We start from the raw sequence: 230,686 nt of genomic DNA, 5'->3' as shown, positions 1-230,686 counted from the left end.
AACGAAGATATAGACAAAGGCAGCAACCGCTAGCCCCTGTCGATAGATACCGATAATCAATGTCCAGACGGGCTTCTTAAAGGCTTGCAGTAAGGAGTTTATTGCGAACAGAACGAGATAAACGGGCAGAATAAAACCATCAACCCGTAGATATTGGGCACCTATTCTCTGCACTTCAGAATTATCTGAGAAAATTCCCATCAATAGCTCCGCAGCGAGCCAGAGAATTCCGGAGGCTGCAAGCATCATGACGATGCCAACTTTACAGCAGAACATAAATGCTTCACGCACGCGGTCGTAGTTTTTCGCCCCAAAGTTTTGTGCGGCAATAGGTAATAATGCGCCTGTGAGGCCAAAGGCCGGCAGCAGCAAGAGCTGCTCGACACGAAGTGCTACACCATAGGCAGCGACTGCGTCTCCACCAAATCCTTTCAGGTAAAATTGAATAACAAAACCAGAGAACATCATGACAACCATGGTGAAGCTGGATGGCAGCGCTTGTGCTGTGATGTCTTTATAAGTTGGAAAGTGAGGTGTAAAACTTGCAGGAGCATCTGCTTTCATAAGGTCAGATTTCCATACTCGATAGAGTATGAATGTCATTACACCTGTTTGGCTGACCACGGTTGAGAGTGCAAGTCCGGTGAAGCCGATGCCATCAACAAAACCTGGAATGCCGAAGATAAACAATGGATTTAATATAAGATTTGCAAAGAAGGCGGCAATTTGTGCACGTTCCATAGAGACCGTATCACCTTGCGCCTGTAAAATACCATTAGCGCCAAATGTGAGTAAGAACGCCGGAGCTGCAAGCAACATAACGAGGAAATAATTGTTCGCTGCGTCACGATAAGCGCCTGCTTCTGTAATAATTGCAATAAGGTCTGCACCAAAGAAAAAGCCAAGAATACCGAAGAAGACAGACGCAATAGTGCCATATCCAATGCCTTGTGTCGCTATTTCTTTGGCCAAACGGTTATCTTTGGCTCCCAATGCGTTGCCAACAAGCGCGCCCATAGCTGAGCTGAGGCCAATTCCAAGAGCAACCAGAACAAAAAAGACCTGAAAGGCTATAGCTAAGCCTGCTTGTGCATCGGTGGACAAAAGCCCCGCGTAAAATACATCAACAACATTGTAGAGTGTCGTAAAAATCATGCCTATGGCAGCGGGAATGGCGATTTTTTTGAAATGGTTCGGTATAGAACCTTCCGTGAGATCAAAAGTAGCTGACATGGTTTGCTTTCAGTATTTGGTGCGAAATCAGGTATTTAAGTGAGACAAATCTTTGTGCGCCAGATTTTATGATGCGTCAACTCGTCTATATAATGCGGAAACGTCAGGATTTACTTCGTTTCTTTTGGTTTTTTAGGTGGAAGTTGACCGACAAAACTCATGGAAAGAGAAATCAATCCATCAAGATCATCGTTGTTGCACTCCGTGCAAGCCTTCTCAACAAGACCACCCATTCGCCGGCCTGTAAATGAGAGTGCTTTGGCTCCATACTGTGCAATCGCTTCGTCTTCGTTATCCTTGCCAACACGAAACATAAATTTGTCGATACCAGTTTTCTTCTCAATTGATACGCCGCCGATCATGTTGCCATGATGAAGAAAGCATATGCCGCCCATCATTTTTTTCTCGCCGACACCATCCATAAGACCCAATTTCTTACGAAATCTATCCGCAGTTTCTTCATTATATGCCAATGGAGGTCCTTAATTTAGTTTAGTTATCTGCTCATTCACGAGCGAAATGAGCTTCTTGGATTCTAAAATAGTGGCGTCAGCGTCATTTCGATAAGATGTTATAAAATCCCTTGGCACTTCTGTATTCTCATCATGACGCTCCGCCCACTCAATGATTGATAGGAAAATAGGAATAAGTTCCAATGCCTTTTCTGTTGGTAGGTAATAGACCTTCGATTTTTTAATTTGGTCTCTGTGACGCGTAAAAATTCCCGAAGCTTCCAGTTTGCCTAGTCTATCAGCAAGAATATTTGTTGATATGCCTTCACCTGCATCCAAAAACTCGCCGTAGTAGCGCCTGCCTTTGAACAGTACATCTCGGAGCAGCATAAAACTCCAGCGGTCAGCAAAGATGGATGCTGCGTACCGCACGGGGCATCCATCCCAGCTTATTTTAGAATCTTTCACCATGGGATGAGTTTAGCATATTATATAATACTTGCAATTAACAAGTGAATCACATTAAAAATAATTTACTTGCAAAAAACAAGTTAAATTTGGAGGAATATATATGAGTATTAAACGACAGATTGTGGCTTTCGCTTCTTACATTGCTGTTACATTTGCCTGGGCGATCATATGGAATTTAGTGTTTTTTAAAGAGGCATATTCAGCGCTTGCGGTGTCGGCATATAGGTCAGAGCCAATTATACCGCTTGGTTTTGTAGCAATCGTTATTCAAGCGATTACCATCACCTATCTATTTGGTAAATTTTTTCCACTCGCGCCAACTCTAAAAACGGCGCTGATGTTAACTGTAGGATTTGGTGTTTTCCTAATAACTTATGCCGCATTGGTCGTTCCGGCAAAATTTGCCGTATCTCCTACGTTTGAATATGTTGCTCTGGAGCTTGTTTTCGAAATAATCCATTTTGTCCTGATTGGATTGATGTTTTTTTTCATTTTTAGAAATGTTAAGTCTGTATGAGGAGAAGGTCGTCGATGACTCGCTTGCATTTTGTGGCAAATCATACTAAATAGATCACAAATCTTGATCTGATGAACAAGAGTGGGCCCTACCGGACCCGCTCTTTTTTGTTACTTGAAGACAATTTAACATTGACGGATTATGTGACACTTGGAACAAATATCTGAAATTGAGCCACGGCTTTTTGTAGAAACTGGATTAGAAGCTAAAGTTGCCGAGATCGTTGAGCCTGTGATAGAATCTATGGGTTTTCAGCTCGTGCGCATCCGCACCACAGGCGAAAACGGTTTAACGCTACAAATTATGGCTGAGCGTCCCGATGGCACTATGTCGGTACAAGATTGTGAAGCTGTTTCGCGTGCGATTTCGCCAGTGCTTGAGGTGGAAGATCCTATCGAGCGAGCTTATCATTTGGAAATGTCGTCCCCCGGGATTGATCGTCCAATGGTTCGTAAAGGTGACTTTGTGCGCTGGGCTGGGCATATTTTAAAGTGCGAAACATCCGTGATGGTTGAAGGTCGCAAACGGTTTCGTGGTTGGATAGGTGAGGTTGATGAAACTGGTTTTGTCATTGAGCGCGATGATCCGTCGCCCGATGAAGAGGCGATTTTGACAATACCGTTTTCTGCCTATGCAGAAGGAAAGTTGATCTTGACGGATGAGCTTATTGATCAGGCATTAAAGGCTGACAAGCAGGCAAAAAAGGCCCAACGGAAAGCTGACAATGAGAATGGTTCACCGAACAACGGTACAACTGAGTAATAGAGTTAAGTGAATTTGGGATAGCCCAATTTGGGGCTGCTTAATTAGGGAATAAATGGGTTTATACCCTCATATGGAGACAAAAATGGCAGTTAGTGCAAATAGACTTGAACTGTTGCAGATCGCTGACGCAGTTGCGCGGGAAAAAGCTATTGATCGTGAGATCGTTATCGATGCTATGGCCGAAGCAATTCAAAAAGCGGCACGTTCGAGATACGGCACAGAATCCAATATTCAAGTTGATATTGACCCTAAGACTGGTGAAATTAAACTCACACGCATGCTGACGGTTGTTGATGTTGTTGAAGATTATTCTACTGAGATGGCTTTGATGATTGCACAAGATCGCGATCCAGATGCTAAAGTTGGTGATGAAGTGCACGATCCGCTTCCCCCAATGGACTTTGGTCGCATTGCTGCACAATCTGCAAAGCAGGTTATTGTGCAAAAAGTTCGTGAAGCAGAACGCGATCGCCAATTTGAAGAATATAAAGATCGTGTTGGTGAAATCGTCAATGGCACAGTTAAACGTGTTGAATATGGTAATGTGATTATCGATATGGGTCGTGGTGAAGGTATTATTCGTCGTGATGAAATGATCCCTCGTGAAAATGTTCGTTATGGTGATCGCGTTCGTGCTTATGTGCACGATGTGCGCCGCGAGCAACGTGGCCCGCAGATTTTTCTATCTCGTACACACCCCCAATTCATGGTTAAATTGTTTACGATGGAAGTGCCGGAAATTTACGATGGTATTATCGAAATTCGCTCTGTTGCTCGAGACCCAGGTTCACGCGCCAAAATCGCGGTGATTTCAAATGATTCGTCAATTGATCCAGTGGGTGCCTGTGTTGGTATGCGTGGTTCACGTGTGCAGGCTGTTGTTGGCGAGCTGCAAGGCGAGAAAATTGACATTATTCCTTGGTCTCAATCTCCTGCAAGCTTTATCGTGAACGCGCTTCAGCCTGCGGAAGTTGCGAAAGTTGTTTTGGATGAAGATGCAGAGCGTATTGAGGTTGTTGTGCCGGATGATCAGCTTTCACTGGCGATCGGTCGTCGCGGTCAAAATGTACGCCTGGCTTCTCAGCTTACCGGCTGGGATATTGACATCATGACAGAAGAAGAAGAATCTTCTCGTCGTCAGAAAGAGTTCACAGAACGTTCAGAACTCTTCATGAAAGCGCTTGATGTAGACGAAATGGTTGGTCAGGTTCTGGCCTCTGAAGGCTTTAGCCAGGTTGAAGAAGTTGGCTATGTTGAGCTTGATGAACTATCATCTATTGAAGGTTTTGACGCTGATACTGCACAAGAGCTGCAAACCCGTGCGCGTGAATATCTCGATCGTATCGAGGGTGAACTTGACGCAAAACGCAAAGAGCTTGGTGTTTCGGATGAAATTCTGGCAATCGACGGTATTACAACGGCGATGCTCGTTGCCCTTGGCGAGGATGGCATCAAAACAATGGAAGATTTTGCTGGCTGTGCCGCAGATGATCTTGTTGGTTGGACTGAACGTAAAGATGGCGAAACAAAACGTTTTGAGGGCCTTTTCTCCAGTAAAGAAGTTTCCCGCGATGAAGCAGAAGCCATGGTTATGTCTGCTCGTTTAGCGGCAGGCTGGATTACGCAAGAAGAGCTTGATGCAATGAATGCAGCTGCGACTGAATTGGAAGAAGGTGAAGAAGCGCTCTTAGAAGAAGATCAACCGGTTGTAGAAGTAGAGCCTACAGCTGAATCAGTCTTTAAAGACTGATGTGAGCAAGGTGTTGACCCAGGATGGACAATATGAACGATCGCATGTGTATCGTTACCCGAGAAAAGCTGCAGGCCGAAGAGCTTGTGCGCTTTGTTGTGGGTCCATCAGGGGAACTTGTTCCTGATTTAAAGCAAAAGTTACCTGGCCGAGGTTGCTGGGTTACTGCAAAAAAGTCTATTATTGATCAGGCAGCAAATAGAAATGTTTTTGCAAACGCATTGAAATCTAAAGTGGATGTGCCGGACAATTTATCGACATCGGTCGATATGTTGCTGACAAAGTCAACTTTAGGTATGATTGGGATGGCCCGTAAAGCAGGCCAGTTTATTACCGGATCAGCAAAAGTTGATACGGCTCTACGTAATGGCGAAGCAGTAGCAAGTTTTCATGCAACTGATGCCGCCGAAGATGGTATACGTAAGTTAAACCAAGCAAGAACATTTTACTCAAAGATGACGGAAGAAGCGATAATGCCTTCTTTTTCGTTGTTCTCGAGCGATGAAATGTCAAATGTGCTTGGCGAAGGAAATTTTATTCATGCGGCAGCCCTTGCAGGACGTGCGGGTGAAAGTGTATTGAAGCGAGCAAAGGCGCTGGCTGATTACAGAGAAATACCTATATCGGAAAAAGAAAACCAAAAATGACGAGTTTTTGATGCATTTCTTCGCGATGTGGTGTAACGGAGTGTAAAAGCTGGCAGCAGCTTGGGGTGAGACCCCAAAAGGAACGGAAGTTATATGAACGATAGTACAGACGATAAGAAAAATGAAACAGGCGCCAAAAAGACCTTAACGCTAAAGGGCGCAGGGCTTGGCCAGGGAACTGTGCGCCAGGATATAGGGCGTGGACGCTCTAAGTCTGTGGTCGTGGAAACACGTAAGCGTCGTATTTCTCGTCCTGACGAAGAAAAGCCTACAATTTCGTTGAAGCCACGTGAAAAAACACCACCGCCAGCTGCTGCTCCTGTTAAAAAAGAGCCGGCTCCATCGCCAATGCGCCCTAAACCAACTGTGCAGCAAGGTTCGCGCCTTTCTGCGAGCGAGATGGAAGCTAGACGTAAAGCGCTTGAAGGTTCACGTGTTCGAGAAGTTGAAGACCGTAAACGTGCGGAAGAAGACGCTCTTCGTCGTGCTGAGCAAGAAAAAATTCGTGCGAAAGAGGTCGAAGAGCTTGCTCGCAAACAAGCTGAAGAAGATCTAAGGCTACAAAAAGAAGCTGATGAGAAAAAACACGCAGAAGAAATAGCACGCAAAAAAGCACCTGTTGATATCGTTAGTGAAACACCTGAGGCAGGGCGTCGTAATACCGGCAAAAAAGCGGATGCTGCACCTGCAAATAAAGCTGCGCCGCGTGGTGGTAAGCCGGCACGCCCAGAGGCACCAAAACCGACACGTAACCCACGTGGTCAAGATGATCGTCGTCGCGGCAAGCTGACACTTACTTCAGCCCTTAATGATGATGGCGGGCGTTCTCGTTCACTTGCAGCGACACGTCGTCGTCAGGAAAAAATGCGCCGGGCGCAAATGGAACCGGTCGAGCGTGAAAAAATTGCACGTGAAGTGACGCTTCCTGAAACCATTACAATCCAAGAATTATCTCAGCGCATGGCTGAACGTTCTGTTGACGTTATCAAGTACCTTATGAAAGAGGGGCAGATGATGACAGCAGGCGATGTGATTGATGCGGATATGGCTGAGTTGATCGCCGGTGAATTTGGCCATACAGTTAAACGTGTGTCAGAGTCAGATATCGAAGATAAAATCTTTGATATAAAAGATGGCGATGATGACGGCAAACTCACACCACGTTCACCTGTTGTTACAATTATGGGTCACGTTGATCATGGTAAGACGTCATTGCTTGATGCATTGCGCAATGCCAATGTTGTTTCTGGTGAGGCTGGTGGTATTACCCAGCACATTGGTGCGTATCAGGTTGAGCAGGATGGTCAGAAAATTACGTTCATTGATACACCGGGTCATGCTGCCTTTACGGCAATGCGTGCACGTGGTGCTGAAGTAACTGATATTGCAATTCTTGTTGTCGCTGCCGATGATAGTGTCATGCCGCAAACGATTGAATCGATCAACCACGCGAAAGCCGCTGGTGTTCCAATCATCGTTGCAATTAACAAGATGGATAAACCGTCCGCTGATCCGCAAAAAGTTAGAACTGAGCTTTTGCAGCACGAAGTATTTGTAGAATCTATGGGTGGTGAGGTGCTTGAAGTCGAAGTATCAGCACTCAAAGGCACAAATCTTGATAAGCTACTCGAAGCAATTATCCTTCAGTCCGAGGTACTTGATCTAAAAGCCAATGCAGATCGCACGGCAGAGGGTACAGTCGTTGAAGCTAAACTAGATCGCGGTCGTGGTTCGGTTGCGACTGTTCTAGTTAGCAAGGGTACATTACATCCAGGCGAAATCATTGTTGCAGGTGATCAATGGGGTAAAGTACGTGCTCTGGTGGATGACAAAGGTGCTCATGTTAAAGAAGCTGGCCCCGCAGTTCCAGTTGAAGTGTTGGGTCTGAATGGTCCGCCACAAGCCGGTGATCGCTTTGCTGTCGTTGAAAATGAAGCAAAGGCACGTGAATATGCAGAATACCGTCAACGTCTGGCGCGTGATAAAGCGGCTGCACGTCAATCAGGTTCTCGTGGTTCACTTGAACAAATGATGACGAAACTTCAAGTTACTGGAACAAGTGAATTCCCGCTTGTTGTCAAAGGCGACGTGCAAGGTTCTATTGAAGCCATCATTGGCTCTCTTGATAAAATTAGCACAGATGAAGTCGCAGCTCGTGTCGTTCATTCTGCCGCAGGCGGTATTACAGAATCTGATGTGGCATTGGCCGAAGCATCTGAGGCGCCGATTATCGCATTTAACGTTCGTGCAAGCAGACAAGCGCGAGACGCTGCTGAAGCTGCTGGTGTTGAAATCAGATATTACAGCATCATCTATGATCTCATTGATGATGTGAAATCTGCAATGTCTGGTCTCTTGTCACCAGAACGCCGCGAAACATTCCTTGGTTACGCAGAGATATTGGAAGTCTTCAACATCACCAAATTGGGTAAAGTTGCTGGTTGCCGTATCACGGAAGGCAAGGTTGAACGTGGCTCAGGTGTACGTCTCCTTCGTGATAATGTGGTTATCCATGAAGGCAGCTTGAAAACGCTTAAGCGCTTCAAAGATGAAGTATCTGAGGTTAATTCAGGTCAAGAATGTGGTATGGCATTTGAAAACTATGAAGACATCCGTGCAAAAGATGTCATCGAGTGTTTCCGTGTCGAGCACATCGAACGCTCACTTTAATTGAGCAAGTCGATTGCGCTTTCATGGCGCAATCGCTGCACTTAAATTTTGAGAATCTAAAATGGTAAAAGCAACAACGTCAGCGCCATCGCAACGCATGTTACGCGTTGGTGAGATGGTAAGGGCTGCGGTCACTAAAATCCTGCAGCGCGATGAAATTCGCGATCCGGATGTAGAGGGTGTGGTGATTACCGTGTCCGAAGTTCGCATGTCACCGGATCTAAAGATTGCAAATGCCTATGTAAAAGCACTTGGCCAAGATGATCAGAAAAACGTACTTAAAGGGCTAAATCGCAGTGCTAAATTCGTTCGCAAACGTTTAGGACCGGAGCTCAGTCATATGAAATATATGCCTGAGGTTAGATTTCGCGATGACACGAGTTTTGATAATTATAACCGTATTGATCAACTGTTAAGTCGGCCGGAAGTTTTGCGCGATCTGGAGCAGCCTGATATTGATGAGCCGTCTAATGATGGTCAGCCCGATGATAATGAGGCATAAAACGTGGCACGACAGCGAAAGAAAAAAGGTCGTCCGGTTTCAGGTTGGATTATCTTAGACAAACCCTACGACTTTGGTTCAACAGAAGCCGTTTCAAAAATAAAATGGCTCTTCAAAGCCCAAAAAGCTGGCCATGCCGGAACGCTTGATCCGCTTGCATCAGGTATGCTGCCGCTCGCACTTGGTGAGGCAACAAAAACTGTTCCTTATGTGATGGATGGGCGTAAAATTTACCAATTTACTGTGACTTGGGGTGAGCAACGTTCGACTGATGATTTGGAAGGTGAGGTTTTAGACACTTCTGACCAGAGGCCAACAATCGAAGAGATCGAAGAGATTTTGCCGAACTATATTGGTGAAATCATGCAGGTGCCGCCACAATTTTCTGCCATTAAGATTGCTGGTGAACGCGCTTATGACAAAGCGCGTAGCGGTGAGGATGTCGATATTCCTGAGCGCGAAGTCATTATACACCGACTTACTCTGATCGATGGTTCAGATCAAAACAAAGCCACATTTGAAGTCGAATGCGGCAAAGGAACATATGTTCGGGCACTTGCACGTGATTTTGGTCAAGACTTGGATTGTTTTGGTTATGTATCAAACTTGCGCCGTACATGTGTAATGCCGTTTGGTGAAGATCAGATGATCCCGTTATCTGAGCTAACGGCACTTGAAGAGATTAAAGATGATGCCGAGCGCTTGGCACATCTTGATAGCTACCTTATTGATACAGGCGAAGCGCTTTCATCTTTACCGCATATTGCTGTTACTGATCAACAAGCCTTGCGCATAAGAAGCGGCAATCCAGTTCTCCTACGTGGTCATAATGCTCCTGTTGAAGAAGATGAAGCTTATGCCACTGAAAAGGGTCAACTGGTCGCAATTGGACAGATCACTTGTGGCGAATTTAGGCCTAAACGCGTATTCAATAATATATAGTTTCGACTTAATTAGATCAGTACAGATATAGTGCTGGCTAACTTGATGGTTTTTGCAAGGACGATCGCCATATAACTGGCCACTTTAAATAAGTTCAGTGGTGAAAAACGCTGGCTTTTTGCTATTTTTTCGACTATACGCTGCGATAGCGGGTCTAAAGATTAGTTCCGCTATTTGCATATGGCCCTCGCTGGACGATATCTCGGCGGTGGGCGACCCTGAAATCCTAAAATATAGAAAAGGATAATTCGATGTCGATTACGCCTGAACGTAAGGCTGAACTTATTGCTAAATTTGCTACTAAAGCGGGCGATACAGGTTCACCAGAAGTGCAAGTTGCGGTTCTTACAGAACGTATCTTGAACCTTACAGAACACTTCAAAGAGCACAAAAAAGACAACCATTCACGTCGTGGTCTTTTGGCTTTGGTTTCAACACGCCGTTCGCTTCTTGATTACCTCAAGAAAAAAGACGAAGCGCGTTACCAAAATCTTATTAAAGAACTTGGCCTACGTCGCTAAGATCTTGCTATTTGGCGCCCCGCTTATCGCAGGGCGTCATTTTTTTAAAAGCCCTGCATTTAGCCTTAATTCCGGTTATGCATTTGGCGATTGAAAATTTGCAGCCCAGATAAGCTGGGATGTAAAATTAACCGGTGGTCGGCTCGCGGGGCAGGATTATCAGATGCTTCACCTAATAAGAAGTTTCTTGTTGTCTTGCCCGCTGGCGCACCAAACTTAAAGATTTTGATCACACGAAAATCAAAATGCCCACGGGGCAGATCAAAATTATGTACGAAGGATAGATATAAATGTTCGATTCCCACAAAGTGGAAATAGAGTGGGGCGGTCGCCCTCTCATCTTAGAAACAGGTAAAGTTGCACGTCAGGCTGATGGTGCAGTTATGGCTACTTACGGCGAAACAGTTGTTCTTGCGACAGTCGTGTCTGCAAAGAGCGCGAAGCCAGGTCAGGATTTTTTCCCTCTGACTGTAAACTATCAGGAAAAAACATTTGCTGCTGGTAAAATCCCAGGTGGTTTTTTCAAGCGCGAAGGTCGTCCGAGTGAAAACGAAACACTGACATGTCGTTTGATCGACCGTCCGATCCGCCCGCTTTTCCCAGATGGCTACAAGAATGAAACACAAATCATTCTAACTGTTGTTCAACACGACATGGAAAATAACCCAGACGTATTGGCAATGGTTGCAGCTTCTGCAGCTCTTACAATTTCTGGCGTTCCTTTCATGGGCCCAATTGGTGGCGCGCGCGTTGGTTATATCAACGGCGAATACGTTCTAAACCCGCACATTGACGAGATGGAAGAAACTGATCTTGATCTTATGGTTGCAGGTACTCAAGATGCTGTATTGATGGTTGAATCAGAAGCTAAAGAACTAGCTGAAGATGTCATGCTTGGCGCTGTGATATTCGGTCAAAAAGGCTTCCAGCCTGTAATTGATGCAATCATCAAACTAGCTGAAGCTGCTGCAAAAGAGCCTCGTGAATTTATTCCTGAAGATCATTCTGAGCTTGAAGCAAAAATCATCAAGATTGCTGATGAGGGTCTTCGTGCTGCTTATAAAATCTCTGATAAAGCTGCACGTTATGATGCAATTGATGCGGTTAAAGCAACTGTCAAAGAAGAACTTGCACCTGCAGAGGGTGAAGAGCCAGAATACACACCAGAACAAATTGGTGCTGTGTTTAAATCGGCTCAAGCTACTGTTGTTCGTGGTGACATTCTTGAAACGAAAACGCGTATTGATGGTCGTGACCTTTCAACAGTTCGTGCGATTAATTCAGAAGTTGGTGTCTTGCCACGTACTCACGGCTCTTCCGTGTTCACGCGTGGTGAAACGCAAGCCCTTGTCGTTGCAACGTTGGGTACTGCAGAAGATGAGCAGTTTGTTGATGGCCTAACAGGTACAACAAAATCTAAATTCATGTTGCATTATAACTTCCCTCCATATTCTGTTGGTGAAGCTGGTCGTATTGGCTCCCCTGGTCGTCGTGAAATTGGTCATGGTAAATTGGCCTGGCGTGCGATTAACCCAATGATGCCATCTGCTGAACAGTTCCCTTACACAATTCGTGTTGTGTCTGAAATCACTGAATCAAATGGTTCGTCTTCAATGGCTACCGTTTGTGGTACATCATTGGCGCTGATGGATGCTGGTGTTCCATTGCAAAAACCTGTTGCTGGTATCGCAATGGGCTTGATCAAAGAAGGCGCCGACTTTGCTGTTCTTTCAGACATCTTGGGTGATGAAGATCACCTGGGTGATATGGACTTTAAAGTTGCTGGTACAGAAGCTGGTATCACATCGCTTCAAATGGATATCAAAATTGATGGCATCACAGAAGAGATCATGCAGATTGCGCTTGGTCAGGCTAAAGACGGTCGTTTGCACATCCTTGGCGAAATGGCCAATGCATTGACTGAGAGCCGTGAGCAGCTTGGTGAATTTGCACCGCGCATTGAAATGATGAACATTGCAGTTGATAAAATTCGCGATGTTATCGGCGCCGGCGGCAAAATCATTCGTGAGATTTGCGAAAAAACGGGTGCGAAAATCAACATCGAAGATGATGGTACAATCCGCATTGCATCCTCATCAGGTAAAGAGATCGAAGCTGCGAAAAAGTGGATCCACTCAATCGTTGATGAGCCAGAAGTTGGCGTAATCTACGAAGGCACTGTTGTTAAAGTTGCTGACTTTGGTGCGTTCGTAAACTTCTTTGGGCCACGTGATGGTTTGGTACACATCTCTCAGCTTGCTGCAGAGCGTGTTGCTAAAACATCTGACGTTGTTAAAGAAGGTCAAAAAGTTTTCGTTAAGTTGATGGGCTTTGATGAGCGTAAAAAAGTTCGCTTATCTATGAAAGTTGTTAATCAGGAAACGGGTGAAGAAATCAAACCTGAAGAATAGAAATATTCTGACTTAATTTTTAAAACCCCGTCTAACTGGCGGGGTTTTTTTAATTCTCTAGCCTCTTTTAAACTTGAGTGTAAATGACTAGTTTAATTTGGCATTGGATCAGATAACAACAAAGAGCTTACTATGAACGATCATTTGAAATTGAAAGATGTCCTAAACAGCCGGGTAACAAGCAAGGTTTTGGCTGATCCCATAAAGCCATTGCCTCCGTATGGCTTAGAGCGATCAGAAGTTGATGAGTGGCTTTCTTCTGCGGGGCAGGCACCATTTCACCATCAGGCGGAACGTTCTCACAAAGCTAGTTTATCGTCACCTGTCCCGTGGCGAATGTACAAGTTTGATGCTCTTAATTGTCGTGAGTTGCTTACTTACTTGAATGAGAATACCGATGCCGGGAAAATCTGCAATATGCTCGCTGCCAGCGAAGCAATGGTTCTTGCCACATGGACGCCTGATGCAGCAAACGATGATTTAAGCGAGAATATCCTATTTGAAGGCACAGAGCGCAATATGGAGCATGTGGCGGCGGCATCCGCTGCTGTTCAAAACCTTTTGTTACTCGCAACGGAAGCAGGCTGGCGCACCTATTGGTCGACAGGTGGTGTTCTTAGAACGCCTCAAATCTTTAACCGATATAATATTTCTAATTCGGAGATATTGCTCGGTGCGATTTTTATTTACCCTCAAGATGTCGGCGATGCAGAAATCCGCAAGGGTAAATTGTGCGATGCTCGTGGTAATGTTAGCGATTGGTCGCGCTGGGTTACCAACTAAAATATACGTCCTCTCAGGATGCCCAGAGCATGGTGGAAATCATATCTTTGAGTGTCATGCGTTCCTTACGCAATTGGGTTTCTCGTAATTCAGAAGCTGGCTCTATACCTGTTTCAAGACGATGTATTTCCCGATTAATCTCATGATATTGATCAGCCAGTTTCGCGAAATGGGCGTTCCCAATTTTTAGTTCATGAATTTTATCCGTTTGGGTAGGGAATTCTTCTGCGAGTTCATGTGGTACGTGAGACATATAAGCTCCTTTGATAGAGTCGATTGTTAAATTTATGATCTTTGAGCGGATGCGCTACGCTATCTCTCTCGTTTCCGTTCCGGATGCATAGTTTTGCCAAGAATATGTTCACTTCTGCCTATAACGTCCCCGCTCGATCCCACAATTAATGGGTCGGGATGGCTGATTATTCTTGTATCTTTGCCGGGATATGGCAGCGAGGCTAGAAAGTGCCGCATACAGTTGAGGCGCGCACGTTTTTTGTCGTTGGATTTAACAATTGTCCACGGTGCATCTGCGGTGTCCGTATAAAAGAACATAGCCTCTTTAGCTTCTGTGTAATCATCCCATTTGTTCAAAGACATGCGGTCGATAGGGGATAGTTTCCATTGTTTCAATGGTTCGAGTTCGCGCGATTTAAAGCGTTTTATCTGTTCGTCTTGGGTCACTGAAAACCAGTATTTGAAAAGTAATATTCCAGACCTGACCATCATACGTTCAAGTTCAGGTGCTTGGCGCATAAATTCAAGATACTCATTCGGAGTACAAAAGTTCATAACCCGTTCAACGCCACCACGATTATACCAAGACCGATCGAACAACACCATTTCACCACCTGCGGGCAAGTGATTAATGTAACGCTGAAAGTACCATTGGGACTTCTCGCGTTCAGAAGGTTTGTCGAGCGCAATAACACGTGCACCGCGAGGATTGAGGTGCTCCATAAAGCGTTTAATCGTTCCGCCTTTTCCAGCAGCATCTCTGCCCTCAAAAAGTAGAACAACCTTCTGTCCCGTCGCCTTAATCCAATCTTGAGCTTTCAATAATTCAAGTTGAAGTTCTGCTTTTTGCTTCTCATAGGTGGCAGCTTTCATTTTCCGTGTATAGGGATATTCGCCATTTTCAAACATCCGACGGATTTCGGCTTGAGTTCGCGGACGCTGCAGTTTTTTTGATTTTAGATCCTGAGAGGAAATAATTCCCTCCTTTTTAGGTTGCACCTCGACATCAACATGACCTGTTGCTCCAAAACTTTCATCTACCTGTTTGTCCATGATTACTCTCCTCTCAAATACTCTTCAATTAGTCTACGATGGGGGGCTGCATATGCCTTGATCCAGATCAATTTTTCGAATTCGACGCGGTTGACGCAAGGACCGGTAATAGTAAGCTAACCAATGAGCGTGGAGAGTTACGTCTCAATACTGAGTGGTATAGCGAAGAGGAATATTCAAAATGAACAAAATCAGTAACATCATTTTGTTGTTGGTTCTAAGCTGGTTCGCAATTTCTAGCGTCAGAGCTGATGAGAATTTAGTCTCATCAAGAGAGATATCATTTAAAATAGGAGCTCAAAGTTTGGTTGGTACATTAGTCCTGCCGACTAATATTAAAAAACCACCAATTGTTCTCATTCTGAGTGGCATGAGCGGCCTTCGCAATGGTCCACCTATTCGCGGCATGAATAGCGCTGTGTTTGAAGTACTTTCACACACTTGGGCAATGAAGGGTATTGCAAGCTTGCGAGTTAGCACGCGAGGTCGTGGCGGTTCGGAAGGTGATTTTCGAAATATGACGCTTGAAAGGCGAACAGATGAAGCGCTTGAAGCAGTGGATTGGATTGTTGCTCAAGACACTTTTGATGCTTCGTCAATAAGCGTATTGGGTCATAGTCAGGGCGCCTTGATTGCCGCTTCTGTTGCTAAAAGAAATGATATATGCCCATTGAAATCCGTTATACTGTGGGCACCCCAAATCGATGCACTTCGTACCTATCGACGCGCTATGGGCGATACGATCTTTCAGCAAGGTTTGAGCGCAAAACCAAGGGAAGTTGTCAAATGGCGAAGTGCAAGCGGTAAAGTAAGAGCTTTTCGATCTGACTTTTATAAAACACTCTCAAATTTTCATGCTGGCGAGGATCTAAAAAATTTTCCTGGCCGCGTTTTGATCGTTACAGGTCAGAGGGATCATACATCTCCAACTGGCAGTGCAAAGGTGTTCAACAGCTTTGTCAGAAACCTCACATTTATGGAGTTTGATGTTGGCCATAGAATGGGAGCATCACTAGGTCTGCAAGAATTTAACGAAGTGTCAGAAGCAACGCTGAATTGGCTCGATACAAATCACTAAGTATAAAAAGGGTCGCTTTCGCGACCTCAAATTATAATTCACTATTTCGAATCCAGCTCGTTTAATGTATCAAGCGTTGGCATTGATGTGACGTGATAGCCGGAATCGACCATATGTACTTCACCTGTGACACCATAGGACATATCTGACAGCAGATAGAGCGCCGATTGCCCCACATGATTGATGTCAATTGAACGTCGAAGCGGTGCGTTTTTTTGCTGCCATGTGTACATTGCACGAGCATCGCCAATTCCGGCGCCGGCGAGTGTGCGAACAGGACCGGCAGAGATTGCATTTACACGAATGCCACGCGGACCATAATCTGACGCAAGGTAGCGAACGCTCGCCTCAAGGGCAGCTTTTGCGACACCCATAACGTTATAGTTCGGCATAACGCGGGTTGAGCCGGCATACGTCAGGGTGATCATCGATCCGCCATCATTCATCATGTCTGCCGCACGTTTGGCAACTTCAGTAAATGAGAAGCAAGAAATAACCATTGTTTTGGAAAAATTCTCGCGACTTGTATCTGCATAAAGCCCTTTAAGTTCATTGCGGTCGGAAAATCCAATTGCATGAACAATGAAATCTATGCTGCCCCATTTATCTTTGAGTGTGTCAAAAACAGCATTAACAGTTTCTAAATCTTCGACATCACACGGAAGAAGAATGTCAGAGTCGACGGATTCAGCAAGTGGTTTAACACGTTTTCCAAACGCTTCGCCTTGGTAGGTAAAAGCAAGTTCAGCACCTGCATCACGCAGTGCTTTTGCTATTCCCCAAGCGATCGAATGATCGTTTGCAACGCCCATAATAAGGCCGCGTTTACCTTTCATATCAATCATATCGTTCCCCTGAGCGAATTAACCGTTATAGCGCTGGAATGCTAACGTTGCGTTTGTACCACCAAAGCCAAATGAATTGGAAATAGCGGTATCAAATTTAGCACCATCAATACGTTTACGAACGATTGGCATGCCCTCAAACTCTGGATCAAGCTCTTCGATATGCGCGCTTTCGCCAATGAAGCCTGCATTCATCATGAGCAATGAATAAATAGCTTCTTGTACGCCTGTTGCACCCAGTGAGTGACCAGTCAAAGATTTTGTCGACTGAATATGTGGGACATTATCGCCGAATACTTCTTTGATAGCACCGATTTCCTTGACGTCACCAACACCTGTTGATGTGCCATGTGTGTTGATATAATCGACCGGATTATCAACGGTCGATAGCGCCATCTTCATAGAACGTACAGCACCTTCTCCAGATGGGGCAACCATGTCGAAACCATCAGACGTTGCGCCATAACCAACGATCTCACCATAGATTTTAGCGCCACGAGCTTTAGCATGCTCCAATTCTTCAAGAACCACCATGCCTGCACCGCCGGCAATAACAAACCCATCACGATTAGCATCATAAGCGCGCGATGCTTTTGAAGCATTGTCATTATGTTTCGATGACATCGCACCCATAGCGTCAAACAGATTGGACATTGTCCAATGTAGGTCTTCGTGTCCACCCGCAAATACAACATCCTGCTTGCCCCATTGAATAAGTTCGGCTGCATTGCCAATACAGTGCGCGGATGTCGAACAGGCTGATGAAATGGAATAGTTCACGCCGTGGATCTTAAACCACGTGGCAAGTGTGGCTGATGTCGTTGAACTCATGGCTTTTGGAACTGCAAATGGTCCAATGCGTTTTGGGCTGCCTTTTTCGACGGTTGTAAGTGCTGACTGGTAAACCGTATCGGTATCTGCACCACCGGAACCTGCAACAATGCCTGTACGCACATTTGTAATGTCGGATTGTTCGAGGCCGGAATCGTCGATAGCTTCTTGCATTGCAAGATGGCTCCAAGCGCCAGCACGAGATAAAAATCTCATGGCGCGACGGTCAACTAGCGGTGCCGGATCAGCCAGATTAGGTTCACCCCAAGCGCGGCTGCGGAAGCCTTTTTCAGAAAAGCTCTCGGAAAATGTAATGCCGGATTTTGCATCGCGGAGCGATTCGCGAACCTCGTCTTTACCTGTACCAATGGAGGATATAATCCCCATACCTGTTACAACAACTCGTCTCATCTATATCCCTTCCTTCGGGTGGCTCTAGAATTAATATCGAGCCAGATTAATTCATAATTCCAGGTCAGTGCTTATTTGTTGTCCTGAAAGAGGCCAACGCGTAAATCTTTCGCAAGGAAAGCAACTTCACCATCTGCCTTTACCCAACCATCAGCAATACCAAGTACAAGGCGGCCACGCATAACGCGTTTAAAGTCGATTCCATATTCGACGACTTTTGTTTCCGGTGTGACCATGCCTTTAAATTTAACTTCGCCAGTTGATATCGCGCGACCTTTGCCAGGCTCGCCTAGCCAGCCTAAATAAAAACCCGTCAATTGCCATAGCGCATCAAGTCCCAAGCAGCCTGGCATCACCGGATCACCTTCAAAGTGACAAGGAAAAAACCAAAGGTCCGGATTGATATCAAACTCAGCGCGGATGACACCTTTGCCATGCTCACCACCAGTTTCAGAAATCTCTGTGATGCGATTGACCATCAACATTGGTGGCAAAGGTAATTGTGCATTTCCCTCGCCAAACATTTTGCCGTGGCTACAGGTTAGAATTTCTTCATACGTAAAACTCGATTGCCGATCTTCAGTCAAAAACTTATCTCCCCTTATGCCACGTCTGTTGGCATCTTTTCGTCAATTCACCTAATTTACTTCAATATGAATCTATATAAACCTCAAATAGCGGATCATGAGAAAGGAAACTAGTACTCTTTCAAGGAATTTGGTGTTTATTGGAGACTATTGCAAGCTAATCCCATAAAAGTTATATGATATGAAGATGTGACTTTGAACTTGGACAGTAAGAATGATGCTTGAAGATGCAAAATTAGATATTTCTGAAGTAGATTGTGAGCAAAATCGTGCTTCAGCAGATCGATTGCGTGCAGTTGGTTTAAGACCAACCCGCCAGCGTGTTGCACTTGCCCAACTTGTTTTTGAACGTGGTGATCGTCACTTGACCGCCGAAGCCTTGCAAGATGATGCGCTAAAAAGCGGTGTGTCTTGTTCGTTAGCAACGATTTATAACACGCTGCATCAGTTTACGGATGCTGGTATGTTGCGTGTTTTATCTCTTGATTCCAATAAAACATATTTTGATACAAATGTTTCTGATCATCATCATTTTATTGTTGAAGGTTCGGAAGAGGTTTTTGATATTGAAACGGACGAGTTGAGTGTAACTGGTTTACCGGACATTCCTGAGGGAATGGAAATTGCCAATGTAGATGTAATTGTCCGGCTTCGCCCGAAAAAATAAGCCGATAAAAACTTATCAAAACTATTATTTAAACGCTTCGCCAGGATAAGCGCCCCAAAGTTCGCTTTGCGAAACCCATCCCTGTATATTTTCAACACGTATTTCGCACCAATCTCCGGTACATTGTTCGATTTTTGTAACAACACCAGGCTCAAGCTTTGCAGATATAGTACTGTTTTGGGTGGCTTTTTTGTATACGTTGATATGTGATGCTTCTACCTTGGTTCTCATCCAAGGCGCAGCGACAGCACTTCTTTCACCGCTCAACAGTGAGTGAAAAACCCACCCCTCAGTTCCGTCGAGATCTCGTACACGGCGCCAATTATCATATTCTTGCACAATTTCCATCGGGATACCCGCTCTTGTGTAAAGCCACGATACCTTGTAATTTTGCCCTGGGCCAACGCGCATATTCACGCGCTTTGCTTTTAAGCTAACAAAACGCGGTATTGGTAAGCCGCTTGCACCTTTAGTTGTGCTTTGCGCTATGCTATCAAAAGGCAATAATAATGTTACCAACCCGAGGGTTAAAGAAAAAACGAAGCTGAATAAACGAGTTTTTGTTGTCATTATGTGCAGGTCTGTTACAGATTAGATGTTGCAGGAGACGTAATACATCATAGTCTACTATTTTTGTTAAAGATTTGTTTACAAAAGGACGAGATCTGAAGTGATTGATAAGCCTAAGCCGAAGGTTTACATAACCCGAAAACTCCCACAAGCGGTGGAAGACCGGATGCAGGAGCTTTTTAATGTGGAGTTTAACGTAACTGATCAGCCGCGAAGTCGGCCAGAATTAATCGCAGCAATGAAAAATAATGATGTCTTGGTGCCAACGGTGTCCGACATAATTGATGCCGAGCTAATCGAACAAGCAGGACCTTCCCTAAAGCTTATTACAAATTTTGGTAACGGGTTTGATAATATCGATGTCAAGGCCGCCACAGATCATGGAATTACAGTTACCAACACAGCAAATGTTTTAAATGACGACACTGCGGATATGACAATGGCACTCATTCTTGCAGTGCCACGTCGTCTGGTTGAAGGTGCGCAGGTTCTGACATCTGATGAGCCGTGGCAGGGTTGGTCACCGACATGGATGTTGGGTAGCCGTATCCATGGCAAAAAACTGGGTATTTTGGGGATGGGGCGCATTGGCAGCGCCGTTGCCAAGCGTGCCAAAGCATTTGGCTTGGATATCCACTATCATAACCGGGAACAAGTTGATCAAAAGACACATGACGAGCTTGAAGCAACTTATTGGGAAGATCTCGATAAAATGCTGGCAGAGGTCGACATATTGTCCATCAATTGTCCGTCGACAACAGCCACTCACCATTTGATATCGGCCGCCCGAATTGCTTTGATGAAGCCTGGTAGCTTTATTGTCAATACGGCGCGTGGTGAAATCATTGATGAAGAAGCTATGGTTAGAGCGCTGCAAGATGAGAAACTTGGTGGCGCAGGTTTGGATGTTTTTGAACATGAACCATCTGTGAATGATAAGTTGGTGCAGCTCGCAAAGTCTGGCAAAGTAACCATTCTACCACATTTAGGGTCCGCAACAATTGAAAGTCGCATTGACATGGGCAATGCGGTAATCGTCAATATTCGTACTTATTTTGATGGCCACAGACCTCCAAATGTCGTTATTCCGATCATGGTCGGTCAATAGAGCAGAGAAGCACTTCTTTATTCACACTTTGCACACATTGTCTTCAATATTCATCATTATCTACTGTTTCATATCTAGACTACATGGAGGTGCATTTTATGATTAATAAGACAGTTTTAATTGCAGGGCTAGCAGGGTTGTTAGCAACATCTGCAGTGCAAGCTGAAAAACTCAACGTAGATGTTTGGGCTGATAATTGGTTTGCTTTCTATTCAGGTGAGAAAGAAATTAAGGAAGATTCTGTTTCCATCAATACCGAGCGTTCCTTTAATAAGGAAAGCTTTACATTTAACGCCGAGCGACCATTTGTTTTAAATTTTGTTGTTAAGGATTTTAAGGAAAATGATTCTGGCCTTGAATATATAGGTTCGCGCAAACAGCAGATGGGTGATGGTGGTTTTATAGCGCAGTTCAAAGATAGCTCAGGTAAAACCGTTGCCGTGACAAATTCATCATGGCGGTGCATGGTGACGCACAATGCGCCGTCAAATAAGTCTTGCGAGAAAGATAAAAATCCGGTCGCTGGCAAAGGGAACTGCGGTTTTACAAAAACTGCTGAACCTTCTGGTTGGAAGTCACCATCTTTTGATGACAGTTCGTGGCCTAAAGCAAGTGAGTATTCGGAACGCTCTGTTGGACCTAAAGATGGTTATGATCAAGTCAGATGGGATAGTGGTGCTAAGTTGATTTGGGGCCCAGATCTGGAAACAAATAATACGCTTCTATGTCGTACCGTCATTAAGTAATGAAAATTAGCTGGCTGCAATGATTTTGCGGCCAGCATATCTCTATTGGGTTCGATGCCGATCAGTCGCCTGCAACGCGACCTTCAGGCCGATATTTATCCATTACATCATCAAGCCTATTATTCGTTATGCTGGTATTTGCTTTTTGCAAACATGGCAAAAGAATATCCTTGTTAGCATGTTCGCGTGCTCTGGATGCTTTTGTACCCTTAGAAGCGGGATTCACGTTGTGAAAACATGTAACAAATTGGTTCGTTGAAATGCCCAGATCAGCGGCTATTGAGCCAACCGGACGATTAGGGTCATTGCGTTTTATCGATGCAGCTTGTGTTGAAGTTGTCGCTATCGTGCCGATAGTTAAGACCGAAAGAAGTATTAAAATTTTTGACATCTACCTATCCTTTTATCTATTCATGCTTGGATGGTGCGGGACAATGTCTGTTATCTCAAGTTACAACATCTTCATGTAGAATTACAAATCAGCAATGTTGAATTGGGGTGCTTATTTCTCAACTCTATTCCATACGTTGATAACCAATTTCATCAAATCGAGTGCGAAGAGCGTCATATAAAAGCAATCTACCCACAAGTGGTTCACCAATTCCTGTGACCAGTTTGATTACTTCCATCGCTTGTAATGTTCCAATAACGCCAGTTAAAGCTCCAATGATTCCCGCTTCTGCGCAAGATGGTAATAGTCCCTCTGGAGGTTCCTCGGGGTAAAGGTCGCGGATGCGCGGGTTTGTATTGATGTAGGGTTTAAAAACAGTGAGGGAGCCATCAAACCGTCCTACGGCTGCCATCACCATCGGTATTTTAAGTTGCTCTGCGTGATCTGCCAATATGTAGCGTGTGCTAAAACTGTCAGACCCATCAACAATAATGTCATAAGAACTAAGTAGATCGTCAGCGTTTTCATCACTTAATCGTATGTTATGTGCTGTTATCTCAATCTCTGGGTTGATACGTTCAAGCGATGTCTTTGCGCTTTCCGTCTTAGGTATACCTATTTTAGTTGTATCATGAATGATCTGACGTTGTAGATTGGAGAGTGAAACAACATCATCGTCGATGATCCCAATTTGGCCGATACCAGCTGCGGCTAGGTATGCGGCCACAGGTGAGCCTAATCCACCTGCTCCCAGAATGACAACTTTAGCGGACTTCAATTTTTGCTGACCAATCCCACCGATTTCGGGCAAGATAATATGGCGTGCATATCTTTCGATTTCCGAACTATCCAACTGGCTCATTTAATTATTCACTTTGCAGTTTACCATCTGACACCTGGAAATATTGTGCTCGATTTCCCAGCGCACCAAACATTGATCTATCGGTTCCGGTCATAAATGATTGGCAATCAAGGCTATCAATTAAATCAAATAGTGCTGCGCGTCGTTTCTCATCCAAGTGTGCAGCAATTTCATCAAGAAGCAAAATAGGTGCATAACCGGTAAGGTTTTTTACAAGGCGACTATGGGCTAAAATTAATCCGATGAGCAGAGCCTTTTGTTCGCCTGTGGAGCAGTTTCCCGCTGGCATTTCTTTTTCTTGATGCTGTACAATAAGATCCATCTTGTGGGGCCCAGTCAGTGAACGGCCAGCTGCAGCATCCCGGTGACGGGCTTGTTTCAGATGATCGATATAATTCTGTTCGACATCTGCAGCGGGTTGATCATTGCCGCCAAATTCAAATCCATCGAGCGCTAAGACAGATTTTGGAAAGATACTATCGGCCAGATTAGTTTCTATGAGCGAAGATAAAAGATTGATAAATTCGTAGCGTGCATGTGATATAGCGATGCCAAGTTCAGCCATCTGTTCTTCAATTCCATCCAGCCAGACAGGGTCAAAGTTTCCATCAGACAGCAATTTATTGCGACTGCGCATTGTGCGCTCATAATTAGATGAGCGCTTACCATGGGCAGGGTTGATGGCGAGCACCAGGCGGTCAAGGAACCTGCGCCGATCACCCGCGCCTCCTGTAAACAATCCATCCATGGCAGGCGTCAGCCATAATATTCGAGTATGATCCAGTAATTCATCATTTGTTTTGGCATTTTGGCCATCAATCCGAATTCGGCGTGAGCCTGGTTCATCCGGTGTTAGCCCTGTTCCAATGCTAACTTCACCTGCAATACCGCAGAGTTTAGCAAAAACGGAGAATGACCCCTGTCCCTTGATATTAGGAATTTCAGTATAGGGACTGCGCCGAATGCCGCGACCCGGTGTCAGGAGAGAGATCGCTTCAATCAGATTGGTTTTACCTGATCCATTTTCACCTGTGAGTACGACATGACGACTATCCAGATTCTGATGCAACGACTGATAATTGCGGTAATGTTCAAGACGTAATTGCTCAATATAGATCTTATCGCTCATAAGGCGTCCATGTGTTGGCAGTCAAAACAATCGCCCGAACAGTCGCTTTATGCGTTTTTGGAGAGCAACTGGTAATGTTCAATCTAGACACGCATTGGCATAAGAACGTACAACGCATCATCTCCGGCAGTATCTTGTACAAGCGTTGGTGAACCTGGATCAGCGAGCATAAATATCGCTTCATCACCAGAAAGTTGATTTGTGATATCAAGCAAATACTTAGCATTAAATCCAATATCAATTGGGTCGTCATCATATGCGACTGCAACTTCCTCAGTCGCGGTGCCTGAATCAGGATTATTGACGGTGAGCGTTAACTGTCCCTCAGACAGAGATAGTTTTACAGCCCGACCACGTTCATTGGAAATTGTCGAAACACGATCAACTGCTTGCGAGAAGCTTTGTGTATCGATCGAAAGTTTTTTGTCATTTCCAGATGGAATAACGCGCTGATAATCCGGGAACGTACCATCGATCAATTTTGACGTCATGACAATACTACCAATAGTCATACGAATTTTTGCTTCTGATATTTCTAAAGTAATAGATAAATCAGGATCATCGACGAGTTTTGTCAATTCGCCAACTGTTTTACGCGGGATGATAATACCGGGCATACCCTCTGAACCACTAGGTGCATCAATGTCAGCACGAGCGAGGCGGTGCCCATCTGTTGCAACGGCGCGAAGTTTTAATCCGCCATCGGTCTCAATTGTATGCATGAAAATGCCATTGAGATAATAACGTGTTTCCTCTGTCGAGATTGCAAACTGTGTGCGGCTGATCAGCATCTTAAGATCAGTCGATGCAATTCTGAATGTATTGCTAAATGCGCCAGCTGGAAGATCAGGAAAATCTGCTTCAGATAGGCATTGTAACGAGAAGTTTGATCTGCCTGATGCAACAGTCATTGTTTTGCCATCTGCATCTGTTGACAGAAGTACTTCAGAGCCGTCCGGCAACTTGCGCACAATATCATAAAGCAAATGAGCGGGCACTGTTGTCGCGCCAGCTTGTTCGACCATTGCAGCGGTTGCCTCTGTTATCTCAAGATCAAGATCTGTTGCCTTCATTTCAAGGCTTGCATCTTGTGCTCGTAAAAGGACGTTGGACAAAATGGGAATTGTATTTCTGCGTTCAACAACACGATGTACATGGTTGAGGGATTTTAAGAGGTTCGAACGCTCAAGAGTAACACGCATAATCAATGACCATTTTTAAATTTGTTGGAAATCTTGCTGATCCTATTCACAATTTTTGTTTGGGCAAATAGAAACAACAGCCCAAATGCAGATAGCAATTGGGATTATAATGTGCCGATTCGTGACACAAAAAGCAAGGAAAACAAGGTTTACGACCCTGCTTTCCCCGACTTTAAGTTTCAATTTGGGAAATGGATGACTTCTATTCGTTGATCAAGCGTTTGAGTAATTCAACTTCATGAGAAAGTTTAGTATCTTCGTTCATCAAGCCTTCAATCTTACGAACCGCATGAAGTACGGTCGTGTGGTCACGGCCACCAAAACGACGACCAATCTCAGGAAAAGAACGTGGTGTCATAGTCTTAGCTAAATACATGGCGATTTGACGAGGCTTTACAATAACGCGTGTGCGTCTGTTTGAAACAAGCTCCTGACGCGACACATTGAAGTGACGCGACACGACGCGTTGAATATCTTCAATACGAATGCGCTTTGGTTCACCCGAGTTGACTAAGTGACCCAAGAGCGCATCAACGCGGTCAATATCAAGATCAGGTTCAAAACTGCGACGGAAGAGAAGCTGGTTAAACGCACCCTCCAGTTCGCGCCCACTTGATGTAATTGTCATTGCTACATGGTTTAGGATTGCATCCGAAATTTCGAGACTAGGGTCACTTTGTTTGGCGATCTCAAGGCGGTTTTTAAGAATTCTAAGGCGCATCTCATAATCGGGTGCTTCTATTTCAATAGCAACACCACCTTGAAGACGAGAGCGGACACGTGGATCAAGTGATTCCAATTCCCATGGCGCGCGATCGGCAGCAACAACAACTTGTTTTGCTGAATCAAGAAGCATGTTTAGAAGGTGGCAAAACTCATTTTGTATAGACTTGCCTTGTAAGAATTGCATGTCGTCAATGACGAGAAGGTCTATATCTCGTAAAGATTCTTTAAATGACAGGGCATCTTTGTCGCGAATAGCAGATGCAAAACGCCACATGAAATATTCAGCGGTCAAATACACAACACGCAATGACGGATTATTCTGGCTTGCAGCGCCAGCAATAGATTGTAGAAGATGTGTTTTGCCTAAGCCCACATTGGAATGGATGAACAGCGGATTAAAGCGGATGGCACCCATACCAGATTCAGAGATCGTTTTTGCGGCAGCTAAGGCAACACGATTAGATGAGCCTTCAATATAATTTGTGAAATCAAAACGTCCGTCCAATGGAGACCCGATGACCTTTTGATTACTAAAGTCAGTACTTGGATGGTTCGCAGCTTGATTGGGATTGAGAACCCGAGCGGCCTTATCAATGTCTTCAACTCGTGTTGCAGGGCCTTTGAGTTGTTTTTGGCTGGTATCTGCAACAATCGCGCTCTCCACAGGAGCGCGTGTTGCAGAACGGACAACGATCTCTACTTTCATAATGGCTTCTTCTTCTTCCTGAAAAAGCTCTGTGATAATGTCGAGATACTTATTATTGATCCATGATTTCAAAAAAGTCGTTGGGACTGAAAGGCGGATGACATTTTTTGATGTGCAATGCAATTTTAGACGACCAAACCAGCTTGTGTATACTTCTTGGCCGACTTTTGCTTTCAATCGCTTTTGAACTCGTGTGAACGATTTCTCAGCATCTGCGATTGTTGTGTTGGGCATTTGGATCATATCCGGTTTGGTTTCCTCAGGATTTAGTATAAGACCTTCGCTAAGATGTAGATCATTATCCATTTTATTCCACGCGCTATCGTCGCCCCTAGTAACCATATCCAAAGTCATCCCCTCTGCCCATTTAAGGCGCTAAAATGATCTCTAAAACAAATATCTACACCTCACCGCCGTGTAATGGCAGGCGTCATTCGACGCGGCTATAAACACCGTTTCTAGGCTGCAAGCAGCTTAGATCAAAATACTCACAAAAACAAAATAAACGTATTAGAAAAATACGTTCCTACTAACCCCCAGAGTAGCAAATGAGAGAAGATTTAATCCGCCGCACCTGTTATCTACCCTTGAACTTCTATCTCCTATTTACGCAGGATGAAGCGGCAAGATCAAGGGACTATTTTTACGAAATTTTAACCTCTGACACTTGACAGCGCTTTCTCTAAACAGTGTGTATTGGTTAAATTTTTTTAGTCTATTGGATTCATTGAAGTTTCAATCCGGCAACCTTGAAAATGGATGCAGAAGGTATGATGAACATTTTTTTAATTTAATTTTATTTAGTTATCTGAGTCATAATGCGTAATGCATTGCAACATGTAAATAATGACCTAACCACCTGAATATTAGGGGTAATATCTTGCAATGTAAGAAGTTGCTAACGTATTGAATTCACGCTATTTGTGCCAAAACAGAAAAAGCCCGGCAAACTGCCGAGCATTTTTAGTCTCAAAAAGTATTTAGTTGGCTAAGCAGAAACTGCTTTAACGCGACTAGACAATCTTGAAATTTTACGAGACACAGTGTTTGCGTGCATAACACCCTTAGATGCAGCGCGCATCATTTCAGGTTGAGCAGCTTTAAGTGCCTCAGAAGCAGCTTTTTGATCGCCACTAGCAATCGCTTCTTCAACTTTTCTGATGTAATTGCGTACGCGTGTTCTGCGTGATTTATTCACGTCTGTGCGTGCAGCCATCTTGCGAGTTGCTTTTTTTGCCGAAGTAGTATTAGCCATAAATTTTCTCACTCATAAACGACCCAACGCAATAGTATATTGTGCCGTAGCACATTCAATCCCTGCGATGGTCGGAATTAGTTTAATGGATAAGCCCATCAATCTTGAGCTGGCATATAGCGTCAAACTTGGAAAAGGTCAATCTTCTAGTTACAATTATTTCTGACATTTTGGACAATAGAAGCTTGAACGTCCACTTTGTGTGATGCGGATGATATCGCCGCCGCAGTCTTCGTGTTTGCAAGGTTTGTTCTCCTGACCGTAAACAGCAAAGCTATGTTGGAAGTAACCCAAGCTGCCATCTGCCTGAATGTGGTCTTGAAGCGACGAACCGCCAGCCTTTATGGCATCAGTTATCACATCGCGTATGTTTTCTGCCAGAAAGCCTAATTTGGACTTAGGTTGGCCGTTTTTCTTAACAAGGCTGCCAATTTGTGTAAGTGGCGACAGTCTGGACCGCCATAATGCTTCGCAGACATAAATATTACCAAGCCCTGCGATGATTTTTTGATCAAGTAATGCTGACTTCAATGGTGTTTTTCGATTTTGGAATTTTGTCGCCAAATATTCCGCACCCACTCCGTTACCGGTAGGTTCTGGCCCCATATCTTTTAAGAATTTATGGTCATGAAGGTCATTCCGGTTAATGAGGGTCATAAACCCAAAGCGTCGAGGGTCATTATATGCAATGCGAGATTTGATGCCATTCTTCTCTATATAAATGATGACATGGTCGTGTTTCTTGTTTTTGCTTTTCTCATGATGAAAATCGCCAGGGTATAAGTCCTCCGCCTCGCTCATTATGCGAAAGGAGCCTGACATGCCCAAATGTGAAATCAGGACATAATCATTATCGAGATGAAACAGAAGATACTTGGCTCGCCTTCCAATTTCTCTAATAATCGCACCTTCAAGCGTTTCTTTGAAATGCGGGTCAAAGGGAAAGCGCAAATCCGCTCTGTTTTGGTCAACCTTATATATTTGTGCGCCTTCCATTGAGGGGGTAAGTCCCCGCCTGACGGTTTCAACTTCGGGCAATTCAGGCATTTACCAGACTCCAGCTTTTTCTTGGTAATTGGCGCATTTATATCATATAAGGCAAACAGATGGCTTGAGAAATGCATAACTGAGAATCTGCCAAGAGGCAAAATATCCGCCTGTCTTAAAATGTCACATGGGTTCTTTTAAGTTTATGCGTTATCGTTGAGATAGTGAGATGAAAAATTGACTTCTGAAGGAGTACACATGTCAACAGAGCGCACATCCACAGATGGTGGAATGCAGACATCCTATGGTTTTCAGTCGGTCGATGAGGGTGAAAAACAAACACTGGTCAATGATGTGTTTCACAAAGTTGCTAAACGCTATGACATTATGAATGACGTGATGTCGGCAGGCATGCATCGTATTTGGAAAGATGCGATGATCGCATCACTAAATCCCAAGAAAACGTCTGATTATCGTTTTCTCGATGTTGCGGGTGGAACCGGCGATATCGCATTCCGAATTGCTGAGGCCTCCGATAAAAATGCGAACGGTGTCGTGTTGGATATTAACGCCTCGATGTTAGCTGTTGGCCAGGAGCGGGCACAAAGTCGGGGGCTTGCGTCGCAGCTCGAATTTGTGGAGGCAAACGCGGAGGCTTTACCGTTTGAAGATAGTAGCTTTGATGCCTACACGATTGCGTTTGGCATACGTAATGTTCCTGATATCGATAAAGCTCTTCGTGAAGCCTTTCGGGTTTTAAAGCGGGGCGGGCGCATTATAGTATTAGAATTTTCTGAAGTTGACATGCCGATTTTGGATAAAGTCTACGATGCATGGTCGTTTAATGCTATTCCTAAAATGGGCGCTTTGGTGACCGGCGAGAGCGAGCCTTATCAATACCTGGTTGAATCAATCCGAAAATTTCCTAACCAAGATGATTTTGCGAAGATGATTTCAGATGCTGGCTTCTCGCGCGTGACATATAAAAATTACACAGGCGGAATTGCGGCCCTTCATTCGGGTTGGAAAATCTAAATGGCGTCAATCGGTACGTATTTACGACTTGTTCGTGATGGTTGGGTTTTGGTTCGCGAAGGTGTCGTATCTGAGCTAATTAGTAAGGATATGGGCCGGCAGGCTATGTTCATCAGTCGGCTTGCTGGCTTGTTTGCGCGGTCGCGAAAAAAAAATAATGCTAGCGATGAGCGAAGCGATCGGTTGGCACGCGGTATAGCAAAACTTGGTCCGTCTTATGTAAAGCTCGGGCAGTTTTTGGCAACGAGAGCTGATGTAGTCGGCACAGATATAGCCGCCGATCTCGGGCTGCTACAAGATCAGATGGCGCCGTTTGCAAAAGATCTTGCCATCAAGAAGATTGAGGAATCGCTCGGGCGATCGATTGATAAGCTGTATGATGTTGTAGAAGAGCCAATTGCAGCAGCTTCGGTTGCGCAGGTTCATCCGGCGATAGTTACCGACAATGAGGTAAAGAAAAAACTTGCCGTCAAGGTCATACGTCCTGGGGTGCGAATACGGTTTCGGCATGATTTAGAAGTTTTTTATCTTGTCTCGCATTTGCAGGAGAAATTTATTCCTGCAGCAAGACGCTTGCGTCCTGTTGAGGTCACGCAAACGCTTGAGCAGACAACGAAGATTGAGATGGATCTTCGTTTAGAAGCTGCAGCGCTTTCTGAAATCGCTGAAAATACGAAAGACGATCCTGATTTCCGTGTGCCAATAGTTGATTGGGAGCGAACGGGCCGTGATGTGCTGACCATGGAGTGGATTGATGGCACAAAGATGAGTGATATTGATGGCTTGAAAGCTGCGGGTCACGATCTAAATCATATTGCGGAAGTTCTTATTCAGTCTTTTTTGCGTCATACCCTGCGAGATGGGTTTTTCCATGCTGACATGCATCAAGGTAATTTATTCGTTGATAAGGACGGATGTCTCGTTGCGGTGGATATGGGTATCGTTGGTCGTTTGGGTTTTAAAGAACGTCGTTTTCTGGCGGAAATTATATTTGGTTTCATTACACGTGATTATATGCGGGTGGCGCAGGTGCACTTTGATGCGGGCTACGTAGCAGCCAAACATAATGTTGCTAGTTTCGCCCAGGCCATTCGTGCCATTGGCGAGCCTATACATGGGCAATCTGCAGAAACCATTTCAATGGCAAAGCTGCTGACGCTTCTATTTGAAGTCACTGAACTGTTCGATATGGAAGCGCGGTCTGAACTGGTTATGCTTCAAAAGACAATGGTCGTTGTAGAAGGTGTTGCGCGAACGCTTAACCCAAACTTCAATATGTGGAAAGCATCTGAAAGTGTTGTAAGCGAATGGATAAGATCTAATCTTGGCCCCGCAAGGTTTGCAGCTGATGCAAAAGATGGGCTTATTGCGCTGCATCGTTTGGGAAAAATGGCACCCGAGATTGCGATGCAGGCTGAGAAGATGTCGTCTGAAATTTCATATATGACTGAGCATGGATTGCGCTTTGATGAACAGACAGCGAAAAATATTGGCAAAGCAGAAGCTCATTATGCGCGTGGAGGCCGTTGGGCGCTGTGGGTCATTGCAATTAGTTTAGCAATGATGGCTTATTCTTCTATTTGATTGCAATGATGGCGTAAAATTCTTATAATTGATTGCATTGCAATCATATGGGAAGCGTTATGGCTAGTTTAACAATTCGGAATCTTGATCCTGAGATAAAGCAAAAACTGCGCGAGCAGGCTGCTGCAAATGGTAGATCAATGGAAGAGGAGATGCGTCTTTTGCTGGCAGGATTAGATGGGTCAGCAGGGGAACCTACTATATCCGTTTCCTCGCCGATGCCCACGCCTTCTAATGTCCACGATATGCCTGCGTTAGATGGAAAGCGAGTACTTCTTATTATTACTGGTGGTATTGCTGCCTATAAATCGCTTAATCTCATTCGTCGCTTGCGCGAGCGGGGTGTATCTGTCAGGCCTGTTATGACAAATGGTGCGCAAGAATTTATCACACCACTATCGGTCGGCGCGCTTGCTGCCGATCATGTTTATACGGAGCTTTTTTCGCGTGAAGATGAACAAGATGTAGGCCATATCCGCTTGGCACGAGACTGTGATCTTGTGTTGGTTGCTCCAGCAACAGCTAACATTATGGCAAAAATGGCCAATGGTATAGCCGATGATCTTGCTTCGACAATTTTGCTTGCCACGAATAAGCCTATTCTCATTGCGCCTGCAATGAACCCTCAGATGTGGATGAATAAAGCAACTCAGCGAAACTTGATGGCACTTAAGCAAGGTGGTGTTCATGTGATTGAACCTGAGGCCGGCGAGATGGCAGAAAGTGGCGAGACAGGCAAAGGGCGTCTCGCTGATGAGTTGTCTATTGCGATGGCGGCAAATGAACTTCTTGATGACCGCCCTCAGCCATTGCTCGGCAAAACGGCAATTGTGACGTCCGGCCCTACCCACGAGCCGATTGATCCCGTACGCTATATTGCCAATCGTTCTTCTGGTAAGCAAGGGCATGCTATTGCCGCAGCGCTTGCCAGAGCAGGTGCCAAGGTAAAGCTAATTTCCGGTCCAGTAGATATTCCTGACCCTTATGGCGTGGATGTTGTGCGCGTAGAGCGTGCTGAAGAAATGTTGGATGTTGTTGAACAGCTTCTTCCGGTTGATATCGCTATTATGGTCGCAGCAGTTGCCGACTGGCGCGTAAAAGGTGAGGCGGGTGAAAAAATTAAAAAACAGAAGGGGAAATCTGTCCCAAATTTTGAATTGGTTGAAAATCCGGATATCTTAAAAACTGTCGGACATCATAAGCAAAGACCTGAAATTGTCGTTGGTTTTGCTGCTGAAACTCAAAATCTCGTCGATAATGCGACATCAAAACTTAAGCGCAAGGGTGCGGATTTAATTGTTGCAAATGATGTGTCACCGGAAACCGGCATTATGGGTGGTGACCGAAATCGAGTAAAAATTATTTCGAAAGACAATGTTCAGGATTGGCCTGATTTGAGCAAGAAACAGGTTGCCAATCGTTTAGTAGAACACATTGCGTTAGAACTTGCAGAAATAGCGGTCTAGATCGACTAACCTAATGCATTTAAGAACGATTATGCGTTTTATTGACGAGTTCTCGAAGAATTGTGCTTGCTGTTTTCTCAAATAGAAATGGGAAAATAGCGTGGACCATCGCAGCCATTGCGGCCAGCGTTAACTTATATGAGAAACTGCCGGCAAATAACATGTGCTGCCAATAGGTCTCGTCAACTGATTGTGGATGTTCGATGAATGCTTTTATAAGTTTTTGCATATTTTGCTCCCCTTGATGCATCCATTATAACAATATTTCTTGGGAGTGATGTCTCAATATATCTAGATTTGCACGAAAAAATGAGATATATATCCCATTACCATGAAAATAAGCGAACAAGATTCCCGAATTTTGAATGAATTACAGAAAGATGGCACTCTGTCTGTAGAGGCTCTGTCTGAGAAGACAGGTGTTCCACGCAATACATGCTGGCGTCGACTAAAACAGCTTGAGGAGAGTGGAATTATCAAGGGTCGAGTTGCGGTGCTTGATGCTGAAATGGCTGGTTGTGGTTTATCTGTCATGATATTTATTCGCACATCCAATCATGACGATCATTGGTTCGAACGCTTGAAGCAAACCGTATCGACAATACCTGAAATTGTTGGGTTTTATAGAACCTCGGGTGAGATTGACTATGTTCTTCGCGCACGTGTAAGCGATGTAAAAGCATATGATATACTGTACAAAAAATTAATTGGAAATGTACCACTTGCAGATGTTTCAGCTTCTTTCATTATGGAAGAAGTCAAAGAAGAGACTGCTATCCCTCTTACAAACCTTGTTTGAGTAAATCCCGTTATTGTTGCGTTTTTGCGAATAATTTGTCGTTTAGTCTATGACTTGTTTTGAAGAGTGCAATCTATACGTTGTCGATAGAACGCAATGAAACGGTGTTAAACCGAAGGATAAGATATGTCTATCAGGCCAATTAAATCGATCTCTCAAGCGGTGCCTACAATGGAAGGTGCAGGTGTTCATTTGCATCGCGCATTTGGATTTACTGATCCGACTCTTGCGGACCCCTTTTTGTTGTTCGATGATTTTCGAAATGATGACCCGGCAAAATATGAGAATGGTTTCCCATGGCACCCCCATCGCGGCATTGAGACAATTACCTATGTGCTTGCTGGCTCTGTCGAACATGGCGATAGTCTTGGCAATCGAGGTAGTATGGGGGCAGGCGATGTGCAATGGATGACCGCAGGTCGTGGGATTATGCACCAGGAAATGCCTCATGGTGATGCAACTGGAAAGATGCATGGTTTTCAACTATGGGCAAACTTGCCATCTGCGTTAAAAATGACAGACCCGCGATATCAGGATATTTCATCTAAAGAAATTCCGACGGTGATAGAAGATGATGGAACGGCTGCGCGTGTAATTATTGGTGATTTTTGGGGCAAAACTGGCCCAGTGGAAGGCGTCGCTGCGGAGCCAACTTTTTTGGATATTTCCGTACCACCGCTCACAAGAAAACGTTTTAAAGTGGATACCTATAAATCAGCTTTTGCATATATATTCGCAGGGTCCGGTACATTTCGAGATGCATCTAGACCGCAGGGCATACTGGTTGAAAAAGAAATCGCAGGGGAGGAAGTGCACCTGCGTGACCTGAGCGGTGACCGTACCTTGGTTGTTTTCGATACGGGCGATGAGATTACTGTGCAATCCGGTGAAGAGGGTATTAGATTCTTGCTAGTTTCAGGAAAACCAATTGAGGAGCCGGTGGCTTGGCATGGGCCTATCGTGATGAACACGCAAGAAGAGATCAATCAGGCGATGCGAGATCTTAGATCAGGGTCGTTTGTAGATTAAGCAAAAAACATTACAAAAAAACCGGCGAATTTCGCCGGTTTTCATTAGATATGATAGTTTTATTTTGGCTGTTTTGTTTTGCGCAGGTAAGGCAAAACAGTGTCAAAGCTACCAAATTTTTCAGTTGCTTCTTCGTTCGAAACGGCTGGCGTGATAATAACATCATCACCATTTTCCCAGTTTGCAGGTGTCGCTACTTTGTGTGTTGCAGTGAGTTGCATGGAATCAATCGCTCGAAGAATTTCATTAAAATTCCTGCCAGTTGTCATTGGATATGTGAGAACTAACTTAACCTTTTTATCAGGTCCGATGACGAACACTGAACGAACTGTTGCGTTATCTGCCGGAGTACGGCCTTCTGATGTATCGCCATCCGAAGCTGGCAACATACTAAATGCTTTCGCAACAGCTAGATCTTTGTCGCCAATCAGTGGGTAATCAACATTATGGCCAGTAGCTGTTGCAATGTCAGCTTTCCATTTTTCATGACTTTCAACGGGATCAACGGAGATGCCAATGATCTTTACATTGCGTTTTTCAAACTCAGGTGCAATGCCAGCCATTGTGCCAAGTTCTGTGGTGCAAACGGGGGTAAAGTCTTTTGGGTGAGAAAATAACACCGCCCAACTATCGCCCATCCATTCGTGGAAATTAATTGTGCCTTGTGTAGTTTCGGCAGTAAAATCTGGTGCCGTATCGTTGATGCGAAGTGACATTATTTTCTCCTTCTGACCAATTGGTCATTGCAATAAAACAGAACATTTTATGAGAGTACGACCCTCATGTATTGTAGGTAACAGATGTAGAAATTGTGGCCCTTTGTTTCAAGAAAAATAAATCTACAAGATGCAAACTTATTGAGTTTGATATTCTTTAATATCAACCATCTTAATTGATGGTGACCTGTCGGCTTCATAATTCAATGAAAAGCCGTCCGCAGCTAAAAATACCGGGTCGCCATCAAGATCGCGTGCAATATCACCGCGGTGGGTCTTGATAAATTGGTCAACATCACTTTCATCATCTGCAGAAATCCAGCGGCAAATAGAGAATCTAGCTAATTCAAAGCTAACCGGAAGGCTGTATTCAACTTTTAAACGTTCTTTCAATACATCAAGTTGGAGCGCGCCAACTACACCCACGATTGCGGGTGATCCATCCTCTGGAATAAAGAGCTGCACGACGCCTTCCTCGGCCATTTGCTGCAGCGCTTCCTTCAACTTCTTGGCTTTCATGGCATCTTCCAGCCTTACACGACGCAATATTTCAGGTGCAAAATTTGGTACGCCTTGGAAAACAAGTGCCTCACCGTCGGTCAACGTATCGCCAATGCGTAATGTCCCGTGATTGGGAATGCCCACTACATCGCCAGCATAAGCGGTGTCTGCAAGCTGTCGTTGAGATGCAAAAAAGAACTGTGGCGCTGATAGCCCCATAAGTTTACCGGTTCTGGCAAGGCGAGCTTTCATGCCACGTTTCAGCTGGCCTGAACAAACACGCACAAATGCGATACGGTCTCGGTGGTTGGGGTCCATATTCGCCTGAATTTTAAATACGAAAGCAGACATTTTCGGATCTATCGCCTCAACAGTTCTAATATCAGCAACTTGAGAACGAGGTGGTGGTGCGAACTTCCCAAGTGCATTGATTAGGTCTCGAACACCAAAGTTACGCAAGGCGGACCCAAAGAACACGGGAGATAAATGCCCTGCAAGAAAGGCTTCTAAATCAAATGGATTACATGCCTCTTGTGCGAGAGCGCAAGATTCAATAAATGCCTCCCGCTCATTTTCAGGAAGCAAACCTGCCGCATTGTCAGCCTCTGGCCCAATTACGGGTGTCGTTTCAGTTTCACTATCATTTTTGCGAACGCTGTTATCAGCTAAGTGGTAGGTGCCAGAAAATGTTTTGCCCTGACCAATCGGCCATGTGATGGGAGCCGTATCAAGCGCAAGTTTTTCTTCAATCTCGTCAAGAATTTCAAAAATGTCGCGGGCCTCACGGTCCATCTTATTTACAAATGTGATAATTGGAATATCGCGCAAACGACAAACTTCAAAAAGTTTGAGTGTTCGAGGTTCGATACCTTTGGCAGCATCTACAACCATGACAGCCGCATCGACTGCCGTTAATGTACGGTATGTATCATCGGCGAAGTCTTCGTGGCCTGGTGTATCTAGAAGATTATAGACTTTATCATCATACTCGAATGTCATCACGGATGTGACGACGGAAATGCCGCGCTCACGCTCGATCTTCATCCAATCGGATCGCGTTTGAATACGGTCCTTTTTGGCTTTCACCTCGCCTGCAAGCTGAATAGCGCCACCAAAAAGCAAAAGTTTTTCAGTGAGAGTCGTTTTACCAGCATCTGGGTGCGAAATGATCGCAAAAGTTCTACGGCGCGATACCGCCTCAGAGAGCGTCTCAGTCATTTAGAATGATTTCCTGTTGATTGAGCAAGCTTCTAACCTCTAAACAGGAAAGATGCAATTGACGCTTGTTTGGAAATTTGGATGTTGATGTCAAAGAAATTAATAAGGGTATAAAATGTCCCATCCAACTATCGGGTTTTATCGTCTGCCACATGGCGTAGGCATCGCCTTGCCGGAGTATGAAACGACAGGTTCTGCCGGTATGGATTTGCGTGCTGCAATTGGAGAGGATGATACGTTTGTCATTCCCCCGACCGGACGAACGCTAGTGCCAACCGGGTTTATCTTTGAAATACCTCAAGGATTTGAGGTTCAAATCAGACCTCGTTCGGGCTTGGCCTTAAAGCATGGTGTCACGTGTCTTAATACGCCTGGCACTATCGATAGCGATTATCGAGGTGAAGTAAAAATCATTCTGGCAAATTTGGGCCAAGAGGCATATGAAATTACACGGGGTATGCGCGTGGCGCAAATGGTTGTCGCGCCGGTGGTGCAGGCAAAAGTTAGGGAAATTGATGCACTAAGTGAGACAGTTCGCGGTACTGGCGGATTTGGTTCAACGGGAACAAGTTAAGCAATAAATAAGCTATGCGGCTTGTGTCAGTTGTTCACCTGCAATTCGATAAGAGATCGCTTCTGCTAAATGAATTCGACCCACAATGTCTGAATTATCTAAATCGGCAAGCGTTCGGGCAACTTTTAACACACGATGATAAGCGCGAGCAGAAAACACCATTTTTTCTGCTGCTTCTTGCAACAGGGATGTTCCAGCCTTATCCAGCTGGGCAACCTTTTCAATCAATGCAGTGGGGCAACGCGCATTGACTAAAACATCGCTATGGCTAAGGTCTTGATATCTTTGTTCTTGCAGCTGCCGGGCTCGCAAAACTCTTTTCGCGACGTTCTCACTTGGTTCAGCAGGCTTTGGTTGTATGAGGTCCATTGCCGTAACGGCAGGCACTTCGATGCGCAGGTCGATACGGTCTAATAAGGGGCCTGAAATACGAGCTTGGTAGTCAGTTTGGCAACGTGGACCACGTGCACAGGTCTGCCCGGGCTCTCCTGCCATGCCGCAGCGGCACGGGTTCATGGCTGCGATCAGTTGAATATCTGCTGGATAACTCACGCGGTGATTGGCCCGTGCGATGACAGATTGTGAACTTTCCAGAGGTTGGCGCAGGGAATCCAGAACTTGCGGTGAAAATTCTGGAAATTCATCTAAAAACAAGACCCCTTTATGTGCCATAGAAACTTCACCTGGACGTGCTTTTGCACCACCGCCAACCATTGCTGCCATGGTAGCAGAGTGATGCGGTGACCGAAATGGACGTTGATCAGTTAAATGCCCACCAGATAATTGTCCAGCAATGGAATGAACCATCGACACACTGAGCATTTCAGCCGGCGTAAGAGGTGGTAAAATGGATGGAAGACGGGATGCAAGCATGGATTTTCCAGAACCAGGCGGACCAACCATCAGTAAATTATGCCCGCCAGCCGCTGCGACTTCCAATGCGCGTTTTGCTGTTTCTTGCCCTTTTATGTCGGCTAGATCAGGTAAGTTGGTTGTAAGTGCTCGTTGCGCTGGTTTTGGCCGCGATAAGACTTGGGTGCCTCGAAAATGGTTGGCAATTGAGATCAGGCTTATGGGTGCTAAAATATCCATATCCTCATCTGCCCATGCGGCCTCTGCGCCACAGGCTTCGGGGCAGATTAAACCACGATCCATCGCATTGGCACCGATGGCTGCAGGAAGTGAACCTGTAACGTAAGAAATTGCTCCATCAAGCGATAATTCGCCTAGAACAACATAGTTCTGCAAAACATCATTTGGGATTGCATCCATCGCTGCCATTAGACCAAGCGCAATAGGAAGATCGAAATGGGATCCTTCTTTGGGTAGATCAGCGGGCGCTAAATTAATCGTAACTTTTTTCGCAGGTAACGATAAGCCAGATGCGTGAAGTGCAGCTTGTACCCGCTCGCGACTTTCAGCAACGGCCTTGTCTGGCAAGCCAACAATATGCATGCCAATCTTCCCGGGTGAAATCATAACCTGAACATCAACAGGCAGAGCTTCAATTCCCTGAAATGCGACAGTCTTTACATGCGCAACCATTTACGTCCCCATATTGTGCTCTAATACACTATTTGCGAGTATCAGGTTTTACAATACACATGTTTGCGTCGTAAAAACAAGAACATTATGAGAACAAAATACTGAATTTTTGCATTTCAGGTTGTGATGAGTTGTATTTGGTTGCGAAAATGGAACAATTAAAGAACGAATTGTCCGCCATTTTTCTTGCGATTTTCAATCGCATCCCAGAATAAGCTTGCAATATCAGCGCCGCCAAATTTCTTCACCTCACGCACACCTGTGGGCGATGTGACGTTGATTTCAGTCATATAGTCGCCGATGACATCGATGCCGACGAGAGTAAACCCCCGCTCGCGCAATGCTGGTCCAATGCGGTCACAAATTTCTTTATCGCGCGGTGTTAATTCAATGGCTTCTGCCTTGCCACCAACATGCATGTTGGAACGTGCATCACCTTCAGCGGGTACGCGGTTAATTGCGCCAACCGGTTCACCTTCGATGAGAATAATACGCTTATCTCCTGCGCGAACTGCTGGCAAATATTGCTGAGCGATATAAGGCTCAACGAATAGGTCACCGAACATTTCCAAGAGGGAAGTGAGGTTCTGATCATCTTTATTCAGCAAAAATACGCCTGCCCCGCCATTACCATAAAGAGGCTTTAAGATCATATCGCCTACTTCTTGGCGGAAATCCATGATTTCTCTTGGATCTTTTGTGATCAAAGTTTTGGGCATTAGATCGGTGAATTCTGTCACAAAAATTTTCTCAGGAGAATTACGAACCCATGCAGGATCATTGACGACAAGTGTCTTCGGGTGGATAAGTTCAAGCAAATGCGTGCTTGTGATATAATTCATGTCAAAGGGCGGGTCTTGGCGTAAAAGCACAACATCCATGTCAGATAAAGACACCTTTTTAGCTTCATCCAAAGTGAAATGATCACCAACTTCATCCTTCAATGTCATGACTTCCATAGACGCATACACTTCTCCGTCGCGCTGGCTTAAGCGATCAGGTGTATAATGGAAAAGTTGATATCCGCGAGCTTGAGCCTCAAGCGACAATGCAAATGTCGTATCACCGGTAATATCAATGCCAGAGACATGGTCCATTTGAACCGCTACTTTTTTAATATCAGTCATGATTTTATCCTTGTTGATGCTTGAAATAGGACTGTTAGCTGATGAACTCAATATCTGTTCTCAAAAAGCATCCAAAAAATGTGCGGGAAAACTTGTTGGGGTGATAACAATGATGTCATATCGTTGAGATAATTTTTGCGCATCTCTTTGTTTTGCCAACCACAGATCGCTTGCGTTTTTGATTCGAGATTGGGAAGCGTGAGAAACTGCGTCTATTCCTGTTTGAGCCTTTTTCCGCGCTTTCACCTCAACGAAAATTGCAAGATCACCTTTCTTTGCGATGATATCAATTTCTCCAAGTTTAGTTTTGTGGCGTAGCGCACAAATGCGATAGCCTTTAAACAACAAAAACATTGCCGCGATATATTCAGCGATAAAACCTTTTCGATAGGCCTTTTTTCTGTTTGCTGGTTCTGACATTTACGGATTTTTGTTTTTTAAATCGAGTAGGATTTTATAAAGTTCTTTGCGTGGACGGTTTGTAAGACGCGCGGCCTCGCTGGCAGCTTTTCCCGTTGGTAGGTCATGCGCAAGTTCTTTGAGCCAACCCATAACTTCATCATCTGACATAACCTCAGATTGTGTGGGTGGCCCGATAATCAACACAATTTCTCCTTTAATTGCACGTTCAGAAAATGTTTCAACAAGTTCAGATAGTGTCCCTCGTACGAATTCTTCGTAAGATTTGGTAAGCTCACGGCCAACACAAGCAAGACGGTCTCCACCCAATACATCCTCTGCTGTTTTTAACGATGCTAGCAAGCGATTTGGAGATTCGTATAAAATAAGTGTTGCTTCTATGCGGGAAACTTCCGTGAGACGATCACGTTTAGCTTTTTCTTTATGTGGCAAGAAACCACCATAGAAAAAACTGTCTGTTGGCAACCCCGCGCCCATGAGCGCAGAAAGTAATGCGCTTGCACCCGGAATTGGAATGACGGGATGACCTGCTGCAGATGCTGCATTGACAATGCGGTAGCCGGGATCAGAGATAAGTGGTGTTCCCGCATCGGATATAAGGGCAATTGTTTTGCCTTCATCAAGTGCTGCTACCATCTTCTCAGATGCAAAAGCCGCATTGTGCTCATGATAGGCAATTGTACGTGTTTTGATATTAAAGCGATTTAGCAATTTGCTGCTGGTTCTCGTATCTTCGCAGGCTATAACATCACAAGCAGCGAGCGTTTCTAGCGCACGCAATGTAATATCACCTAAGTTCCCAATGGGAGTTGCAACAATGTAAAGGCCAGGTTCAATCGGCTTTGCGTCAATTTTAAACGTCGCAATTGTGTAATTTTGGTTTGTCACGAAGGCTCCATTGGTATTTTACGCTACTTGTACCCGCATAAATCTATCAAATAAAACACTAATCTCCTATTGGCCGCTGGAAAATTTGGTAAGTCTGCGGTAAAAACATGAAATTGCAATTTTTGGGGTGGGGCACTCTATTCATGTATGGGCAGCAAATGCGTAAATTGAAAACAGCCGCGATGTGCGTAGCTGCGACTGTTATTCTGTCTGGTTGCCAATCAGGTGTAACTGATTTTGGTTTAGGCTCTCAAACAAAAGCCCCAACCGTAAATGCTTCAACATTACCCGCTAAAACAGGTCCAGCTGTGGGTGATGTTTTAGGATTTGGTCCAGCCCGAGTTGCTCTTTTGATCCCTCGCACGGCACCGGGAAATGGCTCTGCGGTTGCAAAGCAAATCCAGAATGCGGCTGAGCTGGCTATCTCCGATCTTGGTGGAGATGTGATGGAGCTTGTAATTAAGGATACAGCTGGCACACCCGCAGGTGCAATTACGGCCACGCAGGCGGCTATTCGCGAAGGATCAGCTGTGGTGCTAGGACCTTTATTTTCAAGTTCAGTCACATCTGCAAGGTCAATTATTACCCAGTCAGGGCGTCCGCTTGTAGCTTTTTCTTCCGACCCAACCGCAGCTGGTGCAGGGGGTTACTTGATTTCATTCTTGCCAGACCAACTTGTTTCAAGGTCGGTTAACTACGCTATTTCGCAAGGAAAAAGATCATTTACCGCCATATTGCCAAGCGGCGCATATGGAAATTTGGTTGAGCGCCAACTGCGGTCAACGATTCAAGCTAGCGGCGGTCAGTTACTAGCCATTTCGAAGTATCAGTATAACAGTAAGTCAGTTCAGGCGGCGATTACAGAAGCTCTTGGTGCAGCACAGCAGTCGGATGCAATTTTTATACCTGATGGGGGCAATACACCTGCGGCCATCATTCGACAGTTGAAGCGCCTTGGCGTTGATCTCAATAATAAGATGGTCATCGGCACAGGCCAGTGGCGAACTGCAAACCTGAGCGCTCCAGAACTGCAAGGTGCTGTGTTTGCTGATATGGATCAGGCAAGGTTTCAAGCGTTTAAACAAAGATATGCGCAAAAATTTGGCAGCGAACCAACTGTAAATGCGGCTTTAGGTTATGATGCAGTTCTGCTTGTGGGTGGATTGCTTAAAGAAAGACCAGGTCAGCAGATTACGGCAACCGAAATTCAAAGGCGCCAGGGTTTTATCGGTGCATCAGGTATCTTTAGGTTCTTGCCATCGGGTCTTAACGAGCGAGGCCTTGCAATATTCCAAGTTCAGGATGGAGTTGCAAAAGCAATCCAAGCTGCACCATCATCTTTTAGTCCGACGCAGTAAGCGGCGAAGATTGCTTTCTTAAGATCGCTTATAATAGATTACTTTTTGATAAAGTCTAAATAGGCAGGTGTGCGGCCTTCGCGGAAGGCCTTCGCTTCATAGCGGGTTGATGGCCAGTCTTGCCATGGTTTTGTCCAATCATCCGGTCCATTTGCAATCCAGCTAAATTCATCATGGGCTTTGATATGCTGTAATGTCCAGTTCACATATGTATCGATATCCGAGGCAAAACAAAACTTGCCACCGGGCTTCAATACGCGTGCGAAACGATCAAGATTTACCTTAGAAACAAATCGACGCTTCCAATGACGCTTCTTTGTCCATGGATCTGGGTAAAGCAAGTCAATATGATCAAGGCAATGGTCAGGTAGCCAATCGAGCACAAACGTTGCGTCATCATCAAACAGTCGAAGGTTATCAATTGGGTCATTGCTAACGGATTGAACCAGTTTAGCCATGGAATTGACGAAAGGCTCAATGCCGATAAAGGCAACATCCTGCATAGAAGAAGAACGGGCGCGGTGAAGGAGATGTTCACCGCCGCCGAAGCCAATTTCTAAACGTATAGATGTAAATGGACGATCCCAAAGCTCAAATAGGTTTTCAGGAGCTTGTCTCGACAAATCCAACTTTAGTCTTGGTAGTACTTCGCTGAGTGCTTTAAGATGATTTTCTTTGAGATGCTTACCTTTGCGCCGACCGAAAAATGCTTCGGTCGACCGTGTCGGATGATCTTTGTCTGACATTGAGGAACTCTCAGAAAATTTCTAAGCTGCTTTCTTTACTGCCTGTTTTAAAGCAGCCGTAAGGTCTGTTTTTTCCCAAGAGAACGAGCCGTTTCTACCAGGTTTACGACCAAAGTGACCATAAGCTGCAGACTGGGCATAAATTGGCTTGTTAAGATCAAGATGTTTGCGAATGCCTGTTGGAGAGAGATCCATGTTTTCACGAATGGCAGCCTCGATAACGTCTTCTGAAACCTTACCAGTGCCATGCAAATCAACATAGACTGATAAAGGTTGCGCAACGCCAATTGCGTAGGAAAGTTGGATAGTACATTTATCAGCAAGTTTTGCCGCCACGACATTTTTGGCTAAATAACGTGCGGCATATGCCGCAGAGCGGTCAACTTTTGTCGTGTCTTTACCTGAGAAAGCGCCACCACCGTGAGGCGCTGCACCGCCATAGGTGTCCACGATAATTTTACGCCCAGTAAGGCCTGCATCCCCGTCAGGGCCACCAATGACGAATTTTCCTGTCGGGTTAATGTACCATGTGCAATCTTCAGCAATTGGTAAATCACCCATAGCTTCTCGGATATATGGTTCACATACTTGGCGAACTTTCTTTTGATCCCAACTTTCATCAAGATGCTGAGTTGAAAGCACAATTGAATCTACTTCATGCGGTATGCCATCAACATAACGGACCGTGACCTGACTTTTTGCGTCTGGTCCTAGTTTGGCCGCATCGCCTTCACCGGATTTTCTGGCAGCAGCGAGTAGTTCCAGAATTTTGTGCGAATAATAGATTGGTGCGGGCATAAGTGCCTCTGTTTCGCGACATGCGTACCCAAACATTATGCCCTGATCGCCAGCACCTTCTTCACCTTGTTTATCTGCAGCACTATCAACACCCTGACCGATGTCCGGTGATTGACCGTGAAGAAGCACATCCACACGTGCTGTTTTCCAGTGGAAACCGTCTTGCTCATAGCCAATATCGCGGATTGCGCGTCGCGCAGCTGATCTAAAGCGTCCAGCAGCTACAACGGGAAGGCCAGCAGCGTCTTTGACGATGTTTCCAGCTTTGTCTTTCTTAAGGAGTGTATCTGGCACGCGGACTTCACCGGCAATCACGACACGATTTGTTGTTGTTAGAGTTTCGCATGCAACGCGAACCTTGAATGGGTCCATCCCTGTTTTGCGAGCTTCTTTATACACTAGATCTACAATTTCATCCGAAATTCGGTCACATACCTTATCTGGATGACCTTCTGAAACAGATTCGCTTGTGAAAAGATAATTACCGCGTGCCATGAGATTCCTCGCTTAGTCGATTGTCTAGCTAATTATTTGTATAACCTTTTACGTAAATCGAAAATATAATACAAGGATATAAATATATCTTGATATGTGCAAATGATTGTTTTGATATTATGAAGGAATTTTCTTTATAAAACGTAATATAAATACTGTTAAAACAGAAATTGCCTGCGACTGGGTTGAAATCAGTCGCAGGCAATTTGGATTCTAGAGATGTATTGGTTTATTAGCTGTCAGATGAATCGCTGCTTGCTGCTAGAGCTTTTGCAAGATCAACAAGTTTTCGCCGCACTTTCGGGTCTTCAATTTTGATAAATGCGCGATTGAGCTGCAAGCCCTCTGATGAAGACAAGAAATCAACAACGTAGTTTGAGCTGTTTGCTTCGGCCATACCGCCTTGACCAGTTTGTGGGTCACCAGGAGCGTCTTCAAAGAAAAAAGCAACGGGAACATTCAAAACAGATGAGATATTTTGTAGGCGACTGGCACCAACGCGATTGGTCCCTTTTTCATATTTTTGAATTTGTTGAAAAGTAATTCCAAGCGCTTCACCAAGTTTTTCTTGGCTCATGCTCAACATGGTACGTCTTAAGCGGATTCGGCTTCCGACATGTATGTCTATTGGATTCGGAGTTTTCTTAATGGCTGTCATAAATATATCCTTACGGAGCACTTATATGTTGTTTATTATTAGTATTATACTCATGAAATTCAGGAGTACTTAACTGTGCTAAGTAAGCAGTTATAGCGTTGCTTACAGATCTATATAAACTAAATAATACTAACTAAGCAAATTTCCCCAAGAAATACTGCGACCACTCTGCTTAGCGCCTTTGTAAATGCATCCGTAATACTACTACGCCAATTAAGGCTAGAATTAGGAGAAAGGCATAAATTCGTGACTGCTCACTCCAAATAGTGCCTCTTTTGGGTGGAACTGAGTGGTCAATAAACCCGACAAAATTCAATCCCATTCCAGACAAAATTGAGCCGCGGTTATCGATCACCGCTGATATTCCATTATTGCCAGCGCGTAACATTGGTAGGCCAGATTCAATGGATCTTGCTTGCGCTTGCTGTAGGTGCTGATAAGGGCCAGGCGATATGCCATACCACGCATCATTTGTAACATTGACAATGAATTGTGCCGTGGTTTGGTTGTCACCTGTATATGTAGGAAAAATTGCCTCGTAGCAGATGAGGGGTAATAATTCTGTCCCATCGCGAAGTTTTAAGGTCTTCTGTCCTGTTGCTGCCGTGTATCCACCGAATGTTTCAGCAAGTGGCGTGAGGCCGATGTTTCGAGCAAATTTTTCAAAGGGTAGATATTCTCCGAATGGAACAAGGTGAGCCTTGTCGGCAGAATCCAAAATCTGACCTTCATCATCGATAACATGGATAGAATTATAATATTTATCCGTTGGGTTAAGTCCGTCACCTTCGAGCCTAACTGCGCCAACAATCAATGTTTGTCCCAATTCCAATGTATCCGCAATTTGCGCCAATGCGTCTGGGGTCTTGGTTAAAATATAGGGCACCGATGTTTCTGGCCAGATAATGATGGATGGGCGCTCACTGCCTTCTGCCTCATCGTCTGCCGTCAATTTTAAATAAGTCTCAAATATTTCTTCTCTTTTGGTTGTATCCCATTTTTCCGACTGATTAATTGAAGGCTGCACAATTCGAACGATGTGGGAACTCGTTGTTTCTGGACCATTAAAATGGGATGCGATTAATCCGTAACCTACATGTAGAGTAATGAGTATCGAGCTGATAAAAAGGCCTGTTTTAAGGCCTGTTTTTGTGGCGAAAAGCGCAGGTGTTGATGCCACGACAACAGTCAATATGGTCATGCCGTATATGCCAACAATCTCCACCGATTGCATTGCAATTGGAGATGGCATTGAGAGATATCCAAGTGTGTTCCAGGGAAACCCAGTGAAAATATGTCCGCGTAGGAATTCAAAAATGCCTAAACTCGCAGAAAGTAACAGAATTCTAGATATATTATCTTTCCAGAACATTCTCGCAAATGCTGTCGCGCAACCGAAAAAGATCGCCAAAAACGCTGGCAATCCGAAGATTGCAAAGGGAACTGCCCAATAGGCTCCATCCCCTCCTGTGATAACGGCGTTGGCTAGCCACCACAACCCACCAACAAAGTATCCAAAACCGAAGCTCCATCCGGAAAAAAAAGCAGGTATTTGCCGATTTATAAGCCCTTTGTCGGGTTGCCCACTAGCGCCATCCAATAGCCAGATTAATATTGGAAATGAGATGAATATAATTGCAAAAAAATGAATGGGAGCGAGCGCCAAATTCAAAACCGCTCCGGCCCCAAAAGCAATTACAAATCGAGGAACTCCCCAGGACAGCATGATATAGCCGGAAATTTTATCCAACATGTCAGGCATTAACTCCTAGGGTTGTCGGCAACGAGATTGGATTTACAGCTATTTAATATTTGTAAAGCCAATTGTAACACAGCCGAATCGTTTACGTGCACGACAGTAAGATTATCTGACTGTATGCATTAAGAACAAGCGCATCCAAAAAGGTTGAGGTCAATTTTCAACAAATTGTAGGGGATATGTATAATTATATATCCAATTATTCAGCCGCGGTCGTGTTTGTGTCATTACCTGCCTCATCATTGGTGTCGGCGATCGTTTTGTGCGCGCGACGTGTTTTGAGGCGTACAATTTCAACACGCTTAATGCGACGTGCATCAGCTTCCATAATATGGAACTCAAACTTAGGCACCATTCGAACCACTTCACCGCGAACAGGAACGCGGCCCAAGCTAGCAAATATCAACCCGCCTAACGTATCAGCATATTCAGCATTTTCGCTGCGTGTAAGGTCAGTTTCGATAATTGGTGTTAATTCTTCAATACTTGCTTTAGCATCAGCCTGCCAGACACCATCATTCATTGATGTGATGAGAGGACCATCAACGTCATCGTGTTCATCTTCAATGTCGCCGACGACTATCTCAACAATATCTTCTAGCGAAATAAGACCATCGGTGCCGCCATATTCGTCAATAACCAAAGCCATTTGAGTACGCGTAGCCTGCATTCGTTTTAGAAGGTCAGCCGCGAGCATGGATTCTGGGATAAACAATACACTGCGGATAATGCCTGCCTCTTGAAGTGTTTTGTCAAGCTTTATGCGCGTTAAATCAAGAGGTTTGGCCTGTGTTCTCGATGTTGGTGATTTTGATGAGCGACGACCATTTCGAGCTTGTTTGGTAAGATAAGCCAATAGGTCTCGAATATGAACCATACCCTTTGGATCATCCAAATTTTCATTGAAAACTGGCATGCGGGAATGGCCGGAGCTTTCGAATACCGTCAATAACTCACCCAATGTAATGGAGCGGTCAACAGCTTCAATATCTGCGCGCGGAACCATGACTTTATGAACTCGAACTTCACGCATGAGCAGTATATTATCCAGCATCGCTCGTTCATCAGCAGAAAAAGCAGAATCGAGGCCATCGCTGTTTTTAAGTGCTTCACTAATATCTTCACGTAAAGATTCGGCACCATTACGTCCGAAAATTGCACGCTTAAGTCTTTGCCAAAATCCTGACCCGGATCTTGTTTTAGTGGAAATGTCGTTTGAAGATTCCGATCGACTGTCGCCTTCTTCGGGCTGTTCGCCCATTAAGTCTTGCTCTGTTGTTTGAGCTTGCGTCGCCGCGTTATATTGGTTCATTTTCTCTTTTACTATTTGCCAGGTTAAGCATCATTATACGGATTAGATAGGCCAATTGAAGCTAAAATTCCAGTCTCGGTTAATTCCATATGCTCGGCTTCTTTGTCTTCGATGTGATCAAAACCGAAAAGATGCAAGTAACCATGTATCATTAAGTGGCTTAAATGTGCATCAAAACTCTTATTTTGATCGATTGCTTCGCGCTCAATTGTTTCATACGCAAACACAATATCGCCCAATAAGGGCAGCGGCGTGTCATCAGATCCTAAATCTTTTGTTGGGAAAGAAAGCACGTTGGTCGGTTTATCCATCGCGCGCCATTTCACGTTGATTTGTTGAATAGAAGCATCATCGGTGAAGAGCAATGACAATTCCATATCTTCTTCAGGAAATATTTGGTTTTCATGTTTGCTAAGCCATGTATTGCAGGCATCAATACACTTTGTTGCTAAAGAAAATAATTCACTTTCATCAATCCAGTGTGAAGCTTCGATTGCGATATTATGGATAACATTTGGAAATGTATTACTCACTGCTATCTTGGCTCTTTGTTTCGCTAAACTTGTTATCATACGCAGTTACAATTTTTTGAACCAAGCGGTGGCGCACAACATCGGTATCGCGGAACCTGCAGGCTACAATACCTTCGATGCCGCGTAGTACATCCAACGCTTCGATAAGGCCTGATTTAACACCGCGCGGAAGGTCAACCTGACTTGGATCACCAGTTACAATCATACGCCCATTTTCACCTAAGCGCGTGAGGAACATCTTCATTTGCATAGGTGTTGTGTTTTGTGCTTCATCTAAAATAATCACAGAATTTGCCAGTGTACGGCCACGCATAAAGGCAAGGGGGGCAATCTCAATAACACCGGCGGCTAATGCGCGCTCAACCTTATCGCCTGGGATCATGTCATATAGTGCATCGTATAATGGCCTTAGATAAGGATCAACTTTGTCTTTCATATCTCCGGGCAAGAAACCTAAACGTTCTCCAGCCTCAACAGCAGGGCGAGATAGGATAATGCGCTCTACTTGTCCACGCTCCAGCAATTGCGCAGCATAAGCAACGGCAAGGTAAGTTTTACCTGTTCCAGCGGGGCCAATGCCAAATACAAGTTCTGCGCGTTCCATTGCACGAATATAAGCGTCTTGTGCTGGGCCTCGTGCTTGCAGTGTTTTTTTGCGTGTTGAAACTTGTGCCATTGTCAACTTCGCGGCGCTTTCCATCGTGGGTAAACTTAATTGATCATCGGCTGCAATGGCCATACGGATTGCGCCATCAACATCGGATGCGACGACTTCTTCACCTTTCAGGAGGCGATCATAAAGATAATCAAGTGCTCGTTTTGCCTGATTTGTCTCGCGTTCTGAACCATTGAGAAGCACGTTATTACCGCGCGCGCGCGCGTCGATGCCAAGTTTTTGTTCAATGAGCGCTAGATTTTGGTCATATTGGCCGAAAAGTATGGTCGCGAGGCGATTATTATCAAAAGTAAGTTCGATTTGAGTGGTGTCAGATGCACCATTTTGGGTAGAGGAATTTGAATTTGAAGGCATGTGCCGTGTTGTCAAAAGTGTAGACTCCTGAATATTTTTAACCAGTTTATTCTGGCTAGATAATATCGGCTTCCAAGCTGTTTGGAGCCGCTCTGGTGATTCGAACCTTTATAATGTCGCCTATTTGTGACTCTTTTGCATCAACAATTACACTTTGGAGCCATGGAGAGCGACCAATCAACTGTCCCTCTCTCTTACCTTTTTTCTCTAAAAGAAGATCAATGTCCTTGCCAACACACTGTTGTGAGAAAGCTAATTGCTGCTCTGCGAGCAAGGTTTGAAGGCGTTTTAGCCGATCCGCTTTGATATCTTCCGGCACATGATTATCAAAATCCGCACCGGGAGTGCCCGGACGAGGTGAATACTTAAATGAATAGGCTTGCGCATATTCAACCTGTCTAATGAGGTCAAGCGTATCTTCAAAGTCTTCTTCAGTTTCACCGGGAAAGCCGACAATAAAATCTCCGGACAGCGCTAGGTCAGGGCGAGCATCGCGGATGCGTTTCATGAGTTTGATGTATTCATCGCGTGTATGGCGGCGATTCATCGATTTCAAGATTTTGTCTGAACCCGACTGCACAGGTAGATGCAAGTACGGCATCAGTTTTTCAATATCACGATGAGCATTGATTAAAGACTGGTCCATATCGCGCGGATGACTTGTCGTATAACGCAGCCGATCCAGCCCTTCAATCTTCGCAAGTTCATGCAAAAGTTCACCAAGGCCCCATTCGCGCCCATCACCGCCTTCGCCATGCCAAGCATTCACATTTTGTCCAAGTAGAGTAATTTCACGCACACCAGCGGCAACAAGGCTTTCAGCTTCTGATATCAGCTGATTTGCAGGGCGAGAAACTTCTGAGCCGCGCGTATAAGGCACAACACAGAAGGTGCAAAACTTATCACATCCTTCTTGAACGGTTAGAAATGCTGTTACGCCGCGAGAGCGAATTTGTTTCTTCTCCGCCTTTGGCAGATGTTCAAATTTGTCGTCTTCTGTAAATTCGGTTTCAACAACACGTTTGCCTTGATGTACACGTTCCAGGGCATTTGGCAGTTGGTGATATGTTTGAGGGCCAATGACCAAATCCACAACTGGTGAGCGGCGCAATATTTCTTTGCCCTCAGCTTGTGCTACGCAGCCTGCAACAGCGACTTTCATATCTTTGCCGCCAGCGGCTAGGCGTTTTTCTTTTGTCTTATTAATCCGGCCAAGATCTGAATAAACTTTCTCCGCTGCTTTTTCGCGAATATGACAGGTATTGAGCAAAACAAGATCTGCATCGTCAACATTTGTCGTTTCGGAATAGCCATCTTTTGCCAGCGCATCACTCATGCGCTCACTATCATACACATTCATTTGGCAGCCAAAAGTTTTGATAAAAACCTTCTTCTCTTTGCCGCTTGTTTGCTGGGGTGTTTGTTTATCCAAAGTGCTCATGGAGCGCTATTTACAGGCAAATATTGTCCTTGCATAGATGGCGTAGCGCCATAGGCAATAAATTATTGCCGTAGGGATGCATTCAAGCAACTACGAACAGCGGTTTCACATTGTTTTGCAATCTCGGAACGGCTCATATCCTCGGTATATTTAATGGGATCAGCATATGTAATTTCAATCCCCATAGATCCTTCAAGGATGATGTTTTTAAGATGTGGTAGGAGCTCAACATCCCCGGGCCATGATGCCAAACTTCGGTTTGAGCGATTGAGGGGAATCCCATGTGAGGTAAGATAGGCAATTGAAACGGGTTGAATAAATAATTCATGATCAACAAGATCAGTCTGAGCTTGTTGAACCGCACCAAAAAGAGCCGATTTAAAAGGCAATACATAATTTCCGTCAGATGTTGTGCCTTCGGGGAAAAGCACAACGATATCGCCATGTTTCATGCGTGTAGAAATTTCTCCAACCTGTTCTTTGGTTTTGCTGCGTCTAGTGCGTTCAATGAATATTGTACGCTGAAGCTTTGCGAGAAACCCGAAAATTGGCCAGGTTTTTACATCTGATTTTGCGATGAACACCAGCGGAAAGCAGGACCCCAATGCAATAATATCAATCCATGAAGAATGATTTGCTGCAATCATTAAAGGTTGCTTTTTGGAAACAGACCCTCGTTGATTTATCTTTATGCCAAGAGACCAACAGGCAACTTTATGCCAGATGGTTGGAAAATATCGTGATATATCATCCCGAAACAACAGCGCGAGAAGGTAAAAAGGAAGAAGGGTAAAGGTTAATAAGCTAAGTATTAAGATAATTTTAGCAGCACGTAAAAACGTGTACATACATCAGTCCTTCTTCAAGGGAATTCCATAGAGTTCAAGTCGATGATCAACGAGCTTAAATCCATATTTTTTAGCAATTTTTTCTTGTAATTCTTCTATCTCGGGTGAGTTAAATTCAATGATATTACCTGATTTGAGATCAATTAAGTGATCATGATGTTCATCAGGGACGCTTTCATAGCGAGATTTTCCATCGCGGAAATCGTGCCGTTCAATAATTCCAAGTTCTTCAAACAGATTAACCGTACGATAAACAGTCGAGATGGATATCTTTGGATCAACTTCAATAGAACGGCGATGTAGTTCGTCTGCATCGGGGTGATCAGCCGATTGTTCCAACACACGTGCAATAACGCGCCGCTGTTCAGTCATCCGTAAACCAGCTTTGGCGCATCTGGCTTCAAGAGATAATTCGCTGTCCATTTAAAACAATCCCTCTCATTTTCTTAAAGATTGCTTTAATTCAGCTTGAACTCTAATACAAGCGCATTACTTTTGGCATCCTCGCCGTTGTCATAATAAGCTTGTCGTTTTCCAACTGTCTTAAAGCCAATTTTTTTATAAAGTATGACAGCAGGTTCGTTATTTTCATCAACTTCAAGAAATAATTTTTTCGCACCACGTTTGGAAGCCTCCCCGATAACAGCTTGCATCATACGCCATCCGAGGCCCTGGTTTTGGGCACGTTGATCTGTGCCGATAGAAAGGATCTCCGCCTCATCAGCTATGACACGAGATAACACAAAGCCTAATGGTTTTGATTGATTGATCGGGCGTGCGACAAATCCAAAAACTGTGTTTTGGCTTATTAAGGATGCGCATTCGTCTGCACTCCAGCCACGACGAAAAAGTTTTGTATGAAGATCAGCGATAAGGGGTGACTGGTCAGATACTGCTGGCTGCAGTTCTACATCTGGTTTATTTGAGAACAATTTTCCGATCTTGACCATGTTCTAGAGCCTATCTAATACAAAACCGGCCTGTTTCTTGGCATCTGCTGCTCGCAAATATTGTGCCTTTGGAGGTTTGATCTGGTTACCAGATGCCTCCAGTTTTTGTACAGCAAGTTTAGCAATCATCTCAATAGGGGCTGATGCATTTTGATGGGCAATTTGGCAATTGTCTGTCTCAAGAACACCAACTCCATTTCCGCAGAGTACATATTTACAATTTGACACAAGCATATTTGCATCTTCAACCGAATATTTTGCCGGTTCGATTACGACGGATCCGTTGCTATCAACAACAGCGAGATAGATTTCTCCGCGACGTGCGTCAATAGCGGCGAGGGCATTCTGACTTGCAGTTTCGCAGGTTGCATGCGCCATGGCAATCAGGCTGCTTATGCCAATAGATGGAATATTAAGTGCTAGCGCAAGCGCGCGGATGAACGAAATTCCAACGCGAATACCTGCAAATGATCCAGGGCCCTCGCTGACTGCAAGCAAGCTTAAATCTGAAAAATCTAGGTTAGCATGGTTGAGTGCGCGCTCGACAATACTGGGTAAAACTTCCGCATGCCCACGGCCAATCTCTTCTGAGATAGAACTCAAGAAAGTTTCATTAGCCGTATCATAAATGCATGCCGCACACATGGGACCAGCTGTATCGACGGCAAGTATCAGCATTGAAAAACGTTAAATTGCCTCAACTTCTTGAACTTCTGGAATAAAGTGGCGCAACAGATTTTGGATACCATGTTTAAGTGTTGCAGTGGATGATGGGCATCCAGCGCATGCGCCCTTCATGTGTAAGAAGACTGTGCCATCTTTATAACCATGGAAGGTTATATCTCCGCCGTCTTGTGCCACTGCCGGACGAACGCGGGTTTCAAGTAATTCTTTAATCGTTGTGACGATATTGGTATCAGCCTCATCGAAAAATTCACCTTCCTGATCCGTGGGAATGCCAGCATTTTCGCCTGCCATAACCGGAGCGCCAGACATGAAGTATTCCATGATATTACCCAAGATCGCGGGTTTTAAATGCTGCCAATCAGATGCTTCATCTTTCGTCACAGTGATAAAATCATACCCGTAGAATACACCTGTCACACCCGAAACTTCGAACAGCTTTTCAGCCAGTGGTGATGCTCCGTTTATGCTCTCCAAATTTGGAAAGTCAGCCGTTCCTGCTTCAAGGACAACTTTACCAGGCAAAAATTTCAAAGTTGCTGGGTTTGGTGTTGTTTCTGTTTGAATGAACATATCGTTCTCCATGTCCTCTTCGCTTTGTATAAAATTGGCGTGAGGCTAGTTTAGAATCTTTCTAGAAAGATAATCCCTATTACTGTTTGTTTCAAGTCAAACTGAAATTAAAATCAGCTGCGCAAGAAACCGACTATATCTTTCACATCATTCATTGTCTTTTGTGCAATTGCCTCAGCCCGTTCGGCACCATCTTTTAAAATGGCATCCAAATGGTCAGAATTATCATTCAATCGACGCATTTCAGAAGTAATTGGCGACATAGATTCAATCATAAGCTCAGACAAGATGGGTTTGAATTCAGAAAATTGTTTACCACCATACTCCCTCAAAACATCTTCCTTGGAGATATCAGAAAGTGCTGCAAAAATACCAATGAGATTGTCCGCTTCTGGGCGAGCGTGTAATCCATCTAGTTCTGATGGCAGTGGTTCTGGATCAGTTTTGGCTTTTTTGATTTTTTTTGCGATCATGTCGGTGTCATCAGTCATATTGATGCGGGATAGATCAGAAGGGTCTGATTTTGACATTTTCTTTGTCCCGTCACGAAGGCTCATGACGCGTGGAGCAGGGCCGCCAATGAGCGGTTCTGTAACGGGAAAATAACCAGAAACAGCTTTATCTCCATAGGACATATCAACGCCAATACCCAGCTCAGCAATACGATCTGAAAAGTCGATGTTAAATTTTTGCGCAATGTCACGCGTAAGTTCAAGGTGTTGCTTTTGGTCATCACCTACAGGAACATGCGTTGCTCGGTAGACCAAAATATCGGCTGCCATCAGGCTTGGATATGCCATTAGGCCAAGCGAGGCGTTATCGCGGTTTTTACCTGCTTTATCTTTAAATTGGGTCATACGGTTCATCCAGCCGATCCGAGCCACGCAGTTAAATACCCATGCAAGTTCGGCATGTTGAGGAACCGCAGACTGATTGAACACAATATGTTTTACGGGATCAACGCCAGCTGCAATGTATGCAGCGGCTACCGAACGTGTCTGCGCAACCAGATTATCGTGCACAAGTGAAGCAGTAAGGGCGTGTGAATCGACCACACAATAAATGCAATTATGATTGTCTTGAAGCGCAACAAACTTTTTAAGCGCTCCCAGGTAATTTCCAAGTGTAAGGGCTCCGGTGGGTTGCATACCGGAAAAAACCAATTCATTAAATGCAGACATTTGTTCTCCTGACAGACTTGTGGAAGGCCTGACCCTTCGTCTTAAAATTTGGGTGGGTTATGCGTTTACGGCCTTCTAAGGTCAAGTAAATTCGTTCATGTAGAGGTTGCTTAACTTGCTCTATTTGCGAAATGCCTGCGTCAGGTCTGATTTCTTCATTCCTGCGATGATCATGGCAAGACCAAAGTAAACAATTGCACTAATGCCAATAATAGCAATCACGGAAGCAAGACTTTCGACAAAGCTCATTTCACGATATATTGGCAAAATTCTGTCGTTTGCAAAAAATAGGATTATACCCATAATTACAGATGCCGCGATTATTGCACCTGTTCGACGTTTCGTTTCAGTTGAAGGTATAAATTTCTGTGTGATCATTAAAGGTATCATCAACATAAGTGCGTTCACCCATCCTGATGCAGCTGTTGAGATGCCTATACCCACAACGCCATATGTTGGAAAGAGAATAAGGCTGCCAGTAATATTGACGATAACACTGGCCAAAGAACACCACATAGGCCATCGCATATTCTCATCGACATAATAGGCAGGTGTGAAAACTTTGCTCAAAACAAAGGCCGGTAAACCCAATGCGAACACGGTCAGAACTGCAGAAGTGCGCAGGGTTGCAGCCTCATCAAAAGCGCCCCTTTCAAACAATACCGATACAATCGGTTCCGTTAGAACAGCAAGACCGACCGCGGCAGGCAATGTAAGGAATAATGCAAATTCAAATCCGCGACTTTGCAAGATAAGTGCTTCTTCATGCTTTCCTGCCTTATATGAACGCGCAAGCTCAGGGAGCAACACAACACCGATGGCAATGCCAATTACACCTAACGGCAGTTGAATAAGTCTATCTGCAATATTTATGACTGCGATGGCACCATCTTCTGCCGATGCAATAATTTGGCCTACGAGTAAATTGATCTGTGTAATACCGCCCGTAAGTGCCGCAGGAAGTGCAAGCCATAGGAGGCGCCTCACGGGAGCAGTGAATTTAGGTGTGCGAGGGAGTGGCAAATACCCTTCATGCTTGGCACCCCATGCTACGAGTGCAAGCTGTAGGAAGCCGGAAATCGTAACTGCAATCGCAAGTGCTAGGCCAATTTGTGGAGGTTCAAGCTTTAAAAATCCAGCTAAAGCGAGAGCTCCGATAAGAACGATATTAAGAAGAACAGGCAAAAATGCAGCAAGGAAATATTTGCGTAAAGAGTTTAAAATTCCCGACAGCATGGCAACAAGGCTCATTGCCGCCAGGTAAGGAAACATGACGCGTGTAAGGAGAATTGTAATGTCAAACTTTGCGGGATTCGCGGCAAATTTCGGTGCGATAATTGTTCCGACCAACCATGGCATAAAAATGATCGCCAGCGCAGAGACAATGAGAAGAATAAAAATAAGAACCGAAATAACATCTCGTGCAAATTCTTTTGCGGATGCTTCACCTTCTTCCAGCCTTTTCGCAAAGAGGGGAATAAAAGCTGCATTGAACGCGCCCTCAGCAAAAAGTCGACGGAATAGATTGGGAAAGCGAAATGCCGCATAGAAAGCATCGGCAATTGGTCCGGTGCCTAAGAAAGCAGCGATCATCATTTCACGGACAAAGCCGAGCACGCGGCTTGCCATTGTTGCACCGCCTACGCTCGCAAATTTGGTTATGAGGCTCATTGTGCAGAGCCTCCATCTCCAACTGGTGCAGAATAGTTGTGAAGCTCTGTCACGTTGCCAGTAAGTTTTGAATCTTTCAAAACTTGTGTAAGGTATTGTGCAATTCGCATTTGTCGAGTTTTACTTGTAATTTTATGTCCGAAAAGATCGCAAACATAAAATGTGTCGACAACTTTTTCACCAAAAGTGGTGACGTGCGCGGAAGCAATATTTAATGATAATTCAGCAAGCGACTGTGTGATAATTGACAAGACACCCGGCCTATCCAAGCATTCAACCTCAATGAGTGAAAACTTTTCAGATAGCTCATTGTTGATCCGTACTTCTGTCGGTACCGAGAATGTTTTTTTGCTCTTTTTGTAACTATTTTTCCGGGCAATTACTTCCGGCAAACCAGTCTTGCCTGCAAGTACATCTTCAATTAACCGTGCGATTGCACCTGCTCTACGCAGTTCATCTTCATCATCTTCGAAAGCTCGATTGATCATAATGGTATCAAGAGCACGTCCGTCAGATGTTGTGAAAACCTGTGCATCGGCAATATTCGCTCCCGTTGCAGCACAGGCACCAGCAACTATACTGAATAATCTTGGATGGTCTGGTGCCAAAACAGTGATTTCTGTAATTTCATGAAACGCATGAGTTCGGACCGAATGGTGTATTGCTTTATCGGTTTTATCAGCTTCTTGGAACATTGCAGCATGTCTGATCTGGTCTTCAAGAGAAACAGTCATCAGATAGGGATCATAATGAAGTGCAAGATATGTCTTACGCTCGTCGTCACCCCACTCCGTGAGCGCATTTTCTAAGTCTCGTCTGGCATTTTCAACGCGTGAACAGCGTGATGATCGAGAAAATCCGCTCGATAGAAAAATCTCAGCCTCATAATATAATGTTCTAAGAAGTTGACCTTTCCAACCATTCCAAACACCTGGTCCAACAGCTGATATGTCACAAACTGTCAAAACTAATAGCATTCTAAGGCGTGTCAAAGTTTGGGTACATTTTGCGAAGTCGCGAATAGTTCTCGGATCGTTTAAATCACGCGATTGAGCAACTGTAGACATCGTTAGATGATCTTCAATTAACCAGGCAACCATATTTGTTTGCGAGTTTGATAACCCAAGACGAGGACATAGTTTTTTTGCGACTTTCGCACCTGCAATCGAGTGATCCTCAGGCCTGCCTTTAGCAATATCATGGATGAATACGGCAACATAAAGCGCGACACGATCATCTATGTTTGGAAGTAACTTATGGGCGAGCGGATGCTCTTCCTCAAGCTCTCCTTTTTCGAGTTTGCTTAAAATACCGATAGAACGAAGAAGATGTTCGTCTACAGTGAAATGATGATACATATTAAATTGCATCATTGAGACGATCTTGCCAAATTCGGGAATGAACTTACCCAATACCCCTGAATTATTCATTCGACTTAGGTTAAGACGTGGTGATCTTCGCGATGTTAAGATCGAAATAAACAGGCGATTAGCCTCAGAATTTGCGCGCAATGATGCGTTGACCAGCTTAAGAGAGCGTTTTATTTGTTTGAGAGTATTAGGATGAAAATCAATCTCGTGTTTATCAGCAAAATAAAATACACGAATGAGATTTACCGGATCATTTTTAAACACATCCGGGTTTGCCATAACGATGCGGCCATGCTCATCAATAAAATCTATTGTTCCTGCAATTTTCCGTATACTACGATTAAATCGACGAAACATATCGGTAAAGCGTGGTGATTGTTTCGCATTCTCCGCTTCCAATGCAGCACAGAACGTGCGCGTTAAATCGCTCACTTCTTTGGCAATCAGAAAATAGTGTTTCATAAAGCGTTCAACAGCGCTTAATCCGGGGCGATCTTGATAATCCAATGCAGCGGCGATTTCGCGCTGTATATCGAAAGATAACCGATCTTCTGGCTTGTTTGTTACGTAATGCATGTGACAACGGGCAGCCCAGAGAAAATCTTCCGCCTTCTTTAATTCATTATATTCGTTCTTTGAAAAAACACCGAGCTTGATAAGTTCCTTATCCGTATCGACGCGATAATAATATTTTGAGATCCAAAACAGTGTGTGTAGATCGCGTAACCCGCCTTTGCCTTCTTTAATATTTGGCTCGACTAGGTAGGCCGTATCGCCAGATTTCTGATGTCGGTCATTACGTTCTTCTAGTTTAGCCGCAATAAATTCAGTGCCGGTGTCTTTCACCACCTCTTCACCAAAACGTGTCGCTAAATCCTCCGCAAGTTCCTTAGAGCCACAAATATACCTTGCTTCCAAAATTGATGTGCGGATTGTCATATCAGTCTTGGAAAGCCTGATACATTCATCGATGTTGCGGGTGGCGTGGCCTACCTTTTGGCGCAAATCCCAAAGAATGTATAAAATCCATTCGACAATTTGTTCAGTCCAGGGTGTGGATTTATATGGAAGTATAAATAGTAGATCGATATCAGAACCCGGCGCAAGCGTACTGCGACCATATCCACCCACTGCCATGACGGACAGGTTTTCACTTTTTGATGGATTTTCTGCTCTATAGACGTGTGCCGTTGCGTAGGTGTATAGGTTCTGAATTATTTTATCTTCAAGATAAGAAATTCGCTCGGCGCACGCCACTCCGCCACCATCTTCTAAAAGTAATTCGCGTGCCCTTTCACGACCTTTAGCATTAAACGCTTTTACTGTTTCCAAAACAGCGCTTCGGGCTTTATCGCTTTCGCCGCCAAACTCATCGGCAATCTCTTCAAAGCGAGACTGAAGTGCATTCTCATCAATGATTTCGTGAAGGCGCTTTTTTGACTTGGTATTTCTGGACATATCCGACCCTATTTCGACAAGCTTGTTGGCTATAGCCTTTTTTATTGCGCATAGACAAGCAGCGAGTGACTATGAGTACTTGAACATTTACCTCATTTACCCCACATAGACCGAGAATATGACACTTTGGGGATCTTTATGATTATTGAAGCTGCAAAAGCTGCCTTTGAAAATGTATTCGCGCCAAGATCGCGTGCGCTTTTATTCAAAATACTAGGCGCTACGTTATTAATTCTTGTGGGTATATGGTTTGGCTTTCAAAATGTAATTACGGGTTATTTTATACCCTATGCGGATGGCTTTATTCCCGATCTACCAGGCTGGCTTGCTTGGTTATCCACTGTCTTTGTAATCTTTGCCGCTGTTGGCTCAGCGCTCGCACTTGCGCTGCTGATCTCGCCAATTACAGCCTTATTGTCTGGTTTTTTTGTTGATGATATAGCCGATGATATTGAGCAAAAATTCTATCCAAATGACCCAGCCGGCAAAGCAATGCCACTTGGTCAATCGATCTCTCAATCATTGAGGTTTTTGGTAGTCGTTCTGCTGGGGAACCTTCTAGCCTTATTTTTACTCCTTATTCCAGGAATTAATTTGGTCGCTTTTTTTGTGGTCAACGGCTATTTGTTGGGGCGCGAATATTTTGAATTTGCAGCTTTGCGTCATCATGATCCTAAAGAAACGCGCCGTTTAAGATCGCGCTACAGTACGCAAATATTTATGGCTGGATTGGTAATTGCAGGGTTCTTGGCCGTGCCAATTCTTAACTTTGTAACACCATTTTTTGCGGCCGGTATGATGGTGCATATGCATAAAATGTTGATGCAAAAAGAAGCACGAAATATGCGCTAACTTAAGATGCCGCTAGATGATCTGCGGAGGAAGTTCCACAGCAGGTGCGGGGATATCGCAAGTCTTTTCCTTTGACTTGCAAATATCTGCAATGACACATTTTTCGCATTCTGGTTTACGCGCTTTGCAACAATAACGGCCATGCAAAATAAGCCAATGATGAGCGTGGTAGAGATATTCTTCCGGAATACGTTTCATCAATATATCTTCGACATCATCAGGTGTTTTACCCGGTGCCAAACGCAAGCGATTTCCAATTCGGAACACATGCGTATCAACTGCCATAGTTGGTATGCCGAATGCCATTGATTGCACGACATTCGCGGTTTTCCGCCCGACGCCCGGTAACTTGATCAAATCATCTCGGCTCTCGGGCACAATACTATCAAATTCTTCAATTAACATTTTGCTGAGCGCGATAACGTTTTTCGCCTTGTTGCGGTAAAGCCCGATTGTTTTAATGTATTCGCGAACTTTTTCTTCGCCAAGCGCGACCATCTTTTCAGGTGTATCAGCAACTTTGAATAGCGCCCGAGTGGCTTTGTTCACGCCTGCATCTGTTGCTTGCGCAGATAGGGCTACGGCTACTACAAGTGTAAAAGGATTAACATGTTCCAACTCACCTTTTGGCTCAGGACGCTGGATTGAGAACCTACGAAACATCTCCTTAATCTCGCCCTTTGTATAAGGAGATCGGGGCATACGTTTGGTAGCTGATTTGGTATTCTTTGCCGCAGTGATATTTTTATTCTTTGGATTTTTCATGAACTATCTATAATTATGTTTAAGAAGCAAAGGCAATGCGCAATGAATGATAAACTGATTTTTGAAGCGTTTTTGACACCGCACCGATCATTGGGGCGTCTGGGTTTTATCATTTTTGCTGTTATTATATCGGCAATGGCGATCGGGCATATGATTGTGTTTTTCGTTGCAGGCGCTTGGCCGGTCGCATTTTTCTTCGGTTTTGATCTACTACTGATTTTTGGCGCGTTTTGGCTAAACTATCGTTCTGGCCGCGCGCGAGAAGAAATTTCCCTTTCAAGAATTGAACTTAAAATTAAAAAGATATCCGCATCGGGCCGGCAAAGAGAACATCTATTTAACCCACTTTGGTCAAGGTTTGATGTTTCGCGGCATGATGAAATAGGCATTACAGACATGAAAATATCTGCAAGAGAGGCAAAAACATGTGTGGGTTCGTTTCTAAACCCAGATGATCGTGAGAGTTTTGCGAATGCTTTCTCCAGTGCTCTCGCGACGGTTAAGCGCAAATAAACTTTAAATGTGTGGGTGGTTTTCACTTGGTCAAGAATCGGGTGGTCATCTAAGTTTGAATGTAGTCTTCTAATGGTCACTGATAAGAATTTCTCGGAGTACTGTCATGAATATTGCAATTAAACCGCAAATTAACATTACCCCAGATGGCGAGGACTATGAAGTCATCCGTCAAGTCATTGAACTCATTTCAATAGATTACCGTTCTCAACCAAGTCTGGAAGATATTTCTGTTAAAGTTGGTATGGAGCAAACCAAGCTGCAAAAACTTTTCACAAGATGGGCCGGATTGTCGCCAAAAGCGTTTTTGCAAGCTGTCACTATTGATCATGCAAAGCGTTTGCTTGCTGATGAACAGCTGCCGCTTCTAGATGCGAGTTTTGAAGTAGGCCTATCTGGTCCGAGCCGATTGCATGATTTATTTGTTACCCACGAGGCGATGTCACCAGGGGATTTTAAATCAGGAGGTGAGGCGCTTATAATCAGATATGGTTTTCACCAATGCCCATTTGGTATCGCATTGATTATGGTTACTGATAGAGGTATGGCCGGACTTGCTTTCTGTGATGAAGGTGAGGAAATTCCAGCACTTGAAGATATGATGAATCGCTGGAAAAAGGCAGTTTATGTGCAAGACCCAAATGCAACGCAAAGTTATGCGCAACAGATTTTTAAGCCGGATGCGTGGCAAGAAAATAATCCAATTCGGCTTGTCTTGATAGGAACAGATTTTCAGGTAGAAGTGTGGCAGGCGTTGTTAGATATTCCAATGGGAAAAGCGACAACATATTCGTCCATCGCCAATCAGATTGGCCGGCCAAAGGCATCTCGTGCCGTGGGAGCTGCGGTAGGCGCTAACCCAATTTCATTTGTGGTTCCCTGCCATAGAGCACTGGGAAAATCGGGTGCATTGACGGGATATCATTGGGGTTTGACACGCAAACGAGCAATGTTGGGTTGGGAGACGGCGCTAACGTGAACGCCGCCTGAACTTTTAAAAGATTATTGCTTAGTGAGCTTTAGACATGTCGCCTAAAACTTCTTTCGAATCAACGGTAGAATCTGCATTCAATTTGTAAACCATCGGTACGCCTGTCGCGAGATTAACCGACAAAATTTCATCTTTTGTAAGGCGATCAAGGATCATTACGAGCGCACGTAGAGAGTTTCCATGAGCTGCCACAAGAACATTTTCACCCTTTAAAACACGAGGCAGAATATCTGTCATGAAATAGGGCCAAACACGTGCACCAGTATCTTTCAAGCTTTCACCACCTGGAGGTGGAACATCGTATGAACGACGCCAGATATGAACTTGTTCTTCGCCCCACTTTTTTCGGGCATCATCTTTATTAAGGCCAGCGAGGTCACCATAGTCGCGCTCGTTCAGTGCAACATCTTTGATGATATTGATATCTGTTTGACCAATTTCTTCGAGGATAAATCCAAGTGTTTTTTGTGCCCGGGAAAGTTCTGATGTGAAGGCCACATCATATTTCAATCCATAATCTTTCAGTGCAACGCCACCGTCTTTGGCTTCCTGAACGCCCTTATCAGTAAGGTCTGGATCTTTCCAGCCAGTGAAGAGGTTTTTAAGATTCCATTCGCTTTGACCGTGACGAACAAGTACAAGGGTTCCTGACATATTTATTCCTTCATTTTAGTTCTGCTTGTATCGCTGACTTTAAAAACCAAGCACATCAAGCATTGAATAATAGCCATTAGGCTGGTTTTTGGCCCAGATGGCTGCTTTAACTGCGCCACGAGCAAATAGAGATCGATCAAGCGCACGATGGGTTAGCTCAATGCGCTCACCCTCACTGGCAAGAATAACTGAGTGTTCGCCAACAACTGAACCGCCGCGCAATGTCGCAAAGCCGATGGTGCCTTCCTCGCGTGCTCCGGTTATGCCATCGCGTGATCGAACTGAATTTTCTGCTAATGGGATTTCACGGCCTTCTGCCGCCGCTTCACCTAAGAGAAGAGCTGTGCCCGAAGGGGCGTCTACCTTATGCTTGTGATGCATTTCAAGTACTTCAATATCCCAGTCGGTGCCAAGTGCACTGGCTGCTTGTTTAACAAGAACTGAAAGCAGGTTTACGCCAAGGCTCATGTTGCCAGATTTAACGATGCATGTATTCGCGCCGGCTTTAGCAATTTCCACGTCATCTTCTTCGCTGCAACCGGTTGTGCCGATGATATGGGTAAGATTTTTTGCAGCTGCGATTTTTGAGAATGCAACACTGGTTTCAGGTGTCGTGAAATCGATAATCGCATCTGCACCCTGCAACGTCTCATCTGTATTATCAGATATTATAACTCCACTCGAACCAATGCCAGCTAATTCACCTGCGTCTTTACCTATTGTATCAGCTCCGGGGCGTTCGATAGCACCAACAAGTTTAGCGCCGTCCGTCTCATTGATAATGCGGATAATAGCTTGACCCATTCTGCCAGATGCACCTGCGACAACAATCATGCTCATGTTCGGATTTTTTTCTTGTACCATTAGTGGTCCTCCACAATGTTTTTGGCCCCCTGAGGCGCATCGTCTTTTGCAGGCTTAGAATGTATGTTTTGTAGTTGCGCATATATGCCATTTTGTTGACGTGTCAGATCATCATGCGTTCCTTCTTCAACTATCTGACCTGCTTCCATAACGACGATTTTATCTGCTTTGGCAATAGTTGAAAGTCGATGTGCGATAACAAGAACTGTTCGCCCATGCATCGCGGTCTCCAGCGCTTTTTGTACAGCCGCTTCTGACGCATTATCAAGTGCAGATGTTGCCTCATCCAATATCAAAATAGGGGCTTTGCGAACCAGAGCGCGGGCAATCGAAATACGTTGTCTTTGGCCGCCCGAAAGTGTAATCCCATTTTCACCAACTGGCGTGTCATACCCTTGCGGCTGTTCCAAAATAAAATCATGTGCGAAGGCGAGCTTCGCAGCGTCTTCAATTTCTTGATCGCTCGCCTCAGGTCGTCCGTAACGAAGGTTATCTCGTATCGTTCCTTCAAATAGCCAGGGTTGCTGAGAGACATAGGCTAGATTTTTACGAAGCGATGATTTGGTGACATCAGAAATATCTGTGCCATCGATTAAGATGTTGCCCGATGTGGGATCATAAAATCGTGGCACCAGAGAAATGATGGTCGATTTTCCGGCACCTGATGGCCCGACAATTGCAGTTGTTTTTCCAGCTTCCGCTGTAAAGCTAACATCATTGAGGATGATTTCGCTATCGGTATAGTTAAAGCTTACGCGTTTGAATTCGACTTCGCCTTTTTTGACACAAAGTGTTTGCGCATCGTTTTTATCGCCTTGCTGCGGCTTGGTGTCTAAAATGTCATAAATCATCCGCGCATTGACAACAGCCTTTTCCAAACTCACTTGTAGTTTGGCAAGTTTTCGAGCCGGATCATAGGCCAATAATAATGCTGTTATAAATGAGAAAAATGCACCAGGTGGCACACTATTATAGATCGAGCGATAAGCTGCATAAACAATCACGCCTGAAATTGCGATACCTGCCAGCGTCTCTGTAATAGGCGATGTGCGCTCACCTAGACGTGTTATGCGATTTGCACGCGATTCAGCCGTATCAATGATCCTATAAATTCGGTCGCTGAGCTGTTTCTCCATTGTGAAGGCTTTAACGATGGTAATGCCTTGCACCGTTTCCTGCATAGCACCCAAGACTTGGCTATTGAGATCAATAGCTTGCTTGGTTACACTTCGTAGCCGTTTTGCGATATAGCGCAAAGAAAGGATAATTGGCGGTGCTACAAAAAACACGATCATTGATAAGACTGGGTCCTTTACAAACATGACAATCACGAGCGCAATGAGCGTTACCGTGTCTCGTGCAAGCGATGTAATGGTCAGATTGAGCGTGTCTCGAATACCGGTTACATTCTGTGCAATTTGTGCAGCAATCTGTGCTGACCGTGTATCGGAAAAGAACGAGATATTCAGTGCCATCAGGTGATTGAAAAGACGCTTCTGATACCGTGCAACAATATTGTTTCCCACACGAGCAAGCGAAACAGCCTGAATGTAAGATGCAGTACCGCGAACGATAAATGATAATAATATACCACCCGCAATAACCCAGATTGCATCTGCGTCCTGATTGACAAAGGCTTGATCAATGACGTCTTGCATTATCCATGCGAGGAATGCAGTACAGCCTGCTACCAGCAATAGGCAAATAATAGCAATCACGTAAGTGCCGACATAATCACGACCATTCTCGCGCAAAATTCGCTTAAGCATGGCTGTAAGACTGGAAACACGATCTAACGCTGGATCGCGTTCTGTCTTGTTACCTTGCGATACAGGGTCACTTTCTGTGACATTATTCAAATGAACTACCCCGTTCGATGTTACTTTGTTGATTTATGAAGTTGCTATTTAGTCCAATATCGACCTTGTCGGGATATTCTAAATTGCTCGGGCCTATTTGCAAAGGCATAAAGTCCAGCTAGGGCAATTAGTGGATCTGTCATCAGATAAACTGGTATTTCGGCAACAATATCACCGTATGGGTCTTTGTCTGCAAAGGCATCAAGGAAAAAAGGTGTTTTAATAACATCACCTAGTTTTTGCGCCACTCCGCCTGTTAAATAGATGCCGCCGCGTGCCAGATAGATCAGTGCGGCATCGCTTGCATAGCGACCAAGATATGTTGCAAACAGTTCCATCGTTTCTTGTGCCGATTTGTCATTACCTGCATTGTATGCAGCTGTGACATTGGCAGGGTCTTCTATTCTGTTTTCAATGCCATCTGCTTTGCAAATTGCATTATAGAGATTTGTTAGGCCTCTCCCGCTTAAGAAAAGTTCAGCCGCAGGGCGCTCAGTTTGTCCAAAGGCTGCTTCAAAAATTTCACTGTCTCTAGCTGTACGTGGTCCAATATCTACAAAACCACCTTCACCCGGGATAACGCTCCATTCGCCATCACAGTAAATCATACCCGCCATTCCGAGACCTGTCCCGGGTCCAAGGACACTTCTGGCTGATGTTGGATGATCTTTGCCAGATTTGATGAGCATATGTTCATTTGTATCGGTTGCAATGGCCGCAAGAGCCTGCGCTTCGAAATCACTGACTGCGATAATTTCGTTCAAATTGAGTGTACCAAGCAGCGCGTTTGGATTTATTTCCCAAGGGCAGTTCGTTAACTTAATACCTTTAGGGTTTCCGGTGGGTCCAGCAACGGCGATGATAAGTGTTTTAGGCCTTAAGTCAGTTTTTGTAAAAACGCTTTCTTCAATGACATCCTGAATGGATGAGAAGTTCGTGTTCTTCGTGCTGTCAAAATGTCTAATGGGTGCATCTGGCTTTTCAATCAAAGCAAAACGCGAGTTCGTGCCGCCAATGTCTCCAATGAGAACAGGAAATAAAAACATGGTCAAATCCAAATATTCAGATATCTTTTTCTAATAATTCTTCTGCTGTGGCCCGATTGAGCGCCATCGGAATATCATAAAGAACCGCAAGTCGCATCAACGCTTTCACATCTACGTCATGAGGCATTGGTGTTAGCGGGTCAATAAAGAAAATCAACATATTAACCTTACCATCAGCTATCATGCCGCCAATTTGCTGATCACCACCCAATGGGCCACTTTTCATTGCACGAACATTGAGTTTTGGACAGGCCTTTGCCACACGACCACCCGTTGTTCCTGTGGCGATGATATCATATTCAATCAATGTTTTTTGATGGTTGATCGCAAATTCCACCAAAGCATCTTTTTTTTCGTCATGCGCTACAAGTGCGATAATGGGTTTGTCAGTCATAATTATCTCGGAAATGAACTAGATTATTTGGCAACAGGAATGGGAATGTTCGTCAAAGTTCGAAAATTGGGTCGCCCAGAATAGTTGAGTTTCACATCACTGTAGACCATTTTGCCTAGTGTCACATCTGCTTCAGAACTTGGACCATTAGCATTTAGAACCGTGGTGCAGGCTTGAGGTAAATCCGCCAGAGTTTTTTCAATACGTTTTCGTGGTTTTTTACCTGGCTTTGCTGGCTTGGGTGGAGCCCAGCGCGCAGATTCAAACCACCAGGCAAGTGGGGCGCCGCAGCTATCATCATTTGGCACACGAGCTTGCGATTTGCAGCCTACGGAACCAGCCGGACATTTTAGACGAATATGGAAATGGTAATGGTGCCCATAATAAGGGCGCACCTTGTTCAGGTTACTGCGATCACCTTTCCAATTATCACATAGTTCTTTTTTTATTCCCGGGTGAACGAATAGACGTTCCACATTTGGATAGCTTGCGGCTCGCATGATGAGATTTGCATGTGCTTGTGTCCAGATACTCTTATCGACCTTGAGCGTGTTCTTTTTCAGCACTGAGATTGCGCTTTTTTGTGTGCGTTCTTGATAGGTAAGGCGTCTATTAGGCATCGGTGTAAGCCATATATCGGCATCAAGGCCCACTTGGTGTGAAGCATGCCCTGATAGCATTGGTCCACCGCGCGGCTGGGAAATATCGCCTACGAGAAGTCCTGGCCAACCATCTTTTGCAGCGGCCTCTTTTGAAAGGTCCTGCACGAGGGAAATGAGTTCTGGATGTCCCCAACGGCGATTGCGTTCAAGGCGCATTGCTTGCCATGTAGGACCGTCAATAGGCATAGCTACGGCACCAGCAATGCAGCCTTTTGTGTAAAATCCGTAAGGGTTAGCTGTTTGGACAGACGGTAATTCTTCCGAGCCAAAAAGAACTTTCGCAGGTTTGGTTTCGGCCCTTGCGATACTGCTCCCGAATAGGAGAGATAATCCCATGCAAATGGATAGAAATTTATGGATCTTCTGTAATTTCATATTCTCGGCCTATTAAGGAGGTCTCGCAAATCACTAATGAATCATAACGTGGCTCAAATTGTAATCAAGTTGATTATGTAAGCTGGGGGCGTTTATGTGCATGTGGTTGCTAATTTATCTCATAAAATACTAATGCTTGTGACGTTGAAAGTTCCAAAGGTTTCAAAAAATCAGGCACCTCACCATTTGACATATTCGCATAAAACCCATCGGGAGCCTTCCGTTTGCTAACGGAAACCTGCGGATCAGTGTTACAAAAAACTAAAATGGTTGCATTTGCTTCATTCAAAATTTCGCGTGCTTCATTGTTAGTGGAGATTGATGCTTTAATTTCCGCAAGCATACCAGATTGATTACGGTGATAGGGCGCAGATAAGATGTGATGATGTGTGTATCTTAATATGGATGCACCCAGGTTTGAGGGCGCTACGACAACACTTTTCGGCAATTTATTTAAAGGACTTAAAGCCGCATGTGTCTGGCACGCATTTTTGTCATTCTCATCTTGGACTGCTAGGTTAGTGTTATTCGATCTGGCGATAACGAAATTGTTAAGTTGTGAAATACCATCCCCTATTACAGCCCATATGATGGGCATCGATAATAAAGATATGATGATAAAACTGATACCAATTTTAAGGTTTTTTGGTTCCTCCCGATTTTTCATGCGTAACTGACTTACGAGAAAAACCATCGGGATCATTGCAGCAAGATTTGCAAAGATCGATCCTCGTATTTGAATAAGGCTAATCCCTGAGGCGATAATAATTACAAATAACAGTTTCAGATAAATATCTCTGTGATCAGCAGTTCTTAACTGAAAAATGCAGAAAGTAATCGCTAAAACTGGCACAGCGTAGAAACCAAAAATAGATAGTGGTTTTGCTCGCCATTGCGCGAGGAAAGATTGGGCCTCTGTGATATTATCAAGCCAGAGTTCCGTAAGAAGTGGATCAAGATTTGCTAACGGGCTTTGCAGACATTCCGGGGCTACAATCTTTGCTAGGGCGAAAGTAATCGCGGCTATGCCCACAAGGGATGCAACTCGAATGAAACGACTTTTGTAAGATAGTGTCGCTGCGGCTAAAAATAGAAGGCCAGAACCAGCAATACCAAGCGCGTAATAACCCAATGAGAGCGTGTCACACACGACTTCAATATATCTTGCAGATGGAACTGTTATAAAAAATAACATCGTTAAACTGAACGCCATCGAAAGAGCAAATGCACGTGTTGGGCGTCGATAGTCCTTGCCGCCGTACCATGCCCAGGTAACAGCTATAATAACGCATATTGCTGCAATTAAAGGCGTGGTTTCAGCGCCAATGGCAATCGCTAGGGCACAAAGAAATCCGGCTAAAACATGAAGTTTCCAACTTCTGTTGGGGTCTATTACAATGAAAATTAAAACTGCATAGATAGCCAATTGAACATTGTGATGATCTATTGAACCTGGGTTGAATTTTCCGACCCCAAACAGGAATGCAACAGCGGCAATTGCGCCAATAGCAATATTTTGAGGCCCGGCAATTGCACGTGCGCATAGAATAAAACCCAAAATAACAGGGATAGCCGTCACAAGCGGCCAGATATAGACCGCAATTTCTTCTGCCGTTTGCCCAGAGAAAAACAATGAAAAGAAATTTATTAATCCGGCAATTGGTAAATCTACCAAGCGGGACCAATGCATCAAAGTCCCACTTTCCGGGCCAAGCCTGTATTGAGTGAGATCAAACCAACTCTGCCCGGCTAGCCAATCACGAACTTGCACAAGGCGCATAACGTCATCATTGTCTGGACCCAGATAATCTGAGCTAAACCTCAAAAATGATAGGCTCGCAATAGTGATGAAAAAAAACCAAGCAAGTAACGTTGGTTTGATCAGGTTTTGAGATTCAGACATAGGTTCAGATACCAAAATTGATTTTACGTCGAAAAATTACGTGTGAATTGCCATTTATTACGCGTTTTCAACTTAGCCTTAACCTTATCAATAAATAGTAAAGTTTGACGATAACAGATTATTGAAACGATCAGGATCACCAATATGAGCGACGCTGTTACTTCAAATGTGACCGAATGCCCAACCAATGATATGGACATCGCTGTACTTTTACCATGCTACAATGAAGCGGCTACAATTTTTGATGTTGTAAAGGATTTCCAGAAATCACTGCCAAGTGCGCGAATTTATGTCTATGATAACAATTCATCAGATGAGACGGCATTGCTTGCTGGTAAAGCCGGTGCGCAGGTTGTGCGCGAAATTCGCCAAGGCAAAGGGCATGTGGTCAGACGCATGTTCTCCGATATCGATGCTGATGTTTACATCATGGCTGATGGCGACGGTACATATGCGGCGCAAGATGCTCCGGAGCTTGTACGCCTTTTGGTCACTGAAAATAGTGATATGGTCGTTGGAACGCGTCTCGGTGTAACCGATGATGCCGGTCGTAAAGGCCATGCATTTGGAAACACAATTTTTAACAAGCTTTATCGAGAAATCTTTGGGAATGACTTTTCTGACATTTTTTCAGGTTACCGAGCATTTTCACGTCGTTATGTAAAAAGCTTTCCCGCAATTTCCGGAGGCTTTGAAATCGAGACTGAAATGTCTGTTCACGCATCGACATTGCAATTGCCTGTGACAGAAATTGGACTTGAATATGGTCGTAGACCAGAAGGCTCGGACAGCAAGTTATCTACATTTAAGGATGGCGCGAAAATTCTTCTAAAGTTTGCAAGCTTGATGAAGGAAACGCGCCCGTTACTCTTTTTTGGATATGTCAGTTTGGCCATTTTCGCGACCAGCCTGTTCTTTATGCTTCCGGTACTTAATGAATATTTTCACACAGGTCTGGTCGACCGAATGCCGACATGGGTCTCGTCTATGGCGCTGTTAATGATGTCAATTATGGTTTTTTCCGCAGGAATTGTTCTAGATTCTCTTGCAAAGTCTCGCCTTGAACAAAAACGTATCCTATATATGGCTATCGAAGGTCTGCAATCTAAGCAGAGTAATGATAGAAATGTGGACCTGTTGAGAGAAAAAACAGCTCAGATGCGCACGAACAAGCGCAGCAAAAATCGGACAAATAACGCTGCATGAGAAAACTCTTTTTCTTTGGAATAGCCGGCAGCATCGGCTTTATTGTTGATGCTGGGGTACTAATTCTACTTCTGCATTTTACGCCGCTGGACCCGTTTTCAGCGCGTATTTTTGCAATTGCGGCTGCAATGTTTTGCACGTGGATGATCAATCGTAACTTTACGTTTCAGAAAGGCGGGCGATCGGTTGCAAAAGAAGGAATGCGTTATGGCAGTGTTGGCATAACGTCAGCTTTGATCAATTACACAGTATATTCCGGGTTATTGATACAGTTTTCTGAATTAAGGCCTGTATTTGCAGTTGTCATTGCATCCGCAGTTGCTACGATTTGGTCTTATGTCGGCTATTCAAAATTTGTTTTTGCCGCGCCAAAAAACAGCCCTGAAAAATAGGGCTGTTGTTCTTTAAGTAATGTTTAGCCGCGAAGTGCGCCGCCAGTTGACTTTGAGACATTGCCAATAATTTTTTGAGATAAAGCTTCAAAATCTTCTTCAGTCATTGTCCGTTCAAAAGGCTGGATCGTCACCTCTATTGCTATGGATTTCTTATCTGTGCCAAGTGATGGACCTTCAAAGACATCAAACACATTAACTGCCGTAACAAGTTTTTTGTCAGCGCCTGCCGCTGCTCGAATAATAGCTGCAGCCTGGACATCTTTATCAACAACGAATGCAAAGTCTCGGCGAACCGCCTGATATGGAGACAGCGTTAGTGCGCCTTTTGTGCGTGTTGGTTTGCGTTTGCCCGACGGAATAGCGTCGAGAAATACCTCAAAGCCACACAGTGCGCCAGAAACATCAAGTTTTTTAAGAACATTTGGATGAAATTCACCAAATGTACCTAACACTGTTTTCGGGCCAAGTTTGATGGTGCCAGAGCGACCAGGGTGATACCAATCAGGCCCACCAGCTTCAACTTGCAGGTTTTTAACGGGTGCGCCTGCTGCTTCAAGCGCTGCAAGTGCGTCAGCCTTTGCATCATATACATTGACTGCATCGGAGTTACCGGACCAGTGGCGAGCAGTGCTTGTCAGTTTAGCTGTGCCACGACGAATGCCAGATGCACATCTGCGCTGTTGCTCCGGCTTATCGCCTTCGTAGGTTCCAGACACTTCGAATATAGCGACATCATTAAACCCGCGATCAGCATTTCGCTGCGATGCTTTCAAGAGGCCGGGCAGGATTGATGGACGAAGGTCAGACATGTCTGCTGCAATGGGGTTGGATAATTTGAGTGAATTATCACCCCCGCCAAAAGCTTCTGCTTCCACTGCTGAGATAAACGAATATGTAACAGCTTCGGACATGCCACGAACAGCCAATGCACGACGGGCAGATCGTGTTCTGATTTGCAACGTTGTCAAAATTCTGCCATTCACGGCGTCGAGGCTTGGCAATGGTTGCGGCTCGATCTCGTTGACACCATGAATGCGCATCACTTCTTCAACCAAATCTGCTTTTCCATCCACGTCAGGTCGCCAAGATGGTACTTTAACGGGAACAACATCACCAGTTCCATCAATTTCAAAGCCGAGTCGCGTGAGAATATCGGCACTCTCTTCCTTCGAAACGTCAAGGCCAGTAAGACGTTTTACTTCGCTGTAGGGGAACTCAACTATTTTTGCCTGATGAGGTTGATAACCTGTAACAGATAATTTGCTTGGTGTTCCGCCACAAAGATCCAGGACCATCTGTGTTGCAATTTCAGCACCATCGATCATGAAATCTGGGTCAACACCACGTTCGAAGCGATAGCGTGCATCTGTTATAATACCCAAATCACGACCCGTGCGGGCAATCATCATAGGATCCCAAAGCGCGCTTTCGATAAGGACGTTTGTTGTGTTCTCATCACAGCCAGACTGTTCTCCACCCATGATGCCAGCCAAAGATTCTGGACCATTGTCATCAGAGATGACATTCACCTTCTCATTCAACTCATATTCTTTACCGTCTAGGCCAAGGAGCTTTTCACCTTTTTTCGCTGCACGAACATGGAGATTACCGGCAACTTTATCAGCATCAAACACATGAAGCGGGCGACCACGATCGAATGTAATGTAATTTGTAATATCCACCAGAGCATTAATTGGACGTAGGCCAATAGCTAAAAGGCGTTGCTGAACCCAAGATGGGCTCGGACCATTCTTAACGTCTTTAACCATGCGCAATGCAAAACCCGGACAGAATACAGAATCGTCAATTTTAATAGAAACAGAGCAGGCGTCATTGCCGGAAATTTCCGGTGTTTTTGGTGTTTTCAATACACCAAATCCTGAAGCAGCCAGATCGCGTGCGATACCAGAAACACCTGTGCAATCGGGGCGGTTAGGTGTCAGGTTAATTTCGATAACGGGATCAGCAAGACCCGCCCATTCTGCATAAGGCGTTCCAATGGCCACATCTTCGGAAATTTCGATAATACCATCGTGGCTGTCTGAAATCAGAAGTTCTTTTTCTGAACACATCATTCCATGACTTTCAACACCGCGGATATTACCAACACTCAGTGTCACATCAATACCTGGAACATAGGTTCCAGGTGCTGCGAAGGCACCCACAAGTCCGGCCTTCGCATTTGGTGCGCCACAGACAACTTGAACAGGCGTGCCACTGCCATTATCAACGCTAAGAACACGAAGCCGATCGGCATCGGGATGTTGTTCGGCACTAAGAATTTTGGCAACAACAAAAGGTTTGAGCGAAGCTTTATCATCCAGGGATTCAAGCTCTAGACCAATCATGGTCAGTTGGTCACAAATTTCTTCCAAGGAAGCATCTGTTTCAATGTGGTCTTTCAACCAAGAAAGTGTGAATTTCATTTACGAAGCCTCACCAGAAGTAGGATTACTATTTTCGCTGTCGCGCTGTTTTTTGCGTTCTGCGAGTTCATCAAAAATCACGAAGCCAATTTGCAGGCCATCATCTTCTTGCTCATCGTTGGAAATCGGGCGACGCAAAAATGACAGTGCAAGTTGTGATGAATTGATAACCGCAGATGTTGGTATTCCATCAGGTAGAATACCATCTAGACGCAGTATATCACCTTCGCCCGGGATCAATGCCATGACTTTCATTGGTCCGGCAGGACACATAGCAATAACTTCCAACACTTCCTGTTTGGGATCCATCGTTTTTTGAAACGTGAAGATATGTTTTGCGACTTCCTGAGCGGATCGTTCAGCTGTATTCTCACAAGCTACACCTTGCCATTCATTGTCTTTTGGCGCTTCACGTTTTCCTTCTCGGAGTTCAAGCGCCATGCTCGCATACTTACCCTTTAACAAGGCAGCGTCTGAAAATCTGGTCATGATGAAAGTCCTCCAAAGAGCGTTGGTAGATCCAGTGGACGAAAACCATAATGATCGATCCAGCGTTGATCAGCCTCAAAGAATGGGCGTAGATCAGGCATGCCATATTTCAGCATAGCGATACGGTCGATCCCCATGCCCCATGCAAAGCCTTGATAGACATCTGGGTCAAGGCCGCCGGCACGAATAACATTAGGATGGGTCATGCCGCATCCCAAAATTTCCATCCAATCATTACCTTCGCCAAATTTAACTTCGCCTGGTTTTGAACGATCGCACTTAATATCAACTTCAAGACTTGGCTCGGTGAAAGGGAAGTAAGAAGGGCGGAAACGCATTTCTACATTATCCACCTCAAAGAAGGTTTTGCAGAATTCAATGAGTGTCCATTTCAGGTTCGCAATATTGGCACCCTTGTCGATCACCAGCCCTTCAAGCTGGTGGAACATTGGAGAGTGAGTTGCATCTGAATCTTGGCGATAAGTCTTGCCTGGAATAACTATGCGGATAGGCGGCTCTTGCTTCTCCATAGTGCGCACTTGCACAGGTGATGTGTGTGTGCGCAAAACTTTGCGCTCACCATTTTCATCAGGCTCAAAGAAAAATGTATCATGCATTTCACGGGCAGGGTGACCTTCAGGGAAGTTCAGTGCAGTGAAATTATAATAGTCTGTTTCAACATCAGGGCCTTCTGCCACAGTAAAACCAAGGTCAGAAAAGATGGCTATGATTTCATCTGTGACCTGACTAATTGGGTGGATACGACCACGCTCGGCGGGGGATGCATGAACGGGTAAGGTGACATCGAGAGTTTCGTTCTTTAAACGCGCAATAATTGCAACTTCTTGCAGTTCGGTTTTGCGCGCTTGGATGAGATCATTGATACGGACTTTCAATCCGTTGATCTGCGGTCCTGCAACTTGGCGCTCTTCCGGACTCATTTTGCCGAGACCTTTAAGTTGCAAAGAGATTGCGCCCTTTTTGCCAAGGGCGCCAACGCGAACAGCCTCAATAGCCGCTTCGTCATCAGCATCAGCGATTGCTTTTGTAAGATCTTCTTCTAGTTCAACAAGGTTTGTCATAGCTCACCTTCATTTGATGTGAATAAAAATCACATCACATCATGACGTTTAAAACAAAAAAATCTCGCGCTAGCCTGAGCCTGCGCGAGATCCTATAAAATTCCAATATTCAGGATTACGCTGGCTTACTTAACAGCGCTTTCAAAAGCATTGGGTGTTGTGTCTTTCAAGTAAGCAAGAGCTTCTTTCGCGGCAACGACAAGCGCGCCGAATGCTTCTGCTTCATGAATAGCCATATCGGACAAAACTTTACGATCGACTTCGATGCCAGCTTTGTTCAGACCGTCGATGAAACGACCATATGTTAGGCCGTGTTCACGAACAGCAGCGTTGATACGCTGAATCCAAAGTGAACGGAAATCGCGCTTACGAGCTTTACGATCGCGATATGCATATTGCATAGACTTATCGACAGCAGCTTTTGCCGTGCGGATCGTATTCTTACGACGACCATAAAAGCCTTTTGCTTTTTTTAGAACTTTTTTGTGTTTGGCGTGAGCGGTTACACCGCGTTTTACACGTGACATATGATATACTCCTTAGATGAATGGCCGTCGGGTCTTAAAGACCGTTTGGAATAAACTTTTTCACAATTTTCGCGTCTGGCTCAGAAAGAACCATTGTACCGCGTGCATTGCGAAGAAATTTGTTGGAGCGTTTGATCATGCCGTGCTGTTTACCAGCCGCAGCAGCCACGATTTTGCCAGTACCAGTTACTTTAAACCGTTTTTTGGCAGAAGATTTTGTCTTCATCTTGGGCATTTCATTTTCCTCTTATTAGGGCGAATTCAAATGAACCGCTGAATTGTTAAAAACATAAAAAACCCGAACACGGCATGCCCTGCCGGAACGGGATGACTTCATATAGGCGCAAATTTGATGAATTGCAAGTAAAACCACACATCAAATAGAAACAAGATATGTGATTTTATATCAAACCGTCCTGTGCGACCATAGACTTTACTTAGGAGAAAGCACCATCATCATCTGGCGGCCTTCAAGTTTTGGCTCTGCCTCAACTTTCGCAATATTTGCAGTCTCTTCTTTGACCTTTTGCAAAAGCTTCATACCAAGTTCCATATGCGCCATTTCACGCCCACGGAAACGTAATGTTACTTTTACTTTATCGCCATTATCGAAAAATTTGTTGATCGCGCGCATTTTCACATCGTAATCATGCGTATCGATATTGGGACGCATTTTGATCTCTTTAACTTCGATCGTTTTTTGCTTCTTGCGGGCCTCGGCAGCTTTTTTCTGCGACTGGTATTTCATTTTGCCAAGATCGGTAATCTTACAAACAGGATTATCGCCCTTTGAAGCAATTTCAACAAGGTCCAAGCCAGCTTCATTGGCCATGTCTCTTGCTTGCTCGATAGGTACTACGCCGTGGTTTTCACCTTCAGCGTCGATAAGTTGGATGTGGGATGCTTCGATATCTAGGTTTGCGCGAGGGCCGCCTTTTGTTGGAGCCGTTGCTCTTTGTGGTCTGCGAATGGTACTTATCTCCATATTATTAAACACGTGAAATGCCGCACATCTCATCAACTGAGCAATGTGCGTTTCATTTCTATTTGTCAATAGCATGCTTTTTATAAAAAATCACTTAGTTTCATGGCATAAGCGAATCTGTTTTGATAATTAGAGATTTATTGAAAAATGCGGATTTCGAGAGTGAGATAATGACCGATAATAACGACAAAGTCCCGAGCGAGTACATTTGCGTGGGTGAAGGCAGTCATGCAAGGCAGATAGCGGTTTGCCACAGGGGTGGAAATACATCGCGACAAGGCGCTCAGGGGTTTGTTTGGCTGGGTGGATACCGTTCTGATATGGAAGGTTCAAAAGCTATCGCAATCGATGATCATGCTGCCAAGCTTGGTCTGGCGTGCACCCGTTATGATTATTCTGGTCACGGACAATCTGGTGGTGAATTTGTTGATGGCACGATCTCGCGCTGGCTCGAGGAAAGTCTCGAAGTGTTTCAAAAATTTACTGAAGGACCACAAATTCTTGTCGGCTCATCCATGGGTGGTTGGATTGCATTGCGGATGGTTCAGGAGCTGCAAAAACTTGGAGAAGCGGACCGTGTTCATGGTCTTTTACTTCTTGCACCCGCACCAGATTTTACGAAAGAACTTTACGAGCCCAAATTAACTGATGATGAAAAGGCCGCACTTGAAAGCCAAGGCTATTTTGAGGTCCCGACACCTTATGGGCCAGACCCAAATATTTTTACCAAAAAACTTTTCGATGATGGTGCACAAAACCTTGTTATGAAAGGCATTTTACAGTTAGGTGTGCAGGTTCACATCATCCAGGGTATGGAAGATCCCGATGTACCTTGGCAGCACGCAATGTGCCTAATGGAACACCTGTCGGCAGATGATGTGACGATAACTTTAATCAGAGACGGTGATCATAGACTTTCGCGTGAAAAAGACATTGTCAAAATTCTTCAAAGTCTTGATGGAATGTTGGAATGATTATGTATCTCTTGCGATCTTAACCATGAATTTCAAAAGCCAAATCACGAGATTGACTCTTTAAGCCAAAAAACGTTTACTCTTTGTTAACTATTACAAGGGGTGAATTATGCTTCGCAAGAGCGGTGTATTTTTGTGTATTGTTGCATCTGCAGTCGTTGGTTGGACAAGTTCAATTGCCGTAGCCGAACATGCTGGCGTAGCGATGATTACAGGTTCTGTCACATCCCAACCTATCGGTCATTACGAATTTTGTAAGCAGTTTTCCGATGAATGTAGTGTGAGGTCTCCCCGGAAGAATGCCCCGAAAGTGACAGATTATGGCTGGGATATCGTTCGTAAAATCAACAGTCTGGTCAATAACAATGTCGAGCCATTAACTGATTGGGAGCTGCATGGGCAGGAAGAGATGTGGTCTTATCCCGGTCTTGCTGGCGACTGTGAAGATTTTGTTTTGCTCAAGCGACAGATGTTGATTGAAAACGGGTTCTCACCATCGGATCTTTTGATCACCGTAGTTCGTCGCCCAAATGGCGAAGGCCATGCTGTGTTAACGTTGCGAACATCAAAGGGTGACTTTGTTCTTGATAATCTTGCAAGAGATGTCAAAAACTGGAGAGATACACCTTATCAATACCTCAAGCGTCAAGCCTCCTATCATACAGGTCGTTGGGTAAATATTGAGAATAGTTCACCGCTTATTGTCGGTTCTGTGAACTAGCTAGAAGTACCACACATTGTAAAATTTTGTGATGTCAAGCCAGTGTTCTACTAGATTGACTAGTTGATCTGGCTTTGTAAGCTTGCTCCCATATTATGAACGGGAGTAAGTAAATGTTAAAATCAATATCACTATCTCTTCTTTTTGCAACATGTCTGGGGTCGTCAGCTTTTTCGCAGCAGGCAGCTGATGCAATTGCGCCTGAAATTGCCAGCGGCAAAATGGCGAAAGAAGAAGGCAAAGTCGTTACCTCCAAAAAATGGATGATTTCGGCTGCTAATCCACATGCCGTTGAAGCGGGTGCAAAAATTTTGGCGTCCGGTGGCAGTGCAGCAGATGCGATGGTTGCTGCACAGGCTGTGCTCGGCTTGGTCGAGCCACAAAGTTCTGGTCTTGGTGGCGGAGCATTTCTTGTTTGGTTTGACGCTAAAAGTGGGGAGCTGACAACGCTTGATGGACGTGAAACTGCACCAATGGCCGCGACCCCGCGTTTATTTCAAAAAGCAGATGGCGAGCCGCTTAAATTTTGGGATGCTGTTGTCGGTGGCCGTTCTGTTGGTACGCCCGGAACACCTGCTCTCATGGCAAAGGCACATGAGCTTTGGGGCAAATCTGATTGGAATGGATTATTCTCCGATGCTGTTAAGTTAGCGGATGAAGGTTTTGTTGTCTCGCCGCGTCTTGCTGGACTTGTGGCAGGTGATGCTGAACGCCTCAGTAAATTTAAAGCAACAGCCGATTATTTTCTGCCCAGTGGCGTAGCCATCGCAGAAGGAGATATTCTCAAAAATGCCGCCTATGCCGAGACCTTGCGTAATCTTGCTACAAAGGGAGTAGAGAGCTTTTACACTGGTGGCAATGCAAAGGGTATTGTCGACACAGTTCAAAATGTATCGGTAAATCCGGGTGTCTTAGCGCTAGAAGATCTTGCTCTTTATAAAGTCAAGCAACGAGATGCAGTTTGCGCAACCTATCGTGAGCATGATGTTTGTGGAATGGGTCCACCATCTTCGGGTGCATTAACTGTTGGGCAGATATTGGGAATGCTTAATGGTTCCGATCTGAAAAAACTTGGAGCTGATAATCCTGAGAGCTGGCGTTTAATTGGTGACGCCTCACGTTTAGCGTTCTCGGACCGTGGTCGGTATATGGCTGATAGCGATTTTGTACCGATGCCAACAAACGGGTTAGTGGATGCTGGCTATCTTGCAGAGCGAGCGAAATTACTGATGAGTGACAAGGCACTTGAGAGCGTTTCACCAGGGAATCCTCCATTTGATCATGCGTTGCTGTTAGCTGATGATGAAGCTATCGAATTGCCTTCGACATCTCATATTTCAATTGTTGATGGCGAGGGGAATGCACTGTCTATGACAACAACAATTGAAAATGGGTTTGGATCTCGGTTAATGGCACTAGGTGGTTATTTGCTGAATAACGAGTTGACGGATTTCTCGTTTCGTAGCCATAAAGATGGTGTACCAATTGCCAACCGTGTCGAACCAGGTAAGCGACCTCGTTCATCCATGTCGCCGACAATTGTGATGAAAGACGGTAAGCCTGTGCTGGTTGTGGGTTCACCAGGTGGAAGCCGGATTATTGGATATGTAGCGAAAACAATTATCGCACATATGGATTGGGGCATGGATGTTCAGCAGGCGATAAGTCTGCCGCATTTGGTCAATCGTTTCGGAACTTATGATCTGGAAGATGGTACAAAGGCAACTGAGCTTGAGGGTGCATTGACCGATCTTGGTTTTAAAACAAATGTGCGCGCATTAACATCCGGCATTCATGCCATCGCTATCACACCTGACGGTCTTGAAGGCGGAGCCGATCCACGTCGTGAGGGTATTGTTATCGGTGAGTAATTAATCTGATCTGTCCATTCCGCATTTCGTTCTTATGGAATGCGGGATGTTCTATTCTCAGTCATGCGTGTTGCGAGACGGTCAACCGCGCTATGCAAGATAACCGTAAAAATTGCCAATACAAAAAGTGCAGCAAACATCAGATCGATTTTTGCGCGGCCATTGGCAAGTAACATTAAATAGCCCAGACCTTTGGATGCACCGACCCATTCTCCGATTACCGCGCCAATCGGGGCATATACTGCCGCTAATCTTAGTCCTGACCCTAATGACGGTAAAGCTGATGGGAAACGAACGCGCCACATAATACGAGATTTGCTGGCACCCATAACCTTGGCCAAATCCAGATAGGCCTGCGGTGTGCGGGTTAACCCGTCATAAAATGCAGAAGCAACTGGGAAATAGATGATTAAGATCGTCATGAAGATTTTTGACCAAACACCATAACCGAGCCAAAGTGTGAGAATTGGTGCAAGCGCAAACACAGGTACTGCTTGCGAGAATACAAGTATAGGGCGGACGAATGCACGCGCAAAAGGCGATGTAGCGAGATTAATTGCTGTCAAAATACCGAGCGCCGAGCCAAGCGCAAGCCCGACCAGAACTTCGCTGATTGTCACAAGTGCATTCTCGCCAATAACAACTCGGCTCTTCCACATCGTTTCCGCAACAAGGAGCGGACCAGGTAGAATAAACTTTGGCAAGTCAAAAATACTGACTATGATTTGCCAGAGTGTAAGTGCAAGGAGTGTCGCACCTACTGCGTTGAAAACCCTCCTCATGATGGCGTTCCTCTGAGCAGACGATACAGTTGGCCTTGGCAATGAAGCGTTGCCTCATCGTCAATTTCCCGAACCGGATGAGTTGCGGGCACATCAACATTTGTAATGCCTTGTTCAGTGAGCATGTAGATAGCATGGCCTAACCGCGCAGCTTCCGCGGGGTCATGCGTGACGAGCAGAACAGTGCGACCTGCAAGAAGGTTGCCAGCAAGCTCTTGCATTTCACTGCGTGTTTTAGCATCCAGCGCAGAAAATGGCTCATCCAGTAATATGATTGGTCGATCCTCCATTAAGGTTCGTGCCAATGCAATTCGCTGCCGCTCTCCTCCTGACATTTGCGAAGGTTTTTTTGTCAGATGATCACTTAGGCCAACTTTTTCAATGATGGATAGAGCAGCCATTTTATCGGCACCTTCCCCCCGCAACCGAGCGCCGAGCAAAACGTTATCAAGAACAGAAAGCCACGGAAAGAGTTCGCTTCCTTGCGCCATATAGCCTATGCGGTTCTTGAGGCTTTTACCATCAGATGCTCTCACTTCTCCGCTGAAGTCCGCGCCAGTATCAAGGTTGGCTATCAGGCGCAGTATAGTAGATTTACCAACGCCCGATGCGCCAAGCAGGCATGTGGTTTTGCCTGACTGAATATCCACATGCAGGTTTTCAAACAGCACCCGATCACCAATTAGAGCCGTTCCTTTAACAGATATGTTGGGTGCTGTTATCATATCTAAGTGCCATTTGGTTCGGCGATTGGGTTAGCACAAGGGCCACGAAGGCCCATGTTCCAGAAATCGACTTCAAGGCGCGTAGCGATATTAAACTGAGAAATCAGTTTGTTCCAGATCGGCAATTGTGTGTAGTTTTTGCCAAAACGATTGATAACGGCTTGATCTAAAAGTTGGCCAGCATTGATACAGACATCCTGGTAATCTTTGCCGGCATAGGTTTCAATCCAATCCTGATAGGTGTCAGATGTTTTATCATCTGCCAGCATTAGTCCAATCTCACCATACCCAAATACGCAAGGTGCAAGGGTTGCCAAAAGTGACACAAAATCACCTGAGTAACCCGCTTCTAAAACAAAGCGTGTATAAGCAAGGTTTTCGTTAGCCTCGACGGTTTTAAACAATTCATCTTCGGGAATGCCAAGTTTGCCGCATGTCTCGACGTGATACTGCATTTCGCCATTTGCAAGTCCGTTGACGGTGCTTGCGCATGCCTTGATTTCATCCAAACTATTAGCCTTTGCGACAGCCAAAGCCCACGCGCGGGAAAAGTGAATGAGAAATACATAATCCTGTTTGAGATAGTGGTAAAATGATTCTTTTGGTAATGATCCATCACCCAAACCGCGCACAAAAGCATGCCGTGTATAGGCATGCCAGTGTGGTGTTGTTTGTCTCAAAGCCGAGAATACTTCTCCATATTCTTCTAAGTTGGTCATATGAATTACTCAGCTGGTGTTTGAGCTGAGATATCGATTGCAATTTTTGAAACCGAATTGACGGATGGAATAAGTTTTTTCTCATGAAGAAATGTTTCAAAAGCCGCATAGCGAGCTGCATCAAATGCCATTGGACGAAGGGCAAAGCGTGGCATTGTATCAACCCATGCCTTTGCATTTAACTCGTCTTGAAGTTCAGTTGATGTGCCTGAGAAAATCTCCCAGCTTTCATCAGGGTGGTTGACGATAAACTGTGTTGCTTTTTCCGTTGCTTTAAGAAAACGGGCAATCATGTCTTTATCCATTGTGTCAGGATTGGCAACATAGATAAGTTCATCATAAGTTGGCAAACCTTCCTCTTCAACAAAGAAGCATTTGCCTTCAACGCCTTCAATTTCCATCTGGTTGAGTTCGAAGTTGCGATACGCACCGATAACAGCATCAACCTGCTTTGACATAAGCGAAGGTGATAATGACCAGTTTACATTCACGAGTTCAATGTCAGACATTTCAACGCCGTGATTACCAAGAATTGAACCTAAGACTGCTTCTTCAACGCCAGAAACGGAGAAACCAATTTTCTTACCTTTAAGATCAGAGATTTCTTTGATTGGGCCGTCTTTCAAGACAAGCAGACAGTTTAATGGCGTCGCTACAAGCGTACCGACGCGGACAAGCGGTAAGCCTTCATGGATTTGTAGGTGTAGCTGTGGTTGATAGGAAATGGCAAGTTCTGCCTTTCCAGCTGCAACCAGTTTCGGTGGGTCGGACGGGTCGGCTGGTGCAATGATCTCGACATCAAGGCCTTCATCTTTAAAGTAGCCTTTCTCCTGCGCAACAATCACAGGGCCATGGTCAGGATTTACAAACCAATCCAATAATAATGTCATTTTATCTGCTGCAGTTGCAGGCAGTGTTGAGGCAAGGGCAAAAGCGCCCGCAATTAATAGAGATGCTTTACGCATTATATATGATCCTTTCTTGATCAAATTATCCTGTGGCGACGAGCACAATGTCCCCGTTCCATTTTTCTTGAAGTTTTATGGCCGCGCGGTGGGCACGTAACCCACTGCGACAAACAAAGACGGCGCGTTGGTTTTTGTTTGGCATGGTGTTTGCAGGGTTATAGTCTTCAACATCGATGCGTGCTGCGTGTTCTGTGATTGGTATCTCGACCTCATCTTCGCCACGGAGTTCGACGATATGGTCACTGTGACTCAAGTCACATGGCGCTATGAATTTGAGAATAGGGAACGATGGTTCTTCAGCTTCGTCGAAGCGGAAGCTTGAGAAGCGAAAAGATGTTGCATCAAAACGCACAAGTTGCCCCAATGGCGATGGATCAAGTTCAAGAATGCACGATAGTGCCATCTGCGCTTGTAAGCTACCTATTGTGCCAACAATGGGACCAAGTACACCCGCCGTTGCGCAATTCCCTGCTTGATTAGGTAATGATGGGAATAGCGCACGAAGCGAAGGTGCACCTGCACAAAACCCTCCAACATAACCTGATAAGGCAAGAGCTGAGGCAGAAAAAAACGGAATATTATTTGCCAAACAATGATCTGACATAATGTAGCTCACAGCAAAACTATCCGCACAATCAAGTAAGATTGTTGTTCCGTGTGAGAGAGTAGTTATATTACTTGGGTCAAGCGGTGAGACCACGGAGGTAATCTCGATCTCAGAGTTCAGGTCGCTTAAAATTTTTGCCGCGACATCTGCCTTTGGTTGATCAATATATTTCTCCCCATAAAGCGTCTGACGATGAAGATTGGAGAGCGAAACGACATCAGGGTCAACAATGGTAATTTTGCCAACACCAGCACCCGCAAGATATTGCAAAACAGGTACACCCAAGCCCCCTGCGCCAACCACAAGTATATGTGCATCTTGTAATTTCTGCTGGCCGCTCGCGCCGACTTCTGGAAGAATGATCTGGCGGGCATATCTGTCTGTCGCGCTGCTCATCGACTGATGTCCAACCATTGTTTAATGCGGGCTTCGGGGTCTGAGTTCAACGTAATGTCAGTAACGGCAGAAACAATATCTGCCCCAGCATCATATGCTCCTTGTGCGCGTTCAACACTCATGCCGCCGATGGCAACAAGCGGCACATCGCCAACAAGTTTTTTCCATTCTGTTACTCTATCCAAGCCTTGTTCGGTCCATTTCATCTTTTTTAAGATGGTCGGGTAGACGGGCCCAAGTGCGAGATATTCAGGATCAAATGACAATGCGCGCTCAAGCTCGTCATTATCATGTGTCGATAGTCCGAGGCGGATACCTTTGGCTCGGATGGCCTTGATATCCGCATCATCTAAATCTTCCTGCCCAAGATGGATGAAATCGCATTCTTCTTCGATTGCCATTTGCCAATAATCATTGATAATTAATGTGCAGCCGTACTTATCGCATAGCGCTTTGCCCTTGATGATTTCAGCGCGTACTTCAGCTTCTGATCTATCTTTGATGCGAAGCTGCGTAAGTTTAATGCCGAGCGGTAGTAGCCGTTCCAACCATTCAGTGGAATCAAAAATGGGGTAGAAACGGTCCAGTTTTTCGATTTTTGGCGCACTCATAAAAAGGCCTTTCCGATTACAGGAGTTGAGGGTTCGGCCATATCGCGTGGCTCCATTGGGTCTGCATCGAATGCCGCTTTGCCTGCCAAAATCGCGTCTGAAAATGCTTTGGCCATTTGTGCAGGGTCGCCGGCTTTTGCAACAGCTGTGTTGAGCAATATCGCGTCATACCCCAGCTCCATTGCGTGAGCTGCCTGCGAAGGTAAGCCAATGCCCGCATCCACCACCAAAGGCACGTCGGGAAAATGCGCGCGCAACATGCGGAGCCCATGTTCGTTATTTAGCCCAAGGCCTGAGCCAATAGGTGCGCCCCACGGCATGAGAACCTCGCACCCCGCTTCAAGTAGGCGTTCTGCGACGACCATATCTTCGGTGGTGTAAGGGAAAACCTCAAACCCATCTTCGGTCAGAATTTGAGCCGCTTCCACAAGTGCATAAACGTCTGGTTGGAGCGTGTCCGTATGGCCGATAACCTCTAACTTAATCCATTTAGTGTCAAAGATTTCGCGTGCCATATGTGCGGTGGTGACAGCTTCTTTGACCGTGTAGCATCCAGCAGTATTTGGCAGTATAGGAACATCGAGTTCTTTGATCAATTGCCAAAAATTTTGGCCTGCGCGGTCAGCACCACTTTCACGGCGCAGCGAAACAGTGGCAACGCCAGCGCCAGATAATTTGAATGCGTCTGCCAATATTGCAGGTGAAGGATATTGTGCTGTGCCAAGCATCAAAGGGTTTTCAAGCTTAATGCCGTAAAATGTTTTCAACTTACCCACCTTGCATTGGAGCGAGAACTTCAAGACGATCACCTGAATCAAGTTTAGTGTCGCATCGTTTTTTCTCTGGGATGAATTCTTCATTCAGTGCAGTTGCGATTTTTGCGTCCCCATAACCAAGCTCATGTAGGACTTCTGTCAGGTTTTGCGATGAGACGATTTTCTTCTCACCGTTAAGCAAAATGTTCATTTTTCGCCTCGTTTCTTACATTGTCAGAGAATTCTGGTTTTTTGCCATCAAAAAGATATTCAGCAATTTGGCTTGCAATACTTGGCGCTAAAAGATAGCCGTGGCGGTAAAGGCCATTGGCATAGATCACATCGTTGATCTTTCTAATATTCGGCAAATTGTCTGGAAATGCAGGTCGTGCATCAACGCCGATTTCCAAAATTTCAGCTTCACCAAAACTTGGGTGAAGAGCATAGGCTGCGGTTAGCATTTCAAGCATGGATCGAGCAGTGATACGTGTACGTTCACCCGTCTCGATCATGGTTGCGCCGAGCATGTAAACCCCATCGCCACGAGGCACAATATAAAGTGGAATGCGAGGATGAAGAAGACGTATTGGACGTTTCAGATCAAGTTCAGGGCAATGTAGGATCAACATCTCGCCCTTAACACCACGAAGGTCTTTAAGACTGCTTTGGGCTGCAAGTCCGGTGCAATTAATTACCATTGAATTGTTATCAGTTGCAGCTTCAGTTAGTATTTGAACTCCGGCGTTTACCAGGCCGTCGTGTAGTACTGTCAACGCACTCCGTGGAGCAAGGTGAGCTTCATCTTTAAAGTATAACGCTTTGCGATATCGCCCGGCGAGATCTGGCTCAAGTTTAGAAATCGTATCTGCATCAATTTCCTTAAAGGCAGTTGTTTTTCGTCCGAAGCGGTTAAGTTCTTTAATGTCTCGGCCCTGAGCGACAACAAGTGAGCCATTATAGGTGATATCTGCGCCATGCTTTTCCCACCATTCAGCTGCTTTTTGACCAAGGCGAACGACGGGTTCTTCTGCGCTTTCACCTTCACAAAATGGTGCAAGCATGCCTCCAGCCCACCATGAACATGTATGGGGTCCAGGCGCACCGTTGGGATCAATCATAGTGACATTGCCGCCACGAGATATAATCTCTGTGGCAACACAAAGACCAAGAACACCCGCACCTTTGATTGTGACATCAATCATCAAGATTCCAGACATTATGAAAGTGGTGCACAGGTCCATGGCCAGAACCGATACTCAATTGGTTAGCTTCACGAATAGCACCTTGAAGATAGCGATGTGCGCGGCCAACTGCATCTTCAAGCTCTAATCCTAATGCAAGGCCCGCTGCAATTGCCGACGATAATGTGCAGCCAGTGCCGTGCGTATTTTGGGTGTCGATACGCTGGGCATCAAATGAGATGGGTTCAGCGCTAACACCGATCAGCAGGTCGGTACAGATGTCTTCATCCCCATGTCCGCCTTTCATTAAAACAGCTTTGGGGCCAAATTGCATGAGGTCAGAACCCTGGAAAGCCATTTCCATCGGATTTTCAGCTTGCACAGTTTCTAACAATCGAGCAGCTTCCGGAAGGTTCGGTGTGAGCAATGTTGCAAGTGGTAAAAGCTCTTCAATGAGAGCTGAAACCGCTTCATCACGTAGTAAAGCATCTCCGGATTTAGCGACCATCACAGGATCGAGCACAATGGGGATATTTGAGCCCTTTAGTGAGTTTGCGACCGCATGAATAATGTCAGGCGATGACAACATGCCGATTTTAACTGCATCAACATCCAGATCATCTAGCACGGTGTGAATTTGAGCGCTGACCATTGTCGGAGATATATCTTCAACTGCTGTCACGGCTTTTGTATTTTGTGCCGTAATTGCGGTGACCACGCTAGCGCCATAAACACCTTGAGCAGAAAATGTTTTTAAGTCAGCCTGAATACCTGCTCCGCCGCCGCTGTCGGAACCGGCAATCGTCATTGCAATAGCAGTCACAGTTCACCTCTTCGTCTATATGATCCAAGGAAAACCGGCGGTGAAAAGAGGTGGCTTAGAAAAGCAACTACCGTTCCCTCCGCCGGAATTGCCCGGATCAGGTTCGATGGGTTAGCGATTAGCCTCTCAGCCAAGAAAACTTGGCACCCCAACGGTTCGTTTGTTTGGATAGCTTAAGTTAAACACAATTGCAACGGTTCAAAGCGAACCAGTTCTGATTTAAGGTTGGACCAGCGATTATATAAAAGTGATTCTAAAGGATTTGAATATGGCTGAAATTCGGTTGCATAAGGGCGATATCTCAAAGGAGGCCGCGGCGCTTTATACCGGTGATATTGCTGTTGATTCTGAAACACTTGGTTTGATCCCTCGTCGTGATCGCCTTTGTGTGGTGCAACTTTCACCCGGTGATGGATCCGCAGATGTCATTCAAATTGGTAAGGGGCAGAAAGAGGCTCCAAATCTTTGTGCCTTACTGGAAGACCCGAGTAAAACAAAACTCTTTCATTATGGCCGATTTGATATTGCTGTTCTGTATTATACATTTGGCGTTATCAGTGCCCCAGTATTTTGCACCAAGATTGGTTCAAAATTAACACGTACATATACCGATCGCCACGGGCTTAAAGATGTGTGTCGTGAACTGCTCAGCGTGGACCTATCCAAACAACAACAATCCTCAGATTGGGCCGCAGAAACTTTGACCGATGCGCAACTTGCTTATGCTGCATCAGACGTTCTTTATCTTCATCAGCTCAGAGATAAGATGATTGTGAATTTGAAACGCGAAGATCGTGAGAGTTATGCAGAAGAGTGTTTCAAGTTCTTGCCAACTCGTGCAAAACTTGACTTGATGGGATGGGAAGATACCGATATTTTTGCACATAGTTAGGTTTAGAGTTTGGGGGCAAATTAGTGGAGCTTAATTGGAAATACGAGTTTACCTCCGATCTCCACAATTCACTTTTCGAGTTGTATAAGCATGAATGGTGGACCTCCGGCCGACTGCAAAAAGATGTTGTAAAAGCATTTGATAATTCGGATGTTTTTATTGCAGGCTTTACCCCGACGAATGAGTTGGCTGGTTTTGCACGCGTATTATCGGATTTTACATTCAAGGCCTTTATTTTCGATTTAATCGTTAATCCAAATTTTCGTGGGCAGCATGTTGGGAAAAAAATATTAGATCAAATCACGTCACATAAAAAATTAAGTGCAGTTCAAAATTATGAACTTTACTGTCCAGATCATATCGCGCCGTTTTATGAGAAACATGGTTTTGTACGCAGTAAATCCGGTTTATATAGATTGCAAAGGTCCTGAAGTTAGCTGGACGCGTTTTCCAACAGTTCGCGTAGTTCACCAACGTAGCTATCCCATCCTGCATCGTGCATCGCAACGCTTTCTTGTTTTGTAAATTTCTCATGGATCAATTCGATATGCGTACCATTTTCATGGTCGCTAAATTTAACAGCTATTTCTGATGTCTCGCCATCACCATTCCATTCCCAACTATATTGCAAAAATTCATCTTCAACGATTTTAGAAAATCGGCCTTCACACTTTGCCGTAAAGTCAGGAGTTTCCATGAAAAGCTTATAATGGCCTCCAACTCTAGGATCGACGTTCATGCGGGTTGCGGGAGAAATCACGGTCTCGGATGATATCCATGCCGCAAAAACTTGGTTGCGAGGGAACGGTAAATTGTAGCTTTTCTCAATTTTCATAGTTAGTTTTCTCCAACAACTTAATATTATGACTGAAAGACATCATTGTCTATTCGTAGGTCGAAGACTTCTACTGATCAGAATATTCTTGAGTATAGAGCTATTTTATGGTTACGTCTTTCTGTTCTCAGGGCGGGGTGAAATTCCCCACCGGCGGTAATCATTGTTTTATGAAAGCCCGCGAGCGCTTTCCGTTGTAAGCGGAAAGGTCAGCAGATTTGGTGAGATTCCAAAGCCGACGGTTATAGTCCGGATGAAAGAGAGTAAAAAATGAATACATTTCTGTACTTCAGGAGTGTGTCCATTTTTTGTTTGCCTTGAGTCTTGTGCGAAAGATGAAAGGAAAACGCCATGACTCAAAAAATAGTACAATATTTTAAAATTTTAGATACAAATGCTGCGCTTTTTGGTGCGGTTCTGATGGTGGTCGCGGGCCTCGTATTTGCCATTATCAATACACTTCTTCAATCTTTAACGATGCAATTTGGACAGGCTTCGGCATCAGTTGTTTTTTGGCAATATTTGGTAGCGCTGCTATTTAGCATACCTTGGATTTTACGAAAAATATCAGCCGCTAAAACCTCGAACCTATCACTACATATATTGCGCGTGTTTTTTGCAGCCGTAGGTGTGCAATTATGGGTTGTCGGGCTTTCTTATGTGCCGATATGGCAAGCTATTGCGTTGATCATGACAGCGCCATTTTTTGTAACTGCTGGCGCTCACTTGGTTTTAAGGGAGAAAGTGGGATTAGAGCGCTGGTTAGCTGTTGGTTTTGGCTTTTTGGGTGGTATGATTATCTTGTCACCGTGGTCCGATGAATTTGGCATTGAAACATTATACCCACTGGCTGCATCATTCTTCTGGGCGATGTCCAGCTTAACAACCAAACGTTTGGCCTGGGTTGAAAAACCGCAAACGTTGACATTTTATCTGTTGGTTCTGCTGACACCTATTAATGCGATTCTTGCCTTTGAGAGTGGATTTGTGATTTCAGAACCAACGGCGATCTGGATGGTAGTAGTGGCTGGTATACTCACCGCACTTGCCCAATATGCATTGGCGAAAGCCTACACGGTGGCTGATGCAGCTTATCTGCAGCCTTTCGATCACCTCAAGCTTCCAATGAATGTTCTTTTGGGGTGGCTTGTGTTCGGTTTTCTTCCCGTCGGTAGCATGTGGCTTGGGTCGTTAATCATTATCGCAGCATCATCCTACCTGTTAAATGCCGAGATGAAACGCCCAGCAAAGGTTGCCGTAGCAGCTGCTTAACGCGTGCAACAAAAAACCCGCCAGCACATTTGCCAGCGGGTTTTCAATTTCAAACTTGGGAAGTAAGTTAGACTTACTCGTCGCCGCCTTTAAGAGCTGCGCCCAAAATATCACCAAGTGAAGCACCTGAATCAGAGGAACCAAACTGTTCAACAGCTTGTTTCTCTTCAGCAATTTCAAGAGCTTTAATTGACAAAGTTACTTTGCGATCTTTCTTAGAGAAGTTTGTCACGCGAGCATCGACAGTTTGACCAACTGAGAAACGCTCTGGACGTTGCTCGTCACGGTCACGTGCAAGATCACCACGACGGATGTAAGCAGTTACATCTGGGAAATCTACAAGCTTAACGTCAAGACCACCGTCTTGAACTTCAACGACTTCAGCAGAAACAACAACATTCTTGCGAAGTTCGCCAGATGTTACTGCTTCACCGACAGCATCTTTTGTAAGTTGTTTGATGCCAAGTGAGATACGCTCTTTGTCAACATCAACGTCAAGAACAACGGCTTTGACTTCGTCGCCTTTGTTGAAGTTTTCAATAGCTTGTTCGCCAGGAAGGTTCCAATCAAGATCTGATAGGTGAACCATGCCGTCAACATCACCTTCAAGGCCAACAAATAGACCAAATTCAGTTTTGTTTTTAACTTCACCATCAACAACTGCACCGACAGGGAATTGGTCAGCAAATGCATTCCATGGATTGTCGAGTGTTTGTTTAAGGCCAAGTGAAATACGGCGTTTAGCTGGATCAACTTCCAACACAACCACTTCAACTTCTTCAGACGTTGACAAGATTTTACCTGGGTGTACGTTTTTCTTAGTCCAAGACATTTCAGAAACGTGGATCAAGCCTTCAATGCCTGGCTCAAGCTCAACAAACGCACCATAGTCAGTGATATTTGTAACAGAACCAGAGATTTTCTTACCAAGTGGGAATTTAGCATCGATGCCATCCCATGGATCAGTTTCAAGCTGTTTCATACCAAGTGAGATACGGTGTGTATCCTGGTTGATGCGAACGATTTGAACTTTGATTGTCTCGCCAATCGTCAGGATCTCTGATGGGTGATTAACTCGGCGCCATGCCATGTCAGTCACGTGGAGTAGACCATCGATGCCACCAAGATCAACGAAGGCGCCGTAATCAGTGATGTTTTTAACAACACCATCAACTGCCTGACCTTCTTCAAGGTTTTGTACAATTTCAGAGCGCTGTTCAGCACGGCTCTCTTCAAGAACTGTACGGCGAGACACAACGATATTGCCACGACGTTTGTCCATTTTCAAAATTTCAAATGGCTGTGGGTTGTGCATCAAAGGTGTCACATCGCGAATTGGGCGAATGTCCACTTGTGAACGCGGCAAGAAGGCAACGGCGCCATCAAGATCAACTGTGAATCCACCTTTAACTTGGTTAAAGATAACACCATCAACGCGTTCGCCAGCTTCGAATTTAACTTCGAGACGGATCCAGCTTTCTTCACGGCGAGCTTTCTCGCGTGAAAGAACAGCTTCACCAAGCGCGTTTTCAATACGCTCGACATAAACTTCAACTTCTGCACCAGGTACAATTGTTCCGTCTTTGCCTTGTGCGCCAAATTCTTTAAGCGGTACACGGCCTTCAACTTTGAGGCCAACATCAATGATTGCAACGTCTTTTTCAACTGCAGTCACGGTTCCCTTAATAACAGAACCCTCAACTGCATCACTACCTGCAAACGATTCTTCGAGGAGGGACGCAAAGTCCTCCATCATATTCGTATCTGACATATATTCTCCGTAAAACTCGCAAACCTTGGTTCACGAAAAGCGTCTTTGTTAGTGTTTCATCAATCAGATTTCATCCGAATTGCTTAAGAGCAATATGCGACGCTAGGGACGATCGCTGATAATTTATGTATTTACTTTGTGTTCAAGGCAGCATTAATCAGTGCTTTTGCTGCAGTAAACGCTGTCTCTATATCCATTTTACTCGTATCTAGCAAGTGGGCATCGTCAGCTTGGCGCATTGGACTGTCTTTTCTGCCCGAATCTCGCTCATCTCTAGCTTTGATATCAGTCAAAACCTCATCGTAAGATTGTGTCCCACCCTTGCTTTGTGCCTCTTTAAAGCGACGTTCAGCCCGCGTTTCAGCTTTCGCGGTGACATAAATCTTTACATCTGCATTGGGGCAAACAACGGTTCCAATGTCACGACCATCTAATACGCTGCCCGGAGTTTTTGCAGAAAAAGCGCGTTGTGCATCAACAAGAATTTTTCGCACACTCGGAATGACGGCAACTTTCGATGCTGCATTACCTATGTCATGTGCGGATAAAATGTTTCCATCCATAGTGCCGAGATCAAGCTCTCGCGCAGCTTGTTCTGCCAAAGTAACATCATCGAGTGGAAGGTTTTGGTCAAGAAGCATCTTTGCAACGCCGCGATAGGTTAATCCTGTGTCGAGATGGTGAAATTTAAGCTCCTTGGCAAGGCGACGTGAAATTGTCCCCTTGCCAGAAGCTGCCGGCCCATCAATAGCTATGATGAATGTTTTCTCAGACATTATGCGTCCTGTTTGATATCTGCACCAAGTCCCGTCATTAAATCCATAAATTCTGGGAAGCTGGTTTTGATCACATTGCCGTCGTCAACTTGGACGGGGTGCTCACTTGCAAGCCCTAACACGAGAAAACTCATAGCGATGCGATGATCCAGATGGGTTGTCACCTGATCACCATTTGGATTGCCGTAACCTTTACCATCGGGGCGTCCATATACCTTTAAGGACATCTCGCCCTCTTCACACGAAACACCATTAAGTTTAAGCCCATTCGCAACAGCTGCAAGCCTGTCGCTTTCTTTGACACGAAGTTCATCTAACCCATCCATAAAGGTTTCCCCTTCTGCGTAAGCGGCAGCAACTGCGAGGATGGGATATTCATCAATCATTGATGCTGCGCGTTCGGGCGGAACCACAATACCTTTAAGGTCAGAGGAGCGGACGCGAAGATCAGCAACATCTTCGCCGCCATTTTGACGGGGGTTTAATATGTCGATTTTCGCACCCATTTCAACAAGCGTTGTAATGAGGCCTGTTCGCGTTGGGTTCATCAACACATTTTCAATTGTGATGTCTGAGTCTGGAGCTAAAAGAGCGGCAACAAGCGGAAACGCAGTCGAGGATGGATCTCCTGGTACATCGATATTTTGTCCGCGCAACTCCCCCTGACCTTCAAGTGAAATGGTACGGACGCCATTTGTATCTGTTTGAACATCCAGTTTGGCGCCAAAGCCTTGCAGCATTTTTTCGGTATGATCGCGGGTGTAGACGTTTTCAACGACGACTGTTGTACCGGGTGTATTTAATCCTGCCAACAATACAGCTGATTTTACCTGCGCGGATGCCATAGGCACCGTGTAGGTAATTGGTGCTGCAATGCGTGGTCCTTGCAAGGTGGCTGGCAAACGATCACCAGATTCAGCTTCTACTTGAACCCCCATTTCTCGAAGAGGGTTTAAAACACGGCCCATCGGGCGGGATGAGAGCGAGGCATCGCCAATGAAGGTTGATTTGAAATCATAAACGCCAACCAAACCCATAGTTAGGCGGCATCCAGTTCCTGCGTTGCCGAAATCTAGCGGTTTTTCAGGTGCTAGAAGGCAACCGTTTCCGGTGCCGGTTACAATCCATTCCTCACCTTGTTTTACTATTTTGGCGCCCATAGCTCGCATGGCGTTTCCAGTGGCGATGACATCTTCGCCTTCGAGAAGGCCTCTTATACGCGTCTCACCTGAGGCAAGTCCGCCGAACATAAATGAACGATGCGAAATTGATTTATCACCTGGGATGCGAATAGTGCCTTTTAGGGATGATGATTTGTGCGCTGATGTTGGACGTGGCAAATTAGGACGAGTTGGTGCATGCGGATGAGAATCCGGCGAATGTGACATTTGAGGTCACTCCTGTGATCTTATGAATTTGGCCTGTAGTCATATAGAGTAGCCATATAAATTTGGATGGGAGAGGTGTATTGGTTCTCCGTATGAAACCTCATCATCCGTCAGTTCGCAAAACGGCAATTAGCATAGCGTATCCATTTTGTCATCTTGAAATTGCTTTTGAGCCGCATAGGAAGTGCATTTTTAGTCTAAGTTCGAATTTTATGCACTTTGGCTTTGACAATTTCGCCGGAAGGTGTTTAAGGGTTCGCTAACAATCTAAAAATTTGGCTGCGTATGTGTCACTAGACGCACCATTACTGATTATAAAGAGGCAATGAATTGGCTAAACCTGAACTTGGAACAAAACGTGTGTGTCCTGAAACCGATCGTAAATTTTACGATCTAAATCGTGATCCGATTGTTTCTCCCTACTCGGGTCAAAGCTATCCTTTATCTTTCTTTGAAGAGCCAGAGGAAGAAGAGCCTGCTGTAGAAGAAGTAAAAGACGAAGCAGAAACAAAAGAAGATGCCGCGGAAGCAACAACACCTGAATTGGATGATGATGGTGTGGAAATTGTAAGCTTGGAAGATGCCGACGATGAAACAGCCGGTGTTAAAGATATTCCAGATCTTGATGACGATGATGATGATGAAACTATTGGCGAACCTGCTGATGACACATTCCTCGTGACAGATGAAGATGATGATGATGATCTATCTGACCTTGTTGTTGTTTCTGACGATGGTGATGAAAGTTAATTTTGCAGATTGCCATCTGTCTGGCCCTTTTAAAATAGGGTTGAATTTAAATTACCCTGTCGGATACTCAGGTCCGGCAATTATGGGGCATTAGCTCAGCTGGGAGAGCGCTTCGCTGGCAGCGAAGAGGTCAGCGGTTCGATCCCGCTATGCTCCACCATTTCCCAAACTAGGCCATTTTCTAAACTAGGCCATTTTCTAAACTAGGCCATTTTCTAAACTAGGATTGCGTATCGGGATATTAAAACTGGTTTCATCCCGCCAGGACGAATATTCCGTCTTCACTAAGTTTATGGATCTGATGGTCAGATAATTGCGTGAGAATAGCTCCAATTGCTTTGATATCGGCCAGCAACCTGTCATCTGTTAATTTGGTGCGATCAATATCTTCCATATAATAGACTGTGGCAGACCCTGCGACATAAGTTGTGCCGGTTTCGAGCGGTGGCGCGACAGTGTGTTCGATATATGAGCCCAAAGTTTTGTCACCTGTAATAAGTTGAGAAATGAGCTGCAGTACGCTCTGTCTGTATTTTGGTTGATGCGTCGCACCATCTTGAGGTGCCCATTGAGGTCCAAAAAGGTATGCTGCTGAATATAGAAGCAACGATTGAAATTTATCAACGCCTTCAGATTGCAATGCCTCAAAAAATACCTGATGTACTTGTTCTGAAGTATGCCATGTATTTCTACACAAGTGATCGTGGAGAATAACAGGGCGTTGAAGTTTTCCTGACCATGGTGATTGGTAGCCAAGAGTGTTCCATGCTTCGATGGGAATTGATAAGTTTTTGAATGTCGTCCCTTGCTCAACGATATGTTTTTCACCAGAACAATCTGTATAGGAAATTTCCTTCAGTAGTTTCACTGCATTGCCACCAACATAGTTTGGTTTTTTTGGTGTAGCATGTTTCACAAACTCCAAAATTTTTCCATCTATTGTTGTTTCTGAGAACGTACATTTTTCCGATTGTGCAAAAATGTACGTGTTGAGCGAATAGAAAAAAATGAAAATAAAAAGATAGAAAACCTGGAATGCCTTCATCGATATTCCTGTCTAAGATGCATTTAAATGATTCGGGTTCATCAATTTTACCTATGTATGCACGATATACGGGAAGGTTTGAAAATAAAACCGCTTGTCGAGGTTGTTCGTTGCTTTGGTGTAGGTGATTCATAAAATTGTTGCATACATACAGAATGTATGTTAATTTTCTGCACACATAGATCCTCTTCCGATTGTCTTGATGAGACGTGCCCAGCATAACTTGCCGCCCATAGACTGAAGTTAAGGCCTTTGGTGAACAGAAACTTTGCATGCTAGAAAGGCGACACTAATGGCAAAGAAACTTAAGGAATGGTTTGATCGCGATTGTGCACTTAGGATTGGCGCGGCGATTGAGCCGAATTATGACAATTTTGACACAGAAAAATATGCCGATGAAGTCGATGAAGGAGTCAATGGTCTAGAATTGAAAGATCGTGTCTATCTGATGGCGAAGGCCCTCCGCGATCAACTTCCTGATGACTATTCAAAAGCTGGCGAGGTGCTGGAATATTCTCTGGGTTCACCACTCGAAACAGAAGAGGGTATGTTTATCAAGGGATACTGGCTTATGCCGATTGCCCGTTTGGTTGAAGAGTTTGGTTTAGAAAACTTTGATATCTCAATGAGGTTGAATGAGAAGATAACCATGCGACATACATCTGAATATTCTGTTCGACCGTATATTGAGCGTGATACGGCAAAAGCTTTGCAATATATGAATAACTGGGCACAATCGCAGAACGTACATGTTCGAAGATTGGCAGTAGAAGGAGGGCGCCCACGATTACCTTGGGCAAAACAGCTAAACACGTTTATCAATAACCCAGAACCAATGCTCAAACTTATTGAACCGCTGAAAGAGGATACGTCCAAATATGTGCGGAAATCGATTGCAAATTTGATTAATGATGTATCGAAAGATCATCCTGATCGCATCAGGCAGCTTGCTGAGGATTGGAAGAATGTCGACAGCTCATCAACCTGCTGGATACTCAAGCACGGCATGCGAACGCTTAACAGATAGATTTATGCATGCAACTCAACTTTATCTTGGTTGATTTACAAATCAATGTCCATTTAAGCCTAATCATCACTTAACGTTTGTACTCTGGTGCACGATTTTGTCTCTACCCCGCGCAGTTCGACCTTGTCGCGATAGCTCTCAGGTTTTTCTGTGTTTAGTGCACAAGTGCCTGTAGGGTTGAAAGTTTTGAATTATTAATATTTTAATAACATTGACTCACTTTTTTACCCGTCGTAATATTAATTGAGGTATATTTTTGCTTCATATTTTCTTACGAAATGATGTTGCGACGTTATCCTCAACTTAGGATACAGCTTCGGATAAATTTGAAACGGTACTGTTTGCTCAAATAGATTCGCGAGTTACGGTCAGAACCAGGAAATAATAAGCCTAAATGTGCTATAAACAGCCTGAAAATCATAAAAATAATTCTAAGAGGTTTTGTAATGATTCGACTTTTTAATTCAAATCGCAATGAAGGTGAGCCGGAAATGCAAGATCTAGAATCCAATAATGTTACCGAATTAAGACGCGCAACATCAGAGAGTGAATATGACATTCTGGTTGCGGACTACAAAGATGCTCTTGTTTCCTTGGATAAAATTCCAGCTTTTTTCCGGAAAATGACACAAAGTCACGAAGAAATGCGTGTGGCACGTGCCGAGCTTGAGGGAAAAAACTCAGAGTTAAATAATGAGTGTCAGCGCTACAAAGAAACAGCCTTACGTTATGAGAATGATGTTGTACGTCTTCGAGAGCGCGAAGAAACGCTGAAAATGAAACTTGATCAAGAGTCTCGCAATCTAAAAGTGATGCAGGATTACCGAGTTAATGCGGAAGCGGATCTTCGGGAATTTAAGGCGCGTGTTTTTGAATCTGAAAAGAAACTTGAAAAAATAACACCTATCGCCAAAAGTCTTGCAAAAGAGAAAGATGTACTGGATGCGACTGTAGAAAAGTTAATTTCTCAGAAAACATCTCTTGAAAAAGCAAACTCTGATTATGATGGCAAACTTCAAGAAACTCGGGAAACTTTGAGTACACTTGAAGCAAAAACGGACTTTTTGCAGAGAGCAAAGGTTGAGCTTGAAAAAGCCAGCCAGTCATTGCGCGAAGAACTTGCAAGTAAAGATACGATATTGAAAGTCGGCGAAGCAAAGTTGGAGCAAGCTGAGAACAAAATTAATCAGCTTTCGCTGGAAATTGCAGGCCTTAGCAAGGAAAATGAACATATTGTTCGTGCCCGTGAAGAGAGCAACCGAGCTCTTAATAACGAGCTTGAATCCGCGCGAACGCGTGCCCGTACTATGGAAGGTATACTGGAAGAAGCGCGTGCTCGATCACGTGTAGATAGCCAGCGGACAGCTGAAGTTCGCAAGGAAAATGTTCAATTGGCACTTGATATTAGCCAGAAAGATGTCGTGATCAAATCTTTGAACGAACAGCTTTCTGAATCCGGTGCTAGGTCTCAAATTTTTACTGATTTGCAGACTGAGATGGATAATCGTCATGCTGATCTTCTTGATAAGAATAAAAAATTGCAAGATGAGTTGAATATGCTCCGCGAAGAGAATGCGAATGTTTACTCGCAGAAAGAATCTGCGGAGAAGACCATTGATGCAATCCAGAATGACTTCAAATCTACGACGTCAATGTTTGAAAAGCGCTTGAGAAATCTTGAAAGTGAAAATGCCGATCTTCGCAAGCAAGCTCGACTTGATGATGAACAACGTATTGCAGACAGTCGTGCCGAAGATGCTTCACAAGATGAAGGCGATAAAGTTGTTCCGATCAAATAGTAATTGATTGAAGTACTGTAAATATTGAGGATGGATGATTGTGATAATCACCATCCTTTTTTATTTGGTGACGTATTTTTACATCTACTAAAAAATTAGTGCAACCGCGCTCGCTTTTCTGTAATGCTTGAATTAAATTCAGTTTACAAATCGCATATGCGTACACAATGATTGTCTTGGGAGGCAAAATGGCGAGCTATATTCTAGCAATTGATCAGGGAACAACATCAACACGTTCTATCATCTTTGACGGTAACTATTCACCCATTGCGTCAGATCAGATGGAGTTCACCCAGCACTTCCCATCGTCAGGATGGGTAGAGCATGAGGCCGAAGAGATTTGGAAAACAGTCCTTGAAACATCAAGAAATGCAATCGCAAAAGCGGGCATTGAGGCATCTTCAATCGCGGGCATTGGCATTACCAATCAGCGAGAAACAGTAGTCGTTTGGGATAAAGATAGTGGCGAACCTATTCATAAAGCGATTGTGTGGCAGGATCGTCGAACATCTGAATATTGTGCCTCACTAAAGGCCAATGGGGTTGAAGAAAAAGTTACAGCCAAAACAGGCCTTCTGCTCGATCCGTATTTCTCTGCAACAAAAATTAGATGGCTACTGGAGAATGTCGACGGCGCACGCGCAAAAGCTGAAAATGGAAAATTGTTATTCGGAACAATTGATACCTATCTCCTTTGGAAACTAACTGGCGGAAAATCGCATAAAACCGATGCCACAAATGCTGCACGAACGTTGATATACAACATTCGTGATGGCTCGTGGGATGATGAACTGCTGGCACTGTTTGAAGTGCCTCATGCTTTGCTGCCAAGTGTCGAAGATACAGCCTCTAATTTTGGTGAGACTGACAAGGCTTTGTTTGGTGTTTCTATTCCCGTGCTTGGTATTGCCGGCGATCAGCATGCAGCGACATTGGGGCAAGCTTGTTTTAAACCCGGCATGGTGAAATCTACCTATGGAACGGGTTGTTTCATGATGCTTAATACGGGTGAGAACATTGTTCCTTCCAAAAATCGAATGCTGACAACGATTGCCTATCAACTTAACGGCAAGACAACATATGCTCTTGAGGGATCAATCTTTATTGCTGGTGCAGCTGTTCAGTGGTTGCGCGATGGTTTGAAAATTATCGATAGTGCGGAACAGACTGGTAAACTGGCAAGTCAGGCAGATAGCGAGCAAAATGTAGTATTGGTACCAGCATTTGCAGGCTTAGGTGCACCCTATTGGAATGCTGATGTGCGTGGTGCAATGTTTGGCCTTACACGCAGCACAGGTCCAAATGAAATTGCCAAGGCAGCTTTGGAAGCAGCTTGTTATCAAACGCGTGATTTGATTGAAGCCATGCAGGATGATTGGGGTCGCGAGCTTGATGATGTGACGTTGCGCGTCGATGGTGGCATGGTTGCCAGCGATTGGACGATGCAATTCTTGTCTGACATACTAAATGCACCTATTGATCGTCCAACCGTGCTGGAAACAACGGCACTCGGCGCAGCATGGCTTGCAGGTATGAAAAGCGGCACATGGCCAGATATGGATGAATTTGCAAATTCTTGGAAGCTTGAACGACGTTTTGAAGCCTCGATGAGTGACGCAACTCGAGATCATAAATATGGCGAATGGAGATCGGCGATTAATTGCCTTATCAGCAAGTAGATTGTTAGTTGAACCTGTTCACCCACTTGGTTTCACTCTATTTTTACGTCGCTTAGAATGAGTCTACACGTTCTAAAATTTATTGCATTTGGGCCGGAAACAGTCATAAGTAGTGGAAATAAATAGGAGATATCAATGGCTTTTAAAGCACTTGTTGTAGACAAGGATGACGAAGGTAAAACCTCCGCTGCAATCAAAACGATTTCCGAGGCTGATTTGCCTGAGGGGAATGTCACTGTCGCGGTTGAGTATTCCACCGTAAATTATAAAGATGGCCTATGCATTGGGCCTGGCGGCGGTTTGGTTCGAAACTATCCTCATGTGCCGGGGATAGATCTTGCTGGAACTGTTGAAAGTTCAGATGATGATCGTTATGTGCCTGGTGATAAGGTGGTGTTGACGGGTTGGCGTGTGGGCGAAGCATATTGGGGCGGATATTCACAAAAGGCGCGCGTTAATGCCGATTGGCTTGTTCACCTGCCTGAAGGATTGACAACCAAACAGGCAATGGCGGTCGGAACTGCCGGATTCACATCTATGTTATCTGTTATGGCTTTGGAAGCTCATGGTTTAAAACCAGATAATGGTCCTGTGTTGATCACAGGCGCGGCAGGTGGTGTTGGGTCAGTTGCGACAGCAATTCTAGCCAACCTTGGCTATGAAGTTGCAGGTGTTACAGGTCGACCCGAAACGGCAGACTATCTGAAGTCCTTGGGTGTTACCCAAATTGTACCACGTGATGAAATCAATGAAGCCATTAAAAAACCGCTTGAAAAAGAAATGTGGGCTGGCTGTATTGATGCTGTCGGTGGAGAAATGCTTGCGCGTCTTCTAGGGCAGATGAAGTATGGTGGATCCGTTGCATCGGTAGGTCTTGCAGGTGGTGCAGCTTTGCCCGCAACGGTTATTCCGTTTTTACTTCGAGGTGTCAATATTTTAGGTATTGATAGTGTGATGCAGCCCTATGAGAAGCGCGTGGAAGCTTGGCACCGTATTGCAAAAGATCTTCCGATGGAAAAACTTGAAGACATGATCGTTCCTGCAGGATTATCGGACTTGCCACAGCTGGGCAAAGATATCTTAAAAGGCCAGATAAAGGGTCGCGTTGTTGTTGACATACAGCAAGGCTAGCTAACCAGGTAATAAGGAAGGCCCGATAATGGATCGGGCCTTTTATCTAATCTGCAGATTTCGGTGATCTTTTGCGAGGCGCCATCCCGCCTTTTGATCCATCGCTTTGACCATCTTTGGGACGACTATCAGAGCTTGCGCGTTCGCCCTTCTTTTTCAATCCGGTGAATTTGACGGTTTTTGACTTCTTGGGCTTCTTGGGTTTTTTGGCAGGAGAATCAGATTTAGCTGATAATTCTTCCAATGCTTTTTCGCGGTTACGGCGGTTTTCACTTTTATGATCTTGTCTAGATGCGGCACCCTTGTTGCCTTTGCGGGGGGCACGTTTACCAGGGGCCTGCTCGTCACGTTCTGATTGTGGTCCACGGTCATCGCGGCGGTCACCCGGTTTTCCGCGTTTTGGCTTATCCCATTTTGGTTTGTCCCACTTTTTCTCTGATCCTCGGTCACCATTAGGCTGTGGTCGAGAATTACTCCGTGGTCTGCCCTCAGATTTTGACCCTCCGCGACCACGCTCGCGACGAGTTTGTTCTTGATCAAAATTAGGCACACCCTCGACTGCGCGAACACGTATGCTCTTCTCCAATGTAAGGTTAGGGCCAACTGCATTCATAAAATCATCGAAACTATGTTCAGAAATTTCAATGAATGTTTCGTCATTACGAATTTTAATGGAGCCAATGTTTCGTTTGGTCAGATTACTGGCTTTACAAATCATTGGTAAGATCCAACGTGGCTCGGCACGTTGATTGCGACCAATGGATAGCGATATCCAGCGGCCGTTCTCAAATTCAGCCATTGGGCGTCGTTCACCAGTATTGTCGCGTTTTGAACCTCGTGTCTCTGAAACCGAATGCTTAACTTCTAGCAATTCTTCTGGCGCTGATTTGCTTGCGCGATGTCCGCGCACAAAGGCCGACGCAATTTGTTCCGGTGGAAACTCGGCCATAAGACGGTTGATAAATTCCCTCTCATGCTCATTAATTTTATCGGTTAGACTTGGGTCAGTTAAAATTCGCTCATCATCGCGCGCAAGAATTTCTTTTGCTGACGGTGGGCGTGCCCATTCTGCGTTCACATTTGCGCTGCGGAGCATACGTTCCGCACGAGATTTCATATTGCCCGCAATCATCAAGGCGCATACGCCTTTGCGTCCAGCACGGCCAGTTCGGCCACTTCGGTGGAGAAGCGTTTCTTTGTTGTTGGGCAGGTCCGCATGGACCACCAATTCAAGATCGGGCAAGTCAATTCCACGAGCGGCAACATCAGTTGCAACGCAAACACGTGCCCGGCCATCACGCATGGCTTGCAAGGCATGGGTTCGTTGCTCCTGGCTTAATTCACCAGAAAGTGCGACAACGGAAAATCCACGATTTGAGAAGCGGGATGTCATTCGGGCAACAGCTGCGCGGGTTGCACAAAATACGATTGTATTTTTGGGGTCATAATAGCGAAGTACATTAACAATGCCATTTTCAATATCTCTGTGTGAGACCATCAAAGCACGATATTCGATATCGACATGTTGACTTCGTTCTGACGTTGTTGAAATACGTTCGGCGTCATTTTGGTAACGTTTTGCCAAATTAAGGATCGAACGTGGAACAGTTGCAGAGAACATTAAAGTCCGACGATCTTCAGGTGTTGCTTCTAATATAAACTCGAGATCGTCGCGAAAACCCAGATCTAGCATCTCATCAGCTTCGTCTAATACGACAGCCTTAGCTTCTGACATATCCAGCGATCCACGATCAATATGATCACGCAAACGACCTGGAGTTCCAACAACGATATGGCTCCCCCGGACAAGTGCGCGCCGTTCTGTCCGCATATCCATACCGCCCACACATGATGCGATAGCGGCGCCTGTTTTTTCAAAAAGCCATTCAAGTTCGCGCTGAACCTGAAGTGCCAATTCACGTGTTGGTGCTACGACTAATGCAAGTGGTTTTGATGCTCTTGGAAAACGTTCTCCATCGCCAAGTAAGTTCGGCGCAAGTGCAAGACCAAAAGCCACAGTCTTACCTGAACCCGTTTGAGCTGAAACCAAGAGGTCTTTTGTAGCAAGGCTTTCATCGATGACAGCTTCTTGTACAGGTGTGAGGGTTTCGTAACCACGTTTATCTAACGCGCCACTCAGTGCCGGGTGAACCCCATCAATATCGAGCATAAAATACCTTTTTTTCGAAAATATTGCCAAAGGCTTGTAAGTATAAGTCTTGGCGTGGGAGCAGAATTGCTGCTCAATCGTTGTTTCATTGACCTAGTATAGCCCTCTTGGAAGAATGTACAGAGGGATACGTTCGTTATTATTAACGTGGTTTTATTCTGCAACCTCAATCGAATCGGTGCCAAGGGTTGAATCCGACGTCGTTTTTGGCAGTATAATATGGAATACGGCGCCTGGATTATTGCCCACATACAAAAGTTTACCGCCAAGATTACGAACGATTTCGCGACTAATAGGTAGGCCGAGACCGGCACTGCCTGCTGATTGTTCAGTCGATAATTTCGCAAATTTTTGAAATATCAGCTCAGCATTTTCCGAAGAAATACCGCTACCGTTGTCTGCCACCTCGATCAAAAGAGAATGTTCTTGAACTTTACAGTTAAAACGGATCTCCGGTTGAGTTTGCCCGGAATGTTTGATGGCATTGGAAATTAAGTTGATGAAGACCTGAGAGAGACGATCAGCATCTGTTTCAAGTTCCAACACAAGGAACTGAGGTTCTATCTTTATCACTGCATTTGATTGCTGTCGTATGGTTTGAGTTGAGTTTTTTGCCCGTTCTATAATGCTGCCAAGCGATACTTTCTTAACATTAAGCTGCACCCGCCCATGCTCGAGAAAACTGAGATCTAAAATCTCATCGAGTAAATATGTAAGGCGAATGCTTTCATCGTGGATAATGGAAGAGAAATGCGAAAGCTGATCGTCGTCAATATTCTTGTCATCACGCAGGATTTCAGCAAACGAGCGAATGCTCGTCATCGGTGTTCGCAACTCATGACTTACTTGGCTTAAAAATGCATCTTTCTGTTCGCTAAGCTCGCGCAATTGGAGGTTTGCACGACGAAGCTGTTCCGCTGTTTTTTCGAGTTCCGTGGACTGGGCTTGAAGGCGGGCAGAATATTCCATAATTTGTGCGGTTTCATCGGCCACTGCGATCAAGTCTTCAACTGAAATTATATCGCCACTTGCTATCTGGCCAATCATGGCATGGGCAGTTGCAGCGCCAACTGAGCCGGAAAATTCACGCTCCAACTGTCCAATGAATTCATCTGTAGGATCAGGTAATCTCCCGGGTAAGTGTCGTTGTTCTCGTGAGGCACGAGTAAAAATCTCCCGCGTTGTTTCATGACCGAGAATGCGCTGGGAGAGAATATGCAATTCTTCTGATGTTGTTTGTCTCGTCAGTGTACGGCTACTTTGTGCGCGATCGAAAACGTGGATAAATTGTCCTGCTTGGACACGTTCAATGGGTCTTGGTTGCGTTGTAAGAGAACCAAAAATAAAAGCGAGTGCGTTGATACCAAGTGACCAGACAACCGCATGAACAAGAGGGTCATCGATATTAACAAAAAATAATGCGCTCGGTCGCAGAAAACCAACACCAAACGGTCCGTTGGTGAGTGCGCTCTCGCTTAGAATAAAATTGCCATCAAAACTTGGTAGGAATGAGGTGTAGGCCCATATGATGAACCCGCAAATAATGCCATATAGCGCGCCTTTTCGTGTTGAGCTTTCCCAGAACAAGCCACCAAGAAGAGCGGGTAGTATTTGAGCAACACCCAAGAAAGCAATCAAGCCAATGGCTGCAAGGCTGCCAGTGCCGCTGGTAAATTGATAGTATAAAAAACCCAGACCAAGAATGGCAGCAATGGAAATACGGCGACTCCTTAAAAGAAGTGTGCGAACATCTTCGCTTGTGGGACTTCGGCGCAGTGTTAGTCTAAGCCATAATGGTAGCACAATATGATTTGAAACCATCGTCGACAGTGCAATTGATGCCACAATCACCATGGATGTGGCTGATGAAAATCCACCCAGAAATGCCAATGTAGCCAGAGCATCTTGGTTTTGAGATAATGGTATAGTGAGCACAAACAGATCAGGATTTGAGCCCGTCGGCAGCATATCAAGGCCAGCAATGGCAATTGGTAAAACAAAAAGGCTCATTAAAAAGAGATAAAGTGGAAATGCCCATGATGCTGTTGCAAGGTGTTTTTCGTCAGAGTTTTCGACAACGATAACTTGAAACATGCGGGGCAGACAAATAACCGCTGTTGCAGATAGGAAAACAAGCGTTACCCAGCGCGGAGTAAAGATATCTTGGGTTTGATTAAGGCTTGGTTGAATGCGAGATAGAATATCTGATGGTCCTTCACCAACACCCCAAACGACAAATATACCAACAGCAAGAAGCGCAACCAGTTTGACAATTGCTTCAAGTGCAATGGCGGTGACAACACCATGGTGACGTTCATTTGCATCGAGGTTTCGCGTGCCAAAAATGATCGTAAATACAGCAAGGCCAACCGCAGCCCAAAGAGCTGTTTGAATAGGCGAGGAAGCAGCATCGATGCTTGCCGCTTCATTTGAGAATACAGAAAAACTTAATGTTAAAGATTGCAACTGAAGCGCAATGTATGGTGTTGTTCCAACTACGGACAGGATTGTGATAATGACCGCAAGTGTCGTGCTCTTACCATATCGCGCAGAGATTAAATCGGCGATAGAGGTAATCCGTTGCGTATTTCCGATCCGAACGAGCTTGCGCAATAACCACCACCAACCGATAAATACGAGGGTAGGACCAAGATAGATGGTAATGAATTCCAAGCCATTACGAGCCGCTGATCCCACGGCACCATAGTAAGTCCATGCGGTGCAATAAACTGATATCGAGAGTGTATAGGTTATTGGCGAGGTAAAAAAACTTAAGTTACCTTGTTTTGCTCGACGTTCAGCTAAGAAAGCGACAAAGAACAAAATCATCACATAAATAAGACATATGGTGACAAGCAGATTAAAGGACAGCATTATTTGTCCCTGATCTCATCATGTTTTCCTGTGCGAAGTAATCTTGAAAGAAAGAATGCGCAGATGATCAACAAAGCCCATATAGAAAATATATAGATGGCTGTACCTGTGACATTTGCCTCTTCGCTTGGGCTTAATGTCGATACAAAAGGTGATATAAAGAATAATGCACCGATAATTGGCAATAATGCTGCAAGGTCTCGTTGCTTTCGTTGTGTTGACTGGCTTCTATCTGTTGAGAGAGGCTCTATCTTGGGTTTCTCATCGTTGCCTCGTAGACGCCTCATGATGTTACGAGCCTGTTGATATTCTGGACGATCTCTTGATTTGAAAATGGTTTGGTCATGAAGAGGTTGGCACCAGCTTCTTCTGCCGCTTGTCGGTCTTTTCGTTGGCCTTTTGCTGTAAGCATCAAAACCGGAATATCACGTATGTTTACTTCATTGCGTATATCATGAAGAATATCCATGCCGCCCTTGTTTGGGAGCATAACATCAAGAATTACAAGATTTGGCTGTAGAGATAAAATTTTTTCAACTGCACCGTGACCATCATTGTGAACGTCGACATTCCAACCTTCCCGCGATAGCAAAAATGACAAAGCCTCAACAATGTGCGGCTCGTCCTCAATTAAGAGAACTGTTCTCGTCATGTTGTTTCCTCCCAGATCAGATCATAGTATCGAGGTTTATTCCGGCCCGCAAGCATGTGTTTTAGATGTTGAGAATGGATTTCGAACGTCGTGCAGTGCAGTTATCGCGTGGGCAGACTTCGCAATTAATACCTACCTGAATTGACGGGATGGATTTGCGTTCTTGAGCGGGCGTAAATAATTGGAAGTCCGGAGTGAAAATCATTGCGCTTTTCACCGTGCCTGGCAGGTTGAAATTACCTGCAACAGGACGATAAGCATAGGAGTAAGTTAAGAAACTTTCTCCCGTTGGTGGTTCTATAAACGTGCGAACTGGCTGCATGGGTTGGCTGATAGCCCGGTAAAGCGGCCACAGGGGGCAAGCGCTACTTTTGCGAGGCAGAGATAGTATCTGCAATGGCTTGCGAAATAAAACGCCTCCGGAACCATCACACTCGATTAATCCAAATTGAGGTTGTTCGACATTTTTGTATGTATCTGGCAAGTGAGCAAGACGAAAAAATACATCCTCAATTGGAATGTTTAGTTCTTGGGAAATGCTTATAGGTTCAAAATTGTTTTCAATGGCATTATCCAAAAATGTATCAACTGGCATCTTGGAAGCAACACTCACATAACGACGCAACGATGCTTCTATATCGCTTTCCTCGTTATTGCGCTCAAAATCAAAACCCTTAAGAATCTTATCCATATTGGTTTTGTTTTCTTGCCCTTGTTCTAACTCAGGCAGGAAAAACTGACGACTTTCCCAAAAGCTATCGAGCTGCGATTGTGCTCGTTTGGTCTGGTTTTGTGCTTCATCACTTCTAGTTTCATCAAAATAGGCGAGAAGATTTACAATTGTTTCTGCAAGGCGGGTACTTTCAGTTCTCATATTATTGAGAAATTTGTCGGCTGTGGCTTTTGGAATGTCGTTAGTGGTTGCCAAAATGTCCGAGGTCGATTGTATGGCAGTGATGTTAGATAACATCAGGTGCATAGCATCGGCAAAAAACGGGTCCTGACCCAAACGATCAGAAAGTGCTTGAAGTTTTTCGTTTTGCGATTGAACATTCTCAAATAGAGTTTCAGTTAGTTTTGCCCAGCCCGGGAAACGGCCAATAAATTCCTCAGTCCGATTAACTTCCACTTTATTATCACCATCAAAATTAGCTGCCTCTTGAAGGTGGGTCATGAGGGCATGATCGGCACCTTCAGATAGTTCTTCAGAGCTGACTTCAAGAGCATCGGAAATTGCCAGAAGTGTACGCCCTGCGATGCCTCGGTGGTTATGTTCAATCAAGTTCATATAGGAAACTGAGATCCCTGCTTTTTGCGCTAAAGCCGTTTGGCTAAGTTTTTTTTGTCTGCGTCTTTCGCGAATTCGTGTTCCTAACAGTGAACGAAGCATCGAAATTGTCCTTTGTTTTTCGTAACATATCCAATTTTAGTAAATTTATTTACAGAAAAAATGAATTGCTATATAAATTTTACACAAAAAAACATATAAAAGACAATAGCTTATTGCAAATTTGACAAATATAGCGCATTTTTGCCGCGAACGTCTTTGCGTTCACGGTGTCATTACCTTTGGAGGAAGGTTCTGGCTAAATCCATTAGGGAGGAATTTAATGTCCATTATTAAACCAACTCGTCGTGGTCTATTGCAATCAGGTGCCGTTGCTGGTGCTGGTCTTGCTCTGCCTACGATTTTCACAGGTTCTGCGAGTGCTTACATGAACGAGCCTAAGGGTGGCTCTGTCACATTAGGCTTTAACGTACCGCAAAGTGGTCCATATGCTGACGAGGGTGCTGATGAGCTTCGTGCTTATGAGCTTGCTGTCGAGCATTTAAATGGCGGCGGTGACGGCGGCATGATGAATACGTTCTCATCAAAGGCGCTAAAGGGTAACGGTATCCTTGGCAAAAAGGTTGAGTATGTAACAGGTGATACACAAACAAAATCTGATGCGGCGCGTGCGTCTGCGAAGTCTATGATCGAAAAAGACGGCGCTATCATGATCACCGGTGGTTCATCATCAGGTGTTGCGATTGCTGTGCAGGGTCTATGTCAGGAAGCTGGCGTTATCTTTATGGCCGGTCTTACACACTCAAATGATACGACTGGTAAAGATAAGAAAGCCAATGGCTTCCGTCACTTCTTTAACGGTTATATGTCAGGTGCTGCTTTGGCTCCTGTGCTTGAAGCTCGTTATGGTAAAGATCGTCGTGCTTATCACCTTACAGCTGATTATACTTGGGGTTGGACACAGCAAGAGTCTATCCAGCAGGCAACTGAAGGCAAGGGTTGGGAGACTGTTAACAACGTGTTGACACCGCTCGCAACAACTGACTTTTCGTCTTATGTTGCTCCTGTTCTTAACTCAGGTGCCGATGTTCTGGTTCTAAACCACTACGGTGGTAATATGGTGAACTCACTAACATCTGCTGTTCAGTTCGGTCTTCGTGACAAGCAAGTTAACGGTAAAAACTTTGAGATTGTTGTTCCATTGTATTCACGCCTAATGGCTCGTGGTGCTGGTGAGAACGTTAAAGGCATCTTTGGTTCAACCAACTGGCACTGGTCATTGCAAGACGAAGGTTCAAAAGCATTCGTTAAGTCATTTGGTCAGAAATATGGCTTCCCGCCATCACAGGCTGCGCACACAGTGTATTGTCAGACATTGCTATATGCTGATGCATGTGAACGTGCTGGTACATTCAATCCATGCGGTATTGGTGAAGCTCTTGAAGGCTTCAAGTTTGATGGTCTTGGCAATGGTGCAACTGAGTACCGTGCGGAAGATCACCAGTGCTTCAAAGACGTTCTAGTTGTGAAGGGTAAAGACAACCCGACATCAGAATTTGACGTTCTGGAAGTTGTGGAAGTTACTCCACGTGCACAGGTTGAATACCCTGTTGATCACCCAATGTTTGCTGGTGGTGATCTGGGTAAATGTAACCCAGGCGTATAGTATAGTCTTATGCGCGCGGCCTTGCTTTGTGCTTGGTCGCGCTCATCAGCATATTCAATTCTTTATAATAAACTGGCTCTTTAAAGGGCTCTGTTTGCTAATTAACGGGCAGGGACGATGGACGCATTCCTTCTTCAAATCCTAAACGGGCTCGACAAGGGTTCTGCTTATGCATTGATCGCCTTGGGGCTAACTCTCATTTTTGGCACGCTTGGTGTTGTCAATTTTGCGCATGGCGCGCTGTTTATGCTTGGCGCCTTTGTTGCTGTAACATTGCAAAGAGCCCTCAGTATTTCAAAAATTACACTTGATCCTGAAAAGCTTGATTTCTTAGGAAATCCTTTAAAAATCAAGACGCCCTATGTCGTGGATTGGTTTGGTGAAGCTGCTGGTACCGCTTTAATTAACTGGTCAGTACCACTCGCCATAATTGTCGCTATCCCTGTAATGCTCTTTATCGGTTGGGCAATGGAGCGAGGTCTTATAAAGCATTTTTACAAGCGTCCTCACTCCGATCAGATTCTAGTGACGTTTGGACTTGCCATAGTTATCCAAGAAATTGTGAAAGCAAATTTTGGTGCTAATCCAATTCCGACACCCGCACCGGATCAATTTATTGGTTCATTTGATTTTGGCGCGTTAATTGGTCTTGAAGCAAATGCAGTGATATATCCGTACTGGCGCCTGATCTATTTTTCATTCTCTGCTATAGTTATCGCCTCTGTTTTCGCATTTCTGCAGTTTACAACATTTGGGATGGTTGTGCGCGCCGGTATGGCTGATCGCGAAACCGTCGGTCTTCTTGGCATAGATATTGATAAACGTTTTACGTTGATGTTCGGCATCGCAGCTGCGGTCGCGGGTTTGGCTGGCGTAATGTATACACCGATTAATTCACCCAACTATCACATGGGTATGGACTTTCTCGTTCTTAGTTTCGTTGTCGTTGTTGTCGGCGGAATGGGTTCACTTGGGGGAGCTGTCCTCGCCGGTTTCTTACTCGGTATTTTAGAAAGTTTTGCATCTACCACATGGGCAACAACCACGTTGCCAGGCATCAACCAAATTATCATTTATCTCGTTGCTATTATCGTCCTCTTGACCCGTCCTCGCGGTCTCATGGGTCGAGCTGGTGTGATGGAGGAATAAGACATGACTAGTTTAAATAAAGCTGATCGACGTACGCTATATTTCGTCATTTTAATTACGCTTCTTGCGCCATTTATTTTAAATCCATTTCCAGATGGGTCTGTGATGGCGCAGTTTAATGCAGGCTATCCAGACTTGATGCAACGGTTTGCCTACTTTGGTATCCTGGCGATTGGGTTCAATATTTTATTTGGACTAACTGGCTATCTGTCATTCGGGCATGCTGCCTTTTTAGGGGTGGGCTCTTACTCAGCGGTTTGGATGTTTAAACTTCTTAGCTACAATATTATTCCTGGTTTAATTCTGTCCGTTATTGTTGCCGGTATTTTCTCAGTAATTATTGGCTTCATTTGTTTGCGAAGATCGGGGATTTACTTTTCCATTCTAACGCTTGCCTTTGCACAAATGAGCTTTGCGATGGCCTATTCGGTGTTCTCAAATCCAAGCTTTAACCTCACGAATGGTGAGACCGGATTGCAGGTTTATAACAATGATCCTCAATATTTATTGAGTGAAGGTGATTCAACAGTTCCGCATCTCTTTGGCCTTGAAATGCAAGAAACATTTACCTGGGAGGTCGGCGCGTGGGCATTCTCATTTAATGTTGGGTACTATCTGTGCGCAATCTTCTTGATCGCAATGTTCTATCTTTCACTAAAGATTTTTCGCTCACCGTTTGGGTTGATGTTACGTGCAGTTAAAACCAATCAAACACGAATGAGTTATACAGGTTTAAACTCTAAACCCTATACACTTGCTGCTTTTGTAATTTCAGGCATGTATGCGGGTTTAGCCGGAGGCTTGATGGCGTCGATGGATCCGCTTGCAGGAGCAGAGCGCATGCAGTGGACGGCGTCTGGCGAGATTGTGTTGATGACTATTCTTGGTGGCACAGGCACGTTGCTTGGTCCTGTCTTGGGGGCTGGTTTCATTAAATATTTCGAAAATATTTTTTCTAAGATCAATGATAGTGTCCTTGAGGGTTGGTTTGCCTTCATGCCGGAGGTGTTGACAGATACATTTGTCTGGATCTTTGGGTCCTTTGTCGGAAAAGGTTGGCATCTCACGCTTGGTGCATTGTTTATGGTGATCGTGATCTTCCTGCCTGGTGGTCTTGTAGAAGGTTCGCAAAAAATTATGACGGTGTTCACAAGAAAGAAAGGCGATGATGAAAAATCAGAGCCGGGCAGTACTGCTGTCTCACCAGCTGAATGATTTCGGGCAGAATAGTTTAAGGAAAATAAAATGGGTATTTTGGAAGTTCAAAATGTCAATAAGAGTTTCGGTGGCCTTAAAGCTCTGCAGAATGTGAATTTGAATGTTGATGAATCAACTATACATGCAATTATTGGTCCCAATGGTGCTGGTAAATCAACTCTACTTAATTGTTTTGTCGGTCGCTTGATACCAGATACCGGCGCTGTGACATTCGATAGTCATTCCCTGCTCGGTAAAAAACCTCATGAAATAAACCAAATTGGTGTGTCACGCGTGTTCCAAACGCCCGAGATTTTCTCTGATTTAACTGTTTTTGAAAATGTGATGATTCCGTGTTTCGCAAAACGTGATGGTGCCTTTTCTCTTGAAGCAATTAAGCCTGTTTCGAACGAAGTTGATATTTGTGAGAAAGCGGAACAAATGTTGCTGGATGTTGATATGGCCGACAAGAAGGACATGACGGCATCTTCATTATCGCGAGGTGATAAGCGTCGTTTGGAGATGGCGATGTGTTTATCTCAAGATCCCAAACTGCTGCTTCTTGATGAGCCAACCGCTGGCATGGCGCGCGCAGATACTAATAATACGATTGAGTTGCTGGCCAAAATTCAGGCTAAGCGTCAAATCACTATGGTGGTGATTGAGCATGACATGCATGTGGTATTTTCACTTGCACAAAAAATTTCTGTGCTGGCGCAAGGCACTGTTATTGTCGAAGATCTCCCTGAAAACATTAAAGGTCATCCGAAAGTGCAAGAGGCCTATCTAGGTACTGCGCATAACTAATCTGATTTTGATAAGCTGAGTGAAATTATGACTGATAATATGAACGCAAACCACGCTAGAAATGCTCCGGCCTATTTTTCCGCATGGGATTTAAAGGCTTATTATGGTGAGAGCTACATTGTTCAAGGTGTTGACCTCAATGTGCATGAGGGTGAGATTTTGGCGTTATTGGGCCGGAATGGTGCTGGAAAAACATCAACATTGCGTGCGATTTCTCGTCTTGAAGACCCAATGTTAACTCATGGTGAAGTTTGGCTTGATCACCAGCCATTACATACTATGAAAGCGTTTGAAGCCTCACGAGCCGGTATTGGACTAGTGCCTGAGGATCGTCGGATTATTCCGGGACTATCAGTGGAAGAAAACCTGCAACTTGCGCAGATTGAAAAACCTATAGGTTGGTCAATTGAGCGCATCTATGAATTATTCCCGCGGCTTGGTGAACGCGCCAAGCAGGAGGGGATTACACTGTCGGGCGGCGAACAACAGATGCTCGCTATTGGCCGCGCACTGGCGCGCGATATTAAGCTTTTGCTCTTGGATGAACCCTATGAAGGCTTAGCGCCTGTGATTGTTCAAGAGATTGAAAAAACACTTCAACTCATTCGTGAACAAGGCATGACAACCATTATTGTTGAACAAAATGCTGTTGCAGCGCTTAATCTTGCTGATCGAGCTGTTATTCTTGATACAGGCAAAGTTGTCTTTGATGGGACAGCCAAAGAAGTTCTTGATAATGTTGAACTAAGACATGAGTATCTTGCTATCTAGAGCGAAATTCGCATAAGTGAATACGATATTATTTAGTAAAATACAGTTTACGTAAGTGTGGGGAGAACACCATGAGCGATCCAATTTATCCGCCATCAGATGATTTTGTCAGTGAAACGCATATATCAAAATCAAAATATGATGAAATGTATGCATCGTCAGTCCAAGACCCAGATGCATTTTGGGGCGAAGTTGGCAAGCGTCTTGATTGGATCGAGCCATTCACGAAAGTAAAAAATAGTACATTTGATTACGATAATGTTTCGATTAAGTGGTTTGAAGATGGTGTTCTAAATGTATGCGCAAATTGTGTGGATCGGCACGTAGAAACACGTGGAGACCAGACGGCTATCATTTGGGAAGGCGATGATCCTTCCCATTCTGAGCACATCACTTACAAACAACTACATGAGCAGGTCTCGCGCCTTTCAAATGCGTACAAAAAACTTGGTGTAAGCAAGGGAGATCGCGTTGTACTTTATATGCCGATGATCCCCGAAGCTGCTTATGCTATGCTGGCCTGCGCACGTATTGGTGCTGTTCACTCAATTGTATTTGGTGGTTTTTCGCCTGATGCTCTCGCAAGTCGTATTGACGATAGCGGTGCAAAATTATTGGTTACTGCAGATGAGGGCCCTCGCGGTGGTAAGAACATTCCACTTAAGAAGAATGTTGATGCTGCTTTAGATATTTGCGGTGATGTTGCAACGATTGTTGTTAAGCGTACCGGGGGCGGACCGGGCAATAAAGACGGTCGTGATCACGACTATGCAGAGCTTGTAGGAAGCGTCTCTGCGGATTGTCCAGTGGAGCCTATGAATGCTGAGGACCCACTTTTCATTTTGTATACATCGGGTTCTACCGGCAAGCCAAAAGGTGTGCTGCATACATCAGGTGGATATCTCACCTATGCGGCGATGACCCACGAGTATGTCTTTGATTATCATGACGGTGATGTTTACTGGTGTACGGCTGATGTTGGTTGGGTAACGGGACATAGCTATATCGTATATGGCCCGCTCGCCAATGGTGCAGTCACGCTCATGTTTGAAGGTGTGCCAACATATCCTGATGCATCTCGTTTTTGGCAAGTTTGCGAAAAGCATAAAGTCAATCAGTTTTACACAGCCCCAACAGCTATTCGCTCTCTCATGGCTCAAGGTAATGAACCTGTTGAAAAATGCGACCTCTCATCGGTTAAAGTTTTGGGTACCGTTGGTGAGCCAATAAATCCAGAAGCTTGGAATTGGTACAACGAAGTTGTTGGCAAGGGGAGATGCCCGATCGTTGATACATGGTGGCAAACTGAAACTGGTGGACATATGATTACCCCGCTTCCAGGTGCTACATCGACAAAGCCAGGATCGGCAACGACACCATTCTTTGGTGTTCAGCCCGTGCTTCTTGACCCAACATCAGGTGTTGAAATTCACGAAACAGCGGCCGAAGGCGTATTGTGTATAAAAGACAGTTGGCCCGGCCAGATGCGTACGGTTTATGGCGATCATAAGCGTTTCGTTCAAACCTATTTCTCAGATTATAAAGGTTATTATTTCACTGGCGATGGGTGCCGCCGTGATGCAGATGGTTATTATTGGATTACTGGCCGCGTCGATGATGTGATCAATGTTTCTGGCCATAGAATGGGAACGGCAGAAGTTGAGAGCGCGCTTGTTGCTCATTCGAAAGTGTCTGAAGCCGCCGTTGTGGGGTATCCTCATGATGTGAAGGGTCAAGGCATATACTGTTACGTGACACTTAATGCAGGTGAAGAGCCGTCTGATGAGTTACGACTCGAGCTTCGCAACTGGGTGCGAAAAGAAATTGGACCAATCGCATCGCCTGATCTATTGCAATGGGCGCCAGGTCTTCCCAAAACACGTTCCGGCAAAATCATGCGCCGCATTTTGCGCAAAATCGCCGAGGATGATTTTGGTGCTCTGGGTGATACATCAACCTTAGCGGACCCTTCTGTTGTCGATAACCTCATCGAAAACCGTATGAACAAGTCCTAGTAACTGGGGATCAACTGAAATGACCGATCAATAGTCGGTCATTTTTGCAGTTAGTGATATCAATAATTACAAATATCATTGATAAGCGTCGTAGTTCTTATAAGATTACAACTCCATGTGTGATCTTTGTTGTAAATTTTGATTGTCCTGTGTATCAGATACGTCAAATTTGATCCGCAATTGCGGGAAGGGCGCTGGCTTGAACGGTATTGAAAAAACACTTCGGGATACTTTGGCGAAGCTGGAAAATCCAGATTCAACAACGCGTCAAAAATTATACGATACGACCGAAGCAATATTGCGCAGAAGTTTGGAGCCCTTTGCTCAGTCAAAGCCTGAGATAGTCGCCGAACGGTTACAAAATCTGCAAGATATAATCGTTATTCTCGAACAAGAGTATAATCTCAAAGTACCGCTTGATGACCTTATAAAAGATCCTTCTTTTTCAATTCCAAATGTTGCGCCTCCTATTACTGAGACTGCAAACTCTGAAAGGTCAGGGGCTGAACCATTCGTACCACAAGTAGAGCCAGACACTTCGATGGCTTCTCCGGAAATTCATACTGATCCTCACCTTTTGGAAACTCCAAGTATTTCACAACCAACTGTGCCGTGGCCTGAATCAAATGTACAAGCGCCCACACAGAACCAATCGACCCCTCATGTTTCAGTGGAAAGAAGCCATATCGAGGTAAGTGAGAAAAGTATTGATATTGATAGGCCGCCGTCAGATACCCCCGATGAGTTGAAAGTTGAGCAAGTAGTGGCGGCAAGTTCAGCTTCAGACAACAAGGCTGATCGCAAGCTTCGCAAGAAAGAAAGACGTGAAAAGCGTCGGCGTCGCGGTAGCCTTTTAGACCTAGTTGCTGGTTCAATTGTATCTGTAGTTTTTATAATCTTTCTGTTTGGCGGGATATGGTTATTTTCAAACAGTGAGTATTATCAATTGTTTCTTGATTGGCGGAACGGCGATAATCTCGAAAACTCTGAAGAACAGATTGCCGATAAAGATTTCATCCCAAAACCATTGACGAGCGAAGGCGATCAGTTGGACAGCTGGACGGAGATATTTGGTTATAAAGATGTCGAAAATGTGCGCGGTCGCGGTGAAGCGTTGGTTGAAACAATTGATGACGGCGGTGATGGTGGTGTTCGTATTACATCTGTTAACTCCAGTGAATTTGGTGAGGCACAAATCCCACTGGATACTGATAAATTAAGGGCTGCTACATCGCAAAAGTTTGCAATTGCATTGTCAATATTTGCAGAAAGTCCAACCCAGATTTACGTTAAGTGCCAGCTTAAGAACGGTATTGAAACTGATCGACGGCGTTTTCAACTCAATGGTGGCCTTAATAATGTTATGTTAGAAATGGATATGACTGGCGTGGCAAGTTTTGATCCGGCTCCACATATTGCCTTGAATAGCGATATAACAGGTGGAGGTCGCTCCATTGATCTATATGACGTGAGATATCAAATTATTGAGTGATCAGATCTAAAGGAATTTAAGATGCGGACTATTTTTGTAAATGGCAAATTCGTGGATGAATCTGATGCTGTGATATCCGTTTTTGATCGCGGGTTTCTGTTTGCTGATGCAGTTTATGAAGGGATTGCAGTTCTAGGTCGAAAGCTTGTTGATTTTAACGGGCATATTGATCGCCTGAAACGCTCTTGTGGTGAACTGGATATTCCATACCAAGCCGATGGAGATGAAATCCAGGAGGTCTTAAAAACACTTATCGAAAGGAATAATCTTGATGAGGGATTTATCTATTTTCAAGTAAGTCGTGGAGCTGCCGAGCGAGACTTTGTCTATGATAATAGTGCCATGACACCAAGCGTTGTGTCATTTACACAGGCTAAGAGTATTATTGATAACCCTGTTGCCAAGAAGGGTATTTCCATCGCTACAGTTGAGGACCTTCGTTGGGGGCGTTGTGATATAAAAACTGTTCAACTTCTACATTCATCACTCTCCAAAATGGAAGCTCAGAAACGTGGAGCCGACGACGCATGGTTGGTCAAGGACGGTGTAGTGCTAGAGGGCACATCAAACAATGCATATATCGTAACCAACGAAAATACCATTGTGACACGCCCACTTTCCAGAGCGATTTTACCAGGCATTACACGCGCTGCAATCCTTCAATATGCGGAAGAAACTGGCATTAAGGTAGAAGCACGAGAATTTACCGTTGAAGAAGCAAAAGCAGCGAATGAAGCCTTTATCACCTCGGCGACAACTTTTTTGTTCCCTGTTGTCGAGATTGACGGACAGCAAATTGGTGATGGAAAGCCCGGCGAAATTTCAAAAAGAATTCGCGAATTATATATTCAAGAAAGCTTGAAGAGAGCGATTTAACGCAGATGACAGTTCAGACATTGAAAATTAAAAGGCCAGACGACTGGCATCTTCATTTGCGTGATGGTGAAATGCTGGAAGCTGTTTTGCCTGAGACCACACGCCATTTTGCACGTGCGATTATTATGCCCAATCTCGTGCCACCAGTGGTAACGAATGAAGAGGCGAAAGCCTATCGCGAACGAATTATGCAAGCAGTTCCAAGTGATGATAATTTTGAACCGTTAATGACGCTTTATTTAACAGAAGACACAGACCCTGATGATCTGGAACAGGCTTTCAAATCAGGAACTGTGCATGCGGCAAAACTATACCCGGCTGGTGCGACAACCAACTCTGAAAATGGTGTTCGAAATTTTGAGAACATTATGCCAGTTCTTGAACGTATGGCTGAGATCGGTATGACACTATGTGTTCATGGTGAAGTAACTGACCCCGCCATCGATATATTTGATCGTGAGAAGGTCTTCATAGAAGTCGTGCTTGACCCATTGCGTCAGCGTTTACCGCAGTTGCGTGTGACAATGGAGCATATCACCACGTCAGATGCTGTTGATTATGTAACCGGCTCAACAGGGCCATTAGGTGCAAGCATTACAACGCATCATTTGATGATTAACCGCAATGCAATTTTGGTTGGCGGCATTAAACCCCATTATTATTGTTTGCCTGTCGCTAAGCGTGAAGAGCATCGTCTGGCACTTGTGAAATCTGCTACCTCAAAAGATGAACGTTTTTTTCTTGGTACAGATTCTGCCCCGCACTTAGATAAAGCCAAGATTGATGTTTGTGGCTGTGCAGGTATCTTCACGTCCACAAATACGATGGCCTGTCTTGCACAAGTATTTGATGATGAAAATGCATTGGATCGCCTTGAAGCCTTTTCGAGTTTAAATGGACCAAAACACTATCAACTTGATGCGAATGAAGAGATGATAACACTAGTAAAGCGAGACATTCCTACCGTCTTTCCTGCATCAATCACGACACCGGATGGACCTGTTACAGTGTTTGACCCTATGACACCCCTTTATTGGGATGTTGAAAGCTAGATTTATTTAACGGCTTACCAACTCAATGTTAGCTTCTTGATTGAATATAGTTTGCAAGCGCAGCTGTAGAACTATCATGTCCGCTTGCATCTTCTGTACCTTCAACAACGGGAAGCAGGCCTGTAGCAAGTTCTTTACCCAGTTCCACTCCCCATTGATCATATGCGTTGATGCCAAAAATTTGGGCTTCCACAAAAACACGGTGTTCATAAAGCGCGATCAAGCGACCAAGCGCAAAGGGTGTCAGCTTATCATAAACAAATGTTATGGATGGGCGATTTCCGGTAAAGACGCGATGAGGAGCACCTTCTTTTGCGTTCTCGTCATTCATTCCCTTGGCTTTAAGTTGTGCCGTTGCTTCTTCCAATGTGCGGCCTTTCATTAAAGCCTCTGATTGGGCTAAACAATTGGCAATGAGAAGCTTGTGCTGATGTGTCAAATCTTCTTCATAGGCATTGGCCGCAATCATAAATTCAGCCGGAATAATATCGGTGCCTTGGTGGATTAACTGGTAAAATGCGTGCTGACCATTGGTGCCAGGTTCACCCCAAACTATTGGCCCTGACGATGTTTCTAAAGCCTCACCATTAGTTGTTACGCCTTTACCGTTGGATTCCATATCCAGCTGCTGCAAATAGGCAGGAAAACGGGATAAACGCTGGTCATAAGGCAAGATGGCACGGGTCGTGAAACCGCAAACATTACGATGCCAAACACCTAATAGAGCAAGCATAACAGGTAAATTGTCTTTGGCCTCGGCTTCACGAAAATGGTTATCCATTGAATGAGCGCCATCTAAAAACGCCCGGAAATTCTCTTTGCCAATTGCAATCATGATCGGAAGACCAATTGCAGACCACAGCGAATATCTTCCGCCAACCCAATCCCAAAACCCAAAGACACGCGATGGTGACATACCAAAATCTTGAACCTTATCGAGAGCAGTAGAAACAGCTGCAAAATGATGTTCAACGGCGTTTTCACCCAAGGCATCAGAAATCCATTTTCGTGCGGTCTGTGCGTTGGTCATTGTTTCAATTGTTGTGAATGTTTTTGACGCAATAATCACAAGCGTATTTTCAGGAGAGAGTTTTTCAAGTGTATCGGCAATATGTGCGCCATCAACGTTTGAAACAAAATGTGCCACAGGCCCATCGTGCTCCGGTGCGAGCGCCAGCGTTGCCATAACCGGCCCTAGGTCTGATCCGCCAATACCAATATTGACAATGTCCGTAATGACTCTTCCAGTTGCACCTCTTATGTCTCCCGAGCGCACATCGTCCGAGAACTTGCCCATAGCATCAAGTACTGCATGAATATCAGGTATGACATTCTCACCATCCACGATGATTTCAGTGTCTCGTGGAGCGCGAAGTGCCGTGTGCAATACGGCGCGATCTTCCGTAGTGTTAATTTTCTCGCCTGCGAACATCGCATCGCGTTTTGCAAATACATCTGAAACATCAGCAATTTTCATCAGTTCAGCAATGATATCGTCATCAATACCGCACTTTGAATAATCCATCAAAAAATCATCGTGTTTTATAGTAAATTTTGACGCGCGGTCAGAATTTTTTGCAAAAGCTTGCCGCATATCCATATGACCAGATGAACTGAGATTGGATTTCAGTTGCTCGATAATTTGGCGGCTTTGTGCGTTCATGACAATTAACTCCTGTTATATCGCTCCTATATGACGTCAGAATGTGACAAAATCAACAAAACATTGTCTTAGATAAACAAAAATTTAATCGATTTAAATATTCCGAAGTTCGCGCCGCAATATTTTGCCAACATTGCTTTTTGGCAACTCGTCATGAAAGACGATAAATTTGGGGCGCTTGTAGTTGGTTAGTTCCTTTTTGCAATGCGCTCTTACATCATCGTCTGTGAGGCGTTCATCATTTTTTACAACAAAGAGCTTGATGTCATCGTTGCCGTCTTTATTTGAAATGCCAATTGCTGCGCATTCGGTTACCCCATCCAACATAGTGACAACGTCTTCAATCTCATTGGGGTATACATTAAAGCCGGAAACCAAGATCATATCTTTAAGGCGATCAACGATCGTGATCTGCCCTTCCTGATCCATAAAGCCAATATCACCGGTTTTGAGCATACCGTCTTTTGTCATGATTTTTTCGGTTTCTTCCGGCATGTTCCAATAACCAAGCATAACTTGCGGCCCGCCAATACAGATTTCACCAATTTCGCCTGGAGGAAGTGCTTTTCCTTTTTCATCGTGAATTTCGACGATTGTTGACGGTATAGGCAGTCCAATAGTGCCGGTGAACACATCAAGATCAAAACGATTGCCGCTCACGACAGGAGAAGTTTCCGTAAGCCCATAGCATTCTTTGATCGTTGAACCTGTGACAGTACTCCATCTGTTAGCCACAGCGGTTTGTGTTTTCATCCCGCCACTTGCCGTGATCATGTCATGAGAAAAATCGAGTTTTCGGAAGTCTTCATTATTTAAAAGTGCATTGAAAAGTGTGTTCAATCCACCAAATATCTGAACCTTGTGCTTACGCAAATCTTTGATCAAAGCAGGTATATCTCTGGGGTTTGGTATGAGCAGATTATGTCCGCCGATACGTGTTGAGATCATGAGGTTTACGGTCAAAGAAAAAATGTGAAACAAAGGCAAAGCACAGAGGAAAGTCAGCTGTGACGGCATTGCCTTTCCCTTCACACCGCTATCAATCCAAACAGCAGATTGCTCTGCATTTGAAAGTACATTTGCGTGAGAAATCATGGCAGCTTTTGGTATGCCTGTCGTGCCGCCAGTATATTGAAGCACAGCCAGATCATCGTGACTTCGCTTAAACGGTGTAAAAGAGCGAGCGAAGCCGATTGTCAATGCATCAGTATAGCTGGTAGCTGAGGGAAGCGAATAGTTTGGCACCATCTTTTTGATGTGTCTGACAACATTATTTACGATGAATGATTTTAGACCCAGCGTTTGCCCATGAAACATATCACCCATTCTCGTGATGCAAATATGTTTGACGCTCGTCTCACTCAGTACTTTTTCAAGTGTATGTGCGAAATTTTCCAAAAGAATGATGGTTTTAGCACCTGAATCAACAAGCTGATTTCTAACCTCGCGTGGTGTGTATAAAGGATTGATGCATGTCAACGTAAAACCAGCACGCAAAACCGCCGCGATGATAATTGGCGTTTGTAGAATATTGGGAAGCATGATCGCAACTCGAGCGCCTTCTTGAAGGCCTAATGAATGAAGCCAGCCTGCCATCGCAGCGGATGTATCGCCCCATTCTTTATATGAGATGGATTTACCCATACATGTATGAGCAAGCGCGTTCCCGTTTTTTTCAAAGGCATCTTCAAAAAAAGCGCCAATTGAGTCATGTTCCAACGGTCCGATCTCCGCAGGTACATCCTCCGGATAGGCGTTTAACCAAATATGTTTTTGTTCACTTCTGACCATTTTACCTCCCAAGTAGATGGTCTGACCCTTTTTAGTCCTCCACGAAACCGAGGCCGTGTCCAGCTATTTTATTGTCAATCTCACCGATCACGTCTCCATCCTTACCCGTATACGGCAAAGCCGTTAAAATGGTTCGGATAATGTTTATGCGTGCGCGACGCTTGTCATTAGCTTTCACCACTGTCCAGGGTGCCAGTTCGGAATGCGTGGTCGATAGCATGAGATCACGTTTTTTTGTGTAGTCGTCCCACTTATCAAAGCTTGCAATATCCATCGGCGAAAGCTTCCATATTTTGAGAGGATTGTGACGGCGATCATGAAAGCGTTTGAGTTGCATTTCGCGACCAATATTAAGCCAGAATTTAAAGAAATAAATACCTTCATCCGATATCATTTTTTCAAATAGTGGTGTGTCTTGTAAAAAGTTGGCATGTTGCTCTGGCGTGCAAAATCCCATAACCGGCTCAACACCGGCCCGATTATACCAAGAACGATCATAAAGCACCATCTCGCCGGATGTCGGAAAGTGTGATACGTAGCGTTGATAATACCATTCGCCACGTTCGCGCTCAGTCGGTTTTGGTAGTGCTACAGAACGAACGGTTCGGTGGTTCATATATTGCTTTACAGCATTAATCGAGCCGCCTTTACCTGCCGCATCTCTGCCCTCAAAAACTGAGATAACTCTATTATCGCTTTCCTTAAGCCATGCTTGTACTTTGACAAGTTCTACCTGTAGAGCTTCTATTGTTTCTTCGTATTGTTTCCATTTCAACTTCTTATCATATGGATAATCACCCGATGAGAATGCATCTTCGTCTAACCAATTAGGAAGTTCAGGATTGTCAATATCAAATTCACGTTGTTTGCCGTTGATTTCAAGCGTCACAGCTCGGGATTCATTACTCATATCACTCACTCATTGGGCAAAACGCCGCGTTATTGTTATCGGTTAAGTGTAATTGGCGCATATTCTCGGAGATTTTTCAAGATATTTGAGTTGGAGATGTAAACTTAATCAAATACTTGCGCGCGCAGCCTAGCGAAAATGCTTGGAAAGTTTGAGGCCCTGCGCCTGATAATTGGACTTCAAATCAGCACCGTATAGTGCCTGTGGTTTTTCCTGCATATGCTCATAGACAAGACGCCCAACAATTTGCCCATGTTCCAGAATAAATGGAACTTCATGACTGCGAACTTCAAGCACGGCGCGGCTGCCAGTTCCCCCAGCTAAGCTATTGCCAAATCCAGGGTCAAAGAAACCTGCATAGTGAACACGAAATTCTCCAACGAGTGGATCAAACGGGGTCATTTCAGCGGCATATAACGGCGGAACGTGCACGGCTTCTTGCGAAGCAAGAATGTAAAATTCATCAGGATCGAGGATAAGCTCTGGCACACCGCGATTATAAATTGGTTCCCAAAAATCAAACACATCATGTGCTGCTTTTATGTCTACATCAACAACGCTTGTATGATGCTTGCCACGATAGCCAACAAGAGAACCTTCACCATCACCTTGTAGGTCGATAGACATGCCGATGCCGCCGCCCGATATATTTGGCGCATCCGCATGAATGAGTGTTTCGGCATCATGAAGCGCGCGAACATCATCTTCGCTTAACAGCGCATTGCCTGTACGAAAACGAACTTGCGAAAGACGTGATCCAGTACGGGCAACAATGGGAAATGTGCGAGGACTAACCTCCATCCATAGCGGGCCATTGTATCCCGCGATGATTTTATCAAACTCCGGCCCGTAATCAGTCATAACGCGGGTAAAAATATCTAGCCGCCCAGTTGAGCTTTTGGGATTGGCAGATGCGGATATCGTTTCTGGTAGATTGATGCTTTCAAGTAGCGGCACGATATAAACACATCCGGTTTCAAGCACAGCGCCATTGGTAAGATCAATCTCGTGAAGCTTTAACCGATCGAGCTTTTTTTCAACCGTACTATTGGGGCCTGGCAAAAAACTTGCTCGCACGCGATAAGCTTTAGCGCCTAAACGAAGATCAAGACTTGCAGGTTGTATTTGGTCAGAATCCAGAGGCTTTTGACTCGCCAGGCGGCCTTGGTCAAATAATTCTGAAATCAGTCTATCTGACAAAATTCCTGTCTGACGTCCGTTATTGCTCAAGGTTTCAGCCATCTCACTTATCCATCGTTTGCTTTTTTCTGGCAGTTCATGCGAATTGACGCAAGTCGAGGATCGTGATAATTGCTCGTTATCCCGTGGTGATTTGGCCGACCGGCTTGCAGCCACTTTAAATAACTAGCTAAAAGGTCGTGCGTTTAAGAACTCTTTTGACGTTTGACCGGCTGGCTTGTGCAAGTCGGTTTTATTTTGCCTGAGTTTTTCTGCTTGGCTAGTTTGTTTGGAAGTAACATGACTGAAAAAAAATCTTATCGCGATGCAACGAAGCTTGTTCATGCTGGTACAACCCGTTCGCAATTTGGTGAAACATCTGAAGCCCTTTATCTAACACAAGGCTATTTGTATGATAGTTCGAGTTCGGCCGAAGCACGTTTTTTAGGTGAAGAAGACGGGTATATTTATTCCCGCTATGCCAACCCTACCGTTTCCATGTTTGAAGAACGGATGTGCATACTCGAAGGTGCAGAGGAAGGCCGTGCAACCGCTTCCGGTATGGCAGCTGTTACTGCAGCGCTTATGTGTCAGGTTGAGGCTGGTGATCATGTTGTTGCCGCCCGTGCACTATTTGGGTCTTGTCGTTGGGTAATTGAAAAACTAATGCCGAAATATGGCATTGAGACAACTCTGGTTGATGGCACGGACCTCAAAAAATGGGAAGAAGCTATTCGTCCAAACACCAAAGTGATGTTTTTGGAAAGCCCAACAAATCCGACACTGGAAGTAATCGATATTGCTGGCGTTGCTAAGCTGGCCAATCAGTGCGGCGCAAAGCTTGTTGTCGACAATGTTTTTGCAACTCCACTTTTCCAGAAGCCTTTAGACTTAGGCGCGCACATTGTGGTTTATTCGACGACAAAACATGTCGATGGCCAAGGCCGTTGCTTGGGTGGAATTATTCTGTCAGATTCCGAATGGATCAATGAGACGTTGCAAGATTACTATCGTCATACTGGACCTTCCATGTCACCGTTTAATGCGTGGACAATGCTAAAAGGGCTTGAGACCTTGTCATTAAGGGTCAATGAACAAACGCGAAATGCAAAAGCGGTGGCCGATTTCTTGGCGGAGCATAATGCTATTTCACGTGTTATCTATCCAGGACGAGCAGATCATCCTCAGGCAGATATTATTGCCAAGCAAATGACGGGTGGGTCCACATTGGTGGCCTTTGAATTAAAGCGCGGTAAGAATGCAGCATTTAAAATGCAGGATGCACTGGATGTTATTAGCATCTCCAATAATTTGGGTGATGCGAAGAGTTTAATCACGCACCCGGCGACAACAACTCACAAGAATTTGGCAGAAGAAGATCGACAGCTTCTTGGTATCACCGATGGGACTGTGCGTGTTTCCTTTGGGATTGAAGATGTGAATGATTTGCTTGAAGATTTCGAGCAAGCACTTAATAATCTTTAGTTGGGCATCTGTTCTTGTCTACTTGCATCAAACGCCGCCTTTGCCAGCATAATTCGCGAGAAGGCGGTATAGATACAGATTGCTGAAAAAATGTAAGCAATGATCGAAAACCAGTCCGGGAAGATGCAAAACAGCGCAAACGTGATGAACGTCTCGGTGGCTTCGGCAAGACCGGTAGTGAAGTAAATAGATTTTTGACCACGGACTTCCGTCTTGAGTTGCCATTTTTCTGCAAAAATTGAATAAGCAAGAAAACTCGAACCAGTGATGTAAAACGAAAAGAGCAGAAGAGATCCTGCGATCGCATTGTTTATTGGATCATAAATAATGAAGGCAAGTGGGATTAGTCCATAGAAGGCAAAGTCCAGAACGATATCCAAGAAACCGCCAAAGTCTGTTGTTTGGCTGTGTCGTGCCACCGCGCCATCTAGCCCATCGCCTACTCGACTCAAGAGCAAGAGCGCAAGCCCAGAAATAAGGTAACCATAGACAATAAAGATCGCTGATATAAGCCCGACAATGAAAGAAGCTATGGTTACACTATCAGCCGAAATGCCTCTTTTAGCCAGAAATTGACCTGCACTATCCAGCATTGGGTCGATTATTTTGCGCGCTGAACCGTCCAGCATATCAGTTTCCTCAGTTAATTTATTTTCCCATACAGATACTAACCAACATACGCAATTCATTGTTCATCACTTATTTGTCACCAAATGATTGGCCTTTGCTGACTTGACCTGATCATCATGCTATAGAATAAGGCAATATGGTTGATAAGGCCTGTTGATAAAGGACTTGAAGATAGCGGATGTATCAGGCGACAACAAATGACATAGACGTAGAAGTCGAACCATTTTATATCGATGAACAATCTGAACCGGATGAAGATCGATATGTTTGGGGCTATCATATCAAAATAACCAATCGTTCTTCCAGTAGAATTCAACTCATAAGCCGTTATTGGCATATTACTGATGAGAATGGTTATGTTGATGAGGTTGCCGGCAAAGGTGTGGTGGGGGAAGAGCCATTTTTAGAGCCGGGTGCTTCATATCAATACTCATCCGGTTGCCCGCTTGATACCCCTTCTGGGATTATGCTCGGGCGTTATCAATTTAAAACAGATGCAGGTCTGGTGTTCGATGCAGAAATTCCGGCCTTCTCATTAGATCGGCCCGATATACAGAGAGTTTTGAATTGATCGGTCTTATAGATCTTAGACCTGTCGCATTGGTGACCGGCGTATTAATCACGGCGCTGGGTGTGTCAATGTTGCTACCCGCGCTCGTAGATCTTATTGTTGGCAGTTCGGACTGGCAAATTTTTGCCATTACATCTGGGCTTACAATACTTGTCGGGCTTTTGATGTTTATCTCCACCAGAGGCATTCCAAAGGGGTTATCAACGCGACAAGCGCTTTTGATGACAGTATGTTCTTGGCTTGCGTTGGTGGCTTTTGGGGCATTGCCATTTGTTTGGTCCGGTGTCGTTGATACTTATACTGACGCCTTTTTTGAATCCATGTCTGGCCTTACCACAACGGGCGCTACCGTAATTGATGATCTTGATAATGCCCCTCCTGGCATTTTGTTTTGGCGCGGCCTTCTTCAATGGCTTGGTGGTCTTGGGATCATTGTGATGGCGATTGCCGTTTTCCCAATGTTGCAAATTGGTGGTATGCAGCTGTTTAAAGCTGAGGCATTCGATACGGCAGAAAAAATCCTACCACGAACAACACAAATCTCATCTTCAATCACATTGGTCTTTATTGCGATAACAGGTCTTTGTGCCGTGCTTTATATTGCGGCTGGCATGGCTGTTGACGATGCTGTTATCCATGCGATGACAACAGTTGCGACTGGTGGTTTTTCAACAAAAGATGCATCTATGGGGCACTTCAATAGTGCCTCGATAGAAGGTGTTGCGATCATATTTATGATCTTAGGTTCGATACCATTTATCCTCTATGTGCAAATGATCCAAGGGCGGTTCAAACCACTTTGGCAGGACTCGCAAGTTCGCGTGTTTGGCGTATTTCTGTTTATAGCCATTTTTATGGCATGGTTCATGGCAGTAGCGAGTGGAGAGCATCAAGGCGCAAATGCTCTTAGGTTTGCGGCCTTCAATGTTGTGTCTGTTGTCACCGGTACAGGCTATTCGACGACTGGTTACGATAGTTGGGGCGCATTTGCTGTAAGTTTTTTCTTTCTTATTATGTTTGTGGGCGGTTGCGCCGGATCGACATCCTGCGGCATTAAAGTGTTTCGGTTTCAGGTGCTGTTCCAAGCAGTAAAACAGCATCTCAATCAGGTAATGTATCCGAGCGGTATTTTCAGACCACGATTCAATGGTAGGCCCATTCAACAACAAGTTATTGCCTCGGTTATGGCGTTCTTCTTTTTATTCATGGTGTCTTTTTTCGCACTCGCATTGGGTCTTAAACTTTGTGGGCTAGATACCACAACGGCACTTTCGGGGGCAGGGACGGCTATCGCCAATGTTGGTCCAGGTTTAGGCAGCACCATCGGTCCGACTGGCAATTATGCAAGCTTAAGCGATACGGCAAAGTGGCTTTTATCCATCGGCATGTTGCTCGGACGTCTCGAACTCTTCACACTTCTTGTCATTTTCCTGCCCAGTTTTTGGAGAACATAATCTGGGTTGATTGGGGAAAGGTTCGAGTTGTATTCCAACAAAAGATAAAAGTTGCAGATAGGCATTAAATGATAAGGGAAATAATTTCCAAACGGATTGATCAAGGACGTGGAACAGAAAAAGCTGACTTGGTTTTAAAAAACGGTCGCTTTTTTGATTTAGTCACGGGCGAATTGGTTGAAAGTGATATTGCCATTTGCGGTGATATGATCGTGGGTACTTGTGAAGATTATGAAGGTGTTGAAGAAGTTGATCTTGACGGGAAAATAGTCGTTCCGGGTTTCATTGATACGCATCTACACATTGAATCTTCGATGGTAACACCATTTGAATTTGATCGTTGTGTTTTGCCTTACGGTGTGACGACAGCACTTTGTGATCCGCACGAAATAGCCAATGTACTGGGTATCGAAGGTATAGAATATTTCCTCAAATGTGCCGAACGTACAATTATGGATGTGCGTGTTCAACTTTCCAGTTGTGTGCCTGCAACACAGATGGAAACATCCGGTGCGCGATTAGAGGCAAAAGACCTAACACCGTTGATGGATCATCCCAAGGTCATCGGCCTAGCTGAATTTATGAATTATCCCGGTGTTTTAAATAAAGATGAGGAGTGCCTTGATAAATTAGAAGCCTTTGCTGGCCGCCATATTGACGGGCATGCACCCTTGGTCAGAGGTCATGATATAAATGGATATCTAGCCGCCGGAATATCGACAGACCATGAGACAACGACAGCTGATGAAGCAATGGAGAAGCTTCGCAAGGGTATGCATATTTTAGTGCGTGAAGGCTCAGTATCAAAAGACCTGCATGCGCTAGCCCCAATTATCACCGAACGAAATTCGCCATTCATTGCATTGTGTACAGATGACAGAAATCCGCTTGATATCGCAGAGCAAGGCCATCTTGATTATATGATCAGAACCGCCATTAAACTTGGCGCCGACCCGCTTGCGATGTATCGTGCTGCTTCAATTTCAGCGGCGCGAGCATATGGCTTAAAAGATCGTGGTCTTGTGGCACCTGGTTGGCGTGCTGATTTGGTGATTATAAGTGATTTAAATGAATGCGATATTTCAGATGTCTATAGCGCGGGTCGTAAGGTTGATAATGCGCTATTTGCTACGCGAGAAACTATACCGCCCATTGGTCGTGATAGTGTCCGTTCACGAGATATAACAGCGCGAGATTTACACATTAAATCTGGTGGGAACGAGGCACACGTAATCGGTATTGTTCCCGGCAAAATTATTACACAGCATATAAGATCCGAAGTGTTAGATGGAAGACCAGAGGCCAATGCTGATCTAGGTCGAGATATAATTAAAATTTCGATCATCGAACGGCATGGGAAAAATGGAAATGTTGGCACTGGTTTTGTAAACGGATTTGGTTTGCAGAGCGGTGCAATCGCATCCACTGTTTGCCACGATCATCACAATATAGCAGTCGTCGGCGTGGATGATGGTGATATGGCTTTGGCCGCAAATCGTCTTCGTGAGATTGAAGGTGGTTTTGTTGTTGTTGATGGTGGCGAGGTGCTGGCAGAAGTTGCGTTACCTATTGCAGGTCTCATGAGCCTTGAGCCGTTTGAACATGTACGAGATCAATTGATCACGCTTCGCGCTGCTGCAAAAGGGTTGGGCGTCACGCTTGAAGAACCGTTTTTACAATTGGCATTTCTTGCACTCCCAGTTATTCCGCATCTGAAAATTACCGATATGGGTATGGTGGATGTAGATCGTTTTCAGATCATTCCATCTTGACAATTTGATCCCAAATTTACTCCGCTGGTGGATTTGATGTTGTGGCCTTATTCGGTGAATTTTCTCGAATTTGACCAAATATAGCCGCGAAAACTGTTCTTATATCGTTACCCACACCAACGAGGGCAGGCACGAGAAACAGAACGAGGAATGTTGAAAGTGCAAGACCAAACACGATTGTAATTGCCATTGGCAGGAGGAATTGTGCTTGTCGGCTTGTTTCAAATAATAGCGGCAGTAATCCGCCAATAGTTGTGAGTGATGTCAGCATCACAGCGCGCAGGCGATCAAGGCTGGCACCAATAGCAGCTTCTGCTTGATTTACACCTTCTCGTAATCGCTCATTGAGGCGAGCAACTAAGATAATGGAGTCGTTGACCAAAATACCGGATAAGCCAAGCAGGCCTATGAATGATAAAATCGTGAGTTTGAATCCCATCAACCAGTGACCAAATACGGCTCCGACAATACCAAATGGGATGATCATCATCACAGCAAGAGGCTGCCAATAGCTGCCAAAGAACCAAGCTAAGATGATATAAATCACAATGATGGCAATGATGGCGCCAAGGCGGAGATCTGAAAACGCGTTCTTTTGTTCCTCTGAGCGCCCACCAAAGCTATACGTAACGCCATGTTTGGCGGCAATTGATGCAAGCTCGCCGGCAGATGTAAGCGTTTCGGTTACTTTGTCCGTTGTGGAGACATTATTATCAATATCACCTGAAACAGAAATCGTGGTTTTGCCATCGCGGCGCTTTATGGATGCAAAGCCCTGTCGCTCACTAAGATCAACAATTTCAGTTAACGGCACGAATTGGCCAGATGGGCCTTTAAGGGAAAGGTTTCGTAATGCTGCCAGCCCGCTTTCGCGCAGTTCAGCACTGACACGAACCGTTACTTCATCATCGCCGCGTGCAAATCGGAATGGGACATTACCTTCAAATGAATTTCTAATCTGCCGACCAACATTATCGATGGAGAACCCCAGTGCGGAACCAAATGGCGTAAGTTGCATAACAAGTTCTGGTTTTCCGTAAGGTAAATTATCCTCAACACCCGATACACCTTCTAGCGTTGAGAGAAGTTGTGCGACATCATTGGCTGCCGCTTTGAGCTGTTCTGAACTATCTCCCTGTAAGCGAACCTCAACATCTCGTCCGGGAGGGCCTCCGCGAGATTGAGCAACTGAGAAACGTTGGATGCCAGCAATACGTGGAGCTTCCCTGCGCCACGCGCTCACAATGTCATTTGTCCTAACTGAGCGAAACTCTGATGCTGTTAACTGAACATTTATTCTTGCCTGTACAGCCCCGTTTCTATTGGATGCACCAAATGTTGTGAATATAGCGCTGACAAGCTGCTCGTTTTCATCAGTTAATTTGTCATCCGCATCGCGAAGCGACTTTTCATATGTTTCGATGGCTTTGAGAGCCTGATCCTCCGGCAGGCCAGCATTGAAAACAACAATACCAGTAATATTTTCTGCTTCCGGGGACGGGAAGAATACAAATTCTACTTTCCCACTTTTAATTAGCCCGACAGCCAAAACCATGACGAGGCCAGCAGAAAAAGCAATGGTCACATATCGCCAATTATAGGATAGGCGCACCAGCCAGTGAAATGGATTGTCGCGGAACCAATTAAAACGAGCATCAAAGTTTCGGCGGAACCAACCATCGCCCAGCCTTTGAGCTTCCAATTCTTCTGCTGACATTTTGCTTTCTTTACGTCGAACAGATATCTCGCTGAACAGCACGATAATGACTGCGGTCACGATACCAGCAACCATTAAATTAATATTCGGAATTGTAATTAGGCTGCCAATAAATGAGCGTATATTTTCAAATTCACCAGATCCAGAAGCTAACGATGAATAGATATTCGCAAGTATCAAACATCCCAACGAAGTTAAAGTGAATGTTATGAATGGGCGCAGGAGCTTGATGAAGATAAACTCAATAATGGTTGCAAAAGTAAGGGCTGATAGCGCTGCGAGAGCAGCTCTCATGAACGACGGCATGTCAGCCAATTGAGCCAATAATGGAGACGCTGATTTATCGGCACCTATGCTTAGTCTGTTTAAAATAGCTGCCAGCGTTAGTGTCATAATCAACGCGATGAAGAACTGACGCCAATAGGACCAGCGAACGATTTTTTTTGTTCTAAGTGAATGAGCCAAATGTCCTGGTAGAATTAAAAAGCACTCAATCAAACTTGCAATGAGCACTGCTATCACTACGTAGGGGAGCACACCCATGATTTGACCAATAGTGTCATTGATCAGAAGGATCGGGCTAAATGCTGCAAGGGTGGTCAGCATTGCTGCCATCACCGGTGTCATCATCATGCCGACGCCATTTTCTGCCGCGGTTATATTGTCATCTCCCGCTTCCAATCTGGTGTTGGTGTGCTCTCCAACCACGATTGCGTCATCGACAATAATGCCAAGCATCATGATCAAGGTAAACAGTGTGATCATATTAATGGTCTGTCCGATGACCAGCATAAATCCGATGGTCGCTAAAAGCGCAATAGGAATTCCTGCAGCAACCCAGAAAGCGATGCGTGCGTTGAGGAAAATAAACAGTGTGAGGACGACGATAAGTAAGCCGCCCGCCGCATTCTTGACCAAAAGCAATATTCGTTCTGACAGTGCTTCCGATGATACGCGGTAAGTTTTTAATTCGATATTATCTGGCAACTGTGGTCGAATTTCTTCGATATAATCAAACAAGATTGCAGCTGTTTCTAGCGTATCCGCAGATGGTGCTCGGCGCACATCTAGCTCAATCGCTGCTAAATTGTCTGAGCGCCCGCGAGTGTCACTGCTATTAAATGAATCTTCAATTTTTGCAATGTCGCCAAGTTTAACCTTTTCTCCTGTAGGGAAAGATTTAATTTCAACATCCCGAAGTCCATTTATGTTTCTGGCATTGGCCAATGCTCGCAACTGGCGTTCGATATCACCATCGACATTGCCAGATGGAATATCGCGACTATTGCCGCCAATGATGCTGGAAATTTCAGACACTGTGGTTGATAGCCGCCGCAACTCGCGTTCTGGCACGGTGATTGAAATCTCCGAGGCGCGCAATCCCGAGAAATTAATTTTGTCGATGCCACGATCGATGAGATCATCACGGACGCGTTTTGCCCAGTCGCGTTTAACGCTTTCAGATGCGGAACCGCTTATCGATAGCCGTGCAACGGCATCGAAAAATTGAGAGCGACGAACTTCGGGTGTTTCTGCATCTTCCGGTAAATTGCCAATGGCTTTTGCCGCAGCTTCAACCTCAGAAAGGGCTTCCTGCATATTGGCCCCTTCTGCGAATTCTAACGTGATAGCGCCATTGCCTTCAGATGCGGTAGATGTCATTCGTTCAACACCATTGATGAAGCGTAATTCTGGTTCCGCAACTGCTAGCACGTTGACTTCAACATCTTGTGCGCTTGCCCCCGGCCAGCTGATATAGACGCCAATATTCGGACGGTCGACTGTCGGGAAGAACTGTGTATTGATCTTGGCGATGGCAAAGGCACCAAAGATAATCATCAACACCATTAGAAGGTTGGCGGCATTTGGGTGACGAATAAACGTGCTGATCAGCCCGGCCCACCCATTTTTTACAGCTTCTGTTTGCTTGGCTTGGAAGTTCATCTAACTATCTGTTCCGTTAGCTGTCGCCTTCTTGCGAGGTAAACGTTCATCCCCGTCATGTTTTTTCTTGTTACTCGTCTGCTTTTTATTGCCATCAGAAAAACGGCCTTTTCCTGGGGCTTGAACGGGTATGCCGTCATTCGCCTCGGTAAGCCGGGTAATTAGTAGTTGGTCCCCGTCATTAATCTGCTCGCCGCCTTTCTTAGATGAAACAATTGCATTACTGCCATCAAAGGCGAGTATTTCGATATCTCGTCGTGCAAGTTTATCGTCTTTGACAACAAAAACGTACGATTGATCGTAGATCGATGTTTCCGGAACATTGATTGAAGAGCTGTAAAGTTTATCAGGCACTACAATCTCAACAAATGCGCCAGGACGAAGTTGAACAGCGTGGCTAACCGGATCAATACGCGCTACAACTTCAACACCGCCTCGGTCGGCAGCAACTGTTGCTCCGATGCGATTAATTGTGCCGCTATATTCATAGTTTGTCTCGCCGATCGTCCAGTCGATTGCTACTTTGCGCCCGATAAGCTGGTCGCTATCGATAGCCATCCGTCCATATTGGGCATTTGTGAGGGTAAATCGTACCTCCAGAGATTTGTCATCATAAATAGATGCAATAATATCGTTACTGCTAACTGAACGACCGATTTCTGCATCAGAGTTGGAGATGATTCCGCCAAATGGTGCGAATAATTTCGTGTTTTCCAGTTTGCGTTCAGCCTCACGAAGCTTCCATTTCAATCGTTCGGTGTTTGCGAGTTGTTGTTCACGTTGCGCTTCTGCAATAATAATATTGTTACGGCGTAGACCGACGGATTGCTCACGTTGCGAGACAATCAGCATCCGGTCATCTACTTGCTTTTTGGTCAACGTGCCCGATTGTGACAAAGATTGTGCGCGAGTTAGATCGGCACGTGCAAGATTAAGTTGCTCATTGGATGATTTAAGTTGGTCTTTTTCCGATGCAAGCCTTGCTTCAATCTCACGAATGGCACCCTCTACTTGAGTGAGGTTTGCTTTCGCCTCAAGCACTGCACCTTCATAATTAAATCGATCAATTTCGACTAAAAGGTCGCCTTTGTTAATACGAACGCCAGCGGATAGGTTTGGATTTACATCTATAATCTCACCACCAACCAAGGGGCGCATGTCAATTTTAGCTGCTGTCTCGACCTCGCCATATACGAGTACTGTCGGACGATGATCTTGGATGGTAACATTTCTGGTTTCAACGGTTAAGGCTTGCCGTGTGAAAGGTCTTTTCCCCGGCTCTTCACGACCAGAAATTAAACGTTCCATGGCAAAATATGAGCCAAATAAAACCGCACCCATCAATATGAATTGTATGATTGCTCTAGTGGCGACCATAAAAGGCGAGCGCCTAGCCTTTGTTACATCTTGAATTGGTTCGTCAAGAGCGGGCTTTGTCTCTACGGTTTCAGAAATTGGCTTATCCAGCATGTTAAGATCCACTACTAACCAAGTATGCCGTGTATCGATCAGGATTTGCAAGTTAACAATTGTTCATGTTCGATCAGACATGGCTTCATTATTGAATACGCAAACTCACCCAAAAGAGATGAGTTAAAGGTATCTTCATGAGATAATTTATCTAACGGCGCTTTGTTAATCTAGAAATCGGACATGGTGAAGGCGTGCTCGGTAGAGCAAAATTCGCACACGACCGAGATCTTACCATCAATTGCAGTTTCTTGGAGTTCATCCGGTTCCATTTTTGACAATACGCCGAACAGTTTCTCACGAGAACAGCTACATCTATCATCTACTTTTTGCGCGTCATAAATTCGAACTCCTCGCTCATGGAAAAGACGATATAGCAGCCGTTCAGACCCTATTTGTGGATCTGTTAGCTCATTTGCTTTCACAGTTTGGAGTAGTGCTTTTGCCTCGACCCAAACATCATCTTCAGCATGAGAGGCCTCTTGCGAACCATGAGGTACATCGCCACCAGGAAGATCAGCTTGGCGCATTCGATCTGGTGAGTGGGGTAAGAATTGCATGAGTAAACCCCCAGCGCGCCATTGATGTTGCGATGTGGCATCTTCCTCTTTTGTAATAAGTTCGGCAATACCGAGCTTTATTTCTGTTGGAATTTGTTCAGATTGGCGAAAATAAGTTTCTGCCATATCAGACAGAGTTTCCCCTTTCATCTCTACAATTCCTTGATAACGCTGCATGTGGGCGCCTTGATCAATGGTAAATGCCATAACGCCTTTGCCGAGCAACTGATGTGGCTGGTTCATACCATCGGCGATTGCTAAATCCAGCTTGGCTTGGTCAAATTGCGCGTAAGCACGCAACGCATCTGGCGCTTGAAAATCGGCAACCAACAGTTCAACGGGGCCATCGCCCTTGGTTTGTAGAATAAGGCGTCCTTCAAATTTTAACGATGTGCCCAAAAGTACAGTTAAGACAGCAGCTTCTGCTAGCAACTGTGCCACTAAGTCTGGGTAATTATGTCTGCTTAAAATTTGATCGAGCATTGGCCCGAGCTGTACCACGCGGCCGCGAACATCAAGCCCTTCTACCTGAAACGGGACGACGTGATCATCACCAGATAATTTCAAGTCGTCTGTATGTTGTTCAAAAGATTCCATGTGTTTTGCTCGTCAAAAAAATTGCCAATTAGTGAAGATCTTTATGTGGAGCTTTCATCTTGTATTTTCAATGACAAGAGGAGTTCTCATTATAAGCGTTCCTATAGAACGCCCATACACCATTCGATGATGGCCTTTTGCGCATGCATTCGGTTTTCTGCCTCATCAAAGACCACCGACTGCGGACCATCAATCACTGCATCCGTAACATCCTCACCCCGTTTAGCAGGTAGGCAATGCATAAAGAGTGCATCAGGATTTGCATGAGACATGAGTTCTTCGTTCACCTGAAATGGCTGAAAAACATTATGACCTTGTGCTTTATGTTCCTGGTTCATAGACACCCATTTATCTGTGATCACGCAGTCAGTGCCAGTGACCGTTTCAACAGCGTCATGACTAAGGTTGATCGTAACGCCTTTAGCACGCGCGAAGTCGACATATTTTTGTTCTGGTTCAGAACCTTTTGGCGTACCAATATTCATATTGTAACCCAATTGTGCCGCTCCTTCGAGGAGTGAATGTGTTACATTATTACCATCACCCACCCATGAGAGTGTTTTGCCGGTAATTGGGCCGCGGTGTTCTTCATATGTCTGAATGTCTGCCATGATCTGACATGGGTGTGTATCATCTGTTAGCGCATTGATCACAGGAACTGTCGCATGTTTTGCAAGTTCCAAAAGACGGTCATGTTCCATCGTGCGGATCATAATAATGTCAACATAGCGAGATAAAACTCTAGCAGTATCCGCCATTGTTTCAGATGAACCGAGCTGCATTTCCTGGCCGGATAGTATAATTGTTTCGCCACCGAGCTGTCGCATGCCTACATCAAAGGAGACGCGTGTTCTTGTCGATGGTTTTTCAAAAATCATCGCCAGCACTTTGCCTGCAAGTGGCTTATGTACACCACCATCTGCAAGTTTCTTCTTTGTCGTTTTAGCCTGTTCAATCATGCAGCGAAGCTCGCTGGCATCAATATCTGCTAGATCCAAAAAGTGACGTTTGTTTTCCAACTGTGACATGGTGGGTGTTCCTAAAATAAAAACAGTACTTAAAAAGTTGCAAGAGCTTGTCGAAGTCGAGTTAATCCGTCTCTCGCCTCTTCCGGCGTTAAAGTTAGTGGCGGAAGTAAACGAACAACGTTATCACCAGCAGGAACCGCTAAAAGCTTCTGCCCGCCCATCGCAGCCAGTAAATCCAGATTTGGGATTTTGCACTGAATGCCGATCATCAAGCCTGATCCGCGTATGTCTTCAATCACGTCAGGATATGTATCACTCAACTCCGCCAAACCTTGCTTAAGAATATTTGCCGTGGTGATGACATTATCTAAGAAACCATCTTCCAAAACTACATCAAGAACAGCGTTGCCAACAGACATAGCCAAAGGATTGCCACCAAAGGTCGTTCCATGTGTTCCGGGCACCATTGCGCCAGCTGCTTCTTCTGTTGCTAAACAAGCGCCGAGCGGAAAACCCCCGCCAATGCCCTTCGCAACAGCCATAATATCTGGCGTGATGCCAGACCATTCATGCGCGAACAGTTTGCCGGTTCTGCCAATCCCGCACTGAATTTCATCAAAGATTAGCAGAGCACGAAATTCATCGCACAGGTTTCGCATTTCCGTAAGAAACTGATTTGAGACGCTGCGTATACCGCCTTCTCCTTGAATAGGCTCGATGAGCAGTGCGGCGGTGCGCTCACTCATTGCATTTCTCAGCGCTTCAATATCATTGAGTGGTACTTGGTTAAATCCGGGTGCTTTTGGTCCGAAGCCTTCTATATATTTCTCCTGACCACCCGCTGCGACAGTTGCAATCGATCGACCATGAAAGGCCCCCTCGAATGTAATGATCTCGTATTTGTCAACATCACCTTTTGCAAAATGATAACGGCGTGCAGTTTTAATAGCACACTCCATTGCCTCAAGGCCGGAGTTAGTGAAGAAAACTTTATCGGCAAATGTGTTTTCGACAAGGCGATCGGCGAGTTTTACCTGTCCCTCAATTTGATACAGATTTGAGATGTGCCATAATTGTTCAGCTTGAGATTTTAATGCCTCAACAAGATGAGGATGACAATGCCCAAGAGAGTTTACTGCAATACCTGCGGTGAAATCCAGATACTTCTCATCTTTATCTGTTTTAAGCCAAACCCCGTCCCCGGATACAAATTTGGTTTCAGGGTGATTGAAAACTGAAAATGTTGACGTGGCGGATGCCATGCCTGCCTCCATATAGATATTGCAAAATTATCGCTGGGATGAATTGATCATCACGGGGGTTTAAAATAAAAAACCGCCCTTTTCGGACGGTCCAGTCATTATCACAATTTCGTATTGCAATGTCAATCGAACGAGAAATATGCATTTTTTTGGGTTTTCCCAAGATTTTGGTCGGATTTTACGTAAGTTGGGGAAAACTTCAAATTCCGAATCAGGATGATTCTTCGCCCCTTGTCACGGAGTCCTACGATCACTAGCTTAAGAGATAGTTGGTTAAAATGCGACGGACCCAGCTAAATTTGTATCGAGTAACAATGTGCCCTTGTCGGCGCAACGCTGGTTGATTCTGTTTTATAAAATATGGTGAATACGGAGAACGTTATGAGTTGGACTGATGAACGCGTGGAGCAGCTAACGAAACTTTGGGCCGATGGTTTGAGCGCAAGTCAGATTGCTGCCCAGCTCGGTGGTGTTAGTCGTAATGCGGTCATCGGTAAAGTTCACAGACTCCATTTACCAGGTCGTGCAAAGTCTGGTGGTTCACGGGCACCTCGCGCAAAACGCCCTGCTACAACCACACGCACTTATACAAGCCGCGCAGGAACATCGGCGCCACGTAGTCCCTCGACAAGAGGCAGCGGAAGTGGTGCCGCCGCAACCGCGCTTAATACTGATGTTGATGCTGTTGCTTTTCAGGAAGTTGACATTCGACCAATAGAAGATGTTGTTGTTCCAATTTCAAAGAAATTGAAATTAGTTGAGCTTGGCGAAAATACATGCAAATGGCCGATTGGTGATCCAATGGCTGATGACTTCCATTTCTGTGGTAATGACTCGGCAGATTCCGCACCCTATTGTAAGTATCACTCAAAACTAGCTTACCAGCCGACATCAGAACGTAGACGTTCGCGCTAGTTCAAGAATATTCGAGCTTGAACTCTGGCAATATATTCAGTAGTTTTCTCATACTATTTAGTGTGTAAGGGGCTGGCTGTGATTTCGTCTAAATTTTCAATAGTAGTTGTTTTTATTGCGATTATTGGCATTCTTTCCGGGTGTGCTACGCTTTCGAAAGAAGAGTGTCTTGCAGCTGACTGGATGGTTATTGGTGATGCTGATGGTGCCGCAGGTTATGCTCCGCAAGAACGCTTTGCCGGGCACACGAAAGCGTGTGCTAAAATTGGGGTAGTTCCCGATCAAACACTTTGGAACCAAGGCTATCAAAAGGGTGTTATACGTTATTGTACGCCTCAAAATGGTTTGAGTGTTGGAGAAGCTGGAAAATCATATGCAAATGTTTGCCCGCTTAACAGTTCTGCAAGTTTTCAACAGGCCTATGATTTGGGTAAGAAGGCTTATGATATCCGACGGAGCATAGATAGTAGAAAAAGCTCTATCTCGTCACGGCAAACGCAGATTAGTGAAAAATTTAAAACGATTGCCAGCTTAACTCCCGCGCAACAAGTTGCTGCACAGTATGAACTTGCTGAACTTAATCGACTAAATTCAGATGATCAGGCTGAAATATCCCGATTGACCGGCGAGCTCGCTTTGGCCAATCGTGATATCCAAGATTTTCGGTTGCAGATCTCACGCTATAATAACGGGCTGTAGGGAATTTTATTTTTCCGGGATGAGTTTTGATTGAACAGGCTGGTGCGGTGTTTTCTCCCATTTATGTGCTTGGTTGGGAAGTTGTGTAATTGCGCGCCAGCCCGCCCACGACATAAGTAGCCAGTAAAACGGTAACATAAGTAACCATTTTTTCTTTATGTCTCGTTTTTCGAGAGGAATAAATGCGCGCCATCCGGCTAGAAAGAAAATGAAATAACTACCGAAGAGATTGAATACATCTATAAAAAACAAGAACTTATCAGTATTTGTGATAGCACCAGTTCCGTATGTAACTCCTGTGTATATACTATGTGAGATGAACAGATAGGCAAATGGGTGCGCTAATGCTGCGACAAGCATGCCGGCAATTATGATTTGAAGGCTTAAGAACCCGATAATCTTATTTTGCTTAAACAGATTGAGTGGTCGTCGCATGAAAACGAGCCAAGTTTGCATCCAACCCTTAAGCCAGCGTGTCCTTTGTTTGATCCAGACATCAATGTCTTCGGGAGCATGTTCTAATGTGGGTCTTCTAAGTACGCCAGTATGATATCCATGACGATAAAGTCTTATGCCAAGGTCGGCATCTTCGGTGACATTATTCGGGTCCCATCCGCCAACGGCTTTCAGTGCTGATCTACGGAAATGATTTGACGTTCCGCCAAGAGGTATAGGCAATCCAAAATATGATAAAAGCGGTATTAGCCTTCGAAAAAGACCGGAATATTCAATTCCAAAAAGTGCTGTTAGCCAGTTTTTTGGCGCGTTTGAGATGACAAGAGGGGCCTGCAAACACGCTAACTTGTTATCGGATGTTGAAAATACTGAGTAGGCTTCGCGCAGTTGGTCTGGATTGGGAATATCTTCTGCATCATAAATTGCAATAAAATCGCCTCCGGCACCGTGAAGTGCATATTGCAGTGCCTTGGGTTTTGTGCTGGGCGGCATGGGAGGAACTGTAACTATCTCAAACTGTGAGCCAGGATTTGCAGCCTTTATTGCCTCAATAGTTGCCGTATCATTTTCCTCACAGATGAGCTTGATATCCAATCGACTTTTTGGCCAGTTGAGGCGATCCAAAGCCCTAACTAATTGACGAGCAACAGGCGCTTCATCATAGAGCGCAACGAGGATGGTATACATAGGCAAAGGTTGATTGCCTATTGTCGTTGTACGATTTGTTTCATCCGCGGTAAAAAATGCTGCCGCCAATTTCAGTAGATTGGAAGACAAGTATAACAGTGACAAAAATGTGTGGAACACGGTCATGGTGAGGCTCGTTGATGCACTTGCAAAAAATAGAAAGCATGACAATGCAAAGCCGCAGACGAAACTTTGCCAATTGGTCATTAAATGTCTAGCGCTCATCTCCGGTGAATTTTCAGGTAATTCTCGGATTGTGTCCTTTACACGTTCTTTCTTCCTAAATTGCCAAACGGTATGCTTAATTGTTTGGAAACTGGCTATTGCAAGCCGATTTTGAAGCTCAGGTTTTTCAATAAGGTGATCATTCAGTCGTATTGCTTCTGAAATATTCGGAGAAATAACCGTTCTAATAACTTCCTGTTCGACGATACGTAAGGGGCCGCGCCGCTTTAATAAAACGTCGATATATTGAGAGCCCACAACCATATTTGCATCAATCTGGTTCAAAAATGGCAAATTTAGTCGTTTAGCAAGCTTATGGAAATGTGCTTCCTCATTCAATAAGCCGCTTGCAAAAACTTCTTCTTGAATGGTGGTGAAGTTTCTGCGTGAGGCTATTACTGCAGATTGTAAGCTATCGGGACTGATGCCAATTGAGATGAAATATGCCAATTCTTGCTTCTCACGGTCAATGTCAAAAGCTTCTTCTGGTACTAACTTTTCGGGCGCAGCCAAATTTTCAGTCAAATTTCTGATCGAATGGTTGTCGCTATCGGTACTGGATGACATAATATATTCGAACACTTACAATTACATACACGGTTATGTTGAATATGATGCTACTTGCAAACAAAAGTATAGCCCCTGATTGGGCTAAAATGGTGTGTTTGGCTCTTTTCTTGGGCTTAATCCCGATAAAATTCGCAATTGCAGATAAAATGGTGGTACCAAATTACTTCGATGCAAAAGAACGACTGCCTATTGCAGAGGTTTCTAGCATTGAGAGAATTCGGTTTTTGACCACAGTTGACTTCCCCCCATTCAACTTTTTAGATCAAACAGGCCGCCTGTCCGGTTTTCATATTGATCTTGCTCGTGAAATTTGTATTCAGCTCAACATTTTGGAACGCTGCCAAATTCAAGCTGTCGAGTGGGATGAATTTCATACGGCACTTAAGCAGAAAAAAGGCGATGCAATTATCGCTGGCATCTCAATAACAGATGAAACACGAGCAAATTATTCCTTCACAAGAATTTATCTAGAATTACCGGCAAGATTTGTAACTCAAAAAGGAAATCTGATATCTCTTGCGGACCTTAAGAGTAATTCCGGGCTTAAAGTTGGTGTTCTGAAGGGGACAGCGCATGAGGCGATGTTGAGAAGTTGGTACCCAAAATCCAATCAAATTCCTATAGATGATCGTAAAGTGTTGTTTGATGCGCTTAAAGCCAAGGATATTGACGTTCTATTTGGTGATGGTCTTCAAATGTCATTTTGGTTATCAGGCAAAGAATCTCAGGATTGCTGCACATTTTTAGGGGGCGCCCATCTGTCGCGGGATTTCTTAGGAAGCGGGCTTTCTATTGCCGTAGAAAAGGGCGACCAATCCCTCATCAATGCATTGAATTATGGGCTTTCTTTGATAACTAAAAATGGTCGCTTTGATGAATTGTACTTAAAGTACTTTCCGAACGGAATTTATTGAAGTTATTTGTTTTTTCTGAATGGAAGTAGCAATGCCCAAATCAAATTTGAACTTTTTGGACCGCGGTATTCTTTCAGACCAATTTCTATACCATCATGTCCAAGCTTAGGCTCATGGCTGTAAGTCATAAATATTCGATCCCAGAATGAGAAGTTAAATCCATAATTGGAATCTGTTTCGTTACGATCACTGGAATGATGTACGCGGTGCATATCAGGTGTAACTAAAATGGGGCGAATTAATTGATCAAGCCAAGTCGGAAGTTTCACGTTGGAATGGTTAAACATAGCCATTCCATTGAGTACAATTTCGAAAACCAGCACGGCAACTGCAGGCGCACCCAGAACCGCAATAATCATGATTTTCCATATCATGGATAAAACAATTTCCAGTGGATGAAATCTCAGTGCAGTTGTCACATCAAAACCGTTATCTGCATGATGCATTCGATGAATTCGCCACAAGATAGACCATTTATGACTAACCAGATGTTCAAACCAGACAATAAAATCAAGGATAACAAATGACAATATTCCGGCGACCCAAACAGGGATGGAGGTCAGATTAAATAGACCAAGATTTTTGGTCTCAAGCCATATTGCGGCACCAACTGCCGCCGCGGGAAATATTATGCGTAAGCAAAGAGAAGATAAAACAACCATTGAAATATTGGTAAACCACCGTTTTGTTTTCAATGCCCCCCGCATTTCATCGCGTTCTAACTTAGGATGAAAAAGTTCAAGAAGCGCCATAGCTGTCAAAACGGTTATAAAAACTGACAGTCGAACAACAGGCTCTGAAAATCCAAAAAGTGACATAGATACATTCCATCTTCAATGGTCTTTAGTATTGCGATATATCACAAGCAAAGCACACTTGTTCGATTATTGGGAATCCAACTATTAATCTCGTTCCGACGAGCGCGCTCTACGAAATCTTGCAATAGCACCACGTTCAATGGCGGCACAAGTCAACTTATCTAGTTTGAAAATATCTCTAACGAGTTGGAGTATTCTGATTTCTTCAACGCGAACGTTTAGGTCTGCGGAAGCTAGATCGACTGCAACAGCATAAGCTGTGTCATAAAGGCGCTCCGGAATAGCTTCTTGTATGGCCTGCAGAGCATGGCTCAAACCCTCTGGTTCTGCGAGAATAGCTGAACAACGCCTCGTTGTTGGTAGTAGGTCTTCTTCTTCGAATGCTTCAAAGATCGGTAGGTAGCGGGTAAGTCTACCCATCTTCGCAAGCTCTTGATCATTCATTTCCCGATCAGCTGCGGACATAATTACCATGAGGTATATGATGCCTTCTTGCGGTGAGATTTCACTTCCCATTTTACGACTTTATCCTGAACATACGGCGCTTGATTTCATATTTTGTGATTTCGATTAGAATACAGAATGAAGACGATTTCAAGATCCATTATTGGCTTGCCCAGATAATCCGAGCCGTCCATTCGATATCCTTTTTATCAAACTGCCTATTGGGGTGTTCTGGGTTCACCGATAAAAGCTCGATAGCTTGTACCGTATCACGTGCCAAAATTTTTGCCATGACTTCACCATCAATCGTTTTGACGACGACGCGGTCCCCTTTTTTTAAAGTGGCGTCTGGTTCAACTATTAAAGTATCACCATCCCGGTACAAGGGCAGCATAGAGTCACCTTGAATTTCAAGCGCGTAAACACTGTTTGCTGTGCCCAAGTTTGCAGGAAAATCTATCTGCTCCCAACCTTGGCCAGCGGGAAAGCCTGCATCATCAAAAAATCCACCTGCGCCAGCTTGTGCAAAGCCAAGGACGGGAATGCCACTTGTCGGTGTGCTGCCTGCTATGGTGCTGTTTGGTTGCCTGGCAAATGAGCCGTTTGGCAGTCCCTCGTACCGAGATTTTCCATCGTCATTTGCGAGCATTGCAAAAGCTTCAAAGCTGGTATTGGTTGCCTCAATTATTTTGGAAACGGATTCGGTAGAAGGCCAACGTAACCGTCCATCAGAACCTTCGCGTTTTGACTTATTAAAGGATGTTGGATCAAGCCCAGCCAATCTGGCAAGGCCCGAAGTTGATAAGTTATGTTGAGACGCTAAAGTTTCTATAGCACCCCATATTTGGGCGTGTGATAGCAAATTACATATGCTCCATTACATCAGAAATCTGAACTAGATTTTGTAAAATATCATAAAACTGATATCTAAATTAGTAAAGTAAATAGGAAATTTTTCCCTTATCCTAAATTTTGCCCAGTTGAATGCCTGAAACGGTTAGTCAGCAGAAAATGGAGTGCGGCCTGAAGTTAGTGCAGCGTCGAGATGCTCAATTCTATCTTGTCCCCAAAAAGCTTCTCCATTGAGCACATAAGTTGGTACCCCAACGGCATCAGCCTTGATCGCATCTTGTGAATTTTGTTGTCTTATCGTATCCATCTCGTCATGTTGGGCTTTCGAAATAATATCCTGAGCATCAAATCCACTCGAGCGAAGTAATTCTGCCACGACATCCTGATCTGCAATGTTTTTATTTTCAGCCCAGACCGCTGCAAAAACCTTGCCCATATAATCGGCAGGATTATGTCCGTCTTTGATTAATGCAATAACTGTTTTATCCGCAAGTTGCGGATCAGTTGGGAAATATTCTGGGCGAATATTAATAGGCAGATTTCGATATTCAGCGACACGTTGCAATTCTATAAATCGCATGCGTTGGCGAACAGGCGGACGTTTTGCTGGTGGTACTGCACCAGAGACTTCCCAGATTTTGAATAAATCAACTGGTTTGAAATTTAGTTGAGCACTGTGTTTTTCCGCAACGCGCAGAATTTCTTGGTGACCAAGATATGCAAACGGTGAAATTGAAAAGTAATAATAGTCGATTTGTACCATGATCGGTCTCCGGTTCTCATTTAATGCACTTCAATTTCCCGCAAGGTTCGGGTGTTACGCCTAGTAAAACGAGTACTTTGAAGGGGTGTCGCAGTCAAAAGTTATAAAAAAGTAACAATAGTTAACGGCTTGTTTACCATATTTCGACGATGTTGCACTTAGTTAGTTTGCAATAGTGATTTGTTTTAGCGTTTCATGCTTTTGCAACTCAGCGAGTCAAAATTGTAATACGATTATATGACCTTTTGCGGGTAAGCTCCAACTGTCGGGACGAACGGAAGAATGAACGGATCCAGATCAAAGAACCATAATTTGTTTGCTGATGAGTCGACTTTTGAGACGCTTAGCAGAACAATAGAAGATCTAGAAAAGAAAATTCTCGGTGTTTCAAACGCGAATCCTAGAGCTGCAAGCCCTCTTGAACGGACTCATAGTAATTCAACAGATTTTTCACATTCAGCCAATTTGAGAGATGAAGTTCGCGCACGTCAGCATAGTTTATCTGGCGGTAATCCGCCGAGCTTTGCAAGAAATGTTAATTCAAGAAATACTAATCAGGGTTTCTTGAAAACGTCATCTACTCAAGAGCAAAATCACTTTAAACAAAACAGCCAATCATCTGGTGAGCTGGCGGGGCTTCTTTCACAGTTACGACGTGAGCTGAAGCAAGATATGCAAGCGACGATAAACGGTGAAGTTGGGCGTTTGCAAAAGGACATATTGGATCTGCGACATACAGCGATCAAAGATAATATGCCGGCTTCACTTGGGTCTGATTTGGAGCAGATCGCTCAAAGTTTGAAACAGCTAGAGGCAGGATATCCAGTTGATCAGGGTAATCAGGACATCGATTCACTGCGTCTGGAAGTGGATAGTTTACGTAATCTAGTTGATAAGTTAGCACGTGAAGATACCTTGGTTGGTTTGGATAACAGGTGGAGTTCCATCGAGCAAAATCTGCAAGGGTTTGATCCAAACATTATGAAAGGTGAGTTTTCCGATTTATCCGGACGGTTAGCCGAAATGCGTCTCGTGCTTGCCAATATGAATGAAAACGGACCAATGCTTCGACCGCTTGAGGAAAAGCTGGAGAATATATCTTCAGCAGTCGCGGCCTTGATAGATCGGCCAGAGCAAGCACAAAATTACACTCAATTTACTGAATTTACCAGTCAAACGGAACAACGACTGGCGCAACTTGCAGATCAAATTGAGGGTCTTTCAGACCGAAGTGAAGCGGGGCTGATCGATAGAATTGAGGCGATTTCATCGCGAATTAACACTCTGTCAAATGAAGATGCGTATCAAAATCTTGAGAAGCGAATGGCGCATCTGCAGGCGAGCTTAGATAATAGTTCTGGAGCAGGTCATTTTCCGCTGCTCGACGAGCGTTTGAGTGAACTATCTAATAAAGTAGACGCAATTGATCAACGCGCTTCTACGGTTGAGACTGCCGGAATTGAACGCCTCGTGTCTCAATTGACAGATGTTGCTACTCAACTTGACAAGCGGGCGCAACCTATTGAAATTAATGGAATAGATCGATTAGAAGAACAGCTGTTGCAGTTAAACGCGCGTCTGGACAATAGTAGGGAATCCGTTAATCCAAATGTTGATGGATTGCAGCAACAGATCGAACAATTATCTGAACTTGTAAGAGGAACTAATGTTAGCGATGTCAGTGAAAAACTAGATAACTTACACGAGCATCTCAACACAAATGACGAGTTTGTTCTTGAGGCAGCTAAACAGGCTGCAGAAGCAACCTTGCAAGCACATGGCTCAACACCCGCCCACGGTGATAGCACGAATAGCAATACTGATGACAATGTAATAAGTGGGCTTGTGAAAGAATTAAAGCACCTTGAAAATCTTCAACTCTCAAGTGAAGATCGGAATATAAAAGCTTTTAATACCGTGCAACAATCGCTCGTCAAGATCGTCGATGGGCTCGAGCGGCTAAATAGCCAAGTGAGTGACACACCGTCCACATTAAATTCCGTTTTGACTGAACAGCACGCTGCGCCTCCTCAATCATCTGGTTCGGATGCTTATCATGCAGTTGAAAATCAGACAGCACCTGCGCTAGCGCCCGAAGAAATTCCTTTCAGAAATGAGGAGGATGTTCCCGAAGTTATTTCCTCAGCGCCTCATGTGATGCCAGAAGCCGCAACCGCATTTCTAGAAGAACGTGTTTCTGAAGAGGAACCTCGTGAACAAGCCGCTCCTGCAAATGGTACAAATTCGTTACTTGCGGGACTGGCAAGCCGGATGAAAACTGCTGTTGTGGATAAGAACGAGCGCGCTCAAGCGCCTCAATCAGAAGATCAACTCGCGCCGCGAAATGTACTTGATGAACTTGAAAGCGAATTTGCAGACGAACCACTTGAGCCTGGTTCTGGTGCACCTGATATTAACTCGATCATGCAAAAAGTGCGTGATGTTCAAAAATCACGCAGTACACAAGAAACCACGTCCACAAACTCCAACCCTCAGGATTTAGTTTCTGCGGCACGGCGCGCAGCCCTAGCTGCTTCTTCCGAGGTAGGGGCAGAAGAAGAGCAACCCAGAAAAAGGCGTTTCCAACTTAAGGAACCGGGTAAAAACAGTCCCCTTGTAAGCAAGCCGGTGCTAATTGCTGCTGGAGCGATTTTGGTTGCCATTTTAGCATTTCCCGTTGTGAAGCAAGTGCTGGATATTGGTGGCTCATCCGGGCAAACTGAGCAAATCAGTTTGGACCAAAGTAACGATCAATCTTTCAAATCTGAAGATGTTACCCCTCAGGTCGTTCAAAATGACACAAACAACCCTGTCGAAACACCGTTGGAAAATGCCGCGCCGCGCATTGTTGAGCTGCCCAATACAACCGCGTCGACAGAAGGAACTGATATCCAGGAGCAAGATATTTTCGCTTCGGCTAACAAGGATGAGAGTTCTGCCAATCCGCATGTAAATGTAAGCGAGAACGCAGATGACGTTATTGCTGCAGCACCAGGAACTATAGCGCCGTCGCAACGGATCGCACCAGAAACCTTAGCAGCTGTAAATGAGCTTCCGCCCTCCATCGCTTCCGGCGCTTTGAAAGAAGCAGCACTTTCCGGTGATCCCATTGCGCTATATGAAATTGCGGCGCGTTATGCAGATGGTCGAGATACAGATGTTGCCAATGATAAAGCAATGAAGTGGCTTGAGCTTTCTGCTGATCAGAATTTTGCACCCGCTCAATATCGTTTAGGCAACATGTATGAAAAGGGTGAGGGTGTAGCTAGAAACTTGGATAAGGCCCGCGAGTTATACCTGAAGTCCGCAAATAACGGCAACATTAGTGCAATGCATAATTTGGGCGTATTGCTAGCATCAAGCGGAAGTCTTGGCGAGATGGAAAAAGCTGCAAACTGGTTCCGTCAGGCAGCAGATTTTGGTGTTAGAGATAGCCAGGTCAATATGGCTATTCTTCATGCTAGGGGTGAGGGGCTTCCACGTGATTTGGTCGAATCATATAAATGGTTTGCAATCGCTGCTGCACAAGGTGATCAGGATGCGGCTGTTAAACGGGATCAAGTGTTGAATGCTTTGCCAGAAGATCGTGCGAAAATAGCTCAGGAAAAAGCCAAGTCATGGGTGGCAAGCCCTGTTGATAAACTTGCGAACGATGTACAAATTCCAGATGCATGGGTTTCAAGAAACTCTGGAACAGCTTCCATTGACATGCAAAAAGCCATCAAAAATATTCAAGCCATTTTGAATAATAATGGGTATGATGCAGGACGCCCTGATGGTATTATTGGTGCGAAAACAACAGATGCAATCAAAGCATTTCAAACGTCAATTGGTATGGAGCCAAATGGACAAATTTCGGATAAACTTGTTCAAGAACTGTTGAAGCGTAATGGCTAACATCAGTAGTTAGCTGCTGCCAATTTCTATGAATTTAGGCGTGAATATGAAACTGGGTAGAGTTGTTCTTTACCCAGAACGAATGCGTTTAAATCAGACTTCAGAAACAGGCCTTCAAAAGCGCGATGTTGCAGTGATAGACAGCCAGTTGTTGTACCAAAAGCAGGCAAGATTAAGCGTTTGCCGTCAGATGCAAAACAAGCCCTTCGAACGGATTTCCCTCGACGTGTTATTTTTGCCGCTGGGTGTAAATGGCCTGCAACTTCTCCATCGGCAGCATGTGCAACAGGCTCATGCCTAAATGTAAGCTTTTCAATAACAACTTCATCGCAAAACACACCGCCAAAATCCTTTGGAGGTTCAGGGTCATGGTTGCCAGATATCCATATCCAATCGGAATTTTTCTGCAATTTTAACAGCGAAGATCTATAAGTTCCTGGCAATTGTGTCGCGCCATGCTTGTCATGAAAACTATCTCCTAGACTGATTATTGTCTTCGGATTGTAAAATGATATGCATTCTTTGAGCCTAGCAAGCGTTGAATGCGTATCATAAGGGGGATGCATGAGGCCGCGTCTTGCAAACGCGGCTCCTTTCTCAAGGTGGAGATCGGATACGATAAGAACTTGGCTATCGGGTAGAAAAATAACACCGCGATAGTCATATAATATAGCCGTTCCATTTACGGATGATTCAACACATTGAAGCGGCTGGTGATCAATTTTTGAAACTAAATTTTTCATCTCAAATACTGCCGCCTAGCTCTTTCAAAAAATCGTCTGCTGCTTCTGCAAGTATGCTTTCCTGCGCTTCGCCATTTATAGGCTCACGACCTATCTCCAGCATGATAGGGACTGCGAGCGGAGAAATTTGATCAAGCTTTTGGTGCAGAATATGTCCTTTTATACGCGCTAACATATCGCTTAACCTTCTGACATCCAACAGTCCTGTGGCGGCATCTTCGCGAGTTGCTTGCAGTAATATATGATCAGGTTCATGGCTTCGCAGCACATCATAAATCAAATCCGCAGATATGGTTACTTGTCTGCCTGTTTTTTCTTGTCCTGGGTGCCTGCGCTCTATCAGACCTGAAATGACAGCACAATTTCGAAATGTGCGTTTAAGGAGCCATGATTCATCAAGCCACGCTTCTAAGTCATCTCCTAACATATCTTCATGGAATAATTCAGATAATTGGATCGTGCCATTCGTCATACGCGCCCCAATATCATCAAAAGCCCAAATGGCTAGTGCATAATCTGTAGCAACAAACCCCAGTGGTTTTGCGTGCATCCGTTCAAGACGACGTGTTAGAAGCATGCCAAGCGTCTGATGAGCCAGACGACCTTCAAACGGATAGATAACCATGTAGTGCTTTTCCTGACGCGGAAATGTTTCCAGTAAAAGTTCATTGCGGCTGGGGAGTATTGAATACTTCTTTTGTAACTGAAGCCATTCTCGTACTTGAATGGGAAGTTTCTCCCATTCCTTTGGTTCGGCCAGCATCTTACGAACTTGTTCGGCAAGATAGGTCGAGAGAGGAAATTTACCCCCCGCATAGGCCGGAATTTTAGGTGAATCATCGAAGGTTTTCGAGGCAAGACATTCGTTTTCGCGAATACCTTCAAATTTCAGGACTTTACCACTAAAGAGAAATGTATCACCGGGAGTTAGCGCCTCAAGAAAGTATTCTTCAATTTTGCCCAATGAGGGACCACCACGCCCAAAAGATCCATTTTTTCGCTTTGAAACAAGCCTAACATTTAACACCGGAGCTTCAATAATTGTGCCGATATTGAGGCGATATTGTTGAGCAATTTTTGGGTTTGATATCCGCCACAGACCCTCTTCTGTCTTCCTAATTCTCGCATATCTTTCATAGGTTTTGAGTGCGTAGCCGCCTGTTGCGACAAATTCTAGGATCCGTTTGAAAATATCCTTTGGCAGATTATGATAGGGTGCAGATGTAATCACCTCACTATAGAGCGCCTCATCCGAAAAGGGGGCAGCGCATGCCATTCCGAGAATATGCTGTGCAAGTACATCGAATGCGCCTTGTTGAAGCGGCGGTGTATCTTGTGCACCCAGATAATTTGCATTCAGCGCAGCTTGACATTCCATCACCTCAAACCGATTTGCTGGTACCAATATCGCTTTACTTGGTTCATCCATTCGGTGATTTGACCGCCCAATGCGCTGAGCAAGGCGGCTAGCACCTTTTGGTGCGCCGATGTGAATAACAAGGTCAACGTCACCCCAATCGATCCCCAGATCAAGCGTCGAGGTTGCAACGACAGCTTGTAAAGCGTCATTAGCCATGGCCGCCTCCACTTTGCGTCGCTGATTTGTATCAAGTGAGCCGTGATGAAGCGCAATTGGCAAATTGTCGTCGTTGATTGTCCAAAGTTCCTGAAACAACATTTCAGCCTGGCTGCGTGTGTTTACAAATAAAAGCGTAGTTCTATGGGCTTTAATTTCCTCATAAACCTCGCTCATTGCATATCGGGCTGTATGACCAGACCAAGGAATACGCTCCTTTGATTTTAAGATCGAAATGTTGGGTTTAGCTCCGCCTTCGACAACTATCTTCTGAGCTAAATTGTTTTCTTCAGCGTTTTGTGGTGCAAGCCATTTCTGCAAATCTAAGGGGTTGGCAACAGTTGCGGATAATCCAATTGTTTGCATATTAGGTGCATGAACACGCAAACGCGACAGAGCAAGCGCCAATAAATGTCCGCGTTTAGATATAACAAGTGAATGAAGTTCATCGAAAATAATGTATTTAAGGCCTTTGAAAAAATCATTGGCTTGTCCATTGGCTAAAAGTAACGAGATCTGTTCTGGTGTGGTGAGCAATATGTCAGGCGGGTTAAGTTTTTGTCGTTGCCGTTTATGTTGCGGTGTATCGCCCGTTCTGGTTTCTGTGCGAATGTCCAATCCCATTCCTGAAACGGGGCGATCCAGATTTCGCTCGATATCTACCGCAAGTGCTTTGAGTGGAGAGACATACAATGTGTGTAATCTAGTTTTTTGTTTTTCTGGCTTGGCTCGCTCGCGAGATGCCAGATCCACCAATGAAGGCAAGAAACCTGCCAAAGTCTTACCTGCGCCTGTCGGAGCTATTAACAGTGTTGAAAGTCCATCTTGGGCATTTTTCAACAATTGCAATTGATGCGGACGGGGTTGCCAATTCTGGTCGGCAAACCAGTCATCGAATATTTTTGGTAATTGGCCCTTAAGTTGGGTCATATAAATGGAATCGCGATTTCATGGAACCAGAATCTAGGTCGGCTTTGAGCAACATGCAAGCAACATCATTTCAAAGAAGTAAGCTTTATTCTTTGGCGAAAAGACTTGAACAATTTCTGCCGCATAGTTATGTCATAACTACCTCACAAATGGAGAGTTGCATGTCTGGAAAAGTAGACCAATTTTTAGGTGATTCAATCGGTCGGACAATTATTAAGTTGCTCGTTATATCTTTTGTGGTTGGTGTTGTGATGGCCGCTATGGACTGGTCACCCTTTGATATTTTTTACGGTATAAGAGACTTTATCATCCGCATTTGGCACCAAGGCTTTGCTGCATTAGGTAGATTTGGCGAGTATTTAGCTCTCGGAGCAGCGGTGGTTATTCCTGTATTCATTTTATTACGTATCCTGAACTATCGTAATCGTTGATAACAGATGAGCGCGCCTCATCAAAAAAACAGAGCCGAAGTTCGTCCGTTTGAGGTCACAAATAAGCTCGTCTTTTCAATAGCTTTACCCATGACGCTGGCGTTTTTGACAACACCCCTGCTTGGTCTTGTTGATGTAGCAGTAGTTGGTCAACTTGGAAGCGCTGCTCTGTTGGGCGGCCTTGCAATATCTGTCATTATATTCGACCTGATTTTTGGCACCTTTAATTTTCTAAGATCAGCAACAACTGGCCTTGTGGCACAAAGTTTTGGGCGTGGAGATGAGATGGAGCAACAAGCCACATTTTGGCGCTCCAGTGCAATAGCCATCGTGCTTGGGATAGTTCTGATAATCTTTCAGAACGCCATACTAACACTCGGACTTGTTGTCATGGATGCCAGCGCCAACGTATCTGATGCCGCAACACGTTACTTTGATATACGAATATTATCAGCTCCTGCTACGCTGATGAATTATGCAGTTCTTGGTTATGTTCTTGGTCAGGGCAAGGGGCGTCTAGGCCTGTTTCTGCAGCTGGTTTTATATGTTACTAATATTGCTCTTTCCATCTTCCTTGGTCTTAATTTAGGTTGGGGGTTAGAAGGTGTAGCTTGGGCAACTGTAATCGCAGAATATTTTGGCGTATTGATCGGTTTAGTTGTTGTTGTATCTAAGTTTTTGCCAGAAGCGAAACCAAGTTTTTTACGAATTATTGATGGCCAAGAATTCAGGAAATTAATGTCGCTCAATGGCGATATTATGATTCGTAGTTTTGCGCTGGTGACTGCTTTTGCATGGTTTACTCGGCAAGGTGGCCAGTTTGGCGATCAAACGCTCGCAGCAAATGCGATATTGATCAATTTCGTTATGATTGCTGGATATTTTTTGGATGGTATTGCAACAGCAGCTGAGCAACTTGCAGGTAGATCAATTGGTGCCAATTATAAGCCAGCGTTCATAAAAGCTATTAAGCTGACTGTCATTTGGAGTTTCATTCTAGCAGGAGTGCTTTTTGTCTTCTTTTGGATTTTTGGTAACGTACTTATCGATATCATCACAACGGAAGAGGATGTTCGACGAATTGCGAAAACTTATTATCTTTGGGCTGCATTGATAGCTTTTACGGGCGTTGTCGCATTTCAGATGGATGGGGTCTATATCGGTGCTACATGGTCGCAAGATATGCGTAATATGATGCTTCTTTCACTCGCAGTTTTCATAATCAGTTCATTGATTTTGGCAACATATTGGGAAAATCATGGGCTCTGGGTTGCCCTCAATATTTTTATGGGTATCAGGGGAATATCACTTACGATGATTTTACCTCGCAAAATTAAATCTGCATATCAGAACGTAGCTTGATAATCGTTTGTTATAAGATGTTCAGATATTTTACATCCACCGGTCAAACTAAGGTGAAATCCTAAAGACTTATTAACCATGTTCTTTTAGGTTTTGGTGAGAACGTGGAGTAAGTTATGCTTGTGTTTTGGGCACCCGAACGCCAACACCTTAAAAATATAAACTCGCAGCAGCAGTCTGTATCTGCTCGTAGAGGGCTTTTGTGTGTCGTAAGACTGGTGAATTTGCGTCATGTTGCTTTACGGGGGGGTAAACATGCGGCAGCATAATTTACGCGTGGCACTCACTTTGGCCTTGTTTTTTTCTTCATCAGTATTCGTGGACGCGGACCCCGATGCAAGTGCCACTGTACCTCAGGCTACACAGATGAAGAAGCCGTCAGAAGGGCTGAGGGGTATTCTTAATATTTTTAAGCCAACTCGGTCTGAAACGAGAGGAAGTTTTAAGCCTTACAAACCAAACAAGTCGGACAAGTTTCTCCCAACTAAAGAAGTTGTCGGTTCGATTGCTACGCTTACAAGTTCCAATGAATTTGGCAAGACTGCAGAAAAAAGCGGTTTGATCGGCTTAGAAATGCGAGGTTTGATAACCAATGCGATTGCTTCTAGCGATGCCATTGACGTATCCAAGAGTGAAGTTAAGATCGCGCAGATTAGAATTTGGAAAGAACTTGCAAGCTATACACCTGTGATTAGTATGTCAGTTGATGTATCACGTGCAGGATTGCGTTTGGGTACAATTCCACATGGGCAAGAAACATCCGAGTTGAAATTCTCACTTAATCTTCCCATTTTCACGAGTGGAAGGCGTCATTTTGCCCTCAAAGCAGCTAAAAGCAATCGTAAAGCAGCTTTGGGGCGTGCAAAAGCTGTTCGCAATCAAGTTGCGAGCCAGGTTATATCCGCATTGCTTCAATTTAATCAGGCCCAACAAACCGTTGCATTGTTGGGCGAGAATGTGGGCAGTTTAAAGAGGCTTCTGACTGCGGTAAGGAACCGCGAGAAACAGGGGTTTGCGAGTGCAGCTGATATTGCATATGTACAAGCTAATTTAGCTAGTTTGCGTCGCCAGCGCGAAGGCAGCATCAGCACTCGAAATCAAATCAAGGCACAATTAGAAAGTCTAATTGGTGCCCCAGTTGATAAAACACCAAAACTACCTGCTCTCAAGAAACTAATTCAATCCACGGAGAATGAGCTTGTCGCGCAGGCTATCATATCTGACCCAACATTAATGGCTGCCAAACATACTGCAACTGCTCAACGTTTTGCGAGCCGTTCCGCTATTGGTGGCTACCTGCCACAGGTCAGCTTGTATGGGCAGCATGATGTAGCATTGGGCACTTATACAAAATCAAAACAAACAACAGACTGGGAAGTTGGCGTACGTTTAACAATGCCTTTAGTTGATTTGGCGACAGTTGCAGATATTTCAGAAGCCAAGGAACGCGCGCAATTAGCATCGTATCAGGCATCGGATACGCGACGGAATGTGGAATTGTCAGTAAGATCTTTATCGCGGGAATATCAATCTGCAGTTAAACAAGTAGGATTAGCTAATTCGCGGGTAAACTACTTGCGTAAAGTGGCAAAATCTGAAGCTGTTAAATACGAAAAAGGCGTCGGAACGCTCGATAAAGTGCTAGAGCAAAAACAGATTCTAGCGCAAGCGCGCATAGATGCTTCGGATACAAAAACATCAGCTTATTGGGCAGCATATCAATTACTCATCGCATCTGGTCGCTTTGAGGGTGGAAGCTTTGGTCTTTCAGACCGAATTTTATTGTCTCAACTAAGATAATCTAGAACGGCGTCGAGCTTTTTACCAATGGCACAAGGCTCAACGCCCAAAACTTCAACAGGCATATCTGCTCGATTGATCCATAGGGTTTGATACCCAAACCAGGTTGCGCCGCAAGCATCCCAGCAATTTGACGAGACGAACAAAATTTGTGATGTATCTAGATCAAATGCATCAGGTCCGAGTTGATAGACTTCTGGTGCGGTTTTATATTTCTTCACATGTTCAACGGTCAGAATGTGATCAAAATATCCGTCCATTCCCGCACTTTTTGTAGCTCCATCAATCATCCCCATAGTACCATTAGATAGGATGCCGAGCTTTAGTTCTAAAGATTTTAATTGATCCAATACCGCTAAGTTTTCAGGAAAAGCATTGAGGTGATCATATTGATCCATCAACCGATTTTTGTTCGTGTTAGATAGGCTTAATTCAAGGCTAGCACAGGAAAATATCAAAGCATCTTCAGTAACTTTCCGGAAGTCTATATATTGGTTGCAAAGCGTTCTAATACGAGTGTAATCAATTTGCCGTTCGCGCCAAATTTTGGCAATTTCCTCTCCCTTGCCAGGGAAAATTTCATCGGCAAGGGTCGCAACTGAGTAGACATCAAAAAGTGTGCCATAGGCATCGAAAATGACTGCTTTTATCTTTGATTTCAAACCCATTGAGCTTTCCTAACCTGCGCATTATTGGTCAGTTGTCTGCATATTTGAATTTCACTAGAGCATAAATATTCAATTCTTGACAATAGGCTTATTGACCAGACGCCGGGACTAGTGATATGGATTTTGCAACCGCGTGCAAATCTCTTGCGGAAATGAGGAGGAAATACAGTGCCCAAAATCGGAATAGGTATTGTTGGTGGAGGATATATGGGCAAAGCACATGCTGTTGCCATGTCTTCTGTCGGCGCTATATTTGAAACAAATCTTCGCCCAAAACTTGAAATGGTGTGTGCAACATCCGCTTCATCCGCTGAGAGATACAGAAAAGCCTATGGCTTTGCCCGAGCGACAAGTGATTGGAATGAGTTGGTCAATGATCCTGCTGTGGAAGCAATAGTCATTGCATCTCCCCAAAGCACGCATTTGAAAGTTGCGGAAGCAGCATTTGCGCTTGGGAAACCTGTTTTATGTGAGAAGCCGATGGGGGCGTCCCTCGCCGAAAGCCGTAAAATGGTTGAGCTTGCTGAAAGTTCCGGCGTGACCAACATGGTGGCATATAATTATATTCGCACGCCCGCATCGCAATTTGTCCGCCAGCTCTTAAAAGATGGTGTTATTGGTGATGTTACTTGGTTTAGAGGTGAGCATACCGAGGATTTTCTAGCTGACCCTGATCAACCTGCAAATTGGCGGACTAAAGGCATGGCAAACGGCAATATGGGTGATTTAGCGCCGCATATTATCAATGCTGCACTTGCACTGATGGGCCCTGTTGAAAGCCTTATGGCTGATGTTGAAACGGTATTTAAACAGCGAAAAAATGAAACAACAGGCGCGCTGGAAGATGTGACAAACGATGATCATGCGCAAATGATGGTCCGTTTTAAAAGTGGCGTGATGGGTCATATATACTCAAGTCGAGTAGCTGCTGGTCGTAAGATGGGCTACGCATATGAAATTACCGGCACAAAGGGTGCAATTCGGTTTGATCAAGAAGATCAAAATGCAGTTTGGCTATATAAGATGGACGATCCAAACGCCCATCAAGGGTTTAAAAAGATATTGACTGGACCGGAACACCCTGATTATTTGCCCTTCTGCCAAGGGCCTGGTCATGGCACTGGTTATCAAGATCAAATTATTATCGAGGCGAAAGACTTCCTCGAAGCAATCGACAAACGCGAGGCTGTCTGGCCAACATTTAAGGATGGGCTAGATGTCGCGAAAGTGGTTGCAACTGCAATTGAATCAGCTGCTGAGAAAAAGTGGCTTAATGTTGATGAATTCTAATTTATAAGAGGCTATAATTGTGACAATTCAGATTGGAAATGCACCTTGTTCATGGGGTGTGGAATTTGCTGATGATGCGCGTAATCCAACATGGCAAAGCGTTCTAAAAGATAACGCTGATGCAGGATATAAAGGTATTGAACTTGGTCCTGTTGGTTTTATGCCAGAAGACCCTAGTATTCTTGGTGATGCGCTAGCGCAAAATGAGTTATCATTGATTGGCGGCGTTATTTTCCGCCCGTTTCATGATGTGAATGCATGGGATGACGTTAAAGATGCATCTGTGCGAACTTGCCAAGCGTTGAAGGCGCATGGTGCTGAGCACCTGGTTATTATTGATTCAATTTCTCCCCGTAGAGCACCAACTGCCGGCCGCGCTGATGAAGCGGTACAAATGGACCAGGCTGAATGGGTAGGCTTTCGTGATCGTATTGCTGAAATTGCAAAAATGGGTAGCGAAGAATATGGCCTGACCGTCGGCATTCATGCCCATGCGGGTGGGTTTTTGGATTTTGAGCCTGAGCTTGAACGATTGCTTTCAGAAGTTGATGAAAAAATTCTGAAAATTTGTTTTGATACGGGCCATCATTCTTATGCCGGGTTTGACCCTGTTGCTTTTATGGAGCGCCATATTGACCGTATCTCCTATATGCATTTCAAAGATATTGATCCAGCTGTAAAAGCTGATGTGGTCAAGAATAGAACTGATTTTTATGATGCATGTGGCCAACGTATTTTCTGTAAACTTGGTCAAGGTGATGTTGATTTTCCTGCTGTGCATAAAATATTGAGAGATAATGATTTTTCAGGTTGGTGTACAGTCGAGCAGGATATCGATCCAACCCTTGAAAATGATCCCGTGGGGGATGCAAGAGACAATCGAGCATACTTGGCGTCAATTGGTTTTAGCGAGGAAGCTTAAAATGACAAAGTTAAAATGGGGCATGATCGGTGGCGGCGAAGGCAGTCAAATTGGGCCAGCACACAGATTAGGTTCTGGTCTTGATAGCAAGTTTGAATTTACCGCCGGTGCACTTGACCACAGACCCGAAGAAGGCCGTGAGTATGGTCAACGTTTGGGCCTTGCAAGTGACCGGTCTTACGGTTCGTGGCAAGATATGCTCGCGGGCGAAAAAGGCCGTGATGACCGTGTTGATTTGGTTACTGTTGCAACACCAAACTCAACACATTATGAGATCACAAAAGCCTTTCTGGAGGCTGGTTTTAATGTGCTTTGTGAAAAGCCGATGACCATGACTGTGGAAGAAGGCGAAGATATCGTTCGCACGGCTAAAGCTGCCGGGAAAATCTGTGCAGTAAACTATGGCTACACTGGTTATTCTCTTGTGCGCCATATGAAGGCTATGATCGCTCGCGGTGATATTGGCAAGGTTCGTTTGGTCAATACAGAATTCGCGCATGGCCACCATGCCAATGCGGCTGATGCGGATAATCCACGTGTTCGTTGGCGTTATGATCCTGCACAGGCTGGCGTTTCAGCTCAGTTTGCCGATTGTGGAATTCATGCCATGCACATGGCTAGTTTCGTTACAGGTCAGGAGGTTGAAAAACTGTCCGCTGATATTGTCTCTTGCCTTCCTGTGCGCACTTTGGAGGATGACGCAATGGTCAATTTCCGTATGGATGGTGGAACCGTCGGTCGTCTTTGGACATCCTCGATAGCAATTGGTCGCCAACACGGTTTGGGAATCCAGGTATTCGGGGAAACAGGCGGATTGCGCTGGAGCCAAGAGCAGCCAAATCAACTTTACTATATGCCGCTTGGCGAGCGTCTTCAGGTTATCGAGCGTGGTGAAGCAAATCTTTCTCCAGAAGCAGACAGATCAACTCGCGTAACCATTGGTCATGCAGAGGGTATGCCGTTAGCTTTTGCCAATATCTACAAGGATTTAGCTGAAGCCATCAATGCACAAAAGGAAAACCGAGATATGGACCCAGCAGCAAATCTATACCCTCGCGCTGAGGATGGTTTGCGGTCAATGGCAGCTGTTGTTGCCGTTGCTGAATCCGGCAAACAAGACGGAAAATGGCTAGATGCCCGTCCGCCGATGTTCAGATAAGAAAATGTGGAATGCTGCGGTTTATGTTTTAGCTCGCAGCGTTCCACGCTCAATAATTTCACATGGGAAAATTAAAGCCTGATGAACTTGATCGGGATCAACAAGCATATTAACCATTTGCTCCAGTGAGGAGTTAATAATATCAACTACCGGCTGCCGAATGGTCGTAAGATTGATATTCTGCCAGCCAGCCATTTCCATGTCGTTCAGTCCGATGAAACCGACATCATCTGGCACTTTAAAGCCGGCTTCCGTCACTGCGCTGATCGCTCCCACAGACAAAACATCATCGCCACAGAAATAGGCCTCTTGCAATTGACCTTCCAAAAGCCGTTGCATTTCTTTGCGACCAGCATCAAATGAATAGGCGCCTGCATAAGAGTGTTTGACATTGATATGAGGGTGTTTTGCAAGTTCTTCGCGAAAACCTGTCACCCGGTCTTGTGTTGAACTGGCTAGTTCTGGGCCGCCCATGAAACCAACACTCTTATAACCTCGTTCAATCAAGGCTCGTGCCGCCATCCGTCCGCATTCAATATTATCAATTCCAACTATAGTTGTTTGAGGAGATGGCGCATGACGCCCGAAAGAATGCACAACTGGAATACCCTCATCTGTGAATGCCTTTGCAAATCCCGGTGCTAAAGTGGATGATGCAACAATGACACCATCTACGGAATACTGGCGTAACAAATTAATCGAGTTTTCTGGATCACGTTCGCCTGAAAGGTTAACTAACAGTGGTCTAAGGCCTCGTTCTTGAAGCCCGCGCGAAAATAAATCAAAGACATCAAGAAAAAGTGGGTTTTGGAAATTGTCAGAAACCAGCCCAATGAGCTTAGTGCGCCGGGTTGTTAAACTGCTGGCAAGAACATTTGGTCGATAACCCAGTTCATTTGCAACATCCTCAACACGTTTTCGCATCCGCGCAGATACCGACGCACCGGGTGTAAATGCTCTAGAAACTGCTGATCTTGATACGCCTGCTTTATCTGCTACGTCTTGCGCTGTAACTGCCATATTCTGAAATCCATTATTTTCTCGAACCTATTTTACATATGAAAACGTATATTGAAACTCCCGAAACCACGGAGCTTAATAATTAACCCAAATTATCATCTATGCGACAACACGGCTTGTAAAATCTGAACGCTCTTATATAGTTAAAAAAGTGTTAAGAGTATATTGTATGTGAGTATGTTATGTCGGCAACAATTATTAGCCTTCAAGAAGTCAAGGTCAAAGCGGCAAGCGATAGTTTAGTTGCTGAAACTGACGATTTTTCTGTTAAAATTATCTCAAAAATTGATCCATTGTTTTGGGTACGTTTTCAACGTACAGATAATGGTGAGGTGATCGTAACTGATTTTAGTGCTGGTGGTCTACCGCAATACGCACTCAATCTCGCACTACGGAAAGGCTTGAAAGAGTTGTATGCGTCGCCACCGCGTAGCATTACATTTAGCAATGTAAATTCTTCAGAAAATTTGGAATTGGCTCTTTCAGGTGCTTGTGATGATGCATTGCATGCTATCCGCCAAGCTTGCGAGGGTCTTGCAATGATCAGCCGCCGAGCTATCAGATCATTTCAACTTGTCCCAGATGGTCATAAACTAAATGTGGTCGTATCGCTCGGCTAAAGGCGATATTTTCTATTTGGGGATTTCCAAATTGGAATAATACTCGGTTTTAGCACCTCTAATATCGCTGATATTGGCCAAGCTTTGCTGGTCGCAGATACGGCTTAATCCTTGACAGATCTTTGCCGCGATGCTCGGGCCTTGATATATCATTCCCGTGTATAATTGAACAAGATCAGCTCCTGCCCGGATTTTTTCTGCCGCTGAATTTGCATCACTAATGCCGCCCACGCCAATTATTGGCATATCATTACCAATCGCTTCTCGAAATTTAGCGAGTACTATATTTGATCTTGTTAAAACGGGTTTGCCAGATAATCCGCCGGTCTCATGCGCCACTGTCATGTCTTTTAGGCCGGATCGAGACAATGTTGTGTTTGAGATTATTACACCATCAATATTCTTGTCGGCGACTTCCGCGGCGATATCGTCAATGCCCTCCTGTGTCAGATCGGGCGCAACTTTTAAGAAGATCGGTACGCGTTTACCATGTATTTTTGCAAGTTCATTACGTTTGTTTATGCAACGAGATAGAAGTTCCGAAAGGCTTTCTCGCGCCTGTAAATCTCGAAGGCCTGGTGTGTTCGGCGATGAAATATTAGCCGTGAAATAGCTGGCATGTTTGTAAAATGTATCGATACCCGAGACATAATCCTGTGTTCTATCTTCACTGTCTTTATTCGCCCCGATATTCACACCAATTATTTGCCCTTTGCCCCGTAAGTTTTCAAGTCTTTGCAGAGCAGCTTGATGTCCATCATTATTAAAGCCAAGTCGATTGATAACGGCTTCATCGGTAGGGAGGCGAAAAATTCGAGGTTTTGGGTTGCCGCTTTGAGGTTTAGGTGTAATCGTGCCCACTTCGGTAAAGCCAAAACCGAGTTTTAGAATTTCGAGAGGAACATCTGCATTTTTATCGTAGCCGGCGGCCATTCCAACTGGATTGGGGAAGCTCAGTCCTGCAACTGATTGTTCCAAGCGAGAATCAGGATGAGGTTTAAATACACAAGCAGCACCAGTTTGTAGAAACTTAATTGATAAGCCGTGGGCTTTTTCAGCATCGAGAGCAAAAAAGGCTTTCTGAGCAATAGCTTTATAAGGGTTGAACATGGTCAAATTTCAGGAAAAATGTGGTTGCCATTTACATCAAGTGGAAGTGGTTTCACCCAGGCAACCTGGTCAGGAGAAAATGTTCCATATAGATGCGGGAATAGATCATCATTACGAGAGACTTCATATTTGAGTGCATCACCTAATATGTCTTCCTCGATTGCGATAAGTAAAAGGTCGTTTTGTCCAGCAAAGTGTTTACTTGCGGTCTCCCTTGCTTGTGCGCCAGTGGAGAAGTGAATAAATCCATCTTGAAGATCAATTGGAGCGCCGGAGAAAACACCTTCTTCCAATGCGTCCTGCCATAAAGTTTTGGGGCAAATTTTATAAACAATTTTTTTCATAATGTTGAACTAGCAGTTTGAGAGTTGCGCGAGAAGCTTGTTTTGAGTGCTTTTTCAACTGTTCACAGATAAACCAGTCATGAGAATATCCGCATTGCGATTGATAAAGACATAAAATACTGTAGTAATTTAGCTTTCATGTGATGGATATAGGGGAGAATCTCATGCTTAAAGAATTCAAGGACTTCATTGCTAAAGGCAATGTTATGGATATGGCGGTCGGTATTATAATCGGTGGCGCATTCGGCTTAATCGTTAAATCGCTTGTGGCTGATATTATTATGCCAATTGTAAGCGCAATTTTTGGTGGGTTGGACTTTTCAAGTTACTTTATACCGTTGGGCGCAGATGTTACGGCAACTTCGCTAGACGCAGCCAGAGAGCAAGGTGCTGTTCTCGCATGGGGTAACTTTCTAACAGTTGCTGTAAACTTCGTTATTCTAGCTTGGATTATTTTTCTGATTGTAAAAGCAGTCAATAATCTGAAAAAGAAAGAAGAAGAAAAACCGGCGGAGCCTGCTGCACCTGCTGCTGATGTTGTTCTTCTTGAAGAAATACGGGACTTGCTGAAAAAATAAACTTCCAAATCTTGCGTTTTAAAACCCGATTGGCTGGGCCTGTCGGGTTTTTTGATAGGCTTTGCAATAAACGGGTGTTTTAAATTTGCAATCCAGCTATACCGTTTGTCTTTGGCATTTTAAAAGATGGGCGGTAGGTAAATGGGCTTGAAAGAATGGGGTACACTTTTGATGCTTTCCTTTTTATGGGGAGGATCATTTCTATTTATCGAAATATCTGTAGGACAGTTGCCCCCCTTAACGGTTGTCTTTCTGCGGGTGGGAATTTCCGCAATCATTCTCACAATAGTGCTGAAAGCCTCACGTATAAAAGTTCCTATCAGTAGAAAAATATTGATTTCAATTTTCATAATGGGGCTGTTTAACATCTCAATCCCATTTTTATTGATTACGTGGGGCCAAACACAAATCACATCCGGTTTGGCATCGATTTTCAATGCGACAATGTTGATTTTTACAGTTCTAGTCACGCATTTTTTTACAACAGATGAGAAGATGGATCGACATAAATTAGCTGGTGTGGTCGTTGGTTTTTCAGGTGTTGTGTTCATGATTGGTGTTGAGGAATTATTCACATTTGGCGCAAATATATTAGGTCAGTTGGCAGTTTTAGCAGCGGCGTTATTTTATGCATCTTCTACCACGTTCGGACGAAGATTTAAGACGATGGGCGTGCCGCCAATGGCAATTGCAACAGGGCAAATGATTGTTGCAAGTTTAATTCTTGCACCCTTGGTGATTATTTTCGATAAGCCTTGGTTACTTACCGTGCCAGATACAAATGGCCTTATCGCAATTTTTTGCCTTGCGACTTTTTCGACAGCGCTTGCCTATTTTCTTTATTTCAAACTTCTCGAAAGTAGCGGTGCAACTAATCTCGCGCTCGTCACATTCCTCATTCCACCCATCGCAATATTTCTTGGTTGGAGCATATTGGGTGAAACCTTGAACAGGGATCAGATTATTGGAATGGGTTTCATCATCTTTGGACTGTCATTAATTGATGGACGGTTGTTTAAAACGGCATCTAAAAAACATCGATAGTTGGAAAATAACGCTTATTTTAGTCAATGCTCTATGAATTTGGATAAAACCGATTTAAAAGCAGTTCAAATTCCTCCATCCAAATGAGTTATATCTTGGCTAGAACACCCCTTGCGAGCTTCGCACATCGTTTGATGTCTAATTCTAACAATGATGAAACAAGAGTTAGATTAACACCTGTTCAGATTAAAACAGAGCTTTTATCTGGTTTAACCGTTGCGCTTGCATTGGTTCCAGAAGCTGTTGCTTTTGCGTTTGTTGCAGGTGTTCATCCGCTTGTTGGTCTATATGCTGCATTTATCGTTGGATTGATAACTGCTATTTTCGGTGGTCGTCCCGGCATGATTTCTGGTGCAACGGGTGCATTGGCGGTAGTGATGGTTGCGCTTGTTGCGCAGCACGGTGTGGAATATTTGTTTGCGACTGTCGTTTTAATGGGCATTTTACAATTATTGGCAGGTGTCTTCCGTCTAGGAAAGTTTATTCGACTTGTACCTCACCCTGTTATGCTTGGTTTTGTAAACGGTTTGGCAATTGTTATTTTTCTCGCCCAATTGACACAATTTCAGGTGCCCGGACCAGATGGTGTCAAAGTTTGGATGTCCGGTATTCCATTGCTGCTGAGTTTGGGATTGGTCGCGCTCACAATGGCTATCATTTATGGAATTCCAAAGATAACAAATATTGTTCCTGCGCCACTTGCCGGTATTGGGATTGTTGCAATCATTGTTATCGCTTTTGGTATTGATGTGCCAAGGGTTGGTGATCTTGCTTCAATCAAAGGCAGCCTGCCAGAGTTTCACATTCCGTCCGTTCCCTTTAATCTTGATACACTTAAGATCATATTTCCCTACGCGCTTATTCTAGCTGCAATTGGTTTGATCGAAAGCTTGCTAACGTTGAATCTTGTTGGCGAGATAACTAATAAACGTGGCGGTGCTTCCCAGGAATGTCTAGCGCAGGGTGCATCAAACGTTGTTACTGGTTTCTTCGGTGGTATGGGCGGTTGTGCAATGATTGGTCAATCAATGATCAATGTAAAATCTGGTGGTCGCACACGTCTTTCTGGCATATCTGCGGCATTGTTTTTGTTAGCGTTTATCTTGTTCGCATCTTCATTGATCGAACAAATTCCATTGGCCGCACTTGTTGGAGTTATGTTCATGGTGGTTATAGGGACGTTCGCTTGGCAAAGCCTGCGGATTTTGCGCCGTATTCCATTAACGGATGCCATCGTTATTATTCTTGTAACTGCTGTAACGGTTTATGCTGATTTGGCCATTGCCGTGGTTGTAGGTGTCATTGTTTCTGCACTTGCCTATGCATGGACAAATGCTGTGCGGATTGAGGCTAAATCGAGTGTAACAGCAGAAGGTGCAAAGGCCTATGAAATCGAAGGGCCATTGTTTTTTGGATCAACAGTAGGTTTTATGGAATTGTTCGATCCAAAAAATGATCCCGACCTTGTCATAATTGATTTTGCGGGAAGTCGGGTCGCAGATCAATCTGCGTTACAGGCTATCGATGCAATTGCAGGAAAGTATGAGGCAGAAGGCAAGAGCGTTCAGTTGAGACACTTGTCTCCAGATTGCCATCGGCTGCTTGAGAAAGCAGGGCAGCTTATTGTGGATTCAGAAGATGATCCAGATTATGAAATTGCAGCTAACTATCCCGTGCGCACAGGTGCATTAAGCGGCGGTGGGCACTAGAGCTTAACTTTTGTTTAAGCTTACCAATTAGGCTTAATAAATCAGAAAGTTTTAGAACTTCGCTTAAACCGGAATAAGTCCAGAACAATATTTAGCGACAGCGCACCTAAGATTGCGATCGTTGTAACGACAGTACAGATAATGAGAACATTCATTGTTCTAACTCCAATATATAACTGATACGCAACAATAACTCCTGTCGTATCGTACTTAATCATTGTTGCGCCCCAAGCTTTCGTGAGCCTTTCGCAAGAATTTGTGCTGAATATGGCTAAAAATGTAAGTTTAATTGCTAGATGGCGAGAAATCATTCAAGTCCGTTAACCTTCGGGCAAGGAATTAACCATAAAAATTGTAACTGCGTTGATTTGTGTTCATGGAAGCTATTTTACCAGAACACAATTGCATGATGCTGTTTCTTCGCGCCGGCCTAGATCCGGATTTTATCAGTAGAAAAGTATATTGACCTTCTGTCATGCGTTTGCCTTGATAAGCCACCTTTGAGTGGTTTTTGCGCCGGAAACAGATTTTATCAATTTACTTGATTGATGCGATGGGCGGAGCAGACATTTATGTCGATGATCAACAAAGTTAACATTTCCTTCGGGAGTTATGTTGCCACTTTAGCAAAATTTGCAGTGCCGTTGAGAAACTTCGCTAGATATTTAGAGAATTTCTCCGGCATGAAAATGCGTCTGGCGCTTAACGAGCTGCCTGTTCCTATTTTTCCAATGTCGACAACAGAGCCAGTCAAGGTTCGTGTGATTAATCATATGAATGAGACAAAACCGCAAAGGAATCACTATGGGTGATGAGACATCAAACATCTTGAAATTACCTGAAAACCTCGACTTGAATGCAGCAAGTAGCATGCATGAGCAGTTAATCAGTTTGAAGGGAAGTTCGGTGGAGATCGATGCTTCGGATGTTAGGAAGTCAGGTGCACAATGTATACAGGTTTTGATGGCCGCCAAGAAGACTTGGGACGTGGAAGGCAATTCAATTGCAGTGGGTGCCATGTCTGAAAATTTTGAAAACACTCTGAAATTACTGGGAATATCTGGCGACGAATTGCCTTTGAAGGAGACAGCGTAATGAAAACGAAAGTACTAACAGTGGACGATTCGCGTACAATTAGAAATATGCTTCTGGTCACGTTGAATAATGCGGGCTTTGATACGGTTCAGGCCGAAGACGGTATGGAAGGTCTTGAAGTATTGGAAGAATCCAATCCCGATGTGATTGTAACGGACATTAATATGCCACGCCTCGATGGTTTTGGTTTCATTGAAGGTGTCCGCCAAAATGACCGATATCGTTCCGTACCGATTCTGGTTTTAACCACTGAAAGCGATGATGAGAAGAAAAACCGTGCACGTCAAGCTGGTGCTACGGGTTGGATTGTAAAGCCATTTGATCCTGCCAAGTTAGTATCTGCGATCGAACGCGTCACAGCCTAATCATCATAAAGTTTCAACAGCCGCATAGGACTTAATCCTCATGGATATGGAAGAAATCAAGGAAATATTTTTCCAAGAATGTGAAGAGCAACTAACAGAACTGGAAACAGGTCTGCTTGCGATGAACGATGGTGATGATGATCCGGAAACGGTCAATGCCGTTTTTAGAGCTGTTCACTCCATTAAAGGTGGCGCAGGTGCGTTTGGCCTTGATGATTTGGTCGCATTTGCTCATGTTTTTGAAACGACACTTGACTGTGTTCGCTCTAATAAATTGGAAGCGAGCGAGGGATTGATGAAAGTTATGCTTAAGTCAGCCGATGTGCTGGCTGATATAACTGCTGCATCAAGAGATGGCGATGCCATTGATCCCGCAAGATCAGCAGATTTAGTTAAAGACCTTGCCGCCTATGCAAATGGTGAAACACCTTCTGATAGTTCTGATGCCGCTGCACCTGCACCGACTGCTGAAGCTGCCCCTGTAGAGGCTGTAACCGAGGAAGCCGCACCTGTTGTCGAAGCAGTAGCTCCAACAGATGACAGCGGATTTCAACCTGTTCCATTCTCATTTGATGACATGGATGAGGAAACAGCCGACGAAGATGAGCCTGCAAAGGGTAATACGTTCTCAATTGAATTTAAACCGAATGCTGGTTTGTATGCCAAAGGTAATGATACGGCTCTTCTTCTGCGTGACTTAGCTGCATTAGGTGAGATGAAGGTAGCCTGTAACACAGAAGACTTACCAGATCTCGAAAACATGGATCCTGAAGATTCTTATCTTACATGGACCATCTCACTAACGACAGAGAGTGATGAAGAGGCAATACGTGCTGTATTCGAATTTGCGGAATGGGATTGCAAACTCGAAGTAAAAGCAAGTGCAGCATCTACAAATGCGGATGATGGTGCAGATATGGTTCCAGTTCCATTTGATCTTTCTATGCTTGAAGGCGATGATGAACCTGCGACTGTGCAAGAAGTAGCTGCACCAGCTCCCACTCCGGTGGCTGCTGCACCAAAACCTACTCCTGTTGCTGCACCAACGCCAGCACCTGCACCAACGCCAGTACCTGCTAAGGCAGCAGCACCGAAGGATACGGCTAAAAAACCGAAAGTAGCAGCAGCGGCTCCTCCGCAGCAAATTCGTGTAGAACTTGACCGTGTTGACCGTCTCATCAATTTGGTTGGTGAGCTTGTGATTAACCAGGCAATGTTGGCCCAAAGTGTTGGCGAAAACGAAGAAACGGTCAGTGGATCGGGAAACAACATTAATCTTGGTCTAGATGAGTTGAACCAGCTCACACGTGAGATTCAGGATAGTGTGATGGCTATTCGAGCCCAACCTGTGAAACCTGTTTTCCAACGGATGTCACGTATCGTTCGCGAAATTGGTGACATGGTCAATAAAAATGTTCGTCTTGTTACTGAAGGTGAAAACACAGAGGTCGACAAAACTGTTATTGATAAGTTGGCTGAACCTTTAACACATATGATCCGCAACTCTGTTGATCATGGTCTTGAAGATCCGGAAACGCGAGTAGCTGCTGGTAAAGATCCGCAAGGTATTGTTAAACTTTCCGCCAAACACCGTTCTGGCCGTATTGTCATTGAGATTGAAGATGATGGCGCTGGTATTAATCGTGAACGTGTAAAAGGCAAAGCATTAGAAAATGGCTTAATCACGCCCGAAAGTAACCTCTCAGACGAGGAAATTGATAATCTGATTTTCCACCCTGGCTTCTCCACCGCGGAGACACTATCAGATATTTCTGGTCGTGGTGTTGGCATGGATGTGGTGAAGAAATCCATCCAATCACTAGGTGGACGGATATCAATTCAATCCACACCGGGTAAGGGTTCAATCTTCTCTATGAGCTTGCCACTTACACTGGCCGTTCTGGATGGGATGGTCGTATCTGTTGCTGATCAAACACTTGTTGTACCTTTAACGGCGATTGTAGAAACATTGCAGCCTGAAAAATCAGATGTTCATGGCTTCGGTGCAAAGGAGCGTTTGATTTCTATTCGTGAAACGTTCTGCCCGTTGATCGATGTTGGACAAATCCTGAATTTCCGCAGTGAACCCGCAGACCCTATTCAAGGTGTTGCGCTTCTAGTGGAATCTGAGGGCGGCGGTCAGCAGGCTCTGATGGTGGATGGTATCCAAGGACAGCGTCAAGTTGTGATCAAAAGCCTAGAATCAAATTATTCAAATGTACCTGGTATTGCGGCAGCGACAATTCTCGGTGATGGGCGCGTCGCTCTCATCTTGGATGTAGATATGATTGTCGCAGCAACAAAAGGTTTAAGTTTGAGTTACGAAGACAATAAGTCAGCAGCCGGATAGGAATTGTATAGTGAGTAGTCCGAATTCTATATTAAAAAACGGGTCTCCGACCGATGAACTCGCTATGGGAGATTCACCCCTCACGCGTCGTGATTTGGCTGAGATTGCTGATATGATTTATGCTGATGCCGGTATTTTTCTAAATGAAAGCAAGGCATCTTTGGTGTATTCACGCCTTTCAAAAAGGTTGCGTAAGATCGGGATGAGCTCGTTTAGACAGTATTGTGAACTCGTAAGCTCAGAACGAGGTGCTGATGAACGCAGAGAAATGTTATCGCAGTTGACGACGAATTTCACCAAATTCTACCGTGAGCGTCATCATTTTGAACATCTAGCAAAAGACGTATTGCCCGATTTGGTCAAGCGCGCACGTGCGGGCGGACGCGTTCGCATATGGTCCTCTGCATGTTCACTGGGTCATGAGCCATATTCTTTAGCTATGACTGTTCTATCGGTTTTCCCGGATGCTGCAAAACATGATTTTAAAATTCTGGCATCAGATATTGATCCTAAAGTTGTCGCAAGTGCAAGTCAGGGGATATATACACCGGAGGCGATAGAGCCCGTGGATCCGGGTATGAGGCGTGAGCATTTTACAGAGATAGGTGATGGAAAGTTCCAAGCTAATCAAAGTTTAAAAGAACTCATTTCTTTCCGAGAATTGAATCTGCTGCGCGACTGGCCATTTAGAGGCAAGTTTGATGTTATTTTTTGCCGAAATGTTGTCATTTATTTCGATGATCAAACGCAAGCAAAAATTTGGCAACGTTACGCAGAAGTTCTTCCGAAAGAAGGCTATCTTTATATCGGCCATTCAGAGCGTTTATCGGGTCCGGCTAAAAGCAAATTCGATAGTGTCGGCGTAACTGCATTCAGGTTTACGGGGTGAGCTAGATGATCAATCCAGTCAAAGTTCTAGTCGTCGATGATTCCGCAGCGATGCGCGGTCTTATTCGCAATGCGCTAAGTGCCGACCCAGAAATTGAAGTAATTGGTGAAGCAGGGGATGCGCTTCAGGCTCGCAGTGCAATTAAGGCACTAAACCCGGATGTCATAACGCTTGATGTCGAGATGCCGAACATGAATGGCTTAGAATTTCTTGAGAAGATTATGACGCTCAGACCGATGCCAGTAATTATGGTGTCAACACTTACTCATAGAGGTGCGCAAGCAAGTCTTGATGCATTGGAACTCGGTGCATTCGATTGTATCGGTAAACCAAGTGCCGGAGATAGTTCAACATTTGATCGGATAAATGAAGTTGTAAAAGCCGCAGGACGATCAAAACTTCCTATGGTCAAAAGAACTCCTAAACCGACAACGGCTACTCGGCCAGTTGCAAGTGCAGGTTTTCAAGACTATTCGCCAGCTAGAAAAATTATCGCAATTGGTTCATCTACAGGTGGTGTCGAAGCACTCATAAATGTTATTTCTAAGTTCCCTGCAAATTGCCCTCCAACGGTCATTACGCAACATATGCCCCCAGCTTTTACAGGAAGCTTCGCGGCGAGATTGGACAGACTTTCAGCTCCAAAAGTTAAAGAAGCAGAAGATGGTGATCGCCTAGAAGTGGGGAAAGTATTACTAGCTCCTGGTGGTACGTGCCAGATGGAAGTTACCGGAAAGGTTGCTCCGTTAATTTCGCTACGGGAAGGCGATCCAGTATCTGGTCATTGTCCGTCGGTCGATGTGTTGTTCGCATCAGTAGCTAGAATTGCAAAGAAAAAAGCTGTGGGTGTTATTCTAACCGGTATGGGCCGCGATGGTGCCAACGGATTATTGGAGATGCGTAAAGCAGGTGCAAATACAGTTGGGCAAAATGAGAAATCGTGCGTTGTATATGGAATGCCGAAGGTCGCATTTGAAATTGGTGCTGTGGAATCACAGCACTCCATAGAAGATATTGCAGAACAAATATGTAAGTTAACAGCAATCAGAAGGGATAGGGTAGCCTAATGTCTATTGCGCAAAAAATTAAGGTCTTAGTTGTCGACGATCAGGTAACGAGCCGATTATTATTGTCTGAAGCACTTCAGTCACTCGGATTTAAGAATATCACAGTTGCAGCTGATGGAGCGCAAGGCCTCCAGATAATGCGAACGCAGCCACATCATCTCGTGATCTCTGATTTCAACATGCCAAAGATGGATGGTCTTGGGTTCTTAGAGGGCGTTCGTAAAAATCCGGCGACACAGAGAGCTGCATTCATAATTTTAACAGCGCAAGGAGATAAAGAACTTGTGCGTAAAGCAGCGGCTCTTGGTGCTAATAATGTTCTTGCTAAGCCATTTACTATTGAGAAAATGAAGGCCGCCATTGAAGCAGTATTTGGAGCGCTTTGAGTATGAATTCAGCGGTTAAAAAGATAAATATTATACAAGGTGAGTATCAGGTAACTGATGACAACGATGTTGTTCTTTCAACTATTCTGGGTTCTTGTATAGCTGCGTGTTTACGTGACCCAATTGCAGGGGTGGGAGGTATGAACCATTTTCTACTTCCTGGTGACGGCTCGCGTAGTGAAGGTGGTGAAAGTGCACGCTATGGTGTTCACCTGATGGAGCTTTTGATCAATGGTCTCCTAAAAAAAGGTGCCAGTCGAGACCGCATTGAAGCGAAGATCATTGGTGGAGGAAAGACAATACCCGGTCTTTCCAACGTTGGTGAGAAAAACGCCATCTTTGCCAAGACATTTCTTGAGGATGAAGGAATAAGGATAGTCGGTACAAATGTTGGTGGTGACCACGGCCGGAAATTAGAATACTGGCCCGTAAGTGGTCGGGCTCGCCAGTGCATTCTAAACGGTAGTGAAGCTGAGAAAGTAGTCGCCCGGGAGCGTAAGCCAATTGTTAAGACCGCAGCGGTTGCAGCACCAAAAGATGATATCGAATTTTTCTGATTTGTTCATATTTATCAGAGTATAGTTTGTAAAAGGACGCGTAAATGTCGAATTACAGTCAAAATATAGCAGGTGACCTGCAAGAGCCTCTAACGGCGATTTTAAATCGTGTGGGAACAGAATTGCGTGACGTTGCAATTTTGATCGAACGACTGGAGCCGATGCTAGAAAACGAAGATGTCGCCAGCAATGTTGATGCAACCGAGCATATGAAGCTTTTGCAAGGTATTGATTTAGCTGTACAGAAATCACGGGGTTTAGCGGATTTTTTGGAATCGATGTCCGACGAAGTAGATGTAGAGCAGTTGGTTGATGTGACCACAGCGCTTAATCTCATAACGCTTTCTGACTTGAAACAGCGCTTGTCATCTCCAGAAAAAACTATGATCTCAGCTGATGCCTATGAGAAAGCATCCGGTGATTTAGACTTCTTCTAGAGTTTCAACTTTTTGGATAAATTGTTTACACTTACCAGAACTGATTATTCTTAATACAAGAATTTACGGCGCAAAACGCACCTAATGTGCACGGGTGGGTAAATTGTTGCCACTCAAATTACTCAAAAATCTAATTTCGGGTTGAATTTCATTTACCTTGCTTATATGTACGTTTTCTCAGGGGCTTTTGCTGCCCTGAAATGAAAGGAAATGCCCGCCCGGATTAGCCTCTGAATATATGGCGCTCTGGGACTGTAGAATCATACATACAAACCTTAAAATCACATTTGTAATTTCTCGGAAAGTTATTTTCTGAGTATCTGAGGTCGACGATTTGCTCGTTACCTCTCGTTTGGGTGTGACTTGGATTTGTATGGGTGTCTCTGCGGAGTTGCGTTCCTACTCAATCCCTTTTTAAAAAATCGACCCCAGACATTTCAAAGTCTAGACACCTCCAGATTTTGGAGATGTTCATGTTAATTGAACGCGCTGCGCTGATTGAACTCAGCACTTTTGGTCAAAACCTTGGACTTCTGGTTCCGGAGAAAAAGGCACGCCAAGACAGAACTGCGAAAATGCAACAGGTTTTAGCCTACCTCGAAGCTATTCACGTTCGCACAAAGAAATATTCAACGAAACGAGAACTAATTTTTATAGAAGCCGGCGCAGGTAATTGTTACTTGAGTTTTCTAGTTTACAAATTTTATCATCAAATTCTCAATCGCCCTGTTCGCATTCATTGCATTGATACCAACGCAGATCTGATGAAAAAAAATGAAAGGATCGCGCGCGGCCTCGGATTTGACGAGATGTATTTTCATGCGGAAGATATTGCCGATTTCCAGCTTGGGGAGCGTCCAGATGCTATATATGCACTTCATGCCTGCGACATGGCAACCGACAAAGCTTTGTTTCTCGGGTTACAGAACGACGCGCGAAATGTGTTATCCGTGTCGTGCTGTCAACACAGTTTTCGCAAATCTATGAAACCGCCGGAAAATGCGAGATCAATGGCAAATCATACGATTATCCGTGAAAAGCTTGTTCATATGCTAGCTGATAGTATGCGCGCGTTATTGTTGGAAATGGCCGGTTACAACACCAGTATTATCGAGTTGGTCTCGTCAAGAGCAACGGAAAAAAATCTTTTGCTTAGAGGTGAACAACGGCGAATTACGCTACAAGATAAAACCATTGAAGTTTATTTGGCGATGCGCCGCGAGTGGCAATGCTCTCCCAGACTAGAGCAATACATGCTCGATGCAGAATTGCTTCCTGTAAACATCGTCCATGCGATCAATTCATAATGCGCCGCTTCAGACGTTGCTGTTTTGAGCCGGCGCGGCAGCATTGGCAATTGGTCACAACTTTACATGCTAACTGAATGGGTGATGGCGAGTGGGAATTAATGTTTCTTTCAATTTTCTCTTGCATAACTTAGTACCTTGGTACATAGATATATTTATGGAAAAGAAATTTGAACGTGTTCAAACCGGAATTAGAATCGACAAGAGGCTCCTGAAGGTCCTTAAGGGGCTTGCCGAACATCTTGATATGTCTGTTGGTGACCTGATTGAAGGTATCGCGCTACATAGCTTTGAAAGTAAGCCTCCTTTCTCTGCCGAGACGCTTGCTAAAATACAAAAACTCAAGAGCGTTTATGATTTAGATTTGACCGCATCCGACAGTCACAGCTCGAAGGAAGCTAAGGAATGAAAAAGGAAAATTGTTATTCAGAACTGACTCGTTCTTTTGAAGCGCATGAAGTTGATAATAATAGCTTTCATCATGCCGAACATGTTCAAGTTGCGTTTGAACTACTGGACAAGTATGATTTCATTGATGCAACTTCAATCTACGCGAAGGGCATTCGTGCACTTGCTACTGATATGGGTGTGCCACAAAAATTCAATCTGACAATAACTTATGCATTTATGAGCTTGATAGCCGAGCGGATGGTAGATTCATCAGCGAGCAATTTCGAAGATTTCATGGAATTAAATCCTGATATGATGTCAAAAACCATCCTTACTAAATGGTACTCTGCAGATAGGTTATCGTCAGAAATTGCACGAAATGTTTTCCTTATGCCTGTTCCAATTGAGGTTGGTTTGGCAAATGTAAGCTAAATAGTTCCGGCACGAAATCTCATAATTTTGTCGAGTTGGTAATTCTGCGCATGAGAATATTTGTAGTGATTACGGGCGTCATCAGAATTCAAATCTCCTACCTGTTAATGCTCGAAATTTGGTTTGTTTCTATATTGTTATAAATCATTATAGCTGAAAAATTCCAGGTGAAGACACCTTCACACAAGTTTCGCGCACTAGATTGAGCCATTAAGAGATCTCAAGTGTGGTTGTGGAATGAATCTGTTCAATCAATTATCTCAGATTGGTAAAAATCTGTCCGAACTAGGCCAAGGCCGATTGCTAGCACTGGGTGCAGTAGGGGCGGTTGCCATTGCAGTTATTATTGCAGCAGGGCTTTTTCTCAACAAACCATCCACTGAATCGCTTTATATCGGGCTGACCGGAGATGATATCAATCAAATTGGTATTGCTTTGTCAGAAGCCCAAATCAATTACACAGTCGGGGCAGACGGAACCAGCGTGCTTGTTCCAGCTGGAACCGCCTTACAAGCGCGTGCAATTCTAGCCGAACGTGGCCTACCAAATAGTTCTAGCGCTGGATATGAATTGTTTGACAATGTCGGTTCTTTAGGTTTGACAAGTTTTATGCAAGAGGTCACTAGAGTCCGTGCATTGGAGGGTGAGATTGCTCGCACCATTCAAAAGATTAATGGCATTAACGCTGCACGCGTTCATATTGTCATGGCTGATAGTGGAAACTTCAGAAGTGGCGAACGTAAACCATCGGCTTCTGTGATGGTAAAAACCGGTAATTCAGTTGCAAGACGTTCTGCCGATTCAATTCGGCATCTAGTCGCATCGTCAGTCCCAGGGTTGACCGTCGATGAAGTTACTGTTTTGGATTCAACCGGAAAGCTACTTGCGGCGGGTGATGATTTTTCCAACAGCAATATCAATCGTTCTATGTCTATTGTTCAAATGCTACAGAATGAGATCGAAAATAATATCGACAAAGCGCTTTCCCCGTTTCTGGGTTTAGATAACTTTCGCTCAAGTGTAACGGCTAAGGTCAATACAGATACCCAGCAGATCCAGGAAACTGTTTTTGATCCGGAATCCCGCGTAGAACGTTCTACACGGATAACAAGAGATAATCAGTCGTCAAGTCAGACATCTTCAGATGCACCAGCAACAGTAGAGCAAAATATTCCTGATCAGGCTACCGCTGCCGGTGCAAACACTCCACAGTCCAAAGAGCTTGCTGAACGTAAAGAAGAGCAGACGAATTATGAAATTAATTCAAAGGTCATTCAGACTGTTCGGAACAGTTATGAGATTGAAAAACTATCCATTGCGGTTGTTGTCAACGATACTCGGGTAAAAGCGATGCTGGGCGAGGGCGCAACAGATGAACAAGTTGCCGCATATATTGCGGAGCTTCAGCAGGTTGTAACAACCGCTGCTGGTCTTGATGCTGATCGTGGTGATATCGTCAAACTAACGACAATGGAGTTTTTAGCAGAGGAAATTCTTGCTGACGGACCTGCCACCAGCGGCTTTATGGAAATGTTAACTGCGCAACTAGGTACGATTATTAATGCTATATCGTTTATAGTTGTTGCATTCTTGATTGTTTGGTTTGGCATAAAACCAATCTTGAATACAGGTGGAACTGGATCCGATGCCGCTGCTGGAGGAGATGCTTTGGATAGTCTTGGAGATGTTGATGGTCTGGAATTGCCAGATTTCTCCCCAGGAATAGGTGGAGACCTTGGTGCCCCCGGTGCTTCTATGGAAGGCTTTGGTGCTGATTTTGGTTTTGATGCCGATGAAGCATTTGGCGGCGGTGGTGGCGATGATGGTGTCGTTATTGAAGAAGGTATGGGCTTTACAGGGCGCGTAAAAGGCGGCCCGGAAAAAAGACTATCTTCTATGGTTGAGATTAGCGAAGAAAGAGCAGCGAAAGTTTTACGCAAATGGGCAATCGGTGATGCAGCCTGATAACGTGGTCTACGCTCATAGCAACATCAAATATTTTTATACTAGCGATTTCAACTAAAAAGCACATCAACATTTGATGTTCGTGATGGGGTGAGGCGCTGTTCATTCCATATGATGATGTCAGATTATTACAATTCTCTCACTTAATGTGTAACAATGCGAATTTAACATCCAGCTTCTCCACCAGCTCTTGATGGAGTATATGAGTAAGTGCGCCCAAACAAATGGCACTTTCTAAGAAAGTCTTATTGTCTTTGATGTTACTTTCACATGGTGACAATCGCTCAAAACTCAATTTTGATCAGAAAATCAAAGCAGCTTTTCATAAGAATCAGAGTTTGTTTTTTCTGCAAATAGATGATTCACAAAAAACAATTCTTGTAAAGTATTGAAAATCACCATAGAATTTCATTGTACAATGAATAAGCTAGTTATGCGAGTGATTCGTTTGGCTTATACTGCATTTGATGAATGCCAAGAAGTGTTGATGGTTTGCAATCGGTAATTTTGGATTGATCTTAATGTGGTTTATCGTGGGTGTTGATAGGTTTAAACTGGTGACAGAATGTTAAGGCAAAGGTAGGGCAATGTTCGGGAGTACTTCCACAATTGATGAGCATCAAGTGGTAGTTATGACACGTGGTCAATTCCTGAACGAACTCGAAGAGAGCACAAATTCTGAATATATAGGTAACGGACTCGATATTGCTCGCCGCTATGTAGGTGCTGCCGGATATCTATTGCTACGTTATGGGACGACAGAAGATAACGTTGTCAGTTCAAATTGGCCATATGATTTGGCGAAGGAATTTGGTCGAAGTATCATAGATGAATATTTCAATGTTGGCCAAATTCCAGAAAGAGTTCAAGTTTTTGAACCAGAGTTTCTAGACATAGAAAATGGGATACAAGTCCCAGTTGGGTATTCAAAAAATGTGTGTGTTATGCCGTTAACTTGCGGTGATAATTATTATGTTCTGTCATTTTTATTTCAAGAAAATGCTTCATACTCATATGACCGACTGCGCGACGTGGTTTTTGCGGCGGCTTATCATGTTGTTGAGTTTGAAACCCACTCCACTGCAAGCCAGCATTACAATGATCTGACGGAACGTGAAATGGAGTGTCTTTCATGGATATCGAAAGGCAAGACCAGTGATGAGATAGCACTAATAATTGGTATCTCGAGAAACACTGTGAATAATTACATAACCAGTATTATGAATAAAACAGCGACTAAGTCGCGTGCCGAGGCGGTGGCGGAAGCAGTGCGAAGCGAATTGATATAAACATAGCTTGAGGGGGCAAATATGGTTAATTATGAACAGGTTAGAAGAGAGCACTCTGCTGATAATTGGAACGGCGATCGAGAGCTAACATCTGCTGCGTCATCTGCTGATCTTTTTCCAAAAGTTGTTGAATTACAGCGAAGATTGGGCGCTCAAGGCTTTGTAATAGCTTCCACGACAAGTGCAATGAATGCGGTGATGCCGCTTAAAATTATCATTGGTAATTCAAGCTATACGCGGGATAAAGTACAACAGGGTTTGATTAAGTCTGTTGGACCAATTTTGGCAAGCCATGTTAGAAAATCACCCTGCCCAGTTTATTGGCATGAAGACAGTAATGAGGCTCATCAATTAGATGTTCCGCGACCTGCACAATTGATATCAATGCCGAACGCATCCATGCATGGCGTAGCTTTTCCGGTGCATCTTGGTGGTCGGAAAACAGGCATTGCGGTGTTTTTTGCTCCCTCAATCACAATCTCGCGCGAAATGCTTATGGACATCCATAAAAAGACTTTCATTCTTCTTAAAACACTTTTGAAAATTGAATTATCTTCAAAAGTTGATGTTATTTCTATCAATAACAGGGAAACGGAGTGTCTACAGTTTGCTGGCAATGGGATGACGAGTGATGATATCGCCGAACAGTTAGGTCTATCTGTGCACACAGTAAACGCGCATTTAAGTTCGGCGACATCTAAACTAGACAGCGTCAATAGAATTCAGGCTATTGCCAAAGCAATTCGGCTTGGTCTGATTAGCTGATTGCCAAAAACTGGTTTGATGAGTATGAATTATAAAATTTTCCCGATCTCATGGTTGATAGCAATGCGATGCATTGAAAAAGCGGCTTGCTCAAACTGCTCTTGAAGAAGGTGAGAGCTTAGTTCCGGATCATCAATTGCCTGTTCAAACTGGATGTGATTGATCTCAATGCTACAGTGATTTTTCTCAAGAGATAGACGCGTGTATACTGTTGTTGTTTTCAAAGAAATTTCAAGATCAAGAAGAATCTTTGGGTCGTTATCCCAATCTACCTGATAATCTCCACCTGATCCTAGTTTTACGGTATCTGGTAAGAAATATAGCTCCGCAGCTGATGTAACAAGATCAGATAAGCTACCATGTTTTTCGTACTTTAGCATTGCAATTAAATCGGCCACGTCGATGAGTCTTAGCTCTTTTGCAATTGGTGCAATCGCATGAGCTACAATTTTTTCATGTTTATTGGTAAGAGAACTTTTCTTCATACTGGTTACTTGATCCTTTGAAGATTCAATGGCGCTTACAATAGCATCTCTCAAATTGACGATATTGTGGCCTTACTGGTTAATCAAATACATTTCGCATATTACACGGCAAGAATCATGGCCGCTATTGAGGCGATTTTTCGTAAACTCGGTGAATTAGTTCAGCAACCGCCTGATAAAACTCCGGTGGAATCAAATTATCAAGCGAGACTTGCGCAAACATTGAGCGGGCCAGTGGAGGGTCTTCAAAAACAGGTACTCCACTCTCTTCAGCAATTTCTCGAATTCTAAGAGCAATTAAATCTTGACCTTTCGCAACAACTATTGGTGCACCTTCGCCATCTGCGTCATATCTAAGAGCAACAGCAAAGTGAGTTGGATTTGCAATAACAAGCGTTGCGCGGGGGATTTCAGACATCATACGTTTTCTTGCTCGGTCTCTTGCAATTGACCGTTGACGTGCTTTAACCATCGGGTCGCCGTCAGCCTGCTTATTCTCATCTTTAATTTCTTGCTTACTCATCCTTAGGTCTTCATACCAAAAATGACGAGTAGAAAAAATGTCAACCACTGCGATGACCGCGGTACAGATAAGGACAATAATAAACACAGTGCGTGCGTGATCTGTTATGACCTGGACAATTGCCGAGGGATCGGCATACATGGTTTGCAGAATTTCCAAATAGTCAGATTGCATAACTAAAGCGACAATTAGCAATACGACCAGCACTTTAGTCATGGATTTCGCGAATTCTACCATGCCTTTCTTACTGTAAATTCTGCCAAAACCAGCCGGGATAGAAAGACGATTGAATTTTGGTTGGATTCTATCAAGAACTGGTCGAGGTACATTTTGAAATATCGAAGCTGCAATACCAAAAATCATAAGTATCGCAAAAGCAGGTAAGAGAACGGCGCTCGCTTCCCAAAACAAATGTTTGAAAATGGCAAGCGCATCCTCCGGTGCAACTATGCGCCACTCTTCCGGTTTCTCAAAAATCCCCTTTAGGCCTCTGGTAATACTGACAACACCACTTGGGAGAAAGAAAACTATGAACAAGAGAGCACCAAGAACGGATGCAAAAGCAGGAACTTCGCGGGAAAATGGAACGTTACCTTTGTCGGAGGCATCGCTAATTTTCTTCTGAGTGGGGTCTTCGGTTTTGGAGTCTTTGTCTTCATTATCGGCCATGAAAAGCCTCGCTTACTGCAAAAGAATCACCCTTGTTCAGTAAACTAGCATCAGGCAGCTGCGCTGTCTTCTCGTAATACCAGTTTGTCCTCACCTGCCAGACGTATTGCTTCTTGCGTAATGGAGCGTCTAGCAACTGCAACTTCCTGTGGTTTGCCGAGATCACCATTTCCAAGTTCAGATTCAATCATACGTCTTTGTCTTGCGCCAATTGAACCAAGCACAGCCTCTTGAAGTTCAGGAATAGCACCGCGTAGAGCCAGGGTGATTGTGTCTCCATTTATGTCATTGAATAATGTAACGCGTGCTTGCTTTGACATTAAGAGAATGTCATCAAACAAGAAGATCTTAGGTTTGACTTTGTTCGCAGTTTCTTCGCTCACATCTTCCAATGCCCCAAGCAAAGATTCAACAACACTTTTATCCAGCTCGTTCATGATATCTGCAACTTTTACAGACCCTGTAGAGTTTTTTTCTGCTTTGAGCTGTTCAACAAGTTCAAGAACTTTTTGCTCGATAATTTCGGCCAAGCGCGGATTAATATCCTTCATATTAACAGCTCGGTGAATGATATCTACTCGGCGTTCTTCTGACATTTTCATTAAGATTTTGCCAGCAAAACCTGATGGAAGCATGGTCAAAATATAAGAAACAGTTTGAGGGTGTTCGGCATCAAGGAATTTATACACAGCATTCGGATCAGCTTCTTTCAACTCATCCCAAATAGTTGTTGTAATGGCTTGGAATTGTGTTGTGCGGCCCAAGAGTCCGTCAACTTCATCCGGTGTAAGGCCTTCTTCGAGGATGCTCTCCATAACTTTAGCATTGTCCATAAGGCCTGTGCCTTCGCTAAAGAGTTCTTCAAACTCTGTGACAAGTTCCTCAAGCTCTTGAGGTGGGATGGGGCGAAGGTTTTGTGCTTTATCGATGATGACTTGCAATTCGGTTTGCTCAAAGAATTTTAATAGTTTTCCCGCAATTGGTTTACCCATTGCAAGCAGAACAGCCGCCGCTTTTTCTGGTTGACTTAATTCTTTGGAACCATGAGCATCATGCTCATAATCATCGTAAATATCCACGATTTTTATCCCGATTTAGGTTTGGAGCCTATGACTTCGATCATTTTCACACCGAATTTGGTATCATCATTTTCCAAAACAGTAATTTCACCACGGCCAATTAATTTACCATTGACCATTATTTCCACAGGTTCACCAATTTTGCGCTCAAGTCCAATGGTTGCACCTTCAGTTAAGTCCATTAGTTCAGATACTTGTAATCGGCTTGTGCCTAGAACAACTTGTACTTCGATTGGTATATCCAAAACCAGATCTGCGCGGGTTTGTGAACCGGTCGCACCGGTAACCGATGTACCGCCGCCAAAGTCCCCCAACGGGGCATCACCGGTGTTTAAACCGCCACTTAGATCGCCGCCAAAATCACTTCCAATATCACCAGCGCCACCGAAATCGCCGCCTAGATCATTGCCCAAACTACCATCGAGGCCTCCATCAAGACCACCGCCTGCTGCTAAATCACCACCAATATCGCCGAAATCACTGCCTAAGTCGCCACCAGCTGCAAAATCACCGCCGATATCACCACCAAAATCGGAATCTAAATCACCCATCAGGTCCGCGCCCAGGTCAGGCTCGGCACTGGCTTCACTGCTTGACAAATCCAAGCCCTCCGAATCTTGCTTCAGTACATCACGCAATCCATCTATCGCATCATCCAACTCAGCGGAATCCGCGCTATCGATATTAAGCTCATTTTCCTCTGCATTTTCTGTACTCATGTTAAATCTTTATCATCCCAAACTTGTCAGGGCCTTTCGGAAACATCAAAATATAATGATGTTCAGACTAATTCATTTTGCATAACTAAAAGTTACTCATCCAATCTTCATCGCCAAAAGGCTCTTCCACACGAACCATATAACGGTTTCCAGCTTTCCCCAGTGAGCAGTTATAGAGGTCTTTTCCGTTTGCCTGAAGAACAACTGTTGGCTCTCCTTCATCTGCGAATCGCAATACATCACCCACTTGTAGACGCCCAATATCATTCAAACGCAAGCGTTCTAACCCAATATTTGCCTGGAGCTTAATATCAGAAGCATATACCTGTTTGGATATCTTCTCAGTCCATTCACTTTGCTCATCGGATTTGCGTCGCCTGCCGGCATTTGTATTGATATCTGTTTTTATGATTTTCGATTGGGGTGTGATGATTGTAATTGTCGTTGTGAGTTTACCAAAGATCACATTAAGCGAAAATGCTACAGCATGATATTCTTTATATGTCTCGTCTTCTATATCCGGTATCGTAGCGACGGGTGTTTCAACTTTGTGCTCGATCGTAGGGTTACGTGTGATTGTTGCTTTTAGTGCTTCATTAACAATTTCGAAAACAACTTTTGAAAGATCAAATTCCAGATTTGATAATGGTCTTGAAATGATTTCAATATTTTCGGGATCATCTCCACCCATTAAACATTCTACGACAGAAATCAGAAGATCATTATTGCAATAAATAGCGATATCATTCGACCAGGTTTTTACTTCGGCTTCACAATAAGTGTATTCACCTTCGATTGCTTGAAGTAATTCTGTTCTCGTACCTTGAACAACATTACCCGCACTAGCTTCTAGAGTGAGATTGTTTTTATCTTTAAAGAGAACCATTAGAACCTGAGCTAACGGAAGAAGTATCTGGTGGCACTTTTCCTTAAGGATCGTCGGATTACCCAACTCGCCAATCATTTGCGCCAAAAGTTCAGGATCTAGCTCGTAATTATCAGAACGTTCCGTGCTATTTGCATCTGTTGATGGCTCCGAATTAGTAGAGGCGTCAGGGTCTACAGAAGAGGAGGTTTCTCCATCTACTGCATCTTTTACCTCGTCTGCGACGTCTTCGTCAGCCATATTACTTATTCACCGCCGCCGCCAGGGTTCATCATTTCCTGCTCCACATCATCAATTGTTGGACGCTCATAGGATGAAATGGTTTTGCGTCCATGTTCCAGCGCTACTTGCGGAACGGATCCGTTCATGTAGGCAAGCAGCGTTTGTTTAACAACGGTATAAAGGCGCAGTTGTTTGGTACGTACAATTTCGACTTGGTGTGTAAGCGGTTGCATAACGCAATATGACAAGAAAATCCCTAAAAATGTACCCACAAGCGCGGCTGCAATCAACCCACCCAAGACATCGGGTGGTTCATTAATGGCGCCCATCGCTTTAATGATACCCAAAACGGCTGCGACAATCCCAATCGCGGGAAATGCATCACCCATAGTTACAAGCGAATGTTGAGAATGCATTTTGTCGTGGGTAAGAGTATTGATCTCTTCATCCATCAGAGCTTCGATTTCGTGCGGCCTAGCATTACCGATAATGATTAAACGAATATAGTCGCAGATAAAGGATGTTAGTTCCTTGTTAGCCAATACAGTGGGTGCTGAGATAAATATCTCAGACTCTTCTGGATTATCAACATGGGCCTCAATTTCATTCCGAGATTTCGTACGAAGATCTCTCATAAGCTGATAAAGCAAACCCAGCGTATCGAGGTAGTGACGTGCTGTGGGAACATCGAACTTAAATGCTTCCTTGAGCGCCTTACCGCAGTCTTTGATTATCTTTGTCGGGTTAGCCATGACTAAGCCGCCGATACCCGCACCGCCAATAATAACGAGTTCGAATGGCTGTACCAATACACCCAATTTGCCACCCATGGCCATGTAGCCGCCTAAGACACAGCCGATAGTTATCACGACGCCGATTATGATATTCATACTGTTTACCGCCTTTGAAATATCATTCATGCGTACGCTTTGATCCTTGTGTGAAGCTGAATCATATGAAAATCGTGAATGTGCAACGGACAGTTTCGCGCAAGACAATTTACCTATTTTGGAACTGAAAATTTGGAGAATGCTGTCTATACGAGCCTAAAGGAACGTTCTAGGTGGGTTCCACCTGAGCGGCCAGGAGATATAACATGACGACCTTAACTGATTACCGCCTCATAACTCGGGATATGTCTGCATCTCTTAAACGAGTTTCGGAAGAACCCGTCGTCTCAAGAGAAACGAAATATTACCTGGAAAATATCTCAAAAGTGGACACGATTGAAGACTTTCTGGCTGATGATAGGTTGTTTAGCTACGCGATGAAGGCTCATGGTCTTGAGGAAATGACATATGCCAAAGGCTTGATACGTAAGGTTTTGGAAGGTGGAACTGAAGACGAAGACGCGCTCGCAAATAAATTTACTGATCCACGATATAAAGCATTTGCAGAAGCCTTTGACTTTAAGACCCATGAAGGCAATGCAACTATTTTTACAAAAGCTCAACAGGGTACAGTTGATAAATATCTACAGCAAACCCTTGAAGAGAATGCAGGAAATGACAATCAAGGGGTTAGACTTGCCTTATACTTTGAGCGAAAGCTTCCCGAAATTTTGGAAGATAGTTCCTCAGATAGGTCGATAGCTTTTTCTCTTCTAGGTGATAATGCGCTAGGCGAAGTAATTCGAACCGCTTTGAGTATTCCACCTGAATCAGCTGCGGCCAATATTGATCGTCAAGCAGATGCTATCCTCGATAAACTGGATTTCGATGAGCTGAAAACGCCAGAGGGTTTAACCAAATTTCTGGAAGATTTTACTGCGCTTTGGGAAGTTAATAATTCTTACGGCGATCCGTCATCGGCAGCATTGCTTGGTCAATCAGCCGGATTTGGAATTTCATCTGACCTTATGCTGTCTATAAATAATCTGAAATTGGGTGGTCGTTAATGCAAAGTGCTCTATATGTCTCGCTATCTTCGCAAATTGCACTTGAACGACGTTTAACAACAATTTCAGGCAATATAGCCAATGCGAATACAACTGGATTTCGTGCAACTGAGATCAAATTTAGCGAAGTTCTAGATGGCGTAGGGAAAGTAAAAACATCCTTTGTAAGTCAGGGGAATGATTTCCTCTCTACAGAAAGCGGTGGTCTGCAATCTACAGGGAATGCCTTTGATTTTGCGGTAAAAGGTGATGCGTGGTTTATGGTAGAAGGACCCGCTGGGCCGATGCTAACGCGCGATGGGCGTTTTACTATGACAACAGAGGGAGAATTAACCACAGTTAATGGATTTCCTGTTCTGGATGCTGGCGGCGCACCTATTCAGCTTGATAGTCAAGCAGGTGAACCAACCGCAACTCAAAATGGTGCACTTTCACAAAACGGGCAAACCGTGGCGAATATTGGATTGTTTACCGTTGATCTATCAGCCGGGTATCAGCGTGTTGCTGAACTTGGCGTTCTTTCAAAAAATGTTCCTGAACCCGTTGTGGATCAGACGGATGTTGGGGTTCATCAAGGATATATTGAGAAATCCAATGTTAATCCGCTGTCTGAGATTAGTGAGCTGATTCAGGTTTCACGGGCTTTTGAAAATAGTACTTCAATGATGCGGGATACCGACAAGACATTTAAAGAGGCTATCCGCACACTTGGCGGTGGTCGCTAGATGAGTTTGAGTAAGACCAAATCTTATGAAGTTGAGTTTTTACAATGTCCATAAGACCGACTTTGCCCGAGATTGATAATGCGCTCCGCGCATTCGACGCTTCAAACCTCTTACGTGTCGGTGGGCGTGTTACTGCTGTTTCACAAGGTTCTTATTCAGTTGCAGGTCTTTCGCGTGATTTAGGTCTCGGAGATTTTGTAGACTTGGAGCGGTCAGGCAAACTCTATCCAGGCGAGGTCGTACATGTCGGGCCGGAAGAAGTAGTAATTTGTCCCCTTAAAACAGATAATCCAGCTCATATCGGCGATAAAGTTTTTCGCAAAGGCGGATTTGAAATTCAGCCTGATCTTGCATGGTGTGGACGTACAATTAACTCTCTGGCAGAACCGATTGACGGATTGGGGCCACTAAAGATGGGGTCAGAAAAAGTTCCACTTTCGTCTGCTGCACCTCCTTCGATGCAAAGAAATAGAGTGAATACGCCTATTCGAACGGGGGTAAAGGTTGTTGATATATTTACGCCGATTTGTCAGGGGCAGCGATTGGGTATCTTCGCTGGATCAGGTGTTGGAAAATCCACCATGCTTTCGATGTTTGCCAAGACCGCAGATTTTGACCGCGCTGTTATTGCCCTTGTTGGAGAACGCGGGCGCGAAGTCCGTGAGTTCATTGAAGAGACAATGGGCGATAATCTGGCAAAGTCAGTTGTAGTTGTGGCAACAAGTGATGAAAGCCCAAGTCTTCGGAAAATGGCCCCTTTGACTGCGATGGCTACAGCTGAATATTTTCGGGACCGAGGTGAGAATGTTCTCCTGATCATCGATAGTTTAACACGGTACGCACATGCCTTAAGAGAAATTGGTGTTGCATCGGGCGAGCCTCCTGTAGCCCGCGGTTATCCGGCATCGGTTTTTACCGCGATGCCGCAATTGCTGGAGAGGGCTGGGCCAGGTGGGAAAGATGCAGGCGCCATAACGGCAATCGTTTCAATATTAATTGATGGTGATAATCATAATGATCCCATCGCTGATAACGCTCGCGGTATATTGGACGGTCATTTGGTTCTTGATCGTTCTCTCGCGGATGCTGGACGTTATCCACCCGTTGACCCAATGGCTTCCATTTCCAGATTGGCACGCAAGGTTTGGAGTAGTGATGAAGAAGTTCTCGCCAATCGTATCAAGGCGCTAATCCATAAATATGAAGAAACTCAGGATTTGAGATTAATAGGCGGCTATCGACCGGGAACAGATCCTGATTTGGATATGGCTGTCGTACAGGTGCCAATTGTTTATGAAAATCTGAAGCAGACTCCATCGGACCCCTCATGCCAGGACGCATTCGGAGAGCTGGCCAGTGCAATGAAGGCGGCGGCTTTTGCAAATGAACCGGCCGAAGGTAGCCCTGCGATCGGGCAAGGCACAGGAATGAGATAATGTCTGAATTCTATGATGACTATGAAGATGAGTTTGGAAATGAATTTGAAGAGGACCTGCTTGCCGATGTTGAAGAACAAGTAGACAAGAAAAATAGGAAAGCACGTCTTAATGTTGACTTTTTGCTTGGGGTAGCAGGCATTTCCCTTGCTCTTTCATCGGCATTTTTTCCTTGGTACGTATTTGTAAATCAGGAAAAGTTTTCTATCAAGGAAATGGCATATGGGGATGATCGTATTCTGCCTGGAACCTGGCAGGGTAGGGCAATCGTGAATGTCTCTCCGCAAGCAATCCCTGGCCGCGATATGGGTATCAAAAATGTACCATTGCCACCAGATGATATTACAACTGCGTCTATTCCGGAGACTCCGGATGAGCCGAGTTTAAAGGAAGATAAAAACGGCCCCAACCTTCAAGGTCAGCCATTTCCTTCCAAGCCAACCTATCGATTGCTGCATGTTGTCAATGGACGAGCGCTTATTGAAGATTCATCTGGAATTTATATGGTACAGGTTGGGTCCGTCCTGCCCGACAATAGCAAACTTGCTGCATTAGAAGAACGAGATAATGGTTGGGCGTTGATCACATCTGATGGTGGCGTTTTCGAAAACTAGTTGCTTCGAAGGGCAGATCACCAGTCCCGCGCAAGATTGTTTTAATATTCTGTAAACGGAATTGATAGGATGATCTTATGCAACCAATTCAGCTTTTTAAACTGGCTTCTGAGCAAGCCCAGTGGTTATCGGTTCGACATACCGTCGTAGCTGGCAACATAGCTAACGCTAATACGTCAGGTTATGTCGCTAAAGATGTAGCACCTTTTAACGCAGTGTTGGAATCTGCCGGCAGTAAAATGGCGGCAACGCACCCCGGTCATATCAACGAAGCTAATGTGCGCGGGTCAACCCAAAGTACTGAGATTAACGGCATAAGTGTGCATCCGTCAGGCAATACCGTAAGCCTTCCCAATGAATTATCTAAGGGTAGCGAGATCAAACGGCAATATGAAATCAATGCTGGCATTGTCAAGAAAATGAATAATATGATGCTTGCTGCGGTGAGGAAATAATCATGGTTGACCCTCTCTCTTTATCTTCGAAAATTGCATCGAGTGGCCTTGCTGCTCAAGAGACCCGATTGCGCATTATTTCCGAGAATATTGCAAACGCACAATCAACTGGTGATACACCTGGTGCAGATCCGTTTCGCCGAAAAACAGTTTCCTTTATGTCTGTACTAGACAACGTGACAGGTTCTTCAAAGGTACAAATTAGTCGGCTGGGTACGGATAATTCTAGCTTTATCAGATCTTTCGATCCAAGCCACCCGGCAGCTGATGCTGAGGGTATGGTGAAAATGCCAAACATTAATCCACTGATTGAGCTGGCTGATATGCGCGAAACAAACAGATCATATGAAGCGAATTTGCAAACTATCCAGCAAACACGTGAATTGGTTTCCATGACACTCGAATTGTTGCGAGCAAACTGATGAATTTAACCATCCAACAAATGTCAGCAATTAGTGCAGGAAAAAATATTGATCCGGTTAAGACGGCATCTCTGTCGTCAATTGCCTCTGCCGCAAATGCCAGTTCAGTTGCAGGGCCAACGGGCCCCGGTTTTGGTGAAATGATGACAAGTTTAGCGACAAATACAGTTGGTAATATTAAGCAAGCTGAAAAAATTTCGTTGGACGCAGTTACCGGTGAAGCTGGAACACGTGAAGTTGTAGATGCTCTAATGACGGCAGAAAGGTCGTTGCAAACGGCGATCGCGATTAGAGATAAAATAGTAACCGCATATCTCGATGTGTCGAGAATGCAAATATAGGATATTGTAATGAAGGCTCTTTCTATCGCTGCAACGGGTATGAATGCACAGCAGATAAACCTTGAGGTTATTGCGAATAACATCGCCAATATCAATACGACGGGTTTTAAGAGATCTCGGGCTGAGTTTAGTGACCTTCTTTATCAGGTTGAACGAAAACAAGGTGTGCCAAATTCAGGTAATCAGGCAATTGTTCCCGAGGGGGCTCATGTAGGGTTGGGTGTGCAGTTGGCCGCCGTTAGAAATCTTCACATTCAAGGTAGTTTAGCTGCAACTTCAAATAAGTTCGATCTTGCGCTCATCGGGCGCGGCATGTTTCAAATTGAAACACCGTCCGGAGAAACTTTATACTCTCGTGCCGGTACATTTAACACAAATGAAGAAGGGGTTCTTGTTAACATAGACGGATATGAGATCGAGGGTGGCATTACATTTCCTGATAATACCAGCGAAGTTATCATTTCGCGTTCAGGGCAAGTTTTTGCCCGCGAGGGGACCAATGTTGAATTGACTGAGGTCGGACAGCTAACGCTTGCAAACTTTACCAACGAAGCAGGCCTCGAGCCGTTGGGTGAGAACCTTTTTCGTCAGACCGCAGCTTCAGGTAACCCCATATTGGGAACACCGGGCGATGAAGGTTTTGCCCATATCCAACAAGGCTATTTAGAAACCTCAAATGTTGATCCAGTGAAAGAGATTACAGATCTGATTTCAGCGCAACGGGCATATGAAATGAACTCTAAGGTTATTAAAGCAGCAGACGAGATGGCAAGCACGGTAACACAATCACTTAGGTAATTTCTGAAAGGAGGCAAACATGATGTTTGACTTTAGAGCTATAAGAAATGATTTTTTAAAATGGTGTTTAACTGCAACAAGCTTCTTTGTTCTTGTCACATCCGCTTATGCTCAGCAAACAGCTGTTGTTCCAGAATCTATCATATATCCAGGTCAGAAAATTTCGCGTGCAATGGTTCGCGAAGTCAATGTTATTAATCCAAATCTTCGGCCTGGTTATGCAAAAATTATATCCGAAGTTGACGGATTTGTAACGAAAAAGACGCTTCTTCCCGGGCGAATAATTCCGGTAAGTGCGCTGCGAGAGGCCTATCTTATCGAGCGTGGTAAAAAAGTTGCGCTTGTATTTTCGAACAACAAGATGGTTATATCCGCTCAGGGTATTGCATTACAGAATGGTGGTTTGGGCGAGGTAATTAAAGCGCGGAATTTAGATTCAGGCATTATTATTTCTGGCATTATCATGCAGAATGGTACATTGAGGGCGATGCCAAAATGATGTTTTTGTTTCGCCTGTTTACATGTTTGGTCCTATCACTATTTACAATGCAATCGACATTTGCGGGTGCCAATGTTCGCCTAAAGGATATCGCCTCGCTTCAATCTGCACGAGATAATCAGCTACTTGGTTATGGTCTTATTGTTGGTTTACAGGGAACCGGAGATAGCCTGCGTAATTCTCCTTTTACGGAACAATCATTGCGGGCGATGTTGCAAAATTTAGGAATTGCGACAGAAGGTGGACAAACGCGATCTCAAAACATTGCTGCAGTGCTTGTAACCGCTACCCTCCCGCCCTTTGCCAGCTTAGGCTCCAGAATTGACGTTACCGTTTCTTCACTCGGCGACGCGTCTTCTTTGCGTGGTGGTACTTTGGTGATGACATCACTTGCAGGTGCTGATGGTGAAATTTATGCGGTGGCACAAGGTTCAGTTATTGTGTCTGGAATTACTGCCGAAGCTGACGCGGCTACGCTTCAATCAGGAGTGACAACAACGGGTCGCTTACCGGGTGGTGCAATTATCGAACGGGAAATTCCTGCAAAATTCAAGTCAACGAATGAACTGGTTTTTCAGCTTAGAAATCCTGACTTTTCAACCGCGGTCGGCATTGCCGATACCATTAATAAGTATGCTCTTAATCGATATGGCCAAGGAATTGCAACGGCGCGGGATTCAAGTTCTATTCATGTGACAAAACTTCCTAACCAAGACTTAGCGCGACTAATGTCAGAGCTTGAGGGATTAATTGTCTCAACAGACTCACCGGCAAAAGTCGTTGTTAATGAGCGTACAGGGACGATCGTGATTGGCCATAATGTGAAGATATCACGTGTTGCAGTTAGCCACGGAACGTTAACGGTGCAGGTAACAGAAACACCGACCGTTGTGCAACCTCTTCCATTTTCTGACGGTGTAACCGCGGTCGAACCGCTGTCTGACATCACCGCGGGGGTGGATGGCGGTCAGGTAGCCATTTTAGACGGACCGGACCTGCGAACATTGGTTGCCGGACTAAATACGATTGGCGTTAAACCGGATGGTATTATTGCCATTCTTCAGGGAATGAAATCAGCGGGCGCTCTGCAGGCAGAATTGGTGTTGCAATAATGAAGAGATTTAAAGTGGATATGCTAAAACATGTGATCTCGCCCAAGTCTATTGCCCTGGCATTGGTCGTTGCGAACTTGAGCCAAATTAATGGGACGCAGGCACAATCTGTTCAAATTGACGGTAATGATAACATTAACATCAATGAAGATATTCGGAAATTTTGTGATAATATCGCTGATGCTGCGAAAGATAAGCGCTATCTTCTGCAACGCGAAGAATTGCACAAATTACAAACTCAGGTCGATAAGCGTATAGACGCACTTAAGGTGCAACGAGATGACTATAAGCAATGGCTTAAAAAGCGTAATGACTTTCTGGAAAAGGCTGAAGCTGGTTTAGTCGAAATTTTTAAAAAAATGAAACCAGATGCTGCCGCCAAACAATTGGAGATCATTGATCAGAACATTGCAGCTGCGCTCATTATGAAACTAAGCCCTAGACTATCGAGCCAGATATTCAATGAGATGGATGCGGAAGTTGCGGCTACACTTGCTACAATTATTGCAAGTACGGTTGATCAGAATAAAAATGAGACGCAATCATGAGAAGTGCTCTCGGTTTAACTTTACTTGCAATCCTTCTGAGCGGCTGCGGCGCACAGAAATATCGCGAATTGGGTAAAGCTCCGGAGCTGTCCCCTGTGGGGGCAGGTATGAAATATAGCGATACATCTCAGGTACTGAATTATCCAAAACAACCAGCGAAACGCGTCAACAAATTTTCTTTGTGGAGCGATAGTAAGAGTACCTTATTTCAAGATACGCGCGCTGTTTCCGTTGGCGATATTCTGACGGTTAATATTTCAATTAACGATAAAGCGTCTTTTAGCAATGAGTCTGAGAGATCACGGAAAAATTCAAGTGGTGTCAATGCAGCTGGCTCCGTTAAGACACCATTTGGTTCAATCACCGGAGGCCCTTCGGATTTAAGTTATGGAACTAATGCGAAAACAACAGGCGATGGCTCTACAAAGCGTTCAGAAAGGTTGAACTTTAGCGTTGCTGCGGTGGTCACCGGTATTATGGAGAACGGGAATCTCATTATCAGCGGGTCGCAAGAAGTTAGAGTTAATTTTGAACTTCGAATACTAAATGTTGCCGGCATTGTAAGACAGAAAGATATCGCACCTGATAATACGATTGTTTATGAGAAGATTGCTGAGGCTAGAATTTCATATGGCGGACGTGGTCGACTCACCGAAGTGCAGCAACCGCCAATTGGTCAGCAAATTGTTGACGTAACAACACCATTTTAGAACGAGAGCCTCATGGAAGAATTAATAGATCCAGATGAAGGTGAGGAGAGCGGTAAAGGCGATGGTAAGAAGTCGACGCTCATCGTTACGATTGTTGGTGTGTTAATCGCTTCTGTTATTGCCGCTGGTGGCGGTTGGTTCGTCGGTGGGTTATTGGCGCCGCAATCTTTAGAAATGCAAGCTGCTGCTACAGCCATAGATAATATTGAGAAAAACCAAGGCGGTGAGGAAGAAGAAATTCCAATCGCCGGCGAGGAAGGTCCAAATCTCATTCGGTTGCAACCAATTACCACAAATCTGGCATTTCCATCGGACAGTTGGGTGCGATTGGAGGTATCTCTTGTGGTTAAAGGTGAACCGGACATCGAAATGGTCGAACTCATTCATCAAGATATGCTAGGCTACTTGCGAACACTTTCTTTACAACAGATCCAGGGTGCACGTGGATTTAGGTATATCAGAGAAGATTTACGTGAGCGTGCTGTCTTAAGATCTAGAGGAAATGTCGAAAATATTTTGGTGAGGACATTTGTGATCGAATGATTCGATTTTTATGGGTTGCTGTGACCATGATGGTTTTCACAACAGCAGCTTTGGCTCAGACAGCGGACGGCGGACTTTTTCAGACGCCATTAACAGGATCAGTTGCGAGCTGGATTGTTCGAACGTTTGGCCTGCTCACGGTATTATCCCTTGCGCCTGGCATTTTGGTCATGGTGACAAGCTTCCCCAGATTCATAATCGCATTTTCTATATTGCGCACGGGTATCGGTCTACAATCGGCTCCAGCCAATATGATTTTGGTCTCCTTGGCACTGTTCATGACATTTTATGTGATGGCGCCAACTTTTGATAAAGCGTGGGAGACGGGTGTTAGCCCATTGCTTGAAGATCAGATCGATGAGGAAGAGGCCGTTAAACGAATTGCTGAGCCGTTTCGGGACTTTATGCTCGCAAATACCCGACCAAAAGATATCGCACTATTTGTCGATCTGGCAATTGAACAAGGTCAACAAACAGAGACTGACGAGAAAATTGACATGCGTGTTCTTGTGCCAGCATTTATGATATCTGAGATCAGGCGTGGTTTTGAAATCGGTTTTCTCGTTGTATTACCATTTTTGGTGATTGATCTTGTCGTTGCAACAATCACGATGGCGATGGGTATGATGATGCTCCCACCAACAGCAATTTCCCTTCCGTTTAAGATATTGTTCTTTGTATTAATTGACGGATGGAACCTGTTGGTTGGCAGTTTAGTGCGTTCTTTTATATAAATTAGCAAGAATCACCACGCTTACGAAATCACAACATTCGGAAAGATAACGAGAAGATTCGGATCCGTTACGGTTGGAGTCATCTTGTTAACTTAGAATCACACTTCTGCCAATTTAGATTTTCTTAACCAATGTAATTAGCGGTTCTGTAAATGAATCGAGTCATTTTGATCGTGCAAGTCGGGCTTGATCTCAACGACTGTAAATTGATCAAGCGGCATGATGCCATTCCAACTTTCACCGGTATAAAATCCGGTATGTCCCGATTTTGAGTAATGAGTAATATAAGGGACAATCTCATGACAAGTATTCTAACAAATAATTCAGCGTCAGCTGCACTACAAACACTACGTTCAATTAATAATGATTTAGAGTCTACGCAAGGCCGTATTTCTTCTGGTTACCGCGTTGAAACTGCCAAAGACAACTCTGCTTACTGGGCGATCGCAACAACAATGCGTTCCGATAATAAAGCGCTTTCAACAGTTCAGGATGCTCTTGGTCTTGGTGCTGCTAAAGTCGATATCGCCTATACAGGTATGGAATCATCGATTGAAGTTGTATCAGAAATCAAAGCAAAATTGGTCGCTGCCCGTGAGCCAGGTGTCGATAAAGAGAAAATCAACAACGAATTGACTGAGTTGAAAAATCAACTACAAAGCATTTCTGAATCAGCATCGTTCTCTGGTGAAAATTGGTTGAGCCATTCTGACACAGCCGCTGCCGCTGCTTCTAAGCAAATCGTGGGTTCATTCAACCGTGCTTCCGATGGTTCTGTTTCTTTGACAAAGCTAGATGTTGATGTCACTAAAACAGTTCTCATCAATACGGCAGATGGTCAAGCAGGCATTCTAACAGCTGCTTATGCGGGGACGGCTCCATCGGGAACAGCTGCTGCTGCTGCTGCTGATAATTGGGTCTTGGTTGCTGCAACGACAGTCGCCGGTGGTACCGCTGGTACTGGTACTGAAATCACTCTTGCAGCTACAACAAGTGATGCTGATGTTGAAGAAATGATTGCTGTTGTAAGTCATATCTACGATAAAATGACGGATGCAGCTTCAAATTTGGGTGCTGTTAATAAACGTATTGAGATGCAAACAAACTTTGTTGGCAATCTGATGGATTCGATTGATAAAGGTGTTGGTAAGCTTGTCGATGCGGATATGAATGAAGAATCGACCCGGTTGAAAGCGCTACAAACACAACAACAACTTGGTATTCAAGCTCTTTCGATTGCAAACAGTGCACCACAGAATGTAATTTCACTATTTAGATAGTAGCTTTTTCATTGTTGGAGTTTAGTTAATCGTAGGGAGACCACGCAGATTGCGTGGTCTTTTTATTGTTATGTAAAATAATATATCTTCATTTAAAGTTTTGATAACCATATGCTGTTTTAATCATACTACGTAATAGCGGTTCTTACCTAATAGGGAATGGTAAGAGGGCATGATGCCACAACGTTATTACCGGTGTAAAAGTCCGGTATGTCCCTCGAGTATATGGTCAAAAGGGGCACTTAATGACTAGTATTATGACAAATAATGCAGCGCTTTCAGCGTTGCAAACAATGAGATCTATCAATATGGATCTTGAAACAACACAAAACCGTATTTCTTCAGGTTATCGTGTTGAAACGGCAAAGGATAACTCCGCTTATTGGGCGATCGCAACAACAATGCGCTCAGACAACAAGGCACTTTCAACGGTTCAAGATGCTCTTGGTCTAGGTGCCGCGAAAGTTGACACAGCTTACACTGGTTTGAATTCTTCAATTGAAGTTGTATCAGAAATTAAAGCGAAATTGGTTGCCGCTCGTGAGCCCGGTGTTGATAAAACAAAAATCAACAATGAGCTAACAGAGTTGAAAAACCAACTTCAAAGTATTTCTGACTCCGCATCATTTTCTGGTGAAAATTGGTTAAAATATTCCGATACAACTGCAGCTGCGACATCTAAGCAAATCGTAGGTTCATTCAACCGTGCTTCCGATGGTTCTGTGTCTTTGACAAAGCTAGATGTTGATGTCACTAAAACAATTCTCATCAATACGGCAGATGGTCAAGCAGGCATTCTAACAGCTGCATATGCGGGGACGGCTCCATCGGGAACAGCTGCTGCTGCTGCTGCTGATAATTGGGTCTTGGTTGCTGCAACGACAGTTGCCGGTGGTACCGCTGGTACTGGTACTGAAATCACTCTTGCAGCTACAACAAGTGATGCTGATGTTGAAGAAATGATTGCTGTTGTAAGTCATATCTACGATAAATTGACTGATGCAGCATCAAATTTGGGTGCTGTTAACAAACGAATAGAGATGCAATCAGATTTCGTAGGCAATCTGATGGATTCGATTGATAAAGGTGTTGGTAAGCTTGTCGATGCAGATATGAACGAAGAATCGACACGACTAAAAGCCTTGCAAACACAACAGCAGCTTGGTGTTCAAGCTCTATCTATTGCAAATTCAAGCTCTCAGAACATTATGTCATTGTTCAGATAATCAAGATAACTTCGGTTTTTTCTTAAAATCAATAAATGAATTTCAAGAAGGCTGCGCAGAATGCGCAGCCTTTTTTCGTGTTAAAATAAACGTTTAGTCCTAAACCTTGTGTTAACCTGACGTTAACCATAATCGTTCATATTATATTGACCAACAATGGACTGGGGGTATTTCGCCAGAGGCATGAAGCCGATTCATTGTTACCGGTTTAGGGGCCGGAATGTCCCATGTAAATTGAAGGGGCAATCTTCAAATGACTAGTATTATGACAAATAATGCAGCTTTAGCTGCGTTGCAAACAATGAGATCTATCAATATGGATCTTGAAACAACACAGAACCGTATTTCTTCAGGTTATCGTGTTGAAACTGCCAAAGACAACTCCGCTTACTGGGCGATTGCAACAACAATGCGCTCAGACAACAAGGCACTTTCAACGGTTCAAGATGCTCTTGGTCTTGGTGCTGCTAAGGTTGACACAGCCTATACTGGTTTGAACTCTTCAATTGAAGTTGTATCAGAAATCAAAGCAAAATTGGTCGCTGCCCGTGAGCCAGGTGTTGATAAAACAAAAATCAACAATGAGCTATCAGAGTTGAAGAACCAGCTTCAAAGCATTTCTGAATCAGCATCATTCTCTGGTGAAAATTGGTTGAGATATTCAGACACAGCTGCGGCAGTTTCAGCCAAGCAAATCGTGGGTTCGTTCAATCGTGCTTCCGATGGTTCTGTGTCTCTGACAAAGCTAGATATTGATATCACCAAAACAGTTCTTATCAATACGTCAGATGGAGAAGCTGGAATTCTAACAGCTGCTTATGCGGGAACAGCTCCTGCAGGGACAGCTGCAGCCGCTACCGCTGATAACTGGGTCTTGGTTGCTGCAACAACAGCTGCCGGTGGTACCGCTGGTGATGGTGTAGAAATTACTCTTGCAGCTACAACTGCCGATGCTGATGTTGAAGAAATGATTGCTGTTGTAAGCCATATCTACGATAAATTAACTGATGCCGCCTCAAATCTTGGTGCAATCAGCAAACGGATTGAGATGCAGACAGACTTTGTCAGCAATCTGACGGATTCGATTGATAAAGGTGTTGGTAAGCTTGTCGATGCTGATATGAACGAAGAATCGACGCGGCTCAAAGCATTACAGACCCAACAGCAACTTGGTGTGCAATCGCTCTCGATCGCAAACGCCAGTTCTCAAAACATTATGCAGCTATTCCAGTAAGATAAGAACAAAACTTCTTACTTTTAGACTAGTTAGACAAATTTTCTACGAAGTGTCGCCGGTCATGGCTCTAGTAGATTTATCGACCGCATTGGATTGCCCCCAATGCGGTCGTTTTACGTTCATGTTCGCACAAGTTTGCTTTCGTAAAATCAGGCTGAAAAAGGTCCGTATCTGCAGACCTACAAATAGGTACGCACTTATAGAAGAGTTGGGTGTTTCATGAGTTTTGCATTTGCACAACATTTACAGGATTTTGGTTCAACAAGTAGCATACCACAGCTAGAAGATTTACCTGAAATTTCAACAGGTGAAGCCGAACCGATTATGGCTACCACCGTAGATGTTGAAGCCGAGAGGGCTGTTTCTTATCAAGAGGGGTATACGGCAGCTAGCCAAACTCTGACAGAAGAACACGCAGCTAAGTTAGAGATTTTAACACAATCTCATGCGGATGAATTAGCCGAGAAAGAGAATGATATTTACACGCAAGTTTCACAAGAATTAATGAGTGGATTAGCAAGCCAGATCGAACTAGTGGCAGAAAATGTCAAGACAGAAGTAAGTGCTATATTGATGCAGTTCATTGAAGAAGATCTTGTGAAGCGTTCTATTGAGCAACTGGACGAAATTATCAAAAGTGCTTTGATAGACAAGCCAAGCTCAAAGATTGATATTACTGGCCCGAGTAAGTTGCTTGAGAAAATCAAAATTTGCCTGGGTGATAATACAAACCAGGTCAATTTAGCTGAAGCGGAAAATGCTGATTTAACAATTGAGATCGATCAGTCTGTATTAAAAACACGTCTTTTCGAATGGCATCAGAATTTTGGAGATAAACTGTCATGAGTGACGAAACCTCCACCCATCAAGGGCAAGGCGAAATCATAATTGTCAAAAAAGTCCAAGGCGGCGGCGGCGGACATCATGGTGGCGCTTGGAAAATTGCCTATGCCGATTTTGTGACTGCGATGATGGCATTTTTTCTTGTTATGTGGCTTGTAAACGCCGCCAACGAGGACACCAAGGCATCCGTAGCCAGTTACTTCAATCCTATCAAATTGACCGATTCCACTCCTGCCTCAAAAGATGTGAAAAAACAAAGTGGTGATGGTGAAAAAGAGAAAAAATCGGAAGCCGATATTGAGTCTGATGGAACAGAAAAAACTCAAGGTGATGGTTCTTCAGATGGTGAACAAGAGGGTTCGGCGGCCGGTGAAGAATCTGAAAATTCCGAAGCCAATTATTTCGAGAACCCCTATGCTGTTTTATCCGAAATTGTCATGGAAGCAGCGGAAGAATCCAACATTTCTGAAAAAGGTGACGGTGGCGCCCAAACGTCTGGCTCTGCTACGGGCGCTTCGGGGGGCGAAGCCTACCGTGACCCATTTGATCCAGATTTCTGGACAAAACAAGTTTCCAATAATCCTGAAAATATAGCAGAGACAGCAGAATCGTCTGAGGCAACCGATACCCAAGAGGGGCAAGAAACAGCTAAATCAAACGGTAACTTTGAACTTGATTTGGGTGCGGGTGATGTATTCGACAAAAACGCCGGCGCTGGTGATAATGAGCGGATTGGAGCCGGGTTGAGCGATCATGATACAGGTGGACGTAAAACGGGACTTTCGCAATATGATGGTGAAAAAGGCGGCCAGCCATTTGCCGAGGAAGGTCGGCATATAACGGACCTGCCGGAGAATGATAAAACATCTGACACTCTACCTGAAGGCAATACAAATGTTGATGAGATTGATCCAACTAAACTGGCGACTTTGTTTGAAAAAGGTAACAAAGAGTTAGATCGATTGATTGAAGAGGGTGTAGTTGATCGTTTAACGACGGAAGAAGCAGAGGAACTTCTTGAACTTGTAAAAGAGGATAAAGAACAAAAGCTTGGTTCATCTGAAACCGAAAGAATGGGTGAGTTATTAGCTAAGAACGATGCCGCAAAAGAGGGTGTCAAAAAAATTGCCGAGTTGCAAACTAAGCTAGATGAGATCGAAACCAGGCTACAGGAGATCGCAAAGGTTGAAACAGCTCAGGCGCAGATGACCGAAGCACAAAAGCTTGAAAGTGAAATAAAATCCGGTCTTGGTGGCTCAATTGGAAAACTATCAGAGGGCATTGAAGTTGCCTCCTCAGAAGGTGGCTTGCTTTTGTCACTGACAGATCAATCAAATGTTGGAATGTTTAATATAGGATCGGCGGTCCCCAAACGGGATATGATTTTAGTTATGGAAAAAATAGGCAATATTTTGAGAGAACGAGATGGATCCATTGTTATTCGAGGGCACACAGATGCCCGTCCGTTTTCAACCGGTGGAAACGATAACTGGCGTTTATCTATGTCCCGTGCTCACAGTGCCTATTTTATGCTTGTACGAGGCGGAATTCCTGAAGATAGAATAACCCAAGTTTCCGGGTTTGCTGATCGCCGATTGAAGGTTCCGGATGATCCATATTCAGAATTAAATCGCAGAATTGAAATCCTTATTGAAGCGCAAGAGGGATAAGCATTAAGCTAATGCTGTGGTCGCAGATGATGTTAAATGATAGAAAATTTGCAGGGGCAAGGCGTTTTCTCATCGCGACTGTAGTCGGCGCTGGTCTATTTATTTCACAGCCCTCCGATATATTTGCGCAGCAACAAGCGAAAGACTTTTCCGCGCCACTTTATACCTTAGTAAGATCACTTCAATATGTGCAGGATTCTGTAGTCGCAGGTGATTTCTCGGCAATGGACATGCAACGTTTTTTGCTTGAACAAGTTGACCGTAAATTAAGAGAAGCACAACCCGAAGATTTTGACGATCCACGAAATGTAGATGCTGCGTTGATTTATGCAATGAGTGGCGGAAATCCTAAGACGCTTGATTTAATTGTTGCCCGTGATCGTTATGGTTACTTTGATGAAGAGATTACCGGCATCATGCGCGCCTACCTCAATGGATTAGTGCCAACAACTAAAAAGCCAATGAAGGAAATTGTTGAGGAATATCTCGATACGTCACTTGGCCCCTATATCGCACTTATAGCCGCCAATGTTAAAGCAGCTGCGAAAGATATTAAGTCTGTTGAGCTATTTAATCTAGCAAGGTTGTCTTCTCCAGGGTCTTTGATTGAAGAGGCTGCTTTGCGCCGTTCGATTTTGATCTCTATTAACAGCGATATGGTGGGGCAGGCTTTAAAGTTTGCTCATATTTACGCACGTAGATTCAGCAAATCTCCGTATAATGTTCAATTCTCTCAGTTAATTATTGAGATGATTGTTCAAAATCTTGAGGCTATCGATGAAGTGATTGTTGATGAAATAATTTCTTACCTGCCTCGCGATCAGCAAAAAAGAATATATTTACGAATTGCTCGTACGGGTGTGGTGGATGGCAATAGTGTTATGGCAAAGAAAGCTTTGCAAAAACTTCACTTATTTGAAGATGAAAATGCTGCCTACTATGAGTTATTATCTAATTTTTACGCAAATATCAGAGATCTTTCTTTAGGTGAAACCAGACTTGCCTACGACAAGATTAAAGCAATTAAGCGGCGCAGCTTATCGCCAATTGATAAGCCGTTATACGACGCCGCAGTTGCATTGGCAGAGCAAATTTTGGAATTACCGACAGAACAAAGCCTCGCACAAGCGCGAAAGTATAAGCTTGAGAAAAATTTGGCAGTAGCGGAGTTGAGATCTGTGAACCTTAAAAAATTGTCGGAAGCGCCAAAAGTAGTGAACGACGATCCACTAGCATTACCTAACGATGTTGAGTTCGCAAATTATATGAAGGGCCGAATGAATACAGTCGACGAAGTCGACGCACTTCTTGAGGCAGCAGCAGAGGAAGATAAAAGTTGAGTAATATTGCTTCGTCATTAACTGGTAGTCCCTCAGTCCCTGTGCAGAACAATAGAGGAAAAACATCCTCGAACTCTCAAGGCGGAGATGGCGCTTTTGCAAAACAATTATCGGAAAATAAACCTGCGTCTTCTCGCAGTTCTCAAAATAGTGCTCATTCAGTTAATGAAAATAGCCATGCAGTTGAAGCTGATGTGTTGACTGAGTCTGGTCATCCCGTGGAAAAAATAAAGCTTGATTATGAGTTCGACCCGGATACCTACGTCACAAATCCTGAGGTTGAGTTGGACTTAGACTTAGATCAATTAGAAGTTAGCCCTGAACTCGAAGCTAATGACATCGACCATTCTTTGACTGGAATTCTAACTGAAGTGATTACAATCTCTCCGGAGGAAACGACGCAGAGTATTGACGAAATCATTTTAGCTACAGATGGTAAGCCAGCACCGATAGATCAAGGAATTATTGCAAAGCTAAATCAGCAGCTGAATAGCAAGGTGCAAAGCACTGAAAATAAGCAAATATTGAAACCCGAGTTAAATGATGTGAAAGCAGAAAATGCGCCTCTTTCACCGAATTCAAAAGTGGCGAACTTGGGTGGGATTATGAAGCCTGCAAGCGAGGATGTGGTCGCGGTTAGTGCGTTAAATCCGACTGTAGATATCGTAAAAACAAGTAATGTTCAGAATTCTGATGTAGGGAAATTGCCAGTGAATTCTGCCATTCTTGCAAATTCGGCGAATGGTGGTACATCCTCTGACAAAGGTGCTGATCAACAAAAGGATGGCGGATCTAATCAATTTGTGAATCAAGTTGATAGAGCGGGAATAAAGGTGGAGGGTGTGGACGTTTTGCAAGCACGCGTATTCCCGGCAATATCACAATCTAACGGCATTAACATTGCTAACGCTCTGACCAATACACATCAATTGGGTGGTCAGGCAGCACTGCAAAATGCTGAACCTATCTACAGTACGCCTCAAACTAAGATGATCAATACATTAAAGATTCAGCTTGTTCCCGCTAATTTAGGTGTAGTGACAGCAGTTATGAAACTAACAGGTGAAGAACTACAGGTTCAGCTGCAGGTAGATAATGTCGAGGCTTATCGCAAGCTAAGTGCTGATAGCGCATCAATTGTTAATACGTTGAAAAATCAGGGGTTTGGAATCGAGCAAGTTAATGTTCAGCTGATGAGTGGAGATCGAGGTTTTGCGCAACAAGGTCAACAGCAGAATGGGCAATCATTCCAAGGGCAGGCAGAACAAGAGGCCTCGTCAAATTTCGATCGTGAACGTCGTGAATCAAATTCAACAAATTCCGATAGTCAAAGTCAAGAATTAGGTAACCATGAATCTGATATTCTCCCAACACCTCAAGTCATTGATTTGTCTAACGGTGTTTATCTCTAGTTTTCACATTAACCTGGCAAGTGCTGGCGCGAGTTGCGAAAATCAAATAATGGCGGCGGCTCAAAAATATGGAATACCAGCGGGTATACTTTATTCGGTTGGATTAACTGAGACCGGACGAAAAGGTTCACTTCATCCAAATGCTTTGAACATCGAAGGTAAAGCAATTTATGCGAAATCTTCTCGCCATGCTTTGGATATTTTTCACAGTGCTCGCACCAATAATAAGAAGTTAATCGATCTTGGCTGTATGCAAATTAATCACCATTATCATCATCGAGAATTTAATTCCGTAGCTGAAATGTTGAATCCTAAAAAGAATGTTGAATATGCCGCCAAATTTTTATCGCGACTTAAAAAAAGACATCAAACATGGACAATGGCTGTAGCACGATATCATGCCGGGCCACATAATGATCCGGCGCAAAAGAAATATGTTTGCCGGGTGATATCAAATTTAGTTGCGACCGGATATGGGAATTGGACTAAACCAGCACGCAGTTTTTGTAACACTTAAACGCAGATTTTTATTCGCCGTCAAAGTTTTGACACAAATCTAGTTAGTTTAACCTTGTGCAAAACTAGATTCTAAATAGTTAATGCGGCTAAACTCTGTTAACTAATTGTTAATGAATAACTAAGTTGATTGTGCCTTTTTCAGTAATGAGCCACTATATATAGTAATTTCACCATTTTTATGGTTAATTTGCTATTAATATTTATGGTTAACAAAAGGTAATTGTGAGTTATTACCCCCATTCGTACTTTGTTGTCATAGCGGAAAACAACTACGATTCGGAGGCGGTCGAATGATAGTAGTAATAGATGACAGACAACTGGTTAAAGATGGATATGCATCACTTTTTGGCAGGGAGGGAGTTCCTTCTGCCAGTTTTGATAGCAATGAATTCGGGGAATGGGTTGAAACTGCAGCAGACGGGGACATTGATGCAGTCGAAGCTTTCTTAATAGGGCAAGGCGGCGAAACGTTAAACTTACCTAGAACAATTCGGAGCAGAACATCCGCACCAGTTATTGCTGTAAGCGACTCTCCTTCACTTGATGCAACGCTTGCTTTTTATGATAGCGGTGTAGACGATGTTGTACGAAAGCCAGTTCATCCCAAAGAGATTTTGGCGCGTGCCGGTGCAATCCGTCGCAGACTGACAGCTCTTAATAATTTTACCGATATTGGTACAATCCGTGTTTACTCTGATGGACGTGATACGGAAGTGGCCGGAGAAGCATTTCCTCTGCCAAGACGTGAGCGTCGTATTTTGGAATATCTTGTTGCAAACCGCGGTCGCCGCGTTACTAAACAACAAATTTTTAATGCGATCTATGGCATTTTTGATGAAGATGTAGAAGAAAATGTTGTCGAAAGTCACATTAGTAAACTGCGCAAAAAACTACGGAAACGCCTTGATTTTGATCCAATCGATTCCAAGAGATTTCTTGGTTATCGTATTGATTGGACGGCTTCGGAATAAAGAACAGATATAATAAACATGCTATCGGGGTTGATTTTGCAAAAGATCGACCCCGTTTTACGTTAACCTTTGAGGGTCCCTCAGACAGTTTCACGCAAGGCCGATCTTTTACAATCTTAGAATAATTAAGTGAGGATTTTGCTATGAGTCTATCAGGAATGATGCGTACCGGAACATCCGGCATGAATTCACAGGCTAACCGTCTTAGTACGGTCGCTGAAAACATCGCGAATGCGAACACTACGGGTTATAAGAAAGCCCAAACAGAATTCTCATCTCTTCTTCTTCCGTCAGGTTCTGGCTCTTATAATTCAGGTAGTATGACGACAGATGTTCGTTATAACGTTTCAGATCAAGGACCTCTTTCGTTTACGAGCTCTAATACGGATTTGGCAATTGAAGGCGATGGGTTTTTTGTTGTTGAAGATACAAATGGTGTGCCTTTTCTGACGCGTGCCGGGTCATTTACACCCGACGGTGATGGTTTCTTGGTTAATGCAGGTGGGTATCGTTTGCTCGGTGCCGATTATACAAGTGGTACGCCAGTTCCTGTTGTTAACGGGTTTGATGGACTAACTCCGGTAAATGTCGGCGGAGCGGGCCTGTCTGCAATTGCATCAACTTCTGGCGTGTTCAAAGCTAACTTGAATTCTGAAGCAACTGCGGTGGTCGTTCCAGCAAACTTGCCTGCTGCGAACAATGCAACAGCTACGCCAACACATAAAAGTTCGTTGGTTGCCTATGATGATAAAGGTGCAAAAGTAGGTCTGGACTTCTACTACACAAAAACTGCCGCAAATACATGGGATGTTACCGTGTATAATAAGGCTGATGCAGCAGTTGGCGGTACAACATCATTTCCGTATACCTCAGCTGCTTTGGCCTCTCAAACATTGACCTTTGAGGCAACATCAGGTGCGCTGGCAGGTGCAAGTGCTAATTCGATAGCTCTTACAGTACCTGGCGGTAGTGCGATGACCATTGATCTAAGCAATATGACCGAACTTGCTGCTGGGTTTTCCGTTGATTACGGAACGGTTAATGGTCAAGGACCGAGTGCTACAAAAGGCATTGAAATCTCTGCAGATGGGACGATTTTTGCCAATTATGAATCTGGTGAGTTAACTCCGATCTACCGGATAGCCATGGCAAAGGTTCCTAGCCCGGATCGCTTGCGAGCTCTTTCGGGCAATGTGTACGCACAAGGTACTGAATCTGGTGTTGTTACAACAGGGTTTGCAGGCACGAATAATTTTGGAACGATTAAGTCTGGTGCTTTGGAAGGCTCCAATGTGGATATTGCTGAAGAGTTGACCATGATGATTGAGGGGCAGCGTAACTACACCGCGAACTCAAAAGTTTTCCAAACGGGTTCGGAACTGATGGATGTACTTGTGAACTTGGCACGATAGATCGATAGGGATTTAACTTATGTCATTGTCAACAGCGCTTAATATTGCACAAAGGTCATTATCCAATACGGCTATGGCGACCAATGTAGTATCGCGAAATGTTGCTAATGCGGAAAACCCAAACTATGTGCGCCGAGCGGTGCAGCTCGAAAGTGATTCTATCGCCGGTGCCCAGGTTTCTAAAATTGCGCGTGCCCAAGACGAAATTTTGTATCGGCAAAATGTATCGAGTATCGCTTCCGAAAGCGGGCAGTCGACCCTAGTTAAATCATTGGATCAGTTGCGGATTATTTTTGGCACAAACGATTATGAGTTGTCGCCTGCAGTCCTTGCCGGAAAACTTCGGGATAATTTAAGTGCTTACGCTGCAAAACCAAATGAGCCTACATTAGCTGAAACTGCAGTTGCAAGTGCCGAAGATCTGGCTCGTTCGCTCCAAACGGCTTCTAACCAGATTCAGAAAATCCGCACTGATATGGATACTGATATCGCCTCTGATGTCGCCAAACTCAATGATATGTTGGTTCAGTTTGAAACTGTTAATACTGCGATCAAGCAGGGAACAGCGACAAAAGTTGATGTTAACGATTATCTTGATGAACGTGAAATGTTGATCAAGGAAATCTCAAAAATTGTTGAGGTCAGGCCTGCTGTCAGAAGCAACAATGATGTTGCTCTATATACGATGGACGGCACGACACTTTTCGAAAAAATTCCACGGTCTGTTACATTTGAAGCATCGCCTGCTTATGGTGCCTCAACGGTGGGTAATGGTATCTATATAGATGGTGTGCCTCTTCAGCCAGGATCTGGTTCAAATACTTCAGCCGGTGGCTCATTGCAGGCAAAGCTTCAGATTCGTGATGACCTTGCCCCGATGCTGCAAGGCCAGCTTGACGAAATTGCCCGTGGTCTTATCACTGTTTATGCAGAAAAAGATCAAACTGGCGGCGGTGCGCCGGATCTTCCCGGTCTTTTCACTTGGTCAACAGGAACTGTTCCACCATCCGGTACCCGTGTAGATGGGATTGCAGCGATGATTACGGTCAATAGTGCTGTAATGTCTTCGGCAGGCGGTGATCCCAAGCTTCTGCGCGATGGCGGTATAAATGGCGCTGCCTATGTTTACAATACGACGGGCGCGGCAGGTTATTCCGAAAGATTGGATAATCTTGTAACCGGAATGGGTACTCCTATTGCTTTTGATGGGACATCTCTTCTCGGAACTTCTAAGGGCCTAATTGATTTTGCAGCAGATAGTATTGGCTGGTTGGAATTAACGCGTAGTGATGCGACAAGCGCTAGAGATACCAAACAAGCCTATAACGAACAGATTTCAAGGACTTTGTCCAATGCAACAGGTGTTAGCATTGATGAAGAAATGTCGTTGTTGCTGACTTTAGAGCAATCTTACAAAGCGGCAACGCGAATCTTATCCGTTGTTGATGAACTATTTAATACTCTGATGTCGGCAGCGAGGTAGAATTATGAAAACAAGTTTCGTTTCTAGTTACGCTACACAACATTCCATGCGGTTGGTTGTTGGACGTGCCCAGCAAGAAATTCAGAAATTACAGACGGAAGTTGTCACCGGTCGTTTTGAAGATATTGGTGTTGCGCTGGGTGGTAAGACATCAAATGCAGTTATGCTGCATAGAGATTTTGAGCAATTCACAACCATCAAAGATGTGAACGCACTCGTTGAGAACAGATTATCAGCAGCACAGGCAGGATTGAAGCAAAATTCTGAAAGTGCCCAATCTATGCTTGAGGCTTTGATTTTAGCACGGGATGCAAACAATGATACATTGCGCGGTGTTGCTGTTGCCAAGGTTAAACATGCGCTGGAATCATTTACTGATATTTCGAATATGACCTCCAATGGCGAGTATCTCTTCGCTGGAATTAATACAGATGTGAAACCGGTTGTGGACTATTTCGAGACGGGTAATACTGCAAAGGCTGCATTTGATACCGCATTTTCCACACATTTTGGTTTTGCGCAGTCAAGTCCTTCTGTTGCCGGTATAACCTCAGCACAGATGCAATCCTTCTTAGACACAGTTGTTGAACCAATGTTTACAGGGGCCGCCTGGAATACAGATTGGTCAACAGCATCTGATACAAATATGACCAGTCGTGTCGCTCGTGAGGAATTGATACAGACTTCAGTGAATGCAAATCAAGACGGATTTAGGAAGTTTGCATTCGCGGCCACCATTTCTTTTGAAATGCTTAACATTGGCCTCAATGATGAAGCGCAATCCGTTTTGACTGAAAAGGCAATTGCTTTTGCAGGGCAGGCTGTTACTGGCACCGACGATGAACGGGCATTTCTAGGGATATCTGAGAGCAGGGTTACGAAAGCCAATCAACTCCTTCAGGTTCAGGCAGACTTAACAAAGATATATGTAAGTAGGATGGAGGAAGTTGATGTCTATGAAGCATCCACTCGAGTGAATGCTTTGATGACGCAGGTCGAGACATCTTACTCAATTACCTCTCGAATTCAACGATTAAGCCTGATTGATTACTTAAGATGATTTTAATGAAAAATAGCACGCAAATAAAAAGGGCGATGTAATGTATCAATTTTCCTATGCTGACGTTCAAGAAGATGACGTCACTGAATCAAAGGATCGAGAACGGCAGGTTCTGGATCGGTCAATTGAGATGTTGCAGCTCGCTATTAAAAAGGGCTCTGACTCCCAAGAGGCAATAGAAGCACTTTATTATGTAAACCGTGTGTGGATTAGATTGATTGAAGATCTCGGTTCAGCCGAAAATCAATTGGATGATGAGCTTCGTGCAAACCTTATTTCTATAGGCATTTGGATCATCAAAGAATCCGAACGAATTCGGCACCGTGAAACGGATAATTTTCAAGGCATCATAGATATAACAAAAATGATTAGGGACGGGCTATAATGAAGAATTCACTTCGCATTTCACTTAAAGCTGGTGAGCGGATATTTATAAATGGCGCCGTATTGAGAGTTGATCGTAAAGTTTCACTTGAGTTTTTGAATGATGTAACTTTCCTTCTTGAAAATCACGTTATGCAGCCTGAAGAAGCAACAACCCCGTTGCGCCAGTTATATTTCATCGTTCAAATGATGCTGATCAATCCAGCCGGATACGAGCAATCCATGACAATGTTTAGAAAATCAATCGTCATGTTGCTAACATGCTTCACAAATGATGAAGTCCTGTCAGAACTCAAGCATATTGATGGTATGGTTATTCAAGGTAAAGCATTTGAATCGCTTAAAGCAATTCGTGCTCTGTATCCTGTTGAGGATGAAATTTTAAATACACCTCAAATGCCAGCGGCAACGATTGATGAAATTCGCAGGGAGTTAGCACCATGGGCGTAGAAGCAGTTTCTCAAACATCTTCAGCTGGTCAATCTGCATCATCTCAGGCTGCCAAGAAGGCAACGCTTGATTATGATACATTTTTGAAATTGCTGATTGCGCAGATGAAACACCAAGACCCGACAGACCCCATGGATGCGACAGAACAAGTTGCGCAATTGGCAACGTTCTCGCAAGTTGAACAAACTATCGAGACGAATAAGAATCTTGAATCGCTAATTCAGTCCTCCATGCTTACTCAGGCTGGAACTATTGTTGGAAAAACTGTGACTTCAGCTGATGGTTTGACAAAAGGGGTTGTCGAGCAGGTGAAAATCCATTCTGATGGTGTTATTGTAACACTGGAAAGTGGAGAGAAGGTAACCGTCGGAGAAGGCGTTACTGTAAGCGGTACATGAATGAAGCCGATGCCCTAGATTTGGTACAGACAGCAATATGGACGGTTCTCGTCGCAGCCGGGCCAATTGTAGGCGTTGCTATGTTTGTTGGTGTCATTATCGCATTTTTTCAGGCGCTTACCCAGGTTCAGGAAATGACACTCACGTTCGTTCCTAAGATTATTACTGTACTGGTCAGCGTTGCAGTAGGTGCTCCTTTTGTGGGTGCGCAGATCGCATCTTTTACAAATATCGTTTTTCAACGAATTGAAAGTGGCTTCTAACCCCTATTTCATCCTCTAATTTACTAACTACCAACTTCACGCAAGTTTCGGGACCTATAATCTGTTTAAGAATGGGCATACATTAGGTGTGTCTTGAAAATTGTTTTCGGCGTACCGAAAAGCGTCAATGATTAGACGGTAGTTACCATGGCCCAACAAGAAGTACTCGCACCCCCGTTTAAGATCTCAGTCGGAAAAGATATGGGCTTTGCTATGGGTATCATGGCAATTCTATCAGTTCTTTTTCTACCCATTCCTTCGTTTCTTATTGATTTTGGCCTTGCTTTTTCGATTGCTTTTTCGGTTCTCATTCTTATGGTGGCGCTTTGGATTCAAAAGCCATTGGATTTTTCCTCATTTCCGACAATTCTCCTTATTGCCACAATGACAAGGTTATCGCTTAATATCGCGACAACACGAGTAATATTATCAGACGGAAACTCTGGCACCGATGCTGCCGGCAACGTTATTGGCGGCTTTGCGCAACTGGTCATGTCTGGTGATTTCGTAATCGGTGTGATTGTTTTTCTCATTCTGGTTGTTGTCAATTTCATCGTGATCACTAAAGGTGCAACACGTATTGCAGAAGTGGGAGCGAGGTTTACGCTCGATGCTATTCCCGGTAAACAAATGGCTATTGATGCTGATTTGTCCGCAGGGCTAATTAGCGAGAAAGATGCCCAGATAAGACGCCGAGAACTAGAGCAGGAAAGCTCGTTTTTTGGTGCGATGGATGGTGCATCAAAATTTGTTCGTGGTGATGCGATTGCAGGGCTCATCATTACCGGGATTAATATTTTTGGTGGAATTATTATTGGTTACGCTCGCCATGGAATGGAAGTTGGTCAAGCTGCAGACGTGTTTGTAAAACTATCTGTCGGTGATGGCCTGGTCTCTCAAATTCCTGCATTGATTGTTTCGCTAGCAGCTGGTCTTCTGGTCTCGCGTGGTGGTCAAGTCGGAACGACCGATGACACCGTCATCACACAATTGAGTTTTTATCCAAGAGCTTTGATGGCATCAGCTGGTCTCTTATTTGTGCTAGGCATTATGCCTGGATTACCATTTTTGCCTTTCGCATTTTTAGGCGGTGTTTTGGCTTTTGGTGCGTGGTTGATACCACGTCAGCGGCAAGAGCAAGAAACAGCCGAGCTTGCGGAAAAACAAAGACAGATTGCGCAGGAGAATGAGCAAAAACAGGATTCTGTCAAAGATGTTCTGAGAACTGCTGAAGTTGAGCTTTTGCTCGGTAAACAATTGAGTGGCAAATTATTGGCATCGCACGATGAACTAGCGTTTCGTGTAAGCAAGATGCGTAAAAAGTTTGCAACCCAATTTGGGTTTGTCGTGCCGGAAATCAAAGTCACAGATGATATTGGTATAGATGAAAAATCTTATCAGATTAGAATTCACGGTACGACTGTTGCTGCAAATAAGTTACGCGTTGGTGAGCTGATGGTTGTCATCGGAAACGGGCGTAAACCAAGCGTGCCAGGAGATGAATTGCGTGAACCCGCATTTGGTATGCCTGCAATGTCTGTGCCAGAAGACTTTGCCGATGATTTAAAGCGCGAAGGTTTCCAACCGATTGATAATGTTTCAGTTGTTCTTACTCATCTAAGTGAAGTTATTCGAAATAATCTCCCGCAGCTTCTATCATATAAAGATATGAAAGTACTTATCGACCGGCTTGACCCAGAATATCAGAAATTGGCAGATGAGATTTGTTCAAATCATATGTCCTACTCAGGTCTGCAAGCTGTCCTGAAACTATTGCTAGCAGAGCGGATGTCTATACGAAACTTGCATCTTGTCTTGGAAGCTGTTGCTGAACTTGCACCACATATGCGTAAGACAGAGCAGATAGTTGAACATGTGCGGATACGAATGGCTCAACAATTATGTGGTGATCTATCGCAAAATGGCACGCTCAATGTGTTACGTTTAGGTAACCATTGGGATCAGGTTTTCCATCAGGCGTTGAAGCGCGATGCTAAGGGCGAGGTCGTTGAGTTTGACATCGAACCGAAGATGCTTGAAGAATTTACTGCACAGGCCACAGAAATTATTCGTTCATACATGGACAAAGGTGCACCTTTTGTGCTCGTGTCATCTCCAGATGCAAGACCTTATGTGAGAATGATCGTGGAAAGAATATTTGCAACATTACCTGTTTTGTCTCATGTGGAAATTGCCAAAGGTATTGAAATCAATATCCTTGGGTCAATTTCGTGATTGCAGATCCTGAGGGAACAGTTTTAGCGCTATTTGCTGCATTTTGTAGAATTGGCGGCTGCTTTATGGCGCTGCCGGGATTGAGCAGTGCGCGCATACCGGTACAAATAAGATTGATGATTGCTCTAGCAGTTTCAATGGCGATCTTACCACTCATGTGGGAGATGCTCTATGCGCAAACCAAAGTGAGTGGTGGAGAATATATTATCCTAATCGGTGGCGAGATTTTTGTTGGTGTAACCATGGGATTGATTGCGCGTTATATCACTCTTGGTTTGCAATTTGCCGGCACCGCCATGTCAATGACAATTGGTTATAATGCTGCACCTTCACCTGGTATTGTCGAATATGAACCGGAAAGTGATATCACAACGATTATTTCTTTTACTGCAATTGTATTGTTATTCATGACAGATTTTCATCACATGATCATACAAACACTTGTGCGAAGTTACGAGTTCATGCCGATCGGAGGAGGCTTTCAGAATCGCATGGCGCTGGTATCACTGACGGATACATTGGCCTCCACATTTATTTTAATGCTTAGTCTGGCAAGCCCATTTATTATCTATGGTCTTATTTTCAATTTATCGATCGGTATGGTCAATAAACTGGCACCCCAGATTCCGATTTATTTTATATCAATCCCATTTATTTTGACAGGCGGTTTGATACTTCTTTATCTAGGTATTTCAGACTTCTTGATCTTGTTTATGGATGGTTTTTTCAGAATATTTGAGGGGCAATAATGGCGGAGAAAAAATCCAAACGCCTGTTGCGTTTAGTCGAGATTCAGCGGCAAAAAGAGAAGATTGTTGAAAATGATTTGGCGCTGGTCTTAGCTGAGCAACGATATACCGAAGATGGCGTTACATCTATAATTGGCGCATTGGGAGATTTTACACCGGTTAATATGGTTATGGCTGGTCATTATGCAAAGCGTCTTTCTTCTCTTGAAACAAAGAAAGAAAAATTGAATAAGCACAGAGGTCTCCTTGAGAAAAACAAATTAACCGAGAGTGTAAAAGCAGACCGTATTTCCGAAAAAGTAATTGTCGCCCAATCTGACGAGGCACGAGAACAGGAAGAAGAAGACCTGCAGGATCTGATTGATGGTCTATCCGCCAGGGAAAAATCCAGCTTGTGGTAAGGCCCATATGAAATAATTCTAGGTAGAGTATTTCATATAGGGCAAGTTTATGGCTATTTCAGTAAATACAGACTTAGTACTTGATGTTTTGAGGGCAGGAAACCCTGAGCGAGCAGCTATTGCTGATGCTAACCTTCAAACGAAGAAAACATCGTCATTCGAAATTGCCGCTGCAGGTGAAAAATTTGCAACTGAATTAGCAGCAAAAGCAGCAGGCTCAGCACCAGCTGTCGTTTTACCAAAAAATGTCGCTGATATGAGATCACAATCCATAACGCAAGGTGTGGATCAATCCTTCCAAAAGTTCGAAGGCGTTATTCTTGAGCAATTTGTAAAAGAAATGTTGCCTCAGGATGCAAGCTCCGTTTTTGGTGAAGGTACAGCCGGCGACATATGGAAGGGTATGATGGCCCAGCAAATTGGTAACACGCTTGCAAAGGCCGGGGGCGTTGGTATTGCCCAGCAGCTACAGGCGCAAAGCGAGAATGCTAATCAAGCAGCTAATATCATACATACCAATGAACGCGATATATTAGATACTCTGGATGAAAATCCTAAGCCTTAAATCCCATAGAAAGAAAATCCGATGAGCCAACCTGCACAACCATATAAGGTTCGAATTAGTAATGTACTTGGCCGTCTCGAAGCATTACTTGATCTTGAAAATTCAAAAATTGGTAAGGATCTCGAGTTTGATATTGCAGCTTCAAGCACGCAAAAAAGTCGTTGTCTTTATGAAATCACAACGCTACTACAAAACTGCAAGTCTGATGATATTCGGGCTGAGCATCAAAACCAGTTAAACGCTGTTCAAGAAAAGTTGGCAGTCAATAAGCGTAAACTTGAAACCCACATGGAAGCTGTGCGTGATATTGCGAATATGCTCAAAGATGCTGTCCATTCTGCAGAGGATGATGGGACTTATTCAATGGGTCAATTTGGCGGCTATGAACTTTCATGATTAAAGTGTTGCTCATTGGTGTTTGGGTTGCCGTTGTTGCATTAGGTTCAGTCTATGGTGCAATTTCCATGTCAAAACCAGGGCCAAGTGATGAAGAACTTGAAAAAGCAAATTTCTATGCTGGCCTTCAACGGGTCAACAGCGATGTTATTTCAGTGCCGGTGATTAGCCGCGGAAAAGTTCACGGATACTTTCTCACACAAGTTAGCTTTTTGATAGAGCCAAAGGATATGGATATCTTTCCATTTAAACCGCAGGAAATGATAAATGATATTCTGATCACCGAATTTATCGGGAACAATGTCATTAACTTCCCGGCCTTGGATAATTTTGATCTTGAAGCATTTAGAAAAACAGTTGGAGATTCGCTTAATGAACGTGTTGGACGCGAGGTATTTCACGATATCCTCATAGGCCGTTTGGATTATCTAGGTAAGCAGGAAATTCGATCGAATATTGCCAATCAAAATTACCAAATGAAAACTGGTGCGGAAGAAGTAGATAAAGCACCAAAAAAATAGTCCTCTCAAATTGACTATTTGTTTTCTGGATTGCGATACTGTTCATTGATGACACCAATTTCTGCTAGCAGACGTCCGATGGCGACTTGTACATGATATAAGCCAATTACAATTGATCTATTCTTGATCGCTGAGATAGCAGACCTAAATGGAGAAATTCCCAACAGAACGAGTGATTTTGCAAGTGTTTTAAGCCTGTTCCTGCTGCGCTTTGTATCAATAATCGATGAAATGGACCCATTTCTTAAACTGCGCGCATTGACCCATTTGAAAGTGGCACGTTGACTTGGGACGTCTTCTAAAACCTGAGCACTGTTACACCATGCAAAAGTAAAACCCTCACGTTTGCATCGTGAGTAAAAATCACTGTCGCCCCCGCCAATAAAATTAAACATCGGGTCTAGGTGAGGTGAAGGCATGTGTTCTAGAACATGCCTCGATATAAGAACATTCCCAGATGAATAGAGAATTGGCACCGGTCCTGTTTGTTTATAGTGTGGAAGAAACACTGGATGTCGCTTCCAAACATTATGTGCTTCGGCCTTAAATTGCTGGATCTGAGGGCCGCCAACTATATCCGCCCCCACACTTTCTGCGGTATTAACTAATTCTTCAAGCCAGCGAGGGTCAGCAACTTCATCATCATCAATGACTGCCAAATACCTGAAATTTTTAAACTCCAACAATGCCGTTTTCCAGCCTGCATTATATGCATGACAATTACCTCTATCGTGGGCAAGAATGACAATGCCGTTAAGGTCAGCGCCATTAAGGTCAGCGGAAGTCATACAGCTCTTCGCAGACTGCGCTCCTTCTGTACCTTCGTGATTATCCATCACGATGACAGCAAATTTTTTATCGATTGTTTGATTTACAAGCGATTGGAGTGTCAGCTTAAGTTGTTGGGGTCTTTTGTAAGTCGGGATGGTTACAATGAGTTCAATGCTCTCAGCATCAACATTATTTGAACGAAAATATTCTGTAATATTCATAATGGCTGTGCTGTCTCAATCACATTATCAAAAGCTTAATAAGTCTTATACAAACAATCTAAATATTTGATTTATGTCTTTGATATAAGTTGAGGAACCGATTTAGCAGCAAATTCAAAGGTTCTCTGTATAACCATGACCAAGGAGAATATGTGTGAAGTTGATATTTTTGTCATCATTGGTTCCGGTCAAAGATCCAAAATCGGGATATGATATCGCGAATCGCGTTATCGTAGATGGGTTATATGCGCTCGGTATTGACTTGAAAATCATGGGTTTTCTTACTCCCGGTGAGGAGCCAGCCTATCCCGATACGACGATTGTTCTGGGTGAACTCGAAGTTACAAATACAAAAGTCTCAAAGTTGCAGAAAGCCAGGTGGCTGATGAAAGCCGTGGCCGAAGGAATGACAGTATCATCTGCAAAAATGCTTGCTGTTGACGCTGATGTCATCCGGTCTAATTTGGATGGTTTGAGACCATTTGACGGTTTGATTTTAAATTCTGTACAATTAGCTGGTGCCTTTTTTGAGGTATTTAGCAAAGAGAAAACTATCTTCATTGCACATAATGTTGAATCAGCGTCCGCTATCAAAAATGCAACAGCGGCGGCTAATGGTGTTTCCGCATTTTTATTCAAGCGAGAGGCAACATTATTAGATAGGCTTGAAACTGAGTTATGCGCGCAGGCATCTCACGTTTGGACCTTAGCAGATCAAGATAGAATTGATCTAAATATAACACAGAAGTCGAATATGCTTCCCCTGGTGACATCTATAAAACCTGTTGTCCGGCCTGCAAACCAACATGTGATATACGATATAGGTACTATTGGGTCTTGGAGTTGGGCTGCTAATCGACAAGGTTTAGATTGGTTTTTGTCTAAGATCGTCCCCAAATTGCCCAATCAATACACCATTGCAATAGCCGGCAATATTGGGAACATACGGAGTGACGTGCCTGATAATGTCAAATTCCTAGGCCGAGTAGAAGATGCACGTGAATTTTGCCGTAGATGTGCAGTTATTCCACTATTTAGTCAGGAAGGTACCGGTGTTCAATTGAAAACAATCGAAACATTTGAATTGGGGCTTCCCGCTGTTGCAACACAAAATGCACTTCGAGGTATTTCGGATATTCCCGAAAATTGTTTCAAAGTCGAAGATCCGTATCAGTTTGCAGATGCATTAATTGATTGTGTTGAACGCACTAAGGGAGGGGTTAACTTACATATCGATGGAAATGAATTTCATCAACGTCAGCTTGACGCATTGATGTCCAACCTTTCTGTCGGTTTGAAAGCTGCGAATTTCCTGCACGATGTAAAGGAAGGTGCTCTATGACGGAGCAATCGTCAGAAAGAAGGAGTACCCAAATACTGGGTGTCGATGTGCTTGACCTAACGTGGGAACAGGCTTTTCGTACGGTTGAGAGCAAATTTTCAGATGATAAAAAGCAGCATATTTTCGGGTTCTTAAATGCGAACAATGCAAATATATCCGTTCACGATAAAGAATATCGAGACAGCTTAAGCGGTGTTACAATTCTGCCAGATGGTTTTGGTGTAGATATTGCAAATATGATACTTGAAGGCCATAAATTTTCGGCAAATTTGAATGGAACAGATTTTATACCAAGCTTAATGGTGTATCTAGATAAACCTATGACAATTGCAATGATTGGCGGCACTCAAAATGTTCTTGAAGATGCTTCGAGGGTTTTTGGTCAGCAAACGCCGTGGCATAATTTTGTACCTATTTCCGATGGGTACATAAATGATGATAAAACTGAGACAGCATTAAAAAAATTGGCCAAACTTAAGCCAGATATCCTATTGGTTGCCATGGGCAGCCCTCTTCAAGAGAAGTGGGTGCACAACTATATTAATCCAGAACATGGGAAGCTGGTGTTCACCGTTGGTGCATTGTTTGATTTTGTTTCCTCGACAATGCCTAGGGCACCTTTGTCTTGGCGAGAATGGCGTATAGAATGGTTATATAGATTACTGCTTGAACCGCGTCGCCTCTGGCGCCGATACATAGTCGGAAATCCACTGTTCATTTGGCGCATCTTTTGGCATAGAATCTTCGATAATCATCGTGTCCATAAAGGTTGAGTACTATTTTGACAGCCGTAATAACTGCATCATATGCAGACGATTTTGAACGTTGCCAACTTCTTTGCGAGAGTTTGGATAAGCATCTAAAGGGTGATTGGACACATTATCTACTTGTTGAAGAGTGTGATGTTGAAACATTTAGTAAACTGGGCGGAAAGAATAGGGTAATTGTAAGTGAACTTGATTTATTTCCGTGGTGGTTACGTTCGTTTCCCGATCCTGTTTCATCTCAGCATGCGCGTGTTTGGTTGTCACCATTTTCGCTTCCATTAAGGGGATGGCACGCACAACAAATTAGACGCCTCGCCATTGCTGAGAAACTTGATGAAGACATCATGTTATCAATCGACTCTGATGTCGTTCTTCTTCAAGATTTTGATGTAAATTCTTTACTGGTTGGTGAAGATATCCGTTTTTATTGCAATCCAAACGGGATTAACGAAAGCATGCAGGAACATATGCAGTGGTCAAAAAATGCTGGTTCACTTCTTGGCATTGCAGACGCGGATATGTGTTATGATGATTACATCAATACATTTATTGCCTGGCGCACACAAACGGTAAAAAATCTTCTTTGCCATATTGAGAAAGTTCACGGCCACAACTGGGTTAAATGTCTCATTAGAAATCGTGAAATGTCCGAGTGCATGATTTATGGTCGTTTTGCAAAAGAGATTGAAAAAGGTGTCAATCACAATGATAACCGACAGGCTCTCTGCAAGGTTATGTGGGATGAAAGTAATGGCGATGCATCTTCTGAAGGATTAAAGAACTTTCTATCTGAACTAAGTTCTGAACATGTCGCCATCGGAATTCAATCATTCGTACATACAGATATAGAAGAACTCAGAAAAATGACATTAGATTATAAACCTGCTTAGACATTACTCTTTTGAAGTGGTGCAATCTTATCAATAGCGGGATAACTCAAAAACAATGAAGCAATGTAGAGTATTCCAAATACCCCATTGAGCAGCGTTAGCCAGATATCGCTTGTAGCAAAATAATGCAATAATAGAGCTAGCAACCCAGTTTTTAGGATACCCAGAAGTAGTGCATTTCGTGTTCTAATGACGGTACGGTTGACGCCGTATAGCAATTCTGAATGATATTCAGCAAGATTTCTAAAACATGGTACCAATGCAACAAAAATAAGTATTGGCGTTACTTCGGCGACATTGTCTCCGAGTAGATTGGGGAAAATTGATAAGATCAGCGCCATGGCAATGATGCCCGCCAGGGAAATGCCGCCAATCGCAGCTTCAAAAATCAAGCGATTCTTAAGGCTTTGAATTATGGATTTCCGTTGCATAATTTTTTGGATAAGAAGTGTCAACATGGATCGAACTGGCAGCGCAGTCAGGTCTATCAATCGCATGAGGATCGCATAAATACCGGCAATCTTTGGCCCTCCCATGGCAAGAACTAGTAACTTGTCGACTTCATTTTGAGTGTAATATGTAAGCTCTGCCGCGGCCACCGACAGTGAATCAATCCAGCGGGCATAGTACAAGGATACGCGCCATCGCAACCTGACTTTTGGGTAGTAGAATAATACAGCAATTGCAGCTGAAGCGGCGTTCCCGCAAATGTAATAGATACCCCAATCTTGTAAGTCACCCATTGAGAGCCAAACGAATAACGCAGATGTTAACATCTTAACAAGCGTGCCAATGATCACAAGAATAGAGGCGTGCCCGAATTTATAGAGGCCATTTAGTAGGATGACTGCAACCTCTAATGTCCTCCAGAATATAACCTCTGCAAAAACGATGAACAAAAATGTTATCATCAACATCTGATGGGCAAACATCAGATAATAGATAATGATAGCGACAACCGCGATGATTGGCATTGATAAGATTGCTCCAGCAATCAGACCGGAGGTATAGACACCCAGTAAGCGCTTTTTTGCCGTAGCTATTCGGTATAGAGGGGAGACAAATCCAAAAGCAAAAAATCGTGATAAAATTATACCTGTTGCAGATGCTGCAGCAAAAAGCCCAAATTCATCAAAGCTCAATGTATTTGCAACAAGAATAAAATAAATGAGGGAAATGACCAGTCGCCCTGCAGAACCGCTTACAAGAATTGCGTAGGATCGAATATTATCAAAATTGGACAAATATGTTGATCTTATATGGTCTAACATTCAACTCAACCCGGCTTGTTATTGTAATTTTTGCCTCGATAAACTGAGTTATTTCATAAAAGTCTTAAGATGCTGTATTTAGAGATGTTTATTTCTGAAAACCATGATCAAAAGCTCTTTTGTTAATACTTTATTACCCATAATTTTTTAAGTTGCGTTAACAATTCATTCTTCTGTCTGGATCACATAAAGTATTATGCATCGAAAAAGGCGTTCATTATTAGATTATGCACCTGCTGGTTCAAAGCAGGATGATCGCGCCTATGCATCTGAACATCAGCGCTCAAAACTAAACGATGGAGATACGTTTCCATCACAAAAAAGCAAACTAAGAAGCCTTGCTGATGTGTTTGCAACTCGGCAAAAAAAGCAACAAAAAGAAAAATCTGAACCAATCCACAATCAGCATGATGATCTACTGGACTATTCCCACCAATCTCATAAACCCGCTCATGAACAGGGGGGACGTAGTAATCGTAAGCTGAGAGCATATTATCACGATCCCGATAAGCCGCTTTTAGACTTTGTTGCGATTGTTATGTCGGTTTGGCAAAGGAAATATTTGATAATTATACTTGCTTTGATCGGGGCATTTATTGGTGTGTTGATCGCATTGTCTACACCACATAAATATTATGCTGAAAGTCAGATATTTCTTGATCCGCGTGAGTTACGTTTAATCAACACTGATTTGAGTAATAATCCTGCTAGCTCTGAGTTGTTGCTTGCACTTGTTGATACGCAAATGCGCGTTGCGACATCTACTAGCGTGTTGGAAAATACCATAGATGAGCTTGGTCTGACAAATGATCCTGAATTTAGCCGAAATAGCGGAGGCATAGGGTCTGCTCTTAAGGAATTATTCTCATCTGCATCGAGTATTGGTACAGACGTTAATAAACGTGTCCTGGATCAGTTGAGAAAAAGCATCAGTGTAGGACGTGATCCCAAAACACTTGTCGTGAGTCTCGGTGTTACCACGCGTAATGCCGAGAAATCAGCAATCATCGCAAACTCTCTGGTAGAGCAGTTTCTGAAAGAATACAGCCAGAAAAAATCAGGTTTCTTCAATCAAACGTCGACATCGATCAACGCCAGATTGGATGAGCTGCGCCTGCGTTTGGATGACGCTGAGAAGGCTGTTGTCAAGTATCGAGCCGAAAATGATATTATCGATGTTGGTGGAGGCGTGATCAATCAAAAAGAGATGCAGTCTTTAAGTGACAGCCTAACAAAAGTTAGAGCAGAGCAAATAGCTAAAACTATTCTTGCAAAGGAGTTGGCAAAGGTTGATGTTAACGCAGTTATATCCGGGTCTTTTCCTCAGGCTGCTCTCACGACAACGCTTTCTGAACAACGAAAACAATATAGTGAGGCAAAATCGACGAGTGACTCACTTGCGGTTGGTTTAGGGCCGAGGCACCCAAAGTTGGTAGCTGCACAGGCCTCTGTAAAAGCGCTTGAATCTGATATTCGTGATGAACTTCGCCGGATAATTGCTGCAGCACAACGAGATGCAAAAAGAACTCAGCAGTCTGAGGCTGAACTAGCATCCCAACTTGCCGTTTTGAAATCCAAGTCATCTGATCAATCTGTAGAGAATCTGGAGCTAGAAGAACTTACCCGCAAAGCAGGATCGATACGCGCATTATATGAGCAACTACTCAGGAGTTCTAGCGAGACGGCTGTTCAGGGAGAGCTTTATAGTTCTAAAATTCAAGTCATCTCCAGAGCGGAATATCCAGATGTTCCCTCAACTATGTCTCGTAAAATTACAGTTGTACTATTTGCATTCATTGCAGGGATGTTGGGTGTTTTATATGCTATTATAATTGGTGCGTGGAATGGCATTCAGCAAAATTACAAATCGCAGTCAGCTGGAGTAGATTTGAGGGACGCGCCATATATCGATGATCGTGATTCCCATTTCGAACAAAGTTCGGATGCAAATCATCCAGCAGCTATCCAAAATCAGGACGAACCAACACGGCAGGGTAATCATCAAAATCATGTGCCCGTCCATTCATATGTCCACAATCAAGCGTATGGGGCATCATCACCGGTTCATCAGCAGCCTTACATCGATCCACGAATGATGCCAGGTGTGACATATCAGGCGCCAATGCAACATGCAGTCTATGCCGACGGTCAACATGTGCCAATATATCCAAATGCAATGCAGCACCCGGTTGCTACTCAGTCGACCTTAGATAAAGCGCTCGAACAAGAAACAATGCAGACCCGTTATGAACCTGATGTTCAGGCTGCGGGTCAGTCTTCACCGCAAGAAGTACATGCTTCTGGAGTTGGCAGCAAAGAAGATTATCAACGGTTGCGCAGTGAAGTACAGGATGTTCGTTCCAGGTTAGAGAGCTGGGTGAAGCAGAATGCCAGAGTTAGGTAATCTGATAAAACCGTTAATATATACACGCTAATCAGAAAACGCTGGCACCTTCATCTGAGTTTGATGCGATAGCTCTAAAAGCAGCAAACAATTCGCGACCCATACCAAATTCATTATCACTAAGATCACAAGTCGCGATCTCACGTGCATTAAATTCGGCCTCATCAACAAGCACGTTTAATGTGCCGTTAATTGCATCTAACTCGATCATATCACCTTCGCGTATTCTGGCGATGTTACCTTCATTCTTCGCTTCAGGGGTCATGTGAATTGCAGCTGGAACTTTACCTGAAGCACCAGACATGCGGCCATCAGTTAGAAGAGCAACTTTTTGACCACGATCAAGCAGCACACCCAATGGAGGGGTTAATTTATGTAACTCCGGCATGCCGTTAGCTTGCGGCCCTTGAAAACGAACAACGGCCACGAAATCACCATTAAGCTCATCAGCCTTGAACGCTGCCTGTAATGCCGCTTGACTATGAAAAATTTTTGCCGGGGCCTTAATCACCATATTGTCTTTTCTGACAGCGGAAACTTTAATCACTGAGCTACCAACATTACCCTTGAGCATTTTCAAGCCACCATCCTCACGAAATGGTGTTGACGCTTTTGAAATCACCTTGGGATCACCGCTCTCTTCGGGTGCCGCAACACGGTGAACAGCTCCGCTTTCGTTCAGTTTTGCTTCAACGCGATAAGCATCAAGGCCTTGGCCCCAAACGGTGCGCACATCTTCATGCAAAAGTCCGCTATCTAACAATTCTCCAATTAGATAGCCTAGTCCGCCAGCAGCTGCAAAATGGTTCACATCGGCGGGGCCATTTGGATAAACGCGAGCGAGAAGTGGAATAACATCAGAAAGCTCTGAAATGTCTTGCCACGTTAGATGAATTCCTGCTGCCTTTGCCATCGCCACAATGTGCATTGTATGGTTGGTAGAGCCGCCGGTTGCATGCAGGCCTATAACGCCGTTGACGATTGAGCGCTCGTCAATCATTTCTCCAACTGGGGTAAATTCATTACCCATTGCAGTAATGGCAATTGCGCGTTTTGCCGCTTCTTCTGTAAGTGCGTCGCGCAGTTTAGTACCTGGATTAATAAATGATGAGCCTGGAATATGCAGTCCCATGATTTCCATCAGCATTTGATTTGAATTTGCCGTGCCATAAAATGTGCATGTACCTGGACCGTGATAGGATTGGGATTCCGATTCCAAAAGTTCAGCACGCCCAACCTTACCCTCAGCATAGAGCTGGCGTATTCTTGCCTTGTCCTTATTTGACATACCACTTGTCATCGGCCCAGCGGGCACGAAGATCGCTGGAAGATGGCCAAATGTGAGAGCTGCAATTGTCAGACCAGGAACAATTTTATCGCATACACCAAGGTAAATAGCTGCATCAAACATGTCGTGTGACAAACCAACAGCCGTTGCCATTGCAATGATATCGCGCGAGAAGAGCGACAATTCCATTCCCGGTTCACCCTGGGTAACACCATCGCACATGGCTGGTACTCCACCTGCAACTTGGGCTGTTCCACCTGCTTCGCGAGCGGCTTTTTTGATAATATCAGGAAAAAACTGAAACGGCTGGTGAGCCGAAAGCATGTCATTATAAGCATTTATAATGCCAATATTTGGTTTTATGTCAGTTGACAGATCAGCCTTATCTTCACCGCTTGCGGCAAATCCGTGAGCCAGATTTGTGCAACCTAATTTCGATCGATGCGGTCCCTTGTGTGCGGACTGTCTGACACGATCCAAATATGGTTCGCGTGTTGGTTTCGAACGTTCAATGATACGTTTTGTAATATCCAGAATGCGCTGATCAGTGGACATGGTCTTCCTTCTCAAACTAGCAACTAGCTAATTAAATTCCTATTAGATTAAGGGGCCCAATATAGATGTATCGGCAGTTTAACAGCTTCAACAACAGACCGGATTGGCAAAATCTGTTCTGCATCTTCGGACATCGCTTGTTGAAGCACTTCATGTTTTTCATCGCCTTCAATATGCAGCACATGGTAGTGCGCTTTCATGATTTGTGGCAATGTTATTGTTAGTCGCGGCTCACCGGCACCCTCAGCTTCCATGTCCAAGATAGCTTTTGAACATGTAGGATTTATGGCGTCAGTCAAATTACTTCCGCCGGGGAAAAATGAAGCCGTATGACCATCAAGCCCCATGCCCAGAATAACAACATCGAAATTATTCATGTCTTTGAATTTGGCGTCCAACATATTCATTGCGTCATGAATAGCATAACCATTCATCCAAAAACCAAGAATGTTAACGGTGGAAGCCTCATTATTTGCAAGGTTTTCTCTAACAAGTTTTTCATTTGATCGCGGATCATCTGGTGCGACATATCTTTCGTCAACAAGGATAATTGTAACCTTATCCCAAGGCAGCGTGCGTGTTGAGAGCTCTTGAAAAAGGAGTTTTGGTGTGGAGCCACCTGAGACTGCAAGAGATGCATGGTCGTTTTTGTTGATGGCATCGCTTAAGCGTATAACGATATCATCAGCTAAACTAACAGCTAATTGCGGTCTGCTTTCATAAAGGTGATTGGTAATGTTATTCATGATCATACCAAGTACGTCCATCGCGTTCGATTAATGCTATGGCTTGGCTGGGGCCAGATGTGCCCGCCGTAT

Annotated in this window: 224 protein-coding genes, 1 tRNA gene and 3 riboswitches (2 of these 228 only partly in view); of the genes, 120 read left to right on the top strand and 105 right to left on the bottom strand. The window is 44.3% G+C overall.

Annotated elements, in window-relative coordinates:
* From AB2J24_RS05550 to AB2J24_RS05540, 3 genes are all read right to left on the bottom strand, one after another.
* Nucleotides 1–1,233 carry the 5' portion of an MATE family efflux transporter gene (locus tag AB2J24_RS05550; protein ID WP_367384734.1) on the bottom strand. It extends 159 nt beyond the left edge of the window, so the window shows 1,233 of its 1,392 coding nt (coding positions 1–1,233); it begins with the start codon at nt 1,231–1,233; its stop codon lies off the left edge, out of view.
* Nucleotides 1,234–1,343: 110 nt separating this feature from the next.
* The gene (locus AB2J24_RS05545) at nt 1,344–1,706 is read right to left on the bottom strand and encodes a TfoX/Sxy family protein (RefSeq protein ID WP_367384733.1); all 363 of its coding nucleotides are present in this window, start codon (nt 1,704–1,706) and stop codon (nt 1,344–1,346) included.
* 9 nt (nt 1,707–1,715) lie between these two features.
* A complete protein-coding gene (locus AB2J24_RS05540) occupies nt 1,716–2,117 on the bottom strand; it encodes a winged helix-turn-helix transcriptional regulator (protein ID WP_197742881.1) in 402 nt (133 codons plus the stop codon).
* A 139-nt stretch (nt 2,118–2,256) separates the two neighbouring features.
* Between AB2J24_RS05540 and AB2J24_RS05535 the strand changes: the two genes are divergently transcribed.
* From AB2J24_RS05535 to AB2J24_RS05490, 10 genes are all read left to right on the top strand, one after another.
* Complete coding sequence (locus AB2J24_RS05535) at nt 2,257–2,673, top strand: hypothetical protein (protein ID WP_367384732.1); 417 nt, start codon at nt 2,257–2,259, stop codon at nt 2,671–2,673.
* A gap of 150 nt (nt 2,674–2,823) precedes the next feature.
* Entirely contained in the window at nt 2,824–3,435 is a 612-nt protein-coding gene (gene rimP, locus AB2J24_RS05530) for a ribosome maturation factor RimP (protein ID WP_162654350.1), read from the top strand.
* An 85-nt stretch (nt 3,436–3,520) separates the two neighbouring features.
* Nucleotides 3,521–5,188, top strand: a complete 1,668-nt coding sequence (gene nusA, locus AB2J24_RS05525) for a transcription termination factor NusA (protein ID WP_367384731.1) — start codon at nt 3,521–3,523, stop codon at nt 5,186–5,188.
* 23 nt (nt 5,189–5,211) lie between these two features.
* Nucleotides 5,212–5,835, top strand: a complete 624-nt coding sequence (locus AB2J24_RS05520) for an RNA-binding protein (protein WP_367384730.1) — start codon at nt 5,212–5,214, stop codon at nt 5,833–5,835.
* Between the two features lie 93 nt (nt 5,836–5,928).
* A complete protein-coding gene (gene infB / locus AB2J24_RS05515) occupies nt 5,929–8,505 on the top strand; it encodes a translation initiation factor IF-2 (RefSeq protein WP_367384729.1) in 2,577 nt (858 codons plus the stop codon).
* A gap of 61 nt (nt 8,506–8,566) precedes the next feature.
* On the top strand, nt 8,567–9,007 hold the full coding sequence (gene rbfA, locus AB2J24_RS05510) for a 30S ribosome-binding factor RbfA (RefSeq protein ID WP_162654346.1): 441 nt from the start codon (nt 8,567–8,569) through the stop codon (nt 9,005–9,007).
* Between the two features lie 3 nt (nt 9,008–9,010).
* Nucleotides 9,011–9,949 carry a tRNA pseudouridine(55) synthase TruB gene (gene truB / locus AB2J24_RS05505; RefSeq protein ID WP_367384728.1) on the top strand — a complete coding sequence of 313 codons (939 nt, stop codon included), beginning with the start codon at nt 9,011–9,013 and terminating at the stop codon, nt 9,947–9,949.
* A 251-nt stretch (nt 9,950–10,200) separates the two neighbouring features.
* Nucleotides 10,201–10,470, top strand: a complete 270-nt coding sequence (gene rpsO, locus AB2J24_RS05500; protein WP_162654344.1) for a 30S ribosomal protein S15 — start codon at nt 10,201–10,203, stop codon at nt 10,468–10,470.
* A 290-nt stretch (nt 10,471–10,760) separates the two neighbouring features.
* On the top strand, nt 10,761–12,881 hold the full coding sequence (gene pnp / locus AB2J24_RS05495) for a polyribonucleotide nucleotidyltransferase (RefSeq protein ID WP_367384727.1): 2,121 nt from the start codon (nt 10,761–10,763) through the stop codon (nt 12,879–12,881).
* A 132-nt stretch (nt 12,882–13,013) separates the two neighbouring features.
* Nucleotides 13,014–13,664, top strand: coding sequence for a hypothetical protein (locus AB2J24_RS05490; RefSeq protein ID WP_367384726.1), 651 nt, complete (start codon nt 13,014–13,016; stop codon nt 13,662–13,664).
* Nucleotides 13,665–13,677: 13 nt separating this feature from the next.
* On the opposite strand, the gene AB2J24_RS05485 is transcribed toward AB2J24_RS05490, so the two are convergent.
* Together AB2J24_RS05485 and ppk2 (AB2J24_RS05480) are read right to left on the bottom strand one after the other, a co-directional pair.
* Nucleotides 13,678–13,917: a YdcH family protein gene (locus tag AB2J24_RS05485; RefSeq protein ID WP_367384725.1), complete on the bottom strand. Its 240-nt coding sequence runs from the start codon at nt 13,915–13,917 to the stop codon at nt 13,678–13,680.
* 59 nt (nt 13,918–13,976) lie between these two features.
* On the bottom strand, nt 13,977–14,951 hold the full coding sequence (gene ppk2 / locus AB2J24_RS05480) for a polyphosphate kinase 2 (protein ID WP_162654340.1): 975 nt from the start codon (nt 14,949–14,951) through the stop codon (nt 13,977–13,979).
* 181 nt (nt 14,952–15,132) lie between these two features.
* Here ppk2 (AB2J24_RS05480) and AB2J24_RS05475 point away from each other — a divergent pair, with 181 nt between their 5' ends.
* Nucleotides 15,133–16,029 (top strand): alpha/beta hydrolase family protein, encoded by an 897-nt coding sequence (locus AB2J24_RS05475; protein ID WP_367384724.1) that lies wholly within the window; start codon nt 15,133–15,135, stop codon nt 16,027–16,029.
* 41 nt (nt 16,030–16,070) lie between these two features.
* Here the strand turns inward: AB2J24_RS05475 and fabI are convergent, their stop codons facing one another.
* The 3 genes from fabI to fabA all read right to left on the bottom strand — a co-directional run bounded on the left by fabI (nt 16,071) and on the right by fabA (nt 18,703).
* Nucleotides 16,071–16,874 (bottom strand): enoyl-ACP reductase FabI, encoded by an 804-nt coding sequence (fabI, locus tag AB2J24_RS05470; protein WP_367384723.1) that lies wholly within the window; start codon nt 16,872–16,874, stop codon nt 16,071–16,073.
* A gap of 18 nt (nt 16,875–16,892) precedes the next feature.
* Nucleotides 16,893–18,116, bottom strand: a complete 1,224-nt coding sequence (gene fabB, locus AB2J24_RS05465; RefSeq protein WP_367384722.1) for a beta-ketoacyl-ACP synthase I — start codon at nt 18,114–18,116, stop codon at nt 16,893–16,895.
* Nucleotides 18,117–18,187: 71 nt separating this feature from the next.
* A complete protein-coding gene (gene fabA / locus AB2J24_RS05460; RefSeq protein WP_162654336.1) occupies nt 18,188–18,703 on the bottom strand; it encodes a 3-hydroxyacyl-[acyl-carrier-protein] dehydratase FabA in 516 nt (171 codons plus the stop codon).
* 217 nt (nt 18,704–18,920) lie between these two features.
* On the opposite strand from fabA, the gene irrA reads away from it, so the two are divergent.
* Entirely contained in the window at nt 18,921–19,370 is a 450-nt protein-coding gene (gene irrA, locus AB2J24_RS05455) for an iron response transcriptional regulator IrrA (protein WP_162654469.1), read from the top strand.
* A gap of 24 nt (nt 19,371–19,394) precedes the next feature.
* Here irrA and AB2J24_RS05450 read toward each other — a convergent pair whose 3' ends face one another.
* Nucleotides 19,395–19,940, bottom strand: a complete 546-nt coding sequence (locus AB2J24_RS05450) for an SH3 domain-containing protein (protein WP_367384720.1) — start codon at nt 19,938–19,940, stop codon at nt 19,395–19,397.
* Between the two features lie 100 nt (nt 19,941–20,040).
* On the opposite strand from AB2J24_RS05450, the gene AB2J24_RS05445 reads away from it, so the two are divergent.
* Together AB2J24_RS05445 and AB2J24_RS05440 are read left to right on the top strand one after the other, a co-directional pair.
* Complete coding sequence (locus tag AB2J24_RS05445) at nt 20,041–21,048, top strand: 2-hydroxyacid dehydrogenase (protein ID WP_367384719.1); 1,008 nt, start codon at nt 20,041–20,043, stop codon at nt 21,046–21,048.
* Nucleotides 21,049–21,146: 98 nt separating this feature from the next.
* Nucleotides 21,147–21,794 carry a hypothetical protein gene (locus AB2J24_RS05440; protein ID WP_197742880.1) on the top strand — a complete coding sequence of 216 codons (648 nt, stop codon included), beginning with the start codon at nt 21,147–21,149 and terminating at the stop codon, nt 21,792–21,794.
* Nucleotides 21,795–21,855: 61 nt separating this feature from the next.
* On the opposite strand, the gene AB2J24_RS05435 is transcribed toward AB2J24_RS05440, so the two are convergent.
* The 7 genes from AB2J24_RS05435 to mutM all read right to left on the bottom strand — a co-directional run bounded on the left by AB2J24_RS05435 (nt 21,856) and on the right by mutM (nt 29,112).
* A complete protein-coding gene (locus AB2J24_RS05435; RefSeq protein ID WP_162654332.1) occupies nt 21,856–22,185 on the bottom strand; it encodes a hypothetical protein in 330 nt (109 codons plus the stop codon).
* Nucleotides 22,186–22,309: 124 nt separating this feature from the next.
* Nucleotides 22,310–23,047 (bottom strand): molybdopterin-synthase adenylyltransferase MoeB, encoded by a 738-nt coding sequence (locus AB2J24_RS05430; protein WP_367384718.1) that lies wholly within the window; start codon nt 23,045–23,047, stop codon nt 22,310–22,312.
* Nucleotides 23,048–23,051: 4 nt separating this feature from the next.
* Nucleotides 23,052–24,176, bottom strand: a complete 1,125-nt coding sequence (gene recF, locus AB2J24_RS05425) for a DNA replication/repair protein RecF (protein ID WP_367384717.1) — start codon at nt 24,174–24,176, stop codon at nt 23,052–23,054.
* A gap of 83 nt (nt 24,177–24,259) precedes the next feature.
* A complete protein-coding gene (gene dnaN / locus AB2J24_RS05420; protein ID WP_162654329.1) occupies nt 24,260–25,378 on the bottom strand; it encodes a DNA polymerase III subunit beta in 1,119 nt (372 codons plus the stop codon).
* Nucleotides 25,379–25,580: 202 nt separating this feature from the next.
* The gene (gene dnaA, locus AB2J24_RS05415) at nt 25,581–27,044 is read right to left on the bottom strand and encodes a chromosomal replication initiator protein DnaA (RefSeq protein ID WP_244627972.1); all 1,464 of its coding nucleotides are present in this window, start codon (nt 27,042–27,044) and stop codon (nt 25,581–25,583) included.
* A gap of 754 nt (nt 27,045–27,798) precedes the next feature.
* Nucleotides 27,799–28,065, bottom strand: a complete 267-nt coding sequence (rpsT, locus tag AB2J24_RS05410) for a 30S ribosomal protein S20 (protein WP_162654328.1) — start codon at nt 28,063–28,065, stop codon at nt 27,799–27,801.
* A 156-nt stretch (nt 28,066–28,221) separates the two neighbouring features.
* A complete protein-coding gene (gene mutM / locus AB2J24_RS05405; RefSeq protein WP_367384716.1) occupies nt 28,222–29,112 on the bottom strand; it encodes a bifunctional DNA-formamidopyrimidine glycosylase/DNA-(apurinic or apyrimidinic site) lyase in 891 nt (296 codons plus the stop codon).
* Between the two features lie 198 nt (nt 29,113–29,310).
* Between mutM and ubiE the strand changes: the two genes are divergently transcribed.
* From ubiE to coaBC, 3 genes are read left to right on the top strand one after another with little or no spacing between them, the layout of a single operon-like run.
* Nucleotides 29,311–30,087: a bifunctional demethylmenaquinone methyltransferase/2-methoxy-6-polyprenyl-1,4-benzoquinol methylase UbiE gene (ubiE, locus tag AB2J24_RS05400; RefSeq protein ID WP_367384715.1), complete on the top strand. Its 777-nt coding sequence runs from the start codon at nt 29,311–29,313 to the stop codon at nt 30,085–30,087.
* Entirely contained in the window at nt 30,088–31,671 is a 1,584-nt protein-coding gene (gene ubiB, locus AB2J24_RS05395; protein ID WP_367384714.1) for a 2-polyprenylphenol 6-hydroxylase, read from the top strand.
* 59 nt (nt 31,672–31,730) lie between these two features.
* Nucleotides 31,731–33,137 carry a bifunctional phosphopantothenoylcysteine decarboxylase/phosphopantothenate--cysteine ligase CoaBC gene (gene coaBC, locus AB2J24_RS05390; RefSeq protein WP_420883622.1) on the top strand — a complete coding sequence of 469 codons (1,407 nt, stop codon included), beginning with the start codon at nt 31,731–31,733 and terminating at the stop codon, nt 33,135–33,137.
* 19 nt (nt 33,138–33,156) lie between these two features.
* On the opposite strand, the gene AB2J24_RS05385 is transcribed toward coaBC, so the two are convergent.
* The gene (locus AB2J24_RS05385; RefSeq protein WP_367384713.1) at nt 33,157–33,366 is read right to left on the bottom strand and encodes a DUF6356 family protein; all 210 of its coding nucleotides are present in this window, start codon (nt 33,364–33,366) and stop codon (nt 33,157–33,159) included.
* Nucleotides 33,367–33,468: 102 nt separating this feature from the next.
* Here AB2J24_RS05385 and AB2J24_RS05380 point away from each other — a divergent pair, with 102 nt between their 5' ends.
* Nucleotides 33,469–33,936, top strand: a complete 468-nt coding sequence (locus AB2J24_RS05380; protein WP_367384712.1) for an Lrp/AsnC family transcriptional regulator — start codon at nt 33,469–33,471, stop codon at nt 33,934–33,936.
* A gap of 126 nt (nt 33,937–34,062) precedes the next feature.
* Entirely contained in the window at nt 34,063–34,965 is a 903-nt protein-coding gene (locus AB2J24_RS05375; protein ID WP_367384711.1) for a pirin family protein, read from the top strand.
* A 59-nt stretch (nt 34,966–35,024) separates the two neighbouring features.
* Here AB2J24_RS05375 and AB2J24_RS05370 read toward each other — a convergent pair whose 3' ends face one another.
* Together AB2J24_RS05370 and AB2J24_RS05365 are read right to left on the bottom strand one after the other, a co-directional pair.
* The gene (locus AB2J24_RS05370; RefSeq protein ID WP_162654321.1) at nt 35,025–35,681 is read right to left on the bottom strand and encodes a peroxiredoxin; all 657 of its coding nucleotides are present in this window, start codon (nt 35,679–35,681) and stop codon (nt 35,025–35,027) included.
* A gap of 138 nt (nt 35,682–35,819) precedes the next feature.
* Nucleotides 35,820–37,400 carry a peptide chain release factor 3 gene (locus AB2J24_RS05365; RefSeq protein ID WP_367384710.1) on the bottom strand — a complete coding sequence of 527 codons (1,581 nt, stop codon included), beginning with the start codon at nt 37,398–37,400 and terminating at the stop codon, nt 35,820–35,822.
* Nucleotides 37,401–37,515: 115 nt separating this feature from the next.
* Between AB2J24_RS05365 and dut the strand changes: the two genes are divergently transcribed.
* Complete coding sequence (gene dut / locus AB2J24_RS05360) at nt 37,516–37,974, top strand: dUTP diphosphatase (RefSeq protein ID WP_367384709.1); 459 nt, start codon at nt 37,516–37,518, stop codon at nt 37,972–37,974.
* A 12-nt stretch (nt 37,975–37,986) separates the two neighbouring features.
* Here dut and AB2J24_RS05355 read toward each other — a convergent pair whose 3' ends face one another.
* From AB2J24_RS05355 to rsmI, 4 genes are all read right to left on the bottom strand, one after another.
* Nucleotides 37,987–39,519: a YifB family Mg chelatase-like AAA ATPase gene (locus tag AB2J24_RS05355; protein WP_367384708.1), complete on the bottom strand. Its 1,533-nt coding sequence runs from the start codon at nt 39,517–39,519 to the stop codon at nt 37,987–37,989.
* Nucleotides 39,520–39,677: 158 nt separating this feature from the next.
* Entirely contained in the window at nt 39,678–40,646 is a 969-nt protein-coding gene (gene gshB / locus AB2J24_RS05350) for a glutathione synthase (protein ID WP_367384707.1), read from the bottom strand.
* A gap of 60 nt (nt 40,647–40,706) precedes the next feature.
* Nucleotides 40,707–41,066 (bottom strand): YraN family protein, encoded by a 360-nt coding sequence (locus AB2J24_RS05345; RefSeq protein WP_367384706.1) that lies wholly within the window; start codon nt 41,064–41,066, stop codon nt 40,707–40,709.
* Entirely contained in the window at nt 41,067–41,954 is an 888-nt protein-coding gene (gene rsmI / locus AB2J24_RS05340) for a 16S rRNA (cytidine(1402)-2'-O)-methyltransferase (RefSeq protein WP_367384705.1), read from the bottom strand.
* A gap of 158 nt (nt 41,955–42,112) precedes the next feature.
* Here rsmI and AB2J24_RS05335 point away from each other — a divergent pair, with 158 nt between their 5' ends.
* Nucleotides 42,113–43,312: a penicillin-binding protein activator gene (locus AB2J24_RS05335; protein ID WP_367384704.1), complete on the top strand. Its 1,200-nt coding sequence runs from the start codon at nt 42,113–42,115 to the stop codon at nt 43,310–43,312.
* A 38-nt stretch (nt 43,313–43,350) separates the two neighbouring features.
* On the opposite strand, the gene trmB is transcribed toward AB2J24_RS05335, so the two are convergent.
* The 16 genes from trmB to AB2J24_RS05255 form a co-directional block, all read right to left on the bottom strand.
* Nucleotides 43,351–44,058 (bottom strand): tRNA (guanine(46)-N(7))-methyltransferase TrmB, encoded by a 708-nt coding sequence (gene trmB / locus AB2J24_RS05330; RefSeq protein WP_162654313.1) that lies wholly within the window; start codon nt 44,056–44,058, stop codon nt 43,351–43,353.
* Nucleotides 44,059–44,079: 21 nt separating this feature from the next.
* Nucleotides 44,080–45,351, bottom strand: a complete 1,272-nt coding sequence (gene metK / locus AB2J24_RS05325) for a methionine adenosyltransferase (RefSeq protein WP_162654312.1) — start codon at nt 45,349–45,351, stop codon at nt 44,080–44,082.
* 232 nt (nt 45,352–45,583) lie between these two features.
* Entirely contained in the window at nt 45,584–46,009 is a 426-nt protein-coding gene (locus AB2J24_RS05320) for a helix-turn-helix domain-containing protein (RefSeq protein WP_162654311.1), read from the bottom strand.
* Between the two features lie 172 nt (nt 46,010–46,181).
* Nucleotides 46,182–47,762, bottom strand: a complete 1,581-nt coding sequence (gene lnt / locus AB2J24_RS05315; RefSeq protein ID WP_367384703.1) for an apolipoprotein N-acyltransferase — start codon at nt 47,760–47,762, stop codon at nt 46,182–46,184.
* Nucleotides 47,763–47,967: 205 nt separating this feature from the next.
* Nucleotides 47,968–49,029 carry a hemolysin family protein gene (locus tag AB2J24_RS05310; protein ID WP_367384840.1) on the bottom strand — a complete coding sequence of 354 codons (1,062 nt, stop codon included), beginning with the start codon at nt 49,027–49,029 and terminating at the stop codon, nt 47,968–47,970.
* Between the two features lie 74 nt (nt 49,030–49,103).
* On the bottom strand, nt 49,104–49,613 hold the full coding sequence (gene ybeY / locus AB2J24_RS05305) for an rRNA maturation RNase YbeY (RefSeq protein WP_420883621.1): 510 nt from the start codon (nt 49,611–49,613) through the stop codon (nt 49,104–49,106).
* Complete coding sequence (locus tag AB2J24_RS05300) at nt 49,606–50,643, bottom strand: PhoH family protein (RefSeq protein WP_367384838.1); 1,038 nt, start codon at nt 50,641–50,643, stop codon at nt 49,606–49,608. The genes ybeY and AB2J24_RS05300 overlap by 8 nt, the downstream gene beginning before the upstream one ends.
* Nucleotides 50,644–50,698: 55 nt before the next feature.
* A complete protein-coding gene (gene miaB / locus AB2J24_RS05295; RefSeq protein WP_367384702.1) occupies nt 50,699–52,084 on the bottom strand; it encodes a tRNA (N6-isopentenyl adenosine(37)-C2)-methylthiotransferase MiaB in 1,386 nt (461 codons plus the stop codon).
* A 62-nt stretch (nt 52,085–52,146) separates the two neighbouring features.
* On the bottom strand, nt 52,147–52,932 hold the full coding sequence (locus AB2J24_RS05290; RefSeq protein WP_162654308.1) for a lysophospholipid acyltransferase family protein: 786 nt from the start codon (nt 52,930–52,932) through the stop codon (nt 52,147–52,149).
* 3 nt (nt 52,933–52,935) lie between these two features.
* Nucleotides 52,936–53,355 carry a Fur family transcriptional regulator gene (locus AB2J24_RS05285; protein ID WP_162654307.1) on the bottom strand — a complete coding sequence of 140 codons (420 nt, stop codon included), beginning with the start codon at nt 53,353–53,355 and terminating at the stop codon, nt 52,936–52,938.
* A gap of 35 nt (nt 53,356–53,390) precedes the next feature.
* On the bottom strand, nt 53,391–53,882 hold the full coding sequence (locus tag AB2J24_RS05280; protein WP_162654306.1) for a GNAT family N-acetyltransferase: 492 nt from the start codon (nt 53,880–53,882) through the stop codon (nt 53,391–53,393).
* A gap of 3 nt (nt 53,883–53,885) precedes the next feature.
* Entirely contained in the window at nt 53,886–54,560 is a 675-nt protein-coding gene (gene tsaB, locus AB2J24_RS05275; protein WP_367384701.1) for a tRNA (adenosine(37)-N6)-threonylcarbamoyltransferase complex dimerization subunit type 1 TsaB, read from the bottom strand.
* Between the two features lie 9 nt (nt 54,561–54,569).
* Nucleotides 54,570–55,139, bottom strand: coding sequence for a NifU family protein (locus AB2J24_RS05270; RefSeq protein ID WP_162654304.1), 570 nt, complete (start codon nt 55,137–55,139; stop codon nt 54,570–54,572).
* Between the two features lie 113 nt (nt 55,140–55,252).
* Complete coding sequence (gene trpS / locus AB2J24_RS05265; RefSeq protein WP_162654303.1) at nt 55,253–56,320, bottom strand: tryptophan--tRNA ligase; 1,068 nt, start codon at nt 56,318–56,320, stop codon at nt 55,253–55,255.
* Between the two features lie 120 nt (nt 56,321–56,440).
* Nucleotides 56,441–57,991 (bottom strand): murein biosynthesis integral membrane protein MurJ, encoded by a 1,551-nt coding sequence (gene murJ, locus AB2J24_RS05260; protein ID WP_367384700.1) that lies wholly within the window; start codon nt 57,989–57,991, stop codon nt 56,441–56,443.
* Entirely contained in the window at nt 57,988–60,819 is a 2,832-nt protein-coding gene (locus tag AB2J24_RS05255) for a [protein-PII] uridylyltransferase (RefSeq protein ID WP_367384699.1), read from the bottom strand. The genes murJ and AB2J24_RS05255 overlap by 4 nt, the downstream gene beginning before the upstream one ends.
* Nucleotides 60,820–60,957: 138 nt before the next feature.
* Here AB2J24_RS05255 and AB2J24_RS05250 point away from each other — a divergent pair, with 138 nt between their 5' ends.
* Entirely contained in the window at nt 60,958–61,671 is a 714-nt protein-coding gene (locus AB2J24_RS05250; protein ID WP_367384698.1) for a sulfate transporter family protein, read from the top strand.
* A gap of 12 nt (nt 61,672–61,683) precedes the next feature.
* Here the strand turns inward: AB2J24_RS05250 and nth are convergent, their stop codons facing one another.
* Nucleotides 61,684–62,436 (bottom strand): endonuclease III, encoded by a 753-nt coding sequence (gene nth, locus AB2J24_RS05245; protein WP_162654299.1) that lies wholly within the window; start codon nt 62,434–62,436, stop codon nt 61,684–61,686.
* Between the two features lie 15 nt (nt 62,437–62,451).
* Between nth and AB2J24_RS05240 the strand changes: the two genes are divergently transcribed.
* On the top strand, nt 62,452–62,949 hold the full coding sequence (locus tag AB2J24_RS05240; RefSeq protein WP_420883620.1) for a DUF2244 domain-containing protein: 498 nt from the start codon (nt 62,452–62,454) through the stop codon (nt 62,947–62,949).
* 106 nt (nt 62,950–63,055) lie between these two features.
* The gene (locus AB2J24_RS05235; RefSeq protein WP_367384696.1) at nt 63,056–63,928 is read left to right on the top strand and encodes a methylated-DNA--[protein]-cysteine S-methyltransferase; all 873 of its coding nucleotides are present in this window, start codon (nt 63,056–63,058) and stop codon (nt 63,926–63,928) included.
* A 30-nt stretch (nt 63,929–63,958) separates the two neighbouring features.
* Here the strand turns inward: AB2J24_RS05235 and AB2J24_RS05230 are convergent, their stop codons facing one another.
* The 7 genes from AB2J24_RS05230 to AB2J24_RS05200 form a co-directional block, all read right to left on the bottom strand.
* Entirely contained in the window at nt 63,959–64,594 is a 636-nt protein-coding gene (locus tag AB2J24_RS05230) for a 2,3-bisphosphoglycerate-dependent phosphoglycerate mutase (RefSeq protein WP_162654296.1), read from the bottom strand.
* A gap of 39 nt (nt 64,595–64,633) precedes the next feature.
* Nucleotides 64,634–65,458 carry a 4-hydroxy-tetrahydrodipicolinate reductase gene (gene dapB, locus AB2J24_RS05225; RefSeq protein WP_244627958.1) on the bottom strand — a complete coding sequence of 275 codons (825 nt, stop codon included), beginning with the start codon at nt 65,456–65,458 and terminating at the stop codon, nt 64,634–64,636.
* Nucleotides 65,458–67,227: an ABC transporter ATP-binding protein gene (locus AB2J24_RS05220; RefSeq protein ID WP_162654462.1), complete on the bottom strand. Its 1,770-nt coding sequence runs from the start codon at nt 67,225–67,227 to the stop codon at nt 65,458–65,460. Before AB2J24_RS05220 ends, dapB begins: the two co-directional genes overlap by 1 nt.
* Before the next feature lie 134 nt (nt 67,228–67,361).
* The gene (locus tag AB2J24_RS05215) at nt 67,362–68,306 is read right to left on the bottom strand and encodes a glucokinase (protein ID WP_420883619.1); all 945 of its coding nucleotides are present in this window, start codon (nt 68,304–68,306) and stop codon (nt 67,362–67,364) included.
* Nucleotides 68,307–68,379: 73 nt separating this feature from the next.
* Nucleotides 68,380–68,757 (bottom strand): methylglyoxal synthase, encoded by a 378-nt coding sequence (locus AB2J24_RS05210; protein ID WP_367384694.1) that lies wholly within the window; start codon nt 68,755–68,757, stop codon nt 68,380–68,382.
* 23 nt (nt 68,758–68,780) lie between these two features.
* Nucleotides 68,781–69,794: a penicillin-insensitive murein endopeptidase gene (gene mepA / locus AB2J24_RS05205; protein ID WP_367384693.1), complete on the bottom strand. Its 1,014-nt coding sequence runs from the start codon at nt 69,792–69,794 to the stop codon at nt 68,781–68,783.
* 109 nt (nt 69,795–69,903) lie between these two features.
* A complete protein-coding gene (locus AB2J24_RS05200; protein ID WP_367384692.1) occupies nt 69,904–71,697 on the bottom strand; it encodes a hypothetical protein in 1,794 nt (597 codons plus the stop codon).
* Between the two features lie 144 nt (nt 71,698–71,841).
* Here AB2J24_RS05200 and AB2J24_RS05195 point away from each other — a divergent pair, with 144 nt between their 5' ends.
* Both AB2J24_RS05195 and AB2J24_RS05190 read left to right on the top strand, forming a co-directional pair.
* Nucleotides 71,842–72,903 carry a glycosyltransferase gene (locus AB2J24_RS05195; RefSeq protein WP_367384691.1) on the top strand — a complete coding sequence of 354 codons (1,062 nt, stop codon included), beginning with the start codon at nt 71,842–71,844 and terminating at the stop codon, nt 72,901–72,903.
* Entirely contained in the window at nt 72,900–73,295 is a 396-nt protein-coding gene (locus AB2J24_RS05190; RefSeq protein WP_162654290.1) for a GtrA family protein, read from the top strand. The genes AB2J24_RS05195 and AB2J24_RS05190 overlap by 4 nt, the downstream gene beginning before the upstream one ends.
* Nucleotides 73,296–73,318: 23 nt before the next feature.
* Here AB2J24_RS05190 and pheT read toward each other — a convergent pair whose 3' ends face one another.
* The 6 genes from pheT to infC form a co-directional block, all read right to left on the bottom strand.
* Nucleotides 73,319–75,724 (bottom strand): phenylalanine--tRNA ligase subunit beta, encoded by a 2,406-nt coding sequence (gene pheT / locus AB2J24_RS05185; protein ID WP_367384690.1) that lies wholly within the window; start codon nt 75,722–75,724, stop codon nt 73,319–73,321.
* Nucleotides 75,725–76,213: a hypothetical protein gene (locus tag AB2J24_RS05180; protein ID WP_367384689.1), complete on the bottom strand. Its 489-nt coding sequence runs from the start codon at nt 76,211–76,213 to the stop codon at nt 75,725–75,727. It abuts the gene before it with no gap.
* Entirely contained in the window at nt 76,210–77,295 is a 1,086-nt protein-coding gene (gene pheS, locus AB2J24_RS05175; protein WP_162654287.1) for a phenylalanine--tRNA ligase subunit alpha, read from the bottom strand. Before pheS ends, AB2J24_RS05180 begins: the two co-directional genes overlap by 4 nt.
* A gap of 125 nt (nt 77,296–77,420) precedes the next feature.
* Nucleotides 77,421–77,822 (bottom strand): 50S ribosomal protein L20, encoded by a 402-nt coding sequence (gene rplT / locus AB2J24_RS05170; protein WP_162654286.1) that lies wholly within the window; start codon nt 77,820–77,822, stop codon nt 77,421–77,423.
* Between the two features lie 34 nt (nt 77,823–77,856).
* Nucleotides 77,857–78,057: a 50S ribosomal protein L35 gene (gene rpmI / locus AB2J24_RS05165; RefSeq protein ID WP_162654285.1), complete on the bottom strand. Its 201-nt coding sequence runs from the start codon at nt 78,055–78,057 to the stop codon at nt 77,857–77,859.
* 198 nt (nt 78,058–78,255) lie between these two features.
* On the bottom strand, nt 78,256–78,792 hold the full coding sequence (infC, locus tag AB2J24_RS05160; protein WP_244627967.1) for a translation initiation factor IF-3: 537 nt from the start codon (nt 78,790–78,792) through the stop codon (nt 78,256–78,258).
* A gap of 185 nt (nt 78,793–78,977) precedes the next feature.
* Here infC and AB2J24_RS05155 point away from each other — a divergent pair, with 185 nt between their 5' ends.
* The 3 genes from AB2J24_RS05155 (at nt 78,978) to ggt (ending at nt 82,373) form a co-directional block, all read left to right on the top strand.
* Nucleotides 78,978–79,781, top strand: a complete 804-nt coding sequence (locus AB2J24_RS05155) for an alpha/beta hydrolase (protein WP_367384688.1) — start codon at nt 78,978–78,980, stop codon at nt 79,779–79,781.
* A gap of 109 nt (nt 79,782–79,890) precedes the next feature.
* The gene (locus AB2J24_RS05150; protein WP_162654282.1) at nt 79,891–80,502 is read left to right on the top strand and encodes a transglutaminase-like cysteine peptidase; all 612 of its coding nucleotides are present in this window, start codon (nt 79,891–79,893) and stop codon (nt 80,500–80,502) included.
* A gap of 113 nt (nt 80,503–80,615) precedes the next feature.
* Nucleotides 80,616–82,373 (top strand): gamma-glutamyltransferase, encoded by a 1,758-nt coding sequence (gene ggt, locus AB2J24_RS05145; protein ID WP_367384687.1) that lies wholly within the window; start codon nt 80,616–80,618, stop codon nt 82,371–82,373.
* A gap of 32 nt (nt 82,374–82,405) precedes the next feature.
* Here the strand turns inward: ggt and AB2J24_RS05140 are convergent, their stop codons facing one another.
* The 10 genes from AB2J24_RS05140 to thiD are packed head-to-tail and all read right to left on the bottom strand — an operon-like array spanning nt 82,406 to nt 89,925.
* Nucleotides 82,406–83,155: an ABC transporter permease gene (locus tag AB2J24_RS05140; protein ID WP_367384686.1), complete on the bottom strand. Its 750-nt coding sequence runs from the start codon at nt 83,153–83,155 to the stop codon at nt 82,406–82,408.
* Nucleotides 83,152–83,880 carry an ABC transporter ATP-binding protein gene (locus tag AB2J24_RS05135; protein ID WP_367384685.1) on the bottom strand — a complete coding sequence of 243 codons (729 nt, stop codon included), beginning with the start codon at nt 83,878–83,880 and terminating at the stop codon, nt 83,152–83,154. The genes AB2J24_RS05140 and AB2J24_RS05135 overlap by 4 nt, the downstream gene beginning before the upstream one ends.
* Before the next feature lie 2 nt (nt 83,881–83,882).
* Nucleotides 83,883–84,599 (bottom strand): thiaminase II, encoded by a 717-nt coding sequence (gene tenA, locus AB2J24_RS05130; RefSeq protein ID WP_367384684.1) that lies wholly within the window; start codon nt 84,597–84,599, stop codon nt 83,883–83,885.
* Between the two features lie 5 nt (nt 84,600–84,604).
* On the bottom strand, nt 84,605–85,564 hold the full coding sequence (locus tag AB2J24_RS05125; protein ID WP_367384683.1) for an ABC transporter substrate-binding protein: 960 nt from the start codon (nt 85,562–85,564) through the stop codon (nt 84,605–84,607).
* Nucleotides 85,565–85,589: 25 nt separating this feature from the next.
* Nucleotides 85,590–86,570, bottom strand: coding sequence for a HesA/MoeB/ThiF family protein (locus AB2J24_RS05120; protein WP_367384682.1), 981 nt, complete (start codon nt 86,568–86,570; stop codon nt 85,590–85,592).
* Complete coding sequence (locus AB2J24_RS05115) at nt 86,567–87,166, bottom strand: thiamine phosphate synthase (protein WP_367384837.1); 600 nt, start codon at nt 87,164–87,166, stop codon at nt 86,567–86,569. The genes AB2J24_RS05120 and AB2J24_RS05115 overlap by 4 nt, the downstream gene beginning before the upstream one ends.
* Before the next feature lie 11 nt (nt 87,167–87,177).
* Entirely contained in the window at nt 87,178–87,948 is a 771-nt protein-coding gene (locus AB2J24_RS05110; RefSeq protein ID WP_367384681.1) for a thiazole synthase, read from the bottom strand.
* A gap of 1 nt (nt 87,949) precedes the next feature.
* Nucleotides 87,950–88,147 (bottom strand): sulfur carrier protein ThiS, encoded by a 198-nt coding sequence (gene thiS / locus AB2J24_RS05105; RefSeq protein ID WP_367384680.1) that lies wholly within the window; start codon nt 88,145–88,147, stop codon nt 87,950–87,952.
* Nucleotides 88,131–89,138, bottom strand: a complete 1,008-nt coding sequence (locus AB2J24_RS05100; RefSeq protein WP_367384679.1) for an FAD-dependent oxidoreductase — start codon at nt 89,136–89,138, stop codon at nt 88,131–88,133. The genes thiS and AB2J24_RS05100 overlap by 17 nt, the downstream gene beginning before the upstream one ends.
* Nucleotides 89,131–89,925 carry a bifunctional hydroxymethylpyrimidine kinase/phosphomethylpyrimidine kinase gene (gene thiD, locus AB2J24_RS05095; protein ID WP_162654461.1) on the bottom strand — a complete coding sequence of 265 codons (795 nt, stop codon included), beginning with the start codon at nt 89,923–89,925 and terminating at the stop codon, nt 89,131–89,133. The genes AB2J24_RS05100 and thiD overlap by 8 nt, the downstream gene beginning before the upstream one ends.
* A gap of 72 nt (nt 89,926–89,997) precedes the next feature.
* Nucleotides 89,998–90,101: riboswitch (TPP riboswitch) on the bottom strand.
* Between the two features lie 107 nt (nt 90,102–90,208).
* Between thiD and AB2J24_RS05090 the strand changes: the two genes are divergently transcribed.
* The gene (locus tag AB2J24_RS05090; protein WP_367384678.1) at nt 90,209–90,832 is read left to right on the top strand and encodes a ribonuclease D; all 624 of its coding nucleotides are present in this window, start codon (nt 90,209–90,211) and stop codon (nt 90,830–90,832) included.
* 23 nt (nt 90,833–90,855) lie between these two features.
* Nucleotides 90,856–91,263, top strand: coding sequence for a GNAT family N-acetyltransferase (locus AB2J24_RS05085; protein ID WP_367384677.1), 408 nt, complete (start codon nt 90,856–90,858; stop codon nt 91,261–91,263).
* Between the two features lie 2 nt (nt 91,264–91,265).
* Here AB2J24_RS05085 and AB2J24_RS05080 read toward each other — a convergent pair whose 3' ends face one another.
* Entirely contained in the window at nt 91,266–91,667 is a 402-nt protein-coding gene (locus tag AB2J24_RS05080; RefSeq protein WP_367384676.1) for an SRPBCC family protein, read from the bottom strand.
* Nucleotides 91,668–91,786: 119 nt separating this feature from the next.
* Nucleotides 91,787–91,936, top strand: a riboswitch (FMN riboswitch).
* Nucleotides 91,937–92,018: 82 nt separating this feature from the next.
* On the opposite strand from AB2J24_RS05080, the gene AB2J24_RS05075 reads away from it, so the two are divergent.
* The gene (locus AB2J24_RS05075) at nt 92,019–92,939 is read left to right on the top strand and encodes a DMT family transporter (protein ID WP_367384675.1); all 921 of its coding nucleotides are present in this window, start codon (nt 92,019–92,021) and stop codon (nt 92,937–92,939) included.
* Between the two features lie 73 nt (nt 92,940–93,012).
* Here the strand turns inward: AB2J24_RS05075 and rpsA are convergent, their stop codons facing one another.
* From rpsA to aroA, 3 genes are all read right to left on the bottom strand, one after another.
* On the bottom strand, nt 93,013–94,710 hold the full coding sequence (gene rpsA, locus AB2J24_RS05070) for a 30S ribosomal protein S1 (RefSeq protein ID WP_162654268.1): 1,698 nt from the start codon (nt 94,708–94,710) through the stop codon (nt 93,013–93,015).
* 131 nt (nt 94,711–94,841) lie between these two features.
* Nucleotides 94,842–95,486, bottom strand: a complete 645-nt coding sequence (cmk, locus tag AB2J24_RS05065; protein ID WP_367384674.1) for a (d)CMP kinase — start codon at nt 95,484–95,486, stop codon at nt 94,842–94,844.
* Complete coding sequence (gene aroA / locus AB2J24_RS05060) at nt 95,486–96,874, bottom strand: 3-phosphoshikimate 1-carboxyvinyltransferase (RefSeq protein WP_367384673.1); 1,389 nt, start codon at nt 96,872–96,874, stop codon at nt 95,486–95,488. The genes cmk and aroA overlap by 1 nt, the downstream gene beginning before the upstream one ends.
* Before the next feature lie 330 nt (nt 96,875–97,204).
* Between aroA and AB2J24_RS05055 the strand changes: the two genes are divergently transcribed.
* The gene (locus tag AB2J24_RS05055; protein WP_162654265.1) at nt 97,205–97,624 is read left to right on the top strand and encodes a TIGR02300 family protein; all 420 of its coding nucleotides are present in this window, start codon (nt 97,205–97,207) and stop codon (nt 97,622–97,624) included.
* Between the two features lie 84 nt (nt 97,625–97,708).
* Nucleotides 97,709–97,784 (top strand) — tRNA-Ala (locus AB2J24_RS05050).
* Nucleotides 97,785–97,877: 93 nt separating this feature from the next.
* On the opposite strand, the gene AB2J24_RS05045 is transcribed toward AB2J24_RS05050, so the two are convergent.
* Nucleotides 97,878–98,669, bottom strand: coding sequence for a DUF1353 domain-containing protein (locus AB2J24_RS05045; RefSeq protein WP_367384672.1), 792 nt, complete (start codon nt 98,667–98,669; stop codon nt 97,878–97,880).
* Between the two features lie 292 nt (nt 98,670–98,961).
* On the opposite strand from AB2J24_RS05045, the gene AB2J24_RS05040 reads away from it, so the two are divergent.
* From AB2J24_RS05040 to acuI, 4 genes are all read left to right on the top strand, one after another.
* A complete protein-coding gene (locus tag AB2J24_RS05040) occupies nt 98,962–99,696 on the top strand; it encodes a DNA alkylation repair protein (protein WP_367384671.1) in 735 nt (244 codons plus the stop codon).
* 446 nt (nt 99,697–100,142) lie between these two features.
* Nucleotides 100,143–101,495, top strand: a complete 1,353-nt coding sequence (locus AB2J24_RS05035) for a hypothetical protein (protein WP_162654262.1) — start codon at nt 100,143–100,145, stop codon at nt 101,493–101,495.
* A 188-nt stretch (nt 101,496–101,683) separates the two neighbouring features.
* On the top strand, nt 101,684–103,174 hold the full coding sequence (gene glpK, locus AB2J24_RS05030; protein WP_367384670.1) for a glycerol kinase GlpK: 1,491 nt from the start codon (nt 101,684–101,686) through the stop codon (nt 103,172–103,174).
* A 135-nt stretch (nt 103,175–103,309) separates the two neighbouring features.
* The gene (gene acuI / locus AB2J24_RS05025) at nt 103,310–104,305 is read left to right on the top strand and encodes an acryloyl-CoA reductase (RefSeq protein WP_367384669.1); all 996 of its coding nucleotides are present in this window, start codon (nt 103,310–103,312) and stop codon (nt 104,303–104,305) included.
* A gap of 46 nt (nt 104,306–104,351) precedes the next feature.
* On the opposite strand, the gene AB2J24_RS05020 is transcribed toward acuI, so the two are convergent.
* The 5 genes from AB2J24_RS05020 to AB2J24_RS05000 all read right to left on the bottom strand — a co-directional run bounded on the left by AB2J24_RS05020 (nt 104,352) and on the right by AB2J24_RS05000 (nt 111,391).
* A complete protein-coding gene (locus AB2J24_RS05020; protein WP_367384668.1) occupies nt 104,352–106,475 on the bottom strand; it encodes a DEAD/DEAH box helicase in 2,124 nt (707 codons plus the stop codon).
* Between the two features lie 153 nt (nt 106,476–106,628).
* Nucleotides 106,629–109,349, bottom strand: a complete 2,721-nt coding sequence (locus AB2J24_RS05015; protein WP_367384667.1) for an ATP-binding protein — start codon at nt 109,347–109,349, stop codon at nt 106,629–106,631.
* Nucleotides 109,349–109,636, bottom strand: a complete 288-nt coding sequence (locus AB2J24_RS05010) for a hypothetical protein (RefSeq protein WP_367384666.1) — start codon at nt 109,634–109,636, stop codon at nt 109,349–109,351. The genes AB2J24_RS05015 and AB2J24_RS05010 overlap by 1 nt, the downstream gene beginning before the upstream one ends.
* Nucleotides 109,633–110,001, bottom strand: coding sequence for a response regulator transcription factor (locus AB2J24_RS05005; protein WP_162654256.1), 369 nt, complete (start codon nt 109,999–110,001; stop codon nt 109,633–109,635). Before AB2J24_RS05005 ends, AB2J24_RS05010 begins: the two co-directional genes overlap by 4 nt.
* Before the next feature lie 61 nt (nt 110,002–110,062).
* Nucleotides 110,063–111,391 carry a helix-turn-helix domain-containing protein gene (locus AB2J24_RS05000; protein ID WP_367384665.1) on the bottom strand — a complete coding sequence of 443 codons (1,329 nt, stop codon included), beginning with the start codon at nt 111,389–111,391 and terminating at the stop codon, nt 110,063–110,065.
* Nucleotides 111,392–111,611: 220 nt separating this feature from the next.
* On the opposite strand from AB2J24_RS05000, the gene AB2J24_RS04995 reads away from it, so the two are divergent.
* From AB2J24_RS04995 to pyrC, 9 genes are all read left to right on the top strand, one after another.
* Nucleotides 111,612–112,955: a substrate-binding protein gene (locus AB2J24_RS04995; protein ID WP_162654254.1), complete on the top strand. Its 1,344-nt coding sequence runs from the start codon at nt 111,612–111,614 to the stop codon at nt 112,953–112,955.
* A 117-nt stretch (nt 112,956–113,072) separates the two neighbouring features.
* The gene (locus AB2J24_RS04990) at nt 113,073–114,104 is read left to right on the top strand and encodes a branched-chain amino acid ABC transporter permease (RefSeq protein WP_162654253.1); all 1,032 of its coding nucleotides are present in this window, start codon (nt 113,073–113,075) and stop codon (nt 114,102–114,104) included.
* A gap of 3 nt (nt 114,105–114,107) precedes the next feature.
* Entirely contained in the window at nt 114,108–115,319 is a 1,212-nt protein-coding gene (locus AB2J24_RS04985) for a branched-chain amino acid ABC transporter permease (RefSeq protein ID WP_420883618.1), read from the top strand.
* A 30-nt stretch (nt 115,320–115,349) separates the two neighbouring features.
* Nucleotides 115,350–116,108 carry an ABC transporter ATP-binding protein gene (locus AB2J24_RS04980; RefSeq protein WP_162654251.1) on the top strand — a complete coding sequence of 253 codons (759 nt, stop codon included), beginning with the start codon at nt 115,350–115,352 and terminating at the stop codon, nt 116,106–116,108.
* A gap of 27 nt (nt 116,109–116,135) precedes the next feature.
* On the top strand, nt 116,136–116,879 hold the full coding sequence (locus AB2J24_RS04975) for an ABC transporter ATP-binding protein (protein WP_162654250.1): 744 nt from the start codon (nt 116,136–116,138) through the stop codon (nt 116,877–116,879).
* A 71-nt stretch (nt 116,880–116,950) separates the two neighbouring features.
* Nucleotides 116,951–118,894: an acetate--CoA ligase gene (acs, locus tag AB2J24_RS04970; RefSeq protein ID WP_367384664.1), complete on the top strand. Its 1,944-nt coding sequence runs from the start codon at nt 116,951–116,953 to the stop codon at nt 118,892–118,894.
* A 199-nt stretch (nt 118,895–119,093) separates the two neighbouring features.
* Nucleotides 119,094–120,386 (top strand): hypothetical protein, encoded by a 1,293-nt coding sequence (locus tag AB2J24_RS04965; RefSeq protein WP_367384663.1) that lies wholly within the window; start codon nt 119,094–119,096, stop codon nt 120,384–120,386.
* 21 nt (nt 120,387–120,407) lie between these two features.
* The gene (locus AB2J24_RS04960) at nt 120,408–121,262 is read left to right on the top strand and encodes a D-amino-acid transaminase (protein ID WP_367384662.1); all 855 of its coding nucleotides are present in this window, start codon (nt 120,408–120,410) and stop codon (nt 121,260–121,262) included.
* Between the two features lie 5 nt (nt 121,263–121,267).
* Nucleotides 121,268–122,314 (top strand): dihydroorotase, encoded by a 1,047-nt coding sequence (gene pyrC, locus AB2J24_RS04955; protein ID WP_367384661.1) that lies wholly within the window; start codon nt 121,268–121,270, stop codon nt 122,312–122,314.
* A gap of 28 nt (nt 122,315–122,342) precedes the next feature.
* Here the strand turns inward: pyrC and pgi are convergent, their stop codons facing one another.
* From pgi to AB2J24_RS04935, 4 genes are all read right to left on the bottom strand, one after another.
* Nucleotides 122,343–123,977: a glucose-6-phosphate isomerase gene (gene pgi, locus AB2J24_RS04950; RefSeq protein ID WP_367384660.1), complete on the bottom strand. Its 1,635-nt coding sequence runs from the start codon at nt 123,975–123,977 to the stop codon at nt 122,343–122,345.
* A gap of 93 nt (nt 123,978–124,070) precedes the next feature.
* A complete protein-coding gene (locus AB2J24_RS04945) occupies nt 124,071–125,768 on the bottom strand; it encodes an AMP-binding protein (protein WP_367384659.1) in 1,698 nt (565 codons plus the stop codon).
* A gap of 31 nt (nt 125,769–125,799) precedes the next feature.
* A complete protein-coding gene (gene ppk2, locus AB2J24_RS04940; protein WP_367384658.1) occupies nt 125,800–126,678 on the bottom strand; it encodes a polyphosphate kinase 2 in 879 nt (292 codons plus the stop codon).
* A 129-nt stretch (nt 126,679–126,807) separates the two neighbouring features.
* Nucleotides 126,808–127,920, bottom strand: coding sequence for a 2'-deoxycytidine 5'-triphosphate deaminase (locus AB2J24_RS04935; protein ID WP_367384657.1), 1,113 nt, complete (start codon nt 127,918–127,920; stop codon nt 126,808–126,810).
* Between the two features lie 73 nt (nt 127,921–127,993).
* Nucleotides 127,994–128,071, top strand: a riboswitch (SAM riboswitch).
* 86 nt (nt 128,072–128,157) lie between these two features.
* Between AB2J24_RS04935 and AB2J24_RS04930 the strand changes: the two genes are divergently transcribed.
* A complete protein-coding gene (locus AB2J24_RS04930; protein WP_162654241.1) occupies nt 128,158–129,342 on the top strand; it encodes an O-succinylhomoserine sulfhydrylase in 1,185 nt (394 codons plus the stop codon).
* Here AB2J24_RS04930 and AB2J24_RS04925 read toward each other — a convergent pair.
* Complete coding sequence (locus AB2J24_RS04925) at nt 129,339–129,971, bottom strand: CDP-alcohol phosphatidyltransferase family protein (RefSeq protein WP_367384656.1); 633 nt, start codon at nt 129,969–129,971, stop codon at nt 129,339–129,341. The two genes, AB2J24_RS04930 and AB2J24_RS04925, sit on opposite strands and share 4 nt — an antisense overlap.
* Nucleotides 129,972–130,150: 179 nt before the next feature.
* On the opposite strand from AB2J24_RS04925, the gene apaG reads away from it, so the two are divergent.
* From apaG to ade, 3 genes are all read left to right on the top strand, one after another.
* Nucleotides 130,151–130,543: a Co2+/Mg2+ efflux protein ApaG gene (gene apaG / locus AB2J24_RS04920; protein ID WP_367384655.1), complete on the top strand. Its 393-nt coding sequence runs from the start codon at nt 130,151–130,153 to the stop codon at nt 130,541–130,543.
* Nucleotides 130,540–131,997, top strand: a complete 1,458-nt coding sequence (locus AB2J24_RS04915; RefSeq protein WP_244627957.1) for a TrkH family potassium uptake protein — start codon at nt 130,540–130,542, stop codon at nt 131,995–131,997. The genes apaG and AB2J24_RS04915 overlap by 4 nt, the downstream gene beginning before the upstream one ends.
* A gap of 71 nt (nt 131,998–132,068) precedes the next feature.
* A complete protein-coding gene (gene ade, locus AB2J24_RS04910) occupies nt 132,069–133,769 on the top strand; it encodes an adenine deaminase (RefSeq protein WP_420883626.1) in 1,701 nt (566 codons plus the stop codon).
* A 16-nt stretch (nt 133,770–133,785) separates the two neighbouring features.
* Here the strand turns inward: ade and AB2J24_RS04905 are convergent, their stop codons facing one another.
* The 5 genes from AB2J24_RS04905 to AB2J24_RS04885 form a co-directional block, all read right to left on the bottom strand.
* The gene (locus tag AB2J24_RS04905; RefSeq protein WP_367384653.1) at nt 133,786–137,430 is read right to left on the bottom strand and encodes an efflux RND transporter permease subunit; all 3,645 of its coding nucleotides are present in this window, start codon (nt 137,428–137,430) and stop codon (nt 133,786–133,788) included.
* Nucleotides 137,431–138,900 (bottom strand): efflux RND transporter periplasmic adaptor subunit, encoded by a 1,470-nt coding sequence (locus tag AB2J24_RS04900; RefSeq protein WP_367384652.1) that lies wholly within the window; start codon nt 138,898–138,900, stop codon nt 137,431–137,433. It lies immediately after the preceding gene.
* A gap of 170 nt (nt 138,901–139,070) precedes the next feature.
* Nucleotides 139,071–140,057: an Hsp33 family molecular chaperone gene (locus AB2J24_RS04895; protein ID WP_367384651.1), complete on the bottom strand. Its 987-nt coding sequence runs from the start codon at nt 140,055–140,057 to the stop codon at nt 139,071–139,073.
* Nucleotides 140,058–140,158: 101 nt separating this feature from the next.
* Nucleotides 140,159–141,085, bottom strand: coding sequence for an ornithine carbamoyltransferase (gene argF / locus AB2J24_RS04890; protein WP_162654234.1), 927 nt, complete (start codon nt 141,083–141,085; stop codon nt 140,159–140,161).
* A 29-nt stretch (nt 141,086–141,114) separates the two neighbouring features.
* Complete coding sequence (locus tag AB2J24_RS04885) at nt 141,115–142,287, bottom strand: aspartate aminotransferase family protein (protein ID WP_367384650.1); 1,173 nt, start codon at nt 142,285–142,287, stop codon at nt 141,115–141,117.
* Between the two features lie 381 nt (nt 142,288–142,668).
* On the opposite strand from AB2J24_RS04885, the gene AB2J24_RS04880 reads away from it, so the two are divergent.
* Both AB2J24_RS04880 and AB2J24_RS04875 read left to right on the top strand, forming a co-directional pair.
* Nucleotides 142,669–143,202 carry a GcrA family cell cycle regulator gene (locus AB2J24_RS04880; RefSeq protein ID WP_162654232.1) on the top strand — a complete coding sequence of 178 codons (534 nt, stop codon included), beginning with the start codon at nt 142,669–142,671 and terminating at the stop codon, nt 143,200–143,202.
* Nucleotides 143,203–143,280: 78 nt separating this feature from the next.
* Nucleotides 143,281–143,901, top strand: coding sequence for a DUF2799 domain-containing protein (locus tag AB2J24_RS04875; RefSeq protein ID WP_162654231.1), 621 nt, complete (start codon nt 143,281–143,283; stop codon nt 143,899–143,901).
* Between the two features lie 6 nt (nt 143,902–143,907).
* Here the strand turns inward: AB2J24_RS04875 and AB2J24_RS04870 are convergent, their stop codons facing one another.
* Nucleotides 143,908–145,836, bottom strand: coding sequence for a glycosyltransferase family 2 protein (locus AB2J24_RS04870; protein ID WP_367384649.1), 1,929 nt, complete (start codon nt 145,834–145,836; stop codon nt 143,908–143,910).
* A gap of 44 nt (nt 145,837–145,880) precedes the next feature.
* Between AB2J24_RS04870 and AB2J24_RS04865 the strand changes: the two genes are divergently transcribed.
* Nucleotides 145,881–146,753: a transporter substrate-binding domain-containing protein gene (locus tag AB2J24_RS04865; RefSeq protein ID WP_367384648.1), complete on the top strand. Its 873-nt coding sequence runs from the start codon at nt 145,881–145,883 to the stop codon at nt 146,751–146,753.
* 2 nt (nt 146,754–146,755) lie between these two features.
* Here AB2J24_RS04865 and AB2J24_RS04860 read toward each other — a convergent pair whose 3' ends face one another.
* The 4 genes from AB2J24_RS04860 to AB2J24_RS04845 all read right to left on the bottom strand — a co-directional run bounded on the left by AB2J24_RS04860 (nt 146,756) and on the right by AB2J24_RS04845 (nt 149,630).
* The gene (locus AB2J24_RS04860) at nt 146,756–147,571 is read right to left on the bottom strand and encodes a sterol desaturase family protein (RefSeq protein ID WP_367384647.1); all 816 of its coding nucleotides are present in this window, start codon (nt 147,569–147,571) and stop codon (nt 146,756–146,758) included.
* Between the two features lie 84 nt (nt 147,572–147,655).
* On the bottom strand, nt 147,656–148,087 hold the full coding sequence (locus tag AB2J24_RS04855) for a tellurite resistance TerB family protein (protein WP_367384646.1): 432 nt from the start codon (nt 148,085–148,087) through the stop codon (nt 147,656–147,658).
* 88 nt (nt 148,088–148,175) lie between these two features.
* Nucleotides 148,176–148,877, bottom strand: coding sequence for a S24 family peptidase (locus AB2J24_RS04850; protein WP_367384645.1), 702 nt, complete (start codon nt 148,875–148,877; stop codon nt 148,176–148,178).
* A 135-nt stretch (nt 148,878–149,012) separates the two neighbouring features.
* Nucleotides 149,013–149,630, bottom strand: coding sequence for a 2-hydroxychromene-2-carboxylate isomerase (locus AB2J24_RS04845; protein WP_367384644.1), 618 nt, complete (start codon nt 149,628–149,630; stop codon nt 149,013–149,015).
* 282 nt (nt 149,631–149,912) lie between these two features.
* Between AB2J24_RS04845 and AB2J24_RS04840 the strand changes: the two genes are divergently transcribed.
* Nucleotides 149,913–153,527 carry a peptidoglycan-binding protein gene (locus AB2J24_RS04840; RefSeq protein WP_367384643.1) on the top strand — a complete coding sequence of 1,205 codons (3,615 nt, stop codon included), beginning with the start codon at nt 149,913–149,915 and terminating at the stop codon, nt 153,525–153,527.
* A gap of 26 nt (nt 153,528–153,553) precedes the next feature.
* Here AB2J24_RS04840 and pdeM read toward each other — a convergent pair whose 3' ends face one another.
* Both pdeM and AB2J24_RS04830 read right to left on the bottom strand, forming a co-directional pair.
* Nucleotides 153,554–154,270: a ligase-associated DNA damage response endonuclease PdeM gene (gene pdeM / locus AB2J24_RS04835; RefSeq protein WP_367384642.1), complete on the bottom strand. Its 717-nt coding sequence runs from the start codon at nt 154,268–154,270 to the stop codon at nt 153,554–153,556.
* 1 nt (nt 154,271) lies between these two features.
* On the bottom strand, nt 154,272–156,776 hold the full coding sequence (locus tag AB2J24_RS04830; RefSeq protein ID WP_367384641.1) for a ligase-associated DNA damage response DEXH box helicase: 2,505 nt from the start codon (nt 156,774–156,776) through the stop codon (nt 154,272–154,274).
* 161 nt (nt 156,777–156,937) lie between these two features.
* Here AB2J24_RS04830 and AB2J24_RS04825 point away from each other — a divergent pair, with 161 nt between their 5' ends.
* The 3 genes from AB2J24_RS04825 to AB2J24_RS04815 all read left to right on the top strand — a co-directional run bounded on the left by AB2J24_RS04825 (nt 156,938) and on the right by AB2J24_RS04815 (nt 160,369).
* Nucleotides 156,938–157,207: a DUF6460 domain-containing protein gene (locus tag AB2J24_RS04825; RefSeq protein ID WP_162654221.1), complete on the top strand. Its 270-nt coding sequence runs from the start codon at nt 156,938–156,940 to the stop codon at nt 157,205–157,207.
* 6 nt (nt 157,208–157,213) lie between these two features.
* The gene (locus AB2J24_RS04820; RefSeq protein ID WP_367384640.1) at nt 157,214–158,569 is read left to right on the top strand and encodes an MATE family efflux transporter; all 1,356 of its coding nucleotides are present in this window, start codon (nt 157,214–157,216) and stop codon (nt 158,567–158,569) included.
* Nucleotides 158,570–158,824: 255 nt separating this feature from the next.
* Entirely contained in the window at nt 158,825–160,369 is a 1,545-nt protein-coding gene (locus tag AB2J24_RS04815; protein WP_162654219.1) for a TolC family protein, read from the top strand.
* Here the strand turns inward: AB2J24_RS04815 and AB2J24_RS04810 are convergent.
* Complete coding sequence (locus AB2J24_RS04810) at nt 160,357–161,037, bottom strand: haloacid dehalogenase type II (protein ID WP_162654218.1); 681 nt, start codon at nt 161,035–161,037, stop codon at nt 160,357–160,359. The genes AB2J24_RS04815 and AB2J24_RS04810 overlap by 13 nt on opposite strands.
* A gap of 168 nt (nt 161,038–161,205) precedes the next feature.
* Between AB2J24_RS04810 and AB2J24_RS04805 the strand changes: the two genes are divergently transcribed.
* From AB2J24_RS04805 to AB2J24_RS04795, 3 genes are read left to right on the top strand one after another with little or no spacing between them, the layout of a single operon-like run.
* Nucleotides 161,206–162,327 carry a Gfo/Idh/MocA family protein gene (locus tag AB2J24_RS04805; RefSeq protein ID WP_367384639.1) on the top strand — a complete coding sequence of 374 codons (1,122 nt, stop codon included), beginning with the start codon at nt 161,206–161,208 and terminating at the stop codon, nt 162,325–162,327.
* 19 nt (nt 162,328–162,346) lie between these two features.
* Nucleotides 162,347–163,249: a TIM barrel protein gene (locus AB2J24_RS04800; protein WP_367384638.1), complete on the top strand. Its 903-nt coding sequence runs from the start codon at nt 162,347–162,349 to the stop codon at nt 163,247–163,249.
* 1 nt (nt 163,250) lies between these two features.
* Nucleotides 163,251–164,408 (top strand): Gfo/Idh/MocA family protein, encoded by a 1,158-nt coding sequence (locus AB2J24_RS04795; RefSeq protein ID WP_367384637.1) that lies wholly within the window; start codon nt 163,251–163,253, stop codon nt 164,406–164,408.
* Between the two features lie 21 nt (nt 164,409–164,429).
* Here the strand turns inward: AB2J24_RS04795 and AB2J24_RS04790 are convergent, their stop codons facing one another.
* Nucleotides 164,430–165,428 carry a LacI family DNA-binding transcriptional regulator gene (locus AB2J24_RS04790; protein WP_162654214.1) on the bottom strand — a complete coding sequence of 333 codons (999 nt, stop codon included), beginning with the start codon at nt 165,426–165,428 and terminating at the stop codon, nt 164,430–164,432.
* Between the two features lie 182 nt (nt 165,429–165,610).
* Between AB2J24_RS04790 and AB2J24_RS04785 the strand changes: the two genes are divergently transcribed.
* On the top strand, nt 165,611–166,048 hold the full coding sequence (locus AB2J24_RS04785) for a hypothetical protein (RefSeq protein WP_162654213.1): 438 nt from the start codon (nt 165,611–165,613) through the stop codon (nt 166,046–166,048).
* 12 nt (nt 166,049–166,060) lie between these two features.
* Here AB2J24_RS04785 and AB2J24_RS04780 read toward each other — a convergent pair whose 3' ends face one another.
* Nucleotides 166,061–167,158, bottom strand: a complete 1,098-nt coding sequence (locus AB2J24_RS04780; protein WP_367384636.1) for a quinone-dependent dihydroorotate dehydrogenase — start codon at nt 167,156–167,158, stop codon at nt 166,061–166,063.
* Between the two features lie 2 nt (nt 167,159–167,160).
* On the bottom strand, nt 167,161–167,502 hold the full coding sequence (locus AB2J24_RS04775) for a DUF952 domain-containing protein (RefSeq protein WP_367384635.1): 342 nt from the start codon (nt 167,500–167,502) through the stop codon (nt 167,161–167,163).
* 164 nt (nt 167,503–167,666) lie between these two features.
* Here AB2J24_RS04775 and mscL point away from each other — a divergent pair, with 164 nt between their 5' ends.
* The 18 genes from mscL to AB2J24_RS04685 all read left to right on the top strand — a co-directional run bounded on the left by mscL (nt 167,667) and on the right by AB2J24_RS04685 (nt 184,127).
* Nucleotides 167,667–168,080, top strand: coding sequence for a large conductance mechanosensitive channel protein MscL (gene mscL / locus AB2J24_RS04770; RefSeq protein WP_367384634.1), 414 nt, complete (start codon nt 167,667–167,669; stop codon nt 168,078–168,080).
* Nucleotides 168,081–168,221: 141 nt separating this feature from the next.
* Nucleotides 168,222–169,124 (top strand): DMT family transporter, encoded by a 903-nt coding sequence (locus AB2J24_RS04765; RefSeq protein WP_367384633.1) that lies wholly within the window; start codon nt 168,222–168,224, stop codon nt 169,122–169,124.
* Between the two features lie 134 nt (nt 169,125–169,258).
* A complete protein-coding gene (locus AB2J24_RS04760; protein ID WP_162654459.1) occupies nt 169,259–170,833 on the top strand; it encodes a SulP family inorganic anion transporter in 1,575 nt (524 codons plus the stop codon).
* 572 nt (nt 170,834–171,405) lie between these two features.
* Nucleotides 171,406–171,645 (top strand): hypothetical protein, encoded by a 240-nt coding sequence (locus AB2J24_RS04755; RefSeq protein ID WP_367384632.1) that lies wholly within the window; start codon nt 171,406–171,408, stop codon nt 171,643–171,645.
* A complete protein-coding gene (locus AB2J24_RS04750) occupies nt 171,638–171,928 on the top strand; it encodes an STAS domain-containing protein (protein WP_367384631.1) in 291 nt (96 codons plus the stop codon). Before AB2J24_RS04755 ends, AB2J24_RS04750 begins: the two co-directional genes overlap by 8 nt.
* Nucleotides 171,928–172,293 carry a response regulator gene (locus AB2J24_RS04745; RefSeq protein WP_162654207.1) on the top strand — a complete coding sequence of 122 codons (366 nt, stop codon included), beginning with the start codon at nt 171,928–171,930 and terminating at the stop codon, nt 172,291–172,293. Before AB2J24_RS04750 ends, AB2J24_RS04745 begins: the two co-directional genes overlap by 1 nt.
* Before the next feature lie 40 nt (nt 172,294–172,333).
* The gene (locus AB2J24_RS04740; RefSeq protein ID WP_367384630.1) at nt 172,334–174,643 is read left to right on the top strand and encodes a chemotaxis protein CheA; all 2,310 of its coding nucleotides are present in this window, start codon (nt 172,334–172,336) and stop codon (nt 174,641–174,643) included.
* A gap of 64 nt (nt 174,644–174,707) precedes the next feature.
* A complete protein-coding gene (locus tag AB2J24_RS04735; RefSeq protein ID WP_367384835.1) occupies nt 174,708–175,532 on the top strand; it encodes a protein-glutamate O-methyltransferase in 825 nt (274 codons plus the stop codon).
* Nucleotides 175,533–175,537: 5 nt separating this feature from the next.
* Nucleotides 175,538–176,599, top strand: coding sequence for a protein-glutamate methylesterase/protein-glutamine glutaminase (locus AB2J24_RS04730; protein ID WP_162654205.1), 1,062 nt, complete (start codon nt 175,538–175,540; stop codon nt 176,597–176,599).
* Nucleotides 176,599–176,985, top strand: coding sequence for a response regulator (locus AB2J24_RS04725; RefSeq protein ID WP_162654204.1), 387 nt, complete (start codon nt 176,599–176,601; stop codon nt 176,983–176,985). Before AB2J24_RS04730 ends, AB2J24_RS04725 begins: the two co-directional genes overlap by 1 nt.
* Before the next feature lie 2 nt (nt 176,986–176,987).
* The gene (locus AB2J24_RS04720; RefSeq protein WP_162654203.1) at nt 176,988–177,542 is read left to right on the top strand and encodes a chemotaxis protein CheD; all 555 of its coding nucleotides are present in this window, start codon (nt 176,988–176,990) and stop codon (nt 177,540–177,542) included.
* A gap of 44 nt (nt 177,543–177,586) precedes the next feature.
* On the top strand, nt 177,587–177,979 hold the full coding sequence (locus AB2J24_RS04715; RefSeq protein WP_162654202.1) for a hypothetical protein: 393 nt from the start codon (nt 177,587–177,589) through the stop codon (nt 177,977–177,979).
* Nucleotides 177,980–178,452: 473 nt separating this feature from the next.
* Nucleotides 178,453–179,286, top strand: a complete 834-nt coding sequence (locus tag AB2J24_RS04710) for a methyltransferase (RefSeq protein WP_367384629.1) — start codon at nt 178,453–178,455, stop codon at nt 179,284–179,286.
* Between the two features lie 157 nt (nt 179,287–179,443).
* Nucleotides 179,444–179,695, top strand: a complete 252-nt coding sequence (locus AB2J24_RS04705; RefSeq protein ID WP_162654200.1) for a hypothetical protein — start codon at nt 179,444–179,446, stop codon at nt 179,693–179,695.
* A complete protein-coding gene (locus AB2J24_RS04700; RefSeq protein ID WP_162654199.1) occupies nt 179,692–180,108 on the top strand; it encodes a hypothetical protein in 417 nt (138 codons plus the stop codon). The genes AB2J24_RS04705 and AB2J24_RS04700 overlap by 4 nt, the downstream gene beginning before the upstream one ends.
* Nucleotides 180,109–180,345: 237 nt before the next feature.
* The gene (fliF, locus tag AB2J24_RS04695) at nt 180,346–182,073 is read left to right on the top strand and encodes a flagellar basal-body MS-ring/collar protein FliF (protein WP_162654198.1); all 1,728 of its coding nucleotides are present in this window, start codon (nt 180,346–180,348) and stop codon (nt 182,071–182,073) included.
* Between the two features lie 632 nt (nt 182,074–182,705).
* Nucleotides 182,706–183,362: a helix-turn-helix transcriptional regulator gene (locus AB2J24_RS04690; protein ID WP_162654197.1), complete on the top strand. Its 657-nt coding sequence runs from the start codon at nt 182,706–182,708 to the stop codon at nt 183,360–183,362.
* 21 nt (nt 183,363–183,383) lie between these two features.
* The gene (locus AB2J24_RS04685; RefSeq protein WP_367384628.1) at nt 183,384–184,127 is read left to right on the top strand and encodes a response regulator transcription factor; all 744 of its coding nucleotides are present in this window, start codon (nt 183,384–183,386) and stop codon (nt 184,125–184,127) included.
* Nucleotides 184,128–184,156: 29 nt separating this feature from the next.
* On the opposite strand, the gene AB2J24_RS04680 is transcribed toward AB2J24_RS04685, so the two are convergent.
* From AB2J24_RS04680 to motA, 6 genes are all read right to left on the bottom strand, one after another.
* Nucleotides 184,157–184,612 carry a hypothetical protein gene (locus tag AB2J24_RS04680; protein WP_162654195.1) on the bottom strand — a complete coding sequence of 152 codons (456 nt, stop codon included), beginning with the start codon at nt 184,610–184,612 and terminating at the stop codon, nt 184,157–184,159.
* Between the two features lie 124 nt (nt 184,613–184,736).
* Nucleotides 184,737–185,804 (bottom strand): flagellar biosynthesis protein FlhB, encoded by a 1,068-nt coding sequence (gene flhB / locus AB2J24_RS04675; RefSeq protein ID WP_367384627.1) that lies wholly within the window; start codon nt 185,802–185,804, stop codon nt 184,737–184,739.
* Between the two features lie 50 nt (nt 185,805–185,854).
* On the bottom strand, nt 185,855–186,883 hold the full coding sequence (locus AB2J24_RS04670; protein WP_420883617.1) for a flagellar motor switch protein FliG: 1,029 nt from the start codon (nt 186,881–186,883) through the stop codon (nt 185,855–185,857).
* A 5-nt stretch (nt 186,884–186,888) separates the two neighbouring features.
* Entirely contained in the window at nt 186,889–187,602 is a 714-nt protein-coding gene (fliN, locus tag AB2J24_RS04665) for a flagellar motor switch protein FliN (RefSeq protein WP_162654193.1), read from the bottom strand.
* A gap of 85 nt (nt 187,603–187,687) precedes the next feature.
* A complete protein-coding gene (locus tag AB2J24_RS04660; protein WP_367384626.1) occupies nt 187,688–188,728 on the bottom strand; it encodes a FliM/FliN family flagellar motor switch protein in 1,041 nt (346 codons plus the stop codon).
* 5 nt (nt 188,729–188,733) lie between these two features.
* A complete protein-coding gene (motA, locus tag AB2J24_RS04655) occupies nt 188,734–189,600 on the bottom strand; it encodes a flagellar motor stator protein MotA (protein ID WP_367384625.1) in 867 nt (288 codons plus the stop codon).
* Between the two features lie 206 nt (nt 189,601–189,806).
* Between motA and AB2J24_RS04650 the strand changes: the two genes are divergently transcribed.
* From AB2J24_RS04650 to AB2J24_RS04475, 36 genes are all read left to right on the top strand, one after another.
* Nucleotides 189,807–190,607: a DUF1217 domain-containing protein gene (locus AB2J24_RS04650; protein ID WP_367384624.1), complete on the top strand. Its 801-nt coding sequence runs from the start codon at nt 189,807–189,809 to the stop codon at nt 190,605–190,607.
* Complete coding sequence (gene flgF, locus AB2J24_RS04645) at nt 190,607–191,332, top strand: flagellar basal-body rod protein FlgF (RefSeq protein ID WP_367384623.1); 726 nt, start codon at nt 190,607–190,609, stop codon at nt 191,330–191,332. The genes AB2J24_RS04650 and flgF overlap by 1 nt, the downstream gene beginning before the upstream one ends.
* Nucleotides 191,333–191,376: 44 nt before the next feature.
* Nucleotides 191,377–192,768 (top strand): FliI/YscN family ATPase, encoded by a 1,392-nt coding sequence (locus tag AB2J24_RS04640; protein ID WP_367384622.1) that lies wholly within the window; start codon nt 191,377–191,379, stop codon nt 192,766–192,768.
* Nucleotides 192,768–193,382, top strand: coding sequence for a flagellar protein (locus AB2J24_RS04635; protein ID WP_367384621.1), 615 nt, complete (start codon nt 192,768–192,770; stop codon nt 193,380–193,382). The genes AB2J24_RS04640 and AB2J24_RS04635 overlap by 1 nt, the downstream gene beginning before the upstream one ends.
* 77 nt (nt 193,383–193,459) lie before the next feature.
* Entirely contained in the window at nt 193,460–193,837 is a 378-nt protein-coding gene (gene flgB / locus AB2J24_RS04630) for a flagellar basal body rod protein FlgB (RefSeq protein WP_162654187.1), read from the top strand.
* Nucleotides 193,838–193,839: 2 nt separating this feature from the next.
* Entirely contained in the window at nt 193,840–194,259 is a 420-nt protein-coding gene (gene flgC, locus AB2J24_RS04625) for a flagellar basal body rod protein FlgC (RefSeq protein WP_162654186.1), read from the top strand.
* Nucleotides 194,259–194,600 carry a flagellar hook-basal body complex protein FliE gene (locus AB2J24_RS04620; RefSeq protein WP_162654185.1) on the top strand — a complete coding sequence of 114 codons (342 nt, stop codon included), beginning with the start codon at nt 194,259–194,261 and terminating at the stop codon, nt 194,598–194,600. Before flgC ends, AB2J24_RS04620 begins: the two co-directional genes overlap by 1 nt.
* A 9-nt stretch (nt 194,601–194,609) precedes the next feature.
* Complete coding sequence (gene flgG / locus AB2J24_RS04615; protein ID WP_162654184.1) at nt 194,610–195,398, top strand: flagellar basal-body rod protein FlgG; 789 nt, start codon at nt 194,610–194,612, stop codon at nt 195,396–195,398.
* A 19-nt stretch (nt 195,399–195,417) separates the two neighbouring features.
* Nucleotides 195,418–195,897, top strand: coding sequence for a flagellar basal body P-ring formation chaperone FlgA (gene flgA / locus AB2J24_RS04610; RefSeq protein WP_367384620.1), 480 nt, complete (start codon nt 195,418–195,420; stop codon nt 195,895–195,897).
* Nucleotides 195,894–197,009 carry a flagellar basal body P-ring protein FlgI gene (locus tag AB2J24_RS04605; RefSeq protein ID WP_162654182.1) on the top strand — a complete coding sequence of 372 codons (1,116 nt, stop codon included), beginning with the start codon at nt 195,894–195,896 and terminating at the stop codon, nt 197,007–197,009. Before flgA ends, AB2J24_RS04605 begins: the two co-directional genes overlap by 4 nt.
* Nucleotides 197,009–197,557 carry a MotE family protein gene (locus AB2J24_RS04600; RefSeq protein WP_367384619.1) on the top strand — a complete coding sequence of 183 codons (549 nt, stop codon included), beginning with the start codon at nt 197,009–197,011 and terminating at the stop codon, nt 197,555–197,557. The genes AB2J24_RS04605 and AB2J24_RS04600 overlap by 1 nt, the downstream gene beginning before the upstream one ends.
* The gene (flgH, locus tag AB2J24_RS04595; RefSeq protein ID WP_367384618.1) at nt 197,554–198,267 is read left to right on the top strand and encodes a flagellar basal body L-ring protein FlgH; all 714 of its coding nucleotides are present in this window, start codon (nt 197,554–197,556) and stop codon (nt 198,265–198,267) included. Before AB2J24_RS04600 ends, flgH begins: the two co-directional genes overlap by 4 nt.
* A 12-nt stretch (nt 198,268–198,279) precedes the next feature.
* A complete protein-coding gene (locus tag AB2J24_RS04590) occupies nt 198,280–198,810 on the top strand; it encodes a flagellar basal body-associated FliL family protein (RefSeq protein ID WP_162654180.1) in 531 nt (176 codons plus the stop codon).
* Nucleotides 198,807–199,544 (top strand): flagellar type III secretion system pore protein FliP, encoded by a 738-nt coding sequence (fliP, locus tag AB2J24_RS04585; protein ID WP_420883616.1) that lies wholly within the window; start codon nt 198,807–198,809, stop codon nt 199,542–199,544. The genes AB2J24_RS04590 and fliP overlap by 4 nt, the downstream gene beginning before the upstream one ends.
* Before the next feature lie 299 nt (nt 199,545–199,843).
* Complete coding sequence (locus tag AB2J24_RS04580) at nt 199,844–200,824, top strand: flagellin (RefSeq protein ID WP_367384617.1); 981 nt, start codon at nt 199,844–199,846, stop codon at nt 200,822–200,824.
* Between the two features lie 245 nt (nt 200,825–201,069).
* Nucleotides 201,070–202,050: a flagellin gene (locus AB2J24_RS04575; protein ID WP_367384616.1), complete on the top strand. Its 981-nt coding sequence runs from the start codon at nt 201,070–201,072 to the stop codon at nt 202,048–202,050.
* A 253-nt stretch (nt 202,051–202,303) separates the two neighbouring features.
* Nucleotides 202,304–203,284: a flagellin gene (locus AB2J24_RS04570; protein ID WP_367384615.1), complete on the top strand. Its 981-nt coding sequence runs from the start codon at nt 202,304–202,306 to the stop codon at nt 203,282–203,284.
* A 222-nt stretch (nt 203,285–203,506) separates the two neighbouring features.
* Complete coding sequence (locus tag AB2J24_RS04565; protein ID WP_367384614.1) at nt 203,507–204,133, top strand: hypothetical protein; 627 nt, start codon at nt 203,507–203,509, stop codon at nt 204,131–204,133.
* Nucleotides 204,130–205,800: a MotB family protein gene (locus AB2J24_RS04560; protein WP_367384613.1), complete on the top strand. Its 1,671-nt coding sequence runs from the start codon at nt 204,130–204,132 to the stop codon at nt 205,798–205,800. The genes AB2J24_RS04565 and AB2J24_RS04560 overlap by 4 nt, the downstream gene beginning before the upstream one ends.
* A gap of 26 nt (nt 205,801–205,826) precedes the next feature.
* Nucleotides 205,827–207,140, top strand: a complete 1,314-nt coding sequence (locus tag AB2J24_RS04555) for a hypothetical protein (protein ID WP_367384612.1) — start codon at nt 205,827–205,829, stop codon at nt 207,138–207,140.
* Nucleotides 207,137–208,552, top strand: coding sequence for a flagellar hook-length control protein FliK (locus AB2J24_RS04550; protein ID WP_367384611.1), 1,416 nt, complete (start codon nt 207,137–207,139; stop codon nt 208,550–208,552). The genes AB2J24_RS04555 and AB2J24_RS04550 overlap by 4 nt, the downstream gene beginning before the upstream one ends.
* Nucleotides 208,491–209,069 carry a transglycosylase SLT domain-containing protein gene (locus AB2J24_RS04545; RefSeq protein WP_162654171.1) on the top strand — a complete coding sequence of 193 codons (579 nt, stop codon included), beginning with the start codon at nt 208,491–208,493 and terminating at the stop codon, nt 209,067–209,069. The genes AB2J24_RS04550 and AB2J24_RS04545 overlap by 62 nt, the downstream gene beginning before the upstream one ends.
* 292 nt (nt 209,070–209,361) lie before the next feature.
* Nucleotides 209,362–210,042: a response regulator transcription factor gene (locus AB2J24_RS04540; RefSeq protein ID WP_162654170.1), complete on the top strand. Its 681-nt coding sequence runs from the start codon at nt 209,362–209,364 to the stop codon at nt 210,040–210,042.
* Nucleotides 210,043–210,185: 143 nt separating this feature from the next.
* A complete protein-coding gene (locus AB2J24_RS04535; RefSeq protein ID WP_162654169.1) occupies nt 210,186–211,454 on the top strand; it encodes a flagellar hook protein FlgE in 1,269 nt (422 codons plus the stop codon).
* Nucleotides 211,455–211,473: 19 nt separating this feature from the next.
* Nucleotides 211,474–212,937, top strand: coding sequence for a flagellar hook-associated protein FlgK (flgK, locus tag AB2J24_RS04530; protein WP_162654168.1), 1,464 nt, complete (start codon nt 211,474–211,476; stop codon nt 212,935–212,937).
* Between the two features lie 4 nt (nt 212,938–212,941).
* Complete coding sequence (locus AB2J24_RS04525; protein ID WP_367384610.1) at nt 212,942–213,997, top strand: flagellar hook-associated family protein; 1,056 nt, start codon at nt 212,942–212,944, stop codon at nt 213,995–213,997.
* Nucleotides 213,998–214,037: 40 nt separating this feature from the next.
* Nucleotides 214,038–214,382, top strand: coding sequence for a flagellar biosynthesis regulator FlaF (gene flaF / locus AB2J24_RS04520; protein ID WP_367384609.1), 345 nt, complete (start codon nt 214,038–214,040; stop codon nt 214,380–214,382).
* Entirely contained in the window at nt 214,382–214,831 is a 450-nt protein-coding gene (gene flbT, locus AB2J24_RS04515) for a flagellar biosynthesis repressor FlbT (RefSeq protein ID WP_367384608.1), read from the top strand. Before flaF ends, flbT begins: the two co-directional genes overlap by 1 nt.
* Nucleotides 214,822–215,229 (top strand): flagellar hook assembly protein FlgD, encoded by a 408-nt coding sequence (gene flgD / locus AB2J24_RS04510; protein WP_162654164.1) that lies wholly within the window; start codon nt 214,822–214,824, stop codon nt 215,227–215,229. The genes flbT and flgD overlap by 10 nt, the downstream gene beginning before the upstream one ends.
* Nucleotides 215,226–215,492 (top strand): flagellar biosynthesis protein FliQ, encoded by a 267-nt coding sequence (fliQ, locus tag AB2J24_RS04505; protein WP_162654163.1) that lies wholly within the window; start codon nt 215,226–215,228, stop codon nt 215,490–215,492. The genes flgD and fliQ overlap by 4 nt, the downstream gene beginning before the upstream one ends.
* A 147-nt stretch (nt 215,493–215,639) precedes the next feature.
* Complete coding sequence (gene flhA, locus AB2J24_RS04500) at nt 215,640–217,727, top strand: flagellar biosynthesis protein FlhA (protein WP_162654162.1); 2,088 nt, start codon at nt 215,640–215,642, stop codon at nt 217,725–217,727.
* Nucleotides 217,724–218,476, top strand: a complete 753-nt coding sequence (fliR, locus tag AB2J24_RS04495; RefSeq protein ID WP_162654161.1) for a flagellar biosynthetic protein FliR — start codon at nt 217,724–217,726, stop codon at nt 218,474–218,476. Before flhA ends, fliR begins: the two co-directional genes overlap by 4 nt.
* Nucleotides 218,476–218,877 (top strand): hypothetical protein, encoded by a 402-nt coding sequence (locus AB2J24_RS04490; RefSeq protein WP_367384607.1) that lies wholly within the window; start codon nt 218,476–218,478, stop codon nt 218,875–218,877. Before fliR ends, AB2J24_RS04490 begins: the two co-directional genes overlap by 1 nt.
* Nucleotides 218,878–218,926: 49 nt before the next feature.
* Nucleotides 218,927–219,442: a rod-binding protein gene (locus AB2J24_RS04485; protein WP_367384606.1), complete on the top strand. Its 516-nt coding sequence runs from the start codon at nt 218,927–218,929 to the stop codon at nt 219,440–219,442.
* Between the two features lie 21 nt (nt 219,443–219,463).
* A complete protein-coding gene (locus AB2J24_RS04480) occupies nt 219,464–219,838 on the top strand; it encodes a hypothetical protein (protein WP_162654158.1) in 375 nt (124 codons plus the stop codon).
* Complete coding sequence (locus AB2J24_RS04475) at nt 219,835–220,359, top strand: hypothetical protein (protein ID WP_162654157.1); 525 nt, start codon at nt 219,835–219,837, stop codon at nt 220,357–220,359. Before AB2J24_RS04480 ends, AB2J24_RS04475 begins: the two co-directional genes overlap by 4 nt.
* A gap of 14 nt (nt 220,360–220,373) precedes the next feature.
* Here AB2J24_RS04475 and AB2J24_RS04470 read toward each other — a convergent pair whose 3' ends face one another.
* The gene (locus AB2J24_RS04470) at nt 220,374–221,351 is read right to left on the bottom strand and encodes a glycosyltransferase family 2 protein (RefSeq protein WP_367384605.1); all 978 of its coding nucleotides are present in this window, start codon (nt 221,349–221,351) and stop codon (nt 220,374–220,376) included.
* 154 nt (nt 221,352–221,505) lie between these two features.
* Here AB2J24_RS04470 and AB2J24_RS04465 point away from each other — a divergent pair, with 154 nt between their 5' ends.
* Genes AB2J24_RS04465 through AB2J24_RS04455 form a run of 3 tightly spaced genes read left to right on the top strand, consistent with a single transcriptional unit; the run spans nt 221,506 to nt 224,350 of the window.
* Nucleotides 221,506–222,693, top strand: coding sequence for a glycosyltransferase family 4 protein (locus AB2J24_RS04465; RefSeq protein WP_367384604.1), 1,188 nt, complete (start codon nt 221,506–221,508; stop codon nt 222,691–222,693).
* Nucleotides 222,690–223,466, top strand: coding sequence for a WecB/TagA/CpsF family glycosyltransferase (locus tag AB2J24_RS04460; RefSeq protein WP_367384603.1), 777 nt, complete (start codon nt 222,690–222,692; stop codon nt 223,464–223,466). The genes AB2J24_RS04465 and AB2J24_RS04460 overlap by 4 nt, the downstream gene beginning before the upstream one ends.
* An 8-nt stretch (nt 223,467–223,474) precedes the next feature.
* Nucleotides 223,475–224,350 carry a DUF6492 family protein gene (locus tag AB2J24_RS04455; RefSeq protein WP_367384602.1) on the top strand — a complete coding sequence of 292 codons (876 nt, stop codon included), beginning with the start codon at nt 223,475–223,477 and terminating at the stop codon, nt 224,348–224,350.
* On the opposite strand, the gene AB2J24_RS04450 is transcribed toward AB2J24_RS04455, so the two are convergent.
* Nucleotides 224,347–225,621: a lipopolysaccharide biosynthesis protein gene (locus AB2J24_RS04450; RefSeq protein ID WP_367384601.1), complete on the bottom strand. Its 1,275-nt coding sequence runs from the start codon at nt 225,619–225,621 to the stop codon at nt 224,347–224,349. The two genes, AB2J24_RS04455 and AB2J24_RS04450, sit on opposite strands and share 4 nt — an antisense overlap.
* Before the next feature lie 196 nt (nt 225,622–225,817).
* On the opposite strand from AB2J24_RS04450, the gene AB2J24_RS04445 reads away from it, so the two are divergent.
* Nucleotides 225,818–228,025: a GumC family protein gene (locus tag AB2J24_RS04445; RefSeq protein ID WP_367384600.1), complete on the top strand. Its 2,208-nt coding sequence runs from the start codon at nt 225,818–225,820 to the stop codon at nt 228,023–228,025.
* 31 nt (nt 228,026–228,056) lie between these two features.
* On the opposite strand, the gene edd is transcribed toward AB2J24_RS04445, so the two are convergent.
* The 3 genes in view from edd to zwf are tightly spaced (at most 47 nt apart) and all read right to left on the bottom strand, a layout consistent with a single transcriptional unit that may run on beyond the window.
* Nucleotides 228,057–229,868, bottom strand: a complete 1,812-nt coding sequence (gene edd, locus AB2J24_RS04440; protein ID WP_367384599.1) for a phosphogluconate dehydratase — start codon at nt 229,866–229,868, stop codon at nt 228,057–228,059.
* Between the two features lie 47 nt (nt 229,869–229,915).
* A complete protein-coding gene (pgl, locus tag AB2J24_RS04435; RefSeq protein WP_367384598.1) occupies nt 229,916–230,620 on the bottom strand; it encodes a 6-phosphogluconolactonase in 705 nt (234 codons plus the stop codon).
* Nucleotides 230,607–230,686, bottom strand: the 3' end of a protein-coding gene (gene zwf, locus AB2J24_RS04430) for a glucose-6-phosphate dehydrogenase (protein WP_367384597.1). It continues 1,393 nt past the right edge of the window; the window shows 80 of its 1,473 coding nt (coding positions 1,394–1,473); its start codon lies off the right edge, out of view; the stop codon is at nt 230,607–230,609. The genes pgl and zwf overlap by 14 nt, the downstream gene beginning before the upstream one ends.

Source organism: Lentilitoribacter sp. EG35, assembly GCF_040784015.1.
Taxonomy (GTDB): Bacteria; Pseudomonadota; Alphaproteobacteria; order Rhizobiales; family Rhizobiaceae; genus Lentilitoribacter.
The sequence above is the reverse complement of the archived record's forward strand: the minus strand, read 5'-3'. Positions and strand labels throughout refer to the sequence as shown.

Coding starts and splice junctions, on each gene's coding strand:
- AB2J24_RS05535 (WP_367384732.1), top strand. CDS start 2,257: ATGAGTATTAAACGACAGATTGTGGCTTTCGCTTCTTACATTGCTGTT.
- nusA (WP_367384731.1), top strand. CDS start 3,521: ATGGCAGTTAGTGCAAATAGACTTGAACTGTTGCAGATCGCTGACGCA.
- AB2J24_RS05520 (WP_367384730.1), top strand. CDS start 5,212: ATGGACAATATGAACGATCGCATGTGTATCGTTACCCGAGAAAAGCTG.
- infB (WP_367384729.1), top strand. CDS start 5,929: ATGAACGATAGTACAGACGATAAGAAAAATGAAACAGGCGCCAAAAAG.
- rbfA (WP_162654346.1), top strand. CDS start 8,567: ATGGTAAAAGCAACAACGTCAGCGCCATCGCAACGCATGTTACGCGTT.
- rpsO (WP_162654344.1), top strand. CDS start 10,201: ATGTCGATTACGCCTGAACGTAAGGCTGAACTTATTGCTAAATTTGCT.
- pnp (WP_367384727.1), top strand. CDS start 10,761: ATGTTCGATTCCCACAAAGTGGAAATAGAGTGGGGCGGTCGCCCTCTC.
- AB2J24_RS05490 (WP_367384726.1), top strand. CDS start 13,014: ATGAACGATCATTTGAAATTGAAAGATGTCCTAAACAGCCGGGTAACA.
- AB2J24_RS05485 (WP_367384725.1), bottom strand. CDS start 13,917: ATGTCTCACGTACCACATGAACTCGCAGAAGAATTCCCTACCCAAACG.
- ppk2 (WP_162654340.1), bottom strand. CDS start 14,951: ATGGACAAACAGGTAGATGAAAGTTTTGGAGCAACAGGTCATGTTGAT.
- AB2J24_RS05475 (WP_367384724.1), top strand. CDS start 15,133: ATGAACAAAATCAGTAACATCATTTTGTTGTTGGTTCTAAGCTGGTTC.
- fabI (WP_367384723.1), bottom strand. CDS start 16,874: ATGATTGATATGAAAGGTAAACGCGGCCTTATTATGGGCGTTGCAAAC.
- fabB (WP_367384722.1), bottom strand. CDS start 18,116: ATGAGACGAGTTGTTGTAACAGGTATGGGGATTATATCCTCCATTGGT.
- irrA (WP_162654469.1), top strand. CDS start 18,921: ATGCTTGAAGATGCAAAATTAGATATTTCTGAAGTAGATTGTGAGCAA.
- AB2J24_RS05450 (WP_367384720.1), bottom strand. CDS start 19,940: ATGACAACAAAAACTCGTTTATTCAGCTTCGTTTTTTCTTTAACCCTC.
- AB2J24_RS05440 (WP_197742880.1), top strand. CDS start 21,147: ATGATTAATAAGACAGTTTTAATTGCAGGGCTAGCAGGGTTGTTAGCA.
- AB2J24_RS05435 (WP_162654332.1), bottom strand. CDS start 22,185: ATGTCAAAAATTTTAATACTTCTTTCGGTCTTAACTATCGGCACGATA.
- AB2J24_RS05430 (WP_367384718.1), bottom strand. CDS start 23,047: ATGAGCCAGTTGGATAGTTCGGAAATCGAAAGATATGCACGCCATATT.
- recF (WP_367384717.1), bottom strand. CDS start 24,176: ATGAGCGATAAGATCTATATTGAGCAATTACGTCTTGAACATTACCGC.
- dnaN (WP_162654329.1), bottom strand. CDS start 25,378: ATGCGTGTTACTCTTGAGCGTTCGAACCTCTTAAAATCCCTCAACCAT.
- dnaA (WP_244627972.1), bottom strand. CDS start 27,044: ATGCCCAACACAACAATCGCAGATGCTGAGAAATCGTTCACACGAGTT.
- rpsT (WP_162654328.1), bottom strand. CDS start 28,065: ATGGCTAATACTACTTCGGCAAAAAAAGCAACTCGCAAGATGGCTGCA.
- mutM (WP_367384716.1), bottom strand. CDS start 29,112: ATGCCTGAATTGCCCGAAGTTGAAACCGTCAGGCGGGGACTTACCCCC.
- ubiE (WP_367384715.1), top strand. CDS start 29,311: ATGTCAACAGAGCGCACATCCACAGATGGTGGAATGCAGACATCCTAT.
- ubiB (WP_367384714.1), top strand. CDS start 30,088: ATGGCGTCAATCGGTACGTATTTACGACTTGTTCGTGATGGTTGGGTT.
- coaBC (WP_420883622.1), top strand. CDS start 31,731: ATGGCTAGTTTAACAATTCGGAATCTTGATCCTGAGATAAAGCAAAAA.
- AB2J24_RS05385 (WP_367384713.1), bottom strand. CDS start 33,366: ATGCAAAAACTTATAAAAGCATTCATCGAACATCCACAATCAGTTGAC.
- AB2J24_RS05380 (WP_367384712.1), top strand. CDS start 33,469: ATGAAAATAAGCGAACAAGATTCCCGAATTTTGAATGAATTACAGAAA.
- AB2J24_RS05375 (WP_367384711.1), top strand. CDS start 34,063: ATGTCTATCAGGCCAATTAAATCGATCTCTCAAGCGGTGCCTACAATG.
- AB2J24_RS05370 (WP_162654321.1), bottom strand. CDS start 35,681: ATGTCACTTCGCATCAACGATACGGCACCAGATTTTACTGCCGAAACT.
- AB2J24_RS05365 (WP_367384710.1), bottom strand. CDS start 37,400: ATGACTGAGACGCTCTCTGAGGCGGTATCGCGCCGTAGAACTTTTGCG.
- dut (WP_367384709.1), top strand. CDS start 37,516: ATGTCCCATCCAACTATCGGGTTTTATCGTCTGCCACATGGCGTAGGC.
- AB2J24_RS05355 (WP_367384708.1), bottom strand. CDS start 39,519: ATGGTTGCGCATGTAAAGACTGTCGCATTTCAGGGAATTGAAGCTCTG.
- gshB (WP_367384707.1), bottom strand. CDS start 40,646: ATGACTGATATTAAAAAAGTAGCGGTTCAAATGGACCATGTCTCTGGC.
- AB2J24_RS05345 (WP_367384706.1), bottom strand. CDS start 41,066: ATGTCAGAACCAGCAAACAGAAAAAAGGCCTATCGAAAAGGTTTTATC.
- AB2J24_RS05335 (WP_367384704.1), top strand. CDS start 42,113: ATGCGTAAATTGAAAACAGCCGCGATGTGCGTAGCTGCGACTGTTATT.
- trmB (WP_162654313.1), bottom strand. CDS start 44,058: ATGTCAGACAAAGATCATCCGACACGGTCGACCGAAGCATTTTTCGGT.
- metK (WP_162654312.1), bottom strand. CDS start 45,351: ATGGCACGCGGTAATTATCTTTTCACAAGCGAATCTGTTTCAGAAGGT.
- AB2J24_RS05320 (WP_162654311.1), bottom strand. CDS start 46,009: ATGACAGCCATTAAGAAAACTCCGAATCCAATAGACATACATGTCGGA.
- lnt (WP_367384703.1), bottom strand. CDS start 47,762: ATGTTGGATAAAATTTCCGGCTATATCATGCTGTCCTGGGGAGTTCCT.
- AB2J24_RS05310 (WP_367384840.1), bottom strand. CDS start 49,029: ATGGGCGAACAGCCCGAAGAAGGCGACAGTCGATCGGAATCTTCAAAC.
- AB2J24_RS05300 (WP_367384838.1), bottom strand. CDS start 50,643: ATGCCTTCAAATTCAAATTCCTCTACCCAAAATGGTGCATCTGACACC.
- miaB (WP_367384702.1), bottom strand. CDS start 52,084: ATGAGCACTTTGGATAAACAAACACCCCAGCAAACAAGCGGCAAAGAG.
- AB2J24_RS05290 (WP_162654308.1), bottom strand. CDS start 52,932: ATGTACACGTTTTTACGTGCTGCTAAAATTATCTTAATACTTAGCTTA.
- AB2J24_RS05285 (WP_162654307.1), bottom strand. CDS start 53,355: ATGGACAGCGAATTATCTCTTGAAGCCAGATGCGCCAAAGCTGGTTTA.
- AB2J24_RS05280 (WP_162654306.1), bottom strand. CDS start 53,882: ATGGTCAAGATCGGAAAATTGTTCTCAAATAAACCAGATGTAGAACTG.
- tsaB (WP_367384701.1), bottom strand. CDS start 54,560: ATGCTGATACTTGCCGTCGATACAGCTGGTCCCATGTGTGCGGCATGC.
- AB2J24_RS05270 (WP_162654304.1), bottom strand. CDS start 55,139: ATGTTCATTCAAACAGAAACAACACCAAACCCAGCAACTTTGAAATTT.
- trpS (WP_162654303.1), bottom strand. CDS start 56,320: ATGTCTGCATTTAATGAATTGGTTTTTTCCGGTATGCAACCCACCGGA.
- murJ (WP_367384700.1), bottom strand. CDS start 57,991: ATGAGCCTCATAACCAAATTTGCGAGCGTAGGCGGTGCAACAATGGCA.
- AB2J24_RS05255 (WP_367384699.1), bottom strand. CDS start 60,819: ATGTCCAGAAATACCAAGTCAAAAAAGCGCCTTCACGAAATCATTGAT.
- AB2J24_RS05250 (WP_367384698.1), top strand. CDS start 60,958: ATGATTATTGAAGCTGCAAAAGCTGCCTTTGAAAATGTATTCGCGCCA.
- nth (WP_162654299.1), bottom strand. CDS start 62,436: ATGAAAAATCCAAAGAATAAAAATATCACTGCGGCAAAGAATACCAAA.
- AB2J24_RS05240 (WP_420883620.1), top strand. CDS start 62,452: ATGTTTAAGAAGCAAAGGCAATGCGCAATGAATGATAAACTGATTTTT.
- AB2J24_RS05235 (WP_367384696.1), top strand. CDS start 63,056: ATGAATATTGCAATTAAACCGCAAATTAACATTACCCCAGATGGCGAG.
- AB2J24_RS05230 (WP_162654296.1), bottom strand. CDS start 64,594: ATGTCAGGAACCCTTGTACTTGTTCGTCACGGTCAAAGCGAATGGAAT.
- dapB (WP_244627958.1), bottom strand. CDS start 65,458: ATGGTACAAGAAAAAAATCCGAACATGAGCATGATTGTTGTCGCAGGT.
- AB2J24_RS05220 (WP_162654462.1), bottom strand. CDS start 67,227: ATGCTTAAGCGAATTTTGCGCGAGAATGGTCGTGATTATGTCGGCACT.
- AB2J24_RS05210 (WP_367384694.1), bottom strand. CDS start 68,757: ATGACTGACAAACCCATTATCGCACTTGTAGCGCATGACGAAAAAAAA.
- mepA (WP_367384693.1), bottom strand. CDS start 69,794: ATGAAATTACAGAAGATCCATAAATTTCTATCCATTTGCATGGGATTA.
- AB2J24_RS05200 (WP_367384692.1), bottom strand. CDS start 71,697: ATGTCTGAATCTCAAAACCTGATCAAACCAACGTTACTTGCTTGGTTT.
- AB2J24_RS05195 (WP_367384691.1), top strand. CDS start 71,842: ATGAGCGACGCTGTTACTTCAAATGTGACCGAATGCCCAACCAATGAT.
- AB2J24_RS05190 (WP_162654290.1), top strand. CDS start 72,900: ATGAGAAAACTCTTTTTCTTTGGAATAGCCGGCAGCATCGGCTTTATT.
- pheT (WP_367384690.1), bottom strand. CDS start 75,724: ATGAAATTCACACTTTCTTGGTTGAAAGACCACATTGAAACAGATGCT.
- AB2J24_RS05180 (WP_367384689.1), bottom strand. CDS start 76,213: ATGACCAGATTTTCAGACGCTGCCTTGTTAAAGGGTAAGTATGCGAGC.
- pheS (WP_162654287.1), bottom strand. CDS start 77,295: ATGACAAACCTTGTTGAACTAGAAGAAGATCTTACAAAAGCAATCGCT.
- rplT (WP_162654286.1), bottom strand. CDS start 77,822: ATGTCACGTGTAAAACGCGGTGTAACCGCTCACGCCAAACACAAAAAA.
- rpmI (WP_162654285.1), bottom strand. CDS start 78,057: ATGCCCAAGATGAAGACAAAATCTTCTGCCAAAAAACGGTTTAAAGTA.
- AB2J24_RS05155 (WP_367384688.1), top strand. CDS start 78,978: ATGACCGATAATAACGACAAAGTCCCGAGCGAGTACATTTGCGTGGGT.
- AB2J24_RS05150 (WP_162654282.1), top strand. CDS start 79,891: ATGCTTCGCAAGAGCGGTGTATTTTTGTGTATTGTTGCATCTGCAGTC.
- ggt (WP_367384687.1), top strand. CDS start 80,616: ATGTTAAAATCAATATCACTATCTCTTCTTTTTGCAACATGTCTGGGG.
- AB2J24_RS05140 (WP_367384686.1), bottom strand. CDS start 83,155: ATGAGGAGGGTTTTCAACGCAGTAGGTGCGACACTCCTTGCACTTACA.
- AB2J24_RS05135 (WP_367384685.1), bottom strand. CDS start 83,880: ATGATAACAGCACCCAACATATCTGTTAAAGGAACGGCTCTAATTGGT.
- tenA (WP_367384684.1), bottom strand. CDS start 84,599: ATGACCAACTTAGAAGAATATGGAGAAGTATTCTCGGCTTTGAGACAA.
- AB2J24_RS05125 (WP_367384683.1), bottom strand. CDS start 85,564: ATGCGTAAAGCATCTCTATTAATTGCGGGCGCTTTTGCCCTTGCCTCA.
- AB2J24_RS05120 (WP_367384682.1), bottom strand. CDS start 86,570: ATGAGCAGCGCGACAGACAGATATGCCCGCCAGATCATTCTTCCAGAA.
- thiS (WP_367384680.1), bottom strand. CDS start 88,147: ATGAACATTTTGCTTAACGGTGAGAAGAAAATCGTCTCATCGCAAAAC.
- AB2J24_RS05100 (WP_367384679.1), bottom strand. CDS start 89,138: ATGATTGATGTCACAATCAAAGGTGCGGGTGTTCTTGGTCTTTGTGTT.
- thiD (WP_162654461.1), bottom strand. CDS start 89,925: ATGACGATTGCCGGTTCCGACAGCGGCGGCGGAGCAGGTATTCAGGCT.
- AB2J24_RS05090 (WP_367384678.1), top strand. CDS start 90,209: ATGGCTGAAATTCGGTTGCATAAGGGCGATATCTCAAAGGAGGCCGCG.
- AB2J24_RS05080 (WP_367384676.1), bottom strand. CDS start 91,667: ATGAAAATTGAGAAAAGCTACAATTTACCGTTCCCTCGCAACCAAGTT.
- AB2J24_RS05075 (WP_367384675.1), top strand. CDS start 92,019: ATGACTCAAAAAATAGTACAATATTTTAAAATTTTAGATACAAATGCT.
- rpsA (WP_162654268.1), bottom strand. CDS start 94,710: ATGTCAGATACGAATATGATGGAGGACTTTGCGTCCCTCCTCGAAGAA.
- cmk (WP_367384674.1), bottom strand. CDS start 95,486: ATGTCTGAGAAAACATTCATCATAGCTATTGATGGGCCGGCAGCTTCT.
- aroA (WP_367384673.1), bottom strand. CDS start 96,874: ATGTCACATTCGCCGGATTCTCATCCGCATGCACCAACTCGTCCTAAT.
- AB2J24_RS05045 (WP_367384672.1), bottom strand. CDS start 98,669: ATGAAGGCATTCCAGGTTTTCTATCTTTTTATTTTCATTTTTTTCTAT.
- AB2J24_RS05040 (WP_367384671.1), top strand. CDS start 98,962: ATGGCAAAGAAACTTAAGGAATGGTTTGATCGCGATTGTGCACTTAGG.
- AB2J24_RS05035 (WP_162654262.1), top strand. CDS start 100,143: ATGATTCGACTTTTTAATTCAAATCGCAATGAAGGTGAGCCGGAAATG.
- glpK (WP_367384670.1), top strand. CDS start 101,684: ATGGCGAGCTATATTCTAGCAATTGATCAGGGAACAACATCAACACGT.
- acuI (WP_367384669.1), top strand. CDS start 103,310: ATGGCTTTTAAAGCACTTGTTGTAGACAAGGATGACGAAGGTAAAACC.
- AB2J24_RS05020 (WP_367384668.1), bottom strand. CDS start 106,475: ATGCTCGATATTGATGGGGTTCACCCGGCACTGAGTGGCGCGTTAGAT.
- AB2J24_RS05015 (WP_367384667.1), bottom strand. CDS start 109,349: ATGCTGTCCTTTAATCTGCTTGTCACCATATGTCTTATTTATGTGATG.
- AB2J24_RS05010 (WP_367384666.1), bottom strand. CDS start 109,636: ATGAGGCGTCTACGAGGCAACGATGAGAAACCCAAGATAGAGCCTCTC.
- AB2J24_RS05005 (WP_162654256.1), bottom strand. CDS start 110,001: ATGACGAGAACAGTTCTCTTAATTGAGGACGAGCCGCACATTGTTGAG.
- AB2J24_RS05000 (WP_367384665.1), bottom strand. CDS start 111,391: ATGCTTCGTTCACTGTTAGGAACACGAATTCGCGAAAGACGCAGACAA.
- AB2J24_RS04995 (WP_162654254.1), top strand. CDS start 111,612: ATGTCCATTATTAAACCAACTCGTCGTGGTCTATTGCAATCAGGTGCC.
- AB2J24_RS04990 (WP_162654253.1), top strand. CDS start 113,073: ATGGACGCATTCCTTCTTCAAATCCTAAACGGGCTCGACAAGGGTTCT.
- AB2J24_RS04985 (WP_420883618.1), top strand. CDS start 114,108: ATGACTAGTTTAAATAAAGCTGATCGACGTACGCTATATTTCGTCATT.
- AB2J24_RS04980 (WP_162654251.1), top strand. CDS start 115,350: ATGGGTATTTTGGAAGTTCAAAATGTCAATAAGAGTTTCGGTGGCCTT.
- AB2J24_RS04975 (WP_162654250.1), top strand. CDS start 116,136: ATGACTGATAATATGAACGCAAACCACGCTAGAAATGCTCCGGCCTAT.
- acs (WP_367384664.1), top strand. CDS start 116,951: ATGAGCGATCCAATTTATCCGCCATCAGATGATTTTGTCAGTGAAACG.
- AB2J24_RS04960 (WP_367384662.1), top strand. CDS start 120,408: ATGCGGACTATTTTTGTAAATGGCAAATTCGTGGATGAATCTGATGCT.
- pyrC (WP_367384661.1), top strand. CDS start 121,268: ATGACAGTTCAGACATTGAAAATTAAAAGGCCAGACGACTGGCATCTT.
- pgi (WP_367384660.1), bottom strand. CDS start 123,977: ATGAACGCACAAAGCCGCCAAATTATCGAGCAACTGAAATCCAATCTC.
- AB2J24_RS04945 (WP_367384659.1), bottom strand. CDS start 125,768: ATGGTCAGAAGTGAACAAAAACATATTTGGTTAAACGCCTATCCGGAG.
- ppk2 (WP_367384658.1), bottom strand. CDS start 126,678: ATGAGTAATGAATCCCGAGCTGTGACGCTTGAAATCAACGGCAAACAA.
- AB2J24_RS04935 (WP_367384657.1), bottom strand. CDS start 127,920: ATGGCTGAAACCTTGAGCAATAACGGACGTCAGACAGGAATTTTGTCA.
- AB2J24_RS04930 (WP_162654241.1), top strand. CDS start 128,158: ATGACTGAAAAAAAATCTTATCGCGATGCAACGAAGCTTGTTCATGCT.
- AB2J24_RS04925 (WP_367384656.1), bottom strand. CDS start 129,971: ATGCTGGACGGTTCAGCGCGCAAAATAATCGACCCAATGCTGGATAGT.
- apaG (WP_367384655.1), top strand. CDS start 130,151: ATGTATCAGGCGACAACAAATGACATAGACGTAGAAGTCGAACCATTT.
- AB2J24_RS04905 (WP_367384653.1), bottom strand. CDS start 137,430: ATGAACTTCCAAGCCAAGCAAACAGAAGCTGTAAAAAATGGGTGGGCC.
- AB2J24_RS04900 (WP_367384652.1), bottom strand. CDS start 138,900: ATGCTGGATAAGCCAATTTCTGAAACCGTAGAGACAAAGCCCGCTCTT.
- AB2J24_RS04895 (WP_367384651.1), bottom strand. CDS start 140,057: ATGGAATCTTTTGAACAACATACAGACGACTTGAAATTATCTGGTGAT.
- argF (WP_162654234.1), bottom strand. CDS start 141,085: ATGTCACAGTTGGAAAACAAACGTCACTTTTTGGATCTAGCAGATATT.
- AB2J24_RS04885 (WP_367384650.1), bottom strand. CDS start 142,287: ATGGCATCCGCCACGTCAACATTTTCAGTTTTCAATCACCCTGAAACC.
- AB2J24_RS04880 (WP_162654232.1), top strand. CDS start 142,669: ATGAGTTGGACTGATGAACGCGTGGAGCAGCTAACGAAACTTTGGGCC.
- AB2J24_RS04870 (WP_367384649.1), bottom strand. CDS start 145,836: ATGTCATCCAGTACCGATAGCGACAACCATTCGATCAGAAATTTGACT.
- AB2J24_RS04865 (WP_367384648.1), top strand. CDS start 145,881: ATGATGCTACTTGCAAACAAAAGTATAGCCCCTGATTGGGCTAAAATG.
- AB2J24_RS04860 (WP_367384647.1), bottom strand. CDS start 147,571: ATGTCACTTTTTGGATTTTCAGAGCCTGTTGTTCGACTGTCAGTTTTT.
- AB2J24_RS04855 (WP_367384646.1), bottom strand. CDS start 148,087: ATGGGAAGTGAAATCTCACCGCAAGAAGGCATCATATACCTCATGGTA.
- AB2J24_RS04845 (WP_367384644.1), bottom strand. CDS start 149,630: ATGGTACAAATCGACTATTATTACTTTTCAATTTCACCGTTTGCATAT.
- AB2J24_RS04840 (WP_367384643.1), top strand. CDS start 149,913: ATGAACGGATCCAGATCAAAGAACCATAATTTGTTTGCTGATGAGTCG.
- pdeM (WP_367384642.1), bottom strand. CDS start 154,270: ATGAAAAATTTAGTTTCAAAAATTGATCACCAGCCGCTTCAATGTGTT.
- AB2J24_RS04830 (WP_367384641.1), bottom strand. CDS start 156,776: ATGACCCAACTTAAGGGCCAATTACCAAAAATATTCGATGACTGGTTT.
- AB2J24_RS04825 (WP_162654221.1), top strand. CDS start 156,938: ATGTCTGGAAAAGTAGACCAATTTTTAGGTGATTCAATCGGTCGGACA.
- AB2J24_RS04820 (WP_367384640.1), top strand. CDS start 157,214: ATGAGCGCGCCTCATCAAAAAAACAGAGCCGAAGTTCGTCCGTTTGAG.
- AB2J24_RS04815 (WP_162654219.1), top strand. CDS start 158,825: ATGCGGCAGCATAATTTACGCGTGGCACTCACTTTGGCCTTGTTTTTT.
- AB2J24_RS04810 (WP_162654218.1), bottom strand. CDS start 161,037: ATGGGTTTGAAATCAAAGATAAAAGCAGTCATTTTCGATGCCTATGGC.
- AB2J24_RS04795 (WP_367384637.1), top strand. CDS start 163,251: ATGACAAAGTTAAAATGGGGCATGATCGGTGGCGGCGAAGGCAGTCAA.
- AB2J24_RS04790 (WP_162654214.1), bottom strand. CDS start 165,428: ATGGCAGTTACAGCGCAAGACGTAGCAGATAAAGCAGGCGTATCAAGA.
- AB2J24_RS04785 (WP_162654213.1), top strand. CDS start 165,611: ATGTCGGCAACAATTATTAGCCTTCAAGAAGTCAAGGTCAAAGCGGCA.
- AB2J24_RS04780 (WP_367384636.1), bottom strand. CDS start 167,158: ATGTTCAACCCTTATAAAGCTATTGCTCAGAAAGCCTTTTTTGCTCTC.
- AB2J24_RS04775 (WP_367384635.1), bottom strand. CDS start 167,502: ATGAAAAAAATTGTTTATAAAATTTGCCCCAAAACTTTATGGCAGGAC.
- mscL (WP_367384634.1), top strand. CDS start 167,667: ATGCTTAAAGAATTCAAGGACTTCATTGCTAAAGGCAATGTTATGGAT.
- AB2J24_RS04765 (WP_367384633.1), top strand. CDS start 168,222: ATGGGCTTGAAAGAATGGGGTACACTTTTGATGCTTTCCTTTTTATGG.
- AB2J24_RS04760 (WP_162654459.1), top strand. CDS start 169,259: ATGTCTAATTCTAACAATGATGAAACAAGAGTTAGATTAACACCTGTT.
- AB2J24_RS04755 (WP_367384632.1), top strand. CDS start 171,406: ATGTCGATGATCAACAAAGTTAACATTTCCTTCGGGAGTTATGTTGCC.
- AB2J24_RS04750 (WP_367384631.1), top strand. CDS start 171,638: ATGGGTGATGAGACATCAAACATCTTGAAATTACCTGAAAACCTCGAC.
- AB2J24_RS04745 (WP_162654207.1), top strand. CDS start 171,928: ATGAAAACGAAAGTACTAACAGTGGACGATTCGCGTACAATTAGAAAT.
- AB2J24_RS04740 (WP_367384630.1), top strand. CDS start 172,334: ATGGATATGGAAGAAATCAAGGAAATATTTTTCCAAGAATGTGAAGAG.
- AB2J24_RS04735 (WP_367384835.1), top strand. CDS start 174,708: ATGGGAGATTCACCCCTCACGCGTCGTGATTTGGCTGAGATTGCTGAT.
- AB2J24_RS04730 (WP_162654205.1), top strand. CDS start 175,538: ATGATCAATCCAGTCAAAGTTCTAGTCGTCGATGATTCCGCAGCGATG.
- AB2J24_RS04725 (WP_162654204.1), top strand. CDS start 176,599: ATGTCTATTGCGCAAAAAATTAAGGTCTTAGTTGTCGACGATCAGGTA.
- AB2J24_RS04720 (WP_162654203.1), top strand. CDS start 176,988: ATGAATTCAGCGGTTAAAAAGATAAATATTATACAAGGTGAGTATCAG.
- AB2J24_RS04715 (WP_162654202.1), top strand. CDS start 177,587: ATGTCGAATTACAGTCAAAATATAGCAGGTGACCTGCAAGAGCCTCTA.
- AB2J24_RS04710 (WP_367384629.1), top strand. CDS start 178,453: ATGTTAATTGAACGCGCTGCGCTGATTGAACTCAGCACTTTTGGTCAA.
- AB2J24_RS04705 (WP_162654200.1), top strand. CDS start 179,444: ATGGAAAAGAAATTTGAACGTGTTCAAACCGGAATTAGAATCGACAAG.
- AB2J24_RS04700 (WP_162654199.1), top strand. CDS start 179,692: ATGAAAAAGGAAAATTGTTATTCAGAACTGACTCGTTCTTTTGAAGCG.
- fliF (WP_162654198.1), top strand. CDS start 180,346: ATGAATCTGTTCAATCAATTATCTCAGATTGGTAAAAATCTGTCCGAA.
- AB2J24_RS04690 (WP_162654197.1), top strand. CDS start 182,706: ATGACACGTGGTCAATTCCTGAACGAACTCGAAGAGAGCACAAATTCT.
- AB2J24_RS04685 (WP_367384628.1), top strand. CDS start 183,384: ATGGTTAATTATGAACAGGTTAGAAGAGAGCACTCTGCTGATAATTGG.
- AB2J24_RS04680 (WP_162654195.1), bottom strand. CDS start 184,612: ATGAAGAAAAGTTCTCTTACCAATAAACATGAAAAAATTGTAGCTCAT.
- flhB (WP_367384627.1), bottom strand. CDS start 185,804: ATGGCCGATAATGAAGACAAAGACTCCAAAACCGAAGACCCCACTCAG.
- fliN (WP_162654193.1), bottom strand. CDS start 187,602: ATGAGTACAGAAAATGCAGAGGAAAATGAGCTTAATATCGATAGCGCG.
- AB2J24_RS04660 (WP_367384626.1), bottom strand. CDS start 188,728: ATGGCTGACGAAGACGTCGCAGACGAGGTAAAAGATGCAGTAGATGGA.
- motA (WP_367384625.1), bottom strand. CDS start 189,600: ATGAATATCATAATCGGCGTCGTGATAACTATCGGCTGTGTCTTAGGC.
- AB2J24_RS04650 (WP_367384624.1), top strand. CDS start 189,807: ATGACGACCTTAACTGATTACCGCCTCATAACTCGGGATATGTCTGCA.
- flgF (WP_367384623.1), top strand. CDS start 190,607: ATGCAAAGTGCTCTATATGTCTCGCTATCTTCGCAAATTGCACTTGAA.
- AB2J24_RS04640 (WP_367384622.1), top strand. CDS start 191,377: ATGTCCATAAGACCGACTTTGCCCGAGATTGATAATGCGCTCCGCGCA.
- AB2J24_RS04635 (WP_367384621.1), top strand. CDS start 192,768: ATGTCTGAATTCTATGATGACTATGAAGATGAGTTTGGAAATGAATTT.
- flgB (WP_162654187.1), top strand. CDS start 193,460: ATGCAACCAATTCAGCTTTTTAAACTGGCTTCTGAGCAAGCCCAGTGG.
- flgC (WP_162654186.1), top strand. CDS start 193,840: ATGGTTGACCCTCTCTCTTTATCTTCGAAAATTGCATCGAGTGGCCTT.
- AB2J24_RS04620 (WP_162654185.1), top strand. CDS start 194,259: ATGAATTTAACCATCCAACAAATGTCAGCAATTAGTGCAGGAAAAAAT.
- flgG (WP_162654184.1), top strand. CDS start 194,610: ATGAAGGCTCTTTCTATCGCTGCAACGGGTATGAATGCACAGCAGATA.
- flgA (WP_367384620.1), top strand. CDS start 195,418: ATGATGTTTGACTTTAGAGCTATAAGAAATGATTTTTTAAAATGGTGT.
- AB2J24_RS04605 (WP_162654182.1), top strand. CDS start 195,894: ATGATGTTTTTGTTTCGCCTGTTTACATGTTTGGTCCTATCACTATTT.
- AB2J24_RS04600 (WP_367384619.1), top strand. CDS start 197,009: ATGAAGAGATTTAAAGTGGATATGCTAAAACATGTGATCTCGCCCAAG.
- flgH (WP_367384618.1), top strand. CDS start 197,554: ATGAGAAGTGCTCTCGGTTTAACTTTACTTGCAATCCTTCTGAGCGGC.
- AB2J24_RS04590 (WP_162654180.1), top strand. CDS start 198,280: ATGGAAGAATTAATAGATCCAGATGAAGGTGAGGAGAGCGGTAAAGGC.
- fliP (WP_420883616.1), top strand. CDS start 198,807: ATGATTCGATTTTTATGGGTTGCTGTGACCATGATGGTTTTCACAACA.
- AB2J24_RS04580 (WP_367384617.1), top strand. CDS start 199,844: ATGACAAGTATTCTAACAAATAATTCAGCGTCAGCTGCACTACAAACA.
- AB2J24_RS04575 (WP_367384616.1), top strand. CDS start 201,070: ATGACTAGTATTATGACAAATAATGCAGCGCTTTCAGCGTTGCAAACA.
- AB2J24_RS04570 (WP_367384615.1), top strand. CDS start 202,304: ATGACTAGTATTATGACAAATAATGCAGCTTTAGCTGCGTTGCAAACA.
- AB2J24_RS04565 (WP_367384614.1), top strand. CDS start 203,507: ATGAGTTTTGCATTTGCACAACATTTACAGGATTTTGGTTCAACAAGT.
- AB2J24_RS04560 (WP_367384613.1), top strand. CDS start 204,130: ATGAGTGACGAAACCTCCACCCATCAAGGGCAAGGCGAAATCATAATT.
- AB2J24_RS04555 (WP_367384612.1), top strand. CDS start 205,827: ATGATGTTAAATGATAGAAAATTTGCAGGGGCAAGGCGTTTTCTCATC.
- AB2J24_RS04545 (WP_162654171.1), top strand. CDS start 208,491: ATGAATCTGATATTCTCCCAACACCTCAAGTCATTGATTTGTCTAACG.
- AB2J24_RS04540 (WP_162654170.1), top strand. CDS start 209,362: ATGATAGTAGTAATAGATGACAGACAACTGGTTAAAGATGGATATGCA.
- AB2J24_RS04535 (WP_162654169.1), top strand. CDS start 210,186: ATGAGTCTATCAGGAATGATGCGTACCGGAACATCCGGCATGAATTCA.
- flgK (WP_162654168.1), top strand. CDS start 211,474: ATGTCATTGTCAACAGCGCTTAATATTGCACAAAGGTCATTATCCAAT.
- AB2J24_RS04525 (WP_367384610.1), top strand. CDS start 212,942: ATGAAAACAAGTTTCGTTTCTAGTTACGCTACACAACATTCCATGCGG.
- flaF (WP_367384609.1), top strand. CDS start 214,038: ATGTATCAATTTTCCTATGCTGACGTTCAAGAAGATGACGTCACTGAA.
- flbT (WP_367384608.1), top strand. CDS start 214,382: ATGAAGAATTCACTTCGCATTTCACTTAAAGCTGGTGAGCGGATATTT.
- flgD (WP_162654164.1), top strand. CDS start 214,822: ATGGGCGTAGAAGCAGTTTCTCAAACATCTTCAGCTGGTCAATCTGCA.
- fliQ (WP_162654163.1), top strand. CDS start 215,226: ATGAATGAAGCCGATGCCCTAGATTTGGTACAGACAGCAATATGGACG.
- flhA (WP_162654162.1), top strand. CDS start 215,640: ATGGCCCAACAAGAAGTACTCGCACCCCCGTTTAAGATCTCAGTCGGA.
- AB2J24_RS04490 (WP_367384607.1), top strand. CDS start 218,476: ATGGCGGAGAAAAAATCCAAACGCCTGTTGCGTTTAGTCGAGATTCAG.
- AB2J24_RS04485 (WP_367384606.1), top strand. CDS start 218,927: ATGGCTATTTCAGTAAATACAGACTTAGTACTTGATGTTTTGAGGGCA.
- AB2J24_RS04480 (WP_162654158.1), top strand. CDS start 219,464: ATGAGCCAACCTGCACAACCATATAAGGTTCGAATTAGTAATGTACTT.
- AB2J24_RS04475 (WP_162654157.1), top strand. CDS start 219,835: ATGATTAAAGTGTTGCTCATTGGTGTTTGGGTTGCCGTTGTTGCATTA.
- AB2J24_RS04470 (WP_367384605.1), bottom strand. CDS start 221,351: ATGAATATTACAGAATATTTTCGTTCAAATAATGTTGATGCTGAGAGC.
- AB2J24_RS04460 (WP_367384603.1), top strand. CDS start 222,690: ATGACGGAGCAATCGTCAGAAAGAAGGAGTACCCAAATACTGGGTGTC.
- AB2J24_RS04450 (WP_367384601.1), bottom strand. CDS start 225,621: ATGTTAGACCATATAAGATCAACATATTTGTCCAATTTTGATAATATT.
- AB2J24_RS04445 (WP_367384600.1), top strand. CDS start 225,818: ATGCATCGAAAAAGGCGTTCATTATTAGATTATGCACCTGCTGGTTCA.
- edd (WP_367384599.1), bottom strand. CDS start 229,868: ATGTCCACTGATCAGCGCATTCTGGATATTACAAAACGTATCATTGAA.
- pgl (WP_367384598.1), bottom strand. CDS start 230,620: ATGATCATGAATAACATTACCAATCACCTTTATGAAAGCAGACCGCAA.